At 72.0% G+C, this 230,686-nt stretch carries 192 protein-coding genes and 7 pseudogenes (2 of these 199 cut by a window edge); 97 read left to right on the plus strand and 102 right to left on the minus strand.

Annotated features, from left to right (window positions below; all coding sequences use genetic code 11):
• Positions 1-290: the 5' end (the start) of a sugar isomerase domain-containing protein gene (locus tag IE255_RS19595; protein WP_190051611.1), read on the minus strand. 475 nt of this gene lie to the left of the window's left edge; the window shows 290 of its 765 coding nt (coding positions 1-290); the start codon lies at positions 288-290; its stop codon lies beyond the left edge, outside the window.
• A 137-nt stretch (positions 291-427) separates the two neighbouring features.
• On the opposite strand from IE255_RS19595, the gene IE255_RS19600 reads away from it, so the two are divergent.
• The 6 genes from IE255_RS19600 (at position 428) to IE255_RS19625 (ending at position 9,709) form a co-directional block, all read left to right on the plus strand.
• A complete protein-coding gene (locus tag IE255_RS19600; RefSeq protein WP_190051612.1) occupies positions 428-1,312 on the plus strand; it encodes a MurR/RpiR family transcriptional regulator in 885 nt (294 codons plus the stop codon).
• 133 nt (positions 1,313-1,445) lie between these two features.
• Positions 1,446-5,657 carry a glycoside hydrolase family 38 N-terminal domain-containing protein gene (locus IE255_RS19605; RefSeq protein WP_190051613.1) on the plus strand — a complete coding sequence of 1,404 codons (4,212 nt, stop codon included), beginning with the start codon at positions 1,446-1,448 and terminating at the stop codon, positions 5,655-5,657.
• The gene (locus tag IE255_RS19610) at positions 5,654-6,292 is read left to right on the plus strand and encodes a peptidyl-prolyl cis-trans isomerase (protein ID WP_190051614.1); all 639 of its coding nucleotides are present in this window, start codon (positions 5,654-5,656) and stop codon (positions 6,290-6,292) included. The genes IE255_RS19605 and IE255_RS19610 overlap by 4 nt, the downstream gene beginning before the upstream one ends.
• Positions 6,293-6,420: 128 nt before the next feature.
• Positions 6,421-7,794 (plus strand): ABC transporter substrate-binding protein, encoded by a 1,374-nt coding sequence (locus tag IE255_RS19615; RefSeq protein ID WP_190051615.1) that lies wholly within the window; start codon positions 6,421-6,423, stop codon positions 7,792-7,794.
• A gap of 2 nt (positions 7,795-7,796) precedes the next feature.
• Positions 7,797-8,834 (plus strand): carbohydrate ABC transporter permease, encoded by a 1,038-nt coding sequence (locus tag IE255_RS19620; protein WP_190051616.1) that lies wholly within the window; start codon positions 7,797-7,799, stop codon positions 8,832-8,834.
• Positions 8,831-9,709 (plus strand): carbohydrate ABC transporter permease, encoded by an 879-nt coding sequence (locus tag IE255_RS19625; RefSeq protein WP_190051617.1) that lies wholly within the window; start codon positions 8,831-8,833, stop codon positions 9,707-9,709. Before IE255_RS19620 ends, IE255_RS19625 begins: the two co-directional genes overlap by 4 nt.
• Here the strand turns inward: IE255_RS19625 and IE255_RS19630 are convergent.
• Together IE255_RS19630 and IE255_RS19635 are read right to left on the minus strand one after the other, a co-directional pair.
• Positions 9,673-11,958, minus strand: a complete 2,286-nt coding sequence (locus IE255_RS19630; RefSeq protein WP_190051618.1) for a glycoside hydrolase family 3 N-terminal domain-containing protein — start codon at positions 11,956-11,958, stop codon at positions 9,673-9,675. The two genes, IE255_RS19625 and IE255_RS19630, sit on opposite strands and share 37 nt — an antisense overlap.
• Positions 11,955-13,196 carry an N-acetylglucosamine kinase gene (locus tag IE255_RS19635; protein WP_190051619.1) on the minus strand — a complete coding sequence of 414 codons (1,242 nt, stop codon included), beginning with the start codon at positions 13,194-13,196 and terminating at the stop codon, positions 11,955-11,957. The genes IE255_RS19630 and IE255_RS19635 overlap by 4 nt, the downstream gene beginning before the upstream one ends.
• An 8-nt stretch (positions 13,197-13,204) precedes the next feature.
• On the opposite strand from IE255_RS19635, the gene IE255_RS19640 reads away from it, so the two are divergent.
• Positions 13,205-14,473 carry a glycoside hydrolase 5 family protein gene (locus tag IE255_RS19640; protein ID WP_190051620.1) on the plus strand — a complete coding sequence of 423 codons (1,269 nt, stop codon included), beginning with the start codon at positions 13,205-13,207 and terminating at the stop codon, positions 14,471-14,473.
• 4 nt (positions 14,474-14,477) lie between these two features.
• Here IE255_RS19640 and IE255_RS19645 read toward each other — a convergent pair whose 3' ends face one another.
• The gene (locus IE255_RS19645) at positions 14,478-15,941 is read right to left on the minus strand and encodes a glycoside hydrolase family 3 N-terminal domain-containing protein (protein ID WP_229906487.1); all 1,464 of its coding nucleotides are present in this window, start codon (positions 15,939-15,941) and stop codon (positions 14,478-14,480) included.
• A gap of 226 nt (positions 15,942-16,167) precedes the next feature.
• Between IE255_RS19645 and IE255_RS19650 the strand changes: the two genes are divergently transcribed.
• Positions 16,168-19,008, plus strand: a complete 2,841-nt coding sequence (locus IE255_RS19650; protein WP_229906488.1) for an ABC transporter substrate-binding protein — start codon at positions 16,168-16,170, stop codon at positions 19,006-19,008.
• A gap of 9 nt (positions 19,009-19,017) precedes the next feature.
• Here the strand turns inward: IE255_RS19650 and msrB are convergent, their stop codons facing one another.
• From msrB to IE255_RS19670, 4 genes are all read right to left on the minus strand, one after another.
• Positions 19,018-19,425: a peptide-methionine (R)-S-oxide reductase MsrB gene (gene msrB / locus IE255_RS19655; protein WP_190051622.1), complete on the minus strand. Its 408-nt coding sequence runs from the start codon at positions 19,423-19,425 to the stop codon at positions 19,018-19,020.
• 13 nt (positions 19,426-19,438) lie between these two features.
• A complete protein-coding gene (gene murC, locus IE255_RS19660) occupies positions 19,439-20,830 on the minus strand; it encodes a UDP-N-acetylmuramate--L-alanine ligase (RefSeq protein WP_190051623.1) in 1,392 nt (463 codons plus the stop codon).
• A 153-nt stretch (positions 20,831-20,983) separates the two neighbouring features.
• Positions 20,984-21,457, minus strand: coding sequence for an indole-3-glycerol phosphate synthase (locus tag IE255_RS19665; RefSeq protein ID WP_190051624.1), 474 nt, complete (start codon positions 21,455-21,457; stop codon positions 20,984-20,986).
• A 255-nt stretch (positions 21,458-21,712) separates the two neighbouring features.
• Positions 21,713-22,519 carry a pyrimidine reductase family protein gene (locus IE255_RS19670; RefSeq protein ID WP_229906489.1) on the minus strand — a complete coding sequence of 269 codons (807 nt, stop codon included), beginning with the start codon at positions 22,517-22,519 and terminating at the stop codon, positions 21,713-21,715.
• 73 nt (positions 22,520-22,592) lie between these two features.
• On the opposite strand from IE255_RS19670, the gene zapE reads away from it, so the two are divergent.
• From zapE to IE255_RS19705, 7 genes are all read left to right on the plus strand, one after another.
• Entirely contained in the window at positions 22,593-23,654 is a 1,062-nt protein-coding gene (gene zapE, locus IE255_RS19675; protein ID WP_267974422.1) for a cell division protein ZapE, read from the plus strand.
• A 198-nt stretch (positions 23,655-23,852) separates the two neighbouring features.
• Positions 23,853-24,281 carry a hypothetical protein gene (locus IE255_RS19680; protein ID WP_190051627.1) on the plus strand — a complete coding sequence of 143 codons (429 nt, stop codon included), beginning with the start codon at positions 23,853-23,855 and terminating at the stop codon, positions 24,279-24,281.
• A 79-nt stretch (positions 24,282-24,360) separates the two neighbouring features.
• A complete protein-coding gene (locus tag IE255_RS19685; protein WP_190051628.1) occupies positions 24,361-24,942 on the plus strand; it encodes a carbonic anhydrase in 582 nt (193 codons plus the stop codon).
• Between the two features lie 14 nt (positions 24,943-24,956).
• Positions 24,957-26,450 carry a SulP family inorganic anion transporter gene (locus tag IE255_RS19690; protein WP_190051629.1) on the plus strand — a complete coding sequence of 498 codons (1,494 nt, stop codon included), beginning with the start codon at positions 24,957-24,959 and terminating at the stop codon, positions 26,448-26,450.
• Positions 26,451-26,618: 168 nt separating this feature from the next.
• Positions 26,619-27,479 carry a slipin family protein gene (locus IE255_RS19695; protein ID WP_190051630.1) on the plus strand — a complete coding sequence of 287 codons (861 nt, stop codon included), beginning with the start codon at positions 26,619-26,621 and terminating at the stop codon, positions 27,477-27,479.
• 90 nt (positions 27,480-27,569) lie between these two features.
• Positions 27,570-28,952, plus strand: coding sequence for an alkaline phosphatase PhoX (locus IE255_RS19700; protein WP_190051631.1), 1,383 nt, complete (start codon positions 27,570-27,572; stop codon positions 28,950-28,952).
• 84 nt (positions 28,953-29,036) lie between these two features.
• Positions 29,037-29,894 carry a PPK2 family polyphosphate kinase gene (locus IE255_RS19705; protein ID WP_190051632.1) on the plus strand — a complete coding sequence of 286 codons (858 nt, stop codon included), beginning with the start codon at positions 29,037-29,039 and terminating at the stop codon, positions 29,892-29,894.
• 12 nt (positions 29,895-29,906) lie between these two features.
• Here IE255_RS19705 and IE255_RS19710 read toward each other — a convergent pair whose 3' ends face one another.
• Together IE255_RS19710 and IE255_RS19715 are read right to left on the minus strand one after the other, a co-directional pair.
• Entirely contained in the window at positions 29,907-30,392 is a 486-nt protein-coding gene (locus IE255_RS19710; protein WP_190051633.1) for an SRPBCC family protein, read from the minus strand.
• A complete protein-coding gene (locus IE255_RS19715; RefSeq protein WP_190051634.1) occupies positions 30,389-30,763 on the minus strand; it encodes an ArsR/SmtB family transcription factor in 375 nt (124 codons plus the stop codon). The genes IE255_RS19710 and IE255_RS19715 overlap by 4 nt, the downstream gene beginning before the upstream one ends.
• Before the next feature lie 98 nt (positions 30,764-30,861).
• Between IE255_RS19715 and IE255_RS19720 the strand changes: the two genes are divergently transcribed.
• The 6 genes from IE255_RS19720 (at position 30,862) to IE255_RS19745 (ending at position 36,813) form a co-directional block, all read left to right on the plus strand.
• Positions 30,862-32,379, plus strand: coding sequence for an FAD-dependent oxidoreductase (locus IE255_RS19720; protein ID WP_190051635.1), 1,518 nt, complete (start codon positions 30,862-30,864; stop codon positions 32,377-32,379).
• A gap of 62 nt (positions 32,380-32,441) precedes the next feature.
• On the plus strand, positions 32,442-33,290 hold the full coding sequence (locus tag IE255_RS19725; RefSeq protein WP_190051636.1) for a polysaccharide deacetylase family protein: 849 nt from the start codon (positions 32,442-32,444) through the stop codon (positions 33,288-33,290).
• An 18-nt stretch (positions 33,291-33,308) separates the two neighbouring features.
• Positions 33,309-33,488, plus strand: a complete 180-nt coding sequence (locus IE255_RS19730) for a hypothetical protein (protein ID WP_190051637.1) — start codon at positions 33,309-33,311, stop codon at positions 33,486-33,488.
• 464 nt (positions 33,489-33,952) lie between these two features.
• Complete coding sequence (locus tag IE255_RS19735; RefSeq protein ID WP_190051638.1) at positions 33,953-34,714, plus strand: peptidyl-tRNA hydrolase; 762 nt, start codon at positions 33,953-33,955, stop codon at positions 34,712-34,714.
• A 70-nt stretch (positions 34,715-34,784) separates the two neighbouring features.
• On the plus strand, positions 34,785-35,246 hold the full coding sequence (locus tag IE255_RS19740) for a DUF7144 family membrane protein (protein ID WP_190051639.1): 462 nt from the start codon (positions 34,785-34,787) through the stop codon (positions 35,244-35,246).
• A 178-nt stretch (positions 35,247-35,424) separates the two neighbouring features.
• Entirely contained in the window at positions 35,425-36,813 is a 1,389-nt protein-coding gene (locus IE255_RS19745) for an MbnB/TglH/ChrH family RiPP precursor modification enzyme (protein ID WP_190051640.1), read from the plus strand.
• 109 nt (positions 36,814-36,922) lie between these two features.
• Here IE255_RS19745 and IE255_RS40385 read toward each other — a convergent pair.
• Positions 36,923-37,231: pseudogene (locus tag IE255_RS40385) on the minus strand (lycopene cyclase family protein); the annotation flags it as partial.
• 255 nt (positions 37,232-37,486) lie between these two features.
• Between IE255_RS40385 and IE255_RS19755 the strand changes: the two are divergent.
• The 3 genes from IE255_RS19755 (at position 37,487) to IE255_RS19765 (ending at position 40,827) form a co-directional block, all read left to right on the plus strand.
• Positions 37,487-38,227, plus strand: coding sequence for a DUF4142 domain-containing protein (locus tag IE255_RS19755; protein ID WP_190051641.1), 741 nt, complete (start codon positions 37,487-37,489; stop codon positions 38,225-38,227).
• An 86-nt stretch (positions 38,228-38,313) separates the two neighbouring features.
• A complete protein-coding gene (locus IE255_RS19760) occupies positions 38,314-39,084 on the plus strand; it encodes a TIGR04222 domain-containing membrane protein (RefSeq protein ID WP_190051642.1) in 771 nt (256 codons plus the stop codon).
• 114 nt (positions 39,085-39,198) lie between these two features.
• A complete protein-coding gene (locus tag IE255_RS19765; RefSeq protein ID WP_190051643.1) occupies positions 39,199-40,827 on the plus strand; it encodes an alpha/beta hydrolase in 1,629 nt (542 codons plus the stop codon).
• Here IE255_RS19765 and hemQ read toward each other — a convergent pair whose 3' ends face one another.
• Positions 40,828-41,571 carry a hydrogen peroxide-dependent heme synthase gene (gene hemQ / locus IE255_RS19770; protein ID WP_190051644.1) on the minus strand — a complete coding sequence of 248 codons (744 nt, stop codon included), beginning with the start codon at positions 41,569-41,571 and terminating at the stop codon, positions 40,828-40,830.
• Positions 41,572-41,576: 5 nt separating this feature from the next.
• Positions 41,577-43,067, minus strand: a complete 1,491-nt coding sequence (hemG, locus tag IE255_RS19775; protein WP_190051645.1) for a protoporphyrinogen oxidase — start codon at positions 43,065-43,067, stop codon at positions 41,577-41,579.
• Between the two features lie 155 nt (positions 43,068-43,222).
• Here hemG and IE255_RS19780 point away from each other — a divergent pair, with 155 nt between their 5' ends.
• Both IE255_RS19780 and IE255_RS19785 read left to right on the plus strand, forming a co-directional pair.
• Entirely contained in the window at positions 43,223-44,230 is a 1,008-nt protein-coding gene (locus tag IE255_RS19780; protein ID WP_190051646.1) for a DUF4349 domain-containing protein, read from the plus strand.
• A 27-nt stretch (positions 44,231-44,257) separates the two neighbouring features.
• Positions 44,258-45,649 carry an FAD-dependent oxidoreductase gene (locus tag IE255_RS19785; RefSeq protein ID WP_190051647.1) on the plus strand — a complete coding sequence of 464 codons (1,392 nt, stop codon included), beginning with the start codon at positions 44,258-44,260 and terminating at the stop codon, positions 45,647-45,649.
• Positions 45,650-45,748: 99 nt separating this feature from the next.
• Here IE255_RS19785 and IE255_RS19790 read toward each other — a convergent pair whose 3' ends face one another.
• Complete coding sequence (locus IE255_RS19790) at positions 45,749-46,081, minus strand: hypothetical protein (RefSeq protein ID WP_190051648.1); 333 nt, start codon at positions 46,079-46,081, stop codon at positions 45,749-45,751.
• Between the two features lie 103 nt (positions 46,082-46,184).
• Entirely contained in the window at positions 46,185-46,493 is a 309-nt protein-coding gene (locus IE255_RS19795) for a DUF1330 domain-containing protein (protein ID WP_190051649.1), read from the minus strand.
• Between the two features lie 222 nt (positions 46,494-46,715).
• Between IE255_RS19795 and IE255_RS19800 the strand changes: the two genes are divergently transcribed.
• A complete protein-coding gene (locus IE255_RS19800; RefSeq protein WP_190051650.1) occupies positions 46,716-47,222 on the plus strand; it encodes a MarR family winged helix-turn-helix transcriptional regulator in 507 nt (168 codons plus the stop codon).
• A gap of 46 nt (positions 47,223-47,268) precedes the next feature.
• On the opposite strand, the gene IE255_RS19805 is transcribed toward IE255_RS19800, so the two are convergent.
• From IE255_RS19805 to IE255_RS19835, 7 genes are all read right to left on the minus strand, one after another.
• A complete protein-coding gene (locus IE255_RS19805) occupies positions 47,269-48,477 on the minus strand; it encodes a PP2C family protein-serine/threonine phosphatase (RefSeq protein ID WP_190051651.1) in 1,209 nt (402 codons plus the stop codon).
• Between the two features lie 58 nt (positions 48,478-48,535).
• The gene (locus IE255_RS19810; RefSeq protein ID WP_190051652.1) at positions 48,536-50,329 is read right to left on the minus strand and encodes a PP2C family protein-serine/threonine phosphatase; all 1,794 of its coding nucleotides are present in this window, start codon (positions 50,327-50,329) and stop codon (positions 48,536-48,538) included.
• The gene (locus tag IE255_RS19815; RefSeq protein WP_190051653.1) at positions 50,313-51,383 is read right to left on the minus strand and encodes a SpoIIE family protein phosphatase; all 1,071 of its coding nucleotides are present in this window, start codon (positions 51,381-51,383) and stop codon (positions 50,313-50,315) included. Before IE255_RS19815 ends, IE255_RS19810 begins: the two co-directional genes overlap by 17 nt.
• Positions 51,380-51,826, minus strand: a complete 447-nt coding sequence (locus IE255_RS19820; protein WP_190051654.1) for an anti-sigma regulatory factor — start codon at positions 51,824-51,826, stop codon at positions 51,380-51,382. Before IE255_RS19820 ends, IE255_RS19815 begins: the two co-directional genes overlap by 4 nt.
• The gene (locus tag IE255_RS19825) at positions 51,810-52,202 is read right to left on the minus strand and encodes an STAS domain-containing protein (protein ID WP_268255755.1); all 393 of its coding nucleotides are present in this window, start codon (positions 52,200-52,202) and stop codon (positions 51,810-51,812) included. Before IE255_RS19825 ends, IE255_RS19820 begins: the two co-directional genes overlap by 17 nt.
• A gap of 32 nt (positions 52,203-52,234) precedes the next feature.
• Positions 52,235-53,134, minus strand: coding sequence for an STAS domain-containing protein (locus IE255_RS19830; RefSeq protein WP_190051655.1), 900 nt, complete (start codon positions 53,132-53,134; stop codon positions 52,235-52,237).
• Between the two features lie 146 nt (positions 53,135-53,280).
• Entirely contained in the window at positions 53,281-54,441 is a 1,161-nt protein-coding gene (locus IE255_RS19835) for a PP2C family protein-serine/threonine phosphatase (RefSeq protein ID WP_190051656.1), read from the minus strand.
• A 149-nt stretch (positions 54,442-54,590) separates the two neighbouring features.
• Between IE255_RS19835 and IE255_RS19840 the strand changes: the two genes are divergently transcribed.
• From IE255_RS19840 to IE255_RS19850, 3 genes are all read left to right on the plus strand, one after another.
• Positions 54,591-55,076, plus strand: coding sequence for a MarR family winged helix-turn-helix transcriptional regulator (locus tag IE255_RS19840; RefSeq protein WP_190051657.1), 486 nt, complete (start codon positions 54,591-54,593; stop codon positions 55,074-55,076).
• Between the two features lie 473 nt (positions 55,077-55,549).
• Positions 55,550-55,948: an ATP-binding protein gene (locus tag IE255_RS19845; protein ID WP_229906490.1), complete on the plus strand. Its 399-nt coding sequence runs from the start codon at positions 55,550-55,552 to the stop codon at positions 55,946-55,948.
• A 123-nt stretch (positions 55,949-56,071) separates the two neighbouring features.
• On the plus strand, positions 56,072-56,923 hold the full coding sequence (locus IE255_RS19850; RefSeq protein WP_190051658.1) for a SigB/SigF/SigG family RNA polymerase sigma factor: 852 nt from the start codon (positions 56,072-56,074) through the stop codon (positions 56,921-56,923).
• Between the two features lie 13 nt (positions 56,924-56,936).
• Here IE255_RS19850 and IE255_RS19855 read toward each other — a convergent pair whose 3' ends face one another.
• The 3 genes from IE255_RS19855 to IE255_RS19865 all read right to left on the minus strand — a co-directional run bounded on the left by IE255_RS19855 (position 56,937) and on the right by IE255_RS19865 (position 58,912).
• Positions 56,937-57,689 carry a hypothetical protein gene (locus tag IE255_RS19855; RefSeq protein WP_229906491.1) on the minus strand — a complete coding sequence of 251 codons (753 nt, stop codon included), beginning with the start codon at positions 57,687-57,689 and terminating at the stop codon, positions 56,937-56,939.
• A 153-nt stretch (positions 57,690-57,842) separates the two neighbouring features.
• The gene (locus IE255_RS19860) at positions 57,843-58,643 is read right to left on the minus strand and encodes an aminoglycoside phosphotransferase family protein (protein ID WP_190051660.1); all 801 of its coding nucleotides are present in this window, start codon (positions 58,641-58,643) and stop codon (positions 57,843-57,845) included.
• Between the two features lie 83 nt (positions 58,644-58,726).
• The gene (locus tag IE255_RS19865; RefSeq protein WP_190051661.1) at positions 58,727-58,912 is read right to left on the minus strand and encodes a hypothetical protein; all 186 of its coding nucleotides are present in this window, start codon (positions 58,910-58,912) and stop codon (positions 58,727-58,729) included.
• A gap of 388 nt (positions 58,913-59,300) precedes the next feature.
• On the opposite strand from IE255_RS19865, the gene IE255_RS19870 reads away from it, so the two are divergent.
• The gene (locus IE255_RS19870; protein WP_190051662.1) at positions 59,301-60,362 is read left to right on the plus strand and encodes a hypothetical protein; all 1,062 of its coding nucleotides are present in this window, start codon (positions 59,301-59,303) and stop codon (positions 60,360-60,362) included.
• 39 nt (positions 60,363-60,401) lie between these two features.
• On the opposite strand, the gene IE255_RS19875 is transcribed toward IE255_RS19870, so the two are convergent.
• Both IE255_RS19875 and IE255_RS19880 read right to left on the minus strand, forming a co-directional pair.
• Positions 60,402-60,911: a DinB family protein gene (locus IE255_RS19875; protein ID WP_190051663.1), complete on the minus strand. Its 510-nt coding sequence runs from the start codon at positions 60,909-60,911 to the stop codon at positions 60,402-60,404.
• Between the two features lie 89 nt (positions 60,912-61,000).
• Positions 61,001-61,663 (minus strand): CHAT domain-containing protein, encoded by a 663-nt coding sequence (locus IE255_RS19880; protein WP_268255756.1) that lies wholly within the window; start codon positions 61,661-61,663, stop codon positions 61,001-61,003.
• A gap of 134 nt (positions 61,664-61,797) precedes the next feature.
• On the opposite strand from IE255_RS19880, the gene IE255_RS19885 reads away from it, so the two are divergent.
• Positions 61,798-63,417 carry an ATP-binding protein gene (locus IE255_RS19885; protein ID WP_190051665.1) on the plus strand — a complete coding sequence of 540 codons (1,620 nt, stop codon included), beginning with the start codon at positions 61,798-61,800 and terminating at the stop codon, positions 63,415-63,417.
• A gap of 314 nt (positions 63,418-63,731) precedes the next feature.
• On the plus strand, positions 63,732-63,965 hold the full coding sequence (locus tag IE255_RS19890; RefSeq protein ID WP_190051666.1) for a hypothetical protein: 234 nt from the start codon (positions 63,732-63,734) through the stop codon (positions 63,963-63,965).
• A 69-nt stretch (positions 63,966-64,034) separates the two neighbouring features.
• Here the strand turns inward: IE255_RS19890 and hemE are convergent, their stop codons facing one another.
• Positions 64,035-65,102, minus strand: a complete 1,068-nt coding sequence (gene hemE, locus IE255_RS19895; protein WP_190051667.1) for a uroporphyrinogen decarboxylase — start codon at positions 65,100-65,102, stop codon at positions 64,035-64,037.
• A 101-nt stretch (positions 65,103-65,203) separates the two neighbouring features.
• Here hemE and IE255_RS19900 point away from each other — a divergent pair, with 101 nt between their 5' ends.
• The 3 genes from IE255_RS19900 to IE255_RS19910 all read left to right on the plus strand — a co-directional run bounded on the left by IE255_RS19900 (position 65,204) and on the right by IE255_RS19910 (position 68,340).
• Entirely contained in the window at positions 65,204-65,878 is a 675-nt protein-coding gene (locus IE255_RS19900; protein WP_190051668.1) for a DUF3000 domain-containing protein, read from the plus strand.
• A 323-nt stretch (positions 65,879-66,201) separates the two neighbouring features.
• Entirely contained in the window at positions 66,202-66,864 is a 663-nt protein-coding gene (locus tag IE255_RS19905) for a response regulator transcription factor (protein WP_003993737.1), read from the plus strand.
• Positions 66,865-67,050: 186 nt separating this feature from the next.
• A complete protein-coding gene (locus tag IE255_RS19910; RefSeq protein WP_190051669.1) occupies positions 67,051-68,340 on the plus strand; it encodes a ribonuclease D in 1,290 nt (429 codons plus the stop codon).
• Positions 68,341-68,412: 72 nt separating this feature from the next.
• Here the strand turns inward: IE255_RS19910 and IE255_RS19915 are convergent, their stop codons facing one another.
• The 3 genes from IE255_RS19915 to IE255_RS19925 are packed head-to-tail and all read right to left on the minus strand — an operon-like array spanning position 68,413 to position 71,506.
• Complete coding sequence (locus tag IE255_RS19915; RefSeq protein ID WP_190051670.1) at positions 68,413-69,243, minus strand: carbohydrate ABC transporter permease; 831 nt, start codon at positions 69,241-69,243, stop codon at positions 68,413-68,415.
• On the minus strand, positions 69,240-70,193 hold the full coding sequence (locus tag IE255_RS19920) for a carbohydrate ABC transporter permease (RefSeq protein WP_190051671.1): 954 nt from the start codon (positions 70,191-70,193) through the stop codon (positions 69,240-69,242). The genes IE255_RS19915 and IE255_RS19920 overlap by 4 nt, the downstream gene beginning before the upstream one ends.
• Positions 70,193-71,506 (minus strand): ABC transporter substrate-binding protein, encoded by a 1,314-nt coding sequence (locus tag IE255_RS19925; protein WP_190051672.1) that lies wholly within the window; start codon positions 71,504-71,506, stop codon positions 70,193-70,195. The genes IE255_RS19920 and IE255_RS19925 overlap by 1 nt, the downstream gene beginning before the upstream one ends.
• Positions 71,507-71,670: 164 nt before the next feature.
• Between IE255_RS19925 and IE255_RS19930 the strand changes: the two genes are divergently transcribed.
• The 6 genes from IE255_RS19930 to IE255_RS19955 all read left to right on the plus strand — a co-directional run bounded on the left by IE255_RS19930 (position 71,671) and on the right by IE255_RS19955 (position 81,612).
• Positions 71,671-74,061 (plus strand): glycoside hydrolase family 2 protein, encoded by a 2,391-nt coding sequence (locus IE255_RS19930; protein WP_190051673.1) that lies wholly within the window; start codon positions 71,671-71,673, stop codon positions 74,059-74,061.
• On the plus strand, positions 74,058-75,095 hold the full coding sequence (locus IE255_RS19935; RefSeq protein WP_190051674.1) for a LacI family DNA-binding transcriptional regulator: 1,038 nt from the start codon (positions 74,058-74,060) through the stop codon (positions 75,093-75,095). Before IE255_RS19930 ends, IE255_RS19935 begins: the two co-directional genes overlap by 4 nt.
• A gap of 128 nt (positions 75,096-75,223) precedes the next feature.
• Positions 75,224-76,441 carry a thiolase family protein gene (locus IE255_RS19940; RefSeq protein ID WP_190051675.1) on the plus strand — a complete coding sequence of 406 codons (1,218 nt, stop codon included), beginning with the start codon at positions 75,224-75,226 and terminating at the stop codon, positions 76,439-76,441.
• Positions 76,438-78,567 (plus strand): 3-hydroxyacyl-CoA dehydrogenase NAD-binding domain-containing protein, encoded by a 2,130-nt coding sequence (locus tag IE255_RS19945; RefSeq protein WP_190051676.1) that lies wholly within the window; start codon positions 76,438-76,440, stop codon positions 78,565-78,567. Before IE255_RS19940 ends, IE255_RS19945 begins: the two co-directional genes overlap by 4 nt.
• Before the next feature lie 163 nt (positions 78,568-78,730).
• Positions 78,731-80,170: a cellulose binding domain-containing protein gene (locus IE255_RS19950; protein WP_190051677.1), complete on the plus strand. Its 1,440-nt coding sequence runs from the start codon at positions 78,731-78,733 to the stop codon at positions 80,168-80,170.
• 17 nt (positions 80,171-80,187) lie between these two features.
• Complete coding sequence (locus tag IE255_RS19955) at positions 80,188-81,612, plus strand: polysaccharide deacetylase family protein (RefSeq protein WP_229906492.1); 1,425 nt, start codon at positions 80,188-80,190, stop codon at positions 81,610-81,612.
• A 60-nt stretch (positions 81,613-81,672) separates the two neighbouring features.
• Here the strand turns inward: IE255_RS19955 and IE255_RS19960 are convergent, their stop codons facing one another.
• The 3 genes from IE255_RS19960 to IE255_RS19970 form a co-directional block, all read right to left on the minus strand.
• On the minus strand, positions 81,673-83,430 hold the full coding sequence (locus IE255_RS19960) for a glycosyltransferase (protein WP_190051679.1): 1,758 nt from the start codon (positions 83,428-83,430) through the stop codon (positions 81,673-81,675).
• Entirely contained in the window at positions 83,427-84,698 is a 1,272-nt protein-coding gene (locus IE255_RS19965; protein WP_190051680.1) for a nucleotide sugar dehydrogenase, read from the minus strand. Before IE255_RS19965 ends, IE255_RS19960 begins: the two co-directional genes overlap by 4 nt.
• A 210-nt stretch (positions 84,699-84,908) precedes the next feature.
• Complete coding sequence (locus IE255_RS19970) at positions 84,909-85,928, minus strand: PLL family lectin (RefSeq protein ID WP_190051681.1); 1,020 nt, start codon at positions 85,926-85,928, stop codon at positions 84,909-84,911.
• 81 nt (positions 85,929-86,009) lie between these two features.
• On the opposite strand from IE255_RS19970, the gene IE255_RS19975 reads away from it, so the two are divergent.
• The gene (locus IE255_RS19975; protein ID WP_190051682.1) at positions 86,010-86,381 is read left to right on the plus strand and encodes a PIN domain-containing protein; all 372 of its coding nucleotides are present in this window, start codon (positions 86,010-86,012) and stop codon (positions 86,379-86,381) included.
• 28 nt (positions 86,382-86,409) lie between these two features.
• Here IE255_RS19975 and IE255_RS19980 read toward each other — a convergent pair whose 3' ends face one another.
• The 6 genes from IE255_RS19980 to IE255_RS20005 all read right to left on the minus strand — a co-directional run bounded on the left by IE255_RS19980 (position 86,410) and on the right by IE255_RS20005 (position 94,905).
• The gene (locus IE255_RS19980; protein WP_190051683.1) at positions 86,410-87,909 is read right to left on the minus strand and encodes an amino acid permease; all 1,500 of its coding nucleotides are present in this window, start codon (positions 87,907-87,909) and stop codon (positions 86,410-86,412) included.
• Between the two features lie 160 nt (positions 87,910-88,069).
• Positions 88,070-90,001, minus strand: a complete 1,932-nt coding sequence (gene dxs / locus IE255_RS19985) for a 1-deoxy-D-xylulose-5-phosphate synthase (RefSeq protein ID WP_190051684.1) — start codon at positions 89,999-90,001, stop codon at positions 88,070-88,072.
• Between the two features lie 180 nt (positions 90,002-90,181).
• On the minus strand, positions 90,182-91,483 hold the full coding sequence (locus IE255_RS19990; protein WP_190051685.1) for a sugar ABC transporter permease: 1,302 nt from the start codon (positions 91,481-91,483) through the stop codon (positions 90,182-90,184).
• On the minus strand, positions 91,480-92,271 hold the full coding sequence (locus IE255_RS19995) for an ATP-binding cassette domain-containing protein (RefSeq protein ID WP_190051686.1): 792 nt from the start codon (positions 92,269-92,271) through the stop codon (positions 91,480-91,482). Before IE255_RS19995 ends, IE255_RS19990 begins: the two co-directional genes overlap by 4 nt.
• A 188-nt stretch (positions 92,272-92,459) precedes the next feature.
• Positions 92,460-93,560, minus strand: coding sequence for an ABC transporter substrate-binding protein (locus tag IE255_RS20000; protein WP_190051848.1), 1,101 nt, complete (start codon positions 93,558-93,560; stop codon positions 92,460-92,462).
• Positions 93,561-93,693: 133 nt separating this feature from the next.
• Complete coding sequence (locus tag IE255_RS20005) at positions 93,694-94,905, minus strand: ROK family transcriptional regulator (RefSeq protein ID WP_190051687.1); 1,212 nt, start codon at positions 94,903-94,905, stop codon at positions 93,694-93,696.
• 209 nt (positions 94,906-95,114) lie between these two features.
• On the opposite strand from IE255_RS20005, the gene IE255_RS20010 reads away from it, so the two are divergent.
• The 3 genes from IE255_RS20010 (at position 95,115) to IE255_RS20020 (ending at position 97,640) form a co-directional block, all read left to right on the plus strand.
• Complete coding sequence (locus IE255_RS20010) at positions 95,115-95,819, plus strand: VanZ family protein (RefSeq protein WP_190051688.1); 705 nt, start codon at positions 95,115-95,117, stop codon at positions 95,817-95,819.
• A gap of 68 nt (positions 95,820-95,887) precedes the next feature.
• Positions 95,888-96,568, plus strand: a complete 681-nt coding sequence (locus tag IE255_RS20015) for a response regulator transcription factor (RefSeq protein ID WP_190051689.1) — start codon at positions 95,888-95,890, stop codon at positions 96,566-96,568.
• Positions 96,561-97,640: a sensor histidine kinase gene (locus IE255_RS20020; RefSeq protein ID WP_190051690.1), complete on the plus strand. Its 1,080-nt coding sequence runs from the start codon at positions 96,561-96,563 to the stop codon at positions 97,638-97,640. Before IE255_RS20015 ends, IE255_RS20020 begins: the two co-directional genes overlap by 8 nt.
• 42 nt (positions 97,641-97,682) lie before the next feature.
• Here the strand turns inward: IE255_RS20020 and IE255_RS20025 are convergent, their stop codons facing one another.
• From IE255_RS20025 to ngcE, 3 genes are read right to left on the minus strand one after another with little or no spacing between them, the layout of a single operon-like run.
• Complete coding sequence (locus tag IE255_RS20025) at positions 97,683-98,606, minus strand: carbohydrate ABC transporter permease (RefSeq protein ID WP_190051691.1); 924 nt, start codon at positions 98,604-98,606, stop codon at positions 97,683-97,685.
• Between the two features lie 5 nt (positions 98,607-98,611).
• Positions 98,612-99,538 (minus strand): carbohydrate ABC transporter permease, encoded by a 927-nt coding sequence (locus tag IE255_RS20030; RefSeq protein WP_190051692.1) that lies wholly within the window; start codon positions 99,536-99,538, stop codon positions 98,612-98,614.
• A gap of 41 nt (positions 99,539-99,579) precedes the next feature.
• Positions 99,580-101,034: an N-acetylglucosamine/diacetylchitobiose ABC transporter substrate-binding protein gene (gene ngcE / locus IE255_RS20035; RefSeq protein WP_190051693.1), complete on the minus strand. Its 1,455-nt coding sequence runs from the start codon at positions 101,032-101,034 to the stop codon at positions 99,580-99,582.
• Positions 101,035-101,402: 368 nt separating this feature from the next.
• Here ngcE and IE255_RS20040 point away from each other — a divergent pair, with 368 nt between their 5' ends.
• A complete protein-coding gene (locus IE255_RS20040) occupies positions 101,403-105,200 on the plus strand; it encodes a GH92 family glycosyl hydrolase (protein ID WP_190051694.1) in 3,798 nt (1,265 codons plus the stop codon).
• Positions 105,201-105,220: 20 nt separating this feature from the next.
• Positions 105,221-107,200: an alpha-glucuronidase gene (locus IE255_RS20045; protein ID WP_190051695.1), complete on the plus strand. Its 1,980-nt coding sequence runs from the start codon at positions 105,221-105,223 to the stop codon at positions 107,198-107,200.
• Here IE255_RS20045 and IE255_RS20050 read toward each other — a convergent pair.
• From IE255_RS20050 to IE255_RS20070, 5 genes are read right to left on the minus strand one after another with little or no spacing between them, the layout of a single operon-like run.
• The gene (locus tag IE255_RS20050; RefSeq protein ID WP_190051696.1) at positions 107,194-109,200 is read right to left on the minus strand and encodes a beta-galactosidase; all 2,007 of its coding nucleotides are present in this window, start codon (positions 109,198-109,200) and stop codon (positions 107,194-107,196) included. The two genes, IE255_RS20045 and IE255_RS20050, sit on opposite strands and share 7 nt — an antisense overlap.
• Positions 109,197-109,880: a hypothetical protein gene (locus IE255_RS20055; RefSeq protein ID WP_190051697.1), complete on the minus strand. Its 684-nt coding sequence runs from the start codon at positions 109,878-109,880 to the stop codon at positions 109,197-109,199. Before IE255_RS20055 ends, IE255_RS20050 begins: the two co-directional genes overlap by 4 nt.
• A gap of 34 nt (positions 109,881-109,914) precedes the next feature.
• Positions 109,915-111,573, minus strand: coding sequence for an ABC transporter substrate-binding protein (locus IE255_RS20060; RefSeq protein WP_190051698.1), 1,659 nt, complete (start codon positions 111,571-111,573; stop codon positions 109,915-109,917).
• Between the two features lie 45 nt (positions 111,574-111,618).
• On the minus strand, positions 111,619-112,491 hold the full coding sequence (locus IE255_RS20065; RefSeq protein WP_190051699.1) for a carbohydrate ABC transporter permease: 873 nt from the start codon (positions 112,489-112,491) through the stop codon (positions 111,619-111,621).
• A complete protein-coding gene (locus IE255_RS20070) occupies positions 112,485-113,477 on the minus strand; it encodes an ABC transporter permease (RefSeq protein ID WP_190051700.1) in 993 nt (330 codons plus the stop codon). The genes IE255_RS20065 and IE255_RS20070 overlap by 7 nt, the downstream gene beginning before the upstream one ends.
• 229 nt (positions 113,478-113,706) lie before the next feature.
• Between IE255_RS20070 and IE255_RS20075 the strand changes: the two genes are divergently transcribed.
• On the plus strand, positions 113,707-114,723 hold the full coding sequence (locus tag IE255_RS20075; protein ID WP_190051701.1) for an acetylxylan esterase: 1,017 nt from the start codon (positions 113,707-113,709) through the stop codon (positions 114,721-114,723).
• A 137-nt stretch (positions 114,724-114,860) separates the two neighbouring features.
• On the opposite strand, the gene IE255_RS20080 is transcribed toward IE255_RS20075, so the two are convergent.
• Positions 114,861-115,271 carry an MmpS family transport accessory protein gene (locus IE255_RS20080; RefSeq protein WP_190051702.1) on the minus strand — a complete coding sequence of 137 codons (411 nt, stop codon included), beginning with the start codon at positions 115,269-115,271 and terminating at the stop codon, positions 114,861-114,863.
• Positions 115,272-115,394: 123 nt separating this feature from the next.
• Positions 115,395-115,664: a hypothetical protein gene (locus IE255_RS20085; RefSeq protein ID WP_229906493.1), complete on the minus strand. Its 270-nt coding sequence runs from the start codon at positions 115,662-115,664 to the stop codon at positions 115,395-115,397.
• 330 nt (positions 115,665-115,994) lie between these two features.
• Here IE255_RS20085 and IE255_RS20090 point away from each other — a divergent pair, with 330 nt between their 5' ends.
• Complete coding sequence (locus IE255_RS20090; protein WP_372487530.1) at positions 115,995-117,086, plus strand: lytic polysaccharide monooxygenase auxiliary activity family 9 protein; 1,092 nt, start codon at positions 115,995-115,997, stop codon at positions 117,084-117,086.
• Positions 117,087-117,193: 107 nt separating this feature from the next.
• Here the strand turns inward: IE255_RS20090 and IE255_RS20095 are convergent, their stop codons facing one another.
• Together IE255_RS20095 and IE255_RS20100 are read right to left on the minus strand one after the other, a co-directional pair.
• On the minus strand, positions 117,194-117,880 hold the full coding sequence (locus IE255_RS20095) for an alpha/beta fold hydrolase (RefSeq protein WP_190051704.1): 687 nt from the start codon (positions 117,878-117,880) through the stop codon (positions 117,194-117,196).
• A 61-nt stretch (positions 117,881-117,941) separates the two neighbouring features.
• Positions 117,942-119,009, minus strand: a complete 1,068-nt coding sequence (locus IE255_RS20100; protein ID WP_190051705.1) for a glycoside hydrolase family 113 protein — start codon at positions 119,007-119,009, stop codon at positions 117,942-117,944.
• Between the two features lie 126 nt (positions 119,010-119,135).
• Here IE255_RS20100 and IE255_RS20105 point away from each other — a divergent pair, with 126 nt between their 5' ends.
• Positions 119,136-119,780, plus strand: coding sequence for a TetR/AcrR family transcriptional regulator (locus tag IE255_RS20105; RefSeq protein WP_229906494.1), 645 nt, complete (start codon positions 119,136-119,138; stop codon positions 119,778-119,780).
• A gap of 108 nt (positions 119,781-119,888) precedes the next feature.
• Here IE255_RS20105 and IE255_RS20110 read toward each other — a convergent pair whose 3' ends face one another.
• Entirely contained in the window at positions 119,889-120,806 is a 918-nt protein-coding gene (locus IE255_RS20110) for an aminoglycoside phosphotransferase family protein (protein WP_190051707.1), read from the minus strand.
• Positions 120,807-121,969: 1,163 nt separating this feature from the next.
• Between IE255_RS20110 and IE255_RS20115 the strand changes: the two genes are divergently transcribed.
• The 5 genes from IE255_RS20115 (at position 121,970) to IE255_RS20135 (ending at position 129,040) form a co-directional block, all read left to right on the plus strand.
• Complete coding sequence (locus IE255_RS20115) at positions 121,970-124,456, plus strand: SpoIIE family protein phosphatase (protein WP_190051708.1); 2,487 nt, start codon at positions 121,970-121,972, stop codon at positions 124,454-124,456.
• On the plus strand, positions 124,453-125,535 hold the full coding sequence (locus IE255_RS20120) for a sugar ABC transporter substrate-binding protein (RefSeq protein WP_190051709.1): 1,083 nt from the start codon (positions 124,453-124,455) through the stop codon (positions 125,533-125,535). Before IE255_RS20115 ends, IE255_RS20120 begins: the two co-directional genes overlap by 4 nt.
• A 13-nt stretch (positions 125,536-125,548) precedes the next feature.
• Positions 125,549-126,328, plus strand: coding sequence for an ATP-binding cassette domain-containing protein (locus IE255_RS20125; RefSeq protein WP_190051710.1), 780 nt, complete (start codon positions 125,549-125,551; stop codon positions 126,326-126,328).
• Positions 126,325-127,605, plus strand: a complete 1,281-nt coding sequence (locus IE255_RS20130; protein WP_190051711.1) for a sugar ABC transporter permease — start codon at positions 126,325-126,327, stop codon at positions 127,603-127,605. The genes IE255_RS20125 and IE255_RS20130 overlap by 4 nt, the downstream gene beginning before the upstream one ends.
• Positions 127,606-127,684: 79 nt before the next feature.
• Positions 127,685-129,040, plus strand: a complete 1,356-nt coding sequence (locus tag IE255_RS20135) for an ABC transporter substrate-binding protein (RefSeq protein WP_190051712.1) — start codon at positions 127,685-127,687, stop codon at positions 129,038-129,040.
• Between the two features lie 196 nt (positions 129,041-129,236).
• On the opposite strand, the gene acnA is transcribed toward IE255_RS20135, so the two are convergent.
• A complete protein-coding gene (acnA, locus tag IE255_RS20140) occupies positions 129,237-131,954 on the minus strand; it encodes an aconitate hydratase AcnA (protein WP_308280872.1) in 2,718 nt (905 codons plus the stop codon).
• 278 nt (positions 131,955-132,232) lie between these two features.
• On the opposite strand from acnA, the gene IE255_RS20145 reads away from it, so the two are divergent.
• Both IE255_RS20145 and IE255_RS20150 read left to right on the plus strand, forming a co-directional pair.
• Positions 132,233-132,433, plus strand: a complete 201-nt coding sequence (locus tag IE255_RS20145) for a DUF4236 domain-containing protein (protein WP_190051714.1) — start codon at positions 132,233-132,235, stop codon at positions 132,431-132,433.
• Positions 132,434-132,498: 65 nt separating this feature from the next.
• Entirely contained in the window at positions 132,499-134,028 is a 1,530-nt protein-coding gene (locus tag IE255_RS20150; RefSeq protein WP_190051715.1) for a helix-turn-helix domain-containing protein, read from the plus strand.
• A 19-nt stretch (positions 134,029-134,047) separates the two neighbouring features.
• Here the strand turns inward: IE255_RS20150 and IE255_RS20155 are convergent, their stop codons facing one another.
• Positions 134,048-135,307: an MFS transporter gene (locus IE255_RS20155; protein ID WP_190051716.1), complete on the minus strand. Its 1,260-nt coding sequence runs from the start codon at positions 135,305-135,307 to the stop codon at positions 134,048-134,050.
• Between the two features lie 471 nt (positions 135,308-135,778).
• Here IE255_RS20155 and IE255_RS20160 point away from each other — a divergent pair, with 471 nt between their 5' ends.
• The 3 genes from IE255_RS20160 (at position 135,779) to IE255_RS20170 (ending at position 137,259) form a co-directional block, all read left to right on the plus strand.
• Positions 135,779-135,982: a cold-shock protein gene (locus IE255_RS20160; protein ID WP_190051717.1), complete on the plus strand. Its 204-nt coding sequence runs from the start codon at positions 135,779-135,781 to the stop codon at positions 135,980-135,982.
• 367 nt (positions 135,983-136,349) lie between these two features.
• Complete coding sequence (locus IE255_RS20165) at positions 136,350-136,580, plus strand: hypothetical protein (protein WP_229906496.1); 231 nt, start codon at positions 136,350-136,352, stop codon at positions 136,578-136,580.
• Between the two features lie 136 nt (positions 136,581-136,716).
• Complete coding sequence (locus IE255_RS20170; protein WP_190051719.1) at positions 136,717-137,259, plus strand: SMI1/KNR4 family protein; 543 nt, start codon at positions 136,717-136,719, stop codon at positions 137,257-137,259.
• Positions 137,260-137,322: 63 nt separating this feature from the next.
• Here IE255_RS20170 and IE255_RS20175 read toward each other — a convergent pair whose 3' ends face one another.
• From IE255_RS20175 to IE255_RS20200, 7 genes and pseudogenes are all read right to left on the minus strand, one after another.
• Positions 137,323-137,742 carry a hypothetical protein gene (locus IE255_RS20175; RefSeq protein WP_190051720.1) on the minus strand — a complete coding sequence of 140 codons (420 nt, stop codon included), beginning with the start codon at positions 137,740-137,742 and terminating at the stop codon, positions 137,323-137,325.
• Between the two features lie 12 nt (positions 137,743-137,754).
• Complete coding sequence (locus IE255_RS20180; protein WP_190051721.1) at positions 137,755-137,937, minus strand: hypothetical protein; 183 nt, start codon at positions 137,935-137,937, stop codon at positions 137,755-137,757.
• A 166-nt stretch (positions 137,938-138,103) separates the two neighbouring features.
• Entirely contained in the window at positions 138,104-138,580 is a 477-nt protein-coding gene (locus IE255_RS20185; RefSeq protein WP_190051722.1) for a cupin domain-containing protein, read from the minus strand.
• Between the two features lie 34 nt (positions 138,581-138,614).
• On the minus strand, positions 138,615-139,190 hold the full coding sequence (locus IE255_RS20190) for an amidase family protein (protein ID WP_229906514.1): 576 nt from the start codon (positions 139,188-139,190) through the stop codon (positions 138,615-138,617).
• On the minus strand, positions 139,136-139,402 hold the full coding sequence (locus tag IE255_RS39250) for a hypothetical protein (RefSeq protein ID WP_229906497.1): 267 nt from the start codon (positions 139,400-139,402) through the stop codon (positions 139,136-139,138). The genes IE255_RS20190 and IE255_RS39250 overlap by 55 nt, the downstream gene beginning before the upstream one ends.
• A gap of 20 nt (positions 139,403-139,422) precedes the next feature.
• A complete protein-coding gene (locus IE255_RS20195; RefSeq protein ID WP_190051723.1) occupies positions 139,423-140,043 on the minus strand; it encodes a class I SAM-dependent methyltransferase in 621 nt (206 codons plus the stop codon).
• Between the two features lie 128 nt (positions 140,044-140,171).
• Positions 140,172-140,950 (minus strand): annotated as a pseudogene (locus IE255_RS20200) (SDR family NAD(P)-dependent oxidoreductase).
• A 75-nt stretch (positions 140,951-141,025) separates the two neighbouring features.
• Between IE255_RS20200 and IE255_RS20205 the strand changes: the two are divergent.
• Both IE255_RS20205 and IE255_RS20210 read left to right on the plus strand, forming a co-directional pair.
• Entirely contained in the window at positions 141,026-141,985 is a 960-nt protein-coding gene (locus IE255_RS20205) for an NAD(P)H-binding protein (protein ID WP_190051724.1), read from the plus strand.
• 39 nt (positions 141,986-142,024) lie between these two features.
• Positions 142,025-142,579 (plus strand): DUF488 domain-containing protein, encoded by a 555-nt coding sequence (locus tag IE255_RS20210; protein WP_190051725.1) that lies wholly within the window; start codon positions 142,025-142,027, stop codon positions 142,577-142,579.
• Positions 142,580-142,584: 5 nt separating this feature from the next.
• On the opposite strand, the gene IE255_RS20215 is transcribed toward IE255_RS20210, so the two are convergent.
• Positions 142,585-143,205, minus strand: a complete 621-nt coding sequence (locus IE255_RS20215) for a hypothetical protein (protein ID WP_190051726.1) — start codon at positions 143,203-143,205, stop codon at positions 142,585-142,587.
• 274 nt (positions 143,206-143,479) lie between these two features.
• On the opposite strand from IE255_RS20215, the gene IE255_RS20220 reads away from it, so the two are divergent.
• The 3 genes from IE255_RS20220 to IE255_RS20230 all read left to right on the plus strand — a co-directional run bounded on the left by IE255_RS20220 (position 143,480) and on the right by IE255_RS20230 (position 147,998).
• On the plus strand, positions 143,480-145,426 hold the full coding sequence (locus IE255_RS20220; RefSeq protein ID WP_190051727.1) for a serine/threonine-protein kinase: 1,947 nt from the start codon (positions 143,480-143,482) through the stop codon (positions 145,424-145,426).
• Between the two features lie 128 nt (positions 145,427-145,554).
• Positions 145,555-146,337, plus strand: a complete 783-nt coding sequence (locus IE255_RS20225) for an FHA domain-containing protein (RefSeq protein WP_190051728.1) — start codon at positions 145,555-145,557, stop codon at positions 146,335-146,337.
• Between the two features lie 2 nt (positions 146,338-146,339).
• Positions 146,340-147,998 (plus strand): hypothetical protein, encoded by a 1,659-nt coding sequence (locus tag IE255_RS20230; protein WP_190051729.1) that lies wholly within the window; start codon positions 146,340-146,342, stop codon positions 147,996-147,998.
• Here IE255_RS20230 and IE255_RS39925 read toward each other — a convergent pair.
• From IE255_RS39925 to IE255_RS20255, 5 genes are read right to left on the minus strand one after another with little or no spacing between them, the layout of a single operon-like run.
• Positions 147,995-149,011, minus strand: a complete 1,017-nt coding sequence (locus IE255_RS39925) for a tetratricopeptide repeat protein (protein WP_190051730.1) — start codon at positions 149,009-149,011, stop codon at positions 147,995-147,997. The two genes, IE255_RS20230 and IE255_RS39925, sit on opposite strands and share 4 nt — an antisense overlap.
• A gap of 26 nt (positions 149,012-149,037) precedes the next feature.
• Complete coding sequence (locus IE255_RS20240; RefSeq protein WP_190051731.1) at positions 149,038-151,542, minus strand: Hsp70 family protein; 2,505 nt, start codon at positions 151,540-151,542, stop codon at positions 149,038-149,040.
• Positions 151,543-151,563: 21 nt separating this feature from the next.
• Entirely contained in the window at positions 151,564-152,115 is a 552-nt protein-coding gene (locus tag IE255_RS20245) for a hypothetical protein (RefSeq protein ID WP_190051732.1), read from the minus strand.
• Positions 152,112-153,380, minus strand: coding sequence for a hypothetical protein (locus IE255_RS20250; RefSeq protein WP_190051733.1), 1,269 nt, complete (start codon positions 153,378-153,380; stop codon positions 152,112-152,114). Before IE255_RS20250 ends, IE255_RS20245 begins: the two co-directional genes overlap by 4 nt.
• Positions 153,377-154,465 carry a serine/threonine-protein kinase gene (locus tag IE255_RS20255; RefSeq protein WP_229906498.1) on the minus strand — a complete coding sequence of 363 codons (1,089 nt, stop codon included), beginning with the start codon at positions 154,463-154,465 and terminating at the stop codon, positions 153,377-153,379. The genes IE255_RS20250 and IE255_RS20255 overlap by 4 nt, the downstream gene beginning before the upstream one ends.
• A 235-nt stretch (positions 154,466-154,700) precedes the next feature.
• Between IE255_RS20255 and IE255_RS20260 the strand changes: the two genes are divergently transcribed.
• The 5 genes from IE255_RS20260 (at position 154,701) to IE255_RS20280 (ending at position 161,164) form a co-directional block, all read left to right on the plus strand.
• Positions 154,701-156,149 carry a serine/threonine-protein kinase gene (locus IE255_RS20260; RefSeq protein ID WP_190051734.1) on the plus strand — a complete coding sequence of 483 codons (1,449 nt, stop codon included), beginning with the start codon at positions 154,701-154,703 and terminating at the stop codon, positions 156,147-156,149.
• 175 nt (positions 156,150-156,324) lie between these two features.
• Complete coding sequence (locus IE255_RS20265) at positions 156,325-157,791, plus strand: Y4yA family PLP-dependent enzyme (RefSeq protein WP_190051735.1); 1,467 nt, start codon at positions 156,325-156,327, stop codon at positions 157,789-157,791.
• Complete coding sequence (locus IE255_RS20270) at positions 157,788-159,107, plus strand: pyridoxal-phosphate dependent enzyme (protein WP_190051736.1); 1,320 nt, start codon at positions 157,788-157,790, stop codon at positions 159,105-159,107. Before IE255_RS20265 ends, IE255_RS20270 begins: the two co-directional genes overlap by 4 nt.
• Before the next feature lie 5 nt (positions 159,108-159,112).
• On the plus strand, positions 159,113-160,309 hold the full coding sequence (locus tag IE255_RS20275; RefSeq protein ID WP_190051737.1) for an aminotransferase class V-fold PLP-dependent enzyme: 1,197 nt from the start codon (positions 159,113-159,115) through the stop codon (positions 160,307-160,309).
• Between the two features lie 90 nt (positions 160,310-160,399).
• Positions 160,400-161,164: a class I SAM-dependent methyltransferase gene (locus tag IE255_RS20280; protein WP_190051738.1), complete on the plus strand. Its 765-nt coding sequence runs from the start codon at positions 160,400-160,402 to the stop codon at positions 161,162-161,164.
• Between the two features lie 287 nt (positions 161,165-161,451).
• Here the strand turns inward: IE255_RS20280 and IE255_RS39260 are convergent.
• Positions 161,452-161,646, minus strand: a pseudogene (locus IE255_RS39260) (transposase); the annotation flags it as partial.
• A gap of 55 nt (positions 161,647-161,701) precedes the next feature.
• On the opposite strand from IE255_RS39260, the gene IE255_RS20290 reads away from it, so the two are divergent.
• The 3 genes and pseudogenes from IE255_RS20290 (at position 161,702) to IE255_RS20300 (ending at position 162,923) form a co-directional block, all read left to right on the plus strand.
• Positions 161,702-162,109: a DUF6193 family natural product biosynthesis protein gene (locus IE255_RS20290; RefSeq protein WP_229906499.1), complete on the plus strand. Its 408-nt coding sequence runs from the start codon at positions 161,702-161,704 to the stop codon at positions 162,107-162,109.
• 37 nt (positions 162,110-162,146) lie between these two features.
• Positions 162,147-162,221: pseudogene (locus IE255_RS20295) on the plus strand (winged helix-turn-helix transcriptional regulator); the annotation flags it as partial.
• 93 nt (positions 162,222-162,314) lie between these two features.
• Positions 162,315-162,923, plus strand: a complete 609-nt coding sequence (locus tag IE255_RS20300; protein WP_190051863.1) for a hypothetical protein — start codon at positions 162,315-162,317, stop codon at positions 162,921-162,923.
• Positions 162,924-162,956: 33 nt separating this feature from the next.
• Here IE255_RS20300 and IE255_RS40390 read toward each other — a convergent pair.
• Positions 162,957-163,575: pseudogene (locus IE255_RS40390) on the minus strand (transposase).
• Between the two features lie 205 nt (positions 163,576-163,780).
• On the opposite strand from IE255_RS40390, the gene IE255_RS20310 reads away from it, so the two are divergent.
• Positions 163,781-164,080, plus strand: coding sequence for a hypothetical protein (locus IE255_RS20310; RefSeq protein WP_190051739.1), 300 nt, complete (start codon positions 163,781-163,783; stop codon positions 164,078-164,080).
• Between the two features lie 61 nt (positions 164,081-164,141).
• Positions 164,142-164,453: an ArsR/SmtB family transcription factor gene (locus IE255_RS20315; protein WP_190051740.1), complete on the plus strand. Its 312-nt coding sequence runs from the start codon at positions 164,142-164,144 to the stop codon at positions 164,451-164,453.
• A 6-nt stretch (positions 164,454-164,459) separates the two neighbouring features.
• Here the strand turns inward: IE255_RS20315 and IE255_RS20320 are convergent, their stop codons facing one another.
• The 6 genes from IE255_RS20320 to IE255_RS20345 form a co-directional block, all read right to left on the minus strand.
• Entirely contained in the window at positions 164,460-165,113 is a 654-nt protein-coding gene (locus IE255_RS20320) for an ABC transporter ATP-binding protein (RefSeq protein ID WP_190051741.1), read from the minus strand.
• Positions 165,106-166,218 (minus strand): ABC transporter ATP-binding protein, encoded by a 1,113-nt coding sequence (locus IE255_RS20325; RefSeq protein WP_372487529.1) that lies wholly within the window; start codon positions 166,216-166,218, stop codon positions 165,106-165,108. Before IE255_RS20325 ends, IE255_RS20320 begins: the two co-directional genes overlap by 8 nt.
• Positions 166,215-167,114 (minus strand): ABC transporter permease, encoded by a 900-nt coding sequence (locus IE255_RS20330; RefSeq protein ID WP_190051742.1) that lies wholly within the window; start codon positions 167,112-167,114, stop codon positions 166,215-166,217. Before IE255_RS20330 ends, IE255_RS20325 begins: the two co-directional genes overlap by 4 nt.
• Positions 167,104-168,072: an ABC transporter permease gene (locus IE255_RS20335; protein ID WP_190051743.1), complete on the minus strand. Its 969-nt coding sequence runs from the start codon at positions 168,070-168,072 to the stop codon at positions 167,104-167,106. The genes IE255_RS20330 and IE255_RS20335 overlap by 11 nt, the downstream gene beginning before the upstream one ends.
• A 29-nt stretch (positions 168,073-168,101) precedes the next feature.
• A complete protein-coding gene (locus tag IE255_RS20340) occupies positions 168,102-169,691 on the minus strand; it encodes an ABC transporter substrate-binding protein (RefSeq protein WP_190051744.1) in 1,590 nt (529 codons plus the stop codon).
• 172 nt (positions 169,692-169,863) lie between these two features.
• Positions 169,864-170,304 carry a DUF6299 family protein gene (locus IE255_RS20345; RefSeq protein ID WP_190051745.1) on the minus strand — a complete coding sequence of 147 codons (441 nt, stop codon included), beginning with the start codon at positions 170,302-170,304 and terminating at the stop codon, positions 169,864-169,866.
• A 244-nt stretch (positions 170,305-170,548) separates the two neighbouring features.
• Here IE255_RS20345 and IE255_RS20350 point away from each other — a divergent pair, with 244 nt between their 5' ends.
• A complete protein-coding gene (locus tag IE255_RS20350) occupies positions 170,549-170,743 on the plus strand; it encodes a DUF5999 family protein (RefSeq protein ID WP_190051746.1) in 195 nt (64 codons plus the stop codon).
• Between the two features lie 15 nt (positions 170,744-170,758).
• Here IE255_RS20350 and IE255_RS20355 read toward each other — a convergent pair whose 3' ends face one another.
• The 3 genes and pseudogenes from IE255_RS20355 to IE255_RS20365 all read right to left on the minus strand — a co-directional run.
• The gene (locus IE255_RS20355; protein WP_190051747.1) at positions 170,759-171,157 is read right to left on the minus strand and encodes a RidA family protein; all 399 of its coding nucleotides are present in this window, start codon (positions 171,155-171,157) and stop codon (positions 170,759-170,761) included.
• Entirely contained in the window at positions 171,154-172,317 is a 1,164-nt protein-coding gene (locus tag IE255_RS40395; protein WP_372487535.1) for an acyl-CoA dehydrogenase family protein, read from the minus strand. The genes IE255_RS20355 and IE255_RS40395 overlap by 4 nt, the downstream gene beginning before the upstream one ends.
• Before the next feature lie 105 nt (positions 172,318-172,422).
• A pseudogene (locus tag IE255_RS20365) lies at positions 172,423-172,842 on the minus strand (acyl-CoA dehydrogenase family protein); the annotation flags it as partial.
• A 127-nt stretch (positions 172,843-172,969) separates the two neighbouring features.
• Here IE255_RS20365 and IE255_RS20370 point away from each other — a divergent pair.
• Together IE255_RS20370 and IE255_RS20375 are read left to right on the plus strand one after the other, a co-directional pair.
• Positions 172,970-174,592 (plus strand): AMP-binding protein, encoded by a 1,623-nt coding sequence (locus IE255_RS20370; RefSeq protein WP_190051748.1) that lies wholly within the window; start codon positions 172,970-172,972, stop codon positions 174,590-174,592.
• A 15-nt stretch (positions 174,593-174,607) separates the two neighbouring features.
• Positions 174,608-175,435: a PaaX family transcriptional regulator gene (locus IE255_RS20375; protein WP_190051749.1), complete on the plus strand. Its 828-nt coding sequence runs from the start codon at positions 174,608-174,610 to the stop codon at positions 175,433-175,435.
• Here the strand turns inward: IE255_RS20375 and IE255_RS20380 are convergent.
• Both IE255_RS20380 and IE255_RS20385 read right to left on the minus strand, forming a co-directional pair.
• Positions 175,419-177,776 (minus strand): bifunctional salicylyl-CoA 5-hydroxylase/oxidoreductase, encoded by a 2,358-nt coding sequence (locus tag IE255_RS20380; protein WP_190051750.1) that lies wholly within the window; start codon positions 177,774-177,776, stop codon positions 175,419-175,421. The two genes, IE255_RS20375 and IE255_RS20380, sit on opposite strands and share 17 nt — an antisense overlap.
• A complete protein-coding gene (locus IE255_RS20385) occupies positions 177,761-178,588 on the minus strand; it encodes an enoyl-CoA hydratase family protein (protein ID WP_190051751.1) in 828 nt (275 codons plus the stop codon). The genes IE255_RS20380 and IE255_RS20385 overlap by 16 nt, the downstream gene beginning before the upstream one ends.
• A 309-nt stretch (positions 178,589-178,897) precedes the next feature.
• Here IE255_RS20385 and IE255_RS20390 point away from each other — a divergent pair, with 309 nt between their 5' ends.
• Positions 178,898-179,365, plus strand: a complete 468-nt coding sequence (locus IE255_RS20390; RefSeq protein ID WP_190051752.1) for an ATP-binding protein — start codon at positions 178,898-178,900, stop codon at positions 179,363-179,365.
• 15 nt (positions 179,366-179,380) lie between these two features.
• On the opposite strand, the gene argF is transcribed toward IE255_RS20390, so the two are convergent.
• The 11 genes from argF to IE255_RS20445 all read right to left on the minus strand — a co-directional run bounded on the left by argF (position 179,381) and on the right by IE255_RS20445 (position 197,670).
• Complete coding sequence (gene argF, locus IE255_RS20395) at positions 179,381-180,388, minus strand: ornithine carbamoyltransferase (protein ID WP_190051753.1); 1,008 nt, start codon at positions 180,386-180,388, stop codon at positions 179,381-179,383.
• 82 nt (positions 180,389-180,470) lie between these two features.
• Positions 180,471-181,694: an arginine deiminase gene (locus IE255_RS20400; RefSeq protein WP_190051754.1), complete on the minus strand. Its 1,224-nt coding sequence runs from the start codon at positions 181,692-181,694 to the stop codon at positions 180,471-180,473.
• A gap of 100 nt (positions 181,695-181,794) precedes the next feature.
• Entirely contained in the window at positions 181,795-183,489 is a 1,695-nt protein-coding gene (locus tag IE255_RS20405) for an HEXXH motif domain-containing protein (RefSeq protein WP_190051755.1), read from the minus strand.
• 89 nt (positions 183,490-183,578) lie between these two features.
• Positions 183,579-183,812 (minus strand): hypothetical protein, encoded by a 234-nt coding sequence (locus tag IE255_RS20410; protein ID WP_190051756.1) that lies wholly within the window; start codon positions 183,810-183,812, stop codon positions 183,579-183,581.
• 97 nt (positions 183,813-183,909) lie between these two features.
• On the minus strand, positions 183,910-185,037 hold the full coding sequence (locus tag IE255_RS20415) for an effector-associated domain 2-containing protein (RefSeq protein WP_190051757.1): 1,128 nt from the start codon (positions 185,035-185,037) through the stop codon (positions 183,910-183,912).
• On the minus strand, positions 185,034-186,209 hold the full coding sequence (locus IE255_RS20420; RefSeq protein WP_190051758.1) for an alpha/beta fold hydrolase: 1,176 nt from the start codon (positions 186,207-186,209) through the stop codon (positions 185,034-185,036). The genes IE255_RS20415 and IE255_RS20420 overlap by 4 nt, the downstream gene beginning before the upstream one ends.
• A 134-nt stretch (positions 186,210-186,343) precedes the next feature.
• Positions 186,344-190,867 (minus strand): FxSxx-COOH system tetratricopeptide repeat protein, encoded by a 4,524-nt coding sequence (fxsT, locus tag IE255_RS20425; protein ID WP_190051759.1) that lies wholly within the window; start codon positions 190,865-190,867, stop codon positions 186,344-186,346.
• Complete coding sequence (locus tag IE255_RS20430) at positions 190,867-191,958, minus strand: AAA family ATPase (protein WP_190051760.1); 1,092 nt, start codon at positions 191,956-191,958, stop codon at positions 190,867-190,869. The genes fxsT and IE255_RS20430 overlap by 1 nt, the downstream gene beginning before the upstream one ends.
• Positions 191,959-191,974: 16 nt before the next feature.
• A complete protein-coding gene (locus IE255_RS20435; protein ID WP_190051761.1) occupies positions 191,975-193,489 on the minus strand; it encodes a VMAP-C domain-containing protein in 1,515 nt (504 codons plus the stop codon).
• 156 nt (positions 193,490-193,645) lie between these two features.
• Positions 193,646-196,210, minus strand: coding sequence for a polynucleotide kinase-phosphatase (locus IE255_RS20440; protein WP_190051762.1), 2,565 nt, complete (start codon positions 196,208-196,210; stop codon positions 193,646-193,648).
• Positions 196,207-197,670: a 3' terminal RNA ribose 2'-O-methyltransferase Hen1 gene (locus tag IE255_RS20445; RefSeq protein WP_190051763.1), complete on the minus strand. Its 1,464-nt coding sequence runs from the start codon at positions 197,668-197,670 to the stop codon at positions 196,207-196,209. Before IE255_RS20445 ends, IE255_RS20440 begins: the two co-directional genes overlap by 4 nt.
• Positions 197,671-197,834: 164 nt before the next feature.
• Here IE255_RS20445 and IE255_RS20450 point away from each other — a divergent pair, with 164 nt between their 5' ends.
• Complete coding sequence (locus IE255_RS20450; protein ID WP_372487528.1) at positions 197,835-198,653, plus strand: SAM-dependent methyltransferase; 819 nt, start codon at positions 197,835-197,837, stop codon at positions 198,651-198,653.
• 68 nt (positions 198,654-198,721) lie between these two features.
• Here IE255_RS20450 and IE255_RS20455 read toward each other — a convergent pair whose 3' ends face one another.
• Positions 198,722-199,642: an LLM class F420-dependent oxidoreductase gene (locus IE255_RS20455; protein ID WP_190051765.1), complete on the minus strand. Its 921-nt coding sequence runs from the start codon at positions 199,640-199,642 to the stop codon at positions 198,722-198,724.
• Positions 199,643-199,881: 239 nt separating this feature from the next.
• Between IE255_RS20455 and IE255_RS20460 the strand changes: the two genes are divergently transcribed.
• Positions 199,882-200,055, plus strand: a complete 174-nt coding sequence (locus tag IE255_RS20460) for a hypothetical protein (RefSeq protein WP_190051766.1) — start codon at positions 199,882-199,884, stop codon at positions 200,053-200,055.
• Between the two features lie 555 nt (positions 200,056-200,610).
• Here IE255_RS20460 and IE255_RS20465 read toward each other — a convergent pair.
• From IE255_RS20465 to IE255_RS20480, 4 genes are all read right to left on the minus strand, one after another.
• Positions 200,611-201,081: a DUF6099 family protein gene (locus IE255_RS20465; protein ID WP_114255801.1), complete on the minus strand. Its 471-nt coding sequence runs from the start codon at positions 201,079-201,081 to the stop codon at positions 200,611-200,613.
• 200 nt (positions 201,082-201,281) lie between these two features.
• Positions 201,282-201,641: a nucleotide pyrophosphohydrolase gene (locus tag IE255_RS20470; protein WP_190051767.1), complete on the minus strand. Its 360-nt coding sequence runs from the start codon at positions 201,639-201,641 to the stop codon at positions 201,282-201,284.
• Positions 201,634-202,842, minus strand: a complete 1,209-nt coding sequence (locus IE255_RS20475) for an ATP-binding protein (RefSeq protein ID WP_190051768.1) — start codon at positions 202,840-202,842, stop codon at positions 201,634-201,636. Before IE255_RS20475 ends, IE255_RS20470 begins: the two co-directional genes overlap by 8 nt.
• Before the next feature lie 225 nt (positions 202,843-203,067).
• Positions 203,068-203,463 carry a cell division protein SepF gene (locus IE255_RS20480; RefSeq protein ID WP_190051769.1) on the minus strand — a complete coding sequence of 132 codons (396 nt, stop codon included), beginning with the start codon at positions 203,461-203,463 and terminating at the stop codon, positions 203,068-203,070.
• Between the two features lie 193 nt (positions 203,464-203,656).
• Between IE255_RS20480 and IE255_RS20485 the strand changes: the two genes are divergently transcribed.
• Together IE255_RS20485 and IE255_RS20490 are read left to right on the plus strand one after the other, a co-directional pair.
• Positions 203,657-207,688, plus strand: a complete 4,032-nt coding sequence (locus tag IE255_RS20485; protein WP_190051770.1) for a bifunctional nitrate reductase/sulfite reductase flavoprotein subunit alpha — start codon at positions 203,657-203,659, stop codon at positions 207,686-207,688.
• A 167-nt stretch (positions 207,689-207,855) separates the two neighbouring features.
• Positions 207,856-209,535: a hypothetical protein gene (locus tag IE255_RS20490; RefSeq protein ID WP_190051853.1), complete on the plus strand. Its 1,680-nt coding sequence runs from the start codon at positions 207,856-207,858 to the stop codon at positions 209,533-209,535.
• A 5-nt stretch (positions 209,536-209,540) separates the two neighbouring features.
• Here the strand turns inward: IE255_RS20490 and IE255_RS20495 are convergent, their stop codons facing one another.
• A complete protein-coding gene (locus tag IE255_RS20495; protein ID WP_190051771.1) occupies positions 209,541-210,056 on the minus strand; it encodes a YceI family protein in 516 nt (171 codons plus the stop codon).
• A gap of 124 nt (positions 210,057-210,180) precedes the next feature.
• Here IE255_RS20495 and IE255_RS20500 point away from each other — a divergent pair, with 124 nt between their 5' ends.
• The 5 genes from IE255_RS20500 (at position 210,181) to IE255_RS20520 (ending at position 214,289) form a co-directional block, all read left to right on the plus strand.
• Positions 210,181-210,681 (plus strand): MarR family winged helix-turn-helix transcriptional regulator, encoded by a 501-nt coding sequence (locus tag IE255_RS20500; RefSeq protein WP_190051772.1) that lies wholly within the window; start codon positions 210,181-210,183, stop codon positions 210,679-210,681.
• Positions 210,682-210,956: 275 nt separating this feature from the next.
• Positions 210,957-212,291 carry a hemolysin family protein gene (locus IE255_RS20505; RefSeq protein ID WP_190051773.1) on the plus strand — a complete coding sequence of 445 codons (1,335 nt, stop codon included), beginning with the start codon at positions 210,957-210,959 and terminating at the stop codon, positions 212,289-212,291.
• Positions 212,288-213,310 carry a hemolysin family protein gene (locus IE255_RS20510; protein WP_190051774.1) on the plus strand — a complete coding sequence of 341 codons (1,023 nt, stop codon included), beginning with the start codon at positions 212,288-212,290 and terminating at the stop codon, positions 213,308-213,310. Before IE255_RS20505 ends, IE255_RS20510 begins: the two co-directional genes overlap by 4 nt.
• A 387-nt stretch (positions 213,311-213,697) precedes the next feature.
• Positions 213,698-213,925, plus strand: coding sequence for a hypothetical protein (locus IE255_RS20515; protein WP_190051775.1), 228 nt, complete (start codon positions 213,698-213,700; stop codon positions 213,923-213,925).
• A gap of 205 nt (positions 213,926-214,130) precedes the next feature.
• Positions 214,131-214,289 (plus strand): hypothetical protein, encoded by a 159-nt coding sequence (locus IE255_RS20520; RefSeq protein ID WP_190051776.1) that lies wholly within the window; start codon positions 214,131-214,133, stop codon positions 214,287-214,289.
• A 21-nt stretch (positions 214,290-214,310) separates the two neighbouring features.
• Here IE255_RS20520 and IE255_RS20525 read toward each other — a convergent pair whose 3' ends face one another.
• Positions 214,311-215,402 (minus strand): acyltransferase family protein, encoded by a 1,092-nt coding sequence (locus IE255_RS20525; protein ID WP_190051777.1) that lies wholly within the window; start codon positions 215,400-215,402, stop codon positions 214,311-214,313.
• A gap of 207 nt (positions 215,403-215,609) precedes the next feature.
• Here IE255_RS20525 and IE255_RS20530 point away from each other — a divergent pair, with 207 nt between their 5' ends.
• Complete coding sequence (locus tag IE255_RS20530; protein ID WP_190051778.1) at positions 215,610-215,774, plus strand: hypothetical protein; 165 nt, start codon at positions 215,610-215,612, stop codon at positions 215,772-215,774.
• A gap of 10 nt (positions 215,775-215,784) precedes the next feature.
• Here IE255_RS20530 and IE255_RS20535 read toward each other — a convergent pair whose 3' ends face one another.
• Positions 215,785-216,846: a peptidoglycan recognition protein family protein gene (locus IE255_RS20535; protein ID WP_190051779.1), complete on the minus strand. Its 1,062-nt coding sequence runs from the start codon at positions 216,844-216,846 to the stop codon at positions 215,785-215,787.
• Positions 216,847-217,214: 368 nt separating this feature from the next.
• Between IE255_RS20535 and IE255_RS20540 the strand changes: the two genes are divergently transcribed.
• A complete protein-coding gene (locus tag IE255_RS20540) occupies positions 217,215-217,997 on the plus strand; it encodes a DUF899 domain-containing protein (RefSeq protein ID WP_190051780.1) in 783 nt (260 codons plus the stop codon).
• A 67-nt stretch (positions 217,998-218,064) separates the two neighbouring features.
• Here the strand turns inward: IE255_RS20540 and IE255_RS20545 are convergent, their stop codons facing one another.
• Together IE255_RS20545 and IE255_RS20550 are read right to left on the minus strand one after the other, a co-directional pair.
• Positions 218,065-218,664: a GNAT family N-acetyltransferase gene (locus IE255_RS20545; RefSeq protein WP_190051781.1), complete on the minus strand. Its 600-nt coding sequence runs from the start codon at positions 218,662-218,664 to the stop codon at positions 218,065-218,067.
• Complete coding sequence (locus IE255_RS20550; protein ID WP_190051782.1) at positions 218,661-219,701, minus strand: MBL fold metallo-hydrolase; 1,041 nt, start codon at positions 219,699-219,701, stop codon at positions 218,661-218,663. The genes IE255_RS20545 and IE255_RS20550 overlap by 4 nt, the downstream gene beginning before the upstream one ends.
• A 120-nt stretch (positions 219,702-219,821) precedes the next feature.
• On the opposite strand from IE255_RS20550, the pseudogene IE255_RS20555 reads away from it, so the two are divergent.
• The 6 genes and pseudogenes from IE255_RS20555 to IE255_RS20580 form a co-directional block, all read left to right on the plus strand.
• Positions 219,822-219,944: pseudogene (locus IE255_RS20555) on the plus strand (helix-turn-helix domain-containing protein); the annotation flags it as partial.
• Positions 219,945-220,499: 555 nt separating this feature from the next.
• Entirely contained in the window at positions 220,500-221,804 is a 1,305-nt protein-coding gene (locus tag IE255_RS20560) for an ATP-grasp domain-containing protein (protein WP_190051784.1), read from the plus strand.
• Positions 221,805-222,097: 293 nt separating this feature from the next.
• Positions 222,098-228,280, plus strand: a complete 6,183-nt coding sequence (locus tag IE255_RS20565; protein WP_190051785.1) for a non-ribosomal peptide synthetase — start codon at positions 222,098-222,100, stop codon at positions 228,278-228,280.
• Positions 228,281-228,317: 37 nt separating this feature from the next.
• Entirely contained in the window at positions 228,318-228,737 is a 420-nt protein-coding gene (locus tag IE255_RS20570) for a RidA family protein (RefSeq protein WP_190051786.1), read from the plus strand.
• Positions 228,734-229,609: an alpha/beta hydrolase gene (locus IE255_RS20575; protein ID WP_190051787.1), complete on the plus strand. Its 876-nt coding sequence runs from the start codon at positions 228,734-228,736 to the stop codon at positions 229,607-229,609. Before IE255_RS20570 ends, IE255_RS20575 begins: the two co-directional genes overlap by 4 nt.
• Positions 229,606-230,686, plus strand: the 5' portion of a protein-coding gene (locus tag IE255_RS20580; protein ID WP_190051788.1) for an MFS transporter. It continues 179 nt past the right edge of the window; the window shows 1,081 of its 1,260 coding nt (coding positions 1-1,081); it begins with the start codon at positions 229,606-229,608; the stop codon falls past the right edge of the window. Before IE255_RS20575 ends, IE255_RS20580 begins: the two co-directional genes overlap by 4 nt.

Raw genomic sequence — 230,686 nt, forward strand, 5'->3', positions numbered from 1 at the left:
TCCAGGAGCGGGTCGTCGAGGACGGACGGGTCCTCACCGCCGTAGAGGACGAGGTCGGCGATGCTCAGGCGGTTGGTGGGGACCAGTCCGCCGGCGCGGCCGGCGAGTTCCAGGACGAGGGCCTGCGAGTGGCCGGTGCCGAAGGCCTGGACGACACCGTCGGAGCGCACGCAGGCGGCGACCAGCTCCGCGGCGGCGGCCACGTCGTCCCGGGAGGACTCGACGACCTTCTGGAGGACGGCGAGGCTCTCCCGCGCGAACCCCTGGGCGCTCACAGACTCGACGGACACGCGACACTCCCCACTGATGGATTGAACCACCCTATACTTCTCCATCGGTGAATCAATAAATCACACGCCACGACCCGCGGGCAATCGGGTCCTGGTATTCAATCCGCGCGCCAAAGGGTGGCTGGTACCTTCTGTCCATGCCTCCCACGGACGTCACGACACTGATCCGCACCGAGTTGCCCCGGCTGGCGGGCTCCCTGCGGAAGGTCGGCGAGCTGATCCTGGAGGATCCGGCCGCCGTCACGCACTGCTCGGCCGCCGAGCTGGGCCGCCGCACCGGCACCTCCCAGGCGACGGTGACCCGTTTCTGCCGCGCCATCGGGCTCGACTCCTACCAGCACCTGCTGATCGAACTGGCCCAGGAGCGCGGCCGCGGCGAGGTCTCCGACTGGGGCACCGCCGAGATCGGCCCGGACATCTCGCCCGACGACAGCCTGGAGCGGGTCGTGCAGGTCGTCGGCACCGCGGACCTGCGGGCGGTGCAGCAGACCATCGACCGGATCGACCTCGACGCGGTCGAGCGCGCGGCGCAGGCGATCGCCCGGGCCCGCCGGATCGACGTCTACGGCGTCGGCGGCAGCGGGGCCGTGGCGCAGGAGACCGAGACCCGGCTGTTCCGGATCGGCTGCGCGGTGCGCGGCTGGACCGAGGTGCACGCCGCGACGACCTCCGCCGCGCTGCTCACACCGGCGGACGTGGCGATCGGCATCTCCCACTCGGGGGTGACGCGCGAGACCATCGAGCCGTTCGAGCTGGCCAAGGAGCGCGGTGCCACCACCGTCGCGATCACGGCCGACCCGCGCTCGCCACTGGCCCGGGCCGCCGACATCCGGCTCGTCTCCTCGTCCTCGGAGACCAGCTTCCGCACCGGCAGCATCGGCGCCCGGCACAGCGTGCTGGTGCTCATCGACTGCCTGTACGTCCGGGTCGCCCAGCTCTCCTACCAGCGGGCGAGCGCCTCGCTGGCGCTGACCGACCACATCGCCGGGCAGCATGCGGTGAGGTCGCGGCGGGCCCGGTGAGCACGGCCGGGTGCCGGCCCGGAGCATGGCCGGGGGTGCATGGATGAACCACCAAGTTGACGCGAAGGTGGTTGTTTGAATCACTCCTGCCGTGCAGGATGGGGCTCCCCCCAGAGCACCTCGTAGGAGCCCCATGCGCGTCACCTCTGTCGAGTCGACCGAGCTCTTCACCGGGACCACCGAGCTGCCGCGCCAGGTGGTGGCCGTCGAACTGAGCCACACTCCGGGCCGCCCCGTCCGGCTCACCGTCGAAGGCCAGGGCCTCTCCGGCACCTCGGAGGCCACGGCCGGCGAGGACGGCACGGCACGCGCCGAGATACCGGTCACCGTGGACGGCCTGGCCCCCGGCGACCGCCGCGAGATCACGGTCACCGCCACCGACGGGGACGAGAGCACCTCCCGCACCGGCGTGTTCACGGCGGCCGAGCCCGGCTGGACCATGTTCATGGTCAGCCACTTCCACTACGACCCCGTCTGGTGGAACACCCAGGGCGCCTACACCGAGACCTGGGACGTCGCCGACGACCCGGCCATCAGCGGACTGCCGGCCCGGACCTTCGACTCGCGCGGCCAGTCCGGCATGAGCCTCGTCCGCGCCCACTGCGACCTGGCCCGCCGCGACCCCGCCTACACCTTCGTGCTCGCCGAGGTCGACTACCTCAAGCCCTACTGGGACGCCTTCCCCGAGGAGCGCGCCTTCCTGCGGCAGCTGATCCGCACCGGCCGCGTGGAGATCATGGGCGGCACCTACAACGAGCCCAACACCAACCTCACCGGCGCCGAGGCGACCATCCGCAACGCCCTGTACGGCGACGGCTTCCAGCGCGGCATCATCGGGGCGTCCCCGGAGACGGCCTGGCAACTGGACGCCTTCGGGCACGACCCGCAGTTCCCGGGGCTGATGGCGGACGCGGGGGTCAGCTCCAGTTCGTGGGCGCGCGGGCCGTTCCACCAGTGGGGGCCGACGCTGTCGGTGTTCGGCGAGGAGCCCCGGGACCCGAACCGGATGCAGTTCCCGGCCGAGTTCGACTGGATCGCCCCCTCGGGACGCGGGCTGCTCACCGCGTACATGGTCAACCACTACGGCGCCGGCTGGGCGATCGACAACGCGCCCACCCTGCCCGCTGCTAAGGCCGCCGCGTACCAGCTCTTCCAGCGGCTCAAGCAGGTCGCCCTCACCCGCAACGTGCTCCTCCCGGTGGGCGGGGACTACGCGCCGCCGTGCCGCTGGGTCATGGACATCCACCGCGACTGGAACGCCCGGTACGTCTGGCCGCGCTTCATCAGCGCGATCCCCCGGGACTTCTTCGCCGCCGTCCGCGCGGAACTGGAGGCGGAGGGCCGCAAGGCATCCCCGCAGACCCGCGACATGAACCCGATCTACACGGGCAAGGACGTCTCCTACATCGACACCAAGCAGGCCCAGCGGTACGGCGAGACCCTCCTCGCCGACGCCGAGGCCTGGGCGACCCTCGCCTCGCTCGTCACCGGCCGCCCGTATCCGGACGCGGCCCTGGACAAGGCCTGGCGGCAACTCGTCTACGGCGCCCACCACGACGCCATCACCGGCTCCGAGTCGGACCAGGTGTACATCGACCTGATGACCGGCTGGCGGGAGCTGCACGACCTGGCCGTGAACGTGCACGCCGACGCGACCCAGGCCCTGGCCGACCAGGTCGCCCCGGGCGACGGACCCGACCTGGTCGTGTTCAACTCCGCGACCTGGACGCGGCAGGACGTACTGACGATCGACGACCCGGGTCTCGTGCCGGACGGGCTCCCCGCGGTCCGCGAGGACGGCCGGCTCCATGTCGTCGTCCCGGAGGCGCCCGGCATGGGCCTCAAGGCGCTCCCGCTCACCGAGGGCACCGTCCCCGGCTGGACACCCGCCGAAGGCCTCACCATCCGCAACGAGTTCTACGAGGTCACGGTCGACCCGGCACGCGGCGGCGGCGTCAGCAGTCTGCGGGCGCTCACCGAGGGCGGCCGGGAGCTGCTGCGCCCCGGGGACATCGGCAACGAGATCGTCGTCCAGGAGGAGTACCCGAGGCATCCGCGCTTCGGCGAGGGCCCCTGGCACCTCACCCCGACCGGCACCACGGCGGCCCGCAGCCGGGACGTGACCGCCGAGGTCCGCACCGAGCACTCCGCCGCCGGATCCCGGATCACCGTCACCACCGACCTCGGCCTCTTCCGCTGTACCCAGCGGCTCACCCTGTGGCAGGGCGTCGACCGGCTCGACGTCACCACGACCGTCGACGGATACGACGGCGCCGACCGGCTGATCCGGGTGCGGTGGCCGTCGGACGTGCGGGGCGGGCTGCCGGTGCACGAGGTGGCGGACGCGGTGATCGGGCGCGGGTTCGGGTTCGTGGAGGTGGACAGCGAGCGGTTCCCGTGGACGCTCGACAACCCGGCGAACACCTGGTTCGGCCTCGGCTCCACCGCCCGCGTCGCCGTCCACGACGACTCCGGCGCACTCCTCGGGCACCGCGCGATCGGCGTCGCCGAACTCGTCTACCCCGACTGGGACAGCGCGGGCGACCTCGGCGCCCCGCTGGCGGCGGCCCTGGTCCGCGCCGGGGTCACGGCGACCTCGACCATCGCGGGCGGCCCCCGCTACGGCGACCTGGAGGTCGACTCCAACCTGCCGGACATCCGGATCGCCGTCGGCGGCCCCGACCGCAACGCCGTGGTCGCCGAGGCGCTCGGCTGGGACCCGGCCGCCGGGCGGGAGCTCAAGCGCCAACTCGCCGAGCGGGGCGTGGCCGCCGTCTGGGTCGCGCCGCGCGCCTGCCTGCGCGAGGAGTGGGTCCCCGGGGCCGACCTGCGCGACCTGGAACGGCTGCCGCTGCTGGTGGTGGCGGGCGCCCGCCCCGAGGACGACGCCAAGGCGGTCGACGCGACCGTCGCCGACCTGGACGACTTCACGCTGACGGCCACGGCCGCGGGCGGCGGCGAGGCACTGCCGCCGGGTGACGCCTGGGACGGGCGCAGCTTCGCCGTCCTCAACCGCGGCACGCCCGGCTGTGTGGTCACCGCCTCCGGCGACCTCTACATGTCCCTGATGCGCTCCTGCACCGGCTGGCCGTCCGGGATCTGGATCGACCCACCGCGCCGGACCGCCCCGGACGGCTCGGGCTTCCAGCTCCAGCGCTGGTCGCACACCTTCGAGTACGCGGTGGTGGCGGGCACCGGCGACTGGCGCGACCTCCGCCTGCCCCGGGCCGGGCACGCCTACAACCACCCGCTCACGGCACGGGTCCGCCGTTCCTCCGACGGCTCCCTCCCCCGCAGCTCGGCCTTGCTGCGGCTGGAGCCCGCCGGCGAGGTGCTCCTCGACGCGCTCAAGCCGGCCGGCTCCCCGCTGGCCCGGGGCAGCGAGGCGGGCGTGGATCCGGGGCAGGGCATCGTGGTCCGCGTGCACGAGGCCGCCGGCCGGCCCGCGAAGGCACGGGTGGCCGGACCGGCGGCCTGGACGGCGGGCGCCCGCGCCGACGTCCTGGAGACGCCCGGGGAACCACTCGCCCCGGACGAGGACGGTGGCCTCGCAGTCGACCTGACCGGCTTCGAGGTCACCACCGTCCTCGCCACCCCGGCCCACGCGCCGGAGAGGGCGCCCGGCCCCGGCACCGACGCCCACGAGCCCGCCCAGCCGGTCGCCACCCGCTACTGGCTGCACAACTCCGGCCCCGCCCCACGCGGCAACATGCCGGTCGCCGTGTACCTCTCCCCCACCACCCTCACCGCCGACGGCCCCGTCACCGCGACGGTCCGGGTCTCCTCGGAGCTGACCGACGCACCGACGTCCGGCACGGTGACCTTCGAGACACCCCCCGGTTGGACCGCCGAACCCGCCGCACTCCCCTACGCCCTCGCCCCCGGCGGCTTCACCCTCACGGACATCACGGTGACCCCGCCCCCGGACGCGACGCCCGGCCGCCACTGGCTCGCCGCACGGCTGTCGTACGGCGGCCAGACGTACGAGGACGTGGTGGCCCTGGATGTCCCGGCCGGTCACACCGGCCCCTCACTGGTGGCGGACCTGGGAGCCGACCGTGTGTCCGTCCGCCGGGGCGAACGGGCCCGGATCCCCGTGACCCTGCGCAACACCACCCACGGCCCCGTCAACGGCACCCTGTGGGCCGTCTCCTCCTGGGGCACCTGGCCCGGCGTCACACCAGGCTGCCAGGGCTTCACGGTGCCCGGCGGGGAACAGCTGGAGTCCGCGATCGAGGTGGACGGCGCCGCGATCCCACCGGGTTCGTACTGGCTGATGGCAAAGCTCGCCTGGCACGGCTGCGTGGCGTACACGAGGGCCGTGGAGCTGGAGGTGACGCCATGAGGCCGGACTACGCGGCACACGTCAAGGGCTCCCCGATCCCGAAGCAGCACGTGGACACGTTCCTGAGCGCCAGTTCCCCTAGGGGCGCGGGGAACTGCGCGACCAGCCACGAAGCAGCCGCACAAGCAAGACGACACCGCCAACAACGGCGCTGGGCAACCCAGATCGTCCTCATCCACGAACTAGCCCTCCGCACCTGCGCGGAACGGGGCCTCGCCCCACCGGACGACGTCCTGCCGATGCAACTCCTCACCATCCCCGAAACCGACGTCGCAGACCTCGGCAGCATCGTCGCGGCAGCCCTCGCCCACTCCCCCGCCGCCCGAGCCCTCCTCGCCGCCCTGGAACACGAACAGCACATCCCCGAAACGGCCGTACGGGACTACTACGACCGCAACCGGGACCGCTTCCTCACGCCCGAGGCGCTACGCAGAGGCGCGGACCCCTACGCCGAACCCGCGGACATCCAGCCGTACGAGCAGGTCCGCAACGGCATCACCCAAGAACTCCGGCAGGCAGCGGCCCGCCGCGCGTTCTTCGACTGGCTGGACGAAGCCCGAGCCGACGTCGAGTACGCCGAAGGCCACGAACACCCCGGCGACCCCACCCACCAGGACCACGAACACCGTCACTGATCGCCGTACGCAACCGAACAGCAACACGGCAAACCATTGACCTCCGATGAATTCTGGTCCACCTTTTCATCAATCGAAGTCCAACTTGGTGATTTGAGCCAGCACCGACTGGTCCCAGGAGGGCAGCAATGCGCGCAAGAAGACTCACCGGATCCCTGACCTGTCTGGTCGTCCTGACGCTGACGGCAGCCGGCTGCGGCCTGTCCGGCGGCGGCTCCGACGGCGGCGACGCCACGGCCGGCGGCTGCAAGGTCGACAAGGGCAACGTCGGTTCCGGCAAGCTCTCCGGCGAGGTCAAGGGGAAGATCACCTTCCAGACCACCAACCTGAAGAAGGACTTCGGGAAGTACTTCAACGGCGTCATCGACGCCTTCGAGCGGGCTCACCCCGGCACCACGGTCAACTGGATCGACGACCCGGGCGACGCCACCTTCACCCAGCGCCTGGTCGCCGACGCGCAGGGCTGCACGCTGCCGGACGTGGTGAACATCAACGTCAACACGGCGGTGGCGCTGACGAAGAACGGCTACCTGCTGAACCTGGACGACAAGGCGCCGGACGCGGGCAAGCCGTTCGTGCCCGCGTTGTGGAAGTCGAGCATGTACGCCGACGCGGACGGCAAGAAGGTGCACAGCGTGCTGCCCTGGTACTCCGGCGGCATCGTGCAGACCTTCAACACCGACCTGATGAAGAAGGCGGGCCTGGACCCGGCGAAACCTCCGACGACCGTCCTCGGGCTCTTCGACGACGCGGAGAAGATAGCCAAGGTCTCCGGCGGTAAGTACTACGCGTTCCTCGCCAACCCGCAGCTGCGCATCCCGGCCGACTGGCAGCAGATGGGCATCAAGGTCCTGTCCGAGGACGGCAAGAAGTTCACCTTCGCCGACGACCCGAAGACGGTCCAGTGGGTCGAGGCGATGACGAAGCTCTACAAGGCCGGCGGCATGCCCCGGGACTCGCTGTCCTCCACGCAGGACCCGGCCAACGTCTACGGCCAGGGCAAGCTGGTCTACGGGCCCACCAACCCCAACTTCCTGCGGTTCATCCAGCAGAACAACCCGAGCGTCTACAAGAAGACCGGCGTGGCCCGCTACATGCTGGACGCCCTCGGCCACACCGTCGGCGCCCCGCAGTACATCGCCGTCGCCTCCACCAGCAAGAACGCCGCGACGGCACTGGCCTTCGCGCAGTTCCTGACCAACGCCGAGAACCAGCTGGAGTGGGCGAAGGACCCGAACGTCGTCATCTTCCCCTCCACCACGGCCTCCCTGAACGACCCGTTCTTCCAGTCGGTCAAGGGCGACGACCCCTTCGCCGAGGCCCGCAAGATCGTCGCCAGTGACCGCAAGACCGCCACGGCCGACGAGATCGCGCTGACGCCGGGCGAGCTGAACGCCATCTCGGCCCAGATCCAGCTGGCCATGCAGGGCAAGAAGAGTGCCGCGGACGCTCTCGAGGAGGCGCAGTCCAAGGCCAACCAGCTGATCGAGCAGGGCAGTTGAGGATGACCCAACCGACCGTGCACAAGGCGCCCGTCCCCGCTCCCCCGGGTGCGGGCGCCCGCGGCCCCGGCGCTTCCCCGTCGTACCGCTCGCCGGGGCCCGTGCGCCGCGCCCTCCGCTTCGTGACGCCCGGCCCGAGCGCGGACGCGGGGGGCGCGGCGCTGTACCGCCGCTGGTGGCTGCCCTGGCTGTGGATGACCCCGGCGATCGTCGGCGCGACCGTGTTCGGGGTCTTCCCGTTCCTCAACACGGTCGTCGTCTCCTTCACCGACGCCAAGCCGCTCGGCGGCGCCTACGACGTCGTCGGCCTGGAGAACTACCGGCGGATGCTGAGCGACCCGGACTTCTGGCTCGCCACCCGCAACAGCCTGCTGTACGCGCTGATCGTCGTCCCGCTGATGGTGCTGCTGCCGCTGCTGCTCGCGATCCTGGTGGAGAAGAACCTGCCGGGCATCGGCTTCTTCCGCTCCGCCTTCTACACGCCGGTCCTGGCTTCCAGCGTGGTCGTCGGCCTGAGCTGGCAGTGGCTGCTGAGCGACCAGGGGCTGGTCAACACCTGGCTGCAGAAGGCCCACATCATCCGCGAGGCCATCCCGTTCCTGTCGGACTCGTGGCTGATCCTGCTCTCGGCGATGGGCCTGACGCTGTGGAAGGGCCTCGGCTGGTACATGATCTTCTACCTGGCCGCGCTCGGGAACGTCCCCAGGGAGCTGCACGAGGCGGCGGCCGTGGACGGGGCGGGCGCCGTGCGCCGCTTCTGGCACATCACCGTGCCCGGCGTACGCCAGTCGATGATGCTGGTCGGCACGCTGACCGGCATCGGCTCGCTCAGGGTCTTCACCGAGATCTACATGCTCGGCGGCTCCACCGGCGGCCCCGGCGGCGCCGACCGCACGCTCCCCTTCTACATCCGCGACGTCGGCCTCGACCCGCTCACCGGCAACGCCGGCTACGGCGCCGCCGTCAGCGTCGCCCTGTTCGCACTCACCCTTGGCCTCACGCTGCTCGCCCAGCGCCTGACGAAGGAGGACGAGGCATGACGACCGCCGTCGACAAGCGCCGCCGTCTGATGCCCCGCTGGCGCGACTACGGCCGCCCGCGCGAACTCGTCGTCCGCTACCTGCTGCTGGTGTTCGTCCTCTTCATCACCATCGGCCCGCTGCTGTGGCAGCTGTTGTCGTCCCTGAAGGGCGCGGGCGAGGACGTCTTCGGAGCGGGCGCCTCGCTGTTCCCGCACCAACCGTCGCTGCGGGCGTACCGCGAGGTCTTCGACCAGGTCCCGGTGTGGACGTACATCCGGAACAGCGTGTTCGTCGCCCTGCTGTCCATCACCAGCCAGCTCGTCTTCTCCACCATGGCCGGCTACATGCTGTCCAAGCCCGGCTGGAAGGGGCGCAAGCTGGTCTGGGTGGTGCTGCTGGCGTCCATGATGTTCCCGTTCGAGTCGATCATGGTCTCGCTGTTCCTGAGCATCCGGGACATGGGCCTCGTCGACAACCTGGTCGGCGTCTGGCTGCCCGGCTTTGTCGCCGCGATCAACGTCCTCATCATGCGGGCGGCGTTCCTCGCCGTGCCGCGCGAGATCGAGGACGCGGCCATGCTGGACGGCGCGGGCGAGTGGAAACGCTTCCGGTACCTGTATCTGCCGTCCGCCTACGGCGCGATCCTCGTCGTCACCATCAACACCTTCATCAGCGCCTGGGACGACTTCCTGTGGCCGCTGATCGTGCTGCGCACCGAGGACCACTTCACGCTGACCCTGGGACTGGCGCGGCTGCAGACCTCGTCGTTCGGCTACGACCAGCGGATGGTGATGGCCGGTTCGGTGATCTCCGTGATCCCGGTGCTGGTGCTGTTCGTCATCACCCAGCGGTGGTTCTACAAGGGCGTCTCGTCGGGTTCCGTGAAGCTCTGACCGACCCGGAGCCCGACCGGTACGGCGGTCAGAGCCCGGCGCGCCGACTCCGCCACGCGGATCTCGACCGTGCCGGGCGGCACCGCCGTCTCCAGGTCCGCTCCCACCTGGGCCAGTTGCTCCGCCCCCAGGGCGAACACGACCGTACGGCACTCGCCCGGCGCCAGGTCGACGGCCCGGAACCCCCGGAGTTCGAGCGTGCGCGGCCAGACCGGGGTGACGAGCCGGCGGATGTACAGCTGGGCGACGGTACGCCCGTGCCGCTCCCCCGTGTTGGTGACGTCGGCCTCAACGGTCCGCCCCGACAGCCGCGGCGGGCCGTAGGCGAAGCTCGTGTACGACAGCCCGTGGCCGAAGGAGTAGAGCGGCTCGGCGCTGTCGTCGACGTAGCCGCCGTACTCGGTGTCCTTGTGGTTGTAGTAGACGGGCAGTTGCCCCGCCGAGCGCGGCACCGAGACGGGCAGCCGGCCGAGGGGCTCGGCCCGGCCGAGCAGCACCTCGGCGATCGCCTCGCCGCCCCACGGGCCCGGGTACCAGGCGGTGAGCAGCGCGGCGGCCCGCTCGGCGGCCTCGGGGACGGCGTGCGGGCGGCCCTGGACGAGGACGACGACCGTGGGGGTGCCGGTCGCGGTCACGGCGTCGAGCAGGGTGTGCTGGGCGCCGCCGAGCCGCAGCCCCGCGAGGTCGACGCCCTCGCCGCAGGTCATCTCGGACACGACGGTGCGCGCGGCCCCGTTGGCGTCGAACTCCGTGTCCGGCGTACGGGCGCTGCTGCCGCCCAGCACGAGCACGGCCACGTCGGAGGCGGCGGCCTCGGCGATCGCCTCGGGGAGGCCGGACAGGTCGTCGCCGGTGAGGGCGCACCCGCGCGCGTGGCGTACGTCGGCGCCGGTCCGCCGCAGTGCGTCGAGGACGCTGGTGCCGGTGCCGGGGCGCTGGGGGGCGGTGTAGTCGCCGAGCTGGTGGGCGACGGTGTCGGCGTGCGGGCCCAGGACCGCGATACGGGCGGCGCCCGACAGGGGCAGCACGCCCTGGTCGTCGTGGAGGAGGGTGACGGCGGCGCGGGCGAGGGCGGTGCTCAGGTCGCGTCCGGCGGCGGGGTCCGGGAACGGGCCCGCACTGTACGGCTGTTCGAACAGCCCCAGGCGGAACTTGAGCCGCAGGACCCGCGCGACGGCCTCGTCCAGGGCCTCCTCGCTCACCAGCCCCCGCTCGACCGCCTCCTCCAGGTGCGTGAAGCCCTCGTCCCACAGGCTGAGGTCGACGCCGGCGTGGAGCGCGAGGGCGCCGGCCGAGACCCGGTCGCCGGTGACGCGGGCCAGCCGGTCCACGGCCAGTCCGTCCGCCATGACGAGCCCGTCGAAACCCCAGCGCTCCCGCAGCAGCCCGGTGAGCAGGGCGCGGTTGCCGCAGCAGGGCATCCCGTCGACCTCGTTGTAGGCGGCCATGACGGCGGCGGCTCCGGCCCGGACACCGGCGCGGACGGCGGGCAGGTGGATCTCGTGCAGCTCCCGGAGCCCGAGTTCGGACTCGGCGGAGTTGCGGCCGCCGACGGTGGCGCCCTGCCCGGCGAAGTGCTTGAGGACGACGGGAGCCTTGTCGGGGGCGAAGAACTCGTCCGGCTCCCCCTGCATGCCGCGGACGAGGGCCTCGGTGAGCCGGGCGGCCAGGTACGGGTCCTCACCGAAGCACTCCTCGGTCCGGCCCCAGCGCGGGTCCCGGGCGATGTCCAGGGCGGAGACCAGGGCGACATGGCCGCCGCGGGCGCGCAGTTCGGCGGCGGCATGGGCGGCGGCGCGCTCGTACAGCCCGGGGTCCCAGGTGGCGCCGACGGCCAGGTTGACGGGCAGGACCGTGCCGTCGAGGGCCATGTGGCCGTGCGGCACCTCCTCGACGAACAGCGCCGGTATGCCGAGCCGGCTGGTCTCGACGACGTGCCGCTGGACGAGGTGGGCGAGTTCCGCGCCGTCGGCGGCGCCGGATCCGCCGACGTGGTCGACCCCGGACCAGGCGTCGGCGCGCAGCAGCCCGTACAGCGCGCCGAGTCCGGCGAAGCGCTCGGTCTCGGCGTACAGGGCGTCGGTGAGCTCGAAGCGGCCGTCGGGGGTGCGGCGGTAGGCGTCCCAGCCGTACATGCGCTGGTTGAGCTGTCCGGCCTTCTCGCGCAGGGTCATCCGGGAGAGCAGGTCGCGGACGCGGGCGTCGACGGGGGCGGCGGGGTCCCGGTAGAGGAGCGTGGTGACGGTCATGTGCGGTCCCCGTGGGCGATGCGGGCCAGGGCGACGGCCCCCCGGCAGCCGTCGGGGACCCAGTCGAGGGTCAGGCCGAGGGCGTGCAGGCGGGTTTCGAGGCGGGTGGTGAGGGGGCCGTCCGGGCCGAGCAGTCCGCCGGTCGCTACGACCCGCTCCCCGGGGCCGGGCTCCAGGGCCCCGACCGTCGCGGTGAGATGGTCGGCGGCCTCGTCCAGGATGGCCAGGGCGACGGCGTCCCCGGCCGCCGCGGCGACCAGGGGTGCGAGCCGTGCCAGCCGGATGGGAGGCTCGGCCATGACGGCGGGGAGCAGATGCCTGCGGTAGGCCTCGCGGTGGGCGCGGGACCAGGGGGTGCCGGCGTGGGGTGAGGGGCCGTACCCGGCACCGCCCGGCGAGTCCCCCAGGCCACCGGCACGGGGCGGGAGGCCATACCCGCCGGCGCCCGGCGAGCCTCCCGGACCACCCGCACGGGGCGGGAGCCCGTACCCGGCACCGCCCGGCGAGTCTCCAGGGCCACCACCGGCCTCGTGCGGGGCGTCCTCGCCGAGGGGCCGGACCACGACACCGCCGGCCGCGGTGAGCGACGGCCCGCCGGGCAGTACCTCTTCCGGCACGCCCAGCTCCCGCCCCACCGTCGCCGCCAGCACCGTCGCCGCGCCCCTGCCGTCGGCCATCCGCAGGGCGGCCCGTACCGCCGCCCGGCCGATCCAGAAGCCGCTGCCGTCGTCGCCGAGGAGCCAGCCGTCGCCGTCCACGGTGGCGGTGCCGCGGCGTCCGGTGATGCGCATGGCGACCGCGCCCGTGCCGGCCACCAGGGCGAGACCGTCGGCCGGTGCCCCGGGGGCGGAGGCGAAGGCCGCCTCGATGTCGCTGCTGACGACGGGCGGACCGGCGTCGATGCCGAGCCGGCGCAGGGCGGCCGTCAGGGCGGCCAGGGCGTTGCGCCGCCCCGGTTCGTCGGCGGCGGCGTCCGTGGCGCCCGCGAATCCGCCCGCCACGGCCACGACCCTGCCCCGGCAGGGCTCGGGCACGGCCTGCGCGACGGCCTCGGCGAGGTGCTCGGTGAGCTGCGGCACCGGAACGGTCAGGGCGTTGCCGGGCCCGGCGGCGCCTTCGCCCAGCGGACGTCCGTCCTCGGCGGTCGCCAGGACCGCCCGGGTGCGCGTGCCGCCCGCGTCGAGACCGATGACCAAGGAGGCGGCGCCTTGACACTCCTGGTTCAATTCATTACCCATCGCCGACTATGGTGATTGATGCATTCACGCAGGGCAAGACTCGACCCGAGGAGGATCCCATCCCTACGCTCCGCTTCGGCGTCAACTACACGCCCCGCCGCGGCTGGTTCCATGCCTGGCACGACTTCGACCCGGCGCACGCCCGCGAGGACCTGGACCAGATCGCCGCGCTCGGCCTCGACCACGTCCGGGTCTTCCACCTGTGGCCGCTGCTCCAGCCCAACCGCACGTTCATCCGCCCCGCTGCCGTGGACCAGCTGGCCCGTCTGGTCGACGTGGCGGGCGAGGCCGGCCTCGACGTCCTGGTGGACGGCGTGCAGGGGCATCTGTCCAGCTTCGACTTCTACCCGGAGTGGACCCGCAGCTGGCACCACCGCAACGTCTTCACCGACCCGGAGGCCGTAGCCGCCCAGGCCGAGCTGATGCGGACCCTCGGCCGCGCCCTCGCCGGCCGCCCCAACCTCATCGGGCTCCAGCTCGGCAACGAGCTGAACAACCTGGTCGAGCACAACCCGGTGACCCCGGCCGAGGTGGACCGCTACCTCGACACCCTGCTGGCCGCCGCCCGCGAGCACCTGCCGCCGGACCGGCTCGCGACCCACTCCGCCTACGACGCCGCCTGGTACGGCGACGACCACCCCTTCACGCCCGAGGCCTCGGCCCGCAAGGGCGACGTGACGACCGTCCACCCCTGGGTGTTCTCCGGCGACTGCGCCCGCCGCTACGGCCCCCGCTCCCCGCAGGTGCGGCACCTCGCCGAGTACGGCACGGAACTCGCCAAGGCCTACGCAGAGGACCCGGACCGCCCGGTCTGGGTCCAGGAGACGGGCGCCCCGGAGCCCCACATCCCGGCGGCCGACGCCCCGGACTTCGCCCGGGCGACCGTCCGCAACGCCGCCGGGTGCGAGGGGCTGTGGGGCGTGACGTGGTGGTGCTCCCACGACGTGGACCGGTCCCTCGCCGACTACCCGGAACTGGAGTACACCCTGGGCCTGTTCGACTCCCGGGGCCGCGCCAAGCCGATCGCCACGGCCCTGGCCGAGACCGTCGCCGAGGTCCGCGCCGGGCACCACCCGGCCCGCCCCCGCGACACGGCCCTGGTGCTGGACTGCACGCCGGCCACCCGCTCCGTCTCCGGCCCGGGAGGCGCGTACTTCGAGGCGTGGATGGAGCTGCGCGCTACGGGCGCGCTCCCGGCGGTGGTCCTGGCCGCGCGGGCGGACGACGCCGCGTACCTGGCGGCGCGCGGCATCAAGGAGCTCGTCCGGGTGCCGTGAGAACTCAGGCTCCCGCCAGCGCCTCGGCGACGGCCCGCAGATTCGCCCGCCCCCGCCCGTAGGAGCACAGCGCACCGCCCTCCGGCAGCCCGGTGTCCACCGTGACGGCATCGGGCCGCCGGGCCAGCAGGGCGGTGCGCAGCCGCTCCTGCCAGGGGTGCAACCCGGCATCGCAGGTGGCGACGACCAGCGGCGCGTCACCGCACGCGCGCAGGATCCGCTCCACGGCGGCGACCGGTTCCGCCGGCTCCTCGGTGACCGCGGTGCCCGAGGCGGTGGGATCGACGGCGCGCACCTCGGTCAGCAGGTCCTCGCCGCCCCAGTTGAGCGCGGGGTGCGGCGGCGGGAAGAGGTCGACGACATGGGCGCCCCGCACGGCCGGCGGCACCGGCCGGCCGCGCACGGCCCGGCGGGCCGCCTCCAGCCCGGCCTCCGCGTCCCAGCCGTCGACCGCCCCGGCCGGAGCGGCGTACCGCTCGGCGAGCCGCCGCACCCGCGCCTCGGCCTCCCGTATCCGCTCCTCGGGGAGCACGCCGGAGCGCAGCGCGCCGAGCACCGCGTCCCGGCAGGCCAGGGTGGTCTCCAGGTCCGGCACGGCGACGATGACCTGGTCGGCACCCGCGGCGAGGGCGATCCGCGCCCCGGCGGCCTCGCCGTAGCGGTCGGCTATCGCCCTCATCTCCAGCGCGTCGCTGACCAGGACCCCGTCGAAGTCCAGCTCGTGGCGGAGCAGATCGCCCAGGATGCGCCGGCTCAGGGTGGCGGGCCGCTCGGGGTCCAGGGCCGGGAAGACGACATGCGCGCTCATGATCATCGGCACGCCGGCGCCGACGGCCGCGCGGAACGGTTCGAGGTCGGCTCGCAGTTCGTCGAGCGGCCGGGGGTCGACGGCGATGCCGTGGTGGCTGTCGGTCTCGGTGCCGCCGTGCCCGGGAAAGTGCTTGGCGCAGGAGGCGACGCCCCGCCGCTCGGTGGCCTCGATCCAGGCCCGCAGATGACGGGCGGCCCGCGCGGGTTCGGCGCCGAAGGACCGGGTGCGCACGATCGGGTTGCGCGGATGGTGCTGGAGGTCGGCGACGGGGGCGTAGGCGGCGGTGATGCCGAGGGTGGCCAGGTGCCCGGCGAGCGCGTCGGCGCAGCGGGCGGTGAGCGCCGGGTCGTCGGCGACGCCGAGGGCGTAGGAGCCGGGCACGTCGGGCGCGCCCGCGCCGACCAGGTGGCCGATGCCGCCGCCCTCGTTGTCGATGGCCACGATCAGGTCCGGCCGCAGGGACCGCAGCGTGTCGGTGAGCTGCCGCACCTGCTGCGCGTCGCGCACGTTCCGCGTGAAGAGGATGACCCCGCCGAGCCCCCGGTCGACGAGCCGCTTGAGGGTGTCGGGCACGGTCGTGGTGCCGGCGAAACCGGCGACGAGGCAGCGGTGGGCGGCCTCGTCGAGGCCGGGGGGCAGGTGCGCGGAGTGGGTCACTCCGGGAATCCTCTGGCTCGTTGAGCCAAATGTCAACCGGACGATGGATCACTCATTCAGCATCCTCGGGGGAGCCGGACCGGCTGAAACGCTCCTGAAGTTCCTGCGTCACCCACTCGCACCCCAGCCGCAGCCGTTAGCCTCGTAAGTCACCGATGGCGAACGGGGGTTGCCCATGGTGAACAGCGATCGCACGCCGCCGGACTGTCCTGGGGGCCACGACGGCATGCCGGAGAGCAGCGCCGGGGTCCACCTCCAGGATCAGCTGGAAATCCTCATCCGGGACTTCCGGACGAGCACCGAGCCGCCGATGCCGGTGTTCGTCGTGCACGCACAGGAGAGCGCGGACGACGAGGCGGTCGCGGGGCTGGTCCGGCAGCTGCACGCGGGCCAGGAGGCACACGGCACCCGCTGCGCGCTGGCACAGGACAGATACGACGGCACCACGGAGGTGCGCCGGGCCGCGGCCATGGTGCGGGCGCTGAGCGACCCGAAGAAATGGGACGGCCAGAAGGCGGTCTACCGGCGCTACGCCTTCCCACGGCTGCGGCTGGTGCACGCCATCGACGACGCGGTCACGGCACTCGGCGCCGCGGACGGCCCCGAGGCCGGGCAGGACCAGCGCCAGCTGCTGCTGAACCAGCTGGCGCAGCAGCGCTGGCGGCCGCGGAACACCGCGCGCTGGCGCTCGGGCCTGCCGCTGTTCGACATGGCGCACATCCTCCCGGCGAGCCTCGTGACCGTACTCGCCGCACTCCTGGCGCGCAGCGACTGGTATATGGCGGTGGCCGCCGGCCTCGCCTTCCTGCTGCTGCTGACCGTCCTCAACTACGTCCTGCCGGGACGGGCGCCGATCTTCCTGTGGCTGCGCCGGGAGAGCCGCTGGTTCATGACGACCACCTTCCTCAGGGCGGCGGACCAGGACGAACCCACCGAGGTCTCGCTGCTGCGGCCGGTGCGGTCCTGGAAGGCGATCGCGGCCCGGGCGTACGACGTGGCCGAGGCGCTCAAGGCGGGCGACGACTTCCACCTCCAGCTGTGCGTGCTGGCGCTGCGCGAGGACCTGCGGGACAACCACCGCCGCTGGAGCTGGGACCTGCGCGGCTTCAAACGGCCGCGCCCGCCGATGCTGTTCCTGCCCCGCGCGGACGAGGACAACGGCGGCATCGAACTGATCCGGGCCATCAGCGACGTCCGCAGCCGGCGCAGCGAGCTGGACCCGCTGCTCGTCGTCGCCGCCGTGCGCTCGCACGACGTGCCGCGCCTGGAGCGCAGCGTGGTGCAGACGACACCCGACCCGGACACCGCGCCGCCCCGGTTCGGCGAGCGGCTGCGCACCTGGTACCGCGAGTGGGGACGCAACCTGCGCGCCGAGCAGTCGCCCAGCCGGGAGCGGTCCGTGCTGCCCTGGGTGATGAAGATCCCGGTGCCGCACGACCAGCTGGCCCCCGTCGAGGAGCGCCACCGCCATCTGCGGGCCTCCGCCCGGCCGACGTTCGCCCGGCTGGTATGGGCCCTGCACACCCTGGTCCTGGTGGTCGCCCTGCTGGCCGCCGGAATCGTGATGCGGGCCGACGCCCTGGACGACCGCTACTGCTCGGCGTCCGTCCTGACCGCCAACCGGGACACCCGGCGCGCGCCGGCACCCGCCGGCGGCACGGAGTGCGTCGGCATAGCGACGGACGGCGTCCGCTTCGCCGACTGGCTGCCCGCGCCCGACCCCGGCGACGACCTCCAGGCGCTGACGGCCGACGACGAGACGCCCTGGACGGTGGACGAGCTGGAGGACCGCATCGCCCGGCGGAACGCGGATGTCCTCGCCCACCACCGCGGCAACTACGTCACCGTCGTCTACGCCGGCCCGCTCAGCGCCGGCCCCGCGGACGGCTCCTCGCTGGTGAAGGGCGCCGAGGAACTGGCGGGCGTGTACCTGGCGCAGGCCGTCATCAACAAGAACTCCAGCGTGAAGCTGCGGGTCCTGCTCGCCAACGGCGGCGTGGACCTCGGCCACCAGGAGGAGATGGCCGAGGCGATCGCCGCCTACGCCGCCGACGACCCGACCGTGGTGGGGGTCGTCGGCACCGGCCGCGACCTGAAGTCGAGCAGGGCGACGACGCGCACGCTGATGGAGGCGGGCCTGCCGATCGTCTCCGGCACGAACTCCGCCACCTATCTGCCCCGCGAGTTCGCCAACTGGTTCAGCCTCGCCGCCACAGACAAGTGGCAGACCGAGCAACTCGGCCTGATCGCCGCCCAGTTACGCACACCCGGCCGGCGGCAGTACGCCCTCGTCCTGGCCCGCGACACGGCGAAGACCGACGACCTGTACACCGACGAACAGGCGTTCTACGGCCAGCGGATGCTGCGCCGGCAGGGCTTCACGCCGCTCGACCAGCGCCGTTACCGCCTCAGCGGCGGAAAGCCGGAACTCCGCTCGCACGCCCAGGAGATCTGCCGGGACGGCCGGGTCCCGTCGGTGATCTACTTCGCGGGGCGGGTGGAGGACATCGATCCCCTGATGACCCAGCTCGGCACCGAACCGGGCTGTGCCGGAAAGCCCCTGGCCATCCTCACCGGCGACGACCTGTCCAAGGCGGACTTCGCCGGCGGCGGCCACTCCGTCGCGCCGGAGGTCACGCTGTACCACGCGGCCCTGGCCGAGCTGGAGAGGGCCGCCGCCACGACGGCCTTCTACCGTGAGGCCACCGCCTACCTCCCGGGCCCGAAGGACCGGCTCCTGCGCTACAACAGCCCCGCCCTGGCCAGCGGCCAGACCGCCCTGGCCCACGACGCGACCCGCGCCCTGTACTACGCGGCCAGCCGCGACGACCGGCCCCAGAGCCGCGCCTCGACCTGGGTGAACCTGCGCAACGTGAAGATCAAGGGCATGGCCACCGGCACCATCGACTTCACCCGGGCCCCGCTGTACGGGGACCGCACCGGCCACAGCATCGTCCTCAAGCAGGTCCGCCGCACCGACGACGGCACCGCCACGACCCGGGTGGTGTGCAGCCGCACCGCGGGGAACATGGCCCCCCTCACGCAGAAGGAGTGCCGGATCCGCTGAGCGCCGCCCTCAGCCCTCCTCGGGCGTCAGCCGCAGCGCGATGCTGTTGATGCAGTACCGCTGGTCCGTGGGCGTCGGGTAGCCCTCGCCCGCGAACACGTGCCCGAGATGCGAGCCGCACCGCGCGCACCGCACCTCGGTGCGGACCATGCCGTGGGAACGGTCCTCGATCAGTTCCACCGCGTCGGAGTCCTTCGGGTCGAAGAAGGACGGCCAGCCGCAGTGCGACTCGAACTTCGTGTCCGAGGTGAACAGCTCCGCGCCGCAGGCACGGCAGGAGTAGACGCCCTCGGTCTTGGTGTCGGTGTACTCACCGGTGAAGGCGGGCTCCGTGGCCGCCTGCCGCAGGACGGCGTACTCGCCCGGGGTCAGCTCCGCGCGCCACTGCTCGTCCGGCTTCTCCACGTCGTACGGCATGAGCCTCAGCCCCTCAGTTCGACAGACGGTTCAGGATCAGCGGGCCGAGGTCGGTGACGTCGCCCGCTCCCATGGTGAGAACGAGATCTCCCGGCTTCGCCATTCCCGCGATCACCGCGGGGACGTCCGCCTTGTCGTGCAGCGGCGTCACGTCCGCGCCCGCCGCCCGGGCCGCCTCGATGATCAGCTCGCTCGTCACGCCGGGGATCGGGTCCTCACGGGCGGGGTAGATGTCCAGCACCACGGAGGCGTCCGCGAGGGCCAGCGACTGCCCCATCTCCTTGCCCAGCTCCTGCGTCCGCGAGAACAGGTGCGGCTGGAAGACGACAAGGATCCGCGACTCGCCCGCCGCGGCGCGCATCGCCTCCAGGTCGGCGGTCATCTCGGTGGGGTGGTGCGCGTAGGAGTCGATGACCTGCACGCCCGCGGCCTCGCCCTTCAGCTGGAGCCGCCGCTTAACGCCCGTGTACGCCGCCAGCGCCGGGGCCAGCTCGGCCGCCGGGACGCCGAGGGCCGCACCCGCCGCCAGGGCGGCCACCGCGTTGTGCGCGTAGTGCCGGCCGGGGACGGACACCGCGAAGGTGAGCTCCTCGCCCTCCAGCACCACGGTGACCTCGCTCTTCAGCCCCTGCGGCACGACCGACAGGACGCGCACGGCGGCGTCCTCGGACTCGCCGTACGTCACCACCCGCACGCCTCGGCCCGCGACCCGCCGGGTCAGCTCGCGCGCGCCCTCGTGGTCGGCGGAGATCACCAGCGTGCCGTCCTCGGTGACGCGGTCCACGAACGTCTCGAAGGACTCGTAGATCTCGTCCATCGACGCGTAGTTGGCGTGGTGGTCGAGCTCGACGTTGAGGACGATCGCGACCTCGGGCGCGTACTTGTGGAAGCTGCGGTCCGACTCGTCCGCCTCGGCGACGAAGATCTCGCCCTCGCCGTGCAGCGCGTTGGAGCCGGGCGCGTCCAGGTCGCCGCCGATCGCGTACGACGGCTTCAGCCCCAGCTCGCTCAGCGACACGGCCAGCATCGAGGTCGTGGTCGTCTTGCCGTGCGTACCGGCGACGGCGATGGGCCGCAGCCCGTCCATCAGCGCGGCGAGCGCGTCGGACCGGTGCACGACGGGAATGCCCAGCTCGGCCGCGCGGGCCAGCTCGGGGTTGTCCTGCCGGATCGCCGACGACACGACCACACAGCTGGCGTCGTCGGCCAGATGCTCCGCCGCGTGCCCGATGTGCACGGTCACGCCCAGCGCCCGCAGCGCCTCGGCCGTCGCCGACTCCTTGGCATCACTGCCCGCCACGACGGCCCCGCGCTGCGCGAGGATCTTCGCGATCCCCGACATCCCGGCCCCACCGATCCCGATGAAGTGCGGTCGGTCCATGGCGGTGGGAAGGCCGGGTGCCATGCGGGTCTCCAAGTTCGGGTGACGGGTTTCAGCGGACCCAGCCTATTTCAGGAGCACGCAGGACTGTGCCAACCCTTCAGGGGCGCGGGGCTGCATCGATATGCGGCTCCGCCGCGGGGCGCGAGCAACCACCCACAACCGGCACCCGACGAACTACGCCTTACTGTGCGAAAACAGCTTCAACACCGGCACCCCCACCTTGTGCCGAGCCCGAGACGCCCAGTCCCGATGGAAGAACTCCTCCACATAGTGGGGATCGGTCAGCACGATGACCTCGTCCGCGTCGACCTCCTCCACCAGGGACTTCAGCGCGTCCAGCGGATGATCCTCGATCAACCGCCCCTCCGCCCTGCTGCCGGAGGCCCGCAGCGCGGCGAGGGACACCTCCAGCGCCCGCTGCCCCACGCTCAGCGCCTCCTCCCCCTCCGGCGTCTCCCCCTCGCGCACGGCCTCGTCGAGTTCGCCGAGGGCGACGTCGTCGATGGCCCGCAGCAGCCGGTCCGCCTGCTCGCCGCGCGGCTGGAGCAGCACCTGGAAGGAGACCTCCTCCTCCCCGTGCAAGGTCGTGACGAACTCCACGTCGGCGGACGTCAGGGCCTTCTCGATCATCAATACGCTTGTGAACACCAGGCGCCCCTTCTGCTCCGGGGGCCTGTGGCCCCACTCCTCCGTGGGCCGCGCCGGGCCCTGCGTAAACCATCCTGCCCCGCGTTCGCACGGGTACTGCCGGATCCAGTGTGCCCTCCGGAAACCAAACGGAACGGCATATTCCGCCGATTAACGGACCGGTTGTGACCATCGGCCCCGTTTCCGGACGTACCGGCCGGTCGGACTTCCCCCGCCGCCGGCACCTTGTACCCCGCCTCCGGCGGGTTCAGTACGTCAGGACCGTCCGTACCGTGTGAAGAGGAAACCGTCCTCCTCCAGCATCGACAGCAGCGTGAAGCGGTGCGGGACCGTGACGGCGGGCCCTCCGGCGATGCGCTGCGCGTCGCCCGCGGTGAGCATCGGGGAGACGGTCAGGCACAGCTCGTCGAGCACGCCGGCCGCCACCAGCTGGCCCAGCAGCCGCGGGCCGCCCTCGGTCAGCAGCCGGGTGTGGCCGAGACCGGCGAGGGCCTGGACGGCACGGACGGGGTCCACGCCGATGCCGTCCCCGGCGATCACCACCCGCGCACCCGACTTCTCGGCGGTGGCGAGGCGGTCCGGGGCGGCCGAGGCTCCCGTGAGGACCAGGGTGGGCACCAGGGGCGAGGTGAACAGCGGGAGCGAGAAGTCGAGGTCCAGGCTGGCGGTGACCACCGCGATGGCGGGTGCGGGCGTCTGCCCGGCCGCCTCCCGCAGCGCCGCGAAGTCGGCACGCGCGCGGGCCGGCCGGTACCCCTCCCGGCGTACCGTCTCGGCCCCGACGACCACGACGTCCGCCAGTGCCCGCAGCGTGCCGAAGATCCGCATGTCGGTCGCGCTGGAGATGGGCTGCGAGCGGCCGTCGTGCTGGGCGGCCCCGTCCAGCGTGGACACCATGTTGGCCCGCAGCCACGACACCGGCCCCCCGGATCCCTGCTCGGGATAGGCGTACGCGGCGGCCAGCTCGGCCAGGCTCCACTCCCGCCCCGCCGCACCCTCACCGGGCGCACCGCCCGGGGCCGGAGCTGCTGTTTCATCGGTCACAGGGAACAGACGTCGCATGCCGTGCAGTGTTCCACGCCCCGTAGCATGGTGAACCGTGTCCTCTTCCCCCGCCCCGTCCGGTACCGGCCCCATGACCGACCCCGGCCCGCTGTCCCTGTGCGCCCGTGAGCCGCACGTGCCCGCGGACCGGCTGGTCGCCGAGATGGTGCCGCCGCCGCGGTTCGACTCCGTCCGCTTCAGCACGTACATCCCGGACCCGAACCAGCCCAGCCAGACCGAGGCCGTCAAGGTCCTGGAGGGCTTCGCGGCAGGGCTCGGCGGGTCCGCCGACCCGGGCCGGCGGCGGCTGTTCGGTTTCGGCAAGGCGGCGAAGAAGGCCCCCTCCGGCCCGCGCGGCGTCTACCTCGACGGCGGCTACGGCGTCGGCAAGACCCACCTGCTGGCCTCCCTCTGGCACGCCACCCCGGCCGAGCCCGCGCTCAAGGCGTTCGGCACGTTCGTGGAGCTGACCAACCTGGTCGGCGCCCTCGGGTTCCAGAAGACGGTCCAGACGCTGTCCGGCCACCGCCTGCTGTGCATCGACGAGTTCGAGCTCGACGACCCCGGCGACACCGTCCTGGTCTCCACCCTGCTCGGCAAGCTCGTCGACGCGGGCGTCGCGCTCGCCGCCACCTCCAACACGCTGCCCGGCAAGCTCGGCGAGGGCCGGTTCGCCGCGGCCGACTTCCTGCGCGAGATCCAGGGTCTGTCCGCCCACTTCCGCGCCCTGCGCATCGACGGCGAGGACTACCGCCACCGCGGCCTGCCCGAGGCGCCGCCGCCGTACTCCGACGAAGAGGTGACGAGGACGGCGCACGCCACCGAGGGCGCCTCCCTCGACGCGTTCTCGCCCCTCCTGGAGCACCTCGCCCGGGTCCACCCCAGCCGGTACGGCGCCCTGACCGACGGAATCAGGGCCGTGTGCCTCACCGGAGTGCGGCCGGTTCCCGACCAGTCGACGGCCCTGAGGCTCGTCGTGCTCGCCGACCGGCTCTACGACCGCGAGGTGCCCGTGATGGCCTCGGGCCTGCCCTTCGACCAGCTGTTCAGCGAGGAGATGCTGAACGGCGGCTACCGCAAGAAGTACTTCCGGGCCATCTCCCGGCTCACCGCCCTGGCCCGCGACGCGGGCAACCTGGCGAACGCCCGGTAGACACCACCCCAATATCGCGCCAACCGCCCTGCGGCAAGGGCTGATTCAAGCCATCACACCTACGGTTTTCAGGCTCTCTTCAGCTTGAAACGTTAAGTTAACCCTGCAAACGACTTTGCAGGGTTAACGTGTTTCTTGACCAGCCATTGACTAAGCGTTGGTCTCCGCTAGACGTGTGAATCGCCTGAAGGGGGGCGCATGTTCCGAGGTACGACGGCACGGACCGTGGTTTCGATCCTCGCCGCCGTCCTGCTCGCCCTTCAGTTCTTCGCGCCGACAGCGTCCTTCGCATCCGCGCATACGCCGAGTCAGGCTGAGGCCAAGGCTCAGCCCGGAACCAAGCCCTCGGGCAAGACCTCGCGCCCCGGAACCAAGCTCTCCGGCAAGGCACTGCGCGATGAGATCGCCCCCTGCCGCGCCGCACACCACGGGGACCCGACCGGTCCCCTGCGGACCCGCGACCGGTTTCACGCCGCCGACTCCGCGCCCTCAGCGCCCGAGCGGCCGCTGCTGAAGCACATCCAGCCGACGGCAGACGAACCGGTCAGAGCCGGCGCGGCGCACCAACGCGCGTCGAGATCCTCGGCGTCGCACACTCCGGCAGCACTGCAGGTCTTCCGCTGCTGAGTGCAGAGCAGTTCCCCCCACCCCTTTGTCATGCCCGTCCGACGCGCCCCCACTGCGCGCCAGGAGGAGTCACCACATCATGCAGCCCCTCATCGACAACGCCCGCATGTTCGGACAGCGCCCTGAGGAGTTCGCTCACCTCGCCAAGGGACAGTCCCCCGATGTCCTGTTCATCACCTGCGCCGACTCCAGGGTCGTACCGGCCCTGATCACGGGCGCCCGGCCCGGCGAGCTCTTCGAGCTGCGCACCGCCGGCAACGTCGTCCCGCCGTACGCCTCGGCCACCCCGACCGGCGAGGCGGCCACGATCGAGTACGCCGTGCAGGTCCTCGGCGTCAAGCACGTCGTGGTCTGCGGCCACTCGCACTGCGGCGCCGTCGGCGCGGTGGTGCGCCACGACGACCTCACCGCGGTACCCGCCGTGCGCGACTGGCTCGCCCACGCCGCGGACGAGCCCAAGTGCTCCGACCCCGCCGACCCGACGGTCGCCGAGGCCGTGCAGAACCACGTCCTCGCCCAGTTGGAGCGGCTGCGCTCCTACCCGTGCATCGAAAAGCGCCTGGAAGCGGGTGAACTCCAGCTGCACGGCTGGTACTACGAGGTCCACACCGGCGTCGTGCGGGAACACCGCGCGGAGTCCGACACGTTCGAGACGCTCTGAGGGGGCTGGTGACCATGCTGTCGAAGTTCCCTTACCTGAGGCAGGACTTCCTCGCCTCCATCGTCGTCTTCCTGGTCGCCGTGCCGCTGTGCGTCGGCGTGGCGGTCGCCTCCGGCGTCCCCGCCGAACTCGGCCTCATCACCGGCATCGTGGGCGGCATCGTCACCGGGCTCATGCCCGGCAGCAGCCTTCAGGTCTCCGGGCCCGCCGCCGGTCTCACCGTGCTGGTCTTCGAGGCCGTCAGCGAGTTCGGGGTGGGCACGCTCGGCGTGATCGTGCTGATCGCCGGCCTGCTCCAGCTCGCCATGGGCTTCCTCGGGATCGGCCGCTGGTTCAGGGCGATATCCGTCTCGGTCGTCGAGGGCATGCTCTGCGGTATCGGCCTGGTGATCATCGCCGGGCAGATCTACGCGGCGGCGGGCCTGAAGGCGCCGGATTCCGGTATCGGCAAGATCGCGGGTCTGCCCGGGGCGTTCGCCGACGCGCTCGGCAGCACCACGGCCCTGATCTCCCTCGCGATCGGCGCGGGCACCATCGCCGTCATCGTGCTGTGGAAGAAGCTGCCGAAGGCCGTGCAGACCGTGCCCGGCGCCCTCGCGGCGGTCGTCCTGGCCACGGTCGCCACGCTCGCCTTCAGCCTGCCGGTCGCCACCGTCCAGGTGGAGGGTCTGCTCGGCGTCATCCAGCCGCCCGGGGCCGAGGCCTTCGGCGAGCTGGCCGGCCCGGCCATCTGGGGCACCATCATCGCGTTCGCGCTGATCGCCTCGGCCGAGTCCCTGTTCAGCGCGGCGGCCGTGGACCGGCTGCACGACGGTCCGCGCACCGAGTACAACAAGGAGATGGTCGCCCAGGGCGCGGGCAACACCCTGTGCGGTCTGCTCGGCGCGCTGCCGATGACCGCGGTCATCGTGCGCAGCTCCGCCAACGTGGCGGCGGGCGCGAAGACCAAGGCCTCGCGTGTGCTGCACGGCGTGTGGCTGCTGCTGTTCGCCGCCGCGATGCCGTGGGCCCTGGCGCTGATCCCGATCCCCGCCCTGGCCGGCATCCTCGTCCACGCGGGCTGGAAGCTGATCCCGTTCCGCCAGATCACGGCGCTGTGGCGGGCTCACAAGGGTGAGGCCTTCATCCTGGTCGTCACCGCCGTGTCGATCGTCGCGGTGAACATGTTCGAGGGCGTGCTCATCGGTCTGGCCCTGTCGGTTGTCAAGACCGCCTGGGAGGCCTCGCACGTCAAGCTGGAGGTCATCGACAAGGGCGCCGGCCCGATCCAGGCGTACCTGTCGGGCAACGCCACCTTCCTGCGGCTGCCGAAGATCCTCGACAGCCTGGAGGCGCTGCCCCAGGACCGCCCGGTCGAGCTGGACCTCTCGGGTCTGCACCACCTCGACCACGCCTGCCGCACGGCCCTGGAGAGCTGGGCCGAACGCCACAGCGCGACGGGCACCGAGCCGGTGAAGGTCACGGAGCCCGAGGCGTCGCCGGAGGCCGAGAAGGTCACGGCCGCCTAGTCCGCCCACCGGAACACCGGCACCCCTGGGCCGGGGCGCGCACACCATGCGCGCCCCGGCCTTTCGCATGCCCCGGCCTGCCGGGACGCCGCGGCATGGCCCCGCACCCTGTTCCAGGCATATCGTTACAGGAACAGACGAATCAGGACCTCTGACGGGGAGGTCGGCATGGTCGAAGAGCTGATCGGGGCCGTGGCGGCGGCCGGGGCCGGTGGCTTCGTGTACCTGGCTTCGGCGGCACGGATCGTCAAGCAGTACGAGCGCGGGGTCGTCTTCCGGCTCGGGCGCCTGCACGGGGAGGTGCGGCGGCCCGGGTTCAACCTCGTCGTCCCCGTGGTGGACCGGCTGCGCAAGGTCAACATGCAGATCGTGACCATGCCCGTGCCCGCCCAGGAGGGCATCACCCGCGACAACGTGACCGTGCGGGTCGACGCGGTGGTGTACTTCAAGGTCGTGGACCCGTCGGCGGCGATCGTCAACGTCGAGGACTACCGCTTCGCCGTCTCGCAGATGGCGCAGACCTCGCTGCGCTCGATCATCGGCAAGAGCGAGCTGGACGACCTGCTGTCCAACCGGGAGAAGCTCAACCAGGGCCTGGAGCTGATGATCGACAGCCCGGCGGTGGAGTGGGGCGTGACCATCGACCGCGTGGAGATCAAGGACGTCTCCCTGCCGGACACCATGAAGCGCTCCATGGCCCGCCAGGCCGAGGCCGACCGTGAGCGGCGGGCCCGTCTGATCAACGCCGACGCGGAGTACCAGGCGTCGAAGAAGCTGGCCCAGGCCGCCCACCAGATGGCGGACACGCCCTCGGCGCTCCAGCTCCGGCTGCTCCAGACCGTGATGGCGGTGGCGGCGGAGAAGAACTCCACGCTGGTGCTGCCCATCCCGGTGGAGCTGCTCCGGTTCCTGGAGAGGGGCCATGAGAGCCATGAGGCAGGCCGGCAGACCTCCGCGGAAGACGCCGTCGCCGATGTGGAACAGGCCCAGGAGGCCATGGAGGAGCTGCGGCACGCGGTCGAGCAGTGACCCGTGCCACGCGCGTGGTTCCCGCCGTCCGCACCAGGTGGTAGACACAGCGGGATCACAGTTCCTGTCCGCCAGCAGGAAGGTTTCCTCATGACCATAACCGGTCGTTCCGCCACACGCCGTCAGGTGCTCGCCGGGACGGGTGCCCTGGGCGTCGGGATCGCGTTCTCCGGCGCCCTCTCCGAACTCTTCGCCGGCACCGCCGCCGCGCAGAACCTCGGCCGCACCGGCTACGGCCCGCTCGTCCCCGACCCGAAGGACCTGCTCGACCTGCCGGAAGGTTTCCGCTACCGGGTCCTCTCCCGCGAGGGAGACCCGCTCCGCTCCGGCGAGGGCGACGTCCCCTCCCACCACGACGGCATGGCGGCCTTCGCGGGCGGCGGCGGCCGGGTCCACCTGGTCCGCAACCACGAGAACCGCGCCGACGGCAAGGGCCCGGTCCCCGCGGTCGAGGGCCTGACGTACGACCCGGTCGGCAAGGGCGGCTGCACCACCCTGACGCTGGACTCCCGCAACCACGTGCTCTCCGAACGCGTCTCGCTCGCCGGCACGGCCGTGAACTGCGCGGGCGGACCCACCCCGTGGGGCACCTGGCTGACCTGCGAGGAGACCGAGGACAAGGCGGGCACCAACGGCTACGCCAAGGACCACGGCTTCATCTTCGAGGTCGACCCGGTCGACCCGCGCCGCACCGGAGCCGTACCGCTGACCGCGATGGGCCGCTTCCCGCACGAGGCGATCGCCGTCGACCCCCGGCGGGGCGTGGTGTACGAGACGGAGGACGCCTTCCAGAAGCCGTTCGGCCTCTTCTACCGCTTCCTGCCGGACCGGCCGCTGGGCGGCCGGGGTTCGCTGCGCGCGGGCGGGCGGCTCCAGGCCATGCGCGTGCCCGGCGTACCGGACCTGTCCTCGATCCAGGACATCGGCGCCGAGTTCGACGGCGTCGAGTGGGTGGACGTGCCGGACCCGCAGGCCGCGCGGACGCCGATCCGGCTCCAGGACTTCGGCCGCAAGGGCATCACGCACGCGCAGAAGCTGGAGGGCTGCTACTGGGGCGGCCGGTCGGTGTACTTCGTGTCGTCCTTCGCCCGCAGCGCGGACGGGTCGGCGGCCGACCACTTCGGGCAGGTCTGGCGGTACGACCCGGACCGGCGGCGGCTGACCCTCGTCATCGTCTTCGGGCCGGACACCGACGTGCGGATGCCGGGCGAGTCGCCGGACAACATCTGCCTGGCGCCCAGCGGCGGCCTCATGGTCTGCGAGGACGGCGGAGGCGCCCAGCACGTCTACGGCGTGACCAGGCGCGGCGAGGTGTACGCCATGGCCCGCAACCGGCAGAACATCGGGACCCCGGAAGAGCCCGAGTGGGGTGAGTTCGCCGGGGTCACCTTCTCCCCCGACGGCGACACGATGTACGTCAACTGCTACGCGCCCGGCACCACGTTCGCGGTGACGGGGCCCTGGCGCCGGTAGGGACGACCGCCTCCGGCCGGGGCGCCGGGTGCGCGGCCCGGGGCCCCGCCGGACCGTCGAGGCACAGGACCGGAAGGGGGCCCGGTGGCGCGGAAGGACAGCACCTCGTTGCGCAAGCGGCTGCGCCTGCCCGGCGGCGAGCCGGTCGACCTGTCCGCCCACGACGCCGCCACCACCCCCGGCGGCCCGGGCGGCAAGGCGGCGGGCAAGGCCGCCACGGCCCGGATCGGCGGGCAACTCGCCGGTCTCCAGGAACGGCTGTGGGCCGCGAGCACCGCGGGCGACCGGCGCCGGGTACTGCTGGTCCTCCAGGGCATGGACACCAGCGGTAAGGGCGGCACGGTCAAGCACGTCATCGGGCTGCTCAACCCGTCCGGCTGCCGCATCACCGCGTTCAAGGCACCCACCGCCGAGGAGCGCGCGCACCCCTTCCTGTGGCGCGTCGAGAAGGCGCTCCCGCTCCCCGGCGAACTGGGCATCTTCGACCGCTCGCACTACGAGGACGTCCTCATCGCCCGCGTCCGCGGCCTCGCCCCCGCCGCCGAGATCGACAGCCGCTACGAGCTGATCAACCGCTTCGAGAAGTCCCTCGCCGACGACGGCGTGACCCTGGTCAAGTGCTTCCTGCACCTCTCCTACGAGGAGCAGCGCCGCCGGCTGCTCAGGCGCCTCGACAGGCCGGAGAAGCGCTGGAAGTTCGCGCCCTCCGACATCGACGACCGCGCCCTGTGGCCCGCGTACCAGGAGGCCTACGAGACCGCCCTGGAGCGCTGCGGCACCTCGTACGCGCCCTGGTACCTGGTCCCGGCCGACCACAAGTGGTACCGCAACTGGGCGGTCAGCACGCTGCTCCTGGAGCACCTGCGGGAGCTGGACCCGCGGTATCCGGAGCCGGACTACGACGTGGCGGAGTGCCGGAAGCGGCTGCTGGAGCAGTCCTGATCGCGGGCCCGGTCAGGAGGCGAGCAGGGCGTCGATCTGGCCGACGGCCGCTGTCAGGCCCTCCACCGCGCCCATGCCGATCACCTGCTCCATCTGCTCACGGGAGTCGAAGAGGGAGCGCATCTCCATCCGGGTGCCGCCGCCGTGCTCGGTGAGCCGTACCCGCACGGTATTGACCGGCATGTCGTCCCTGGGCTTTCCCTCGTCGTCGGCGAAGCCGTCGGTGAACTCCAGGGACGTGGGCTCGGCGACCGAGGTGATCCGCCACCAGCCGTGGTGCCGGTCGCCCTCCGGACCGGTCATGAAGTAGGTGACCTCTCCCCCGGGGGTCAGGTCGTGCTGCTCGACGGTCGCCGGGTAGGTCGGCGGGCCCCACCAGCGCTCCAGCTGGCGGGGGTCGGCCCACAGCTGCCACACGCGCTCGACCGGGGCGGCGAAGTCGGCGATCAGGGTCAGGGTGAGGTGGTCGAAGTCCTTGTCGACACTGGTGACGCTCATCTCTCGGGTCCTTCCGTGGTGTCGTTCCGTGCGGCTTCCGGGTCCTCGGCGAGCAGCCGGGCCATCCGGTCCACCCGCCCGCGCCATGCCGACTCGAGCTCGTCGAGGGCCTGGCGCGCCCGGTCCACCGCGTCGGGGTCGGTGCGCACGAGCTGCTCCCGTCCGCTGCGCTGCTTGGTGACGAGACCCGCCCGCTCCAGCACCGTGACGTGCTTCTGCACCGCGGCGAAGCTCATCGGATAGGCCTCGGCCAGCCGGGACACCGACAGCTCCCCGCGCACGCAGCGGCGCAGTATGTCCCGGCGGGTGGTGTCGGCCAGGGCGTGGAACAGCCGGTCCACCGCCTCGTCACCCGACTCATCTACAACCATTTGGTTGTACATTAGCCCTGCCGGCCTCTTCTGTACAGCGCATCCGCGAGGCGACACGCCGGACACTAGAGCGGGCACACCGGGGTACTCGGTGGCGCATGAGCGAGAAGCAGCAGGTCAGCAGCTCGTACTGGCTCGAGACGGCCCCGGACGGCCGGCACCCGGCGCTGACGGAGGACCTGGACGTCGACGTGGCGGTGATCGGCGGCGGGATCGCCGGGCTGTGCACGGCGTGGGAGCTGACGCGGGCCGGGCGGAGCGTGGCGGTGCTGGAGGCCGGGCGGATCGCGGCCGGCGTCACCGGGCACACCACCGCCAAGGTCACCGCCCTGCACACACTCGTCTACGACAAGCTGCGCCGCACCCGCGGCCCCGAGGGCGCGCGGCTGTACGCCCGCTCCCAGTCCGAGGCGATCGAGCGCGCGGCCGGGATCGTCGAGGAGCTGGGCATCGACTGCGACTGGGAGACCAGGAGCGCCTACACGTACGCCCGCGACGCGGGCCGGGTGGACGAACTGCGGGCCGAGGCGCGGGCCGCCGCCGAGGCCGGGCTGCCCGCCTCGTTCGTGGCGGAGACCGGGCTGCCCTTCCCGGTGGCGGGCGCGGTCCGGGTCACCGGGCAGGCGCAGTTCCATCCGCGCAAGTACCTGCTGGCCCTCGCCGCCGACCTGGCCGGACGCGGCGGGCGGATCTTCGAGGACACCACCGTCCTCGGTCTGGACGAGGGCGAGCCGTGCCGGCTGTCGACGACGACCGGGGCGGCGGTCCGGGCCCGGGACGTCGTCGTGGCCACGCACTACCCGATCTTCGACCGGGCCCTGCTCTTCGCCCGGCTGTCCCCGCGCCGCGAGCTGGTCGTCGCCGGGACGATCCCGGCGGACCAGGACCCGGACGGCATGTTCATCACGCCCGACGAGGGCATCCGCTCGGTGCGCACCGCGCCCCACGAGGGCGACCGGCGCCTGCTCATCGTCACCGGCGAGCACTTCACGCCCGGCACGGGCGACCCGCGCGCCCGGTTCGAGCACCTCACCGCCTGGGCCACCGGCCACTTCCCCGACCTGGAGGTCACCCACCGCTGGGCCACGCAGGACAACGACCCCACCGACACCGTGCCGATGGTCGGCCCGCTGCACCCGGGCGCGCGGCACGCCTATGTGGCCACCGGCTTCGGCGGCTGGGGGATGAGCGGCGGCATGATGGCGGGCCGCCTCCTCGCCGCGCAGATCATGGGCGAGGAGTGCGAGTGGAGCGGGCTGTACGACCCGCGCCGGGTGAAGCCCGCGGTGCGGGAGGCGCCGTCGTTCCTGAAGACCCAGGCCAAGGTCGCGGGGCACTTCGTGGGCGACCGGCTGCGGCCCTCGCCGCCGGTGGAGTCCCTGCCTCCGGGCGAGGGCGCCGTGGTCCGCGCGGACGGCCACCGCCTCGCGGTCTACCGGGACGACGACGGCGCCCTCCACGCCGTCTCCGCCCGCTGCACCCACCTGGGCTGCCTGGTCTCCTTCAACGCCGCCGAACGCGCCTGGGAGTGCCCCTGCCACGGCTCCCGCTTCGACACGAACGGCAAGGTGATCCAGGGCCCGGCGACCAAGCCGCTGGAGCAGCGGGACATCTGACGGCCGGGTGACACCCGGGTCCGGCAGGCATAAGCGGACGATCCCGTTCATATCTTCATACGGTGATCACCCTTCTCCGCCGTGCCACCGCCGTGTGCGCGCTGAGCGCGGCCCTCGCGGCCTGCGGGACCGACCGGTCCCCGCAGGCCGTCCCCGCGCCGGTGTCCGCGCCGCCGTCGAGACTCCCGGCCCCGGCGCCCCCGACCCTGGCGCCCGGCCCCGCCGGTCTGACCCCCGTCTTCGAGCACGGCCCCCGCACGCACGGCAGGACCGTCGCCCTCACCTTCGACGCCGACATGACCGCCGGGCAGGGGGCGCGGGCTGCGGCGGGCGAGCGGTTCGACCATCCGCGGCTGATCGCGACGCTGCGCGCGCTGAGGGTGCCGGCCACCGTGTTCATGACCGGGCGGTGGGCCGAGCAGTACCCGGACCAGGCCCGCTCCATCGGCCGGGACCCCCTCTTCGAGGTCGCCAACCACTCCTACAGCCACTACGCGTTCACGCCGGACTGCTACGGCCTGCCGACCGTGTCCGAGGAGCGGATGCGGTCGGACGTGGAGCGGGCGTACGCGGCCTTCCGCAGGGTCGGCGTGCCGGAGCCGATGCCGTACTTCCGTTTCCCCGGCGGCTGTTACGACCGGCGGGCGCTCAGGGCGCTGACGCCGACCGGGGTGACCGCCGTGCAGTGGGACGTCGTCGGCGGAGACGCGTTCCAGACTGACGCGGACGCGGTCGTCCGGCAGGTGCTGGACGGGGTGCGGCCGGGCTCGGTGGTCGTGCTGCACTGCACGCGCAGCGCCGCCCCGGCGACCGAGCGGGCGGTGCGCGCGATCGTGCCCGGGCTGCGCCGCGAGGGCTTCCGGTTCGTGAAGGTCTCCGAGCTGATCGGGGCCGTGGGCGATCGGCCGTGACCGGCCTACGCTGGACGTATGAGCGAGGACGACTACTGCCTGATCGACGCGACCAGGCCGCCCCGGGCGGACGGGCCGCCGTACGCGGAGTGCGTGCTGTGCCGGGAGCCGACGGAGTACCCGGAGTCGTACAAGGGCATCACGCTCTGCCCGGTCTGCGAGTGGCAGGAGGCCGAGCGCACGTCCTGCTCGGGTTGACCGGAGGGCGAGGAGCGCACCGGCCCCGGCCGGCACGGCGGCGGTGATCAGCCCCGCCCGGGGCCGGCGGCAGTGATCGGGCCCGCCCGGGGCCAGCGGCAGCGGCCCAGCGCCCGACCGCGAGCCGGTCATCAGGCCCTGCATCCCGCCTGGGCGGGCGAGCCGGCAGCCACCGGGGGCAGCGGCACCGCGAGCAGCAGGGCCAGGACGGCCCGGCCCCGCAGGACGGCGGCCCGGCCCCGCGAGCGCGGCAGCTGCCGGTGGTGAGCGAGGGCGGCGGCCGGTGGTGAGCGAGGGCGGCAGCCGTGCCGTTCTTCGCCGCGGACGAGCCGGCCCGGCCACCGTCAGGGTCGACGCCGTGCAGCCTCCCGGGGCCGCGCACGCCGCGGCGGCGGCCCGCGTTCCCCGGCGCGGGAAAGGGCGGGCCCGGTCTCCACGATCTTCCGGCTGGCACACTGGGTTCCGTGAGCCAAGACCCGACGCCCGTGAGTGACAGCCCCTTCCGGTCCGAGCCATCGGCGCGCGACACGGCACCGCAGTTCGTCCTGCCGCTGGTCGTGCGGATCGAGCGGGGGGACCCGCCGGCGCGCACGGACGCGCTGGAGACGGCCGCCCGGGCCGTGCTGACGGTCCTGAGCGACGAGCGGTCGGCCGGCGACGGCGAGTGGGCACGGGCGATGCGGGACTGGCAGGACGCCCGGATCCGCAAGGTGGTGCGGCGGGCGCGCGGCGCCGAGTGGCGGCGGGCGGAGGCGCTGCCCGGTGTCACGGTCACCGGCAAGTCGGCCGAGGTACGGGTCTTCCCGCCCGTCCCGCTGGACGGCTGGCCCAAGGACCTGGCCCGGCTCCAGGTCTCCGGCACCGACCTGGACGACCCGGAGCCGCCGCTGCCGGCGGACCCGGCCGCCCCCGTGCTGTGGACCAACCCGGACCTCGGCATGTCGGCCGGCAAGGCGATGGCCCAGGCCGGACACGCCGCGCAACTGGCCTGGTGGGAGCTGTCCGAGGCGGAGCGGACCGCCTGGCGCGAGGCGGGCTTCCCGCTCGCCGTACGCACGGCCGATCCGGCCCGCTGGTCCGAACTGACCGGCGCCGGACTGCCGTTGGTCCGCGACGCGGGGTTCACGGAGATCGCGCCCGGCTCCTGCACGGTCGTCGCGGACCACCCGGCGCTGCGCCGGGAGCCGTACGGGACCGGCGGCCCGGCACCCACCCGTTCGGAGTAGCCGCGGGCGCGCCGGCCGCGGACGGGTGCTCCAGTGGGGTTACCGGACAACCCCGACCCAGGAGGCAGCCATGACCAGCGCCGCGCCCCCTCCCCCCGCTCCGCCCGCCCCCGACGACCGGACGCCCGGCGGCCCCGGCCCGGGCGGTTCCGGCGACCCGTGGGCGGCCGGGGGCCTCGCTCTCGGCGGCACCCTGATGGTCGTCTACGGCCTCTTCGCGGTCCTCCAGGGCATCACGGCGATCGCCGACGACGAGGTGTACACGAGCTTCGGCGACTACGTCTTCGAGTTCGACCTGACCGCGTGGGGCTGGATCCACCTGGTCGTCGGCGTGCTCGTCGTGGCGGCCGGGTTCGGCCTGTTCGTCGGGGCCACCTGGGCCCGGATCGTGGGCGCGGTCGTGGTCGGCCTCGCCCTGATCGCGAACTTCATGTGGCTGCCGTACCAGCCGTTCTGGTCGATCATCATGATCGTGACCGGCCTGTTCGTCCTCTGGTCGGTCTTCAACTACCGCTCCACGCGCGCGGTGTAGGCGCCGCCCGGCTCTCTACCAGCCACGGGCGGTCGGCGCCGGCGCGAGCCCGGTGCCTCCGTCGGTGGGGCCGAACCTCAAATGTTGCTCTGAAGGCGACCCCGGCGGGGTTCGGGGGCGGGCGCCTGGGCCATACCCCCCTCACGTTCGAGGATCCGGCGGTGCGGAGGAGGGGACGATGGAGCGACTGGGGACGGGCATCGGGTGGCGACCGGAGATCGCGGACGCCGTGGAGCGCATGCCGGGCATCGACTGGGTCGAGGCCGTGGCCGAGAACGTCTGCCCCGGGCATCTGCCCGAGTCGCTGCGGCGGCTGCGCGAGCGCGGCGTCACCGTCGTACCGCACGGCGTCTCGCTCGGCCTCGGCGGCGCGGACCGGCCCGACGAAGGACGTCTGGCCGCGCTGGCCGAGCGGGTGGAGGCGCTGGGCTCGCCGCTGGTCACCGAGCACATCGCGTTCGTCCGGGCGGGAGGCGCCCTGACGGCGTCCCCGCAGCTGGAGGCGGGCCACCTGCTGCCCGTCCCCCGGACCCGGGACGCCCTCGACGTGCTGTGCGAGAACGTGCGCATCGCGCAGGAGGCGCTGCCGGTGCCGCTGGCCGTGGAGAACATCGCCGCGCTGATCTGCTGGCCGGGCGAGGAGATGACGGAGGGCCAGTTCCTGTACGAGCTGGCCGACCGGACCGGGGTCCGTCTCCTCATCGACGTGGCCAATCTGCACACCAACCACGTCAACCGCGGCGAGGACCCCGCCAAGGCCCTCGCCGAGCTGCCGCTGGAGGCCATCGCCTACGTCCATGTCGCGGGCGGCTTCGCACGCGACGGCGTCTGGCACGACAGCCACGCCCACCCCGTGCCCGAGCCGGTCCTCGACATCCTGACCGACCTCGCCTCCCGCGTCTCCCCGCCGGGTGTGCTGCTGGAACGCGACGAGAACTTCCCGGAACCGGCGGAGCTGGAGGGCGAGTTGGCGTCGATCCGGCGGGCCCTGGCGGCCGGGGCCGTCGAGCGCGTGAAGACGGAGCTCCGCTCGGCGGGCCGGGCGGCCGCCCGACGGGAGGCGGGCCTGCCCGGGGCCCCGCGGGAGGGCGATGAGACCGGGGCGGCCGGGGCGACACGGGGCGCCTCCGGCCTGCCCCACCCGGACGCCGGTGCCGCCCGGCAGCGGCTCGGGCTCGCGCAGGCCGCGCTGCTGTCCGCGCTGGTCGCCGGGACGCCCGTGCCCGAGGGGTTCGACCGGGTGCGGGTGGGCGTCCAGGCGCGGGCGCTCGCCGCGAAGCGGGCGGACGTCGTGGCGAAGGTCGCGCCCGAGCTGCCGGAGATCCTCGGGGCGGACTACCGCCCGGCCTTCCTCGGCTACGCCCAGACCCACCCGATGACCGGCGGCTACCGGCGCGACGCCCTCACCTTCGCCGAGCACCTGCTGCACACCGGCCGGCCCGGGGACGACCAGGCACGACGGGAGCTGCGCGCGTGGTGGCAGGAGCGTTCGGGCCCCACCCCACGCTCCCGGCGCCCGGCCCACCGACTCGTCAGCGCCACACGCAGGGTCCTCCTACGGCGTTGAGACGAGCCGACCCGGGCCGCGCTCACCCACGTCACTCGCGGCCCGGGGACCGCCCGGGATCGTCTTCCGCTGGTCCGGCACCGCGTCGCCCGCCGGGGCGCCACCCCGGCCGTAGTGGCCAGGATCGTCTCCGGGTCCAGCCCGAACAGCCCCGGCTCCCCCAGTCGTCGTGGGACTTGCCGCGCGGCTGCTCGACGGTGGTGCAGCCGTAGTCGAACCCCGAGCCGAGCAGGTTGACCCTGTTGCGCAGGCGCAGGACGCGCTCGTCGCCGACATCGCTGGGGCCGCCCTCGACGACGCAGACGCGGCATTCGGAGTCCTCGCTCAGCCGGGCGGCGAGCACGCAGCCGGCGGTGCCGCCGCCGACGATGACGTAGTCGTAGGCGGACTCGGTGCCGTGCGCGGGAGCGGTGGCCATGCGGCGCCCGACGCCGCCCCTGCGCGCCCGAGTGTGCCGGGGCTAACACCCGGGGCAGGCCCGCCGGAGCCATGGAATGTTTTGCCCCTCTTCGCCCCGGCGAGTCCCCCGCCGCACCTCCCCCAATCGTCCCGACTTGCTCCCGATACAACCCTTCGGTCCCGTACGGCAGTTGACGTAGACCCCTCGGTAACATGTCAACTCCGCACCCGAAGCGCACTAGCGTGCGGTGCCGTACCAGGAGGCACCACCACCATGCGACCGCGACCCCCTGTCCAGGGCCGAGGCATCTTCAGCGGCACGGGGCTCATCGTCACGTGTCTGACGGCGACGCTCGCCGCGCTGGTCTTCCCGGTCTGGTTCTCCACCGACCAGTCGGGGACGGCACCGAACGTGCTGAGCGCGCAGACCCTGGAGACGAGCTACGGGCCCTTGTCCGCCCTCGACCAGGACTTCCTCGTCAAGGTCCGGCTGGCCGGGCTGTGGGAGCTGCCCGCGGGGCGGCAGGCGGAGTCGAAGGGGACCACACCGGCCGTGCGGACGGCGGGTCGGCACCTCGTCGAGGGGCACCGGTTCCTGGACGAGCGGGTCCGGGGCGTCGCCTCCCGGCTGGACCTCGCCCTGCCGGACGAGCCCAGCGACGAGCAGAAGCAGTGGCTGGCCGCGCTGGACGAGGCCCGGGGCGCGGAGTACGACCGCCGGTTCGCCAACATCCTGCGGATCGCCCACGGCAGGGTCTTCTCGGTCGTCGCCCAGGTCCGCGCGAGCACCCGCAATTCCCTGGTGCGCGAACTCGCCGACGACGCCAACACCACCGTCCTCGACCACATCAAGGTCCTGGAGGCCACCGGCTACGTCGACTTCGACGCGGTGGCCCGCGACATGGCCGGCGCGAGCCCGCCTCCGGTCCCGGCCCCGCCCCCGGCCTCCGGCCCGCTCCCCGGCGCGACCTACCCGCTCCCGCCGCCCGCCTACAGCCCGCCACCGGAGCAGTGAAACGGAACGTCACATACCGACAACACTCCGTCCGGATCGTGAACGAGGCATGGTGCTCTCACGACCGTGTCACATACAAACAACATATGCTCTGGGTTCTTTTCCTGCTGGCGGCCTGGGCCGTGGCCGGCACGGCGTGCACGCGCCTGTGCCTGGCCGCCGTACGCGCCGCGGCCAGCGGCGCGGACACCGGCCGCGTCCATGAACTCACGCTGTACGAGGCCGCGTTCCTCTCCGGCGGCCCCCGGAGGGTCGCCGACGTGACCCTCGTCGCCATGGCGCGCCAGCGCCGCCTGCTCCTGGCCCACACCGGCTGGGCGACGGTCGTCGATCCGCGCGGGCGGGACGAGATGGAGCGGTCGGTGATAGGAGCCATCGGCCCCGAGGGGCAGTCCCGCATCGCGCCGGTGCGGGCCACGGCCGCCGCCGCGGACGCGGTACGCGGGATCGCCGACGGGTTGGTACGCGCGGGGCTGGCGGTGCCCGACAGCGCCCGTACGACGGTCGCGGCGGCGGTCCGGCAGGTGCGCGGCGCGGCCCTCGCCGTCCTCGGTCTCGGCACGGCCGCGCTGTTGACGCCCGTCCCGCCGGACATGCCGCGGCATCTGGTCGCCCTGTGGTTCGCGTTGCCGCTCGCCCTGGCCCTGAGCTGCCTGGCGGTCGCGCGGATCGAGATCCACCCCTACTCGCGCTGGGCCTCCCCGGCCGGTCAGCGGCTGCTGGGCGCGCTGACCCGGACCGCGGACGGCTCCGCCGACGACCGTACGTACCTCACCTCCGTGGCCGTACGCGGCGTCCGCGCGATCGGCGAACCGGACCTGCGCGCCGCCTTCGCACACCGCGAGGCACACGACTGACGGACCGGGGCGCACAGGGGGCATTGGCTCCGACACCGGCGGACGGTGCTTGCCTTCCCCCCTCCCCGAACGAAACATCCCTTTCGTCGCCACCGTGCACCGAAGGGAAACGCGATGAGAGCCGCCCTCCTCTACTCGGCCGCGGGGTCCCTGCTGCTGAGCGCCCTCACCGCGGCCCCGGACGCCGAGGAGCGGTCGGGGGCGGCCGAGATGCGCGGCACCGCCGTGGCCGCCGCGCGCGCGAAGGCGGCGGGCATCGACTTCGGCCCCTGCCCCGACGCCCAGGACCTGCCGGGCAGCATGCGGTGCGGCACCGTGACCGTCCCGTTGGACTACGCCCGGCCGGACGGCAGGCAGATCCGACTCACCGTCAGCCGGGCCCGGGCCACCCACAAGGACCCGCGCAACGGCAAGCACCGGGTCCGCCGGCAGGGTGCCCTGGTCTACAACCCCGGCGGGCCGGGCGCCACCGGCCTGTACTTCCCGCTCATCGGGCTGCTCCCCGAGTGGAAGCGGATCGCGGCCGCGTACGACCTCGTCGGCTACGCCCCGCGCGGGGTGGGCCGTTCGGCGCCGCTGTCCTGCAAGGACCCGAAGCAGTTCTTCAAGGGGCCCACGCAGGCGCCGACGCACCCCTCCGAGTCGTACAAGAAGGAACGCGTCGCGCAGGCGAAGGCGTACGCGCGCGGCTGCGCCGAGCGGGCCGGCGGCGCGCTGCGGCACTACCACTCGCTGAACAACGCCCGCGACCTGGACGTGCTGCGCGCCGCGCTCGGCGAGGAGCGGCTGACCTTCATGGGCTCGTCGTACGGCACGTACTTCGGCGCCCTGTACGCGACGCTGTTCCCCGCGCACGTACGCCGGATGGTGTTCGACTCGGCGGTCGACCCCGACCCGGAGCAGATCTGGTACCGCAACAACCTCGACCAGTCGGCGGCGTTCGAGGGCCGCTGGCGGGACTTCCGGGAGTGGATCGCCCGGCACCACGCCGTGTACGGGCTGGGCCGGACCGCGCGGGAGGTGCGGCGCAGCTACGAGCGGGCGAAGGCGCGGCTGGCCGTCGAGCCGGCGGGCGGGAAGGTCGGGCCGGGGCAGTTGCAGGGGGCGTTCCTCCAGGCCGGGTACTACGACGACCAGTGGCCGCACCGGGCGCACGCGCTGTCGGCGTACCTGAAGGGCGACCCCGGGCCGCTGGTCGAGCAGGCGGCCCGGCATCCGGAGGCCGCCGCCGAGGCGGAGAACGCACGCGCGGTCTATGTCGCCGTCGAGTGCAACGACGCCCCCTGGCCGACGGACTGGGCGGTGTGGGACCGGGACAACACCCGGCTCGCGCGGGTGGCGCCCTTCGAGACCTGGGACAACGTGTGGACGAACCTGCCGTGCGCCTACTGGCGGGCGCCCCGGCAGCGGCCGCTCGACGTCTTCACCGGGCCGGGCGAGCTGCCGCCGACGCTGATCCTGGCCGCCGAGCGGGACGCCGCCACGCCGTACGACGGCGCCCTCGAACTCCACCGCCGCCTCGCGGGCTCGGTCCTGGTGACGGAGCGGGACGCCGGCGCGCACGGCCTGGCGGGCGGGCCGAACGCCTGCGTCAACGGGCACATGGAGGCGTATCTGCTGGAGGGGCGGCTGCCGGGACGGCGCGCGGACTGCGCGTCGCACGCCGAGCCGAAGCCGGCTCCGGAAGCCGAGTCGCGGTCGGCGGCCCCGGAGCGGGCCGGGGCCGCCGGGCAGCCGCGCTGATCAGGCCAGACCCGCGACCAGCTCGGCGATGTCCTTGCGGCGGCCTGTGAAGAACGGCACCTCCTCGCGGACGTGCCGGCGGGCCTCCGAGGCGCGCAGGTGACGCATGAGGTCGACGATGCGGTACAGCTCGTCGGCCTCGAAGGCGAGGAGCCACTCGTAGTCGCCGAGGGAGAACGAGGCGACGGTGTTGGCGCGCACGTCCGGGTAGCCGCGGGCCATCTTGCCGTGGTCGGCGAGCATGCGGCGGCGGTCCTCGTCGGGCAGCAGGTACCAGTCGTAGGAGCGCACGAAGGGGTAGACGCTGACGTAGTTGCGCGGCGTCTCGTCGGCGAGGAACGCCGGGATGTGCGAGCGGTTGAACTCGGCGGGGCGGTGCAGCGCCATGTTCGACCACACCGGCGTGAGCGCGCGGCCCAGCTTGGTCCGGCGGAAGAGGTTGTACGCCTCCTGGAGCGCGTCGCTGGTCTCCGCGTGCCACCAGATCATGAGGTCGGCGTCGGCGCGCAGGCCCGACACGTCGTACGTGCCGCGGATGGTCACGTCCTTCGCGGCGAGCTGGTCGAACAGCTCCTGGACCTCGTCGGCGTACCCGGTGCGGTCCTCGGGGAGGACGTCCTTCAGCTTGAAGACGGACCAGAGCGTGTAGCGGATGACCTCGTTGAGGTCCTTGGCCAGCTTCCCCTTGTTCGGGATGCGGTCGGGCGCGGTGCCGGAGGGCGTGGTGGAGGCGTCGTCACTCATGGTCCTCATTCTCCCGCTCCGCCGTGCAGGCTCTGCACCGGGTGGGCGGTGAGTTCCTCCACACCCCGCAGGTCGCCGTGGATCTGGTCGACGGCGGCGTAGGCGCTCGCGATGCAGGCGGGGATGCCGACGCCGTCGTACGGGGCGCCGCAGACGGCGAGTCCCGGGAGCCGGGCGACGTGCTCGCGGATGCGGGCCACGCGCGCGTGGTGGCCGACCGGGTACTGGGGCAGGCCGTCGTCCCAGCGGGTGACGCGGGTGGCGACGGGCGCGGCGTCCAGGCCGGTCGCCGCCTTCAGGTCGTGCCGGGAGACCTCCACCAGCTCGGCGTCGTCGCGGCGGAGGATCTCCGTCTCGCCGTACCGTCCGACGGAGGTGCGCAGCACGACCAGGTCGGGGCTTTCCTCGGTGATCCAGCCCCACTTCTGCGAGGCGAAGGTGGAGGCCTTGATGGTCCGCCCGTCGACCGGCGGCACGAGGAAGCCGCTGCCGTCGGGCAGGGCCGTCTCGGCGCGGCGGTAGGCGAGGGTGACCAGGGCCATGGAGGCGTACTCCACGGCGTCGAGCTCGGCGGCGGCCTCGGGGGTCTCGGTGCGCAGGAGCCGGGCGGCGACCGGGGCGGGCACGGCGAGCACCACCGCGTCGGCATGCAGCACCCGCTCACCGGCGACCACGCGCCACACCGCGCGAGGCCCGGTCGCGTTCGCCGGGTCCGGTGGAGCCACCCTGCGCAGCTCCGTGACCGGGGTCCCCGTCAGGATCTCGCCCCCGCGGGCCCGGACCGACTCCGCCACCGCGAGCGGCAGCGTGCCCACGCCGCCCCGGAGGCCCATGAACACCGGGCCCGTCTGCTGTGCGGCGGCGGCCTTGGCCTGGATCTCGCGGACGCCCTCCGTCAGGGAGGCATGGTCCCGGGCGGCCTGGAAGAGCTGCGGGACGGCCGAGCGCATCGAGATGCGGTACGCGTCGCCCGCGTAGACACCGCCCAGCAGGGGTTCCACCAGGCGGTCGACGACCTCCCGGCCGAGGCGCGCCGCCACGTACTCCCCGACCGCCACGTCGTCGCCGACCTCCGTGCGGGGCAGCTCGGCGTCGCGCTCGATGCGGGCGAGGCCCTCGTCGGACAGCACGCCGGACAGGGCGGCGGCGGTGCCGGGCACGCCCATCACATGCCCCTTGGGCATCGGGCGCAGGGCGCCGCGCGTCCAGATCGAGGCCGTCGCCGTCGCGGGCGGCTGGAGGCGGTCGGCGAGGCCCACCGCCCGCGCGAGCGCCACCGCCTCGGGGCGGCGGGCCAGCATCGACTCGGCGCCGAGGTCCACGCGCGCGCCCGCGACCTCCCCCGGCAGCAGCTTGCCGCCGACCCGGCCGGAGGCCTCCAGGACGGTGACCCGCGCCCCGCGCTCCAGCAGCCGGTGAGCGGCGGCCAGCCCCGCGATGCCCGCCCCGACGACTACGACCTGCCCCGTGCCCGCACGGGCTTGAACTTCGCGCATGCCCCAAGCCTCTCAGACCCCACTGACAGCGCCGCCGGGCCCCGGTGTCCCGGACGAGTCCCGACCGTGACCGCATCGGAACCGTCCCGGACCAAACGTCCGGCGCGGTCCGGGCGTCGAAGAAGCGTCAGCCGAATCGACCTCGGGGGATGCCCATGCGCACGCGACGATCCGTACGACGCCCCGCCCCGGCCCTGGCCGCGCTCCTGCTGGCCGCGGCCCTCGCCCTGACGGGGTGCAGCGCCGGGGGCGAGGACTCCGCGGGCAGCGCGGCGGCCGACCGCGGCTTCGCCGGCCCCGAGGCGGACAAGGGGTCGGGAGCGCAGGAGGCCGCGCCGGGCCGCGCCGGAAGCGGGGCCGGAAGCGGCTCCCGGGCCACCGCGCCGCCGAAGCTCACCGCGAGCCACATCATCCGCACGGCCTCGCTGACCGTGCAGGTCAAGGACGTCCCGAAGGCCCTGGCGGAGGCGCGCGCCGGCACCGAGAACGCGGGCGGCTACGTCGGCAACGAGACCACCACCCGGGACGGGGAGGGCCGCGAGCGCACCCGGGTCGTGCTGCGCGTGCCCGTCGACAAGTACGACGAGGTCCTCGCCGACCTGGAGGGCACGGGCAGGCTCCTCGACCGCAGCGCGAAGGCGGAGGACGTCACCGACCAGGTCGTGGACGTGGAGAGCCGGATCAGGTCGCAGCGCGCCAGCGTGGCCCGGATCCGCGAGCTGATGGACCAGGCCACCAAGCTCAGCGACGTGGTGACCCTGGAGGGCGAGCTGAGCTCCCGCCAGGCCGACCTGGAGGCCCTGCTCGCCCGGCAGGCGTCCCTGAAGGACCGCACCAGCCTGGCCACCATCACGCTGTCGCTGTCCGAGACACCGGTGAAGAAGAAGGAGGCGAAGGACGACGACCCGGGGTTCCTGGACGCGCTCGCGGGCGGCTGGAACGCGTTCGTGACGATGCTGCGCTGGCTCGCGGTGGCCCTCGGCGCGGTCCTGCCGTTCGCCGCGGTGACGGCCCTGATCGTCCTGCTGTGGCTGCGCGTCATACGCCCCCGCCTCCCGCGCCGCCCGCGGCCCGCGCCCGCGGCGAGCGCACTGGGCCCGCTGCCGGTGGCCCGGCCCGCCCCGGAGCCCGCCCGCTCCCGGGAGCCGGGCGAGGAGGACTGAAGTTCCCTGCTCCCGTAGCGTGTTCGCATGAACATGAGCCGTACGCGCGGGGAGCGACTGGTCGTGATCGGCGGCGACGCCGCGGGGATGTCCGCGGCGTCGCAGGCCCGCCGGCTGAAGGGCCCCGACGAGCTGGAGATCGTGGCGTTCGAACGGGGCAACTTCACGTCGTACTCGGCGTGCGGCATCCCGTACTGGGTGGGCGGCGACGTCACCGACCGGGACCGGCTCATCGCCCGCACCCCCGAGGAACACCGCGCGCGGGACATCGACCTGCGGCTGCGCACCGAGGTCACGGAGCTCGACCTCGCCCGGCAGCGGGTACGCGCGCGTGACGTCGACTCCGGCGCCGAGTCCTGGACGCCGTACGACAAGCTCGTGATCGCGACCGGCGCCCGGCCGATCCGGCCGGACATGCCCGGGGCCGACGCCCCCGGGGTGCACGGCGTGCAGACGCTGGACGACGGCCAGGAGCTGCTCGACTCGCTGGCACGCACGCGTGGCCGTCGCGCGGTGGTCGTCGGGGCCGGTTACATCGGCGTGGAGATGGCCGAGGCGCTCATCAACCGCGGCTACCAGGTGACGGTCGTCAACCGCGGCAGCGAGCCCATGTCGACCCTGGACCCCGACATGGGCCGCCTGGTGCACGAGGCCATGGAGGGCCTGGGCATCACGATGGTGAACGACGCCGAGGTCACGAAGATCCTTACGGGCGACGACGGGCGGGTGCGAGCGGTGGCCACGCAGGACCGCGAGTACCCGGCGGACGTGGTCGTGCTCGGCATCGGCGTACGCCCCGAGACGACCCTGGCGCAGGCGGCCGGTCTCCCGCTCGGCACGCACGGCGGGCTCCTCACGGACCGCTCGATGCGGGTGCGCGGTCACGAGGAGATCTGGGCGGGCGGCGACTGCGTCGAGGTCCTCGACCTGGTCTCCGGCCAGGAACGGCACATCGCCCTCGGTACCCACGCCAACAAGCACGGCCAGGTCATCGGCACCAACGTCGGCGGCGGCTACGCCACGTTCCCGGGCGTGGTCGGCACGGCGGTCAGCAAGGTCTGCGACCTGGAGATCGCGCGCACGGGCCTGCGCGAGAAGGACGCCCGCCGCGTCGGGCTCCGCTTCGAGGCGGTCACCATCGAGTCGACCAGCCGCGCGGGCTACTACCCGAACGCCTCCCCCATGACGGTCAAGATGCTCGCCGAGCACCGCACGGGCCGCCTCCTCGGCGTGCAGATCGTGGGCAGGGAGGGCGCGGGCAAGCGGGTCGACATCGCGGCGGTCGCCCTCACGGCAGGCATGACGGCGGAACAGATGACCACGCTCGACCTGGGCTACGCCCCACCGTTCTCCCCCGTCTGGGACCCGGTCCTGGTAGCGGCCCGCAAGGCGGCGGCGAAGGTCCGCAGTTCTCTCTAGACATAGCGCAGGAATCTGACCTCAGGGGCGCGGGGAACTGCGCGACAAGCCACGGTCTGCCCGCACCCGGCATCAAACCCGCACCCCTACGGCGAAACCCTACGCAGTCCCAGCCGTACCGGTGATCCGGTCGATCGCCTGCCGCGCCTGCTCGGCCGGCGGCCGAGACGGCAACGACGACACAGACGCCGAGGCAGCCGTCACCGCCGGCGGCTGCTCCCCCGCCGGCTTCGCATGCGCGGCAACCCGCGACGAACGCAGCCGATGGCTCACCGCCTCCTCCAGCGTCACGGGCCGCCGCATCTGGGACGCCAGCCGCCCGGCCTCCTGGCCGAGGCGCGCCACGTCCTCCCAGGGCAGCCGCACCACCAGCGTCAGCTCCGCCTCGCCGTCGGGCAGGGCGTGCATCGGAGGAGTAACTCGGTCGTTCATCGCCTGATCCTCACGTCGGCCCCGCGACCCGCCTTCCCCGCGCCGCGGGCGGTTGCCGACACATACGCACGTCCGGACGGCTCCGTTCACCGGCCCCGCCGATTCACGGCGAGAAGCCCTCGGGCACCGTGCCCTCGACGAACAGCATGTCCACACGAACCATGCCCTCGCGTATCGCCCGGGCACGCCGGTACTCCGGGGAGTCGTACCACTCCCGGATCCGGTCCATGTCGGGAAACTCGATGAGCACGAACCGGGAGGAGTCCCAGGTGCCTTCGGCGGGCTCAGGTGTCGGGCCCGCGACGAGGTAACGGCCGCCGTGGCTGAGGATGGAGTCCTGGGCCACGCGTGCGTAGGCCAGGCCGGCCTCCTCGTCGAGCACATCGATGTTGACGATGACGTAAGCGGGCATGAGATCCCCGTCCTTCGGCACGGCGTGTACGGATGTCAGCGCCGAGACTATTCGGCACAGCCCCACCCCCTGACCACTTGCCCGGCGCGAGTGGGCACCCGACCCTCCCCGTACGGCTCGGGCTCCGCGTACGACGGCGGCTTGCACCGCGGTTCTCCGGGTACAGCGATGGGGTGAGGGGGACCCCCGCACTGCCCGGAGCTTACTGAGAGAGATGCGCCCGTGACCCATCTCGTCGGCTCCCGCGACGACGATGCGCAGGGACCGGGCGATGGCCCGGAGGCCATCGCGCGGGACATCGCCGATGCCGTGGAGAGCCTGGCCAACCTGTGGTCGCTGGCCACACAGGAGGCGGCCCTGAGGTTGTCCCTGCACCAGTTGCGGGCTCTGCGTGCTCTGGGAGCGGCATCGGAACTGAATCTCACCGCGCTGGCGGAGCGCTTGGACATAGGGCTTCCCACGGCCAGCCGGTTGTGTGACCGGTTGGAGGCGGCCGGTCTCCTGGAACGTGCTCTGCATCCGCACAAGCGTCGCGAGGTGCGGCTGATTCTCACCGCGCACGGCCTGGATGTGCTCAGGGATGTCGCCGCACGTCGGGCGCAGGCGCTGGCGGTGGCGCTGGGGGCGATGGAGCCCGATGAGCGGGTTGCTCTGAGCCGTGGGATGAAGGCGTTCCTCGCAGCCCAGGAAGCTGTCCTTCCGCGCGCCTCACATGCCGATCACAGCTAGTGAGGTGTGGGCGGCTCAGGCGTCACGGCGAGTAACCCCGGGAAGGTCACATGGCGTTCCGGGACGGAGTGGCCGCGTCGATGCCGCGCCCGTTCCAGTCGAGGCAGACGACAGCGGCGTCCGCGGTGAGCTGTCTGCTGCCGAAGTGCTCGATGAGACCGGCCACGATGGAGCGCGCGGCCTCGTGCGGGGGCGCCAGTCGTGCGGCACTGAGGGTCTGCCGGAGGGCACGCTCGCCGAAGAGGCCGCCGTCCGCGGAGCGAGCGCCGTGCACACCCGAGCTGACCGCGATCAGCCGGTCGCCCGGCTCCACGTGGAAGGTCTGCTCCTGGTACGGGGTCTCTTCGAACATGCCGAGCGGGAGCTGTGCTTCCAGTGCGATCTGTTCGATGGTCATGCCGCGCTGGCGGAAGAGCTGGGGGGATCCGGCGTCGACGGCGTGGACGGTGCCGGTGTCGAGGGCGAAGTGCAGCAGCAGGGTGGAGGCGTAGACCTTGCCACCGTACTGGGCGTAGATGGCTTGGTCGGCCAGGCATGCCTGGTCGGCGAGGCCGATGCCGGCGCGGCGGGCGTTGCGCAGGGCGCCGACGGTCAGGCTGGTGAGCAGGGAGGCGTCGATGCCCTGGCCCATGCCGTCGGTGACGGTGAGGATCAGGTGGTCGGCGCTGGTGGACCAGTCGAAGTTGTCGCCTCCGATGGCGTAGGCGGGCTCCAGGTGGGCGCCGATGACGTACTCCTGGCGGGCGCACCCGCGGCCGGGGAGCAGTTGCCACTGCATTTCCGCGGCGAGGGTGAGGCGGCGGGTGCGGCGGGCCTGTAGGTACAGGTCGGTGTCACGGCCGGCGGTGTCGACCTCATGGCCGAGCGCGGTGGCGAAGTCCGCGAGCCGGAGCACCATGGCTGGGTCCACGGCAGGGGACGGCAGGCGGACGGAGAGGACGCCCAGCCGATCGCCGCGCACGGTGATGGGCAGGTGCACCACCTCGGTCGCCGGGTCCCGGGTGACCTCGACGACCGGTGCCTGGGTGTTGAAGGCGCGTCCGGCCGGTCCGTCGTGGGCGGGGACGGGCTCGCCGGTGTGCGGCAGGTGGGTGACGGGCTGCAGGACCGTCAGCCCGTAGTCGGCCAGCAGCAGGGTCACGTCCTGGGCGCCGGCGCGATCGGCCAGCAGGCGGCCGGCGGTGGCGACCAGCGCATGGGGTGGAGCGGCGCGCAGCAGGCTCTCCGCGGAGGCGGCCGGTTCCGAGGTGTTCATGGCATCCGCCCTCTCCGCTGGTGGTTTCCACGCTATCGCGGCCCGGTCCCACGGTGGGCTACTGGAAGGGAACTAACGACCGACCGGGACGGGCCGCTTGGTGGCGGGGGTGTCGGGGTCCGTTGTGGGTGGCGTGCGGGGCGGTCCGGCACAGCAGGAGGCAGACGTCGTCGTCGCGTTCGGAGTCGTGGAGCATCGGTTTGAGCAGCGACTCCGCTGCCGTGTCCAGGTCGTGCTCCAGTTCGGCCGTGCTCAGCGCTGCCAGGGCGTGGCCGAGGCGGTCGATGCCGGGGTCGATGCCCTGGGCGCGGCGTTCGACCAGTCCGTCGGTGTAGAGGGCGAGCGTCGAGCCGGGCGGGAGCGCGACGGTGTGGTCCTGGTACTCGTAGGGCAGGGGTACGCCCAGCATGATCCCGGGTTTGGTCTCCAGGACGTGGACGGTGCCGTCGGGGTGGCGCACGAGGCCGGGCGGGTGGCCGGCAGCGGCCCAGGCGACGGTGGGGTCACCGGGGCGGAAGCGGGCGATGACGGCGGTCGCGTACAGCTCGTGTTGCTGGTGGCGGAGCATGCGGTGCAGGCGGGTGAGGATGCCGGCCGGGCTGTCGCTTTCGATGGCGTAGGCGCGCAGCGCGGTGCGCAGTTGTCCCATCATGACGGCCGCGCGCAGGCCGTGGCCGGTGACGTCTCCTACGGCGGCCAGCAGGCTGCCGTCGGGCTGGAGGAAGGCGTCGTACCAGTCGCCGCCGATGTTGAGGCCGCGGGTGGCGGGCAGGTAGCGGGCCGCCAGGAGCAGGTCGGGGGTGGTGGGCAGTTCGGTGAGCTGGGCGCGCTGGAGGGCTTCGGCGGTGTCGCGGTGCTGTTCGTAGCGCCGGGCGTTGGCCAGGGCGATGCCGGTGCGGCGGGCGAGTTCGATCAGCATGACGGCCTCGTCGGGATCGAATCGGGAACCGCGCGCGGTCAGGGTCAGTACGCCCATGACGCGGGGCCCGCTGAGGGGGACACACAGCAGGGGCCGAGTGGGGGCGAGGGCTGAGGGCGGCAGGTCGTCGACGCCGGGCAGGCAGGCGGGCCGGGCTGCGGCGTGCTGGGTCCGGCCGGTGCGTGCGGCGGCCACGGCGGCGGCCGGCCGGTGGCCGTGGCGTGTGGTGGGGTCGTCGTCGAAGAGCCAGACATCGACGTGGCCGGCGTAGTGGGGGACGAGGAGTTCGGGCAGTCGGCGCAGGATGTCCTCGTGGTGGAGTGATGCGGTGACGGCGTCGCTGGCGTCGGCGAGGAAGGTCAGCAGGCTCCGTGCGTTCTCCGCCTGGGCTCGTGCTGCTCGTTCGGCGTCGAGCAGGTTGTGCTGGGTCAGGGCGGCCGCTTCCAGCTCGGCGTGGAGAGCCAGGACGCCCTGGTTGGTCTGGTGCAGTTCCTCGCGGTAGGAGCGGACCAGATCGTCCTGTGTATCGAGCCGGTCGAGGAGTTCGGCGGTGTCCTCGTCCGCCGCCAGGAGCGCATCGGCCATCCCCGCGCTGTCGGCGTCGGCCGGACCGGCGGCGTCCGCGTGCCCCCGTTCGGGGCATGTGATCGAGAGCTGCCAGTCCGGCCGGCGGTCCTGCGGGTGCCCGGCCGGGCGCACGCCGACTTCGAGGCGTCCGTGTCCGTCGGCGTCGGCTCGATGCATGCGGACGAGCAGGTCCCAGGCCCCGCGTTGGTCGAGGCACCACCGCAGTTTCTCGGTGAGGGCGGTCAGGAACCGGGTGCGCTCGACCAGGGGCAGCCCGGCGTCGGCGGTGAGACGGGCCGTGGCCGTCCGGGCCCGGGCCGCGTCGGTGGCCGAGGCGATGGTCCAGATGTCAGGTGCGACGGTCATGGGCGCCTGCCCGGCGGTCGGGGGCCAGTATGGCCACGCTGGTGTCGTCGCGCAGGGGGCGGGCGGCGCTGCCTGCGTCTCGCAGGATGGTCGCGGCCACCACTGCCGGGTCGTGGCCGAGGAGTTCGGTGTCGTCCGGTGGCGTCCAGCGGCTGGGCAGTCCGTCGCTGTGCAGGACGAGGAAGCTGTCCGGGCGCCACGGCAGCCGTTGTACCGGCACGGTGGCGGGGAAGTGGGCACCGACGATGCCGGGATGGGAGACCAGCGGCTGCCAGGCGTGCGCTGTGCGGACGCGCGCACCGGCGTTGCCCACTCCGGCGAAGGAGAGCTTGCCGGTGTCGGCGTTCAGCTGGGCCACGGCGACAGCGGCACCGCGGGTGGTTCTGAGCGCCGTGTCCTGGCGCCGCAGGATCTCCAGGGCCGGCAGATGGGCGGCCCGGTGCAGCTCGTCGACTGCGGCGGCGGATGCCGTGGCGGCCTTGGGCCCGTGTCCCAGGCCGTCGGCGAGCATCAGGGTCAGGCAGGGGCCGGATCGCGCCCAGCTCCAGGCGTCACCGGAGTGCTCGGCCTGGGCGAGGGGAACATCGACTCCCCCCAGCCGGCAGTGGCGTCCCGTCCCTGCCTGGGCGGTCGGCTCCTGGTCGATGCATGCCATGACGACGGTGCCCCGGCCGCGCACGCTGTACAGGTCGAAGGCGCTGGACGTGCGTACGCAGGTGCCGAGGCCCGCGCCGAGGGACGAGGCAGCGGTGGTGTGGCCGTCGCGGAGCGCCGCCGCGACGTCGGGGATGCCCGGGCCCTGGTCGATGGACAGGAGCTGCACCGCCGAGCTGCCGGAGCCGGCGTCGGTGGGAGGGCGGTCCAGGAGATTGATCACGACGCGTCCGCCGCCGGCGTGCTTGAGCAGGTTGGTCGCCGGCTCGGTGGCGACCAGCGCGGCGATGGCGATGCGGTGCGGATCGAGGCGGGCACGGGCGCCGGCCGCCTCGACCGCGACGCGGACATCCCGCACCCGTGTCGAGTCGTGCACCGGGGTGTCCCAGACCCGGCTCATCCGGCCTCCGCACGGGGGTGGGGCAGGCCGGTGGCCCAGGCGGCGACGGTGATGGTGGTGCCCTGGCCGGGGCTGCTGTCGATGCTGAACTCCTGCACCAGGCGTTTGGCCCCGCTCAGTCCCATCCCCAGCCCGCTGCCGGTGGTGTAGCCGTCGGTCATCGCCTGGTCGATGTCGCGGATGCCGGGACCGGAGTCGGTGAAGGCCAGCCGCAGCCCGCGGGCGGGCCCTCGGTACAGCGCCGTCATCTCGACCTGGCCGCCGCCTCCGTGGATGAGGGTGTTGCGGGCCAGCTCGCTGACCGCGGTCACCAGCTTCGTCTGCTGCACCAGCCCGAATCCGAGCTCGGCTGCCACCTGTCTCACCTGCTGGCGCACCCACGCCAGATCGACGTCCGAGCCGATCGGCAGCCTGATGGTGCCCGTGTCAGAGGAGGTCTGCATGGTGCGCCCTCCGGGGGTGGGGCGGATCGGTGGAGAGGCCGTGCCCGAGCCGGTCCAGGGCCCGCTCGACGTCCAGGACCGTGTCGAGTCCGGGCAGGGTGAGGCCCAGTTCGACCAGCGTGATGGCTACGGCGGGCCGCATCCCCGCCAGGACCGTCCGGGCGGCCATCAGACGGGCGCTGGAAGCGATCTCGGCGAGCACGCGGCCCAGGAATGAGTCGACGATGTCCACACCGGAGATGTCGATCACCACACCGGTCACCGGGCTGTGGGCGATGCGGCGGGTGATGTCCTGTTGGAGTTGCTCGGCCATGCTGTCGTGCAACTCCCCCTGCAGGGTGATCAGGAGGGTCTCTCCCAGGGCCGGCACAGGCACCCGGGATGCGTGGGCGCCCCGCCGCGGTTCGGTCACGACAGGCTCACACCGACCGGCGGGCCGGAAGCGACCACGATGCCTTGCCGGCGCAACGCGTACGCCAGAGCGTCGGCCAGCGACGACCGGGTGACCACGGTCCCGAGGTCGATCCCCAGGTGGACGATGGTCTGCGCGATCGCGGGCCGGATACCGGAGACGACGCACTCGGCGCCCATCAGCCGCGCCGCGGCCACCGTCTTCATCAGGTGCTGGGCGACCAGCGAGTCGACGGTGGGCACGCCGGTGATGTCGAGGATGGCGTGCCGGGCGCGCTCGGCGACGATCGCGTTCAGCAGGCTCTCCATGACGACCTGGCTGCGCGCGCTGTCCAGCGTGCCGATCAGCGGAACGGCGACGATGCCGTCCCACAGCTTGATCACCGGAGTGGCCACCTCGAGCAACTGCTCGCGCTGCCGGGCGATCACCTCCTCGCCCGCACTGAGCGCCGTCTCCATCACCACCACGCGCAGCGTGCCCGTCAGCCGGGTGAGGGCCAGCACGCACTCCTGCGCCTGGTCGCCGGCCGGATCCGGGAACTCGCCCCGAAGAAGCGCGATGACCGGCTGACGCAGATCGGCGACCTCGCCGGCGATCTGCCCCGGGCTCGCACCCGTACGGGCCCGGGAGGCCGCCATCCGGCCCAGCTGGTCACGCACTCTTCGAAAGCCGGGCGCCGTGATGTCGTCCACCCGCCCGGCGGCGGCCGCCTCGGACAACGCGTCCACCACGGCCTTGCAGGCCTCCACCGCCTCGTCCCGGGAGACGGTGAACACCGTGCGGAAGAGATCGGCGTCGGCCCAGCGCTGGGCGATCTGCTCCTGCCTGCGCTGAAGGAACTCGCTGACCAGCACTGCGGTCGACTCCTCGGCCGCGCCTTGCTCCGACACCCGCATTGTCTCCTTCATGCCCTTGGGCAACTGACGCCCGCCGCGTGGCAGGCGTGCAGAAATTTATTGCCGCATGACAAACATTAGCTTCGGGGACGTGGCGCAAACAACACTCCCTGTGAAACCCGAGAGCCACAGAGGCAGCACCTCGCTCACCGCCCGCGCCAGTCCAGGCACACCACCAGGGCGTCGTCGTCCGGGACCGGTCTGCCGCGATGGCCGGTCAGTTCGCGCAGGATGGCCCGGGGCACCTCGGCGGCCGGGAGCAGCCGGGTCGCCTGGATCGCCCGGGCCAGGGCGGTGTCCCCGTACGCCTCGCCCTTCGGGGAGGAGACGCCGTACACCCCGTCGCTGACGAAGACCAGCCGGTCCCCGGGCTCGACGTGGAACTCCTGTGCCACATAGTCGGTTTCCTCGAACATGCCCAGCGGCAGCTGGGCGTCGAAGGTGATCCGCTCCACCGTGCCGCCGCGCAGCCGCAGCATCTGGGGAGAGCCGGCGTCCACCACCCGGGCCCGCCCGGTGGCCAGGTCGAAGTCGAACATCAGCACCGACAGGTAGCAGCGGCCCCGGTAGTGCGCGTACACCGCCTGGTCGGCCAGGGCGGCCTGGTCGGCCAGCGGGATGCCGGCCCGGCGCGCGTTGCGCAGGGCGTTGATCGCCAGGTTCGTCAGCAGGGAGGCCTCTATGCCCTCGCCCATGCCGTTGGTGACGTAGAGGCTGAGCCGGTCGGCCGTGGCGGACCAGTCGAAGTTGTCACCGAAGATCGCGTACGCGGGCTCCAGCTGCGCGCCCAGCTCGTACTCGGGGCGGGCACAGGAGCGGCCCGGCAGCAACTGCCACTGCATCTCGGCCGCCAGGGTCAGCCGGTCCTTGCGCCGGGCCTGGAGGTACAGGTCGGTGTCCCGCTCGGCCACGATCACCTCGTGCCCGAGCACCTCGGCGATCTCCGCGAGCTCGGTGCGGCAGCCGGCGGCGTGGTCACGGTCCGACAGGGTCACTGACAGCACGCCCAGCCGGTCGCCGCGCACCGTGACCGGCAGGTGGACGCGCACCCGGCCGCCTCCGACCGGTTCCGCATAGGGCTCCTGGGCACCGAACGCCCGACCGGCCGGACTGTTGTGCACCGGAACCGGCTCCAGGGTGTGCGGCAGCACGGACACCGGCTGGAGCACCGTCAGTCCGTAGTCGGCCATGAACAACTCGACCGCGTCCGCCTGGTACTGCTCGCTGAGCACACGACGGGCGGCGCTGAGCAACTCATGGGGAGCCGCTGTGCGCAGTGCACGCTCAGCGGCCACAAATCTGTTCATGATGGTCGATACACCAATCTTTCTCCGGGTGGCCGCAAGCCTCGTACCGCGACGAAGCCGTCCGATTCGGCCCGCGCGGGTCTTCCAAGTCATCCGGCGCCGGCGCGTGCGCCTAGTACGCTGACAGCCTTCCCCGCGCCTGCGAGAGTGTGACTGTGACTGCCTTCAGCCCCCGCCGAGAGCCGCACGAGGTCGCCCGGGTGACCTCCACGGCCGCGGAGCTGCTCGAAGTCCTGTGGGCACAGGCCTCCACCGCACCCGCCTCCGGCTCCCAGCTGCGTGTGCTGCTCATCCTCGAACACCAGGAGGGCATCAACCTGCGCACCCTCGCCGACACCCTCGCCTCCACGCCGCCCTCCACCAGCCGACTGTGCGACCGGCTCCAGGCCGCGGGCTTCGTCGAGCGCGAGACGAGCACGACCGACAGACGTGAGGTACGACTGCACCTCAGCGCCCGGGGCCGCGCCTTCCTCGACGACCTGCGCGCACGCAGAGAGAAGGCACTGCAGGCGATCCTCGACCAGATGCCCGCCGCGAAGCGGGCCGCCCTGCTCCAGGGACTCGAGGCGTTCTGCGCCGTGGCGGCGGCCCGGATACACGACGACGCCGAGGATTCCGGCAGGCAGACGGCCTGAACGCCGTCGCACGTCGCCTCGCTGCCCGCCGTCAGGAGCCGGCTGACAGCGCACGGAGCGGTCTCCGCCCACCGGAACATTCCAGATCCTTCCCCGTGCACGTCCGAGCACGGTTACTTTGTTGCCTCAGGGCTATAGTTGTCAAACGGCAACTGTTGGTCTTGTCGTTTGCCTCCAAACCCGGTACCCCCGCTTGCCCACCACCGAGGGTCGATGTGGGGAACGTCTCGTCGACGTCAGCGCGCCACGGCAGGGGACCATCAGACAGCGAGACACACCGAAGCGCGCTTCGATGACGGCCTTGAACTGCGAGAATGCCCAGCCCGCCCGCATCGGGAAGCGCCGCTCGCGGCCTGGAGAGGTAACGCCGCCGGGCGCCGGACCGTGCGTACGTACGGGTGGCCGGCTGGTGAATCCGGCCGGTGGGGGCATGCGGTACGCACTGAACCCGACAAGCGCCGGAGGCTGGGAAGGTGCACTACTTCGACGAGGAGGACTCGCTGCTCGACGGCAGCCCGCGGACGGCCGAACACGCGCGGGACATGACGCGCGGCTTTCTCTCCGCAGTCGCACCGAAGGACTCGGCCGAGGCCGAAGCCGTACTGATCGTGGTGTCCGAGTTGGTCACCAACGCCCTGGTGCATGCCGGCGGGGTCACCGGGTTCCAGCTGCGGGCGGGTCCGGGGACAGTGACGGTGTGCGTCCAGGACGCCAGCCCCGATCCTCCCCGTCCCCGCCGGACCGAGGACACCGAGAGCTGGAGGCCAGGGGGCTTCGGCTGGCCCCTGGTACAGGAACTCTCGGTGAAGGTCCACGTCAGCGCCGAAGCCGGCGGCAAGGCCATACGAGCGGTGCTCCCGCTGTCGCACTGATCCCGGGATGAAGCGGTCACACCGCCTGCACGCCACGGGCATGGAACGGGAGACCTGGGGTAAGCGCGGCGCAGGTCGGTCGACCAGGGGACTGGGAAGGCCGGGGAGAGAGAGGGAGGGCTTGTGGCAGCGACGACGGCACATGTCGAGGCGGCGACGGACTCGGGCATCGGACTGCCACAGGTCGACGACCCGCAGAGGCTCGCGCCCAAGGACGCCCGGGCACTGTCCGGACTCTTCCTGGACCGGCTGGCCGCACTGGAGGAGGGGACCCGCGAGTACCAGTACGCGCGCAACACCCTCATCGAGATGAACATGTCGCTGGTGCGGTTCGCCGCCCGCCGGTTCCGCAGCCGCGGCCAGGACATGGAGGACGTCGTCCAGGTCGGGATCATCGGCCTGATCAAGGCCATCGACAGGTTCGAGGTCTCGCGCGAGGTGCAGTTCACCAGCTTCGCCGTGCCGTACATCGTCGGCGAGATCAAACGGTTCTTCCGCGACACCTCCTGGTCCGTCCACGTGCCTCGGCGTCTGCAGGAAGCGCGCGCGGAACTGGCCAGGGCCACCGACGAACTCAGCACGCGCCTCGGCCGCGCCCCCAGGACCTCGGAACTGGCCGACTTGATGGACCTGACCGAGGAGGAGGTCGTCGAAGTCCAGATCGCGGCGAACGGCTTCACCGCCGCGTCCCTCGATGCCGCCATCACGAGCGACAGCGAAGACGGCGACGCGACATTCGCCGCGTTCGTCGGCGAGGAAGATCACGGTCTCGAACTCGTCGAAGACTTCCAGGCCCTGGCTCCGCTCATCGCCGACCTGGAGGAAAGAGATCGGCGCATCCTCCATATGAGGTTCGTCGAAGAACGCACGCAGGCAGAGATCGGCAAGGAACTCGGAATCTCCCAGATGCATGTCTCACGACTCGTCAGCCGCATCCTGGCCCGCCTACGCCAGGGCATGCTCGCCACCGCATAGCGGCCTGCCTGCGTCAGCCCTTGGGCTTCGCGGCTGCTGAGCGAGATGTTCCCCCGAGGGGCGAAGCCTCGGTGAGAGACATCCAGTGCCGGACGGTCTTCTGGTGGGAACCGGTGGCCGTCCCTGTGGCCACTGCCTCCGCGTCCGCGACGGAACACGGCGCTCCGGCGCGGGTCAACAGGACCAGCGGCCACTCGGGGCCCGCGCCGGTCGGCGCTCCGTCGAAGGCAGTCCAGTCCCAGGGCCCGTCGAATCTCCACGCCCGCCCAGCGGAGTCGGCGACCTCGTCGCCCGCCCGGAGAAACGAGTAAGGCCGCATCAACAGCTCAAAGGTGAAGGGAATCCCGTCGCCCGGGTGAATCTCGTAGCCCGTGCCGTCGAGATGGCTCTCGTCCGGGAACTCCCGATACGACAGGCCGCGGCGCAGCACGGACACGGTCAGCCGGGGGCGCGGTAGCCAGCCCGTCTCCAGCGGAGGGTCGTGGCGCTCGACAGCCGTCACATGAACCAGGGTCGGTGGCACTCCGATCCGGCAGATGTCTCCCGCCCTCAAGTGCTCGGGCGGTGGGTCGGTCCGGAACAGCTCCGCCTCCACCTCAGGCGCAACGCGCCCGCCGCCGGCCACGCCCAGGGCGACGATCCCGTTCCAGTGAACGAAGTCGCTGTCGGTGTCGATCCGCCACCAGGGCCACCGCACCGACAGGTGATCCCAGGTCACCCCCTGTTCGACTCTGACCGGCGTGAAGGGGCAGGCGACCGACAGCACGTCGCCGACCCGGAAGTCCTCCTCATGCATCACCGGGCCAGGCTAGAACGGCACCCTTGGCGATCCCTCACCGAGGAGCGGGCCGACCGTCATCTCGTCCAGAGCCTCGACCGCCTCCGGCACCTCGACTTCCCCGACTCCCGTCCGGGCCGGTCAGTTCAGCAAGCAAGCCGTGAACGTCTCGCGGCGGTCCGCCAGCCAGGTCTGCATGCGGTCCCAGCGTTCCCATCCGCCACGCTCGGCCAGCGCCTGGAGATAGACGGGGTCGCCGTCAGCCACGCGGGCCGCGACGAAGGCCCGGCAGACCTCGGTGGCCTGCTCGATGACGCCGGGCAACTCGGCGCGATCGTGCGGCGAGAGGCCGTAGCTGTCGGCAAGGATCCGCAGCCGTGCGGGCGCGTCCAGCCCGGAGGGGTAGAAGGCGGCCGCGGATCCGGGGTCGACCATGGGCACCCAGTAGCGGGCGGTCATGGCCACGTCCCAGAGGGGGCGGCCCGGGGCTGCCAGGTCGAAATCGATCAGGGCAGCGGCACGGCCGTCGCGGAAGACGACGTTGTCCGGGCACACGTCGTTGTGGCACAGCATCGTTCCCCCTTCCGGGTCCGCCAAGTCCCTGGGCCACCTGGCACGGGTGTCGACCTCAACGGCCACGCCGGCCTCGTGCAGGCGCCGCAGCAGGCACCCCACCGATTCGAGGGCGGTCTTCGTCATCACCCAGTCCGGGAACGGCGGCAGAGCCACGTCGCCGGGAATGAAGGTCAACTGTTCACGGCCATCGTCGGTGAGACCGACAGGGACTGGCGCCGCATCGAAGCCACGCTCCTTCAGCGCAAGAAGATAGGCATGCAGGGCGCGCGCGTTGCGCGGCGCCGGGCGCTCCACCAGCGCACCCCGCCGGACGACCGCCCCCGCGTTCACCATGCCGCCGACCAGCGCCTCGCCCTCAGCCGTCATGCCGATCACGCTACGGTCAGGATGGACGTCCTGGTTCTGCTCGGCCGCACCCTGTTCGGAGAGGTCAGACGAATTGCAGCCAGTCAGATCTCTTCGGCAAGCGTGCGCGTGCCCGCCGTCCCGGGTGTCACCGTGGCGAAGACCATGCCGAACAGTGTCCAGGCGGTGGCGTCGCCGAGGCGTCCAGGGGGCAGCTGCTGCTCGGTAGCCGCGTCGTGCCCGGGGATCGACGCCGGGCGCGGTGCTCCGGGAGATGGCAGGCCAAGCACCTTCGGTCGGTGGTCCGGACCGGCATGGGCGTGTGAATCCACCTTGAGCACCTGTTCCTCCGGATGGGATGGGACGACACCGACCTGATCACACAGCGCGGGGCATCGCCGACCATGCCACGCCCACGAAAGCTCCCGCCCTCGCGCACGCCGCGCCGCGGTGTCCCCGTCACCCGTACGGCGCAGTCCGGCCAAGCCCGTACCCCTTCGGTAGCGCACCGCAGACCGGCGCACCGAGGGGCTTCTCCCCGCTGTGCCCGGCAGGCGCTGTGGGCGTGGATCGCGCAGGATGGTGCCGGTTACCCGGCCTTTGAAGGCACACGCGGGCAGCCGCTTTCCGCGTGCGGCGCAGCGCCGCCCCATTCCTCGTTCTTTCAGGGAGCACCGTATGGCTGTGACGACGGAGGAACTCGTACCGGTGCTGGAGGATGCGCGCCAGGCGCATGCCGCGGTCCTCGACCGGTTCCGCGCGGATGTCGCGGTCACGCCGCCGGGACCTTACCGGCAGATGCTCGAACACCACACCGACGAGGTGCAAGAGAGTGTCGACCTCATCCAGCACCAGGTGCGCCGACTCCAGCAGCGGGGCATCATCGGCTCGGCGACCGCTGCGGCGCGGTTCGTCGCGCGGGGCGCGGCGGGCACGGCGATGCTGCCGCTGCGGGTGGGGTCAAAGATCGTGACGGGGATGCTGTACGGCAAGGGCCCGGCCGATGCGCGGCAGTTGCTGCGGAACACAGAGGACGAGTACGCGACTGCCGCGCGGGCGCTGGCGGCGTCGCGGGCGGGTGAGGCCCTCGCCTCGCACGTCGACGACCAGGCCGCCGCCGATGCGCTCGGCGCGGTGCGTCGCCAGGACGAAGAACTGCTGCAGGCACTGGAGCAGAGTCTCACCGAGCACGCCCGCGCCATGGCCAGGCCTGCCAACGGCTCCCGGCCTGACCGGGCCGGCGGCGGCTCGGTGGCCGACGCGGCAGCCCAAACGATGCGGGCTGCTGCCGAGCGGGCGCGTGACCTGACCCGGCGCGGTGGCCGACAGGCCGGGGGCGCGGCCGAAGGCGCGCTGCGGGAGACGGCTCAGCCCGACCGCATGGCTGAGGAGGTTCAGGGAGCGGTCACGCGCGAGGACGAGCTGCCGATCGCCGGATTCAGCCAGCTGAGCACCGGGAAGATCCAGCAGCGGCTGCGCACGCTGTCCCAGTCGGAGCTGACGGTGATCGAGGGCTACGAGCGCGCCCATGCCCAGCGCAAGGGCGTGCTGGAGGCGATCGAACAGCTGCGCGGCAGTGAGCCGTGGGACGGCTACGACGTCATGGGCCCGGCCGAGATCACCGCGCGGCTGGCGGACGCCCCCGTCGGCGTGGCCCGCCAGGTGATGGAGTACGAGCGGCGCCACCGGCAACGCCAGGACGTCATCTCCGCCGCTGAGACTCGGATTCCCGGCAGCTGACCGGGCACAGTACGTCAGAAGTGCAGGGCAGTCCCCGTTTCAGCCGCGGAGTGCCGTGTCGTCGAGGACCTGCTCGCGGAGGATGTCCGCGTGGCCGCAGTGCTGGGCGAGTTCGCGCAGGACGTGCAGGTAGACCCAGCGCAGCGGCAGCGGGCCCCGCCGGTTGCCCCGTACGAGGTCGTCCAGCGTCAGCTCTGCCGTGGCTCGACGGGACGCCTCGCACGCCTGCCGGTGGGCATGCTGCACCGACGCGATCGTGTCGCCGTCGTCGAGGTCGAACGACTCGTCCGGCGTGTCGGGAATGCCGATCTCGGTACGGGATCGGCACGTGATCGCCTCGTCGAACCAGACCTTCTCGACGAACGTGGCGTGCTTCAGCAGGCCCAGCAGCGTGGTCTTGGACGTGACCAGCGACTGGCGCGCCTGCTCCTCCGTCAGTCCGTTCAGGGTGTCGCGGAGCGCGGTTCGATGCTCGTCGAGGAACACCTCGAACTGATCGCGGAGTGTTGCGTGGAAGACGGCGGGTTCCACTGACGGCTGGAGGTCCATGACCGCAACGATAAGCTGCCCAGCCTCTCTGCTGCGGAGCCTTCTACTGCGGACTCCTCTGCGTTGGGCCCCAGGAACGCCTTGGCCGTTCAACCGCCCACATGGACGTGCGCGGCCCACCACGCGGGCTCGCCCGGGTGACGGGCCCGCAGCTCGGTCGTGGCCGCGTGCAGCGCGCGGGCGATCTCCTCGTCGCCTACGGGCGCGCCGTGCGCCAGCGGGGTGTAGACCCGCTCCGCCATGTCCACCGCGAGGTCGTCGCGGATGTTCCACAGCGTTCCCACGACGTTGCGGTAGCCCGCGAGCTGGAACGCGCCGGTGATGTGGATCGCCTCGTCCGACAATCCCGCGCCGGTCCGCATGGTGCTGCACGCGGACAGATAGGCGAACTCCGCGGCGGGCAGACGCATCCGGGAGATGTCCAGCACGGTCATCGGCGCCCGGTCGTGGTCGTGGAGGACCAGCGCGCTGCGGGAGGGCGCCTGCCCGTCATTCCGCCCGTGGCAGGCGAAGTGCGCCCAGTCGGCGGTGGGCAGCGCCGCGGCCAGCGCGTCGTGGGTGACCTCCGCTCCGGTGAGCACCCGTGTGCCGGGGAACAGCTCGGCCAGCATGCCGACCTCGCGCAGCGTGCCCGGCAGTTCCTGCAACGAGCCGGGCGGCCGGGGCACCGCGCACGCCACCAACCGGGCCGGGCCCCGGCGCGCCGCCGGCTCGCGGGTGCGGTGGTGCCGTAGCGACCGCACGGCCGGCACTAGGAGGAGACGACCCGGTCGAGCACCGAACGCCAGCGGCTCGGCCAACTCCCAGTCCAGGTCCTCGGGTTCACCGGCGAGACCCTGCCGGTCCCGGGGCAGGAACCGCGGCGCCGGGCGCCCGGCGGTTCGAGATGCTCACCGCCTCTGGCGACCGTACGGCCGCGGGCGGCTGCTTCACCCGGTCCCTGACGGCGGTACTGCGCTCCGGGGACCCCGGACTCGGCGAGCGGCTGCGCTGCCCCGACCTGCGGTCCGTCATCTCCGGGCACTGTCCCGCGCAGACCGCCGTCCACCTCGCGTTCGACGGACGACGGCGGACCACGAGCGGGGACGAGGGCCTGTGGCTCGCGGTGAACACCTCCCGGGCGTGGCAGGAGTCGGTGCTCACCGGCCATCTCGCCGCGGCCGAGATCGAGCGCCTCACCGCGGCCTACGAACCGACGCCGGAGCTGGGCCGGGTGGTCGGCCTGCTGCTCACCGGCGCCCGGTGCGTCGCCGTGACCGGTGCCTCCGGGTCCGGCAAGTCCACGCTGCTGTCGGCGCTGGCGCGTCCGTCGGTCGCCGAGTCCCAGGTGCCGACGCGCTTCCTGCACGCGGTGCTCTTCCTCACCCCCGGCACCACGCCCGAGCAGATCGTCGCGGACCTGGCCGGTCAGCTGGCCCGGCGGCTGCCGCAGCTGCGACTGCCGCCCGGTCCCGACGGCGACCACGGGCGGCGGGCCGCCGCTCCCGACCTGTTCGAGCACCTGTTGCTGGACCCGCTGCGAGCGCTCGGCCCCGGGCACGGACCCGTCCATGTGGCCGTCGACGGACTGGACGCGCTGGACCCGGTCGACCGGGACTGGATGCTCTCGTCGTTGAAGCACCTGCTCACCGACGACGGCCTGGGCTGGCTGCGGTTCGTCATCGCCACCGAGCTGCCGGAGAACCTGCCCGGGTGCTCCGCGACGGTCGCGATGACGCGGCCCGCGGGGACGGCGCAGCCCCCGGCCTCGCCCGAGGAGGCCCTGGCACGAGCGGCCGACGGCGCCGGAGCCCGGCCGGACATCCCGGCGGAGGTGCTCGGCCTGCCATCCGACGCCCTGCGGGCCCTCGACGCCGCCGGCGTGTCGTCCGTCGTCGAGCTGGTCACCCTGAGCGGCCGCGAACTGCTCCTGCTCGGGGTCCCCGAGCAGGTAGTGAAGACCGTCGCGGACAGGCTCTACGACATCGGGCTCTCCCTGGCGGACCGGACGGCCGGGCAGGTCGTGCTGGAGGTGCTGGCCGCGACGGGCGGCACGCCGCTGCCCGTCCGACTGCTCGGCGCGGCCGGCGGCCGGCTCGGCGGCCCGGCCCGGATCCCCCTGCTGAGGGACGTGCTGACCCAGCTGGGCCCCGACATCCACCGCATCGCCCCCGGGGAGCCGCACGAACGGGTCACGCTCGCGGGAACCCGTCCGGCGCCGTCCCGGGCCGCCCATCGGGCGCTCGCGGAGTCGATCGAGGAGGCGGCGCCGGTGGCCGCGCGGCTCCACGGCGGCCCGGAGCAGGCGTACGCCGAGGCCCGGCAGGCGGACCACCTGTGGGCGGCCCGCCGGTACGCCGACGCCGTGGCCTGCCTCGCCACGCGGACGTCCCGCATCCGCGCCCACGAGCGGCGGCGGTGGGCCGCCTGGCACCACCGTTCCGCCGCCGAACTGGGCGAGGACCATCCCGTCACCGAGAGGATCCGGGCCCATCTGACCGCCGCGGCGCCCACCGGCGGAGTATGACCGGCGGCGGGTAAGGCACCCGGGCGTCTCCCGCAGCGGTGGCCTGGCTGGGGAGATACCTGGCGTCTCACCCGGACGGGCCAGGACGAGCCGGCCGAGAGGCGTCCCGGCCGTGCGCTGGTCACGGGCCGGAAACCCCGGCCGGGGACCGCAGGACGGTGCGGCGGCCGCCAGGCGGCCATCGGTCCCGTGCCGCACCCTGATCTCGGGAAACCGTCCTCCGGGCCCCGATGCCTGATGAGCCGGCTTCTCCCCACGGCATGTGAACTTCCGATCCAGGCTCCGTCTGGATCACGGCGAGTAAGGACTCTCTCATGGTCAGCAGCACCGAAACGGGCGGCGTCACCGGCACCAAGGACAAGGACTACAACCTGATCTGGTTCGTCGAAGCCTGCCTGAGCAACGCCCTGCGGATGGAGACCTACATCCAGGACGCGGAGCGGGCGAACGACACGGAGGTCGTGGAACTGTTCCGCAAGGCGCAGGCCGACAGCCGCAAGGGTGCCGAACTCGGCAAGGAACTCCTGCGCTCCAGGCTCGGCGGCTGACCCGCCCGGCCCGCCCCGCCCACTGCTCCGACACGCGCCATCCGGCACATGGCCGGCGCACCTGGTGAGTCAGCGGGCCGTGTGGGTGTGGACGTACTCCACGAGCCGGGTCAGCGCGTCCGGGTCGGTGGACGGCATGACGCCGTGGCCGAGGTTGAAGACGTGGCCCTCCAGGCCCGCCGCGGAGTCCAGGACCTCGCGGGTCTTGGCCTCGACGGCCTCCGTCGGGGCGAACAGCACGGTCGGGTCGAGGTTGCCCTGGAGCGCCTTGCCGGGGCCGACGCGGCGGGCGGCCTCGTCCAGCGGGACGCGCCAGTCGACGCCGACGACGTCCGCGCCGGCCTCGCCCATGAGGCCCAGCAGCTCTCCGGTGCCGACGCCGAAGTGGATGCGCGGGACGCCGTAGCCGGCCACGGCCTGGAAGACCTTCGCCGAGGCGGGCAGCACCGAGCGCCGGTAGTCGGTGGGGGCGAGGGCGCCGGCCCAGGAGTCGAAGAGCTGGACCGCCGAGGCGCCCGCCTCGATCTGGACCTTCAGGAAGGCGGCCGTGATGTCCGCGAGGCGGTCGAGCAGGTCGGCCCACAGCTCGGGGTAGCCGTACATCATCGCCTTGGCGTTCTCGTACGTGCGGGACGGGCCGCCCTCGACGAGGTAGCTGGCGAGCGTGAAGGGGGCGCCGGCGAAGCCGATGAGGGGCGTGGCGCCGAGCTCGCGGGTGAGCAGGCCGATGGCCTCGGTGACGTAGGAGACGTCCTCGGGGGTCAGGTCGCGCAGTTGCGCCAGGTCGGCGCGGGTGCGGATCGGGCGCTCGACGACCGGTCCGACGCCGGGCTTGATGTCGAGGTCGACGCCGATGGCCTTCAGCGGGACCACGATGTCGCTGAAGTAGATCGCCGCGTCCACGTTGTGCCGGCGCACCGGCTGGAGCGTGATCTCGGTGACCAGCTCGGGCCGCATGCAGGACTCCAGCATCGGAATGCCCTCGCGCACCTTGCGGTACTCCGGCAGCGAGCGCCCGGCCTGCCGCATGAACCACACCGGCGTGTGCGGCACGGGCTCGCGCCGGCACGCCTTGAGGAAGGCGGAGTCGTACGGGGCGGACGGCTGCGGGGCCCGGGGGGCGTCGTTGGCACTCACGGGCCAAGTTTCGCACGCCGTCGGAGAGCACGATTCAGCCCCTGGACAGGCGCGGGGTGTCTAGCCCCGCACCCGGGCTCCGGTCCCCGTAATCTTCCCGCATGGCTGCGGCTCAGGGACGACTGTCGGACGGCGCTGGCGGAATGGACGAAGCGAAGGACACCGAGAACGACCGGCGGGAGGCGGACTCCGCCCCGCTGCCCTTCCGGACCGCCGTCGACGCGCTCAGGGGGGCGCGACTGCGGCCTCAGATCGAGGTCGAGCCGACGCGCCCGCCGCAGCGGCTCGCCCCCTACACCTACGCGCTGGAGGCCGCGGTCGTCGACGGCGACCAGGACCTGGCCGACGGCCGGCTGGTGCTGCTGCACGACCCGGCCGGGCACGACGCCTGGCAGGGCACGTTCCGGCTGGTGACGCTGGTGCGCGCGGAGCTGGAGCCGGAGATGGCGGCGGACCCGCTGCTGCCGGAGGTGTGCTGGTCCTGGCTGACCGGCGCGCTCCAGGCGCGCGGGCTGACGTACGGGGAGCCGAGCGGCACGGTCACGCGCGCGAGCTCCCACTACTTCGGCGGCCTGTCGGCGCGGCCGGCCGCCTCGCAGATCGAGATCCGCGCGTCGTGGACGCCGCGCGAGGGCCTGGACGGGGCGCCGGACACGGCCGCGCACCTGGCGTCCTGGTGCGATCTGCTCGCCCAGGTGGCGGGGCTGCCGCCGGCCGGTCCCGGCGACGCGTCGGTGGTGACGCTGCCGCAGCGGCGGGGGCCGCAGTCCCGCTGATCGAACCTGTTCCGACCCCGTGCTGATCGAGCCTGCACGGGGCGGTCAACCCTGCCCTGCCGACGATCACACTCGCGTCCCCCTCTTGGCCGAATCACTTTGTCGATACGGCCACTTTCGACCGCGTAGCGACGCAGACCGAAACCGTTCGACCTTGGAATGATCGACCGCCTGTCCGAATTGCACGGATTGTTATCACCGAATCGTGATCATTCTCTAAAGGCGGACGGGTTCGGTGCCGAAGACGACTGTGACCTTGAAAGCACGGTTCGTCCCGGCTTCACCCCCACGAGCCGGCCCCGTCCCGCACCCCAGGAGGCCTGGTGTCCGTTCTCCTCGAGCAGCCCGCAAGCCTGGTCGCCTACCGCCCGAACAAGCCGACCGCCATGGTGGTCGTGGCCGACCCGCGCGTCCGCTCCACCGTCACCCGCCACCTGTGGGCGCTCGGTGTGCGCGATGTCATCGAGGCCTCGTCCATCGCGGAGGCTCGTCCCCGCATCGGCAACCCCCGCGACATCTGCGTCGCCGACGTCCACCTGCCGGATGGCTCCGGCCTCACCCTGCTGTCCGAAACCCGCGCCGCGGGCTGGCCCAACGGGCTCGCCCTCTCGGCGGCCGACGACATCGGCGCCGTGCGCAACGCGCTCGCCGGCGGTGTGAAGGGTTACGTCGTCACCGGCACCCGTACCAACGTCGGGCTCCCCACCCGGCCGGGCGCCGCCCCCATCGGCGCCGCCGCCGCGCGCCTGCACCGCCGCCCCCCGGGTGCCCCGAGCCACCCGGGCGGCTACCGCGAGCTGTCCGGCCGCGAGGTCGAGGTGCTGCGGCTGGTCGCGGAGGGCCAGTCGAACAAGGCGATCGGCGTCTCGATGGGCCTGTCCGCGCTGACCGTCAAGAGCCACCTCGCCCGCATCGCGCGCAAGCTCGGCACGGGCGACCGCGCCGGGATGGTCGCGGTGGCGCTGCGGACCGGGATCATCCACTGACCCGCCCCGCCCTGACCTCTGGTGATCGTTCCCTCACGTGACCGGGACCGGCCGTCGGTCCCGTGCACCTCACGCACAGCCCGCGAACCCGCTGCTTCCCCGACATGACTGGTTTGCGACCCCCCGGCGCCCGTCGACGGAACGTTCCGTCGACGGGCGCTGTCCATACACGGATACCCTTGACAGGTGACCGACGCCCACGACACCGCAGCAGACAGCTCACTGCGAACCACCGGAGGCGCCCCTCCGGACGACGGCGGATCTTCTGCTACGGAGGCGCCGATCCCGTTGCTCGAGCCGCGTGAGGGCATTCCGCCCGTGATCGCGGACGAGGCCGCCCTGGCCCGGATGACCGCCGCCTTCGAGGCGGGTTCCGGCCCCGTCGCCGTCGACGCCGAGCGGGCGTCCGGCTACCGCTACGGCCAGCGCGCCTACCTCGTGCAGCTGCGCCGCGAGGGCGCCGGAACGGCGCTGATCGACCCCGTGGCCTGCCCCGACCTGTCCGCCCTGAGCGAGGCCCTGTCCGGCGTCGAGTGGGTACTGCACGCCGCCACCCAGGACCTGCCGTGCCTGCGCGAGATAGGCATGGTGCCGACGCGGCTGTTCGACACGGAGCTGGCCGGGCGGCTCGCCGGGTTCCCCCGGGTCGGCCTCGGCGCGATGGTCGAGAGCGTCCTCGGCTTCGTCCTGGAGAAGGGGCACTCCGCCGTCGACTGGTCCACCCGGCCGCTGCCCGAGCCCTGGCTGCGGTACGCGGCGCTGGACGTCGAGCTGCTCGTCGACCTGCGCGACGCGCTGGAGAAGGAGCTGGACCGGCAGGGCAAGCTGGAGTGGGCCCACCAGGAGTTCGCCGCGATCGCCGCGGCCCCGCCGCCCGAGCCCCGCAAGGACCCCTGGCGACGCACCTCCGGCATGCACAAGGTGCGCCGGCGGCGGCAGCTGGCCGTCGTACGGGAGCTGTGGCAGACCCGGGACCGGATCGCGCAGCGGCGGGACGTCTCGCCCGGCAAGGTGCTCGGGGACGCGGCCATCGTGGAGGCCGCGCTGGCTCTTCCGGCCAACGTGCACGCGCTCGCCGCGCTGAACGGTTTCGGTCACCGGATGGGCAAGCGGCAGCTGGAGCAGTGGCAGGCGGCGGTGGACCGGGCGAAGGGGCTGAGCGAGGCGCAGTTGCCGCAGCCGGGGCAGCCGGTCGCGGGGCCGCCGCCGCCGCGGGCCTGGGCGGACAAGGATCCCGCGGCGGCGGCGCGGCTGTCCGCGGCGCGGGCGGCGGTTTCTGCCTTGGCCGAGGAGCTCAATATGCCGCCGGAGAATCTGATCGCGCCGGATACCGTGCGGCGGCTGTGCTGGGAGCCTCCGGCGGTGGTGGATGCCGAGTCTGTTGCGGAGGCGCTGGCCGGTTATGGGGCTCGGGGCTGGCAGGTCGAGCAGGTCACGCCCGTGTTGGTGAGTGCTTTGTCCGCCGAGGCGCCGTAGGAGGTCTTCTCGTACGGCGAGTGCGGGTCGTACGTGGCTGGTCGCGCAGTTCCCCGCGCCCCTGAGAGGCCCTTACCTGGTGGCCCCTCTAGTGAAGCCGTTGTAGATGTAGCGCTGGAGGCACAGGAAGGCGATCAGGGTCGGGAGGATGACCAGGATCGCTCCTGCCGAGATGGTTTCCCAGTGGGCGCCGAAGGGGCCCTTGAAGCGGAACAGGGACGTCGAGATCACGCCAAGATCTTCCGACGGCATGTAGAGGAACGGGATGTAGAAGTCGTTGTAGGTGGTGATGCCCTTGACGATCACCACCGTCGCGACCGCCGGCTTCAGCAGCGGGAAGATGATCCTGCGGTAGATCGTGAACGCGTTGGCGCCGTCCAGTCGGGCCGCCTCGTCCAGTGAGGTCGGGATGGAGCGGACGAACTGCAGGAAGATGTAGATCGACACGATGTCCGTGCCCATGTAGAGGGCGATCGGCGCCCAGAGGCTGTCGAACATGCCGAAGCTGTTGACGATCTGGAAGGTCGCCACCTGGGTCGTGACGCCGGGGACCAGGGCGGCGACCAGGAACAGCGCCACCACCAGCTTCCGGAAGCGGAAGGTGAACCGGTCGATCGCGTAGGCCGTCATCGAGCCGATCAGGACCGTGCCGCCGATGGCGAAGAGCAGGATGACCGCCGTGTTGGCGAACGCCGAGAGCATCCGGCCGTCCTGGAACGCCGTGACGTAGTTCTGGAAGTTCAGCAGGTCGTCGGGGAGCGCCAGGGCTTCGCTGCCGTCCGCCATCTCCCGCTCGGACTTGAGCGAGGTGAGCAGGACCGCGGCCAGCGGGAGCAGGACCACCACCGTCGCGGCGATCAGGGAGAGGTAGACCAGGGCGCGGGCGACTGCGCGGCGTGTCATGCGAGGTCCATCCTCTTGTCGTCGGCGGAGTCGGGTACGAGGCGGCGCTGCACCCAGGTCACCGCGAGCACGATCAGCAGCAGCACGATCGCGGCCGCCGAGGCGAGCCCCGTCTTGTTGAACTGGAAGGCCAGCTTCACGGTCTGGATCACGAAGGTCTCGGTGCCGGTCGCGCCGCCGGTCATGATGTACGGGATCTCGAAGACCGACAGGGAGCCCGAGATCGAGAGGATCACGGTGAGGGACAGCACCGGCTTGATGCCGGGCGCGATGATGTGGCGGAACTGGTGCCAGCGGTTCGCGCCGTCCAGTTCGGCCGCCTCGTACAGCTCCCCCGGGATCGACTGGATCGCGCCCAGGAAGAGGACGAAGTTCAGGCCCAGGTAGCGCCAGACGGAGACGGCGGCGAGGGAGGTGTTCGCCGACTCCGGGGTGCCCAGCCAGGCGCGGTCCGTCTCCACGCCGAACAGGCTCAGCACCGAGTCGAGGGTGCCGCCGTCCTGGAAGAAGTAGAGGAAGACGAAGCCGATCGCGACCCCGTTGATCAGGTACGGGAAGAACAGCACGCCCTTGAAGAAGTTCCGGAAGCGGACGTTGAAGCTCAGGATCGTCGCGAAGTAGAGCGCGGCCACGATCTGGACGACCGAGGCGGCCAGGTAGTAGCCGCTGACCCAGAAGACCTCGAACAAGTCGGGGCGGGTGAGGAGTTCGGCGTAGTTCTCGGCGCCCGTGTAGCGCAGCTCGGGGCTGACGCCGTCCCAGTCGGTGAAGCTGTACGCGACCATGTTGGCGATCGGCGCGTAGGTGAAGACGATCAGGAAGGCGAGCGGGGCGAGCAGGAAGAGCCAGGGCGTGGCCCCGCGCCACAGACGGGCCCGGCGCGGGGCGGGGGCGGCGGCCCCCGGCCCCGCGGCGGCCTTGACGGCCGCCGTCTCGGTCGTGCTCGTCATCAGGACCCCAGCGACTTCTGGGTCTCGGTCCACTTCTCACCGAGGCCGTCCAGGTAGTCGTCCGGGTCGCCCTTCCTGGCGCCGCGGGCCATGTCGACGAGTTCCTTGCGGTAGTCGGGCTTGTTGATGCCGACCTCGGACTGGTTCTCGAGGGTCTTCAGCTCGGCGCCCTTGCTGTCGTCGAGGTCGAGGAGCTTGACGCCCGCCTCCTCGTACGGCTTCAGGACGTCGGGCAGCGGGGCGTCCTTGAGCGGCGACAGCGCCAGGTTGTCCTCGGCGTAGCCGGACTTGTCGGTGAACCAGTCGATCCAGGCGCGGGCGGCTTCCTTGTGGTCGGAGTGGATGTTGACGGCCTGGTTGTAGTCGGGCGACGTCACCGCGCAGAACGTGCCGTCCTTCTGGGCGGGGAAGGGCATGAACCCGATGTCGTCCGGGTCGGCGCCGGCCTGCTTCGCCGCGCCCTGCATCTGGATGACCGCCCAGGAGCCGAGCCACATGGTGGCGATCTCGCCCTTGGCCAGCTTGGGCTTGGACGCCTCCCAGTTCGTGGTCGTCGGGTCCTTCTCGGAGAGCCCCTCGTGCACGATGTCGTAGAGCAGGCTGTCCGCCACCCGCAGTTCGCCGCCCTCGGCCCAGGGGTTGCCCTCGGCCCATCTGGTGGTGGCCTGCTCGTCGCAGCTCACCGAGCCCCTGACCCCCGTCCACTGGCTGAGCGGCCACCCGTCCTTGAAGTTGGTGTAGTAGGGGACCGCGTCGGTCTTCGACTTGATGGCCTTGAGGCCGGCGAGGAACTCGGCCGGTGTCGTGGGCCAGTCGGTGACCCCGGCCTCGCGCCACACTCTCTTGTTGTAGATGAACCCCGGGACCGCGCCGAGCGGGCTCTGGCCGTAGACCTTGCCGCCGACAGCCGTGTAGTCGGTGAAGCGGTACTTCTTGCTCCGCTCCTCCTGGCTGCCCAGCGACGCGAAGAACTTCGGGTAGTCCTTCTTCTCGATCACCGCGGGGATCATGAGGACGTCCCCGTAGTCCTCCGTGTTCATACGGATCTTGACTTCGCCCTCGTAGTCGGTGATGCCGTCGAACTCGACCTTCACCTTGGGATACGTCTTGTTGAACTCGGCGGCGTACTTCTTCATCGTCCCGTCCTGCACGAGGTCGGTCCGGTGAGTGAGGACGGTGATGGTCCCGCTGACGTTGGCGGGGTCGTCGGGCGCCTCGGCATCGGCGCCCTTGGAGGTGCCCCCGGTGCCGGTGCAGCCGGAGGCGAGCAGCGCGGCTCCCACGGCGAGGGCGAGGACGGTACGGCGGTTCATGTGCATCAGCTCCGTTCACGGAGGGGAACTCGGGACGGACGAGCACGTGCGGTATGGCTGGTTCGGCACTCTGACAGCGCTTTCTCAACCGGTAAAGTCCCATTCCCGCCAAGGATGTGAAAACCCGAACACGGCTCTTCACTACACCGGTTAAGGGAGTGGGCATGCTGGAGGCCACACCGCTCGGCGACGGATGGATCCTGCGGCACGAGTCGAACACGCTGCCGGCCTCGGTGCCGGGCTGCGTGCACACCGACCTGATGGCGGCCGGGGTCATCCCGGACCCGTTCCTGGGGCGGAACGAGACCGACGTGGCCTGGGTGGGGCGCCGGGACTGGACGTACGAGCGGGAGCTGCCCGCCGCGTCCGCCGCGCACGAGCAGACCGACCTGGTCTTCGACGGGCTCGACACCGTCGCGGAGATCTCCCTGGACGGGCGGCTGCTGGGCACGGTGCGGAACATGCACCGCTCCTACCGGTTCGACGTGACGGGCCTGTCCGGGCGGCTGTCGGTGCGGTTCGTCTCCGCCTACGCCGAGGCCGAGGCCGTCCGCGGACGGCTCGGCGAACGGCCCGCCGCCTACGCCGAGCCCTACCAGTACCTGCGCAAGATGGCCTGCTCCTTCGGCTGGGACTGGGGGCCGACCCTGGTGACGGCCGGGATCTGGCGGCCGGTGCGCCTGGAGCGCTGGTCCACGGCCCGGATCGCCCGGGTGCGGCCGCTGGTCACCGTCGAGGAGGGCGCCGGGGTCGTCGAGCTGGCCGTCGACGTCGAGCGGACCCGGGTGGAGGCGCCGCTCGCCGTGGAGGCGACCGTCGCCGGGGTGCGGGCCCGGGCGGAGATCGAGGGGGCGGGCGGGGTCGTCCGGCTGCGGGTGCCGGACGCGGAGCTGTGGTGGCCGCGCGGGTACGGGGAACAGCCGCTGTACGACGTCGAGTTGACGCTGCTGCACGGCGAGGACGCGTTGGACGGGTGGCGGCGCCGGATCGGCTTCCGGACCGTGGAGCTGGACCAGCGGCCCGACGCGCACGGCACCGGGTTCACCCTCGTCGTCAACGGGGAGCGGCACTTCGCGCGGGGCGTCAACTGGATCCCCGACGACGTCTTCCCGTCCCGGATCACCCGCGCGCGCTACCGGGAGCGGCTGGAGCAGGCCGCCGGCGCAGGTGTCGACCTCGTCCGGATCTGGGGCGGCGGCATCTACGAGAGCGAGGACTTCTACGACGCCTGTGACGAACTCGGGCTGCTGGTCTGGCAGGACTTCCCGTTCGCGTGCGCGGCCTACCCGGAGGAGCAGCCGCTGCGCGGCGAGGTGGAGGCCGAGGCGCGGGAGAACGTCGTACGGCTGATGCCGCATCCGTCGCTGGTGCTGTGGAACGGCAACAACGAGAATCTGTGGGGCTTCCGGGACTGGGAGTGGGAGCCGCGGCTGGCCGGGGACTCCTGGGGCGAGGGGTACTACCTGGGTCTCCTGCCGCGTCTGGTCGCCGAGTTGGACCCGACCCGGCCGTACACGGCGGGCAGTCCCTGGTCGGGGTCCTGGCGGCACCACCCGAACGACCCGGCGCACGGCACCCACCACTCCTGGGAGGTGTGGAACCGGGAGGACTACGCCGACTACCGGCTGAGCGTGCCGCGGTTCGTCGCCGAGTTCGGCTGGCAGGCACCGCCCGCGTACGCCACGCTGCGGCGCGCGCTGCCCGGGGAGGAGCTCGCGCCGGACTCCCCCGGCATGCTGCACCACCAGAAGGCGGACGACGGCAACGGGAAGCTGGAGCGCGGTCTGGCCCGGCACTTCGCCGTGCCGGACGGGGACTTCGACCGCTGGCACTACCTCACACAGCTCAACCAGGCGCGGGCGGTCGCGGCCGGGATCGAGCACTGGCGCTCCCACTGGCCGGTGTGCGCGGGCACGGTCGTCTGGCAGCTCAACGACTGCTGGCCGGTGACCTCCTGGGCGGCGATCGACGGGGACGGGCGCGAGAAGCCGCTGTACCACGAGCTGAAGCGGCTGTACGCGGACCGGTTGCTGACGCTGCGCGCACGCGACGGCGCGCTGGAGGTGGCCGCCGTCAACCAGGCGGCCGAGGACTGGACGGGGACGCTGACCCTGCGCCGGATGTCCGTCGAGGGCGAGGTGCTGGCGCGGGCGCAGGTGGAACTGGCGGCCGGGAGGCGGACCGTGGCCCGGGTCGGTGTGCCGCGCGAGCTGACGCCCGCCGGCCCGAAGGAGTTCCTGGTCGCGGACACGGACGCGGGCCCGGACACGGACGGGCTGCGGGCGCTGCACTTCCCGGTGCCCGACCGGGACATCCCCTATCCCCGGCCGGAGTTCGAGGTGGCCCTCGCCCCGGAGGGGATCAGGGTGACCGCCCGCACGCTGGTCCGGGACCTGCTCCTCCAGGCCGACCGGCTGGATCCGGGGGCGCGGGCCGACCGGGGCCTGGTCACGCTGCTGCCGGGCGAAGACGTCACCATCGGGGTGCGCGGCTGGCGCACTCCGGACGCCGAGACCGCCCGTTCGGCCCTGTACTGCGTGGAGCCCACCCGATGACGGCGACGCCGACCCCCCGCGTCACCATCAAGGACGTCGCCGCCCGGGCCGGCGTCTCCAAGGGCGCCGTGTCGCTCGCCTTCAACCACAAGCCCGGGCTGTCCGAGACGACCCGGGAGCGGATCTTCCGGGCGGCGCGGGAGCTGGGCTGGGCGCCGAACCTCACGGCGCGGACGCTGGCCGGATCGCGCGTGGACGTGGTGGGACTCGCGGTGTGCCGTCCGGCGCGGATGCTGGGCCTTGAGCCCTGGTACATGGAGTTCGTCTCGGGCGTGGAGAGCGTGCTGGCCGAGCACTCCTGCTCGCTGCTGCTGAGGCTCGTCCGGAATCTGGACGAGGAGGTGGCGGTCCAGGGCGCGTGGTGGCGGGGGCGGCAGGTCGGCGGGTCGATCCTGGTCGACTTCCGGGCCGACGATCCCCGGGTGGACCTGGTGGGGCGGCTGGGGCTGCCCGTGGTCGCCGTCGGGCACCCGTCACTGACCGGGGGGCTCACCTCCGTGTGGACCGACGACGCCACGGCCGTGACGGAGGCGGTGCGGTATCTGGCCGCGCTCGGGCACCGGCGGATCGCCCGGGTGGGCGGGGCGGCGGACCTCGGGCACACGGCCATCCGGACGGCGGCGTTCGACGAGGCGGCGGGGGCGCTGGCGCTGGCCGGGGCGTGGCAGGTGGCGACGGACTTCTCGGGGGACGCGGGGGCGCGGGCGACGCGGTCGCTGCTGATGGCTGCGCCGCCGGACCGGCCGACGGCGATCGTGTACGACAACGACATCATGGCGGTGGCGGGGCTGTCGGTGGCGGCGGAGATGGGGTTGCGGGTGCCGGAGGACGTGTCGCTGCTGGCGTGGGACGACTCGCAGTTGTGCCGGTTGACGCATCCGACGTTGTCGGCGATGAGCCATGATGTGCACGGGTTCGGGGCGGAGGTGGCCCGGACGTTGTTTTCGGTGATCATGGGGGGTGGCGAGGCCGAGTCGCATCCCGTGCCCACGCCTGTTCTGACACCTCGGGGGTCCACTGCGCCGCCTCGGTGAGCGTCGTACACCCGGCATTCGTGTGTGACCTTCACCGCTCCGGGCTACGGGACTGGGCAGCTACGTTACTGATAAGTAGCATGGGATGAGCAAGCGCTCAGCGTCCTGGACCCTGGAGGAGAGCCATCGTGCCTCGTACCGTCAGGGACGTCGTCTTCGTAGACGGCGTCCGCACCCCGTTCGGCAAGGCGGGCCCGAAGGGCATCTACCACGAGACCCGTGCCGACGACCTCGTCGTGAAGGCGATCCGGGAGCTGCTGCGCCGCAACCCCGGTCTCGACCCGAAGAAGATCGACGAGGTCGCCATCGCCGCGACCACGCAGATCGGCGACCAGGGCCTGACCATCGGCCGCACGGCGGGCATTCTCGCCGGGCTGCCGCAGTCCGTGCCCGGTTACTCCATCGACCGCATGTGCGCCGGCGCCCTGACAGCCGTCACCACGGTGGCCGGTTCCGTCGCCTTCGGCGCGTACGACGTGGCCATCGCGGGCGGTGTCGAGCACATGGGCCGTCACCCCATGGGTGAGGGCGTGGACCCGAACCCGCGGTTCGTCTCCGAGAAGCTGGTCGACGAGTCGGCCCTGTTCATGGGCATGACCGCGGAGAACCTGCACGACCGGTACCCGCAGATCACCAAGCTGCGCGCCGACGAGTACGCCGTGCGCTCCCAGGAGAAGGCCGCCAAGGCGTACGCCAACGGCAAGATCCAGGCCGACCTGGTGCCGATCTCGGTGCGCCGCACCTCCCCCGAGGCCGGTGAGACCGGCTGGGGCCTGGTCACCGCCGACGAGCCGATGCGCCCGGGCACGACCCTGGAGAACCTCTCCGGTCTGAAGACGCCGTTCCGCGTCCACGGCCGGGTCACCGCCGGTAACGCGGCCGGGCTGAACGACGGCGCCACCGCCTCGCTCATCGCCTCCGAGGACTTCGCCCGGGAGAACGACCTCCCCGTGAAGATGCGCCTGGTCTCCTACTCCTTCGCGGGCGTCGAGCCGGAGGTCATGGGCTACGGCCCGATCCCGGCGACGGAGAAGGCGCTGGCCCAGGCGGGCCTGTCGATCTCCGACATCGGCCTGTTCGAGATCAACGAGGCCTTCGCCGTCCAGGTCCTGGCCTTCCTCGACCACTACGGCATCGCCGACGACGACGAGCGCGTCAACCAGTACGGCGGCGCCATCGCCTTCGGCCACCCGCTGGCCTCCTCCGGCGTCCGCCTGATGACGCAGCTGGCCCGCCAGTTCGAGGAGCAGCCGCACGTCCGCTACGGCCTGACCACCATGTGCGTCGGCTTCGGCATGGGCGCGACGGTCATCTGGGAGAACCCGCACTTCGAGGGGGACAAGTGAGCACCACCGCCGAGCTTCTGAAGCAGGCCTCCGAGCTGTTCCCGGACGAGGTCGTCACGAGTGCGCACGTACGCCACTTCGACCTGCCGCTGGGTGCCGGGCGCTTCGCCCTGATCACCCTGGACAACGGCCACGACCACACCAAGCCGACCACCTTCGGCCCGGCCTCGCTGGCGAACCTCAACGCCGCCATCGACCAGGTCGAGAAGGAGGCGGCGGACGGCGAGATCGTCGGCGTCGGCATCACCGGCAAGCCGTTCATCTTCGCGGTCGGCGCCGACCTCAAGGGCGTGGAGATCCTCAAGGAGTACGAGCACGCGCTCGCCATCGGCAAGGGCGGCCACGAGGTCTTCAAGCGGCTGTCCAAGCTGGCCGTGCCGACCTTCGCGTACTACAACGGCGCCGCGATGGGCGGCGGTGTCGAGGTCGGTCTGCACTGCACCTACCGGACCGTCTCCTCGGCCGTCCCGGCGTTCTCACTGCCCGAGGTGTTCCTCGGCCTGGTCCCGGGCTGGGGCGGCTGCACGCTGCTGCCGAACCTGATCGGCCCCGAGAAGGCCGTCTCGGTGATCATCGAGAACAGCCTCAACCAGAACAAGCAGCTGGGGGGCAAGCAGGTCTACGAGCTCGGGATCGCCGACGCGATCTTCGAGGGCGCGGACTTCCTGGAGCAGTCGCTGATCTGGACGGCGTCCGTCCTCAAGGGCGAGATCGAGATCGAGCGCCCGGTGATCGACCGCGGCGAGGGCTGGGACCAGGCCGTCGCCAAGGGCCGCTTCATCGCGGACTCCAAGGTGCACGGCGCCGCCCCGGCCGCGTACCGCGCCCTGGACATCATCGCCGCCGCCAAGAACGGCGACCTCCAGCAGGGCTACGACGCCGAGGACAAGGCCCTCGCCGACCTCATCATGGGCGGCGAACTGCGCGCCGGCATCTACGCCTTCAACCTGGTGCAGAAGCGCGGCAAGCGCCCGGCCGGTGCCCCGGACAAGAGCCTGGCCCGCCCGGTCACCAAGGTCGGTGTCGTCGGCGCCGGTCTGATGGCCAGCCAGCTCGCGCTGCTGTTCCTGCGCCGCCTGGAGGTGCCGGTCGTGCTGACCGACATCGACCAGGAGCGCGTCGACAAGGGTGTGGGCTACGTCCACGCCGAGATCGACAAGCTGCTCGGCAAGGGCCGTATCAACCAGGACAAGGCCAACCGCCTCAAGGCGCTGGTGACCGGTGTGCTGGACAAGGCCGAGGGCTTCGCGGACGCGGACTTCATCATCGAGGCCGTGTTCGAGGAGATGGGCGTCAAGCAGAAGGTGTTCGCGGAGGTCGAGGCGGTCGCCCCGGCGCACGCGGTCCTCGCCACCAACACCTCCTCGCTGTCGGTGTCGGAGATGGCGTCGAAGCTGAAGCACCCCGAGCGGGTCGTCGGCTTCCACTTCTTCAACCCGGTCGCCGTGCTGCCGCTGCTGGAGATCGTCCGCGGTGAGCAGACCGACGACGCCTCCCTGGCCACGGCGTTCGGCGTCGCCAAGAAGCTGAAGAAGACCGCGGTCCTCGTGAAGGACGCCCCGGCGTTCGTCGTGAACCGCATCCTGACCCGCTTCATGGGCGAGATCCAGAACGTCATCGACGAGGGCACCCCCGTCGAGGTCGCCGAGAAGGCCGTCGAGCCGCTGGGCCTGCCGATGTCGCCGCTGGTCCTGCTGGAGCTGGTCGGCCCGGCGATCGGCCTGCACGTCTCCGAGACGCTCAACAAGGCGTTCCCGGACCGCTTCACGGTCTCCCCGAACCTCAAGGCGGTCGTCGAGGCGGGCAAGCGCGGCTTCTACGTCTACGACAGCGGCAAGCCGGAGCTGGACCCGGAGGTCGCCGCGCTGCTGAAGCAGGGCGACAGCGTCCTGACGGAGGAGCAGGTGCGCGAGCGCGTGCTGGACGCGGTGGCGCAGGAGATCGGGCTCATGCTCGACGAGGGCGTCGTCGCCGAGGCCCAGGACATCGACCTGTGCCTCATCACGGGCGCCGGCTGGCCGTTCCACCTGGGCGGCATCACGCCGTACCTGGACCGCGAGGGCGTCTCCGAGCGCGTCAACGGCAAGAAGTTCCTGGCTCCGGGCGTGGCGAGCGTCCCGGCGTAACGCGTTACCCCTGAGGGGGGTGGGGCGTGCGGTAACAATCCGTGCACCCGCCCCCCTTTGTGTATGCCGCCACGGATAGGATCCTCACACAATCCGACCATTGTTTACCTGGCCCTGACGGTCTCCACCCAAGACCACCGGGTGTCCATCGAAGGAGTCTTCCGTGGCGTCCTCCCGTCGCCGAACACCCCGACGCCGGGTTTGGCCCAAGATCAGGCTCCTGCTCCTCGTCGCCGTGGTCGCCGCCGGAGGTACGGCGCTCTACCCGGTGTGGAAGGCGGCGAACCCGGACCCGCCCGAGCTGAAGGTCCGCTACCGGACCGACACTCCGGCGACGGCGGCGGTGGCCAAGCCGTCACTGGAGGTCTTCAACGACACGGACAAGCCCCTGCCGTTGAGCGAGGTGACGCTCCGGTACTGGTTCACCGCCGAGGACTCCGCCTCGTACGCCTTCAACTGTGTGAACGCCGTCTTCGGCTGCTCGAACGTGGCCGGGCGGATCGTCGCGATGGACAAGCCCACCGACACCGCCGACCACTACCTGGAGCTCCGGTTCACCGAGGGCGCGGGCGATCTCGAGCCCGGCGCCAACAGCAAGGGCATCGACGTCCAGCTCTTCCGCACCGACCACAAGAAGCTGAAGCAGTCCGACGACCGCTCCTTCGACGCCGGGATGACGTCCTACAAGGAGGCGGAGAAGGTCACCGCGTACAAGCGGGGCGTCCTCGCCTGGGGCGAGGAGCCGGACGGCACCAAGGCGAGCGACGAGAAGAAGGCGACGGCGAAGGCCGCACCCGACCCGCTGCCGGCCCCGCCGGCCGGGGTGCTGTTCGACGACTTCTCCTACCAGGGCCCCAAGGACCCCGCCCTGTTCAAGCACGGCTGGCTGGTCCGCACCAGCAAGGGCGGTCCCGGCATCGAGAACACCTGGTCGGCGGAGGGCGTCAGCTTCCCCACCGCCGGGGGCTCCCACGCGGACGGCCAAGTGCTCAACCTGCGGGCGAGCACGGACGGCACCAAGGCCGGGACCAGGCAGGCGAGCCTCGGCACGGCCGCGGCCAAGTTCCGCGACGGCACCTACGCGGCCCGCATCCACCTCAGCGACAAGCCGGCCACCGGTGACGGCGGCGACCACGTCAACCAGACCTTCTACACCATCGGCGGCAAGGGCTCGACGTACAGCGAGCTGGACAACGAGTACATGCCGAACGGCGGCTGGGGCCGGCCCGGGCCCAAGCTCGACACGGTGACCTGGTACGACCACAAGACGAACGACCGCGTCTACGAGACCACGAACAAGAGTCTCGACGCCTGGCACACCATGCTGATCCGGGTGAAGGACGGTGTCGTCGCCTACTGGCTCGACGGCAAGAAGCTCTTCGTCAGCAGCGGGAAGTACGCCCCGCGCGCGGACATGTCCGTGAACTTCAACCACTGGTTCATTGATCTGCCGTTCAAGGGGGAACGCGCCTGGGACATGAAGGTCGACTGGCTCTACTACAACGCGAACGACACGCTGTCGGCGAAGGAAGTCCAGTCCGAGGTCGAGGACTTCACGAACGACGGCATGCACTACTTCGACACGGTCCGGGGGTCCCGGTGAGGAAGAAACAACCAGTGGTGAGCCGGCGCAACGCGCTGCTCCTGGGCGGAACGGGAGGGGCCGCCCTGGCGGGCGGTGGTGCCTGGCTGGGGAACGTGGCGGCGCAGCCCGCCGCCGCTGAGGCGGTCGAGGCGGCCATCGGGGGCCTGACCACCCCGCCGTCCTACGCCCCGTCGGGCCGCCGCCCCAAGTACCGCCGGGCCAGTTGGTCCCAGCAGTTCCAGGCCGGCCACGGCTGGACGCCGGGGGGCGCGGGCACCGCGTCGGCCGAGGCGAACGACAAGTCCGTCTTCGTCCGCGGCACCCAGTCGGTCCGGGTGACCACGAACGGCACCGGCAAGCAGTCCTACGTCCGCAGGACCGGCCTGCCCGCGCTGAACCTGACCGGCAAGATGATCCGGCTCGTCTTCCGCGTCGACGACGTGACGAACCTGGCCAAGATGGTCTTCTACCTGGGCAGCGGCTCCCTCGCGAACCACTTCTCCTGGTCGTTCCACGCGCACTCCAAGACGGCGGCCAACTACGTCCAGTCCGGCGAGTGGGTGACGGTCCACCTCCAGTGGGCGGACGTCAACGGGGCGGCCGGGACGTACTCCATCGGTGCCGGCGGCAAGCCGTCCACGAAGACCGGCTTCACCGACATGTCGTTCGCCGTGTACGACAACGCGGGCGGCCCGGTGACCTACCGCCTCCAGGCCGTGGAGCTGATACCGGACACGGTCTCGGTCTTCCCCAAGGGCGTCGTCTCCCTCACGTTCGACGACTCCCACAAGTCCGTCCACGACCTGGCCCGGCCGGTCATGGACCGCTTCGGCTTCCCCGGCACGGTCTACAACATCGCCGACGCCATCGGCATCGGCAGCTTCCTGACGGTCGAGCAGATGCGGTCGATGCAGGACTTCTCCGGCTGGGAGATGGCGGGCCACTCGTACGCCAACGCCGTCCACACGGCCAGCTACCCCAAGCTCACCGCCGAGCAGGCCGACGACGACTTCCGGAAGCTGCGCGAGTGGCTGGTGTCCAACGGCTTCACCAGCGAGCACTTCGCCTATCCGCACGGCGCGTTCCAGAAGACGACGGACGGTGTCCCGGTCGACCAGATCGCGAGCCGGCACTTCACCACGGCCCGTTCGATCATCTCCGAGACGATCGAGTCGTTCGCCCCGGCGATGCCGTACCGCCTCAAGGCGCTGACCGGCATCAACGACGGCACCGGCATCGGCGGTACGGCACTGTCCAAGCTGACGGGCGCGGGCGGCCGGCTCGACCGGTGCGTGAACAGCGGTGACTGGCTGATCCTCTGCCTGCACAAGGTCGTCGACGGCGCCCCGGCGACGAGCACCGAGATCGGCAAGGCGGGCCTGGAGACGCTGATGAAGGCGATCGACGACCGGGACATCCCGGTGCTGACGGTCGAGGAGGCGATGGCCTCGTACACCTGAGGCCCCAGCACGACAGGGGGGCGGCCGTGCGGCCGCCCCCCTGTCGTGTCTTCTACGGCGCTACCAGCCGCCCTGCCCGTAGCCCTGCCCGTGCCCCTGTCCCTGGCCCTGCTGCCAGGACGGGTCCTGGTACGGATACCCGCCCTGCTGCGGGTCGTGGCCCTGGCCCGGGTACGGCTGCTGGTACGGGTCGTATCCGCCCTGCCACTGCTGCCGGCCGGCCGGTTCCGGCGTCCCCCAGCTCACGCGCTGCTGCGGGACACCCGCGTGCTGCTCCTCGTCGTAGCCCGGGATCGGCTGCGGCTGGGCCGGGATGCCGCCCGCCGGGCGGGGCCGGGTGCGCAGGGCCACGCCCTCCAGACGCATCAGCTGGAGCGTCTCGGTGACCTTCTTGTCGGAGTACGGGTCCTCCTCCTCGAAGATCTCCGTCACCTCGGACTCGTGGTCACCGGCCACGGACACCTCGACACCGCCCTGGCGGGTGCCCCAACTGCCCTTGTGCAGGGTGAACAGGGCGTAGAACCGCAGCGGGGTCAGCAGCGTCAGCTGGATGACGCCGTAGATGGGCGCGAGCAGGAACATGCCGAACCGCTTGACGAAGCCCATGCCGCGGCGCGGGAAGTCCAGGTAGCGCACATTGCGGAGGTAGCCCATCAGCACCATGAAGATGAGGTAGTCGCCGATGTGGTGGACGAACTGCTCGGGCTTGATGATCGGCAGGATGACCATCGAGTAGAACATCGCCGAGCCGAAGACCAGCCACAGCGCGAGTTCCATGCAGGTCAGCCAGAAGGCCGGCCGGTACTTCTTCTGGTGCCGGAAGGCCCACAGGGACTCGCGGAAGAAGGACTTGTTCCAGCGGACCTGCTGGCGCAGGAAGTGCGGCAGCTTCTCGGGGACGGCGGTGTAGCCGACGGCCGTCTCCTGGAAGACGACCTGGCCTTCCATCAGGCAGTAGTTGGTCATGCGGCGGTCGTCGCCGAAGACGGCCGGCTTGCCCAGGAACTGCTGGTTGAGGAAGTCCGGCAGGTACTTGCGCACCAGCGTGCCGCGGTACGCGGAGAGCGCGCCGCAGCAGCACAGGACCGACTTCAGCCGCGAGTAGGCGGCCCGCTCGAAGAGGAACGAGTTGCCGTAGCGCAGGTCCTGGAGGCGGGTGAAGATGTTGCTGTCGTGGTTGAGCGCCAGCACCATGCCGGTGGAGGCCATGATCTTCTCGTCGGCCAGCGGCAGCAGCAGCTCGCGCACGGTGTCCCGGGACAGGACCGTGTCCGAGTCGACGCAGAGGAAGATGTCCGAGTACGGGGCGGCCTCGAAGCCCAGCGCCAGCGCCTCGCGCTTGCCCTTGTTCTCGGGCTGCACGCTGACCGTGTACTTGACGCCCTTGGCCTCGAACTCGCGGCGCATCTTCTTCGCGGCCCTGATACCGGAGTCGTTGGCGCTGGCGTCGTCGATGATGTGGATCTCGTTCGGCAGGCGGCTCTGCGCGAGGAGGCTGCGCATGCCCTGCTCGAACATCACCGGGTCCTCGTTGTAGATCGGGATGACCGCGGTGACCCAGGCGTTCTCCAGGTACTCCAGCTCCTCCCGCCCGGCCTTGGCCGGACGGTAGAAGAGGGCGCCGAACATCTTCAGGGACAGCAGTCCCATGGCGCCCATCGAGTACAGGTGCAGGGAGCCGGCGTCGAGCCGGGTGGCGATCAGCGCGGCCAGGCCCAGGAAGACGAAGTACGAGACCTTCAGGTGCCGCCGCTTGCGGTGCGCGCGGCGGCCACCGGAGTCGACGGCCCCGGGTATGTACGTGTCTTCGGAAGTCACAGCTTGACCACCCGCGGGTGGTCGGCGGACTTGCCCCGGGTGTCGAAGAGCGCCCGGGCCCGGTCCGCCAGCACGTCCAGGTCGATCTCGCGGTGCGGCTGGAGCAGGATGGTGAGGTCGGCGTCCTCGGCGGCGGCCAGGTAGTTCCCGGCCCGCTCGACGGGCTCGCCGCCGACCCGCCACTCCTCGACCCGCGGGTCGAAGTAGACCAGCTCGGCGCCGCGCGCGAGGAGGTTCTCCGCGACGGCCAGCGCCGGGCTCTCCCGCTGGTCGGAGATGTCCGGCTTGTACGTCACACCGAGCAGCAGCACGCGGGATCCGCGCACGGCCTTGCCCTGGTCGTTCAGCAGATCGGCCGCGCGGTTCACGACGTGCACGGGCATCCGCTGGTTGATCTCCTGCGCCAGCTCCACGAACCGGAACGGGATGCCCAGCGAACGCACCTTGTACGACAGGTAGTTGGGGTCGATCGGGATGCAGTGCCCGCCGACGCCGGGGCCGGGGTAGAAGGGCGCGAAGCCGAACGGCTTGGTGGACGCGCACCGGATGGCGTCCCACAGGTCGACGCCGATCTCACGGCAGAACATCGACATCTCGTTGACGAGGGCGATGTTGACGTGCCGGTAGGTGTTCTCCAGCAGCTTGGCCATCTCGGCCTCGCGGGTGCCCTTGGCCTCGACGACCCGGTTCACGAACCGCTCGTAGAGGGCGCGGGCGGCCTTGGTGCAGTCGGCCGTGATGCCGCCGACCACCTTGGGCGTGTTCTCCAGGCCGAAGGAGGCGTTGCCCGGGTCGATGCGCTCCGGGGAGAAGGCGAGGTGGAAGTCGGCTCCGACGCGCAGCCCGCCGGCCTCCAGCCGCGGCCGGACGACCTCGTCGGTCGTGCCCGGGTACGTCGTCGACTCCAGCACGACGAGCGTGCCGGCCCGCAGGTGGGCGGCGATGTCCTCGACGGCGGCGTGCACCGCGCCGAGGTCGGGAGCGCCGTGCTCGGTGAGCGGCGTCGGAACGCACACGACCACCGCGGCGGCATCGGCGATGACCCCGGGCCGGTCCGTGGCCTCGAAGCCCTGCTCCCGCATGGCGCGTACGTCGGCGTCGCTGATGTCGTCCACATGCGAACGGCCGGCGTTCAGCCCGTCGACGACCCGTCGGCTGCGGTCGAGACCGACCACCTTCAGGCCGGCGGCAGCCGCGGACCTGGCCAACGGCAGCCCCACGTAACCGAGTCCGACCACGACAAGATCCACCGTGGAGGATCTGCTCACGACATCATTCCCAACCCCCGGTTGCCACGGCCCCGGCCGGACGCACAGCAACCAGCCCCCCGAGCAAATTCGAACAAGTCCGAGGAGGTTAACAAGACCTTCACTTTTTGACCACGTTTACCCGAGGTGCGCCTTGTCACGCACACATCCGTACAACCCTCGACACACTTCGTGTGTCTGGAGCGACAGGAGCCTCAGAAGAACGGGGTGTCAGATCTCCCGCCAGGCCTCCAGCGCGAGCCCCGGCTCGTCCTTGCGCCGGGTGAGCAGCAGCGTGCCGGTCGACGGGGAGAGGGAGGCCGCGACGACCTCGTCGTGCTCGTCGAGCGCCAGCGACACCATGGCGTCGGCGGGCAGCTGGGGGCCGGACTCGGTCCACCAGGCACCGGCCGACTCCTGTTCGGTCGGATAGGCGGCGAAGGCGACCCGGCCGCTCGCCGACCGCTGGGCGAGCACGGTGCAGTCGTGCCCCTCGATGTGGCAGCGCACGGCGGAGACCGGCCCCGGTCCGGCGGAGGCGAGGAGGGTCACGGGCTTCTCACCGGGGCGCCAGGCGCACAGATCCCCCGAGCCGTCCGTGAAGAAGAGGGTGGTGTGCTCGGCGGACGTGGCGAGCGCGCGCAGGGTTCCCGCCCGGACGGCCACATCGACGCCCTCGGTCCGGACCGGCGTCTTCCCGTCCCCCTCCTGCCGCCAGTGCAGGATCCCCCCGGGGATGGCGGCGTACACCTCCACCAGCCCCGACTCCCCCGTCACCGCGGCCAACTCCCCCTCGACGTCATGCCCTTCGAGGTTCTGCCAGGGGCCCCAGCCGCCCTTGACCTTCTGGTTGCGCAGGCTCACCCCACCGCCCTTGTTCCGGACGAAGACGTAGCCGCGCCCCGCGCCGTCGACGGCGACGGCCGGCGGGCCCGTCCGGTCGCCCTTCCTGTCGGGGTGCCCGATCGGGATCCAGTCCAGGGGCGCGAGCCCCGGCCGGAAGTGCGTGGAGTGCACCAGGCCGGACTCCCCCGGCACGGTGGGCCGCCAGGCGGCCAGATGGGCGTACCCGTCGGCGCCCTGGCCGACCGCCGGGCCCGGGTGCAGCTTCTGGTCGCCGCCGACCGTGCGGGGCGTGTCGTCCCAGAGGCCGGCGGGGCCGCGCTCCGCACGGCACAGGACGGCGTCGCCGGAGGGCAGATAGACGGTGAGGCGGCCGTCGCGGCCGCGGATGAGCCAGTCGCCGTTCACCAGTTCACTTTATGCGGGCCGGACCGCCCGCCGCGCGGCCCGCCCCTGCCGGGGCGTCATCTCGCGTGCGACCCTGACCACATGAACGACACCGCGCCTGTCCTTGTCGTCGTCGATGCCGCGAACGTCGTCGGGTCGGTGCCCGACGGGTGGTGGCGGGACCGGCGGGGGGCAGCGGAGCGGTTGCGGGACCGGCTGGCGGCGGACGGGGTGCCGGGGGTGGACGGGCCGGTGGAGGTCGTGCTCGTGGTGGAGGGGGCGGCGCGGGGGGTGGAGTCCGTGCCCGGTGTGCGGGTGTCGTCGGCGCCGGGCAGTGGGGACGATCACATCGTGGAGGTGGTCGCCGCGGCCGCCGGGCGTTCCGTCCTGGTGGTCACGGCGGACCGGGAGCTGCGGAGGCGGGTCGCGGCACTGGGGGCGGAGGTGGCCGGGCCCCGTACGGTGCGTCCGTAGGAGCCCGGGGGTGAGAACGCGCGGCGGGCTACAGCTGGTCTCCCGTCTTCGTCGGCTCCTCGCTCCTGAGGCGGCTGTGTGTGCGGCCGTAGAGGAAGTAGACGAAGAAGCCGGCGGCCATCCAGATGGCGAACCGGACCCAGGTCTCGGCGGGCAGGTTGATCATCAGCCACAGCGAGGCGCACACCGACAGGATCGGGATGACCGGCACCCACGGGGTGCGGAAGGCCCGGTGCAGGTCGGGACGGGTCCTGCGAAGGACGAGCACACCGATGGCGACGACCACGAAGGCGAACAGCGTGCCGATGTTCACCAGGGCGGCCAGCTCGGTCAGCGGGGTGAAGCCGGCGAGGATCGCGATGACCACACCGAGCAGGATGGTCGGCCGGTGCGGGGTCTTGAACCGCGGGTGGACGCGGGAGAAGAACCGCGGCAGCAGCCCGTCACGGCTCATCGCGAAGAACACCCGGGTCTGCCCGAGCAGCAGGATCATGCACACCGTCGTCAGACCGACCGCGGCACCGAAGCTGATGAAGCCCGCGTACCAGGGATGCCCGGTGGCCTTGAACGCGTCGGCGAGCGGCGCGTCGACGGACAGCCGGCTGTAGTGCTGCATGCCGGTCACCACGATCGACACGGCGACGTACAGGGCCGTGCAGATGAAGAGTGAGCCGAGGATGCCGCGCGGCATGTCGCGCTGCGGGTTGCGGGTCTCCTCCGCCGCCGTGGCCACGACGTCGAAGCCGATGAACGCGAAGAACACGACGGAGGCGGCGGTGAAGATGCCCATCACACCGAAGTTGGAGGGCGCCCAGCCGAACATGAGCTGGATCAGTGGGGCATCGAGACTCTTCCCGGCCTCCACCGCCCTCTCCTTCGGGATGAACGGGTCGTAGTTCTCGCCCTTGATGAGGAACGCGCCCGCGATGATCACGACGAGGACGACCGTCACCTTGATGGCGACGACGAGCGAGGTGATCCGTGCGGACAGCTTCATGCCGAGCACGAGGATGCCGGTGAGGACGAGGACGAGCGCGGCGGCCAGGATGTCGAAGCCGAAGTCGGTGGCCCCCTCGCGGCTGCCCAGGGCCGCGGGCATCTGCCAGCCCGCGTTGTCCATGAGCGACTGGATGTAGCCGGACCAGCCGACGGCCACCACCGCCGTACCGAGCGCGAACTCCAGGACCAGGTCCCAGCCGATGATCCAGGCGGGCAGTTCGCCGAGGGACGCGTACGAGAACGTGTAGGCGGACCCGGCGACCGGGACCGTGGACGCGAACTCGGCGTAGCAGAGGGCGGCCAGCGCACAGGCGACGCCGGCCGCCACGAACGCCAGGGCCACCGCGGGGCCGGCGTTGTTCTTGGCGACGGTGCCGGTGAGCACGAAGATGCCGGTACCGATGATCACGCCGACGCCGAAGACGGTCAGATCCAGCGCGGACAGGGACTTCTTGAGCGCGTGCTCTGGCTCCTCGGTATCGAGGATGGACTGCTCGACCTTCTTCGTCCGGAAGAGGGTGCTGCTCACAGGGGTACCTCCCACGCTTGTCGTCCTCGACATGATCGAGAGGGGGCACCGTTCGTATGCCCCGGCGGGGGCGGATTCACGCCAATGGGCCGGTTTCACCACCCTCACGGTGGTGAAACCGGCCCATTCAGCGTGTCGGTCGCGGGGAGCCGACGCAGGGTCAGTCGCGCACGGGCTCCACCGAGTCCACGGCGTCCGCGGCGGACCGCTCGTACCGCCCGTCCAGCCTGGCGACCAGCCCGGTCACCTGCCGGGCGATGTCCGGCGCCGTGAGGCCGATTTCGGCCATGACCTCGGCGCGCGTGGCGTGGTCGAGGAAGCGCGGCGGGATGCCGAAGTCGCGCAGCGGCACGTCGACGCCCGCGTCGCGCAGCGCCTGCGCGATCGCCGATCCCACGCCGCCGACCCGGCTGTTGTCCTCGACGGTGACGACCACGCGGTGCCGTTCGGCGAGCGGGGCCATGGCCTCGTCGACGGGTTTGACCCAGCGCGGGTCGACGACGGTGGTGGAGATGCCCTGCTTGTCGAGGAGGCCGGCGATCTCCAGGCACATCGGCGCGAGGGCGCCGACGGAGACCAGCAGCACGTCGGGCCGGTCGGTGCCGGGCTCGCGCAGCACGTCCATGCCGCCGACGCGGCCCACGGCGGGTACGGCGGGACCCACGGCGCCCTTGGAGAAGCGGACCACGGTCGGCGCGTCGTCGACGGCGACGGCCTCGCGCAGCTGGGCGCGGACCTGGTCGGCGTCGCGCGGGGCGGCCAGCCGCAGCCCCGGTACGACCTGGAGGATCGACATGTCCCACATGCCGTTGTGGGAGGCGCCGTCGGTGCCGGTGACGCCGGCCCGGTCGAGCACGAAGGTGACACCGCACTTGTGCAGGGCCACGTCCATCAGCACCTGGTCGAAGGCCCGGTTGAGGAAGGTGGCGTACACCGCGAACACCGGGTGCACCCCGCCCGTCGCCAGGCCGGCCGCGGAGACGGCGCCGTGCTGCTCGGCGATGCCGACGTCGTAGACCCGCTCGGGGAAGCGCTTGGCGAACTTGTCCAGGCCCACCGGCTGGAGCATGGCGGCGGTGATGGCGACGATGTCCTCGCGCTCCTCACCCAGCTTGACCATCTCCTCACCGAACACGGAGGTCCAGTCGGCGCCGGAGGAGGCGATCGGCAGGCCCGTGTCGGGGTGGATCTTGCCGACGGCGTGGAAGCGGTCCGCCTCGTCCTGGAGGGCGGGCTGGTAGCCGCGGCCCTTCTCGGTGAGGCAGTGCACGATGACGGGCCCGCCGAACCGCTTGGCCCGCGCGAGGGCGGACTCCAGGGCTTCGATGTCGTGGCCGTCGATCGGGCCGACGTACTTCAGGCCGAGGTCCTCGAACATGCCCTGCGGGGCGATGAAGTCCTTCAGGCCCTTCTTGGCGCCGTGCAGGGTGTCGTAGAGCGGCCGGCCGACGACGGGGGTGCGCTCCAGGACCTCCTTGGTGCGGGCGAGGAACCGCTCGTAGCCGTCCGTCGTCCGCAGGGTCGCCAGGTGGTTGGCGAGGCCGCCGATGGTCGGGGCGTAGGAGCGCTCGTTGTCGTTGACGACGATGACGAGCGGGCGGTCCTTGGCGTCGGCGATGTTGTTCAGCGCCTCCCAGGCCATGCCGCCGGTCAGCGCGCCGTCGCCGATGACGGCCACGACGTGGTCGTCGCGTTTCATCAGCTGGTTGGCCTTGGCGATGCCGTCGGCCCAGCCGAGGACGGTGGAGGCGTGCGAGTTCTCGATGATGTCGTGCTCGGACTCGGCCTGCGAGGGGTAGCCGGACAGGCCGCCCTTCATCTTCAGCTTGGAGAAGTCCTGACGGCCGGTGAGCAGTTTGTGCACGTAGGACTGGTGGCCGGTGTCCCAGAGCACCTTGTCCTTGGGCGATTCGAAGACCCGGTGCAGGGCGATGGTGAGCTCCACCACGCCGAGGTTGGGGCCGAGATGACCGCCGGTCTTGGAGACCGCTTCGACAAGGAAGCTCCGGATCTCCTCCGCCAGCTGGTTCAGCTCCTCCAGGCTGAGCCGGTCCAGATCGCGCGGTCCCCTGATACGGGTCAGCAGCGGCACCCGTGCCTCCTTGCAGTAGAGCTGTTGCCGGGCTTGTCGAGTCTAATGTTCCGCCTTCGCGGGCGGCGCCGAGGCTGTGCGTCGTACGTCACGCGTTCGGCTGTACCCAAGTTGTGCCCCACCTACGACCTGACTGTGCCCGGCACCTTCCGGTGCCGGGCACAGTCATGTCCTTCAGCGCTACGCCCGCCCCGCGGTCTTCTGCGTCTTACGAGTCACCGCGTCGATGACCACCGTGGCCAACAGCACACCACCCGTGATCATGTACTGCACCGGAGAAGCGATGCCCTCCAGCGCGAGCCCGTACTGGATCGACACGATCACCAGCACACCGAGCAGCGCGTTCCACGTCCGCCCACGACCGCCGAACAGCGACGTCCCGCCGATCACCGCCGCGGCGATCGCGTTCATCAGCAGGTCACCCCCACCGGCACCCTGGTTCGCCGCGGCGATCTTCGACGCGATGAACAGACCACCGACCGCCGCGAACGTCCCGGAGATCGCGAACACCGAGATCCGGACCATCTCCACGTTGATACCGGCCCGGCGCGACGCCTCGACGCTGCCGCCGAGCGCGAACACCTTCCGGCCGTACGCGGTGCGCCGCAGCACGAAGTCCGTCACCAGCAGCACCACGATGAAGATCACCACGGCCAGCGGCAGGCCCTTGTACTGGTTGAAGACGACCGCGACGGCGAACGCCACGATCGCCAGCAGCACCGTCCGCAGCACGGTCTCGCTCAGCGGCCGGGACGGCACGCCCGCGGCCTCGCGCCGCCGGTTGCCGAGGAAGGAGCTGAGGAAGTACCCGCCGGTCACCACGGCGGCCAGTCCGTACGCGGCGGCGACGTCCGAGAAGTAGTAGCTGGTCAGCTGGGCCACGACCCCGTCCGGGTCGAGGTTGATCGTGCCGTTGTCGCCCAGGATCTGGAGCATGAAGCCGTTCCAGAAGAGCAGACCGGCCAGCGTGACGGCGAAGGCGGGGACGCCGATCTTCGCGAAGAAGAAGCCGTGCAGCGCGCCGGCGGCCGTGCCGGTGACGATGGCCAGCACGAAGGCGAGCCACTCGTTCATGCCGTTGGTGACGTTCAGCACGGCGAAGCTGGCGCCCGCGACACCGCTGACCGAGCCGACCGACAGGTCGATCTCGCCGAGCAGCAGCACGAACACGATGCCGACGGCGATCATGCCCGTGCCGACCATGGCGACGGACATGTCGGACAGGTTGCCCGCGGTGAGGAAGTTGGAGTTCAGGCTCTGGAAGATGATCCAGATGACCGCGAGGCCGACGACGACCGGGATGGATCCCAGGTCACCGGACTTCATCTTCCGCTTGAACTCGGTGACGTATCCGGCGAGGCCCTGCTCGCGCACCAGCAGCCGGGGGTCGACGACCGTGACGGCGGCCGCGGCCGCCTCGGGGTTCTCCACGACGTGGTCCTCGGGCGTGCCCGAGGCCGTCGAGGTCTTGTCGATGCTCACTTCTTGATCTCCCCGTGGGTGCGCGCCGCACGACGGGTCACGGCGTTGTCCGTGGCGCCCGTGATGGCGGAGATGATCTCTTCCTGCGAGGTCGACTTGACCTCGAAGACGCCGTTGTTGCGCCCGAGGCGCAGCACGGCGACCTTGTCCGCGACGGCCTTGACGTCGGCCATGTTGTGGCTGATGAGGATCACGGCGTGGCCGCGCTCGCGCAGCCGCTCGACGAGGTCGAGGACCTGCGCGGTCTGCTCGACGCCGAGGGCGGCGGTGGGCTCGTCGAGGATGACCAGCTTCGGCTCGCCGAGCATGGACCGGGCGATGGCCACGGTCTGGCGCTGGCCGCCGGAGAGCGAGGCGATCGGGATGCGGACGCTGGGGATGCGGATGGACAGGGTGTCGAGCAGCTCGCGGGAGCGGCGCTCCATCTCCACCTCGTCCAGGACGCCGCGCTTGCGGATCTCCCGGCCCAGGTAGAGGTTGCCGACGACGTCGATGTTGTCGCACAGCGCGAGGTCCTGGTAGACGGTCGCGATGCCGAGGTTCTGGGCGTCGTGCGGCTTGTTGATCTGGACGGACCTGCCGTCCCATTCGATGACGCCCTCATCGATGGGGTGCACGCCGGCGATCGTCTTGACCAGCGTGGACTTTCCGGCTCCGTTGTCGCCGACCAGGGCGACCACTTCACCGGCGTGGACCTCAAGCTCTACGTCGGTGAGCGCCTGTACGGCACCGAACCGCTTGGAGACCCCGCGCAACGCCAGCACGGGCGTAGCGGACACGTGAACCATCTCCTTCGCCGCCTGACCCGGCGGGAGGTTGTGCAGAAGTGTGGGAGGAGTGATCGCTCCGGCGCCCCGCGGAGCTTGCGGGGCTGGTGTGGCGGGGCGCCGGAGGGAACTCGGGGCAGCGGGTCCGCACGGGAGTCACGGGGGTCCGGACGCGGACTCCCGTACCCCTCAAGGGACCTGACGGCTGCTTACTTGAGACCGATCTTGTCGCAGGCGGCCTTGTACTTGCCCGCGCAGATCTCGTTCACGGTGTAGATGCCGTCCTTGATGACGGTGTCCTTGATGTTGTCCTTGGTCAGCGAGACGACCGGGACCAGGACGGAGGGGATGGCCTTGGTGGTCGGGCTGTCGACCTTGTCCTTGGCGATCGAGTCGAGCGACTTGCCCTGGGCGAGGGCGACGGCCATCTCGGCCGCGACGTCCGCCTCCTGCGGGTAGGGCTTGTAGACGCTCATGTACTGCTCGCCGGTGACGATGCGCTGCACGCCGGAGAGTTCGGCGTCCTGGCCGGTGACCGGGATGTTCGCGATGCCGGCGGCCTTCAGGGCCGTGATGATGCCGCCCGCCATGCCGTCGTTGGCGGAGTAGACGCCGACGATCTTGTCCTTGCCGAGGGCGGAGATGGCGCCCTCCATGTTGGCGTTGGCGTTCTCCGGCTTCCACTCCTTGGTGTCGTACTCGCGGCCGATCTTCACCTTGCCGTCGAGGACGGAGTGCGCGCCCTGCTTGAACTGGGCGGCGTTCGGGTCGGTGGAGGACCCGTTCATCATGACGATCTGGCCGTCCTTGGCCTTGGAGCCCAGGGCCTTCAGCAGGGCCTCGCCCTGGGTCTTGCCGACGGTGACGTTGTCGAACGAGGTGTAGGCGTCGATCGGGCCCTCGGCCAGGCGGTCGTAGGCGACGACGGGGATGCCCGCGTCCTTGGCCTTCTTCACCGAGCCGGCGATGGCCTTGGAGTCCACCGCGTCCACGATCAGCACGTCGACCTTGTTGGTCACCATCGTGTCGACCTGCTGGTTCTGCGTGCTGGCGTCCTGCTTGGCGTTGGCGTAGACGACCTCGCCCTTGCCGTTGGTGAGTTCCCTGACCTTCTTCTCGATGAGCGGCCGGTCGAACTTCTCGTATCGGGCGGTCGCGTTCTCCGGAAGGAGGAGGCCGACCTTGATGTCGTCGCCCTTCTTGGCGGACCCGGTGGAGTCGGCGTTGTCGCCGGACTCCTTGGCGCTGCCACAGGCAGCAAGCGAAACGGCCATCGCGCCGACGGCAATGGCAACGGCGGCACGACGCATACGCGTGTTCACTTAAGAAACCTCCCTGACGAGGCCGCGACATTGCGGCCGAGGTGGCTGGAAGTCAACTCGGCCACACGTGCGACGTCAAGAAGTAAATCCTTAACGAGATGGCAACGGTGCCATCCGTTCTCTAAGTGAAGGCAGGGCTCGCCGCCCGCAGGGCCCCAACGGCGGTCCCGTCCAAAAGGGTTGAATCGCCCATCTCGCTGAGCGCGAGGGCAAGCGCTCCGAGCACCTCCGCACGGCCGCCGAGTGCCCCGGGGAGAACGGACAGCTGGCGCGCGGCGCTGGGGATGGCGTAGCGGCCGACGGACTCCCGGATCGGCCCGAGCACCAGCTCACCGGCCTCCGCGAGATCACCGCCGAGGACCACCCGGCTCGGGTTCAGAAGGTTGCAGAGATTGGCCACTCCACTGCCGATGTGGCGGCCGACGTCGGCGATCACCCGACGGCAGCCCGGGTCTCCGTCCCGCGCGAGCCGTACGACGCCTTCCATGGTCAGGTCGGTGCCGTGGCTGGACTGGAGGAGCGGGAGCACGTAGCGCGCGGCCGCGAAGGTCTCCAGGCAGCCGCGGTTTCCGCAGCGGCAGACGGGGCCGGATTCGTCGAGCGTAATATGTCCGATTTCTCCGGCAGTACCGCCGGGGCCGCGGTAGATCTTGCCGTTGATCACCAAGCCCGCGCCGACACCGCTGGCGACCTTGATGTACGCCAGGTCGCGGACGCCCCGGCCGCTGCCCCAGACCATCTCGCCGAGGGCGCCGAGGTTGGCGTCGTTGTCCACGTGCACGGGGACGCCGAGGCGGCCGCGCAGCTCCTCGGCGGGCTTGGTGCCGGTCCAGCCGGGCAGGATGGCGGTCGAGCCGAGGGTGCCGGACTCGACGTCGATCGGGCCGGGGACGCCGAGGCCGACGCCGGCGATCTTGGAGCGGTCGACGCCGGTGGCCTCGATCAGGCGGGTGACCAGCTGTTCCGCGCGGTCGAAGCCCTGGGTGGACGAGGCGTCCACGTCCAGGGGCTCGGACTCCTCGGCGAGGACCTGGTGGGCGAGGTTGCCGATGGCCACGCGCAGGTGGGTGTGGCCGAAGTCGACCCCTATGACGATGCCGGCGTCGCCGCTCAGCGACACGCTGCGGGCCCTGCGGCCGCCCGCCGAGGTGGGGGTGACCTCGACGGTGCCGCTCTCCTTCAACTCCCGGACGATGTTGGAGACCGTCGCCGCGGACAGGCCGGTCGTCCGCGCGATCTCGGCCTGGGTGAGGGAACCCGCCAGGCGGACGGCCCGTACGACCCGCTCCAGGTTGGCTCGGTGCAGCGACGACTGCGACCCCGGAGTCTCCACGACGACCTCCTGCGCACGGGGCCGCTTCTATGAGGCCCCGTCTATGTCCAACTAGTGAACTCTAAGCTGAGCCGTTCGGGTTGCCTCCCGTCAAGAGGTTGAACCGTTTCCGGTGGGTGCACGTGCGGTCGCGCAGGGCTACGGGCGTATCGCGGGTGTATCGAAAACCGCATACGCCAGGGCAACGGCCCGCCGTCTCCAATGAGGACATGAAGCTCAACGCATCCCTGCCTGCACCGCTGCGCCGCACGCGCCGAATCGTGTTCGCCGCCCTGGCGGTCCTCGGCCTGGCGGGCGCCCTGTTCGTCGTGCGGCGGCCGCTCATGATGTCCGCTCCGAGGTGCATGGCCGGGCGGTGGCACGGCTGCTTCGACACGTTCAACGGTGTGGTGCTCATGACGCTGGTCGCGCTGCCGCTCGCCGCGCTGGTGGTGTGGGCTCTGGCGCGCCGCCGACGGGCCGCCGGCGTCCCGTCGGCGTGGCGGCTGTCGCTGGCCGAGGTGGGCATGGTCCACGGGACGGTGCCGTTCCTGTGGCTGACCCTGATGCCGGGCGGCGGAGCCGGCACCGTGCCCGCCCGGGTGAGCCTGGTGCCGCTGCGGGACCTGGTCACCATGGGGACGCTCGGCATCCTCGGCAATCTGCTGATCTTCGCGGCGCTGGGGTTCTTCGCCCCGATGCGGTTCACGGCGCTGGCGTCCGTGCCGCGGGTCCTGGCGCTCGGGGCGGGCTGCTCGGTCCTGGTCGAGACCGCGCAGTACGTCCTGCGGCTGGACCGGGTGTCCTCCGTGGACGACGTCCTGGTCAACGCCACCGGCGCGGTGCTGGCCGGGCTGGCGTCGCGCCGCTGGTGGCGCACCGCGGCGCAAGCGCCGTCGGACCGGCCGCGCCCCGCGATGGCACCGGCGGGCTGAGTCGCGCGGCCGGTGCGCACACGTCTCGGCATACGTCGGCGATATGGGGTGCTGCCTAGGCTTCGGACATGCGGGTACTGATCGTGGAGGACGAGCCCTACCTGGCCGAAGCCGTCCGTGACGGTCTGCGGCTGGAGGCGATCGCCGCCGACATCGCCGGCGACGGCGACTCCGCCCTGGAACTGCTCAGCGTCAACTCCTACGACCTCGCGGTCCTCGACCGCGACATCCCCGGCCCCTCCGGCGACGAGGTCGCCCGGCACATCGTCGCCTCCGGCAGCGGCATCCCGATCCTCATGCTCACCGCCGCCGACCGGATCGACGACAAGGCGTCCGGGTTCGAGCTGGGTGCCGACGACTACCTCACCAAGCCGTTCGAGCTGCGGGAACTCGTCCTGCGGCTGCGGGCGCTCGACCGCAGGCGCGCCTACGCCCGGCCCCCGGTCCGCGAGATCGCGGGCCTGCGCCTCGACCCCTTCCGCCGGGAGGTCTTCCGCGACGGACGCTACGTCGCGCTCACCCGCAAGCAGTTCGCCGTGCTCGAGGTCCTCGTCGCCGCCGAAGGCGGGGTCGTCAGCACCGAAGAGCTGCTGGAGCGGGCCTGGGACGCCAACGCCGACCCCTTCACCAACGCCGTCCGCATCACCGTCTCCGCGCTGCGCAAACGGCTCGGCGAACCCTGGGTCATCGCCACGGTGCCGGGTGTCGGCTACCGCATCGACACCGGCCCCGGCCGTGCGCATGCGTAGACGCCCAGGGCTCAGCGTCCGGCTGAAACTCACCCTCAGCTACGCCGGGTTCCTCGCCGTCGCCGGCGCCCTCCTGCTGGCCGTGGTGTGGGGGTTCCTGCTGCGCTACGTGCCCGACAACTCCCAGGGCCTGCTGGGGATCTCGCCCAACCGCTACCTCCTGGTGCGCACCTTCTTCCCCGCCGCGGCCGTGGCGATGGCCTTCCTGCTGGTGTTCGGCCTCGTCGGGGGGTGGATCCTCGCGGGCCGGATGCTCGCACCGCTCACTCGGATCAGTGCCGCGGCACGGCTGGCCGGGGGCGGATCGCTGTCCCACCGGATCCGCATGGCAGGCCGCCGGGACGAGTTCCGTGAACTCGCCGACACGTTCGACACCATGCTCGAACAACTCGAGTCGCACGTCGCCGAGCAGCGGAGGTTCGCCGCGAACGCCTCCCACGAGCTGCGCACCCCGCTGGCCATCTCGCAGACGCTGCTCGACGTCGCCCGCAAGGACCCCACTCGGGACCCAAGGGAGCTCTTCGACCGCCTCCAGGCGGTCAACACGCGCGCGATCGACCTCACCGAGGCCCTCCTGCTGCTCAGCCGCAGCGACCGCGGGACCTTCACCCGCGAGAGCGTCGACCTGTCCCTGGTCGCCGAAGAGGCCGCCGAGACTCTGCTCCCCCTCGCCGAACAGCGCGGGATCACGCTCGACGTCACCGGCGGCGCGGCACGGACCAGCGGCTCCGCGGAGCTCCTGCTGCGGATGGTGACGAACCTCGTCCAGAACGCCATCGTCCACAACCTCCCCGCCGGCGGCACCGTGACGGTCCACACCGGAGCGGAGCACGGCGCGAGCGTGCTGCGGGTCGAGAACACGGGCCGTCCCGTGCCGGCGGAGCTGGTGCCGACCCTCACCGAGCCCTTCCGGCGCGGAACGGAACGCGTACGCACCGACGAGCACGCCGGCGTCGGCCTCGGCCTGGCCATCGTGCACAGCGTCGTCCGCGCCCACGACGGGACCCTCGACCTCGTCCCCCGCCCCGCCGGCGGACTCCTCGTGATGGTGCGGCTTCCCGGCACGCCCTGATCGGGCCGCCGAGGACGGCACGGGCGGGCGCGGCGGCCTGTGCTACTTCAGCGCGCCCGCCGTCAGGCCCTGCACCACCTGCCGCTGGAAGACGATGTACGCGGCGAGGACCGGCAGCATCGCCATCACCAGGCCCGCGAAGAGGCCCGACCAGTCGCCCTTGTACCCCTGGCTCACCGCCAGCTGGACGAGGCCCTGGGTGAGGACGCGCTTGTCGGGGTCGGTGTTGAGGACCGTGGGCAGCATGTACTGGTTCCACTGGCCCAGGAAGTTGAAGATGCCGACGCTGACCAGGCCGGGCTTGGCCATGGGCAGCATGATCTGGAAGAACGTGCGGCTGTGGGACGCGCCGTCGACGAAGGCCGCTTCGGCGATCGACGTCGGCAGCGTGCGGAAGAACGCCGTCAGGAAGAACACCGTGAACGGCAGCGAGTAGGCGATGTAGACCAGGATCAGGCCGTGGATGGTGTTCAGCAGGCCCATGTTGTTCACGACGTAGAACAGCGGGACCAGCGCCAGCATGATCGGGAAGCTCATGCCGCCGATGAACAGGTAGTAGATGAACCGGTTGCCCGGGAAGTCGAAGCGGGCCAGGACGTAGGCCGCCATCGAGCCGAGGACCAGGGTGCCGATGAGCGAACCGCCCACCACCAGGACGGTGTTGAGGAAGTAGTCGCTCATGTTGGCCTCGGTCCACGCCCGCGACCAGTTGTCGAAACGCAGCGTGTCCGGCAGCGACCAGGGGGAGCTGAAGATCGAGCGGTCGTCCTTGAAGGACGTCATGACCGCCCAGAGCAGCGGCATCACCACCATGATCGCCCAGATGACGAGGACGCCGTGGGAGAAGACGTTGAGGGCCGTGCCCTCCTTCTTCTCCTTCGGCGGTGCGGCCGGCGGCAGGTCCGCCTTGCCGAGGGGGGCGCCGGACTCGGCCGGTACGGGAGCGGGGGTCTCGGTCGTCTTCATGGGAATCAGTACTCCAGCCGCTCGCGACGGCCCAGCCGCATCACCACGGCGGCGAAGGCCAGGGTGACGACGAGCAGGGCGACACCGATGGTGGTGGCGTAGGCGGCCTGCCCGTCGCGGAACGCCTTCTGGTACACGTACAGGACCATGACGGTGGTCGAGTAGTCGGGACCGCCCGGCCCGGTCGTCATGATCTGCACGACCGCGAACGACTCGGCGCCCAGGGCGAGGATGCCCATGTAGACCCAGCCGGACTGCACGGTGTCCCACAGCAGGGGCAGGGTGATGCGGAAGAAGGTGGTGAAGCGGTTCGCGCCGTCCAGGAGCGCCGCCTCGTACATCTCCGCCGGGATGGAGGCCATGCCGGCGGAGAAGAGCACCACGAAGAAGCCGACCGTGGACCAGACGAGGACCGCCATCACGGCCCACAGCGCCAGGTCGGGGTCGCCGAGCCACAGCGGCTGGACGTCGCCGAGGCCGATCCCGCGCAGGACCGAGTTGATCGCGCCGCTGTCCGGGTTGTACGCGAACGCGAACAGCAGCGCGACGATGGCGATCGAGAGGACCTGCGGGAAGAAATAGACGATCTTGTAGAAGGAGGAACCGCGGACGCCGGTGATCACCGGGCCGTTCTTCCTCTTTCTGCCGCCCACATTGATCATGAAGGCGAAGAACAGCGCGAGGCTGATCGTCACCACCGGCAGCAGGAGGGCGAACAGCAGGCTGTGCTGCAACGACTTCCAGAAGATGTCGTCGTCGAGCATCCGGCTGTAGTTGTCGAAACCGACCATCTTGAATTCGGGGCTCAGGCCGGTCCAGTCCGTGAACGAGTAGTAGATGGACTGGATGAACGGCCAGACCACGAAGAGCGCGTACAGTCCCAGGGGCAGCGCGAGGAAGCCCACGATGAACCGGTACTTGCCGTGCTGCATCGCCACTCCGGTGCCGTTGCGGAAGAAGAATTCCGGTGCTGTTACTGGTGCTTGTAGTGCTTGATCGAGGTGTCCTTGGCGGTCTCGTCGGCGAAGCCCTGGATCTTCTTGATGGCCTCGGCGGGGGTGAGGCGGCCGGCCATCATCTCGCCCAGACCGGAGACGCCGATCTTCTCCTTCTGCAACTGCACGTACCAGTCCTGCATCCGGGGGTTCAGCACGTTCTCGCCGGCCTTCTCCAGTGCCGCGACGCCCGATTTCAGGCCCGGGGTGAGGGTGATGCCGTCGGTGCCGCCGTTGTACGCGGTCAGCGACTTCACCTTGCTGGTGAAGTTCTTCGAGGACGCCTCGCTGAGCATGATGCGCAGCTGCTCCATGCCGCCCTCGGCGTTCTTCGCCTTGGCCGGGACGATGAAGGGCTCGCCGCCGGAGGCCCAGATGGTGCCGAAGGGCAGCTTGTCGGAGGAGTCCAGGCCGGTGGGCGCGGAGACCGCGAGGTCGAAGTCCTTCGGGATGACGTTCGCCGACTCGTTCTCCACCCAGGAGCCGTTCGGGATGAACAGCGCCTTGCCCTGGGCCCAGGCGGTCTGCGACTGGATGTGGTCCAGGCCCGGGGTGCCCTTGAGGACGTAACCCTTCTTGTAGAGCTCGTAGTACGCGTCGAAGCAGGCCTTGACGGCCGGGTGCTTCCAGGCGTTCGGCTCCAGGTTGTCGATGGCGTCGAGAACCTCGCGGCCGCCGACCTTGCCGATCATCGGGTAGAGCGAGAAGGGGAGGTAGTACGGGTACTTGCCCGCGTACGTCCAGCCCGCCATGCCCTTCTTCTTGGCCTTCTCGCAGACCGCGAGCATCTCGTCCCACGTCTCGGGATAGGCGGAGTCGAGCGAGTCCAGGGCCTTCTGCGAGTACCAGACGCCGTACACCGTGTAGGCGTAGTACATGATCCAGACCGGGTCGCCGTCGAGCCGGCCCATCTCCACGATGCCGGGGCGCAGCGTGTCGCGGACCTTCTTGCCCGGGTCGTCGTACGACGGGGCGTCCAGCAGCGGGGTCAGGTCGGTGAGCTGGTTCTTGGCGGCCAGGACGCCCATGTCCATCTGCTCGGCGCCGGAGTTGTCGATGAGGTCCGGCGGGGTGCCCTGGTTGAAGCGGGGCTGGAGCGTGGACTGGATCTTCTGGGTGGCGGAGAACTTCACCTTCGCCTTGGGGAAGTTCTTCTCGTAGATCTGCACGGCGTCCTCGGCGTACTCCTTGCCGAAACCGCCGTCGAACAGGACGAATTCCATGCCCGCGCTGTCGTTGACGCCGAGCGGGTTCTTCGCGGTCTTCTTGCCGGCCTTGGCCTTGTCGCCGCTGTCGCCCCCGCCGCTGCTGGCGCAGGCGGACAGGAAGCTCATCGTGGGGACGGAGATCAGCCCGAGCGCGGCGGACCTTTTGATCAGATCACGGCGGCCGACACCCTCGGTGCCGTGGTTCTCGGCGGAAGTGGATCCCATGCTCAAGTCCTCGCCTTCTCCAGGACTCAGGCGGTGAACCGGATCCTTCCCGGCACCGCGATCGGGTCAAGCTGGGTCGTGCAGGAAAGTGCGGGTCGTGACGTGCGGATCGTGTGAAGCGTCCGACAGGTATAGTCCACTTCCCGCCAGCGGATCAAGATCGAACACAAGGTTGCCCTTGGGTCTTATCCGAGTTGAGACCTCGCGGAAGTATGAGCGGCCTGTGTGTTCTCCGGCGGAAAAATCCCGGTCGTGACCCCCGAATGCCACAGGCAACACCCTTGACACTCCCCATGACTTGGGCAACTACTGGTCCTTGCGCATCGAAGGTGACAACGTTGTCCACTGCGCAGGGAGGGTACCCGTTGATGCAGCGGAAAGCTCGGCACAGATGGGGTTCGGCGGTCGTGTCGGCGACCGCCTTCGCTTTGACCCTGGGCTCACAGGGCGTTGCGGTCGCACTGCCCGAAGCCCCCGAGACCCCCGACCGGACGTTCGCCTCCTCCTTCGAGGCGGACGACCCGGTTCCGGACTGGCAGAACACCGTCGACACCGCGCCCGACGGGAGCAAGCGGGCCTCGGGCGTCGACGGCGGCTACAGCAGCGGCATACCGGGCAATGTGACGGACCAGGTCACCGACGTCCGGGCCGGCGCCGAGAACACGGGCGGCGGCGAGGTGAAGGAGAACCTCGTCGACGGCGAGCCGAGCACCAAGTGGCTCACCTTCGAGCCCACCGGCTGGGTCGAGTTCGACCTGGACAAACCAGTCAAACTGGTGCGTTACGCGCTGACGTCGGCCAACGACCACGACGAACGCGACCCGAAGGACTGGACCCTGAAGGGCTCCTTTGACGGCAAGGAGTGGAAGACCCTCGACACCCGCGCGGGCGAGTCCTTCCCGGAGCGGTTCCAGACGAAGACGTACGACCTGGCGGAACCCGCCGAGTACCGGCACTTCCGGCTCGACGTGACCGGCAACAACGGCGGCGACCTCCTCCAGCTCGCCGACGTGCAGTTCTCCACGGGCGGCGGCGACGGGCCCGTCCCGCGGGACATGCTCTCCCTCGTCGACCGCGGCCCGAGCGGCTCCCCCACCGCCAAGGCGGGCGCCGGGTTCACCGGGAAGCGGGCCCTGCGGTACGCCGGCCGGCACACCGCCGACGGGCGGGCGTACTCGTACAACAAGGTCTTCGACGTGAACGTGGCCGTCGGCCGGAACACTCGACTGTCGTACCGGGTCTTCCCGTCGATGGCGGACGGCGATTTCGACTACGACGCGACGAACGTCGCCGTCGACCTGGCCTTCACCGACGGCACCCACCTGAGCGAGCTGCGCGCCACCGACCAGCACGGCTTCCCGCTGACCCCGCAGGGGCAGGGTGCCTCGAAGATCCTCTACGTCAACCAGTGGAACAACGTGGTCGCGCGGATCGGCTCGGTCGCGGCCGGGAAGACCGTGGACCGGATCCTGGTGGCGTACGACTCCCCCAAGGGCCCGGCCAAGTTCCGGGGCTGGCTGGACGACGTGACCATCGACTCCGCCGCTCCCGAGCGGCCGAAGGCGCATCTGTCGGACTACGCGGTGACGACCCGAGGCACCAACTCCAGCGGCGGCTTCTCGCGGGGCAACAACTTCCCCGCGACGGCGGTGCCGCACGGCTTCAACTTCTGGACGCCGGTGACCAACGCGGGTTCGCTGAGCTGGCTGTACGACTACGCCCGTGCGAACAACGCGGACAACCTGCCGACGATCCAGGCGTTCAGCGCGAGCCACGAGCCGAGCCCCTGGATGGGTGACCGGCAGACCTTCCAGGTGATGCCGTCCGTCGCCGCCGGTCCTCCGGACCTCGGCCGGGAGGCGCGGGAGCTGGCCTTCCGGCACGAGAACGAGACGGCGCGGCCGTACTACTACGGGGTGCGGTTCGAGAACGGGCTGAAGGCCGAGATGGCGCCGGCCGACCACGCGGCGGCGCTGCGCTTCGCCTACCCGGGCGACGACGCGAGCGTCCTCTTCGACAACGTGACGGACCAGGCGGGACTCACGCTCGACCAGGAGAACGGGATCGTCACCGGCTACTCGGACGTGAAGTCCGGGCTGTCGACGGGGGCGACCCGGCTGTTCGTGTACGGGGAGTTCGACAAACCGGTGACCGAGGGGGACTCCAGCGGCGTCAAGGGCTATCTGCGCTTCAAGGCCGACGACCGGACCGTCACCCTGCGCCTGGCGACCTCGCTCATCAGCGTCGACCAGGCCAAGGACAACCTCCGCCAGGAGATCCCGGAGGGCCGGTCCTTCGAGGCCGTGAAGCGAAGCGCCCAGCGGCAGTGGGACCGGCTGCTCGGCACGGTCGAGGTCGAGGGCGCGACCCCCGACCAGCTGACGACGCTGTACTCGAACCTGTACCGGCTGTACCTGTACCCGAACTCCGGTTTCGAGAAGGTCGGCGGGAAGTACCGGTACGCCTCGCCCTTCTCCCCCATGCCGAACCCGGACACCCCCACGCACACCGGCGCGAAGATCGTCGACGGCACGGTGTACGTGAACAACGGCTTCTGGGACACCTACCGGACGACCTGGCCGGCGTACTCCTTCCTGACGCCGAGCAGGGCGGGCGAACTGGTCGACGGGTTCGTGCAGCAGTACAAGGACGGCGGCTGGACCTCCCGCTGGTCCTCCCCCGGCTACGCGGACCTCATGACGGGCACGTCCTCGGACGTGGCGTTCGCGGACGCGTACGTCAAGGGCGTCGGCTTCGACGCGCAGGCGGCGTACGACGCGGCCGTGAAGAACGCGACGGTCGTACCGCCGACCTCGGGCGTCGGCCGCAAGGGCATGGCCACCTCGCCGTTCCTCGGCTACACGAGCACCGAGACCCACGAGGGCCTGTCCTGGGCGCTGGAGGGCTACCTCAACGACTACGGCATCTCCCGCATGGCCCGGAAGCTCTACGAGGAGACCGGTGAGCGGCGCTACAAGGAGGAGTCGGAGTACTTCCTGAACCGGGCGCGGGATTATGTGAACCTCTTCGATGCGAAGGCCGGGTTCTTCCAGGGCCGCGACGCCAAGGGCGAGTGGCGGGTCGAGTCCTCCAAGTACGACCCGCGGGTGTGGGGCCACGACTACACCGAGACCAACGGGTGGGGGTACGCCTTCACCGCGCCGCAGGACAGCCGCGGCCTGGCGAACCTCTACGGCGGCCGGAAGGGCCTCGCCGAGAAACTCGACGCGTACTTCTCCACTCCCGAGACGGCCTCCCCCGAGTTCGTGGGCTCGTACGGCGGTGTCATCCACGAGATGACGGAGGCGCGGGACGTCCGGATGGGCATGTACGGGCACTCCAACCAGGTCGCCCACCACGCGATCTACATGTACGACGCGGCCGGGCAGCCCTGGAAGGCGCAGGAGAAGGTCCGTGAGGTGCTGTCGCGGCTGTACACGGGCAGTGAGATCGGCCAGGGCTACCACGGGGACGAGGACAACGGCGAGCAGTCGGCCTGGTACCTGTTCTCCGCGCTCGGCTTCTACCCGCTGGTGATGGGCAGCGGCGAGTACGCGATCGGCTCGCCCCTGTTCAGGAAGGCGACCGTGCACCTGGAGAACGGGCGCGAGCTGGTGGTGAAGGCGCCGCGCAACAGCGCCAAGAACGTCTACGTGCAGGGGCTGAAGGTCAACGGCCGTACCTGGACGAAGACTTCACTGCCGCACTCGCTGGTCGCCAAGGGCGGTGTCCTGGAGTTCGACATGGGCCCCAGGCCGTCGTCGTGGGGCACGGGCAAGGATGCCGCGCCCGTGTCGATCACCCAGGACGACGAGGTGCCGACGCCCCACGCGGACGTGCTGAAGGGCGAGGGCTCCCTGTTCGACGACACGTCGGCGACGGACGCGGCGGTCACGTCCGTGGACCTGCCGGTCCCCGAGGGCGCCGAGGCCGTCCAGTACACCCTGACCTCGTCGGCGGACCGGGCGAAGGCACCGGCCGGCTGGACGCTCCAGAGCTCCTCCGACGGCACGACCTGGCGGACCCTCGACCGGCGCTCCGGCGAGTCCTTCACGTGGGACCGGCAGACACGCGCGTTCTCGGTGAGGTCACCGGGTACGTACGAGAGGTACCGCCTGGTCCTCGACGGCGAGGCAACCCTGGCGGAGGTCGAACTGCTCTCCTGAACAAGTGAGTTGGGGGTCTCATGCCGCTTCCCGTGCCCGTCCTGCCCGAGGGTGTCGACCCGGCGTGGCTGCCGCCCGCCGCCTTCCGGGCGGTCGGCGGCCGGCGGACGCTCATCCGGGGTTCGGGTCCGCTGGTGGAGACGGTGCACGGGGAAATGGCCGAGGCCTGCCGGCGGTTCGGGGGCCGGGTCGTGCGGGACGCGTCGGACGACGGCCCGTACGACCTGGTCCTCGCCGTGAGTGCCGGGGATCTCGGTGAGGAGGGCTTCACGGTCGTCCGTGAGGGCGGTACGACGACCGTCACCGCCTCCGGTGGGCGCGGGCTGCTGTACGGGCTGTTCCATGTCGTGCGGCTCGGGGCGGCGGCGTTCACCGGGGAGCGGTCACAGGAGACCCATCGCCCGGCGCTCGCCACGCGCATGCTCGACCACTGGGACAACGTCGCCGTGCACCCGGTCATGGGCCAGGTGGAGCGCGGGTACGCGGGCGGCTCGCTGTTCTGGGAGGACGGCCGGGCGCGCGGCGATCTGCAGCGGGTGCGGGCGTACGGCAGGCTGCTGGCGGCGTGCGGGATCAACGCGATCTCCGTCAACAACGTCAACGTACACGCGACCGAGGCGCGCCTGCTGACCGACCGGATCGGTGAAGTGGCCGAGATCGCCGGGGCGTTGCGGCCCTACGGCATCCGCACCCACCTCTCGGTCTCGTTCGCCGCGCCGATCGTGCTCGGCGGACTGTCCACGGCCGATCCGCTGGAAGCGGCGGTGCGCTCCTGGTGGGCCGAGGCGACGCGGCGGGTGTACGAGGCGGTCCCCGACTTCGGCGGGTACGTGGTGAAGGCCGACTCGGAGGGGCAGCCGGGGCCGTTCGCGTACGGCCGCAGCCACGCGGACGGGGCGAACATGCTGGCGGCGGCGCTGGAGCCGTTCGGCGGCACGGTGCACTGGCGGGCGTTCGTCTACGACCACCGGCAGGACTGGCGGGACCGCTCGACGGACCGGGCCCGGGCCGCGTACGACCACTTCGTGCCGCTGGACGGGGAGTTCGCCCCGAACGCGGTGCTCCAGGTCAAGCACGGGCCGATGGACTTCCAGGTGCGGGAGCCCGTCTCGCCGCTGATCGGCGCCATGCCGCGGACCCGGCTCGCGGTGGAACTCCAGGTCACGCAGGAGTACACCGGGCAGCAGCGGCATGTGTGCTGGCTGGGTCCGATGTGGAGCGAGGTGCTGCGGTTCCGGCCGGAGGAGAGGAGCGTCGGTGCCCTCGCGCGGGGCGGGCTGGTGGCCGTGTCGAACGCCGGCGACGACCCGTTCTGGACGGGGCATCCGCTGGCGCAGGCCAACCTGTACACCTACGGGCGGCTGGCCTGGCAGCCGGACGCCGAGCCGCGCGAGGTGCTCGACGAGTGGATCGGGCTGAGCTTCCCGGACGCCCCGGCGCGGCTGGCCGACGGGCTGCACGCCGTGCTCGACGGCTCGTGGCGGACGTACGAGAAGTACACCGCGCCCCTCGGCGTGGGGTTCATGGTGCAGCCGGGGCACCACTACGGGCCGAGCGTGGACGGCTACGAGTACAGCCCGTGGGGGACGTACCACTTCGCCGACCGGGACGGGATCGGCGTCGACCGCAGTGCGGCGACCGGCACCGGGTACGCGGGGCAGTACGCCAAGCCGTGGGCCGAGGTCTACGAGTCTCCGGACACCTGCCCCGACGAGCTGCTGCTGTTCTTCCACCACGTGTCGTACGGACACACGCTGACGAGCGGGAAGACGGTGATCCAGCACATCTACGACACGCACTTCGACGGCGTCGAGGAGGTGGAGGCGGCCCGGGAGGTGTGGGCCGGGCTCGTGGACCTCGTGGACCCCGCGCGCCACACGCGGGTGACGGAGCTGTTCGAGGAGCAGCTCCGCAGCGCCCGCGAGTGGCGCGATCAGGTCAACAGCTACTTCTTCCGGAAGTCGGGTGTGCCGGACGCACATGGGCGGCGCATCTACTGAAGGATCGCCACGCCCAGGGGGTCGAGGACCAGGGGTTCGCCCTGGTCCACGCGCTTGCCGGTGAGCAGGTCGGTGGCGGTGGCGTGGGCGGTCAGGCGGGCCGGTTCGGGGGCGTGGTTGAGGAGGAAGAGCAGGCGGGTGCCGTCGGGGGCGACCCTGGTGGCGGTCTCCACCGTCGGGTGGCCGGCGTACGGGCCGAGCAGGTCGTGGCGGGTCAGGATGCGGCGCAGAACCTGGTCGACGCCCGGCTGGTCGAGGGCGGTGGCGACGTACCAGCCCTCGCCGTCGCCGAAGGGGTTGCGGGTCACCGCGGGGGTGCCCGCGTAGAAGTCGGTGCCGTAGGTGGCGACCGGTTCGGCGCCGCGCGGCAGCACGATCTCGAAGACGAGCCGGGCCTCGGTGCCCAGCTCGGGGACGGGCTGGGTGAACTCCGGCGGGCGGGCGTCCCATTCGTCCACGCGGACGCCCATGAGGGGCGCGAGCGGGCCGGGGACGTCGGTGGGGAAGGCGCGGTCGTGCTCGTCGACGCGGCCGGAGAGGAAGGTGGCCAGGACCGTGCCGCCGCGTGCGGCCACGGCTTCGAGGCGGGGGGCGAGGTCGCCCTTGACCATGTGAAGGGCGGGGGCGAGGACGACGTCGTAGGGCGTGAGGTCGGCGGTCTGGGGGATCACGTCCACGTCGGCGCCGGCCGCGCGGGCGGCCCGGTAGTAGGCGTGGACCACGTCCGGGTACTTGACCAGCCGGGACGGGCCGTCGGAGATCTCCAGGGCCCACCAGCTGTCCCAGTCGAAGAGCAGGGCGGTGCGGGCCGGGGTGCGGGCACCGAGGGTGCGGTCCCCCAGGGTCTCCAACTCGCGTCCCAGCTCGGCCACTTCGCGGAAGACTCGGGTGTCGTCGCGGCCCGCGTGGCCGATGACCGCCCCGTGGTACTTCTCGCAGGCGCCCCGGGAGGCGCGCATCTGGAAGTAGAGGGCGGCGTCCGCGCCGTGGGCGATCGCCTGGAAGGTGACGAGGCGCAGTTCGCCGGGCCGCCGCAGCGGGTTGACGTCCCGGCACGCAGTGGTGGACGGCGTGTGCTCCATCAGCCAGAAGGGGGCGCCGTCCTTCAGCCCGCGCATCAGGTCGTGGGCGAGGGCGGGCCGGGTCGGCGGGGCGTCCAGGGGCGGGTAGCTGTCCCAGGAGGCGAAGTCGAGGTGGGGCGCCCAGCGGTGGTAGTCGAGGGGGCGGAAGGTGCCCATGAAGTTGGTGGTGACGGGCGTGTCCGGGTCGTGGGCGCGGATCACCTCCTTCTCGGCCAGGAAGCAGCCGAGGAGGGCGTCGGTGGTGAAGCGGAAGTAGTCGAGGGTGATGCCCTGGAAGGCGGTGTGGTCGGGGCCGCGCCAGTGCTCGGTGAGGGCGCTGGGCGGCTCGATCTGGTCCCAGTCGGTGTAGCGGTGGGACCAGAAGGTGGTCCACCAGGCGTCGTTGAGGGCGTCGAGGGTGCCGTGCCGGTCCCGGAGCCACTCCCGGAACGCCTCGGCGCACAGGTCGCAGTAGCAGGCGCCGCCGTACTCGTTGTTGATGTGCCAGGCGAGCAGGGCGGGGTGGTGCGCGTACCGCTCGGCGAGGCGGGAGGCCAGCGCGGTGGCGTGCTCGCGGTACGCCGGTGAGCTGGGGCAGAAGTTGTGGCGCTGGCCGTAGCGGTGGCGGCGGCCCTCGAAGTCGGTGCGGTTGACCTCGGGGTGCCGCTTGGCGAGCCAGGGCGGGAGGGCGGCGGTGCCGGTGGCCAGGCAGACCTGGCGCCCTTCGGCGGCGGCCCGGTCGAGGATGCGGTCCAGGACGGTGAAGTCGTAGCTGTCCGGGGCGGGTTGGGTGAGGGACCAGAGGAAGACGCCGACGGTGAGGGTGTCGATGCCGGCCCGGGTGAACAGGCGGTGGTCGTCGTCCCAGACCTCCTCGGGCCACTGCTCGGGGTTGTAGTCGCCGCCGTACGGGATCTTCGGGGTGCGGGGCGCGGTCATGCGGTGAACTCCTCCCGGGTCTCGGTTATCACCGTGCGGCTGCCGTGCAGCAGGGACAGCAGCAGCGGGGCGGCCAGCAGGGCGGGCAGGGCCTCCGTCAGCAGGGCGGTCAGCGCGGCCGTCAGGACCAGCAGGGAGGCGGCGGCGAGGGTGGCGCGGCCGTGCCGGACCAGGAAGTACCCGGCGAGGCGGGCGGTGTCCCGGGCGCGGAAGGCGAAGAGCGAGGTGAGGACGAGGGCGTGCGCGCCCCACAGGAGGGAGCCGGCGCCGATCGCCGCGAGCAGGACCGCCCACCAGCCGGGCAGGCCGGTGGCGGGGAAGTGGGTGAGGGTGAAGGCGATGACGGTGAGCCAGGCCAGCAGGGGTGTCCACAGTTTCAGCGCCGGTACGGCGTTGAGCCGCCAGCCGCGTAGGTAGGCGCGGGCCGGGTGCAGTTCGGTGAGGTCGCGGCTGCGGTGGTGGAGGGCGTAGAGCGCGGCGGACAGGGCCGGTCCGAGGGGCAGCAGGCACAGGGCCGCGAGGGGGAGGTTGGCCGGGTCGGGTCCGAGCAGGAGGAGTCCGGCCAGGCCCGGGGAGGCGGCCAGGAGCAGCAGCGCCTCGACGGTGAGGACGGTGTGGATCAGGGCGGAGGCGCGGGAGAGGGGCCCGGTGCCGAAGCCGGAGGTGCGTACGGTGCTCATGGACAGGCTCCGGTGCCGGAGCGGGGGACGCGGCTCACCCGTTCTCCTTCTTGAACCGCTCGTACGCCTTGTTGTGCAGGTCGATGAACTGGTCCATGTTCTTCGCCTTCAACTCGGCGACGTAGTCGTCCCATTCGGACATGGGGCGCTTGCCGAGGGCGAACTTGAGGGTGTTCTGCGTGACGTGGTCCCTGAGCGGCGTCTCCCACAGGGTCGCCTGCTCCTGCTCCACGGCCTGCAGGGGGTGGGCCGGGTCGATGGGCAGCTCCTTGCGCTGGGCCATCGCCTCCTGGAACTTCCTCTCGGCCGGGCTGAACGAGGAGGACACCAGCGCCCAGTCTCCGCCGTAGGCGAAGACGCCGTTGTAGAAGCCGAAATCCCTCTGCAGGTCCTTCGGGGCCTCCAGGTCGGAGCCCATGAAGTTGATGCCTTCCTTGACCTTGTACCGGCCGGGCCCGGAACTGGTGTACGTGACGCCCTCGACGCCCCACTTCACGAACCGCTGGCCCTCGTCGGAGTACCACAGCCAGTCCACGAACTGCATCATGGCGACGAAGGTGTCGCTCTCCAGGGCCTTGCTGGAGATCATGAGGCCGTTCTCCAGACGGGTGCCGCCCAAGACGACCGGGCCCGCGGGACCGAGCGGCACCGGCACCATCTCCATCTTCGCGCCCTTGACCTGCCTGGGCAGGTTGTACTGGTAGTTCTGCACCAGTTCCTGGGGGTTGGCACTGATCGCGAAGGACCTCTCGGACAGCAGCTTCTTCAGCGCCTCGTCGTCGTTCTGCGTGAAGCTCTCCGGGTCCATCAGCTTCTCGGCGACCAGCTTCCTCAGGTACTCGACGACCTGGCGGAAGGCCTCTGTGGCCCCGGTGAAGACGAACTTCTTCGCGTCGCCGTCCCAGGTGGTGTTCTGGTACGTCCAGCCGGCCTGGACGCCGTACGCCTGGCCGAGGTAGCTCATCAGGGCGCCGACCGGGAACGTGGTGTTGGTGCTCCAGCGGTCGGAGAAGGGGTAGCGGTCGGGGTACTCCGCCTTGATCGCCTTGAAGACCTCGTACACCTCGTCCCAGGTCGTGGGCAGGCTCAGGCCGAGCTTGTCGAGGACGTCCGTACGGAGGGACAGCGAGTAGCCGGACTTGATCTTCTCGTGCAGGCCGGGCAGCAGGTAGTACTTGCCGTCGGCCTGGCGGATGGAGTCCAGTTCGGGCTCCAGCTTCCACTTCCTGACCTTGTCGCGGAAGTTGGGCATCAGGTGCACGTACTCGCTGACCGGGAGGATCGCGCCCGACGACACGAACGCGACCTCGCCCGGGTGGTACGTCTTGGGGATCAGGAAGGGGGCGTCACCCGCGCCGATGAGCAGGCTGCGCTTCTTCTCGTAGTCGCTCAGCGGGACGGAGGTGAGCTTGAAGGTGACACCGGTGCGCTTCTCGAGCTCCTTCCAGAGCAGCCAGCCGTTCTTCAGCGGGTAGCCCGGGTGGTTGTTGTAGAGCATCGTGAACGTCAGCGGCTTGGTCGCCTTGAACCGGTCGCCGACGCGGTAGTTCTTCATCGCGCCGTTCCGCTTCTTCGACAGGTCCTTGCCGTCCCCGCCGTCGTCGCCGCTGCCGCAGCCGGTGAGCGTGGCGAGGCCGGTGAATGCGGCGGCGGCGAGTATCTGGCGCCGCGACAGCTGTCCTGTGTTCTTCACGGGAACCCCCTTGTTCCGTAAGCACTGTGAGGAGAGGTGCGGCGGTCAGCCCTTGACCGCGCCGAGCATCACGCCCGAGACGAAGTAGCGCTGGACGAACGGGTACACGCAGAGGATGGGCAGCGAGGTCAGCACGATGGTGACCGCCTGGATGTTCGCGGCGACCTGGCTGCCCTGCTCCGTGGTGGCCCCCGCGTTGCCGCCGCCGGTGGCCCCCGCGAGGAGGTTGCGCAGGTAGACGGTGGCCGGCATCAACTCGGTCTTGTCCATATACAGGAACGCCGCGAACCAGGAGTTCCAGAAGGACACCGAGTAGAACAGCACCATCGTCGCGACGACCGCCTTCGACAGCGGCAGCACGATCCGCAGCAGGATGCCGTAGGTACTGAGCCCGTCGATCTCCGCGGCCTCCTCCAGCTCGTCCGGCAGGCTCTCGAAGAAGGCCTTCATCACCAGCAGGTTGAAGACGCTGATGGCGTTCGGGACGGCGATGGCCCAGACGGAGTTCTTCAGGCCGAGGCTGGTGATCAGGACGTAGTTGGGGATCAGGCCGCCGGTGAAGAACATGGTGAACACGGCGATTCCTACGAGCGCGCCGCGCCCCTTGAGGTTCCTCTTGGACAGGACGTAGGCGTAACAGGTCGTCAGGACCATGGCGACGGCGGTGGAGACGGCCGTGTAGAACACGGTGTTTCCGTAGTTGCGCCAGAACACCGAGTCGGAGAAGACGATCTCGTACGTGGTGAGGTTGAACCCCTTGGGCCACAGGGTGACTTCCCCGGAGCGGATCTGCCGTTCCCCGCTGAACGAGCGGGCGATGATGTTGACGAACGGGTACAGGGTCACGACCACGACGAGGGTGAGGATCACGCCGTTGATGCCCTGGAAGACGCGGTAGGAGCGACTCGGCTTCACCACAGGCTCGTCCCCACTGTGCGGCGCGAGAGCTGGTTCGCGGACGTGATCAGGACCAGGCCGATGATCGCCTCGAACAGGCCGATGGCGGCGGCGTAGCTGAAGCTGTTGGACTCCACACCGGTGCGGTAGAGGTACGTGGAGATCACGTCGGCGGTCGGGTACGTCAGCGGGTTGTACAGCAGCAGGACCTTCTCGAAGCCGACCGCCATGAACGTGCCGATGTTCAGGATCAGCAGGGTGATCATGGTGGGCCGGATGCCCGGCAGGGTGACGTGCCAGATCTGCTGCCAGCGGTTGGCGCCGTCGATGCGGGCGGCCTCGTACAGGTCCTCGTCGATGGTGGTGAGTGCGGCGAGGTAGAGGATCGTGCCCCAGCCGGCGGTCTGCCAGATCTCCGAGCCGACGAAGATCGTGCGGAACCACTCGGGTTCCTGGAGGAACCGGATCGGCTCGTGCCCGAACCAGCCCAGCATGTGGTTGACCGGGCCGTCGGTGGCCAGCATCTGCATGGTGATGCCCGCGACGATCACGATCGACAGGAAGTGCGGCAGATACGACACGGACTGCACGAACCGCTTCAGGGAGGTCCGGCGCACCTCGTTGAGCAGCAGCGCCAGCACGATCGGGATCGGGAAGCAGAACAGCAGCGTGAGCCCGCCGAGCCACAGGGTGTTGCGGAACACCTGCCAGAACGTGGGGTCGCTGAGGAACATCCGCACATAGCGCAGACCCACCCACTGCTCGCCGAGGATGGAGCCACCCGGCTCGAAGCGGCGGAAGGCGATCACGTTGCCGATCATCGGCAGATAGCGGAAGACCAGGAAGAACAGCAGCGGCAGGATCGCCAGCGAGTACAGCTGCCAGTCGCGGCGCAGCGCCCGCCGCCAGCCGGTCCGGGCGGGGTCCCGCTTGCCGCGTCGGCGTGCGGCTTTGGCCGGAGGCGGGTCCTCGGTGCCCGGCGGGGCCGACGTGGTGGACGTGCTCATTGCTCGGGCCTCCCGTGGGTGGGACGCGGAACCGAAACTTTCGAGCGCTTACCGGTAACTTCGCGGCAACTTAAGGGCAGGGGAAAGCGCTGTCAATGGGTGCTGCGGGAGTCGGCCGGGGCGTGTGTGCCGCGTTGGAAATTCGTCGAACCTGGGTAGACCCCAGGGGCTTCCCCCCGTCCCTCGTCGCAAGTTTCTGGATGACCACCGACTCCTGCGAGGTGCCGCCGTGCCCGCGTTCGACCTGCCGCCGACGGAACTGGAGCGCTACCGCCCGGACATCGAGGAGCCCGCCGACTTCGACGCGTTCTGGCGGAGCACCCTGAAGGAGGCCGGACAGGCGGATCCGCTGGTGTCGGTGCGGCCGGTGGAGACGGGCCTGCGGCTGACGCGGACCTGGGACGTGACGTTCCGGGGCTTCGCGGGCGACCCGGTGCGCGCCTGGTTCAGCAAACCGGCCGAGTCCCGCGAACTCCTGCCCGCCGTCGTCGAGTTCGCCGGGTACGGGCGCGGCCGGGGCCTCCCGCACGAGCGTCTGACGTGGGTCAACGCCGGGTACGCGCATCTGCTCATGGACAACCGCGGCCAGGGCGACCAGTATGGCTGCGGCGGAGACACGCCCGACCCGCACACCGGCGCGCCGGGCGGCCCGGGCCCGGCGGTGCGCGGACTGCTCGCCCCCGAGGACTACCACTACCGCCGCCTGATCACCGACGCGGTCCGCGCGGTCGCGGCGGTACGGGAGCTGCCCGGCGTCGACCGCGCACGGACCGTCGCCGCCGGCAACAGCCAGGGCGGCGGCCTGGCCCTGGCGGTCGCGGGACTCGTCCCGGACCTGGCGGCGCTGCTCGTCACCGCCCCGCTGCTGTGCGGCATCCGCCGCGCCCTCGACCTCACGGACGCGGGCCCGTACGGCGAGATCGCCGCCTGCCTCTCCGTCCACCGGGGCGCCGAGCACGCCGCCTACCGCACGCTGTCCTACGTCGAGGGCGTGTCCTTCGCCCGCCGCGCCCAGGCCCCGGCCCACTTCGGGGTCGGCCTGCGCGACACGGTCTGCCCGCCGAGCGGGGCGTACGCGGCGTTCAACCGCTATGCCGAACTGACCGGCACGGACCCGCGCAAGGAGCTCCACGCCTATCCGTTCAACGGCCACGAGGGCGGTGACGCGGTACAGGTGCGCCGCCAACTGGGCTGGTTGTCGGTGGTGTTGGCTGCCGGGGGCGATGACCGTAGAGGGTCGTCGTAGAGGGTCGTCGTAGGGGCTCGTCGAGCGTCGGCTGCCTTCCCGAGGGGCCGTTCAAGTCCGCTCGGGGTGCGGCCGGTTGAACCCGGCCGGCGGGACGCGGCCGCCGGGCCGCGCCGCCCCGGCCGGGCGGCCCGGGGTCAGCCCGTGATCGGAGACTCCGCGGTGCAGCCCCCGGCGGTCACCAGGCCGTCGGCGCTCTGCTCCTCGAGCACCTTGCCCTTGTGGATGATCTTGCAGGTGATCTGGGCGCCCTCGGGGTCCGCGGCGACCGGCATGACCGCCGCGGGCATGATGCCGCGCAGCGTGACCGTCTTCTTCCACGGCAGCTCGGGCTTCGACACCGACTCGACCTTCGGCTCCATGGCCTTGCCGCCCCCGGCGTGGAACTCGATCGAGTCGACGTTCTTCCCGGTGACCTCGTAGGTGACCTCGTACGTCTCGTCCACCGCCTTGTCGACCTGGTCGACCGCCTCGGAGCAGGAGCTGAGGCCGAGCGCGAGACCGGTGACGGCGACGGCGCAGACGGCTGCGCGGATGGTGCGGTTCAAGGATCCCCCCGGATCGTGACAGGTCGGAGCCGCAGCCAATCCCAAAGGGAAAGCAAAGTCAACTTGGTTGCGCACGAGGCCGGTTCCGGCCTCCGTCACCCACCCGGCCGGGGGAGGGTGGTGTCACTCCGGCGCCTCAATCCAGTGGAGGCATTCGGTGTAATCGAAATTCCACTTCAGGCAGAGCTGCATCCGGATCACCGATTTCCGGTCCACGAACTCGGTGATGATCTTCCGGTCTTCGATCCGCGAGACCCCGACCTCGTTTTCCCAGTCGATCGCCATCTCGTTTTCCAGCTGGAGGCTGGACAGCGCGTATTTCCCCTGTGCTTCCGGATACTTGAGGAAGACTTCCTTGATCGCGTTGTGGAACTCCGCGTCTTCGTTCGGCATGCACGTCATGACTGCCTCCTGGTGTCGGGTCGGCGCACCGTCCGTTCACCCGAAGTCTGAGGGGAGGGCGGGGAAAGCGCGCGTCGTCCATCACCTGAACGGCCCCTGCGCCGCCGCCGAGAGGGCGCCGGCTCCTTTCGTCGAGGCGCCGAGCGGCCCCGTCGTGCCACGACCGTTTACAACTGCGCCGCCCGGCGCTAACTTCCGCAACAGCGGGGTGGGAGCGCTCCCATAACGGTGGACCGGAACCCGCCCTCGAGTCGCTCCCACTCCGCGCATCCCCGCACACGCATCCGCAGACCCGTACCCGAAGAAACGGATGATGCTGTCATGATCATGACAACACCGTCGGGGGGCGCCCCGGCGCCTCGATCAGCACTCCACACCCGGGCCAGAGCCCTGTTCCTGGTCCTGCTCTCCCTCGTCATCACCGTCCCCGCCCTCGGCCTGGTCATGTCGGCGGGCGGCGAGGCGGAAGCGCACGGCACCCCGATGAAGCCCGGCAGCCGCACCTTCCTGTGCTGGCAGGACGGCCTGACCGACACCGGTGAGATCAAGCCGGTCAACCCGGCGTGCCGGGCCGCGCAGCAGGTCAGCGGCACCACGCCGTTCTACAACTGGTTCTCGGTGCTCCGCTCGGACGGCGCCGGCCGCACCCGGGGCTTCGTACCGGACGGCGAGCTGTGCAGCGGCGGCAACACCAACTTCACCGGGTTCAACACGCCCAGCAAGGACTGGCCGCTGACCCATCTCACCTCGGGTGCGACGGTCGACTTCTCGTACAACGCCTGGGCGGCGCACCCGGGTTGGTTCTACGTCTACATCACCAAGGACGGCTTCGACCCGACGAAGACGCTCACCTGGAACGACATGGAGGAGCGGCCGTTCCTGAGCGTCGACCACCCGCCGCTGAACGGCTCCCCGGGCACGGTCGAGGCCAACTACTCCTGGACCGGCAAGCTCCCCGAGGGCAAGTCGGGCCGCCACATCATCTACATGGTCTGGCAGCGCTCCGACAGCCAGGAGACCTTCTACTCCTGCTCGGACGTCGTCTTCGACGGCGGCAAGGGCGAGGTGACCGGCATCAAGCAGCCGGGCAACCCGTCCGAGCCGGTGCCGGGGACGTGCACGGCCACGCGGAAGACGACCGGCACCTGGAACGGCGGCTACCAGTCCGAGGTGACCGTCACCAACACCGGTACCGTCCCGATGCTCGGCTGGATGGTCGACTGGACCCTGCCGGCCGGCCAGAAGGTCGAGAGCCTGTGGAGCGGCAACGCGACGTACAACGGCCAGGCGGTGATGGTCCACAACGCCGGCTGGAACGGCTCCCTGGATCCGGGCAGGAGTACGACGTTCGGCTACGTCGTCTCCGGCTCCGGGGGTGACAGTACGACGAGCCTGCCCTGCCGGGTGGGCTGAACCGTCGCTTTCGTGCGGGCCCGGTGACCGGTGAGGCTCCGGTCGCCGGGCCCGTCGCGCGGTGGTGCCGGTGCGAGGTGAGGGGTGCCCGGGGGCGAGTGCGACCGTCAGGCCGCGTCGGCCGCCGCCGCCAGGATCCGGGCGAGCTCGGCGGGCCGGGTCACCATGGGCCAGTGGCCCGAGTCGATGTCGACGAGGTCGACGTGCTTGGCCCGCGCGAGCTCCGGGACATCGCCGGCGTCGATCCACTCCCGCGCCTGCGCGGGCGTGAACTCCGGGCACACGGCGACGACCGGGACGTCGAACCGGCGCTCGTCCGTCAGCCGTACCACCCCCTTGGCCACGCCTGCCGGCACGGGGATCGCGGCGGCTTCCAGCTCTTTCCTGGCCGCGTCGTCGAGGTCGGCGGCGTCCGGCCCTTCGAAGGGGCCCCAGCCCGGGAAGGGCATGACGCCGTCCCGCACCTCGAAGAGGTCGGCGTACGGCTGCCCGTCGGCGGCCGGGAAGCCGCCGATGAGGACGGCCTTGGCCAGCCGGTCCGGCCGCCGGTCCGCGGCGATCCAGGCCAGCGTGCAGGCGACGGAATGCCCCACCACCATGGGCTTGCCGGGCGCCGCGTCCACCGCGGCGAGCACCGCCGCCACCTGGTCGTCGAGCGTGGCGGACGCGGAGCCGTCCCCCTGGCCCGGGAGGGTGAGCGGCACCGGGCGGTGGCCGAGCGGCTCCAGCGCGGACGCGACGCCGTCCCACACGGATCCGTTCAGCCACATGCCCCCGATGAGCAGGATGTCCATGGTCGATTCCCCTTCTTCCGCTGCGTGGAGGTCACCGTAGGGGGAGGCACTGACAATCCGCTCAATGCGCTGCCGGTCTGCCGGCGACCGCCTGCGCCCCACGGGTCCGGCCGCGGCCGTACTCCGCGAGTGCGTGGAAGGCGGCCTTGGGATCCCACGGCAGGCCGGGGTAGGCGGTGCCGGTGCGGCCGCCGCCGAGGACCTTGACGATGCCGAAGGACGCCTTGTCGAAGTCGTGCTCGTCGTCGGCTTCCGCGTGCGGGAGGTCGTAGCGGGCGAAGGTGTTGACGAAGGCCGCGTCGATGCCGGACCGGTCGAAGGTGTCGAGGAGTTCGCGCAGGTAGTCGGCCTGTTCCTGTTCGTCGCGGGTGACGGGGGCGGTGAACCGTACGGGGCGGGCGCTCTCGTCCCAGGCGAGGACTGTGTCGCCCCGGCCGCCGAGGTCGGCGGCCCCGCGGTGGGTGGTGCAGCCGAACTCCGTGACGGCGGCCGGCTTGCCGTGCGCGGTGAGGGAGCGCAGGCCGTCGGCCAGCCGGTCGGCGGTCTGCGCGTCGCGGTAGCCGGCGTCGGTGGCGACGACGTCGAAGGGCGCCCAGTCGACGCCCTCGAACGGCAGCGAGGCGTATCCGACCCGGCCGCCGAACCGGGTCCGCACGGCGGCGACCGCCTCGCCGAGGAAGGCGTTGATCCGGGCGGGCAGGCCGGGCAGCGCGGCCCGCAGCCGCCGCGGGTCGGTCAGGACGGCGGCGCGTTCCTCGACGGTGTCGCCGGGGAGGAAGCCGGCCGTGAAGAGGGAGATCTCCGAGCCGGTGAGGAAGACGACGCCGGCGCCGGCGCGGCGCAGCCGTTCGGCGCGGGCAGCGCTGTCGGCGAGGAAGTCGAGGAGTTCGCCCTGAGTGAGGCCGTTGGTGAACGGCGAGTACCAGACCTCGAGTCCGGCATCGGCGGCGTGCCGCGCGGCCGTCTCTAGGCGGTCACGGTCGCCGCCGGTGACGCGGACGGCGTCGCAGCGCAGTTCGTCGCGGATGATCCCCATCTCGCGGCGGACGGTGGCGGGGTCGAAGGGCTCGCGGGTGGTGGTTCCCGCGGAGGTGAAGCCGGTGTCGTAGGTGATACCGAAGACGCGCACGGCGGGTCCCCCTTCTGATTACGGTACTTCTCGTACCTTAACTAGGAAGCAAGGCGGCTGCTACGGCACGCCGGGAAGTACGATGCGTACCGTAAATTTCGGTACGCGATGCGGAGGGGACGATCGGTGGCACGAGCCGGGCAGGAGGGGCGGCGGGCCGCGGCGACGCGGCGGCGGGGTGCCGTGCTGGAGGACGCGATCCTCCAGGCCGCGGCCGAGGTGCTGACGGAGTCCGGCGTCGCGGGCCTGACCATGGAGGAGGTGGCCCGGCGGGCCGGCACGAACAAGAACGCGCTGTACCGGCGCTGGCCGAACCGCCTCGTGCTCGGCGTCGCGGCATACCGCCGCCTGGCCGCGGCGGAGACCGCACCGCCGGACACCGGGTCGCTGCGCGGCGACGCCCTGGAGATGCTGCGGCGCGCGAACAGCACGTGGTCGTCGCCGTACGGGGAGATCCTGCGCGGCCTGATCGCGGCGGCCGACGGCACCGAGGAGCTCCTGGCCGAGCTGCGGCGCGACCCGCGGGCCGGCGGTGACGCGTGCGAGGCGGCGTGGCTGACGCTGCTCGGCCGGGCGGTGGCCCGCGGCGAGGCCGCGCCCGAGGCGCTGCACCCCCGGGTCGCCTCGGCCCCGACGGCGCTGCTGCGCAACGAGTACGTGACGCGCGGCGTCCCGGCGGTGCCGGATGCCGTCCTCACCGAGATCGTCGACGAGGTCTTCCTGCCGTTGGTCCGTGGCCGGGGTCCGGCCGGCGGCGCGTCAGCCGGCTAGCGGGCGCATCGCAGGGTCACGCGTGGTGCATCGCATGGTCAAGCGTCCAGCGGGTGCAGCTCATGGTCACGGCTGCCGCGGTCGGCGGCCCTCGGCGGCAACCGCGCCTCAGCGGTGGTGTGTGGCGATGAGGCGTCGCAGTGTGGCCTGGGCGGGTGGGCCCCAGGTGGGTTTGCCGCCCGGGCGGCCCTGGCGGCCGGCCTCGCCGATGAGCAGGCAGGCGAGGGCCCGCAGGAGCGCCCAGCCGCGGGCGCGGCGGATGGTCGCGGCGTCCGGGACCGGCCGGTAGGCGTCGAGGAAGAGGTCGGCGGCGCCGTCCGGCAGGAGTGTCCAGGCCGCGGCGAGATCGCAGGCCGGATCGCCCGCGCAGAGGTCGCCGAAGTCGATCACGCCGCAGAAGGTGCCCTCCGCGGTGAGGATGTTGGCCGGATGGAGATCGGCGTGCAGCCACACGGCCGGGCCCGGCCAGTCGGGCGCGGTGACGGCGTCCTCCCAGACCGCGCGGACGGCGTCCGGGTCGGGGATCAGCCCCGCTTCCGTGGCCGAGGCGAGATGGCGGGCGAAGCCGTCGGCGTACTCCGTCGGCGATCCGCCCCGGCCGCGGCCCACGGGCGCGTCGGCGGGAGCGGGCCGGTGCAGTGCCGTCAGGAAGGCGGCCAGGGCGTCGGCCGCCTCCACGGCACTGGTGGCGGGGGCACGGTCGGCTGGAGTGCCCCGCACCCAGGTGGTGACGATCCAGGGCCGCGGAAACCGCTCGGAGGGCTCGCCGAGGCGCTGGGGCACGGGTACCCGCAGCGGAAGCCGGCGGGCGAGGGCGGGCACCCAGGCGTGCTCCTTGCGCAGCAGCGCGTCCGCGGCCGGCGTGGCCCAGGGCAGCCGGACGGCGAGGTCGTCGCCGAGCCGCCAGAGCTGGTTGTCCCAGCCGCGCGCACCGAGCTCCAGGGGACGGTCGGCCAGGTCGGGGTGCTGGTCGCGCAGCAGGTCCCGGATCAGGTCCGCCGTGATGTCGGTCTCCGTGTGGGCCATGCGGCGCAACGTTAGCGGGGTGGTGCCCCGGTCGCCGACCGTGTGCCGGAAGGCGGTCCGGCACACGACCGGGAACCGTCTGGCGCCCGGACCGCGTCGGCACTGAAGGAGCGTCCGCCCCATATGTCGCGGTTATCCAGGTGTGCGATTCTGTTGTGTGGGTGCCCTGCCGCTCATGTGCGGCGTGGATCCGCCATGGGAGGCGTGACCCTGCGCCGCCGGTCCCGTGCCCGCGTCGTCGTCGCCTGAGTTCCGGGGACTCCCACCTGCCGGTACTCGCGGCATGGACGGGAGGTGGACGCGGACATGCCCCATGACGGCGATGCCCGGGCCGCGGCCCCCGGCCTCCGGGCGCCGGGGAACGGGGCTGCCGGTCCGTCTCGTCCCGCGCCGGAGCTCGCCGCGCGGGAGCGGGTCCTGGCGTTCGCCGGGGTGGTGCTGGCGGCGGTGTACGTACGGAGCGAGGACGGTACGGAGCTCCGGTTGGCAGAGTCGGCCGGGCTGGGACCCGAGCGGTACGGGTTGGCGGGGCGCGTACGGGTGTCGGGGGGTTCGCCGGTGATGGACGGCCCGGCGGTGCGGAGGGACGGCGACGCGCCGGGGCCGGCCGAGCGAGGAGCCGGCGGCCCTCCGCAGCCGGAGATCGCCTCACCCGGACCACACAACGGCGACGCAGCCCCGCCGGGCGCCGCTCGGCCCGCCCCCGCACCGCCCGAGCGAGGAACCGGCGGCCCCCCGCAGCCGGAGCAGCCCCGCCGGGCGCCGCTCGGCCCGCCCCCGCACCGCCCGAGCGAGGAACCGGCGGCCCCCCGCAGCCGGAGATCGCCTCACCCGGACCGCACAACGGCGACGCAGCCCCGCCGGGCGCCGCTCGGCCCGCCCCCGCACCGCCCGAGCGAGGAACCGGCGGCCCCCCGCAGCCGGAGATCGCCTCGCCCGGACCACACAACGGCGACGCGTCCCCGCCGGGAACCGACCGCCCCGTGCCCGCACCGCCCGAGCCAGGAGCCGGCGGCCCCCCGCAGCCGAACATCACCCCGCCCGGACCCCACAACGGCGGCGCATCCCCGCCGCAGCCAGAAACCGATAGCCCCCTGCAGCCGAACAACACCTCACCCGGACCCCACAACAGCGACACACCCTCACCGGGAACCGACCGCCCCGTGTCCGCACCGGAAGCACGTGAGCCGGGAGGCGGCGCGGCCGTGGTCGCCGAGGCGTATCGGAGCGGTCGGGCCCTGTGGGTCCGGGGTGCCCTGCCCACCGGACCCCTGCCCGCCGGACCTCTGCGCGTCGGCGCCGGGATCACCGGTCGGGACGACGACGCGGCCGCCTCCGCGCCGCTCGGGGCGGTGCCGCTGGGGGCGGCGGGGGGCGGGCTGGGGTGTCTCGTCGTGGTGGGCGAGGCCGGGGAGGGGTTCGGGGGCGAGCAGCGGGAGTTCCTGGAGCGGTATGCCGAGGCGGTCGCCGGGCGGCTCCGGGGCGAGGCCGACCGGTCGGCTCCCCCGCCGCTGCTGGATTCCGCCCTGCGGGCCATGGGGGTGGGTTCCTTCGCCCTGACGCCGGGCACCGGCCTGGTCGAGACGGACCCGGCCCTGCTCGACCTGGTCGGCATCCGCGAGGACGGCTTCGACGGCAAGACCGACACCCTGCTCTCCTACAGCGTCCCGGAGGACGTCCCCGCCCTGCTGTCGGTCATCGAACCGTCCGCGCAGACCCCCGGCCGCCGGGAGCTGGAGTTCCGGATCCGCCGGCCCACCGGTGAACTGTGCTGGCTGCGCCTGGGCTGCCGGGTGCTGAAGGGGCCCGACGGAACTCCGCAGCGGGTGCTGGGTGTCGTCACCGCGGCCCCCGTGCTGCGGCGCGGCGCCAGCGACGTGGCCCGGATCCAGTGGCTGACGGCCGCGCTCGACGACGCGACGACGGTGCGGGACGTCAGCCGCGTGGTGGTCGCCGCGCTGCGCGAGCCGCTGGGTGCCGACCGGGTCGCGCTCGCCGAGCTGCTGGAGGACCGGCTCGCGGTGACCGTGCTCGATCCGCCGGGCGCCGGTGCCTGGCCGGAGCTGTGGCGTTCGGAGTGGCGCTCGGAGTGGCCCGACGCGCCGGTCAGCGCCCTGCCCACGCTTCAGGCGGCGCTGCGGGACGGGCGGATGAGCCTGTGGCCGGCCGGCGCCGTGCTGGAACCAGGGCTGGCGGGGATCGGCCCCGGCGGGCTCGCGGTCCTGCCGCTGCCCGCGAAGAGCAGGGTGGCCGGGGTGTGCCTGGTCGGCTGGGACGACCCGCACGAGTTCGCCCCGGAGGAGCGGGCCCTGCTGACCGCGACCGCCGGACTGGTGGGGCAGGCCCTGAAGCGCGCGCACGCCTACGACGCCGAGCAGGAACTCGCGACGATGCTCCAGCGCAGCCTGCTCCCCCGCCGGCTCCCCCGGCTGCCCGGCGGCATCGCCGTGGCCCGCTACCTGCCCGCCCGGCGCGGGCTCCAGGTGGGCGGCGACTGGTACGACGTGATCGCCCTGTCGGAGGGGAAGGTGGCCCTGGTCATCGGAGACGTGCAGGGGCACAGCGCCGGGGCCGCGACGATCATGGGCCAGATGCGGACCGCGGTCCGGGCCTACGCCGTGGAGGGGCATCCGCCGGACGTGGTCGTCTCGCACGCCAACCGGCTGCTCGTCGGCATGGAGACCGATCTGTTCGCCACCTGCTGCTATGTCGAGCTGGACATGGAGGAGGGCAACGCGCTGTTCGTGCGGGCCGGGCACCTGTTCCCGCTGGTGCGCCACCCCGACGGCAGCACGGAGGAGATCACGGTCGAGGGCGGCCTCCCGCTGGGCGTCCTGGCGGACGCGGAGTTCCCGCTGACTGCGCTCGCGCTGGCCCCGGGCTCGGTGCTCGCGCTGGTGACGGACGGCCTGGTCGAGTCGTCCGACCTCCACCTGGACGAGGGCATGCGGCTCGTGCGCGAGGCGCTGGCCGCCGCCGACCCCGCCGACCCGGGGCGGATGGCGGACGAGCTGCTCGGCGAGACCGGCCGCCGGGAGGACGACGTGGCGTTGCTGCTGCTGCGCTACGACGGCATGCGGGTGCGGCCCGTGCGGGCGGGCTGGGTGGTGTGGCGGCTGCCGGACGCGGTGATGCACGCCCGCCGGTTCAGCGCGCGCACGCTGCGGTCGTGGGACATCGTGGCCGAGGCCGACACCGTCCTGCTGGTGGTGTCGGAGCTGGTCACCAACGCGCTGGTGCACACGCAGGGCCCGGTCCGGCTGGATCTGACCCTGGCGGCGGACCGGCTGCGGGTGACCGTGAGCGACTCCTCGCCGCGCTCGCCCGCCAAGCCGGTGGTCGTGGACTGGGAGTCGACGGGTGGCCGGGGGCTCTTCCTGGTCGAGGCCCTGTCGGCGGCCTGGGGCTCGGTGCCGGTCGGCGGCGGCAAGCAGGTGTGGAGCGAGATCGTGGTGTCCCGTCCGGAACCGGAGCCGGCACAACCGCCGGAGGCGGAACCGGAACCGGAACGGCGGGTCGAGCCGGAGAAGGCGCGCCAGTCGGGCTGGAGCCTGGGCCGGGACCGGGGCTGGGGCATCAGCCGGAACCGCGACCGGAACAGAGGCCGGGGCCCGGACCGGGGCCGGTCCGAGGAGAGGGGGCCGCGATGAGAGGCCCGAAGTGGCGGCTGTCCGCCGGCCTGCTGGCGGTCGTGATGGCGCTGTCCCTGGCCGGGTGCGCCGGGAACGGCGCGGACGGCGAGGACGGGCTGACCATCGGGCTGCTCCTGCCCAGCCGCGCGGTGCCGCGCTGGGAGCAGTCCGACAAGCCCATGATCGAGAAGCGGGTGAAGGAGCTGTGCTCCGAGTGCAGGGTGGTGTACGCCAACGCCGAGAACGACGCGGCGAGCCAGCGGCAGCAGATGAACTCCATGATCACCAGAGGTGTCTCGGCGCTCATCCTGGACGTCGTCGACCCCAGGGCCCTGCGCTCCTCGGTCCGGGCGGCCGAGCGGGCGGACATCCCGGTCGTCGCCTACGACCGGCTCGCCGAGGGCCCCATCTCGGGGTTCGTCAGTTTCGACGGCGGCGAGGTCGGCAGACTCCAGGGCGAGGCCCTGCTGCGGGGCATGGGCCCCAGGGCCGACGGCGGCACCGTGGTCATGGTGAACGGCGACCCGGCCAGCCCCAACGCCGCCTGGTACGAGGGCGGGGCCCGTGCCGTCCTCCAGGACCGGGTGCGGATCGCCAGGTCGTACGACACCCTCGGGTGGCGTACGGAGAACGCGCACGACCACATGTCCGCCGCGATCAGCGCCCTCGGCCCGGACCGGATCGACGGGGTGCTGGCGGCCAACGACTCGATCGCCGCCGGTGTCGTCGCGGCGCTCAAGAGCGCCCGGGTCTCACCGCTGCCCGCGGTCACCGGCCAGGACGCCGACCTGGACGCCGTGCGGCGCATCGTGGAGGGCGAGCAGTACATGACCGTCTACAAGCCCTTCCGGCTGGAGACCGACGCGGCCTCCGCGATGGCCGTCGCCCTGGCGCGCGGCAACGACATCGACAACCTCGTCACGACGAGCGTGGACAGCCCCACCACCGAGAACGTCCCGTCGATCCTGCTCACCCCGACCGCGGTGACGCGGGAGAACATCGGCCGGACGCTCGTCGAGGACGGCGTCTACACGATCGACCAGATCTGTCCCCCGAAGCTCCGGCCGGACTGCGACCGGGCCGGACTCACCCGATGAGGAGGTGGTTCCCGTGGCCCATCCGCCCGTGCTGGCGTTGCGCGGCATCTCCAAGCGGTTCGGCGGCGTCCAGGCGCTCGTCGACGTGGACCTTCAGGTCCGGGCCGGTGAGGTCGTGGCCCTGGCGGGCGACAACGGCGCCGGCAAGTCCACGCTCATCAAGGTGATCTCCGGTGTCAGCCCCGCCGACCGGGGCGTCATCGAGTGGGAGGGGCGGCTCGTGCAGATCAAACGCCCGCACGACGCCCACGCCCTGGGCATCGCGACCGTGTACCAGGACCTCGCCATGTGCGACAACCTGGACGTCGTCGGCAATCTCTTCCTCGGCCGGGAGATCGACCGGGTGGGCATCCTCGACGAGGTGGAGATGGAGCGCCGCGCCCGCGACCTGATGCGCACCCTGTCGATCCGCATCCCCGACGTGCGCATGCCGGTCGCGGCGCTCTCCGCCGGTCAGCGGCAGGCCGTCGCGATCTCCCGCTCGCTCATGGGCGCGCCCAAGGTGCTGCTGCTCGACGAGCCCACCGCCGCCCTGGGCGTCGAGCAGACCAGCCATCTGCTCGACCTCATCGAGGAGGTCCGCGACCGCGGGATGGCGATCATCCTGATCAGTCACAACATGGGCGACATCAAGGCCGTGGCGGACCGGGTCGCGGTGCTGCGGCTGGGCCGCAACAACGGCCTGTTCGACGTGAGCACGGTGACGCAGGAGCAGATCATCTCCTCCGTCACGGGGGCGGCGGACAACGCCGTGGCCCATCGGTCGAGGGGCGACGAGGAGGCGTGGCCGTGAGCCGCGGCGGACCGCACCGGGACGGCGGGCCGGCCGGGCCGGTCACCACCGGCCGGCGGCCGCGCGCCCGCGGCTGGCAGGACAACCTGCGGGAGTACGCCTCGGACGTCCGCGGCAGTGTGCGGGACGGCGAGCGCGGGCCGCTCCTGGTCGTCGCGGGGCTGATCGTGATCTGCGTCGTCTTCCAGATCCTGGACGACAAGTTCCTCTCGCCGCGCAACCTGTCCAACCTCAGCGTGGACATCGTCGGGACCGGCCTGGTCGCCGTCGGCATCGTGTTCGTGCTGCTGATCCGGGAGATCGATCTGTCGGTCGGTTCCGTCAGCGGCCTGGCGGGGGCGGCGTTCGCCGTGCTGAACGTGAACCACGGGGTGCCGGAGTGGCTCGCGGTGATCGTGGCGGTGGTCGCGGGGACGGCCGTGGGCGCCTTCCACGGGTTCTTCTTCGCCTGGCTCGGCGTGCCCGCGTTCGTGGTGACGCTCGCGGGGCTGCTGGTGTGGAACGGCCTGACGCTCTACCTGCTGGGCGCGAGCGGCACGATCAACATCGACGAGGAGGGTTTGGTCGCGTCCCTGACCAGCCGGCACTTCGGTGCCGACGCGGCGGCGTACGCGGTCGCGGCGCTGGGCACGGCCGGGTATCTCCTGACCGCCCGCCGCAGGCGCAGCCGCCACCGGGCCGCCGGGATGCCGTACCGGCCGATGAGCGAGACCTGGCTGCGCACCGCTCTGCTCGCGGTGGTCGCCTTCGCCGCGGCCCACACCCTGAACCGGTTCCAGGGGCTTCCCCTCGCGCTGCTGATCTTCCTGGTGGTCCTGGTGGTCTCGGACTACGTGCTGCGCCGCACCCGCTACGGGCGTCGGGTGTACGCGCTCGGCGGTGGGGTCGAGGCGGCGCGGCGGGCGGGCATCGCGGTGGAGCGGGTGCGGGTGGCGATGTTCATGGTGTCGGGGACGCTGGCCGCGGTCGGCGGGCTGTTCGTGGCCTCGGGCCTCACCTCGGCGAGCCCGACGACCGCCCGTGCCGCCGGTTCCGGGATGCTGCTGATCAACGCCATCGCCGCGGCCGTCATCGGGGGCACGAGTCTGTTCGGCGGGCGGGGCTCGCCCTGGTCGGTGCTGCTCGGGGTGCTGGTCATCCACTCGATCGCCTCGGGCATGGGGCTGCTGGGCGTCCAGGACGCCTTGCAGTTCATGATCACGGGTGGGGTGCTGCTGGCCGCCGTCGCGGCCGACGCGCTGTCCAGACGGGCCCAGGCCCGGCGGGGGCGCCCCTGAGCTGCGCCCACTTGTCCCGGTTTGCCTCTTGTCCCGGTATGCCTAGAAAAAGGCAAAAACGGGTAAGGGCCGGGATGCCATGACACGGAGCCGCCTCGTCAGGGGGGCCGTGGCCGCCACGGTCGCCGCGGGCCTGGCCCTCGCCGGGTGCGCCGACACCGATCCGCCCGGCGCCGGGGAACAGGCCGACCTCAGCGTGCTCGCGGTGGACGCGCCCCAGATGCAGACCCTCGAACGGCTCACCAAGGAGCACTTCACGGCGGAGACCGGCATCACGGTCGACTACACCCTGCTCCCGGAGAACGAGGCGCGGGAGCGGATGAACCGCGAGTTCGCCACCCAGGCGGGGAACCACGACGTGGCCAGCGTCAGCGCGTACGAGGTGCCGATCTACTCGGACCACGGCTGGCTCGCCCCGCTGGACTCCTACGTGAAGGCGGACGAGGACTTCGACCAGGAGGACGTCTTCCCCAACCTGGTCGCGTCGCTGACCGGGGAGGACGGCAGGCTCTACGCCGAGCCCTTCTACGGCGAGGGCTCCTTCCTGATGTACCGCAAGGACCTCTTCCGCAAGGACGGGCTGACCATGCCGCCCGACCCGACCTGGGAGCAGGTCGCCGACCTCGCCGCCCGGGTCGACGGCACCGACGGCGCGAGCGGCATCTGCCTGCGCGGCCTGCCCGGCTGGGGGCAGAACCTCGCCCCGATCAACACGGTCGTCAACACCTTCGGCGGCGCCTGGTACGACATGGACTGGAACGCCCGCCTGACCTCACCGGAGTTCAAGGAGGCCGTGCGGTTCTACGTCGACCTGGTCCGCTCGCACGGCCAGCCCGGCGCCGAGCGGATGGGCGTGCTGGAGATCCTCGACCGCTTCGTCGCGGGCGAGTGCGCCATGATGTACGACGCCACGTCCCTGGCCTCGTCGATCGAGGCCGACGGCTCCTCGGTCAAGGGCAAGGTGGGCTACGTCCCGGCCCCGCACCACCGGACCGAGAAGGCCGGCTGGCTGTGGACCTGGGCGTGGGGCATCCAGCAGGCCTCCGACCGGAAGGACGCCGCCTGGGAGTTCATCTCCTGGGCCTCCTCCAAGGAGTACCAGGCGCAGGTCGGCCGGGATCTGGGCTGGACCGCGGCGCCCGCCGGGAACCGCAGGTCGCTGTACGCCAACCCCGAGTACCAGCAGGCCGCGGCGGCCTGGTACCGGCAGGAGTACAGGGCGGCGACGGACTCCGCCGACCCGAGGAACCCCGGCGTCGCCCCCCGCCCGTACACCGGCATCGGCTTCGTGGGCATTCCCGAGTTCGCCGTGCTGGGTACGGCGGTCTCCCAGCAGATCGCCGCGGCCATCGCCGGGCAGCAGTCGGTGGACGCGGCCCTGGACAAGTCGCAGGACCTGGCGCAGGCCGCGGCGGCGAAGTACCGCGGGGAGTGAGGGCGCGGCCGGCCCGCTGGCAGCGCCCGGCCCGCCGCGACCTGCCAGACATGTACCGATCCTGTCCCGGTCCGCTGGGGGAACCCTGTGTTCTGTCTGAGCCCCGGCGATGTCCTGCCCGCAACGGCGCGGGCCGCGCCCCCGGTCACCCGGGAACGCGGCCCTCGAACTGCCCTGAACTGCCGTACCGGTCCGCTTACTTGCGGATCAGGCTGCGCAGCACGTACTGCATGATGCCGCCGTTGCGGTAGTAGTCCGCCTCACCCGGGGTGTCGATGCGGACGACCGCGTCGAACTCGACGCCGGTGTCGGTGGTGACCTTCACCGTGCGCGGAGTGGTGCCGTTGTTCAGTTCGGTGACGCCGGAGATGGAGAAGGTCTCCTCACCGGTCAGGCCGAGGGAGGCGGCGGACTGGCCCTCCGGGAACTGCAGCGGCAGGACGCCCATGCCGATGAGGTTCGAGCGGTGGATGCGCTCGTAGGACTCGGCGATGACGGCCTTGACGCCGAGGAGCGCGGTGCCCTTGGCGGCCCAGTCACGGGACGAGCCGGAGCCGTACTCCTTGCCGGCCAGGACGACCAGCGGGATGCCGGCGGCCTGGTAGTTCTGCGAGGCGTCGTAGATGAAGGAGACCGGCCCGCCGTCCTGCGTGAAGTCGCGGGTGTAGCCGCCCTCGGTGCCCGGCGCGATCTGGTTGCGCAGGCGGATGTTGGCGAACGTGCCGCGGATCATGACCTCGTGGTTGCCTCGGCGGGAGCCGTAGGAGTTGAAGTCGCGGCGCTCGACACCGTGCTCGGTGAGGTACTTGCCGGCCGGGGTGTCGGCCTTGATGGCGCCGGCCGGGGAGATGTGGTCGGTGGTGACCGAGTCGCCCAGCTTGGCGAGCACCCGGGCGCCGGAGATGTCGGAGACCGGGGTGGTCTCCATCGTCATGCCCTCGAAGTACGGGGGCTTGCGGACGTACGTCGACTGCGGGTCCCACTCGAAGGTGTTGCCGGTCGGGATCGGCAGCGCCTGCCACTGGGCGTCGCCCGCGAAGACGTCCGAGTAGGACTTGGAGAACATGTCCTCGCCGATGGCGTTGGCGACGACCTCGTTCACCTCGGCCTCGGAGGGCCAGATGTCCTTCAGGAAGACCGGGTTGCCGTCCTGGTCGGTGCCCAGGGCGTCCTTGGTGATGTCCACCTTCATGGAGCCGGCGATGGCGTACGCGACGACCAGCGGCGGGGACGCCAGGTAGTTCATCTTGACGTCGGGGTTGATACGGCCCTCGAAGTTCCGGTTGCCGGAGAGGACCGAGGTGACCGCGAGGTCGTGGTCGTTGACGGCCTTGGAGACCTCCTCCGGCAGCGGGCCGGAGTTGCCGATGCAGGTGGTGCAGCCGTAGCCGACGAGGTTGAAGCCGACCTTGTCGAGGTACGGGGTCAGGCCCGCCTTCTCGAAGTAGTCGGTGACGACCTTCGAACCCGGGGCGAGGGTGGTCTTGACCCACGGCTTGCGGGTCAGGCCCTTCTCCACCGCCTTCTTGGCCACCAGCGCGGCGGCGACCATGACGTACGGGTTGGAGGTGTTGGTGCAGGAGGTGATGGCCGCGACCGTCACCGCGCCGTGGTCGATCTCGTACGAGGTGCCGTCGGGGGCGGTCACGGTGACCGGGTTGGACGGGGCGCCGTTCGGGATCGACGAGGGGGCGTCGGAGCTCGGGAAGGACTCCTTGCTGGCCTCGTACTCGTCGTTGACGTACGTCCGGACGTCCTGCTTGAACTGCTCGGCGGCGTTGGCGAGGACGATGCGGTCCTGCGGGCGCTTCGGGCCGGCGATGGAGGGGACGACCGTCGACAGGTCGAGCTCCAGCTTCTCGGAGAAGTCCGGCTCGGCCTTCGGGTCCAGCCAGAGGCCCTGCTCCTTGGCGTACGCCTCGACCAGCGCGAGCTGCTGCTCGCTGCGGCCGGTGAGCCGCATGTAGTTGATGGTCTCGTCGTCGATCGGGAAGATCGCGGCGGTGGAGCCGAACTCCGGCGACATGTTGCCGATGGTGGCACGGTTGGCCAGGGAGGTGGCGGCGACGCCCTCGCCGTAGAACTCGACGAACTTGCCGACGACGCCGTGCCCCCGCAGCATCTCGGTGATGGTGAGCACCAGGTCGGTGGCGGTGGTGCCGGCGGGCAGCTCACCGGTCAGCTTGAAGCCGACGACGCGCGGGATGAGCATGGAGACCGGCTGGCCGAGCATGGCGGCCTCGGCCTCGATGCCGCCGACGCCCCAGCCGAGGACGCCCAGGCCGTTGACCATCGTGGTGTGCGAGTCGGTGCCGACCAGGGTGTCCGGGTAGGCCTTGCCGTCACGCACCATCACCACACGGGCCAGGTGCTCGATGTTCACCTGGTGGACGATGCCGGTGCCGGGCGGGACGACCTTGAACTCGTCGAAGGCGGTCTGGCCCCAGCGCAGGAACTGGTAGCGCTCCTTGTTGCGGCCGTACTCCAGGTCGACGTTCTGCTTGAAGGCGTCGGCGGTGCCGAACTTGTCGGCGATGACGGAGTGGTCGATGACCAGCTCGGCCGGCGCCAGCGGGTTGATCTTGGCCGGGTCGCCGCCCAGCTCCTTGACGGCCTCGCGCATGGTCGCGAGGTCCACGACGCAGGGAACGCCGGTGAAGTCCTGCATGATCACGCGGGCCGGCGTGAACTGGATCTCCTGGCTGGGCTGGGCCTGCGAGTCCCAGCCGCCGAGGGCACGGATGTGGTCGGCGGTGATGTTCGCGCCGTCCTCGGTGCGGAGCAGGTTCTCCAGCAGGACCTTGAGGCTGTAGGGAAGGCGGGCCGAGCCCTCCACCTTGTCCAGCCGGAAGATCTCGTACGACTCGTCGCCCACCTGCAGCGTGCTGCGGGCGTCGAAGCTGTTCGCCGACACGACAGTCTCCTTCATTGATGTGCGCGTACCACCACGATCCTGCCGCCACGGCATCTCGACCGATCCGCTAAGGTAAGGCTAAGTTAGGTATGCCTTACCGAGTGGCGGCTGCGGTGCTCCTCGGCAGATATCTCGATGTCGAGATAACTCTAGTACACCCGGGGCGGTTGGTCATGCCCCGGTGTCCGCCGTGCGGCCATGCGCGCCCTTTTCCCGGGTATCCGAACCAGGTATCCACGCACGACCAGGTATCCACGCAAGACGGAGAGGAGACAGGCATGCCGCTCACGTTCCGCAAGAGTTTCCGGATCCTTCCGGGGGTGCGGCTCAACATCAACAAGCGCTCCTGGTCCATCACCACCGGCGGCGGAAAGAACGGCCCGCGGCACACCCGCAGCAGCACGGGACGTCGTACGACATCCATGGACCTGCCCGGACCCTTCGGGTGGCGGCGCACCCGTACCACCAGGCGGCATTGACGCCCCGTCACCCGAATGGACCCCCCGTCGACGCCCCATCTCATATCTGAGATAACCTCAACCTCATGGCAGACGACTACCTCGTACGCATCGGCAAGCTCATCCGTGACGCCCGGCAGCACCGGGGCTGGACGCAGTCGCAGCTGGCCGAGGCGCTCGGAACCAGCCAGAGCGCCGTCAACCGGATCGAGCGCGGCAACCAGAACATCAGCCTTGAGATGATCGCGCGGATCGGGGAGGCCCTCGACAGCGAGATCGTGTCCCTCGGCTACGCCGGTCCGATGCATCTGCGGGTCGTCGGCGGGCGCCGGCTGTCCGGTGCCATCGACGTGAAGACGAGCAAGAACGCGTGCGTGGCGCTGCTGTGCGCCTCACTGCTCAACCAGGGGCGCACGGTGCTGCGCCGCGTCGCCCGCATCGAGGAGGTCTACCGCCTCCTGGAGGTGCTGGGCTCCATCGGAGTGCGCACCCGGTGGATCAACGACGGCGTCGACCTGGAGATCGTGCCGTCGGCGGAGCTGGACCTGGCGGCGATCGACGCGGACGCGGCCCGCCGCACCCGGTCGATCATCATGTTCCTCGGCCCGCTGCTGCACCGCATGGACCACTTCAAGCTGCCGTACGCCGGCGGCTGCGACCTCGGCACCCGCACGGTCGAGCCGCACATGATCGCGCTGCGCCGGTTCGGCCTGGACATCGCCGCCACCGAGGGCCAGTACCACGCCCAGGTGGACCGCTCGGTCAGCCCCGACCGCCCGATCGTCCTGACCGAGCGCGGCGACACGGTCACCGAGAACGCGCTGCTCGCCGCCGCCCGGCACGACGGCACCACCGTCATCCGCAACGCCTCCTCCAACTACATGGTCCAGGACCTGTGCTTCTTCCTGGAGGCCCTGGGCGTCAAGGTCGACGGCATCGGCACCACCACCCTCACCGTGCACGGCGTACCGACCATCGACGTCGACGTGGACTACTCCCCCTCCGAGGACCCGGTCGAGGCGATGAGCCTGGTCGCGGCGGCCGTCGTGACCGAGTCGGAGCTGACGGTGCGCCGGGTGCCGATCGAGTTCCTGGAGATCGAGCTGGCCGTGCTGGAGGAGATGGGCCTCGACCACGACCGCACGCCCGAGTACTTCGCGGACAACGGCCGCACCCGGCTGGTGGACCTCACCGTCCGGCCCTCCAAGCTGGAGGCGCCGATCGACAAGATCCACCCCATGCCGTTCCCCGGCCTGAACATCGACAACGTCCCGTTCTTCGCGGCGATCGCGGCGGTCGCGCAGGGCAAGACCCTCATCCACGACTGGGTCTACGACAACCGCGCGATCTACCTGACCGACCTGAACCGCCTCGGCGGCCGGCTCCAGCTGCTGGACCCCCACCGCGTCCTGGTCGAGGGCCCGACCCGCTGGCGCGCCGCCGAGATGATGTGCCCGCCGGCCCTGCGCCCCGCGGTGGTCGTCCTGCTGGCGATGATGGCGGCCGAGGGCACGTCGGTGCTGCGCAACGTGTACGTCATCAACCGGGGGTACGAGGACCTGGCGGAGCGGCTGAACTCCATCGGGGCGCAGATCGAGACGTTCCGGGACATCTGACCAGAAGATGCCGGTGACTTCATGCGCGGCGCTTCCGGTGCCTGCCGCCGGAGCGGTGCCGCCGGCGTCTGGTGACGGTGAAGGCGACGGCGAGGCCGAGGGCCTGGAGGACGGCGCAGGCCGTGATGACGTGGTCCAGGGCGGCCGGCGGTGTGGTGGCGACCAGGATGCCGGCGACGGGGTAGGGCAGGAGGAGGATCAGGACGGTCAGGGACAGCGTGCTGCCGAAGACCTCGGCGGGTATCAGCCGGGAGCGCAGGGTGCGCAGAACGACGGTCAGCACGCCGTCCCCGGCCATGAAGGCAGCGATCAGCAGCAGGTACGCCGGATAGGCATCGGCGTGGGCGAGGGCGAAGCAGGCCACGGACGCCACGCAGGCGGCGACGCGCCCCACCGAGGACAGTCCCCATCGGTCGATGGCGATCCGGCAGACCGCGATCGCCGCCAGGGAGGCCGCCGCCGCGGCGGACCACACCACGCCGACCGAGGCGCTGGCGTGGCCGAGCTGTTTCACCAGAATCACCGGAACGGCGGCCTCCAGCACTCCGAGTGCCAGATTGGACAAGGCCAGCCCCACCACCAGACAGGCGAGCGCGGGCAGCGCGCGCAGCGTCGACCACCCGGTCCGCACGCTCTCGGCGAGGGACATGGCCGTCGTCGACCGGCCTCCGCGCACCCGCGGCGTGATGACGGCCGCCAGCAGCGACAACCCGCCGATGGCGGCGAGCATCCCCGTCGGTCCGGTCCACTGCAGGAGAAAGCCGCCCGCCGCGGGTCCCGCGAGAGCGGCGCCCTGGTCTATGCCGAGGAGGACCGACTGGATGCGGTGGGCCCCGTCGGCGGCCTCCCGGCTGGCCACCGCGCCGACACTCTCGGCCGCGATGTAGCTGAACTCGGTCAGGAAGCCGGCGCACGCGGCGAGCAGCATCACCACGACCGTGGCGGTGTGGCCGTGCGTGAACGCCAGGACCAGCGCGGCGATGCCGACGACACCGGCCCGGGCGGTCGCGGCCAGCCGGAAGACCCGTGCGGCGCCGAAGCGGTCGACGGCCGAGCCGGCCATACCGAACGTGCTCAGCCGGGGCACCCACGCCAGCATGAACGCGATCCCCGTCAGCGACGCGGAATCGGTGGTGGCCAGCACCAGCAACGGGATGGTGTAGGTCGCCATGGAGGACGCGGCGGCGTCCGCGAGGCGGGGTAAGTAGATGCGCCGTGAGGGTCCATGCTCCGGGATACGGGCATGTCGCGGACCGGCGGATCGGACCAGGGTTGTCATCAGGCAGGGCAGTGCTTCGCTTCTGTCTTACCGGAACGTTCGCTCATGCCGACCGCGTCGCAGGCCTGTGCCCGCGAGTGCCGGCTCGCGCCCTTACCGCATGTCCTGCTCTCTCCGCGCGTAGCGCCGACGCCTTCCGGGCGCCCGACACTGCCGCGCACCAGCCGTTCGGGGGATCACCTCGTACAGCGCACCGGGGGTCAGGAGTGTCACGGGTGAGCCCGCTGTCACCCGTGTCATCGAGAGGGATTCCGCTCCATGGGTGGATCCTCGGCCCGGGGCGCACGTTCTCGGTAGCGGCTGTCACCGCGCGGGTGTAGCGTCGTGATTCAGCAGTCGTGGTTCCGAAGTGCCGTTCGCCCGTGATCGCCATCACGGGCGTTCTTGCTTTTCAGCGCCTTTCCGGACCAGGGCGATCACCTCCCGGGCACGTAGAGCGCGAGCCCGGTTTCCCCCTCGAAGGAGACGGTCATGGCCAAGGGCACTGTCAAGTGGTTCAACAGCGAGAAGGGCTTCGGCTTCATCGAGCAGGAGGGCGGCGGCCCGGACGTCTTCGCCCACTACTCGAACATCGCCGCCCAGGGGTACCGCGAGCTGCATGAGGGCCAGAAGGTCGAGTTCGACGTCACCCAGGGCCAGAAGGGCCCGCAGGCGGAGAACATCCGCCCCGTCTGACACCGCCGCAGCAGCAAGGCCCGGCGTGCCGCCTTCGGCACGCCGGGCCTTGTCACTGTGTGACGCATCAGCACCACGATGCGCTGTAGGAGGTGACCCGATCATGAGGGTCGAGTGCAGGGGCAGGCCGGTTCCCCCCGTGACGGGTCTGCCCCTGCTCGCGAAACGGAGGTCGCCGACTTGCCATCAACAGTGCCGAGGGGCATCCCGCAGCCCCTCTCGTGCTCGACGTGGACCGACCACACGGTATGGCCGGGGCGCTCGGCCGGGACTGGGGCTTCGTGAAGGGCACGACGGGGCTTTTATGCCCCAGTTTGACCGGATGCATGATCTCCGCTGTGACGGCCCCCGCGGAAGGAGCCATCGGTTGAGCGAGCGGATCAGGGCCAGGGTCCTGCTTCTGGTCGGCGACGAGGCGGAGTTGACGACCGAGCACCGCGGGGCCGAGGATCCGGAGCGCGTGTCCGTGGGCCGGCTCGTCGCGGAGACGGGCATCCCTCGCGCGCGGTTGGTCGGTGCCGACGTCGTGGCGGTGCTGGACGACGCGGGCGAGTTGGAGCGGTTCGAGCACACGGACCGGACCGACGGCGTTCGCTGACGTCATGCGCGCCACTGCGTCGGGATCTCATTGCTCTGCTCCCTCATGTTCCGCAACCCCCGGCCCACCGCACCACCGGTGACGTTTCCGTGGAGCGACTATTTATCAGAGGGCCGGGCGCCGACGCGAGGAACCAATGACCATTACAGAACCGCTGGACCACTCCATTCAGCGCATAACGAAGTGGATCCAGTCCCAGCCACTCGCCGCACCGCTCAATGCCCCGGCCTCCGATGCGGACATCACTTCCCTCAGCCAGGCGATCGGTATCGAAATCCCCTCGCCCCTCGCGGCGCTTCTCCGCTTCTCGAACGGCCTCGACTGGTACAAGCTGTTCCCCACGGGCGAAGGGCCGATGAGCTGTGCGCGGATCGACCGCATCTACATCAGGAACACGGAGATCGCCCGGCAGAACGAAGACCCCGACTGGTGGCGGCCTGAATGGATTCCCTTCGCTGAACGCTATGAAGGGCACGAAGGATTTCTGATCGACGCGGGACACCCGGCACACCCGATCCTGAAGTACACGGAAGCGGACTACCCGCGCCCTTACGCCCCTTCGATGGCGCGGCTCCTGCACGCTCTCGCCGCCGCCCTGCACGGCACGCAGGACAACCCGGAACTCCCCTTCTGCGGACGTTCCGCGTCCGTGGCAGACGGCGTGATCGAGTGGTCCTGACGACACAAACGTGTGTGGCGCCGACGGGCTCCGTCGGCGCCACACACGTTACTCACCTGCCGTTCAAAGTCGCCGCCGCGCGCAAGCAGATGGCCGCTTCCGCCCGGTGAACGCTGGTGCGGTAGTGCCCGGATCGCGCGTGGTACGGGCACTGTGCCGGCGAGCTGCGCCACGAGGACCGGGTCGGCTAATGCCGTAACGGCGTTCGATGTTGACGTCGTTGTCACTGGGCGGCGGGTTGGCGCCCGCTCGCGGCAGTGTCAGGTCGATGCCGTAGTCCTTCATGCAGGACTGCTTGAGATCGTTGGCGGCCTGCTCGATGGTGACCTGGTCCTCGTAGGAGGCCATGTACGCCTCCAGCGGAAGGGTCAGATCCTTGGTCAGGCCACGGGTGGGGACCTTCTCGGGCCAGTTTTCCTTGTTCACGATCGGTCTGCCATCAGCCGCGTTCTCCGTGGTGTCCGGACGCTTGATGTGCTTCACGGGGGTTCCTTCTTATGCGAAGTGGGAGGAGGCGTTGCTGTTCTTCAGGGCGGAGATCAGGTCGGTGATGTTGCAGTCTCCGTAGGGCCCGTTCTTCGCGGAGTACTGAGACGTTCCGCCGTAGCCGGAGTTGTAGTACACGCGATAGTTGTCGGCCCGGGCGCAGTTCTGCACGGACGCCGCGTTGTTCTTCATGTACTGGCCGTTGCCGTAACCGCCGTTGCCGAAGACGTACCGGTAAGTCGTCAGTGACGATCCCTGGTACTGGCTCGTGCCCCAGTGGTCGTAGACATTGCCGTAGAACGTCGTGAACGCCGACTTGTAGTAGCCGTTCTGGACAGGATCGAGACCTGACGGCGCGCTACGACGAACGCGGCCCCGTCGGCGGGGCGTCCAGGAGTGTCACCCCGTAGCGGGCCAGCAAGTCGGCGTGGTCCGTGTCCTGTCGCGCGGCGGCGGGGCCGATCGAGCGGAAGTAGCCTTCGATGGCGCCGGGGTTGTTGATGACCAGCAGGTCCGCCGTCGTGGTGAGCGGCTGGAAGGTGTGGGGAACGGACCGGGGGCCGAAGACGTAGGCGCCCGGCTCGGCGTCGTGGACGTCGCACGTGTCGAGTGCGGCCGAGCCGACCCAGAACCGGACGCGGCCCGACAGGACCACCCAGCTCTCGTCCTCGTGACTGTGGGCGTGCAGGGGCGGCGCGTCCGTCTGACGCATGGTCAGCCGCAGGACGCTGACCACGCCTTGTGTCTCGGAGGCCGAGACGACCTGCTCCTGGACGCTGTCGTAATAGCGGTAGAAGGTGCCTTCGCCGGGGTTGCGCACGAGCGCCACGCTCATTCGAGTCCTCCTCCGTATTTAGTTCACCGTTCAATCATCTCCGGCGTGGTGGAGGCCCGCCAGGGGCCGGGGCCCCTTTGGCTTGTTCACGTGCTGGGTGGGCGGCGTTCGCGGACCGGGCTCGCGGACTCCAGGAGCGATGCCAGCGGGAGCAGCACGTCCTCGGCGTACCAGGCGGTGACGAGTTGGACGCCGACCGGCAGGCCGTCGGCGGTCGCGCCGAACGGGAGCGACAGGGCCGGGCCTTCAGGGCCGCGATGCCCGTGAAGTGAGCGGGGCCGCGGACCGAGGGGGCCACGTCGCTGCCCAGGCCGAGCGGTGACATACCGGCCGCGATCGCCGCCGCCTCTCCCCCGCTGGACCCGCCCGGAGTCCGCCGCGGATCCCAGGGGTTGCGGGTGGGGCCCACCAGGAGGTTGTCGGTCTCCGTCCAGTAGGAGAACTCCGGCAGGCTCGTCTTGGCGAGCGGGATGGCGCCCGCGGCTCGCAGCCGCGCCACGGCGGTCGCGTCCCGCGCCGGGACGTGGTGGGCGAACAGCCGCGATCCCCGCGTGGTCACCACGCCGGCCGTGTCGAACGAGTCCTTGGTGGTGAAGGGAACGCCGTGCAGCGGGCCGAGGGCCCCACGCGCGCCACGGCGGCGTCGGCCCGGTCCGCCGCGGTCAGGGCCTGTTCACCGAGCACGGTGAGCACGGCGCGTACGTCCGGATCGACGGCCGCGACGCGGTCGAGATGGGCCCGCACCACCTCGCGGGAGGACACCTCGCGGGTCCGTACACGTCGTGCCAGTTCCGTCGCGTCCAGATCGGTCAGGGCGGTCACCGCGCCTCCATGGGCTGTCGTCAGGGCAGGCGTCGCGCGCGCAGGACACTGTCGCGGGCATGGTGAGTGCCGGCGGGGGGCGGGGCGACGCGTGGCCGGGTCTCGTCGACGAGGATGTCCCAGTCGGGTCCGAGGAGTGGGGCGATGTCGTCGAGCCAGTAGTAGTCGTCGGGGTCGAAGCCCTCCGGCTGGTGCCGGGCGAGATCCGCGAGGGCGTGGGTGGCGAGGAGCAGCGTGCCGCCGGGGGCGACGGCATCCAGCAGGCCGCGCAGCGCGGCGTGGCCGGACCGGCGCGTGAGCGGGAAGTACTGGACGGACACCAGGTCGAAGGCGCCTGCCCGGGGCGGCGTGGTGAGGAGGTCGGCCCGGGTGAAGGACACGCGGTCCTGGACGTCCGCGGCAGCGGCGGCGGCGCGCCGCAGGGCGACTTCGGAGATGTCGACCGCGGTGACGTGCCAGCCGCGCCGGGCCAGCCAGAGCGCGTCGGCGCCCTCACCGCAGCCGACGTCGAGCGCCCGGCCCGGTGGCAGATCGGCGGCCTCGGTGACGAGCACGCCGTTGGGGTTGCCGCTGAACACCTGGTCGCGGCTGCGGTACATCTCGTCCCAGTGCTGGGCGTCCTGCCGGGAATCGTGGGTCATCGTGACCACCTCCGCCGCCAACGTGGCCCCGCTCCCGGCCTGTCGGCAACGATCCTTGCGGAAACCGCAAAGCGCGGGGGCAGTGAGCGAATGAGTGATGCGACGGCCTCCTCCCGCCTGAGCCGCGCTCAGGCCGCCGGGTAGTCGGCGCCGACGGTGACGTCCCGCCAGGCGTCGAAGTCCGCCCGGAGCGTGTCGAGCCGCGCGGTGGCGATGTCGTACGCGGCCTTCCCCAGCAGCAGGCGCAGCGGCGGCTCGGCCGACTCGACGGCGTCGACGACGGCCTCGGCCGCCCGCAGCGGATCGCCCGGCTGGTGGCCGTAGGTGGCCAGGGTGCTGGTGCGCCGTACGCCGGCGGTCGCCGCGTAGTCCTCGATCACGGTGGCCGACTGGCGCATGGAGGGGCCGGACCAGTTGGTGCGGAACGCGGCGGGCTCGACGATCGTCACCCCGATGCCGAGCGGGGCGACTTCGGCGGCGAGCGACTCGGACAGGCCCTCCACCGCGAACTTGCTGGCGTGGTAGTAGCCGGTGGCGCCGAAGGCGGCCAGGCCGCCGAGGGAGGAGACGTTGACACGTTGGTGTCGAACAGGACCCGGATCTCGGCGTCCTCCCCTTCCTCGACGGCGGCGAGACAGCCGTAGCCGGTGTTGTTCACCAGGACGTCGATCCGCCCGAACTCCGCCTCCGCCCGCTCGACGGCCGCGGCCACCTGTGCGGGATCCGTGACGTCGAGGGGCAGGGTGAGGGCGCGGTCGCCGTGGCCGGCGGCCAGGTCGGCGACGGTGCGCGGATCGCGGGCGGTGACCACCGCCCGGTGGCCGCGTTCGAGGAGGGTGGTGGCGAGGGCGCGGCCGAGGCCGGTGGAGCGGCCGGTGATGAACCAGACGGGTGTGCTGTCGTTCACGTGGGAAAGTCCTTGGTCGATTCAGCCGATTGAGCCGGTTCCGGCGATTCGGGGGAGAGAGGCGGTCCGGTGGGGGTGACCGGCACCGGCACCACCCTGGTCATCGGCGCCACCGGCACCACCGGCAGCCGCACCACCGCGCGGCTGACCGCCGCCGGCCACCGCGTCAGAGCCGCCGGCCGGCGCGCCACCCCGGTCCCCGGCGCGGAGCCGGTCGCCTTCGACTGGTACGACCCGGCCACCCACGCCGCCGCCCTCGACGGGGTCGACCGCGTCTACCTCATACCGCCGCTGGGCGACCCCGACCCGGCAGCCGTCATGCTGCCGTTCCTGCGCCGGGCCCGCACGGCCGGCACGCGCCGCGCGGTGCTCCTCAGCTCCTCGGCCGTCCCCGAGGGCGGTCCGGCGGTGGGCGTGGTGCACCAGGCGCTGCCCGAACTGTTCGAACAGTGGGCGGTGCTGCGGCCCTCCTGGTTCATGCAGAACGTCACCGGCATGCACGCGCACGCCCGCAGCATCCGCGAGGACGGCACCCTCTGGACCGCGACCGGGAGCGGCCGGGTCGGCTTCGTCGACGCCGACGACATCGCGGCCGTCGCCCTCCACATCCGCGAGGACGGCACCCTCTGGACCGCGACCGGGAGCGGCCTGGTCGGCTTCGTCGACGCCGACGACATCGCGGCCGTCGCCCTCCACGCCCTGACCGACGACCGCGCCCCGAACGACGATCTCGTCCTCACCGGACCGGAGGCGCTCGGCTACGACGACCTCGCCGCGCTCATCACCGAGGTCACCGGCCGGCCCGTGGTCCACCGGCCGATCTCCCGCGAGCAGCTGCGCGATCGCCTCTCGGCGCTGATGTCGGTGGAGTTCGCCGCCCTGCTGGCGGACCTGGACCGGGCCATCGCCGAGGGGGCGGAGGACCGTGTCACCGAGACCGTCCAGCGCCTCACGGGCCGGCCCCCGCGCACCTTCCGCGCCTTCCTCGAAAAGGAGCCGGGTCCGACGGCAGCCGGCGCGGGCGCTGCCCGGTAGCGCGTGTGTGGGCCCGTGGAAACGGGATAGTCCGGACCTGTGGACGCGCTTCTGCTGACCTTCGGGCACAGCACCGCCGGCCGGGAGCGGATCACCGAGCTGCTGCGGCATGCCGGTGTCGCGGCCGTCGTCGATGTGCGGACCGCTCCCGGCAGCCGCCGCGACCCCGACCTGTCGCGGCGGCGGCTCGCCGAGTGGCTGCCGGGCGGCGGCATCGGCTACCGGTGGGAACCCGACCTCGGCGGCTTCCGCACCGCCCCCGCGGACAGCCCGGACACCGTCTGGCGCAACGCCTCCTTCCGCGGCTACGCCGCCCACACCCGCTCCCCCGGCTTCGTCACCGCGATGGACCGCCTGCTGCGCGAGGCCGCCGAGGCCCGCACGGCCGTGATGTGCAGCGAGGCGGTCTGGTGGCGCTGCCACCGCCGCCTGATCGCCGACTTCGCGGTCCTCGCCCGCGGCGTACCGGCCCGGCACCTCATGCCCGACGGGCGTCTCAGCGCCCACACGCCGACGCCCGGCGCGCGGCTGCGCGACGACGGGCTCCTCGTGTACGACGGCGACGACGGCCGCACCGGGCCGGGCCGCGGCTGAGCCCGTCAGTACAGCCTGTTCACGGCCGTCACGGTCGTGCTCTTGAAGTCGGCCACCTGGGCGTGCTGGAAGGTGCCCATCTGGCCCCACCGGACGACCGTCACGGTCCTGCCGTCGCGGCCGACCGAGAACAGGTTGATGTCGGAGGAACCCCACGCCGAGGCGGTGTGGAGGCCGTAGACGTGGGCGCCCTCCTCGACCTTCAGGCGGCCGTAGTACTTGCCCGTGGCCGTCAGGTCGGGGTCCTGCTCCGTCAGCTTCTTCGCGCAGCCGGCGAGGTGGCGGCGGAGCAGGGCCGCGAAGTCCTCGGCCCGGCTCTCGTCGCGCTCCACGACGGTGATCTGCTGGGCGCTGGTGTCGAACTCGGTCCAGTACGAGCGGTGCGTGGCCGTGGACGGCAGCGCCTCGCCGACGCAGACGGGCAGCGGGTCCGGCTGGCCGGCGGTGACGGGACCGCCGTACCAGGGCGAGGTCGGGTGCGGCGGCAGGTCGGCCGGCTCCAGGAACCGGGGTGTGGCGGAGGCCGGCGTGGTGGCGGCCGCGGCGGGAACGGCGGCCGCGGCCGCCCCGGCCAGGGCCGCCAGCGCGGCCACGGTGGTACGGATGCCTCGGGCACGGACGTGCATGGAATCTCCCCCTGATGATCGCGCGGGTTCCGCGCGGTTTTCGGTCTCTCTGCACCTCGTATGACCCGTCCCGGCCCGCATAGTTGCCCTGCGCGCCTGCTACGGATCCGTCCGGAATGTCACCGGCGCGCTACAGGGGACGAAAGGCGCGTGCGTGCGGCTGATGGAGGCTCTGGGGAGACTGTGAGTAACCTCTCCTGTACGCAGTAGGTTCGACCCACGCGCGCGTACGGTGCCCGCGCGCGTTCTGGGCCGATGCGAGGGGGAGAAGAACGTGCGTCCCGGAGACGAGTTCGCCGGCCGCTATGTCCTCAAGGAGGTCATCGGGACAGGGCGGGGCGGTGATGTGTGGCTGGCCCACGACACGGTGGTGGGCCAGGACGTCGCGCTCAAGCGCGAGAGGGTCGAGGGCGACCGGGAGACCGCCGTGCGGCGGCTGCTGGGCGAGCCGCGCGCCCTGGCCAAGTTCCGGGACCATCCGCATGTCGTGACGCTGTTCGACGTCCTGACCGTGCCGCCGGGCGGCGACGAGGACGCGGCCGAGACCTACTGGTTCGTCATGGAGTACGTGCCCGGCGGCGGTCTCGACCGGCAACCGCCCATGAGCCCCGAGCGCGTGGCCCGCCTCGGGGCCCAACTGGCCGACGCGCTCGCCGCGTTGCACGCGGCGGGCATCGTCCACTGCGACCTCAAGCCCGCCAACGTCGGCCTCACCCGGCGCGGCACCGCGAAGCTCCTGGACTTCGGTGCCGCCTACCGGGTCGGCGGCACCGAGACCATCACGGCCAACGGCCCCTACAGCTTCACCCCGGACTACGCCGCCCCCGAGCTGGCCCGGGGGAACGTGCCCCGGCCCGCCTCCGACGTGTTCTGCCTGGCCGCCACCCTCTACGCCCTGGTCACCGGTTCCCCGCCGCGCGGCGGCGACGACGGGGACGACGCCGGTGAGGACACCGCCCGGCTGACCCACTGGAAGGCCGAGCAGGGCGTCGTCGAGATGGACGCCGAGGCCGTGGGGCCGCTGCATCCCGTGCTCACCGCCATGCTGCGGCGCGACCCGGCGCAGCGCCCCGAGGCGGCCGAGGCCGCGCGGCTGCTGACGGCCGTGGCCGAATCCGGCGCGCGGCGGGCCCGGCTCGGGCGGTCCGCCCCGCCCGGCGGCGGGCGGTGGCCGCGGCGGCGCCGCCGGGTGCTGTTCGCCGCGGCGCTCGGCGTCTGCGCCGCACTGGCCCTGGGCCTCGTCGCCCTGCCCGGCCACGGCAGCGGCGACGACGGCACCAAAACCGGCACCGAGTCCGCCGGGAGGCAGCTGCCGAAGGACCCCGGGAAGGGCGGTACCCGCTCCCTGATCGGTGATCCGCGCACCGCCGACGTGTGCGCCCTCACCGACCCCGCCGCACTCGCCCGGTTCGGCAGGAGCGAGGTCGACGTGGACTACGGCAACTTCGACCGCTGCGACGTGCTCGTGCACACCGACGACACCACCCGTATCGACGTGTCGGTCCAGCTGCGCCGGGGCTCGCCGCCCGAGGCGTCCGAACCCGTCCGGAGCATCGGGGGCATCGCCGTCCGGGAGCAGCCGGCCGAGCCGGACGAGTGCGGGCTGCTGCTGTCCCGGGACGCGGGCGACGACAAGGACGGCGACGCCGGCGACGACATGTACGTCGGGGTCCGTGTCGACGTGGGCCACGGCGAGGTCGCGGGCGGCGTCGCCGCGCTCTGCGGGGTCGCCGACACCGCCGCCCGCAGCGCGGCCGAGGTCCTGAACCGCGGCCCGCTCCCCCGCCGCACCCCGGGCTACCCGGCCGCCTCGCTGGCCTGGGCGGACGCCTGCGCGCTGCTCGACGCCAAGGCGCTGTCCGTCGTCCCCGGCATCAAGGCCGATGTGCCGGAGGCCGGGGTCGCCAACTGGGAGTGCGAGTGGTTCAGCGACGTCGACGACCTGGAGGCGGAGATCGCCTTCTTCCGCGACGAGCCCAAGTCCGCACGGGACGGCCGCACGGTCCGGCTCAGCGGCTACCACGCCGTAGTCGAGCCGGAGGGCAACGGCCCGGGCACCTGCACGGTGTTCGTCACCTACCGCGAGTACGGCGGGCGGGACGCCGAGACGGCCGCCGAGATGCTGCGCCTGCACGTCCGCGGGCAGCGGCCCATGGGGCAGCTCTGCGGCATGGTCACCGACCTGGCCGCCTCCGCCGCCGCGCGACTGCCCGCCCGCTGACCCCGGAGCGGTCGCCCTGGGAGGGGTCCCGGGCAGGTCGGCCCATGCTGGTGGGCACGTCCGGCCGGGTCCCGCCCGTGCCGGGCCCGGACCGTGCCGATTCCGCCCACGCACCGAGGAGACCAGCGATGTCCTTCTCCGCCAGCCTCGCGCGCGGTGTCGCGCCCGCCCAGCCCGGCACCCTGCACGCGCGCACGGTCACCGGGGACCTGTGCGCCCCGCCGCGTTCCGGACTGACCGTCCGCTTCGGCCGGGGCGAACGGCCGGACGTGGACCTGGAGGTCGGCGTGGACGACCTGCGGGTGAGCCGCCGGCACGGGGAGCTGACCTACCGGCAGGGGCAGTGGTGGCTGCGCAACACCGGGCAGCAGCTGGTACGGCTTCCGCGCGGCCGGATGATGCACGAGAGCACCGAGCCGATCCCCCTCGCCACCGGCTACACACCGCTGTTCGTGAAGGGCTCCGGCTACCGCGAGCACCTGATCGAGCTGTACGTGGCCGACCACGACGACCAGGGACCGGTCTCGCGCCGCCGGGCCGAGACGCTGCGCCCGGAGACCTGGGCGCTCGACGACGACGAACGGCTGCTGCTGGTCGTCCTCGGCCAGCGGTACCTGCTGTACGAGGAGGACCCGCGGCCCCTGACGTACTCCATGGCCGCCCGGCAGCTCGTCCATCTGCGCCCGGACGGCAACTGGACGGACCGCAGGATCGAGCACCGCATCGAGGCGGTACGCAAGCGCCTGCACGGCACCGGCTTCCGCTACCCGCTGCTGCACGACCCGTCCGAGGAGCGGCGGCCCTCCGACAACCGCCTGCTGCACAACCTGCTCAAGGGGCTGGTGGAGTCGACGACGCTGGTGCCGCCGGACCTGAACCTGATGGACGAGGCGCCCGCGGGACAGCCGTAGCCATGGGCGGTGACGCGCCTCTCGTCCGGGAACGGCTGCGTGAGCTGAGCGGGCCGGAGCTCTACCGCCGCAACGCCTTCCGGGTCACCGGGTCCAGCACCTGCGCCTCCCGCCGTACGCTCGTCCGGCGCCGGCAGCAGATCGCCACGGCCGCGAAGGCGGGGGTCGCGGTCGGCGCCGCCGGGGCCGGGCCGGAAGAGCTCCGTACGGCCTTCGACGTGCTCGACCATCCGCAGCGCCGGATCGTCGACGAGCTGTTCTGGCTCTGGGACGCACCGGACGCCTCCTGCCCGTGCGAGCCGGAGCTGCACCGGCAGCACGACGAGGCGGTGCGGGCGCACGCGCGGGCCCTCGACGGGGAGTTGCGGGACCCTGGGGTGCCGCAGCGCCCGGCCGGCGGGAAGAAGGGTCCGGCCGGGGGGAAGAAACGTCCGGCCGGTGGGAAGAAGCACGGGCCGAACCGTGTCGCCGGCGAGTCGCCGGAGGAGCACTGGCAGTCCGCGGCGCGGCTGTGGCGCAAGCTGCTCGGGCAGCGCGGGGTCTGGGCGCATCTGCGGCACCGGGTCGCCGCGCTCGACGACAAGCGGCTGACCGAGGCCGCGGTGACGGTGCTGGAGGCCGAGGTGCGCCGCGTGCTGGTCTCGGCCGTCGCCGGGCTGGCCGCGCGCACCGAGGACCCCGCCCGGCTGGCCCGGTACTGCGCGCAGTGGACCTGGACCGGCAGCGGCCTTCTCGGGGAGGCGCTGGAGGAGCAGTTGACGCCGCTGTACGAGTCGGCGGCGGGCGAGCTGCGCGCGGCGGGCGAGAAGCTCGCCGGCACCTTCCCGGACGGCGGCGGGAAGACCGTCGCGACCGCCGTGGCCGGGACCTTGCGGGCCCGGGTCATCCCGGTGGTGGAGCGGCTCGGCGCCTTCGCCGGGTTCGGGATGTCGCTGACCGTCGGGCAACTCTCCGACGGCACCGCCCTGTTGCTCAACAACTGCGCGGTGGCCCTGTCCCCCGCCTCGGACACGGCCCCGCCCGACCGGGAGAGCTTCGTCCTGCTGGACCTGGCGCTGCGGCTGAAGCCGTACGAGGAGACGCGGCGGACGATCGAGCAGAACCGGGCGCGGCTGGACGAGGCCGGGGTCTGGTTCACGAAGGCCAAGCCGGCCTTCGACCCCGTCGTGGCCGCGCTGGAGAAGGCCTCGCGGCAACTCGACCGGAAGGACGCGCGGGGCGCTGCCGCCACCCTGGAGGCCGCCCTGCCGTCGCTGCACGAACTGCGGCGCCTGAGCCGGGGCGCGTTCGCCGCCCTCCCGGACGTCCGGCAGGCCGTCGACCGGCTCTGCGACTCGGCCGCGATCCTGCTCAACAACTGCGCGCTCGGCCTGGGATCGTACGAGGGCGGCCGGGGTCTGCGGCTGCTGGAGCTGGCCGAGGAGCTCTGCACGACCGAGGAGTCGCGGGTGCGGATCGCCGCCAACCGTCTGCTGATCGACCACGCACGCCAGTCGGGGTACCGCTTCGGCACCCCGTACGCGGTGCGGCGGCAGCCGCGCAAGAGCGTGCGGACGCACCTGGCGGAGATCTACTACGGGGAGTCGCCCCTGGCCGCCAAGGTGTGGACGTCGGTGGTCGTGCTGCTGATCCTCGGTGCCGTCGTGTTCCTGTTCGACTAGCGGGGCGTGATCACCACCGTGGCCGTGCGGTTGCGGGCGGGATCTCCGGGGTACGGGGCATCGCGCTGGTCGGCGCTGTCCGTGGTGAACGCCGTGAGGGGCTTGCCGCTCGCGGCGCTGAGCTCGCGGGCGGCGACGAGGGCGCGCCACAGCGCGACGACCGAGCCGCCGCTGCGGGGTGCGCCGGGGACGACGGCCGCGTGACCGTGCACCGTGACGGCCGCCGGCCGCCCGGCCAGCCGTTCCCCGAGCACGGCCAGCCGCTCGGCACCGGCCGGGGTCAGCCGTGTGCCCTCGGAGAACAGCCCTTCGGTGAAGGCGACTTCGACGGAGTCCCCGTGCGGGGTGACGCGCAGGCCGGGGGCGCGCAGGTCGCGGGCGAGGGCGGCGAGCGCGGTGGCGCGCCGGGCCTCGTCCGGGTCCTGCTGCTGCCCGGGGGCCGGGGTGCCGCTCGGGCCGGGGGTTTCCGGCCCGGCCGCACGGTCGGTGTCCGCGCGGGCGGGCCGGGGTTCGTCCAGGGTGCCGACCACGCCGGCCACGACAGCGGTCACCACGCACACCGCCGCGACCAGGGCCGTGCGGGTGCGGTGGCGGCCGAGCGCGGCGGCCGGCCCGGTGCGGCCGAGCCGGGCGAGCCCGGCCCTGGCCTCCGGGTCCTCCGGCTGCCTCGCCAGGACCTGCCGCCAGCACTCCGCCGCCTCGGCCGTCTCCCCGCGCTGCGCGTGCACGCGGGCCCGCAGGTCGAGCACGTCCCGGTGCCCGCCCAGCCGCTCGGCGTTCCGCAGCAGCTCCAGGGCACCGCTCAGGTCACCGGAGCGTGCCAGCTCCCGGGCCCGCGACACCAGCAGCACGACGTCGAGTTCGTCCAGGGGCCGGGCGGTGCCCGGGTCGGGCGGGGCCGGGTCCGGTGAGGCGTCCGCGCCGAGTCCGGCACGGGCGGGAGGCCCCTCGGCGCCCGGCCCTTCGCGAGACGGCGTGCCGCCGGCCGGTTCGTCCCTGTCCGTCACCCGCATGTCGCCTCCCCTCCGGCCCGGCCCTCTCACCGGCTCTCCTGGACCCCGCCGATCCGCCTCTCCTCGGAGACCCCCGGCGGGAGCAGGCGGCGCAGGCGCTGGTTGACGGCGGACAGGGCCGTGCGGTCGCCCGCGGCGACGGCCCGGCGGCCGTCGGCGATCGCGGCGTCCGCCTGGGCGCGGGAGGTCATCTCGTCGCGCAGTTCGACCAGGGAGTGGAAGACGAGGAAGTCCCACTGGTCGCTGCGGCGGAGCAGGTCGACCTGGAAGTCGCGCACCCGGTCGGCGAGGCGGCGCAGACCGGCCGGGGTGCCGTCCTCGCCGGCGCTGGTCGCGCGGGTGCGGAGGTTCTCCAGTTCGCGGCGCTCGGCCGGCCCGCCGCCGACCTGTTCGATGAGGTCCTCGCAGCTGTTGAGGAGATCCCACAGCTCGTGCTGGAGGCCGGGGATGTCGATGGCCTCCTCGACGTCGTCGAGCTGGGCCTCCAGGTCACGGATGCGCCGGTCGCTGGTGCCGGCCGCTCCCGTGTCGACGGCCGCCGCGTCGACCTCCTTGCGCAGGTGCGTCAGTGCCTTCTGGTCGGACATCTCGTCGAGCTGGGACAGGGCCTGCTCGGAGTGGACGTCCTCCGCGCGTTCGCGCAGCGCCTGGGCGCGCTGCTCCAGGTCGTGCAGCCGGTCGGCGAGTTCGTCGTGCGTGGGCGCCACCAGCTGGGAGCGGTCGATGGTCGCCTCGAACTGCGCGTCGGCGACGGGGATGTCCGCGGTGACGGTGACTTCCCGGTTGGTGGCGTTGATCTCGAAGGTCACCTCGACGGGCGTCTGCGCCGGCAGGTCGAAGCGGACGTCCCGGGGCCGGATCTCCAGCAGGCCGACCCGGGTGTTGCGGTCGGCGCGCCGGCGTTCGCCCTCCAGCAGCGGGATGCGGATGACGGCGTCCGGCTGGGAGCGGCGCAGCGGGATGGACGTCTCGAACGTCTTGGTGATCGAGGTCGGCAGGGCGGTGCCCTTGCGCAGCATCGGCGCGAAGGAGCCGTCGGCCTTGCCGATGCCGAGCGTGCTGGTGAGCACGGCGTCGCCGGGCAGGACCTGGGCGTGTGTGATCGACAGGGTGTCCGGGGCGAGCGTCTGCCGGGTGCCGGAGTCGTCGGAGAGTTCCACGGTGAACCGGGACCGGGTGCCGGAGTCGATGGTCACCTCGGTGTAGAAGGCGCCGTCGGGGGTGAGGGTGGTGCGCGGCCCGCGGAAGGGCGGGCGGCCTTCGGGGTTGGTGAGGGTGACGGTGTACCGGGTCCAGTCGGGGACGGCGGTGCCGCCGGTGACGCGGCCGGAGACGGGGATGCCGGTGGTCTCCAACGACTGGGGTTCGTAGTGGAGTTCCACGGTGAACTCGCCCGGCGCCGCCGTGCGCGGCCTGCTCGGCGTGCGGACGGTGCGGGCGAAGACGGCGGCGCCGCGCGCGACCACCGTGGTGGGGTCCTGGGTGTGGTCGAGCTGGATGCCCAGGCCCTCGACGGGATCGGACAGCAGCTCGCGCAGCCCCGGGGCGAGCGTCGCGCCGCCGACGAGCAGCAGCCGGTCGATGTGGTCGGGCCGCAGCGAGCTGTCGGCGAGCGCGTCCCGGCACAGCTTGATCGCACGGGCGTAGAAGGGCTGCGCGAGGTCGTCGAGGGCGCCCCGGGTGAGGGTGTACTCGAAGGGCGCCGTACCGCCGTCGCCGTCGGAGAGGTCGAGGACGATGTCGTAGGAGCCGCGCCGGGACAGCTCGATCTTGGCGTCCTCGGCGGCCAGTTTGAGCTTGGCGAAGTTGGCCCGCCACCGGCTGTCGCGCCGGGCGAAGCCGGGCAGCCCGAGGTCGCGCCGGACGGCGGGCACGAGCAGGTCCTCGACGATCGCCCAGTCGATGAGCTTGCCGCCCAGGCGCGGGTCGCCGGCGTGCTGGAGCAGTTGCAGCTCGCCGTCGCGCTTGCTCATCACGGCCGCGTCGAAGGTGCCGCCACCCAGGTCGAACACCATCCAGTGGGTGGACTCGGAGGCGTCCTGCACGCCGTAGGCGAAGGCCGCCGCGGTCGGCTCCTGGACCAGCGGGCAGTGCTCACCCAGCCCGGCGAGGGCCGCGGCGGCGGACGTGGCGCTGTTCTGGTGCAGCGCGAAGGAGGCCGGGACGGTGATCACCGCCGCCTCCGGCGGGCTGCCGGTGTCGTGCGCCGCGTCCTGGCGCAGGGACTTGAGGACCTCGGCGGAGAGCTCCTCGGGGGTGAGGGACACCTTCGCGCGGGCGAAGTGCCGCCGGAAGTCCGCCACGCCCATCTCCAGCTTGAACTCGGCGTGGGCGTCGTCGGGCTGGGTGTCGGTGCGCTCCCGGGCGCGGCGGCCCACGTGGATCACGTCCGGCTTGGGCATCCACACGGCGGACGGGGTGTAGTCCCAGCCGTCGTTGTTCTTGATGACGCGCACGCCGTCGTCGTCCGCCACGGCGATGGCGCTGTTGGTGGTGCCGAGGTCGATGCCGAAGTCGATGGTCTCGCGCATTGCGGTCGTCTCCTTGGTCGTTCAGGTGCCGTGGGTGGCGCCGGGTGCGGGCCGGCCGACGACGACCTGCCCCATCTGGATCCGCTCGCCGCGGTAGTAGACGCTGGGCCGGAGGGTCTCCAGCACCACCTCGCGGGTCAGGCCCGGCTCGTCCTGGAAGGCGAGGACTTCGAGGGACTGGCCCGGGTCGAAGGGGTCGCCGTCGTGCTCCTGGATCTCCAGGCCGCCGTCGGCGAGTGCCTGCCGGCCGGTCTGGAGGTAGCGGCGCACCTGCCTGAGGTCCGCGGCCGGCAGGTCGCCGGCGCGCTGGTTCAGCTTGCGCTGGGCGCGCCACAGGCCGGTGGCGGCGGCGAGCAGCGTGCTGGCGTCGGCCCCTTGAGCGCCGTCCGCGGCGGGCTCTTCGGTCGTGGCGGCCGTGGCGGTCCTGACGTCGTCGAGGACGGCCGTGACCCAGGCGGCCTGCCCGGTGTCCAGGAACGGCGGCGGGACGCGGAACTCGGGCGGGTGCCGCAGCTGGCCGAGCGAGGCGCGCACCCGGCCGGTCCTGTCGCCCCGGCGGGAATGGAAGCTCATCTTGTTCTCCGTCCGCTGCGTACGCCGTCCGCCAGCCACGCCAGAAACCGCACGAGGGAGCCGACGACACCGAGGACAGCGACTCCGGTGAAGAGCACGGGGAGGAAGCCGAAGGCCCCGATCAGATAGGAGAGCGCGCCGCCGATGAACACGAGCACCAGGAGGAACGCCCGCCAAGGGAACGGCGTGGCCCGCCCGGGGCGGCGGCCGGTGCCCGTGAGGTGGTCGTAGATGGTCTCCCAGTTCTCCTTCAGGCCCTGCGAGTCGCGGTCCGGGCCGATCTCGTACGCCTTCTCCGCGAGCCAGATCATCTCCTCGCGCCGCGAGGCGCTCGGCGGGCGGTACACGGAGACGCCGAGGAGTTCCACCGCGAGGTTGTTCAGCCCGACGGCGACGACATGGGCGATCTCGTCGTACCGCCAGTCGGAGACGAACGGCCTGAGCGGGGCCAGGTCCTCGAAGCCGGGCACGACCCGGTCGCGCAGGAGCAGGAACGCCTCGCGGTACCGGCCGGCTTCGCGCTCCCGTTCCGCGGCCAGCAGGTCGCCGTGGATCTTCTCGTACGCGTCCTCCACCGCGCGCTCGAACAGCTCGGAGAACAGGCCCGTGAAGGGCGGGAAGGCGGTCCAGGCCGAGCAGACCGTCGTCAGCCTGGCCGCGGCGGCCGGGTCGGCGAAGAGCTGCGGGAAGGGGGAGACGAGCAGCTTCGGCAGCCCGGCCAGGAGGTCGTCGGCCGCGTCCTCGTCGAGCCGGGGGTCGCCGAGCGCCCGGATGCGGTGCCGCACGTGCTGCCGCAGCGCCCCGTCCGCCACCAGGTGGCCCCAGGCGGACACCGCGTGCTCCCACAGGGACGCCCGCTGATCGACGGGCAGCTCCACGTCCCCGGTCTCCGCTCGCAGGGCCCTGGCGTGCAACACGACGGCGGAGTCGTGCAGTTCGTGCACGTCCGCGGAGCAGCCGCAGCCGGAGTCCGGGGAGCCCCACAGCCACACCAACTCGTCGACCATGCGCCGGCGCGGGTCCTGGAGGCCCTCGAAGGCGGCCCGGACCTCGTCCTTGCCGTAGCCGCCGGCCGGGGCCACGTCCCGGGCTCCGGGCCAGCGGTCCTCGACGGCCAGCCGCGCCTCCAGCTTCTGCCGGTGCCGCCGCACGGCCGGCCCGCTTGCGTGGGTGGGCAGGCCGGTGACGGCGAAGACGTTCCTGCGGTAGAGCTGTGGGCCCGCCAGTTCCTCGAAGCGGTCGAACTCCCGCACCGGCGTGGTCACATGATCACCCCCCGGCGCCAGGTCATGAGCCGTGTCAGATGTCTTTCGCGCAAGCGCGGATAGCGGCTGATGGTCTCCTCCAGCAGGTCGGCGGCCTCGCCGAGCTTCCCGGGCACCCGGGAGAGCGCGGTGGCCTCGCGCACCAGCGCGTCGGCGGACTCGGCCGGCTCGGCCGCGGCCGCGGTCCCGGGGCCGGGCGCCGGGCGCAGGCCGGTGGCGCGGTCGGCGACCGCGCGGGCCGTGGCGGGCCGCTCGGCCGGGTCGATCCGCAGCATGTCGACGACCAGCCGGTCCAGCTCGGGGCCCACGTCGTCGTTGAAGGCGCGGGGCGGCTGGAGCGGCCGGGTGAACCGCTCCAGGGAGAAGGACTGCACCGGGTCGCCGCCGTCGTACGGGAAGTGCCCGGTGAGCAGGAAGTAGACGATGGTGCCGAGGGCCCAGACGTCCCCGGGGCAGCCGTAGCCCTTGCCGCGGCGCAGCACCTCGGGCGGCATGTAGGCGACGGTGCCCTGGGCGCTGGCCGCCATGGTGCCGGGGTCGGTCTCCTTGGCGAGGCCGAAGTCGCTCACCTTCACCCGCAGCCCGGTCTCGTCGTACCCGACGAGCACGTTGGCGAGGGACAGGTCGCGGTGGACGATGGGATGCGGGCGTTCATGGGCGACGGCGAGCCCCTCGGCGGCCTGCCGCAGTACGGCGGTCACCTCGCCGACGGGCACCACGCCCGCGTGGGAGTCCATCAGCCGCTCCAGGCTGCCGCCCGCCACGTACTCCATGGTGATGTAGCCGCGCACGCCCTCGGAGGTCTGCACGGTGCCGGCGTCGAACACCCGGATGATGTTGGGGTGCCCCAGGGTGGACAGGATCCGGGCCTCGTCGAGCATCCGGGACGTCGCCTCCAGCGAGGCCACGTGCTTGAACAGCTTCAGCGCCTGCCAGCCGAGGATGTGGTGCCGTACCCGGTACACCTCGGCGAAGGCGCCCTCCCCCAGCCGGCGGTCCACGACGAGTGCCGAGTTGATCCTCTGGCCCTGCCGGAGCAGGGCGCTGCCCCGGCCCGTCGCCGTGTCCCGTGTGCCGTCGCGCACGTGCTCACGCACCTCCCCCACCGGTGAAACCGTTCGAGCCGTCGCCGGTCCGCCCCGCCTGTCCCACCCGGGGCGGTGCGGGCCGCCATGCTAGGAAGCCCCCGCCGGGACCGGTCCCGACGAGCGGGGCCGTGATCCCGCTCACTCCCGGCCGGGGCCGGGCCAGGTCCGGCGGTTATGGTGACCAGGGCGCATCAAGGCGCCCAAGTACGGACAAGGCGGCGGAGGGTACACAGTGTCGGACCAGGGGCGACTCGTCGCCGGGCGCTATCGGCTCGCCGAGCGGATCGGCCGGGGCGGTATGGGCACGGTGTGGTGCGCCGACGACGAGGTACTGGGCCGCCGGGTCGCCCTCAAGCAGCTGCACGAACACCCGCACCTCTCCCCCGACGAGCTGGCCACGCTCTACGAGCGCATGCGCCGGGAGGCCCGCAGCGCCGCCCGCGTCACGCACCCCGGCGTGATCGTCGTGCACGACGTCGTGGAGGACGAGGGCCGCCCCTGCGTGGTCATGGAGTACGTCCCCGGCCACACGCTCGGCGACCTCCTCCAGGACGGCCGCACCCTGCCGCCCGAGGAGGCGGCCCGGATCGGCCTGGCCATGGTGTCCGCCCTGCGGGCCGCGCACGCCGCCGGTGTCCTGCACCGCGACGTCAAGCCCGCCAACGTGCTCCTCGGGGCGGGCGACCGGGTCGTCCTCACCGACTTCGGCATCGCGATGACGGCCGGTTCGTCGTCCCTGACCAGGACGGGCGAGATGGTCGGCTCCATCGACTACATGGCCCCGGAGCGGCTCAGGGGCCTCGCCTCCGGCCCGCCGTCCGACCTGTGGGCCCTGGGCGCGACGCTGTACCAGGCGGTGGAGGGCCGCCCTCCGTTTCGCCGAGCGACGGCGATGGAAACGGCATACGCCATCGCCACGGACCCCTTGGATCCCCCACGCCGAGCGGGCCCGCTGGGCCCACTCATAGAGGCTCTCCTGGCCAGGACCCCAGAGGCCCGCCCCTCAGCGGAGGAAACAGAACACTCCCTGCGGGCGGTTGTGCACGCCCTAAAGGGGCGCGGGGCTGTGCTCGATATGCGGCTGCCGCCGCGTGGGCGCGACCAGCCCCACACAACCCGCACCCGAAAGCCCCACAAACGCCGCATCGCCACCATCGCCGTAACGACAGCCGCCCTGGCCACAGTCGCCACGCTCTACGGAACACACAACCGCACCACCCCCACCCCCTCCCCCACCCCCCTGGCCAAGGGCTACCACCTCGTCCACGAGAAGAAGCTCGGCGTCTCCTTCCCCGTCCCCGACGGCTGGAAAGCCCACAACCGCACAGCCGAACAGGTCGTCTACACCGCCCCCTCCGGCCTCGCCGGCATCACCATCGGCACGGTCGCCCCGGCGGGCTCGAACCCCACCGACCACTTCACCGACATCGAGGCGAACACCAAGGTCAACTACCCGACCTACCGCCGGCTCCGCATGGAGCGGACGACGTTCCGCGACCAGCCCGCCGCCGTCTGGGAGTTCACCTTCCAGGGCCGGGCCCGCCCGTTCCGCGCCATCGACCTCGGCTACGGCCGTGAGGGCGGCCGCGAGTACGACATCTACCTCTCCGCGCCCGAGGCCGAGTGGGACACCTACCGCCCCGTCTTCGACGAGGTAAGGGACGGCTTCAGGACGGACTGACAGCCCGCTCCGGCCGACCGGTCCGTGATCGGCTTCACACCTGCGACGGGACAAGGCCCGGGCCTTACAGGGCGTAAAGCGTCGCAAGAATGGATATGGGCTATACGGCGAAACGCGGAGAGTGTCCGACGTGCCCGGATGCCGGGCGCCGGGGCTTCAGGGGGAGGGAGCGCGCATGGACGGCCGGCCCTTGTATCTCGCACCGCGGCTGGAGTCACGGCTGAGGTCGCTCGTCGCGGCGACCGGGACGCTGCACGCGCTCACCGACGCGCTCGGCTCACCCGTGCACGTGGTGGTGCCGGACCAGATCGCCGAGAACCTGGAGCGGTTCAGGTCGGTGTACCGCGCGCACCATCTGCCGGGCCAGGTCTTCTACGCCCACAAGGCCAACCGGTCCAGCGCGCTGCTGCGCCGCCTCGCCGCGACGGACGCGGGCGTGGACGTCGCGTCACTGGGCGAGCTGCAGCACGCGCTGGGGGCCGGTTTCACTCCGGACCGGATCACGGCCACGGGGCCGAAGAACCCGGAGTTCCTGTGGCTGGCGGCGCGTACGGGCGTCACGGTCAGCGTCGACTCCGCCGCTGAGCTGGACCAGCTCGCCGTGCTGGTGCGCAAGCACGCGCTGGCCCCGGTGCGGGTGCTGCTGCGCCTCGCGGGGTTCGAGACGTCGGGGGTGAAGGTCCTGAGCCGGCGCAGCCGGTTCGGCACGCCCGTACGGGAGTTGGAGCGGCTGCTGGAGGCGGTCGAGCGGCACGGCGACGTGGTCGACCCGACCGGGGTGGCCTTCCATCTGGACACGACGAGCGTCGCGGAGAAGGCCACCGCCCTCGAAGGGTGCCTGGCGGCCCTGGAATCGTGCCGGAGCCGGGGGCTGCGGCCCCGGGCCGTGGACGTGGGCGGCGGGTTCGGCGTCAGCTACCTCGCCGAGCGGGAGCAGTGGGACGCGTACACGACCGAGCTCACGGCCGCCGTCCTCGGCCGGCGCCCGCCGCTGACCTGGGGCGGGCACGGCTACGGCCTGCGCAACGAGTCCGGCACCCTGCGCGGCAGCCTCGGCCTCTACCCCGCCCACCGGTCCGTCGCCGGCGCGGCCTACCTCGACGAGCTGCTGGCCCAGCCCGCTCCTTCCCTGGGCGGCCGTCCGCTGGCCGCGCTACTGCTGGAGCACCTGTACGACCTGTACACCGAGCCCGGCCGGGCCCTGCTGGACCAGTGCGGGCTGACGCTGGCGAAGGTGCTGGAGGTCCGCGACCAGGGGCCCGGTGAGGAACTGCTCGTCCGGCTGGCCGCGAAGGCGGACGACATCGCCCTGGAGGACCACGGCGTGCTGATGGACCCGGTCGTCGTACCCGGCCGCGGAGCCGGGCCCGGCGAGGGGCCCGTCGCCGTCCACCTCTTCGGCAGCCTGTGCCTGGAGACCGACCTGATCACCCGGCGCACGGTGTTCCTGCCGCGCCGCCCCGTCCCCGGCGACCTGCTGGCCTTCGCCAACACCGCCGGTTACGCCATGGACTTCCACGCCACCCGCGCCCAGCACCAGCCCGTCGCCCGCAAGGTCGCCGCCTGGCAGGACGGCGAGGAGTGGCGCTGGTGCCTCGACGACCAGTTCTGGCCGATCACGCCCTCGAGGGGAGCTCAGTGAGGTACGACAGCATCACCGAGGCGATAGGCAACACCCCTCTGGTGCGGATAGACCCGGCGGTGCACGGCCTGCGCACCATCGATCTGTACGCCAAGCTCGAAATGCTCAACCCCTTCGGCTCGGTCAAGGACCGGGCCGCGTGGAACATGGCGCGTCCGCTGCTGCCGGAGGCGGTCGAACACGGCAGCCAGGTCGTGGAGTTGTCCAGCGGCAACACGGCGAAGGCGCTGGCGGTCGTCGCGGGCATGCACGGCCTGGGCTTCAAGAGCGTCACCAACCGGATGCGGGTCCCGGAGATCAAGGACCTCCTGCTGCTGCTCGGCGCGGAGATCGAGGAGCTGCCGGGGCAGAGCGAGTGCCTGGACCCGACGGCGACGGACGACCCGCTGACCCTCTTCCACCGGACGCTGTCCGCCTCGGGCAGCGCCTATCTGCACACCGACCAGTACTTCAACCCGCGCAACACCGAGGCCCATTTGACCGGCACCGGCCCGGAGATCGTCAAGGACCTGGACGGCCGGGTCCCGGACTGGTTCGTCGCCTGCGTGGGCACGGCCGGCTCCTCCACGGGCGTGGCCCGCGCGCTGCGGGAGGAGGACCCCTCGGTGCGGGTGGTCGGCCTGGTCGCGGCCAAGTCGGACTTCATCCCGGGGATCCGCACCATCGACGAGGTGCAGGAGGTCGGCCTGTTCGACCCGGACACGTACGACACGATGGAGTCGGTCAGCGCCGACGAGGCGATCGAGGGGATGCTGACCCTGAACCGCCGCTGCGGCATCCTGGGCGGACCCACCGGCGGTGCCGCCTACTTCGGGGCCGTCCGTCATCTGCGCGCCCTCGACGAGGAGTCGGGCGAGCGCCGGACGGCGGTGTTCATCGTCTGCGACCGCGTGGAGAGCTATCTGAGCTACGTCCGGCAGCGGCGGCCGGACCTGCTGGGTCGGCCGCCCAGGAAGAACTCGCCGGCCGACCTCTCCGCGGCGGAGGTCGGTCGGGCCCCGTCGGTCACGGTGGCCGAGGCCCGGCGCTGGATCGAAGCCGACCGCCCGCTCGTGGTCGACCTGCGCAGCCCGTACGCGTACGCGGCGCTGCACATCGACGGATCGGTCAACATCGTCGACGAGCTGTTCTCCGAACTCGTCCAGGGGGGTCTGCCGTTCAGCCGGAGCCGCCCGGTGCTGCTGGCGTGCCCGGTGGGCGAGCAGTCCGCCCGGTACGCGGCGCTGCTGACCCGGATGGGCCATCCGGACGTGCGCAGCCTGGCGGGCGGGATCATCGCCTGGCGGGACGCGGGCGCGCCCCTGGTGCGGGACTGACCGCCATGACCGCACCCGCGATCCGCGAGGAACCGATCCGGTGGCAGCAGGCGCTGCGCGCCCAGTTCCCCATCGTCACGGCGCATCCAGAGCTGGCCTATCTGGACAGCGCGGCCACGGCGCAGAAGCCGCAGGCCGTCCTGGACGCCGTGCAGACGTACCTCACCACGTCCAACGCCAACGCCGCGCGCGGCACCTACACCTGGGCCAACAGGACGACGGAGCTGGTCGAGCGGACCCGCGAGCGCGTCGCCCGGTTCCTCGGGGACACCGAACCGGAGCGCTCCGCCGTGCACTTCACCAGCGGCGCGACCGAGGGGCTGCGCACCGTCGCCCACGACTGGCTGCCGGGCTTCCTGCGCGACGGCGACGAGATCGTCGTGCCGGACGCCGACCACCAGGCCAACATCACGCCCTGGCTGGAGGCGCAGCAGCTGCTGGCCCGGCAGGGCGTGCACGTGCGGGTGGTGCCGATGCCGTACCAGAGCGGTTCCGGGGACTACGACCACCGTGCGCTGGCCGAACGGGCCGGGCCGCGCACCCGGTTCGTGGCCACCACGCATGTGCACCATGTGTACGGCGGCGACATGAACGTGGGCCGGATCCGGCGGGCCGTCGGCCCGGACGCGGTGATCTGCCTGGACGCGGCGCAGAGCGTCGGCCATCTGCCGGTGTCGGTGGCCGAGTTGGACGTCGACTTCGTCGTCTTCTCGGGGCACAAGGCCCTGGCGCTGCCGGGGTCCGGTGCGGTGTGGGCCCGGCAGGCGCGCGGCCCGGCGTTCGTGCCCGGCGGCTGGAGCGGCACCCCGAACACCGCGGGCATCGCCTCCCTGGAAGCGGCCCTGGACTGGTTGGACGCCGCGGGGGTCGAGCGCATCGAGCGCTGGACGGTCGCCCTCGCCTCCCGGCTCACCGACGGGCTGCGCCGGCTGGACGCCTACGAGATCCTCGGCTGCCCGCTCAGCCTGGCCGCCGACTCGACCGTGCAGCGGCGCCAGGGCATCGTGACGCTGCGGCACCGCGCCATCGACTCGGGCGATCTGGGCTTCATCCTGTTCAGCCACGGTTTCATGGTCCGCTCCGACCACCACTGCCAGGGCGACGCGGGCGAGAAGACCGGTTCGGTGCGGGTGAGCCTGCATGTGTACAACACCGTGGAGGAGATCGACCGGCTGCTGTCCGTTCTCGCGTCACTCACCTGACTCGGCCACCCAGGCATAATGGGAACCGTTTCCACCTGTAGGCTCGGACGGACAAGAGTCAGGTGCGAGACGGCAAGGTGGCGCGACCGGATGGGGCTGAGCCTGGAGACGGCGGAGCGATGGGTGGAGCGCTGGGAGCTCCAGCAGCAGCGGTACGCCGTCGACCGCGAGGAGCGGTTCACGGTGATCGCGGATGTCGTCGAACACGTCACGGCGGGGCGCCGGAGCCGGCCGCTCGTCGTCGACCTGGGCTGCGGGCCCGGCTCGCTCGCGGCCCGGCTGGTCCGGCGGCTGCCGGACGCGGAGATCGTGGCCGTGGACCGGGACCCCCTCCTGCTGGAGCTGGGCCGGACCCACCACCCGGACGCGGCCCGCTACGTCGACGCGGAGATCGGCGCACCGGGCTGGACCGGGACGCTGGGCCTGGACCGGCCCCTGGACGCGGCCGTCTCCACAACAGCCCTGCACTACCTCGACCGCGACACCCTGCTGCGCACCTACCGGCAGCTCGCCGCGTTGCTGCGGCCCGGCGGCGTCCTCGTCAACGGCGACCACCTTCCCCAGGACGAGGCGGGCCCGGCCGGCATCGCCGCCCATGTCGGGCGGTGCCGGGCCGGCCGGCAGCGGGCGTTCACCCATGAGGACTGGGGCTCCTGGTGGGCCGCCGTCGCCGACGACCCCGAACTGGCCGACCTCCTCGCCGAACGCCGCCGCCGCGAGGCGTCCCCCGACACCGGCCGCCCCGCCGAACTCCCCCTCTCCGCCCACCTGGACCTGCTCCGCCGGGCGGGCTTCGACAAGGCGGGCCCGGTCTGGCAGTACGGCGACAGCTGCGTGGTCGTGGCGGTCCGCTAGGGCCTGTCGTTTGGATCAGGTCGCAGGGAAGTGACGGTGCTGTTCAGTGCCGGTGAGCGGGGTCTGGTGCGTGCAGCTGCAAGGCGGAGGAGGGAGTCGACGCGGAGCGTCGGGGACCGACGACAACGCGGCAGATGCGCGTGCCAGACCCCGCGTCTGCGGCGTGATCCAAACGACAGGCCCTAGGCCCCGCCTTCACACGGATCTCGCCCCGAGCAGGACCGACGCCAGGCTGACGGCCGCTTCGTGGGAGGGCCTTCTCGGGGATGGTGTGGCCGATCCCGCGTCCCGCGTTTGCGCAGGTAGGCGCGGAATGCGCGAGAGCTGTACGCCTTGTCTGCGATCACGTGGTCGGGACGGCAGCGCGGACGGCCGGGGCCGAGGCGTGGGACGCGGATGCGTTCCAGCAGCGGTTGCGCACAGATACCGTCATGGCGTTGGCCGGGGGTGACCAGGGGGGCCAGGGGCCTGTCTCGGCCGTCCCCCCCTTTCGGCCGGTGGCGGGATGACGGGCAGCAGCGCCCGCACAATCACGGCATGACCGAAACTGTCGAAGCAGCCTGGCACAAGATCCTGACCACGGCCGGCGAACCTCGCCGACCGGAAGAATCGCCGCTTGCCGTTCCGTTTGCCGAGCTGGTGTTGGTGGCGCACGCCGAGCCGCTGCTTCGTCAGCTCTACCCCTGGACCGGTATGTGGGAGCTGCACTTCAGCAGGTGCACGGAGATCCGCCACACCTGGGACATCCCCTACATCGGCACCCTGGGAGACGGCCGGTACTACGTCGAAGGGCCGAGCCGAACCAGCCCGCGGATCGCCGAGACAGACAGCGCGCAAGCTGCAGTGGCGATGGTCATCGATCGCCTGCCACCACACTGCGGCCCGGCCTTCATCGGCAATGCAGAGGAACTGGCCGCCTACGAGAGGGCGCGGGACAACAGGTAGAAACAGGCAGCCGACTTCGCGGAGTCGGGACGGGCGGCTGACCAACGTCGAGCTGGCCAAGCGGGTCGGCCTGACCTCACCGCCGTGCCTGCGCCGGGTCAAGCGACTGGAGTTTCTTATGGGGCACTCGGTTCGCCGTCGTCACGTCTCCGCACGCGAAAGGCAGAGGCCCTGCTTCGGGTCAGAGGGCCATGTAGGAACGAACATGCCCAAGGTCGACCCGTGGCCCTCCCGTGACGGAGCATCTTCTGGAACCACCGCACACCCCCCGGGAACGATGACGACAGCGAGGACTGAGCAGCTCGGGACAGCGGAGAATATCGACTCCACCGCCGAAGGACAGATTGTGAAATACGTCGGAGGCGGGGGCCTGCTGGCGTTGGTCATAGGACTGCTGCTCGTGTTGGCCTTCAAGTCCTCTCAGACGAGACCCAATTTTGTCTGGGTCCAGGGCGTGTCCGGTGGGTCACGGGCGACAACCGGACACGCCCCAGCCCGGCACGGTTCAGGGCGCCAGACGGCCCGTGCCTGGAACCTCGGTGGGGACTCCGACGTTGGCCGGGTCCACGAGACCCGTGACTTCTTGAACAGCACAGTCGACGGTGGCTACCGGGTCCGGCACGGCAATGGCCGGCGTGGCAAGAAGGCCGAGGAGCGCGACGACTCCGAGTGCGTTACTGCGGTACGAGACATGAACTTCTTTCGGAACGACGGTAGTTGTCCGCAGCCTGCCCGGATCTGCGTGCCCGGATCGCTTCGTCACCCGAATGAGTGTGGTGAATCGATCCTCTACTCCCGGCTCGCGAATGGTTGAACGTTCCGGCCTACTCGTGCGGGTGAAGACGGCTCATGAGCGGAGCCAGAGCCGGATTGCTGCGACCGCGGCCGTGCCCTGGAAGATGCAGGCCCGCTTGCGGGCGTACCGGTCCCGCTGGAAACTGGCGGGTCTGCCGTCTGCGCTGCCACGGCGTCGGCGGTGGGCCTGCTGGTCCCGCCGTTCGGGGATCGTGTGCCGGATCTGCCTGCGCCGCAGGTAACGGCGATTCCGGCGGGAGCTGTACGCCTTGTCCCCGCAGAGGTGATCCGGACGCGTCCGCGGGTGCCCACCGGCCGGCCGCGGGACACGGATGCGGTCCAGGACCGGGATGAGTCGAGGGGCGTCGCCCCACTGTCCCGGCGTGATCAGGACGGCCGGCGGCCGACAGCCGTCGTCACCTGCCAGGTGAATCTTCGTTGTGAGCCCGCCCCGTGAACGGCCCATCCCCTCATCGTCCCGCCGCCGGGCACCGGCAGCATGCTGGTGAACACGGCACGCAGGTCCCGCCACCGGAACCCGTCCGCTGCAGGAACAAGATGCCGTTGATCACCTTGCGAGGACACTTCCACCGCCCACCCCGACCGATGTTCTTCGGCAGATGCGGCTCCGACCGCACCCATTCCTCGTCCGAGAGATCACCCCGCCCCACACCGATCCGAACGACCAGGGCATGAGCCGGTCACACGACCCCTCGGACAGGCCCTGGCTCCGCGTTCACCCGTGCGCCCCGGCCGGATGGCGGGGCGCGGCGGGGGCCCGGACAATACATGCAGGAATCGCTATATGTTAATGTCGCCATGCGCGCCCCGGCCGAAGCGCCGCGGGCGGTCACGAGCACACGCGAGGAGCCACCCATGACCACCGCCGAACACCTCACCCACGAGGGCCACACCCACACCCACGGCGACGACTGCGGTCACGTCGCCTTCCCCCACGGCGACCACACCGACTACGCCCACGACGGCCACATCCACCGGATGCACGGGGACCACGTCGACGAGTGCGCGAACGGCGGTCACACGGTCCACCAGAACCACGACCACCAGCACGGCGACGACTGCGGCCACCTGGCCGTGCGGCACGGCGACCACACCGACTACGTGCACGACGGCCACCGGCACGCCGCGCACGAGGGGCACTGGGACGATCACTGAGTGGATGGACCCGGACACGTTGGGCAAATTGGAAATCGTTGTCATATGCTAATGTCTGCATATGACAACGACGCCCTCTCCCCCGACGGACGACCCGGACCGGACTCTGCAAGCGGCCAGTGAGCTGCTGCGTGCCCTGGCCTCGCCCGTACGGCTGGGCATCGTGCGCGAGTTGTCCGGCGGGGGGAAGTACGTCCACGAACTGGTGACGGCCCTGGGCGTGAGCCAGCCCCTCGTCTCCCAGCACCTGAGGGTGCTGCGCACCTCCCGGATCGTCAGCGCCCGGCGTGAGGCCCGCGAGACGCGGTACACCCTCACCGACGACCACGTGGCGCACATCGTGCTGGACGCCATCCGGCACGCCCAGGAGTAGCCCGTCTCAGGACAGGCTCTCCCAGTGGACCGTGCGGTCGCACCAGCGCTCCAGCAGCGTGCGGTCGTGGCCGACGGCCAGCAGGGCGGCGCCGGTGGCGGCCCGGTAGTCCTCGACCGCCGCGACCAGAGCGGCGGCGGTGGACGCGTCGAGCATCGCCGTCATCTCGTCGCACACCAGCAGGCGCGGGCGCAGCACCAGGGCGCGGGCGAGGCAGGCGCGCTGGAGCTGGCCGTCGCTGACCTCGTGCGGGCGCCGGGTCAGCAGGTCCGGGGTGAGGCCGACCACCGGGGCCAACTGGGCGATCCGGTCCGGGACTTCCCTGCCCCGGCCGGTGGCGCGCAGGGGCTCGGCGATCAGGTCGGTGAGCGGCAGCCGGGGGTCCGCAGACAGCCTGGCCTGCTGGAAGACGACCCCGAAGGCGGTGCGCCGGTCGCGCGGGGCGCGGTGGCGCCAGTGCCGTACGGGTTCGCCGTCGAGGAGCAGGGTGCCGGAGTCGGGCCGGTGCAGCAGGGCCGCGACCCGGGCCAGCGTGGACTTGCCGCAGCCGCTCGGGCCGAGCAGGCCGACGGACTCGCCCGGTGCCACGGTCAGGGAGACGTCCCGGACGACCGGCGCGTTCCTGGTGTATCCGGCGGTGATGGAGCGCAGTTCAAGCACGGGCGTCCTCCGGCACATGCGGGTGGTGGCAGGCGACCGTGCCCGCGGGCGGCGGGGCGGCGCAGGTGTCGGTGGCCCGGTCGCAGCGGGCGGCGAAGGCGCAGCCGTCCGGGAGGTCGCCGAGTTCGGGCGGCATGCCGGGGACGGGGGTGAAGGCGCGGTCGGGCAGGGCCTGGAGCAGGCCGCGGCTGTAGGGGTGGCGGGGACCGGGCTCCCCGAAGAAGGCGGCGGCGTCGGCGAGTTCGACGATCCGGCCCGCGTACATGACCGCGACCCGGTCGGCGATGCGCTCGGCGGCGGCCAGGTCGTGGGTGATCATCAGCAGCGCCCGCCCGGTGCCGTTGCCCGGCCCCGGCTCGTCGACGTGCCGCCGGAGTTCGTCGACCGTACGGTCCACCAGGTCGCGGTCCAGTCCGGTCGTGGGTTCGTCGGCGAGCAGCAAGGGCGCGCCGCCGACCAGCGCGAGGGCGGTGGCGGCGCGCTGGGCGAGGCCGCCGGACAGCTCGTGCGGGTGGCGGTCGAGGTGGCTCGCGGGGAACGCGGCCCGTTCGGCGGCGGCCTCGGCGGCGGCGCGCAGGGCGGCCCGTCCCCGGGTCGCGGTCAGCGCGGCGACCGTCTCCTCCAGTTGGGAGCGGACGGTGCGCACAGGCGTGAGGTGGGCGGCCGGGCTCTGCGGGACGAGGCCGATGAGCCGGCCCCGTACGGTCCGGGCGAGGGTCCGCTCGTCGGCCGCGAGCAGGTCCAGGTCGCCGAGCAGGGCCGAGCCGGCGGTCTGCGCGTTGCCGGGGAGCAGCCCGAGCAGCGCGGAGGCCAGCACGGACTTGCCGCAGCCGCTCTCCCCGATCAGGGCCAGGCACTCCCCGGCCGCCACGTCGAACCGGGCCCCGGTGACGGCGGCGACACGGCGCCCACCGGGCATGAGAAACCGCACGGACAGACCGCGCACGGACAGCACGGGGTCCCGCCGGGGCGTACGGCCGGGTCCGGCTTCGGCGGGCCTCGCACCGGCGGCGCCCGGCCCGGGACCGCCGTCGCCCGGCGCGGGACCGCTCGCGACCGGCGCAGGGCCGGCTCCGCCCGGCCCGGAACCAACTCCGGTGCTCACAGCATCAGCTCCGATCGGTGACGGGGATGGATCCGCTCCCGCCACGCGCCGGCGAGACCGGCGATGGCGAGGGTGGGGACGATGAGGAACAGGCCCGGGAAGAGGGTCGGCCACCACTGGCCGGCGAGCAGGGAGCCGCGGGCGGTCTGGATCAGGGTGCCGAGGCTCGCCGTGTGCGTGGGCAGCCCGAGGCCGAGGAAGGACAGCGCCGACTCGTGCCACATGGCGTGCGGCACCATCAGCACGGCGGCGAGGGCCGCTTGGGGAAGCACGGCGGGCAGCAGATGCCGTACGGCCACCCGCCACCGGGACGCCCCGCCGGAGACGGCCGCGTCGATGTACGGCCTGGACCGCAGGGACAGCACCTCGGCGCGCACGATCCGCGCGGTGGACAGCCAGTGGGTGAGCGCCACGGAGATCACCACCGGCCAGACGCCGGGCCGGAACATCGCGACGATGAAGATGCCGAGCAGCAGATGCGGCACGGACGAGAACGTGTCGACCACCCGCATCAGCGCGCGGTCGGCCCAGCCGCCCAGCGCCCCGGCCGCCGCCCCCACGGCCGTGCCGACCACGGTCGCCGTCAGCGCCGCCGCCACCCCGACGAGCAGCGAGACGCGCAGGCCGTAGACGCAGCGCAGCAGCAGGTCGCGGCCGACGTCGTCGGTGCCGAAGGGGTGTTGGAAGGACGGCGGTCGCAGCTTGGCCGCGAGGTCGACGGCCTGCTGGTCGAGCTGGACCAGCGGCGGTACGAGCAGCACGGCCAGGACGGTCGCGGCCACCAGCGCGGCGGAGGTGCGCACCCGCAGGGCGCGGGTGGAGCGGCGCTTCGGGCCGTACGACCGCCACTGGGTCGTCTCCGGGGCGGCGGCGGGCGCCGGTGCGTCACATGTCACTGAGCTTCACCCTCGGGTCGAACAGTCCGTAGAGCAGGTCGGCGAGCAGGTTGCCGGCGAGGACGGCGGCGGTGGCCAGCGTCGTCAGGGCGGCGAGCAGCGGGAAGTCGACGGCGGTGGCCGCCTCGACCGTGGCGGCGGCGATGCCGGGCCAGCTGAAGACGCTCTCCACCAGCAGGGCGCCGGTGATGAGTTCGGGTACGCGGGAGCCGATGAGCGTGAGAACCGGCAGCAGTCCGGAGCGCAGGGCGTGCCCGAGCAGCACCGTGCGTTCGCTCAGCCCCCGGGCCCGGGCTCCGCGTACGGGGTCCTCCGCCAGCGCGTCGCCGACGCCCTGGCGTACGTACAGGGTGAACCACGGCAGTTGGGACACCGCGAGGACACCGGCGGGCAGGGCCAGGTGGCTCGTGACCTGCCCGAAGGTGACCTGTTCGCTGCCGGTGTCGGTCAAGCCGCCCGCCGGGAGGACGTCCCACTGGAGCGCGAACAGCCAGATGGCGAGCAGCGCGATCCAGAAGACCGGGGCCGCCTCCAGGGTGTAGGCGAGGGAGGTGACGGTCCGGTCGACGGCCGAGCCGGGGCGGCGGGCGGCGAGCACGCCGAGGAGCGTGCCCACCAGCACGGCGGCGGCGAAGGCGACCGCGCACAGCAGCGCGGACCACACGAGCCGCTCGCCGATCACCTGGGCGACCGGCTGCCGCATCACGCTGGAGTGCCCGAGGTCGCCGGTGAGCGCGGAGGTCAGCCAGTGCCACCAGCGGGCGGCGAAGGGCTGGTCCACGCCGAGGTTCTCGCGCAGCCGGTCCAGGGTCTGCTGGTCGGCGCCGAGCGCGGCGGTGCCGGCGTACGCCTTGACGGGGTCGAAGGGGGAGGCGGCGGCGATGGCGAACACGCCGAAGGTGACGACGAGCAGGACGGGGACGGCGAACAGCGCCCGCCGCCCCGCCAGCCGTGCCATCGCTCCCCAGGGGAGTCGGGTCGGTCGGGTCACTTCTTCGGCTGCCAGTCCTCGATGTTCCACCAGGGGCCGCTGGCGAAGCCGTGCTCGTGCGGCTCCAGCTGGGTGCTCAGGCCGTCCCAGCGGTCGGCCAGCACGTAGAGGTGGTCGATGTGGGTGAGGAAGGTGTAGCCGGGGTCCTGCACCAGGGCGCGCTGGAGCTTGTCGTAGGCGGCCCGGCGCTCCGCCGGGTCCTGGCTGCGGCGGCCGGTGTCGAGGGCCCGGTCCACGGCCGGGTTGTCGTAGCGGGCCATGTTGTTGAAGCCGTCGCCGGCGAGGGAGGAGTGCAGCAGGGTGTACAGGCCGAAGTCGGGGTCGCCGGTGCTGCCGAAGCCCGCGAGGACGGCGGTGTCCTTCATGCGCGGCTCGATGACCTCCCAGGTGGCGCTCTCGGCCCGCACGTCGATGCCGGCCTTCTTGGCGTCGGAGGCGTAGGCGAGGGCGTGGTCCTGGCGGACCTTGTCGCCGGAGGGGTAGAGCAGGGTGAAGGTCGCCCGCTGTCCGTCCTTGACGCGGATGCCGTCCTTGCCGGGCTTCCAGCCGGCCTCGTCCAGGATCCTGCGGGCCTTGCCGAGGTCCTTGGCGCGCTCGATGTCCTTGGTGAAGGCGGGGTCGTCCACGGGCAGCGGCCCGTACGCCGGGCGGCCGGCACCGTCGAGGATCTTGTCGACCATGGCCCGGCGGTCCACGGCGGCGTCGAGGGCCTGCCGGATCGCGCGGTCGCCGGTGACCTTGTTCCCGGTGGGGAGGGTGACGGCGCGGAAGTCGTAGGAGCGGGCCTCGTAGGTGCGCTTGCCGTCGTCGTTCTTGAAGGTGGCGGCGAGGTTGGGCGGGAGGACCGCGCCGTCGAGGTCGCCGGAGCGCAGGCGGGTGGCGCGGACGTCGTCGTCGGCGATGATCGCCATGGTGAAGGTCCGCACCTGCGGCTTGCCGCCCCAGTAGCGGGGGTTGGCCTTGAAGGTGAGCTTCTCGCCCTTGCTCCAGTTGCTCAGGACGTACGGTCCGGTGCCGACCGGCTTGGTGTTGAAGGAGCCGGTGTTGGGATCCTGCCGGCCGGCCACGTGCTCGGGGACGATGGGCAGGACCGTGCGGGCGGCGAAGGGGGCGTAGGGGTACTTGAGGGTGAAGACGACCTTGCCGTCGCCGCTCGCCCGGACCTCCTTGACGGCGTCCAGCTCGCTCTTGAAGGTGTTGTTGGTCTTCGGGTCGAGGGCGGTCCGGTACGTGTAGACGACGTCGTCGGCCGTGAGCGGCTCGCCGTCGCTGAACTCGACGCCCTCGCGCAGGGTGTAGGTGTAGGTCCGGCCGCCGTCGGTGATCTCGGGCAGCGCGGCCGCCAGCGCGGGCTTCAGCTTCAGGTCGGCGTCATGGGCGAGCAGCCCGTCGAAGATCTTGGAGTTGCCGTCCTTGCCGTAGCCGAGCAGGGGGCTGAGGGTGTCGGGCTCGGAGGCCACTCCGATGACGACCGACCCGGCGGACGCGCCCTCGCCGGAGCCGCCGCTGCCGGGAGCGGAGCAGGCGGTGACCGCCGCGGCCAGCGCCGCCGTGACGGCGGCCCCTCGTATCCGACGGGTCGACATGTGACCTCACACCCTTGTTGCTCTAGTCAGGTTGTTGCATAGACCTCGCAATTAAACAGTCAAGGAGGGTGGTCGCGCACCATCGCGGTGCGGAAGGCGCAGGTCGCGGATTCCGGCCGGACCGGCGGCACCCCGAGATCCGGGCGGCCGCCGGTCCGTTCACCGTCGCGGCTCAGCTCTGGGTCAGGGTGATCTGCTGCCCCGAGGTCGCGTGGAAGCTGGGCAGCGGCAGGCCGCTGAAGGTGCGCAGCTCCATGAGGGTGGCCTCGACGTGGGCCGCGCCGGGCGCGAGCGCGCCGGGCATGGGCCGGCCCGTGTTCACCCAGCGGTGCTCCGCGCCGTCGCACACGGCCCGGGTGCCGCCGATGCCGTAGCGGGTCGTGGAGACGCCCTGGCTCACGGAGGAGCTGACGAAGACGGGGCCGCTGGAGCTCGCGCAGCGGTAGGTGCCGGAGAGGGTGACGGTGCCGTCGGCGGCGATCCGGCCGATCGCGTCGACGGTGACGGTGTCGGACGGGGCGGCGGCGGACGCGGTGGCGGGCGTCGCGCCGGCACCGGTCAGCAGGAGCAGCGCGGCACCGGCCGCCGCGCCGAGAAGGGGACGTACACGCATGGGTGGAACCTCCCGAAAGGGGTGAAATGACCATCCCACTCGTACCGGCCCTCCGGGCCGCCGCCCGTGACCCTCACCCCTTCGGTGGCGAGTCCGCGCCGAGCGTCGTGGAACCGTCCGGGGAATGTCCGGGGCGTGTCACGCTTCCCGCCGGGCCGTTCCGGGGAGTCCGGTACGGGAGGATGGTCGATCCGTACGAGTCGTTCGAACCGTTCGGACGGCCCTACCGACGTGGAGGTGCGCCATGTGTGCCCACCAGCCCCTGTGCCCCGCGACCAGCTCCCCCGCCGCGCATGTCGTCGCCGCCCACCCCGAGCAGGGCTGGAGCCTGCTGTGCGACGGGGCGGTCGTTTTCGACGACACCGGCGAACTGCTGCCGGACGGACGCGTGGTGGAGCCCCGCCGGGTGACGCCGGAGGGGCTGGCCGCCGCGGCCTGACCCGCAAGGGCCGCTCTAGGGCAGCACCGCGAAGCCGTCCAGTTCCACCAGCGCCTCCGCGTCCCACAGCCGGGCCACCTGGACGACCGCCATGGCCGGGTAGTCGCGTCCGGCCAGCTCGCGCCAGAGGCGGCCGAGGTCACGGGCGTGGGTGCGGTACGCCTCGACGTCCGTGGCGTAGACGGTGACGCGGGCGAGGTCGGACGGGGCGCCGCCGGCCGCCGCCAGGGCGGTCAGCAGGTTGGTGAGCGCCTTCTCGAACTGCTCGGGCAGGGTCTCTCCGACCACCTTGCCGTCGGTGTCGAGGGCGGTCTGCCCCGCCAGGAACACCACGCGGGAGCCGGAGGCCACGACGGCGTGGGAGAAGCCGGCCGGCGGGGACAGGTCGGGCGGGTTGACGCGCTCGGTGGTCACCGGGCCTCCTGGTGGGCGTACAACTCCTTGGCGATGATGCCGCGTTGGACTTCGCTGGCGCCCTCGTAGATGCGTGGGGCGCGCACCTCGCGGTAGAGGTGTTCGAGCAGATGGCCGCGTTGCAGCGCCCGGGCGCCGTGCAGCTGGACGGCCGTGTCGACGACGTACTGGGCGGTCTCGGTGGCGAGCAGTTTGGCCATGGCGGCGCGCCGGGGGACGTCCGGGGCGTCCTCGTCGTAGGCCGTCGCCGCCGCGTAGACCATCAGCCGGGCCGCCTCCGTGCGCAGGGCCATCTCGGCGACCTGGTGGGAGACGGCCTGGAGGTCCCGCAGCTTGCCGCCGAAGGCGTCGCGGCGGGCGGTGTGGCCGAGGGTCGCGTCGAGGGCCGCCTGCGCCATGCCGACCGCGAAGGCGCCGACGCTGGGCCGGAACAGGTTGAGCGTGCCCATGGCCACCCGGAAACCGCGGTCCACCTCGCCGAGCACGTCGTCGGCCGTCACCGGCACGGCGTCGAACTCCAGCGCGCCGATGGGGTGCGGGGAGAGCATGTCGAGGCCGGTGCCGGTCAGGCCCGGACGGTCGGCGGGCACGAGAAACGCCGTGACGCCCCGCGCCCCGGCACCGGGGGTGGTCCGGGCGAAGACGGTGTAGAAGTCCGCCTCCGGGGCGTTGGAGATCCAGCACTTCTCACCGCTGAGCCGCCAGCGGGCGGGGCCGTCGGGGTGGGCGGCGAGGTCGCTGGGGGCCGGTGCGCCGGGGGGTGGGGGCGCGGCACCCGGCGGGCCCCCGGCGGGAGTTCGAGCGCCCCGGGTGCCGGCGTCGGACACGACCGGGCCGGGAGCGCCGCCGGCACGGGACCCGGCACGCCGAGCACCACCGCCGACTTCCGCCGCGCCCGGCACGTCACCGGCACGAGCCACGGCACGCCGAGCACCGCGGCTGGATTCCCCCGCGCCCGGCACCTCACCAGCACCGACCACGGCACCACGACCACTGCCGCCGAACTCCCCCACACCCGGCACCTCACCGGCACGAGCCACGGCACGCCGAGCACCACCGCCGGCTTCCGCCGCGCCCGGCACCCCACCAGCACGAGCCACAGCACCACGACCACTGCGACCGGGCTCCCCCACGCCCGGCACCTCACCAGCACCAGCCACGGCACCACGACCGCTGTGGTCGGAGTCCTCCACGCCCCACGCGCCGTCGCCGGAGGCCACCGCCGTCGGCCTGCCGTCGGCCGACGGCGCAACGCCCGGCGCAACCCCCGGCGAACCGTCCCGCTCCGCCCGCAAGCCCAGCGCCGCCGCGTCCGAGCCCGCCCCCGGCTCGCTCAACGCGAAGGCCGCGATCGCGCTGCCGTCGGCCACCCGGGGGAGCCAGCGGGCGCGCTGGGACTCCGTGCCGTGGGCGTGGACCGGGTGGGCGCCGAGGCCCTGGAGGGCGAGGGCCGTCTCGGCCTCCGTGCAGCCGTGGGCGAGGGACTCGCGCATCAGGCACAGGTCGAGCGCGCCCGAGGTGAACAGGCGTGCGAGCAGCCCCAGTCGGCCCAGTTCGGCGACCAAGGCGCGGTTCACATGACCTGGCTCCCCCTTCTCGGCCAACGGGCGGAGCCGCTCCGCGGCCAGCGTGCGCAGCTCGGCACACCAGGCGAGTTGTGCCGGTTCGAGCGAGAATGCGGTCATCGCCGGTCCCTTCTCCGCCACCCTGCTTCCAGGCCGGACCACTCCGAGGCTATCGCGGACCGTTGACTGTCGTCACCAACACGATACGCTCCAGGGGCGAGCCCACCACGCCAAGGGGGCGAACCGTATGAATCCACGGGGCACGGCCCACGTCGACACCTTCTCCCGGGACCATCTCCCACCTCTGGACCAATGGCCCGAGCTCCGTTTCGATCTGCCGGAGCTGCGCTACCCCGAACAGCTCAACTGCGCCGCGGAACTGCTGAACGGCCCGCCCGACGACCGCCCGGCGTTCCTGACCCCCGCCGGCGAGACCTGGACGTACGGCGACCTGCGGGCCCGCGTGGACCGCGTCGCGCACCTGCTCACCGGCGAACTCGGCGTCGTCCCCGGCAACCGGGTGCTGCTGCGCGGCCCCACCACGCCCTGGCTCGCGGCCTGCTGGCTGGCCGTGCTGAAGGCGGGGGCGGTGGCGGTCACGGTGCTCGCCCAGCAGCGCCCGCACGAGCTGAGCACGATGTGCGAGATCGCCCGGGTCCGGCACGCGCTGTGCGACATCCGGGCCGTCGACGACCTCGCCAAGGCCGAGATCCCGGACCTGCGGATCACGACGTACGGCGGCGACGCCCCGGACGACCTGCTCCACCGCCCGGCGCCCGGCACACCGTACGAGGCCGTCGGGACCGCGGCCGACGACGTGGCGCTGATCGCCTTCACCTCCGGCACCACCGGCCGCCCCAAGGGCTGCATGCACTTCCACCGGGATGTCCTGGCGATCGCCGACACCTTCTCCCGGCACGTGCTCAGGCCTCGCCCGGACGACGTCTTCACGGGCAGCCCCCCGCTCGGGTTCACCTTCGGGCTCGGCGGCCTGGTGGTCTTCCCGCTGCGGGCCGGGGCGAGCTCGCTGCTGCTGGAGCAGGCCGGGCCCAGGCAACTGCTGCCGGCCATCGCCCGGCACCGGGTGTCCGTGCTGTTCACGGCCCCTACGGCGTACCGCGCGATGCTCGACGGACTCGACGGGTACGACCTCTCGTCCCTGCGCCGCTGCGTCTCGGCCGGCGAGAACCTGCCCGCGGCCACCTGGCAGGCCTGGCACGAGCGCACGGGCCTGCGCGTCATCAACGGCATCGGGGCCACCGAGCTGCTGCACATCTTCGTCTCGGCGGCCGACGAGCAGATCAGGCCCGGGACGACGGGCGTTCCCGTACCGGGCTGGGAGGCACGCGTGCAGGACGCGGACGGCGAGCCGCTGCCCGACGGGGAGCCCGGCCTGCTCGCCGTGCGCGGACCGGTCGGCTGCCGCTACCTCGCCGACCCGCGGCAGCGCGAGTACGTGCGCGGCGGCTGGAACATCACCGGCGACACCTACGTCCGCGAACCCGACGGCTACTTCCGCTACGTCGCCCGCGCCGACGACATGATCATCTCGGCCGGGTACAACATCGCGGGCCCCGAGGTCGAGGACGCGCTGCTGCGCCACCCCGATGTCGTGGAGGCGGCGGTCGTGGGGCGGCCCGACGAGGCGCGCGGGCAGGTCGTGGTGGCGTTCGCCGTCCTGAAGGAGGGTGCCGAGCGGGACGCCGCGGCGCTGCGCGCCTTCGTCAAGACGGAACTCGCGCCCTACAAGTGCCCCCGCGAGATCGTCTTCCTGGACGCGCTGCCGCGCACGGCCACCGGCAAGCTCCAGCGTTTCAGGCTGCGTATCGGGGGGATCCCGGACGGCGGCCCCGAAGGCGACAGGGAGTGACCCGTACGACCTAAGATGATCAACGTGTCCGACCAGCATGCACCACGGTCTCTCATCGTCACGCTCTACGGCGCGTACGGCCGCTTCGCGCCGGGCCCCGTGCCCGTCGCCGAACTGATCCGGCTGCTGGCCGCGGTCGGCGTGGACGCCCCGTCCGTACGCTCCTCGGTGTCGCGGCTCAAGAGACGCGGACTGCTCGTGCCCGCCCGCACCGCACAGGGCGCGGCCGGGTACGAACTGTCCCCGGACGCCCGCCAGTTGCTCGACGACGGCGACCGGCGTGTCTACGCCACGGCGCCGCCCGAGGACGAGGGCTGGGTGCTTGCGGTGTTCTCCGTGCCGGAGTCGGAGCGGCAGAAGCGGCACGTGCTGCGCTCCCGGCTGGCGGGTCTCGGTTTCGGCACGGCCGCGCCGGGCGTGTGGATCGCGCCCGCACGGCTGTACGAGGAGACCCGGCACACCCTCCAGCGGCTGCGGCTCGACACGTACGTCGACTTCTTCCGCGGCGACCACCTCGGCTTCGCCCCGACCGCGGAGGCCGTCGCCCGCTGGTGGGACCTGGCCGCCATCGCCAAGGAGCACGAGGCGTTCCTCGACCGCCACGAGCGCGTCCTGCACGACTGGCAGAAGCGGGACGACACCCCGCCCGAGGAGGCCTACCGCGACTACCTCCTCGCCCTGGACTCCTGGCGCCACCTCCCCTACACCGACCCCGGCCTCCCCTCCGCCCTCCTCCCCGCCGACTGGCCGGGCGCCCGCTCCTCGGCGGTGTTCCGGGGTCTGCACGAGCGACTGCGGGACGCGGGGGCCGAGTTCACGGGCCTGCTCAGCCCCCCAGACTGAGCCGCGGCTTGGGGGCGTCCGTGCGGCCCGTCCGGGGGCGGCGGCTGCCTGCGCGGTAGGGGGCCGGCCAGACCGCGCCCGGGCCCGTGTAGGCCTGTTCGGCTGCCGCGTGCAGGGTCCAGTGCGGGTCGTAGAGGTGGGGGCGGGCGAGGGCGCACAGGTCCGTGCGGCCCGCCAGGATCAGGGAGTTGACGTCGTCCCAGGAGGAGATCGCGCCGACCGCGATCACGGGGATGCCGGTGGCGTGCCGGATGCGGTCCGCGAAGGGCGTCTGGTAGGAGCGTCCGTACTCGGGCCGCTCGTCCGCCACGACCTGCCCGGTCGAGACGTCGATCGCGTCGGCGCCGTGCGCGGCGAAGGCCCGGGCGATCTCCACGGCGTCCTCGGCCGTGGTGCCGCCCTCCGCCCAGTCGGTGGCGGAGATGCGGACGGTCATCGGCCGCTCCCCCGGCCACACGTTCCGTACGGCGTCGAAGACCTCCAGCGGGAAGCGGAGCCGCTTCTCCGGCGAGCCGCCGTAGGCGTCGGTGCGCCGGTTGGTCAGCGGGGAGAGGAAGCCGGAGAGCAGATAGCCGTGGGCGCAGTGCAGTTCGAGCAGGTCGAACCCGGCGCGGGCGGCCCGGCAGGCGGCTGCCGCGAACTGTTCGCGGAGGTCGGTGAGCTGGGCACGGGACAGTTCGCGCGGGATCTGGCTGAACGGCTTGTACGGGAGGGCGGAGGCGGCCACCAGGGGCCAGTTGCCCTCCTCCAGCGGCTCGTCGATGCCCTCCCACATCAGCTTCGTGGAGCCCTTGCGGCCGCTGTGGCCGAGCTGCACGCCGATCGCGGTGCCGGGAGCCCGGTCGTGGACGAAGTTCGTGATCCGCTTCCAGGCCTCGGCCTGGCGGCCGGTGTAGAGGCCCGCGCAGCCGGGCGTGATGCGGCCCTCCTCGCTGACGCACACCATCTCGGTCATCACCAGCCCGGCCCCGCCCAGCGCCCGGGCGCCCAGATGGACGAGGTGGAAGTCGCCGGGGACGCCGTCGACCGCCGAGTACATGTCCATGGGCGAGACGACGACCCGGTTGCGCAGGGTCAGGCCGCGCAGCCGGAACGGGGTGAACATCGGGGGCGTACCGGGCGGGCAGCCGAACTCGCGCTCCACCGTCTCGGTGAAGTGCGGGTCGCGCAGCCGCAGGTTGTCGTGGGTGACGCGGCGGCTGCGGGTGAGCAGGTTGAAGGCGAACTGGCGGGGCGGCTGGTCCAGGTACAGGGCGAGGTTCTCGAACCACTCCAGGCTGGCGCGGGCGGCGCGCTGCGTGGAGGCGACGACGGGCCGCCGCTCCGCCTCGTACGCGGCCAAGGCCTCGGGCAGGGAGTCCTGCTCCTCCAGGCAGGCCGCGAGGGCCAGGGCGTCCTCGACGGCGAGCTTGGTGCCGGAGCCGATGGAGAAGTGGGCCGTGTGCGCGGCGTCGCCGAGGAGGACGACGTTGCCGTGCGACCAGCGGTCGTTGACGACCGTGCGGAAGGTCGTCCACGTGGAGTTGTTCGACTTCAGGGGGCGGCCGCGGAGGGCTTCCGCGAAGATCTTGGCGCAGCGTCCGATCGACTCGGTCTCGCCGAGTTCGTCGAAGCCGGCCGCGTGCCAGACCTCCTCGCGCATCTCGATGATCACGGTGGAGGCGTCCGGCGCGTAGGGGTAGCCGTGCAGCTGCATCACGCCGTGCTCGGTCTCGGCGATCTCGAAGCGGAAGGAGTCGAAGGGGAAGTCGGCGGCCAGCCAGATGTAGCGGCAGCGGTGGGTGGTCAGGTGGGGGCGGAACGCGTCCGCGTACGTCTCGCGGGTGGTGCTGTGGACGCCGTCCGCGGCGATGACCAGGTCGTGGGTGCGCGGGACGTCGTGCGGGGCCTCGGTGCGGAAGCGGAGGTCCACGCCGAGTTCGCGGCAGCGGGTGTGGAGGATCTCCAGGAGGCGGTGGCGGCCGAGGGCGGCGAAGCCGTGGCCCGTGGAGGTGTGGCGGGTGTTGCGGTGGACGATGTCGATGTCGTCCCAGCGGACGAAGTCCCTCTGGAGGGCCTCGTAGACCTGGGGGTCGGCGTGTTCTATGCCGCCGAGGGTCTCGTCGGAGAGGACCACGCCGAAGCCGAAGGTGTCGTCGGGGGCGTTGCGTTCCCAGACGGTGATGTCGCGTCGTGGATCGAGGCGTTTGAGGAGGGCGGCGGCGTAGAGGCCGGCGGGGCCGCCGCCGATGATTGCGACGCGTAGGGGGTTGTCCGGCCCGGTGTGCGGGTGCGGGTGGTGTGTGGTTGCTCGCGCAGTTCCCCGCGCCCCTGAAGGCGACGCGCTCACCGTCCGCTCCATTTGGGAGGGCGCTTCTCCGTGAAGGCCGCGTGGAACTCGGCGTAGTCCTCTCCTGTCATCAGCAGGGCCTGGGTCGAGGCGTCGAGTTCGATCGAAGCCGCCAGGGGCATGTCCAGCTCGGCCGTCAGCAGGGCCTTCGTCTGGGCGTATGCCAGGGCCGGGCCCTGGGACAGGCGGTGGGCCAGGTGGTGGGACGTTTCGTCCGCGCGGCCCTCCTCCGTCAGTTCGCTGATCAGGCCGATGCGCTCGGCCTCCCGGGCGCGGACCGGGTCGCCCAGCATCAGCAGGCGGGTGGCGTGGCCCAGGCCGACGACCCGGGGCAGCAGGTAGGCCGCGCCCATGTCGCCGCCGGAGAGGCCGACGCGGGTGAAGAGGAAGGCGAAGCGGGCGGTGGGGTCGGCCACGCGGAAGTCCGCGGCCAGGGCCAGGACCGCTCCGGCGCCCGCTGCCACGCCGTGCAGCGAGGCGATCACGGGGAACGGGCACTCCCGGATCGCGCGGACCACCTGGCCCGTCATCCGGTTGAAGTCCAGGAGCTGGGCGGTGTCCATGGACAGCGTGGCGCCGATGATCTCGTCGACGTCGCCGCCGGAGCAGAAGCCGCGGCCCTCGCCGGCCAGCACCAGGGCCCGTACGGACCGCTCCCGGGACAGCTCGGCGAGCAGGTCGCGCAGGTCGGCGTAGGCGCCGAAGGTGAGCGCGTTGAGCTTCTCCGGGCGGGCCAGGGTGACGGTCGCGACGCCGTCGGCGACCTCGACGCGCAGATGCTCCCAGCTCGGGGTGGGGGCGGCGGAGCCGGTGAAGGGACTCATGACGGGCGGCCTCCTCGGGCGGGCACTGCCTCACTGAGCTCTACCCCCTGAAGCTATCACTCATTCGTGACTGTCGTCATGAGTGCGCGATAGGCCGTCCGGGTAGGACTTCGGTGTGGGTCCCGGCGTGACCCGGGCCAGTCACATCCGTCACAGATCGTCCACACCGGCGTAACGGCGGGAGCAGCTGTGCGCGGCACCGCGTTCACCTGGGTAAGCCGTCGGCAAGGGGGCGAAGGCGCCCCCGGCGGTGCCCCTCGGACCATCTCCGAAGAACCGCGCCGTACCATTCCTGAGGTTGAAAGCAGGATGTCCTGCTCCATGAACGGACCCGCCTTGTACGAACTCCCCTCAGCCCCCGCCTCCTGGCACGTCGCGCTGCCGCACACCGCCGCGGCGGTGCCCGTGGCCCGTGCCCTGGTCCGTACGGCGCTGGCCGAGCTGGAGCACGGGGCGGACTGCGACACCGCCGAGCTGCTCACGGCGGAGCTGGTGGCCAACGCCGTGGAGCACACCTCCGGGGAGACGCCGATAGAGCTGGTCGTGGAGCTGATGCCGTCGGGCTGCCGGGTCGAGGTGCACGACACCGACCCGGCCCCGCCCGGCGACCTCACCCGTCCGGCCGGCGGGCCGCCCGACCCCTGGCAGGAGCACGGGCGCGGTCTGCTGCTGATCCGCGCCCTGAGCTCCTCGTGCGGGCACCGGCCGACCGAGTCCGGCAAGGCGGTGTGGTTCAGGCTGCCTGTGGTGCCGGCTCAGCGGCGCCCGTCGGCGTGACGGGTGAGGCGGGGCTCAGCCGAGCGTCGCGACCAGCACTGCCTTGATCGTGTGCAGACGGTTCTCCGCCTCGTCGAAGACGACGGAGTGCGCCGACTCGAAGACCTCGTCCGACACCTCCAGGTACTCCAGGCCGTGGGCCGCGTGGATCTCCTGGCCGACCTTGGTGCCGAGGTCGTGGAAGGCGGGCAGGCAGTGCAGGAACTTCACGTCCGGGTTGCCGGTGGCGCGCAGGACGTCCATGGTCACGGCGTACGGGGCGAGGGCGGTGATGCGCTCGTCCCAGACCTCCTTCGGCTCTCCCATGGAGACCCACACGTCGGTGGCGACGAAGTCGGCGCCGCGGACGCCCTCGTCCAGGGTCTCGGTGAGCGTGACGCGGGCGCCGCTGGCCTCGGCGAGCGTACGGGCCCGGTCGACGACCTCCTCGGCCGGCCAGTAGGCCTTCGGGGCGACGAGACGCACGTCCATGCCGAGCAGGGCGCCGGTGACGAGGTAGGAGTTGCCCATGTTGAAGCGGGCGTCGCCGAGGTAGGCGAAGGCGGTCTCGGTCAGCGGCTTGGCGCAGTGCTCGGTCATGGTGAGCACGTCGGCGAGCATCTGGGTGGGGTGCCAGTCGTCGGTGAGCCCGTTGTAGACGGGGACGCCGGCGTAGGCCGCGAGCTCCTCCACCTTCTGCTGGCTGTCGCCCCGGTACTCGATCGCGTCGTACATCCGGCCCAGCACCCGCGCGGTGTCCTTGACCGACTCCTTGTGGCCGATCTGCGAGCCGGAGGGGTCGAGGTACGTCGTCGAGGCGCCCTGGTCGGCGGCCGCGACCTCGAAGGCGCAGCGGGTGCGGGTGGAGGTCTTCTCGAAGATCAGCGCGATGTTCCGGCCCCGCAGGTATTGGGTCTCGGCCCCGGCCTTCTTGGCGGCCTTCAGCTCGGCGGCCAGCTCGACCAGACCGCGGAACTCCTCCTCCGTGAAGTCCAGCTCCTTGAGGAAGTGGCGGCCGGCGAGGGCGGTCGGGACTGTCGCCATGGGGGCGCTCCAGGGATACGGGGGACACAGACTCCTGGAATACTATACGAAACTCAGCATGTCTATACGGAGCGGTCGGGGCCTACACCGGCTCCCGTTCGACGGGGCAGCTCATGCACCGCGGCCCGCCCCTGCCCCGCCCCAGCTCGCTGCCCGGGATCTCTATCACCTCGATGCCCTGTTTGCGCAGGTGGGTGTTGGTGGTGGCGTTCCGCTCGTAGGCGACGACGACGCCCGGCTCGACGGCCAGGACGTTGCAGCCGTCGTCCCACTGCTCGCGCTCGGCCGCGTGCACGTCCTGGGTGGCGGTGAGCACGCGGATCTCGTTCAGCCCGAGGGCGGCGGCGATCGCGCGGTGCATGTGCTCCGGCGGATGGTCGGTGACCTTCAGCTCCTTCTCGCCGACGCCCGGCTCGATGGTGTACGAGCGGAGCATGCCGAGGCCCGCGTACTGGGTGAAGGTGTCGCCGTCGACCATCGTCATGACGGTGTCGAGGTGCATGAACGCGCGCCGCTTGGGCATGTCGAGGGCCACGATCGTCTCGGCGGAACCGGCGGCGAACAGCTTGTGCGCGAGCATCTCGACGGCCTGCGGGGTGGTGCGCTCGCTCATGCCGATGAGCACCGCCCCGTTGCCGATCACGAGGACGTCCCCGCCCTCGATGGTGGACGGGTAGTCGGCCTGCCCCTCGGACCAGACGTGGAAGGTCTCGTCCCGGAACAGCGGGTGGTGCCGGTAGATCGCCTCGAAGTGCACGGTCTCGCGCTGCCGGGCGGGCCAGCGCATGGCGTTGATGGAGACGCCGTCGTAGATCCAGGCCGAGGTGTCGCGGGTGAAGAGGTGGTTGGGCAGGGGGCCCAGCAGGAAGTCGTCCAGTTCCATGACGTGGAAGCGCACGGAGGTCGGCTCCGGGTGCACGTCGAGGAACTCGCGCTTCGTCATGCCGCCGACCAGCACCTCGGCCAGCTCCCGCGCGGGCAGGGTCTCGAAGGCGGCTCTCAGATGGTCGGTGGCGAGCGGGCCGTACTCCTTCTCGTCGAAGACCCGGCCCAGGACGAGAGCCCTGGCCGCCGGGACCTCCAGGGCCTCGGCCAGCAGGTCACCGAAGAGGTGGACGGTGACGCCCCGGTCGCGCAGCACGTCGGCGAACCCGTCGTGCTCGGCACGGGCCCTGCGCACCCACAGCACGTCGTCGAAGAGCAGCGAGGTCCTGTTGCTGGGGGTGAGCCTTTTGAGCTCCAGATCGGGCCGGTGCAGGATGACACGGCGCAGCCGCCCGGCCTCGGAGTGGACGTGGTATGCCATGCCTCCATCCTGACCATCGGAGAGCGTCTTGACGCGTTCCTCGCCCGTTTCCGCGCACTCTTGTTTGCGTCTGCCTGACGACAATCGGTGCGCTCCCGGGTCATCCGCTCGGCAGCGGCTGGAGCAACTCCGGCCGCGCCAGCATGCGCCGCGTCGCCCGCCCCGGGTCGAGCACGGCCCGGGCGACGATCCACCCGGCCAGCGCGTGCGGCTCGGCGGGGTCGGCGGCCAGCAGTTCGGCGTACCGGGCGAGCGCGGTGGCGGCGTCCCCGGCGGCGAGGTGCTCGTCGGCGGTGTGCGGGGCGACGGGGCGGGCGGCGAAGGCGTGGGTGCGGACGTCGGGCCAGGAGGCGCGGTCGAGGCGGAAGCGGGGGCCGTCCGGCGGTGACTCCACCCCGGGGTCGACGTTGCGCAGCCGCCACTCGGTGCGGTGCAGCGCGGCGGCCGTACGGGCCCGGGTGAGGGCGGTGTACGGCACCGGCTCGCGCAGCCAGCCGTCGAGGGTGCGGGCGAGGCCCGACACCAGGGCGCGGCCCTGCACGGTCAGCCGGCCGCTGGTCAGCAGCGTGCGCACGGCCAGCCGGCTCTGGAGGCGGCGCAACGCGAAGAAGTAGGCGGCCCGATCGACCGCCTCGATCCCCTCGGCACCGGCCAGCCGGTCCCGCCAGAAGCCCGCGACGCCGGTGAAGGCGTACGCGCCGTGCAGCAGGCCGGTGAGGTGGCGGGGGTCGGTGCGCCAGGGGGCGTAGTAGCGCTCGGCCCGGTCGTCCTCCAGCAGCGGGAACAGGTGCAGGAGGGCGGCCAGCTTGCTGTGCTGGAGCTCGTGCACCAAGGTCTCGGCGAGGGCGAGCGCGGAGGCCGGGCGGACGATGAGCATGCCGCCGAAGGAGTCGCCGCTGGAGGCCGACACCTGGACGAAGGGCAGCGGGGGCGGGTGGACGGCGGTGCGTCCGAAGGGCACGATCGCCCGGATCATGGCGGGGTCGACCCGCCCGGGGCCCGGTACGCCCGGCCGTGCGAGGATCCGCGCGGCCTCGCCGAACAGGCGCTGCCACTCCTGTGCCTCGTCCTCGTCGAGCCGGGCGGGGGGCAGGTGGTCGTCGAGGTCGCGGTAGGGGTCGAGGTCTTCGAGTACGACGGTGACGGGGGCCGTGCCGTCGGGGCCGGTGTGGGTGAGGGTGCGCAGCGGGAGCCATATGCCCCCGTCGGCGTCGGCACTCCGGGTCAGCGGACGGCAGGTCACCCGCACGGAGTCGGTCGTGCGGCCCGGCCCGGTGACCGTCAGCTCTCCCCCGGCCGCGGTGGCCCGGCCGATCGCCAGGCCCGCTCTCGCGTCGGGGAGCTGGACCATGCCGAGACCGGGCAGGGGCAGCCCTCCCTGGGTGAGGGGAACGTCGAGGGCCGCCTCGGTGCCCGCGTGCAGGGCGGCCGAGAGGGCCAGCGCGCACAGGTGACCCGCCTCCGCCCACAGCGGCGGCCCGGTCGCCGTGCCGTGCACCCGGCGCAGCATGTGGGAGATCCACCCGCCGGTCGCCGGGGCCAGCAGCAGGCGTTCGACCGGCTCGGGCGACTTCTCGGCCGCCTCCTTGAGCACCCGCCAGGCTTCGGCGACCGGGGTGAGGGGGGTGGGCAGGGCGTCGAGATGACCCAGGACGGTGCGCAGGAGCAGCAACCGCCGCGCGCGTTCGGCTCGTTCGAGGAAGGCGACGGCCGCCGCGGAGCCCCCTCCGGCGGCCAGCTCCGCGAAGAGCCGGTCCGGCATGCGGAAGGGAGCGAGGTGCTGCTCGCTGGTCATCGTCGCGGACCTCCGGTCGGTTGGCGGACATGCACAGGACCCGGTGCGCGTGCGGGTGTCGCACCGGGGCTCAGCCGTCGGGTCGGCGGCTAATCGGCTCGGGCGCCTCCCGGCCCCTCGCCGCCCCGCATGCTGCTGCGGGCGCGCAGCACCTCGGTCAGCAGGCGCGTGGTGGGGGGCAGGGCGGGGAGACCGTCCAGGGCGCTCAGGGGCAGCGCCGCGAGGTCCGCCAGATCGGATTCCCAGACATCGGCCCCCGCGGTGGCGACGGCCGGTTCAGGTACGGCGGCTCCGGCGTGGTGCAGAGCGGGCGGCTGGTCCAAGATGCTCCCCCTTCTCGCACGGTGGCACGCGATGCCCCGTGTCTTTCCATCATGGCCAATACCCCCCGGGGCGAAAACCGTACGATCACGCCACCGATCATTCCCGATCACGCCGAGGCGTCGATGAGGCAGTCAACTCGGCCACCGCAGCGGCGAGTTCGGCCTTCAGTTCCGGGTCGTCGTCGACGGCCACCACGGCGTCGAACAGGTCCCACAGTGCCTCCGGGTTCCGCCGGGCGAGCCCGCCGAGGATGTTGACGACGTCGGTGCGGGCCCTGCTGTGGCGGCGCAGCATGGCTGTGACACGGGGGTTCAGCGCGGCGACGACCGTCTGCCGTTCGTCGGGGTCGTTCATCAGGGGGTAGTCGAGGAGGGCCTCCACCGCCCGCTGCAACGCCGTGAGGGGGCGCGGCACGGCGGGCGGTCCGGCCGGGGCCAGGGTCTCGGTGCGGTCGGGGCCCTGGAGCCGGATCTCGGGGTGCTGAAGAGTACGGCCCTCTTCCCTGAGGGCCGCGATGCGCGCCCGAACGGCCGGAAACAGTTCCTCCGGATCGGGCGGCGCTGGCAGAACGGCCGCCCGGTCGGCCAGCAGGCCGAGCAGGACGTCGGAGAAGAGGCCGGTGGCACGGACCGGGTCGTTGGCCGCCGCCCTGCCCCGGCCGGCGGCCCGCAGCACGGTCTGCCGGTGCGCATGGGTGGGACGGCCCACGGGCAGGGCGTCGGCGGGCAGCGCCTCCCGGAAGGCGAGGTCCTCCTCGAAGGTCTCGCAGGCGTCCACGATCCACATCTGCTCGCGCAGTCCCGGCACGGCGTCACCCGCGTACCGGGCGAGCGCGGAGTCCAGGTCGATGCCCACCTTGTCGGCGACGCCCGCGTCCGCGCAGAACAGCCGCAGCCGCCCGGCCCGGTCCAGCACCCCGTGCCCGCCCCACCACACCCACAGCACATCGCCCTGGGCCGTGGACAGTTCGCGCACGAGGACCCGGCGCAGGGTGGCCTGGTCCGCGCGCTCGTACGGGACTTCCGGGTCGTACGACGGCAACGGGGCCAGGTGCAGCCGGAGTCGGGACTCGGGCACCCCCGCGTCCCGCAGCAGCCGCCAGAACCGTACGGCGTCCCGGGCGGGCCCGGGCAGCCGCCAGGCGTCCCCGGCCTCGTACGCCTCGATCCCGACGATCAGGGCGTGCACCCGGGCGGGGTCGACGTGCGGCATCGGCCCGGTCACGGCAGGTGGTCCACGATGTGGCGGTACACGGCCGGGTTCGTCCAGTAGGCGCTGTGCGCGGCGGGGAACGGCTGGCCGCTGTCGACGGCGACGTCCGTGACGCGGTCCGGGAAGAGTTCCGCACCGAGATAGCCGAGCAGGTCGCGCGGGTCGTACACGTTCAGCCAGGCGGGGACGTGCGGCGGCAGGGGCGCGGGGTGTTCGAGGGAGGGCAGGGAGCCCGACTCGTAGAGGAAGGGCCCCTGGGAGCCGACCGTCACCAGCAGGGCGACCTGCGGCAGCGGGGCGGAGATCAGCGTGTCGAGGGCGATGATGCCGCCGAGGCTGTGGCCGACCACGGCGACGGGCGGCTCCAGGCCGGCGACGAGGGCGCGCAGGCCGTCCCGGAAGGCCGCGCCCCGGCTCAGATAGCGCAGGATGTCACCGGCGGCCGGGTGGGCGGCCTCGGTGAGGGCACGCCGGCGGCGCTCGACGGCGCGCGAGGCCACGGCTCCGGCCGACCGCAGCAGGTAGGAGCGCAGCCCTCGCTCCGTGCCCCGGGCCGGTGCGCCCAGGGCCTCGGCGATCCGGTCGGTGACGGCGTCCCGGGTCTCGCCGGCCGGCACGAGCGGGGAGTCGGCGTCGAGGGCGTCGGCGACGATGCGGGCGGTCAGGGAGCGGGCGGCGAGAGCGGCGAGGTCCGCGGGGGCGAGGGCGTCGGCGGCGGGGCCGAGCAGAGGGTGGGCGGCCAGGTCGGTGGCGGCGCGGGCCAGCCCGGGGCCCAACTCGGCGGCGGGCGCGTCCCCTTGGGCGGCGAGCGTGGTGAGCAGCGTCCGCGCCCGCTGCCGCGGCGGTACGGAGCCGGGCGGGCGTTCGACGGCCGGGGCGGATCCGGCGGCGGCCAGGGCCAGTTCGGCGTACGGGTCGGCGTAGAGGGCGGCCCAGGCCGCGGTCCTCCCGTCGCCCGGGTCCGGCACGGCCGGGCCTTCCCCGATACCGCGTGTGGCGCCGGAGAGGGGCGGCAGGCTCGCCCCGCCGGCCGCGAGCGTGGCACCGTGTGCCGCTCCCCAGGAGTAGGGCACGACGCGCAACCCGTCGCGCTGGGCGGCCAGCCCGGCCGTCACCCGCTCCACCAGCGCGGAGAAGCCCGGCTCGCGAACCCCGGTCCCATGAACGAAGACGACCGCCGTCATGCGCCCCCCGTGACACGACTGCCTAGCTTGGTGATGCCAACGCCCGAGTATCACAAGGAAGTTGAGGCTGGGCAATCAGAACGGAGCCCGCCGCCCGGGAGGCTTCCCGGCGGCGGGCCGTCCGGCTGTCCGCGTCACATGGGCACGGGAGCGAGGTCGCACTCGATGCGGCGGCGCTGGCGGGCGGCCTGGAGCCAGGGGTGGTCGTTGCGCAGCGCCGCGGCCAGGCCCTCCACCGCCTTGCGCTGGAGCACGTCCGCTTCCTCACCGCGCCCGAGGCCCCGCAGATCGAGGGCGAGGTTGGAGGTGCAGGAGAGGGTGAGGGGGTGGCCCTCGCCCGCCACCTCGGTCAGCAGCGGCAGGTTGGCGGAGTCGATCGCGTGGGCCCCCTCGAAGTCGAGGCGGGCGTAGGCGGTGTTGGCCTGGCCGATGCCGATGGTGAGGGTGATGATGTGGTGCGCTCCGACCGTGTCGCTCAGCCGGCGCACCACGTCGTCCTCCAGCTCCTGCGCGCTGTCCAGGGAGCCGAGGGCCCGCTGGGTGGCGGCCAGGTTCGCCCTGGCCACCAGGGTGTGCGCGTGGTTCGCGCCGAGACGCCGCTCCAGCCTGGCCACGCTGGCCTCCGCGAGTCGGTGGGAGCCTTCGAGATCCCCCGCCAGACGCCGGTCGACGGAGACGTTGGTCGCCGTGGTCAGCGAGTCGAGGTGCTCGTCGCCGTAGCGGGCCTGGAAGTTGCGCAGGGTCTCCTCGGCGAGCTTGGCGCCCTCGGCGAGGTCTCCGTCCCGGCGGCGGCAGACTCCGAGGTCACGGGCGATGCGCAGGGTCAGGGGGTGCTTGTCGCCGAGCGCCGTGAGCGCCCTGCGGTAGACGTCCTCCTGCAGTTCGCGCGCCTTGGGGTACGAGCCCACCTCCCTGGTGTCGATGGCGACGCAGTGGAGGGTGTTGAGCGTGAAGAAGCTGGCGTCGCCGAACAGGATGTCCCGCTGGCGGGCGGTCTCCTGGTCCAGCGTCAGCGCCTCCTGGAACTGGCCGCACAGTCTCAGGTCGACGCCCCAGCTGTGAGCGCCCCGCAGGGTGGCCTGGTCCTCGGGGCCGAACAGTGAGCGGGCCAGTTCGGTGGCCTCCCGGCCCAGGTCCCGCGCCTCCTGGAACCGGCCCTGGTACCGACGGGCGTCGGACATCTCGCACAGGGAGTCGATCAGTTCCTCCGGCTCGACCTGCACCCGGCGGGAGACCTCCAGGGCCTTCTCGGTGAGCGGGATCGACTCGGCGATCTGGCCGATCTGGCGCAGCAGGAACGCGAAGCCCTTGGTCATCCGGATGACGTAGATGTCCTCCTCGCCCGAGGCGGCGAGCCAGGCGCTCCAGGCCTGCCGGCCGAAGGCCGCGGCGCCCTCGTGGTCGCCCCAGTAGTAGAGGAACCACATGGTGTCGTAGACCAGGTCGCGCACATAGGAGTCGAGGCTGGTCACGGCCTGGGAGGCGAGCACGTGGGGCAGCAGCGCCTGGTACTCGCGCCACTCCTGGGAGGACCCGAACGGGCCCCGGTTGGCGGCGGACAGCAGCTGGTGGGCGGCGTCCCGCATCCGCTCGCGTTCCTCCTCGCCCAGCTTGGCGAGGAGCACGGTCTGGAGCAGGCGGTGCATCTGCAGGGTGCCCGCGCGCGGGTCGACCCTGATCAGGGAGAACTGGCTGAGGTCGCGGATCGCCCGGTTCAGCTTGATCGGCTCGCGCAGCATCGGGTCGATCTGCGGCGTGATGCTGACGCCCCGGCTGCTGCGCAGGATCGACCTCGGGATCGGCTCGGGGGCCATGCTGGCGCAGATGTCGAGAAGTTGCCGGGCGCCCGGGTTGTTCTCCCTGATCCGCTCCAGGGAGATGTCCCAGGCGGCGGCGACGGAGACCGGGTAGTCGGGGCTCTGCTCGATCTCCAGGATCTCCGGGCTGCGCCGGGCGAGCAGTTCGAGGTACTCGTCGACCTCCATGCCGGTGACACCGAGCCAGGCGCCCGCCTGCTCCACGGCGAGCGGCAGGTCGCCCAGGGCCTCGGCGAGCCGGTCGGCGTCCTCCCGGGGCAGGTCCTTGGCACGCTTCTGGAGCAGCTCGATGGATTCGTCGCGCTCGAAGACGTTCACCGGCAGCGAGGTGGCGACCCGTTCCCAGCCCCGGTTCCGGGAGGTGACGATGACCTTGCCCGGCCCGTTGTGCGGGAAGTAGCCGCGCACCGCCTCGATGTCCTCGGCGTTGTCGAAGACCAGCAGCCAGTTGTCGTACGGCGTCCCGGTGCGCAGCGCCTCCAGCACGGCGGGCACGGCGGTGTTGGCCGCCGCGGCGCCCATGCTGTCCTGGCCGACCGGGGCGACGCCCAGCTGGGAGGCGAGGGAGGAGAGCGCGGCCAGGATGAGGCTCTCGCGTTCGGCGGGGATCCAGCAGATGATCCGGTAGTCGCGCTGGTGGGTGTAGATGTACTCCAGCGCCAGCTGGGACTTGCCGACGCCACCGAGGCCGTGCAGGGCGTTGGGCAGCACAGCCGCGGTGTCCTGGGCGGCGAGCTGCTCCTCCACGGCCCTCAGCAGCGCCTGGCGGCCGACGAACGAGGTGTTACGCATGGGGACGTTCACCAGTAGGGCCGGCGTTGCGGTCGTGGTGCGCTGCATGAGCGGCTCTGCCTCCGGGGTCTGTTGTCGGTGCGTGCCGGCCGTCTCGGACGGCGCGGATTCTCCAGTCGGATCGGAGATTCCCGAATCCGGGTTAAAGCCCGCTGGGCTGGATGGAGTCGTTTCGCCCGGGTTATTCACCTGTGGGGGTGGCTGGGCGGACGGGCTGTTCTCCACCTGTCCGGGCGCGGCGGGCGGGTTCCTGGACAGATGCGGTTCGATGCGCCTGGCCCGGTCGGAGTAGGGGCCCGACAGGGCGCGCATCACGGCCAGTTCGCTGCGTGCCCAGCCGCGTTCGGCGGGGTCGGGCAGCCTGGTCCGGAGCGGGTCGTGCAGGGCGGCGCGCAGGGCGACGCCGCGCTCCCCCGCGGCGGGCAGCTCGCCCACCACGCTGACGGTGCGGGCGAGTTGACTGCGTGTGGTGGTCGCGAGCAGGGCCTCGCGGACGCCCTCGGCGAACTCGGGGCGCCCCTCTCCTCCGCCCTCCCAGTCGATCAGTCCGCCCATGAGGATCTCGGCGAGGTGATCCGGGCCGGTCTCCGGCATCACCCGCCTCCGCAGCTGCTCGACGAGGTCGAAGTCGAAGGGGACGGCGGCCAGTTCCGCCGCGAGCCGGCGGGCGGAGGGAGTGGCGAGGCTGAAGAAGCGCCGTACGGCGGCGGTGGCGGCGCGCGGGAGGCGCGGGGCGCGCAGCCCGGGAGCGGGCGCGCCCTTGCTGAGGGCGCCGGCCAGCACCACGGGCAGCGAACGCCGTACGCCGCGCCCACCGGTGACCAGGTCGGACCAGGCGGCGAGGGAGGCGGGTTTCAGGGAGAGCACCGGGACGGCGACGGAGCCGTCGCCCGCGTCGGGCAGCGGCCGCATCGGGTCGGGACCGCCGGGCGGCGCCCAGTGTCCGAGGCAGTTGTTGGGCGATCCGAACCCTCCGGCCTCCAGGACGGCCGGGTAGGGGTAGAGCGAGGAGCGGTGACGCAGATGCGGCGGCAGCAGGTGGACGAGGGCGGTGGGGCCGGCGTGGGCGAGGCGGCCGAGGAGCTCGTCGGCGGCGGTGGCGGCCCAGCCGTGGGCGAGTCCGTCGGTGACGACGAGGAAGATCCGGCTGCCCCGGCCGTCGAGCAGTTCGGCGGGGTCGGCGACCGTCCGGCCCGTCGACCAGCGCAGGGTGGCGGTGCCGGTGCGCGGGACGGTGACGCGGAGCGTGCGCACGCTGCGGAAGGCCCCGCTGTGCTCGGCGGCGCGGGCCAGGCCCGCGGCGCTCTCCTCCCAGATCCGCATCGTGGGCGCGTCGTCGAGCAGCATCACGAGATCGAAGGCGGAGACCCGGGCGGGCCGCAGGAACGGCATCCACAGCCCGTCGGCGAGGCCCTGTTCGGCGGTGGTCTCCTCGTCCAGCTCCAGGCTGTCGCGGGAGGGGACGCGGCGGGCCAGATGGTGCAGGGCGCGGGCGAGCAGGGCCGTGACGCGGCCGGGGCCGGAGGGGTCGGGTTCGGCCCGGGGCAGCAGCGGCGGCCCGAGGTGCAGGGTGACGCGGCCTTCGGGGTGCGGTAAGAAGCGGGCGGCGGCGTGGACGGCGGTTCGGTCGCCGGAGGGGAGCGACGCGGCGGGGCCGCGGCTCGCGGGCGACGCCGCGGGAAGAGTGCCCTCCCCGTCGACCGGCGTCGGAGCGTCGAGCGCGTCGTCGGGCACGGGTGGCCGGGACCGCTGTTCGGCCTCGGTGACGTCCGGGCCCCCGGGGGCCCCGGCATCCCCCGGGCTCTCGGCCTCCGGGGCCGGGGCCTCCCGGGCGGCGTCGCCCGGGCCGCCGAACCGGCTCCGGTGGGCGGCGAGCCACACCGCGTCGGCGAACTCCTGCCAGCGCGGGACGAAGTGATCGGGAGCGGCCGTGCCCCGGCCTTCGCGCTCGCTCGCGCGCGAAAGGGGGTCGGGGTACACCGAAGGAGGCGGCGACGATCCCGATGCGGGATCCCCGTCGCCCGGTCCGGATGCGCGCTCCCGGGTCATCAGCGGCCCTTCGCGAGGTCGCGGAGCAGCAGTTCGACGAGCTTACGCCCGTCACCGTCAGCCTGGAAACCACCCGCGGTAGTCATCTGGACAGCGTTGAGCAACTGGTCGAGGGAGTGGACGCCGCCCGCCTGGACCCGCTGGACGAACAGGTCGACGAGGTCTTCGGTGCCTCGCGGCCGGAGCCCCAAGTGCCCTTCCACCATGGCCAGTAGTTGCTCCCGGGTGGGGGTGTGCATCTCCATCGGCAGGCAGCGGCGGCGGAAGGCGGCGGGGAATTCCCGCTCCCCGTTGCTGGTGATCACCACGACCGGGAACTCCCGGCACTCGACCCGGCCGCCCCGCACGACGGCCCGGCCTCCCGGGTCACTGGTGTGCACGCTCGCCGTGTCGGCGGCGTCGCGCACCAGCTCCGGCACCTCATAGCTTCCATTCTCCAGAACGTGCAACAGGTCGTTCGGCAGGTCGATGTCGCTTTTGTCGAGTTCGTCGACGAGAAGCGCTCGGGGCCGCGCGTAGGGCAGCAGGGCCGTGCCCAGCGGCCCCAGTGTAATGAACTCGCCTATAACCGGCGCAAGTTGACGATCTTTTGACATGGTCGAGGAGTTGACGTTCTGTTCGTTGTCTTCGAACACCGGGTCTGTCCGTGCCGCGTCGCGCAGTCCCGCCTGCCAGGCGGCGATGGCCTGGGCGCGGCCCATGGCGTCGTGGACGTACAGGCCGTCGCGGAGGCTGGTACGGCTCACGATGTTCCACTCGAGTACCCGGCCGAGCCCCAGCTCACGCGATATCAGGTAGGCCAGCGTCGACTTGCCGACCCCGGGAGGGCCGGTGATCAGCAGCGGGCGGCGCAGCAGCAGGGCGGCGTTGACCGTCTCGATCTGCTCGTCGTCGAGTTGGGGTGTGAGGCCGCCGGGTCCGAGGCGGCGCAGCGCGGCCTCGGCGTCGTCCGGGGGCGGGGCCTCGACGGGGCCGCCGCGGAACCTCCGCCAGGGCGGCGGGTCCGGCAGCGCGGGTGGGGCGTCCTGCGGGCGTCCGGTGGCGTGGAAGACGCGCCAGTCGTCCGCGGCCGTCCGTTCCTGTGCGCTCATGCCGAAGCCTCCTGGGTCAGCTGGCCAGATCGTCTGGGTCGATGGTGTGCAGGTCGACGACTCGAGTGGGGTCGTCCCACATGAATCCGACATGACGGGCAAGGTACTGGACCGCGTCCTCCGCGCCGCTCTCGGCGTTCAGGCGCATGCGGTGGATGACGGAAGGCAGCTGGACGGGCATCGCGACGGCCGCGAAGACCGCGGTCACCACTTCGCGCCTCTCCTCTATGAACACACCTCTGCGATCCCAGACGGCCAGCCCGATCCCCTCCGCGATCGCCGCTTTGAGTGCCTCCAGGGCCGGCGCCCCGGTCGGCGCGTCCAACAGCACCGCCGTACTTCTTTCCCCGGCGAGCGCGATCTGCCACGCGCGCAGCCGCCGGGCGTCCGCCTCTCTCCAGGCGTGCACCGTGATCCCATGCTGCTTCAGAGCCGCCCAACGCCGCTGCCACTGCTGCCGGACCACGGCATTGTCCGTACGCATCCGCTCAAGACTGCGTAGATGCACCCCGTACCGCAGACCGAGCGGAGTGGGCTCACCGTCGCCTATGGCGAACGTCAACCCCGCCACATCGTGGTTCATCAGGTCGTACGGAAGGAGGAACTCTATGTACGCAGGCGGTTCCTGGAGGGGGCCCGCGTCCGGCTCGCGGGGCACCAGCCAGAGCTGGGTGCCGCGCCGGAGGGCCTGGTCCACCGCTCGGCCGAGGTCGTCCAGAGGGATCGTGTCCGGCTCGCCGGGGCGCGGGTCCCAGCGGCCCGGGGTCGCGTTCGTCCAGGTCCGCACGACCACGTCCGGGCTGCCGTCCCGGGCCGGTTCGACGGCGACGACGAGGGTGCGCGGGATGTCGGGCGACCACACCACCGCGGCGCGTCTCTCCCGGCGCCGCGCCACCTGCGCGGTCAGGCCGGCGCGCCCGGCCCAGTCGTCGACCCATGCGGTCAGCGCGAGGCGGTGTTCGACGGTCCGGGCGAGACGGGCCGCGTGATCGAGGAGGAGGACGACGGGCGGCAGGCCGTCCTCCTGCACGTTCCATTCGAGGAGGTGCGCGAAGAGCTGCTCGGGGGTGAGTCCGTCGGGGAGGTCGAGGCCCACGAGTTCCTCGGCCAGCCCGTCCCGTAAGCGGGCGGCGGGCAGGTCGCCGCGGGCGAGCGCGACGCGGGCGCCCTTCTCGTCCTCCCTGGACAGCGGCCCGGCCAGGGCGGGGGCGGGGGCGATCAGCCGGGCGAGCTCGTCTCCGGCCGGGGCGCCTTCGAGGATGCGGACCACGCCGACGAGTACGTGTTCCCCGCCTGCCTCGCTCAGCGCGGCGGTCACCATACTCACCACGTCTTCGCGGAGCCTGACGCCGCGTATGTCCACCCGCCGCCGGAGCTGGCCCCCCAGCAGGCCGGCGAACTGCACCCGGCTCGGCGCGTCCTCCACGCAGCCCAGTTCGCACAGGACCTCGGTGAGCTGTAACAGCAGCTCGAAGTCCGGCTGACGTCCTGATTCGCCGCCGGAACCGCCTGGCGCCGCACCTGTCTGCACCGACTTTCCCCCTGAGTCGGTTCACCTGCCTGACCGACCAGCGAAGTTAGCACGGCAACCAACGGTTAACCAGGGACGAATGGGACCGGAAGGACGACGTCCGGCCAGGAGCGCCCCAGGCGGGACAAGCCTGGCCGGAACTGTTCGGCGTCCGGCTCACAGCCTCGGGTCGACCGGCTCCGACTCCAGGGCCAGGACGCCGAAGACGGCCTCGTGGACGCGCCACAGCGGCTCACCCTCGGCCAGCCGGTCCAGGGCCTCCAGACCGAGCGCGTACTCGCGGATCGCCAGCGACCGCTTGTGGTTGAGGAAGCGCGAGCGCAGACGGGCCAGGTTCTCCGGGCGGGTGTACTCGGGGCCGTAGATGATCCGCAGGTACTCCCGGCCGCGGCACTTGATGCCGGGCTGGACCAGGCGGCCCTGGGTGTCGCGGACCAGTGCGCCGACCGGCTTGACGACCATGCCCTCGCCGCCGCGGCCGGTCATCTCCAGCCACCAGTCGACGCCGGCCCGCACCGACTCCGGGTCGCCGGTGTCGACGTAGAGCCGGCGGGTGGTCTGGAGCAGGCCGCTGCCGTCGTGCTCGACGAGCCGGTCGAGCAGGGGGAGCTGCTCGTCGTGCGGCAGGCCCGCCAGGCTGCGGCCCTGGACCGCGAGGATCTGGAACGGTGCCAGGCGGACGCCGTCCAGGCCGTCCGTGGTCCAGCAGTAGCGGCGGTAGGCCTCGGTGAACGCGGCGGCGTCGGCGGCCCGTTCGCCGGTGCGGGCCAGCAGGCCGGAGACGTCCACGCCCCGGTCCGCCGCGCCCCGCAGGGCGGCCAGCGCCTTTGGGAGCACCGCGCCGGACGCGGCGCCCACGGCGGCGTACTGGGACCGCAGCAGCCCGGACGCCTTCAGCGACCAGGGCATCAACTCCGCGTCCAGCAGCAGCCAGTCCGTCTCCAGCTCGTCCCACAGGCCTGCCTCGCCGATCGCCGTGCGCACCCGGCCGAGAATCTCCTCGGTGAGGGCGTCGTCGTCGAGGAACGGGCGGCCGGTGCGGGTGTAGAGGGAGCCGGTGGGGCCGTCCACACCGAAGCGCTTGGCAGCCGTCTCGGCGTCGCGGCACACCAGGGCCACCGCCCGCGAGCCCATGTGCTTCTCCTCGCACACGACCCGGGCGACACCGTCCGCCGCGTACTGGGCGAAGGCCTCGGCCGGGTGCTCCAGGAAGTGTTCATCAGCGGCTCCGCCGCGGGCGTCGACGTGACTCGTGGCCGTCGGCGCCATCGTCGGCGGGAGGTACGGCAGCAGCCGCGGGTCCACCGCGAAACGGCTCATGACCTCCAGGGCCGCCGCCGCGTTCTCCTCGCGGATCGAGATCCGGCCCTGGTGCCGGGTCTCCACGACCCGGCGGCCCTGTACGTCGGCCAGGTCCAGCGGGCGGCCGTCGTGCCCGCCGGGTGCCTCGGTGCGCAGCGGCTTCAGCGGCTCGTACCAGACCCGCTCGGCCGGTACGTCGACCAGCTCGCGCTCCGGCCAGCGCAGCGCGGTGAGCTTGCCGCCGAAGACGGCGCCGGTGTCCAGGCAGATGGTGTTGTTGAGCCAGGTGGCCTCCGGGACCGGGGTGTGGCCGTAGACGACCGCCGCCCGGCCCCGGTACTCCTCCGCCCACGGGTAGCGCACCGGCAGGCCGAACTCGTCGGTCTCGCCGGTCGTGTCGCCGTAGAGGGCGTGGCTGCGGACCCGGCCGGAGGTGCGGCCGTGGTACTTCTCGGGCAGACCGGCGTGGCAGACCACCAGCCGGCCGCCGTCGAGGACGTAGTGGCTGACGAGGCCGTCGAGGAACTCCCGTACCTCGGCGAGGAACTCCTCGCTCTCGCCCGCCATCTGCTCGATGGTCTCGGCCAGGCCGTGGGTGTGCTGGACCTTGCGGCCGCGCAGGTAGCGGCCGTACTTGTTCTCGTGGTTGCCGGGCACGCACAGGGCGTTGCCGGACTTCACCATCGCCATCACGCGGCGCAGCACGCCCGGGCTGTCCGGGCCGCGGTCGACGAGGTCGCCGACGAAGACGGCCGTACGGCCCTCCGGGTGGACGCCGTCGACGTAGCCCAGCTTGCCCAGCAGCGCCTCCAGTTCGGCGGCGCAGCCGTGGATGTCGCCGACGATGTCGAACGGGCCGGTGAGGTGGGTCAGGTCGTTGAAGCGCTTCTCGGTGACGACCGAGGCGTGCTCGGCCTCGTCCACGCCCCGCAGGATGTGCACCTTGCGGAAGCCCTCGCGCTCCAGGTGCCTGAGGGAGCGGCGGAGTTCGCGTATGTGGCGCTGGATGACCCGGCGCGGCATGTCCGCGCGGTCGGTGCGGGCCGCGTTGCGCTCGGCGCACACCTCCTCGGGCACGTCGAGGACGATGGCGATCGGCAGCACGTCGTACTTCCGGGCCAGGTCGACCAGCTGGCGGCGGGCGTCGGACTGCACGCTGGTCGCGTCCACGACCGTGCGGCGGCCGGCGGCCAGGCGCTTGCCCGCGATGTAGTGCAGGACGTCGAAGGCGTCCGTGGTGGCGCTCTGGTCGTTCTCGTCGTCCGAGACGAGACCGCGGCAGAAGTCGGACGAGATGACCTCGGTGGGCTTGAAGTGCCTGCGGGCGAAGGTGGACTTGCCGGAGCCGGACGCCCCGATCAGCACCACCAGGGACAGGTCGGTGACGGGCAGCACGCGCCCCTGCTGTACGTCGGTCATGCCGCCTTCGCCTCCTTCGGGGTGGTGATCGTGAACACGGCCATCTGGGTGGGCGGCCCCACCTCGGGGTCGTCGGGGCCGACGGGGGCGAACTCGACGCCGTAGCCGTGCCGTTCGGCCACCGCCTCCGCCCAGGACCGGAACTCGGCGCGGGTCCACTCGAAGCGGTGGTCGCCGTGCCGGACGTGGCCGGCCGGGAGGGACTCCCAGCGGACGTTGTACTCGACGTTCGGGGTGGTCACGAGGACCGTGCGCGGCCGGGCCGAGCCGAACACGGCGTACTCCAGGGCGGGCAGCCGGGGCAGGTCGAGGTGCTCGATCACCTCGCTGAGCACGGCCGCGTCGTAGCCCTTGAGCCGGACGTCGGTGTAGGCGAGCGAGCCCTGGAAGAGCGTGACGCGGGACGCCTGCCGTTCGCCCATGCGGTCGAGCTTCAGCCGCCGGGAGGCGATGGTGAGCGCGCGCATCGACACGTCGACGCCGACGATCTCGGTGAACGCCGGGTCCTTGAGCAGCGTCTGCACCAACTGGCCCTGGCCGCAGCCGAGATCGAGCACCCGGGCGGCACCGGATTGCCGCAGCGCCGTGACGATCGCCTCGCGGCGCTGCACCGCCAGCGGGGTCGGCTTCTCCTCGGTCTCGGTCTCCGCCTCGACCGCGTTGTCGATCTCCTCGACCTCGCTGTCGTCCGCCTCCGCGAGCCGCACCAGTTCCAGCCGCTCCGTCGCCGCACGGGTCAGCGACCAGCGGCGCGAGAGGTAGCGGCTGGTGATCAGCTTCTGCTCCGGGTGGCCGGGCAGCCAGCCCTCACCGGCGCGCAGCAGCTTGTCGACCTCGTCGGGGGCGACCCAGTAGTGCTTGGCGTCGTCCAGGACCGGGAGCAGGACGTAGAGGTGGCGCAGGGCCTCGGCGAGGGTGAGCCCGGTCGATTCCAGGACGAGGCGCACGTACCGCGAGTCGCCCCACTCGGGGAACTCGGTGTCCAGCGGAACGGGTTCGGCGGTGACCGTCCAGCCGAGCGGCTCGAAGAGCTTCCGTACGAGGTCGGGGCCGCCGCGGGCGGGCAGCGCGGGCACCTCGATCCGCAGCGGCCTGGCCTGACCGGGGAGTTCCGGACGGGCGTTGCAGACGCCCTTCATCGCGCTGGAGAAGACGTTGCTCAGCGCCACGGCGAGCAGGGAGGAGGCCGCGTAGGGGCGGTCGTTGACGTACTGCGCGAGGGCCGCGTCCGGGGCGCCGCCGCGGCCCTTGCCCTTGGCGCGCCGGACCAGTGCCACCGCGTCGACCTCCAGCAGCAGCGCCGCCGTGCAGCGCTCGGCGTCCGCCTCGGGGTAGAGGACGTGGGCCGTGCCGTAGGAGGTGGAGAACGCCTGGGCCTTGTCGGGATGCTTGTGCAGCAGGTAGCCGAGGTCGGTGGCGGGGCGCTCCGGGGTGCCGGTGGTGGTGAGGGTCAGGAACACGGTGGGTCGACCTCGATCAGTGGTCTGAACTGCGGATACGCCCACCGTACAGAGCGGGCACCGGCAGCACCCGGGAATTTTCGCTAGCCTCCCGATCGACCGGGCGTTCGAGGGACATTCGGAGAGGGCGCCCACCCACGCACGCGGAGATGCGGAGGCCTCACGTGACAGATGCCGGGACCAGCGCGGGACACATCGACACCGGCAAACCTCACTCTGCACGCATGTACGACTACTACCTCGGTGGGAAGGACAACTATCCGGTCGACGCGGCAGCGGCCGAGCAGGTGATGTCCCTCTTCCCCGCCGCCAGGGAAATGGCGCGGACCAACCGCTTGTTCATGCACCGCGCCTCCCGGCTGCTGGCCGAGCGGGGCGTCCGGCAGTTCCTCGACATCGGAACCGGCATACCGACCGAGCCGAACCTCCACCAGATCGTCCAGGAGATCGCCCCGCAGGTCCGGGTGGTGTACGCGGACAACGACCCGATCGTCCTCCGGCACGCCCAGGCCCTGCTGCACAGCACGCCGGAGGGCAAGACCGCCTACGTCCACGGCGACGTACGGGAACCCGGAAAGATCATCGCGGCGGCACGGGAGACCCTCGACTTCACCCAGCCGATCGCCCTGTCGCTCGTGGCCCTGCTGCACCTGGTCGAGGACGCGGACGAGCCCGGCCGGATCGTCCGCACGCTTCTCGAAACCCTGCCGTCCGGAAGCTACTTGACGCTCTCCCACGCGACGGGCGACTTCGACCCGGAGACCTGGGAGCGGGTCGTCGAGGTCTACCGCAAGGGCGGGACGGCGGCGCAGGTGCGCACCCGCGCCGAGTTCACCGAGTTCTTCACGGGTCTCGAACTGGTGGAGCCCGGTGTGGTACTGGCCGAGCGGTGGCACCCCGAACTCGGCGCACGGCGGGAGGGCGCCGGCGACGGACCGCCCGAGGAGATGCCCCTCTACGTGGCGGTCGGCCGCAAGCCGTGACGGCCCGTCCGGCGGACCGGGCTGCACGGCCCGGTCCGCCGGACGGTCGTGTCATGCGGCCGTCGCCGTCAGGACAGCTGCGACTGCACCTGGGAGGAGATCAGCTCCAGGTGGTCGAGATCGTCCAGGTCGAGGACCTGGAGGTAGATGCGGCGGGAGCCGATCTCGGCGTAGCGGCCGATCTTGTCGACGACCTCGGCCGGGGAGCCGGCCAGGCCGTTGAGCTTCAGCTCGTCGACCTCGCGGCCGATCGCGTCGGCCCGGCGGGCGACCTCCTGGTCGTCCCGGCCGACGCAGACGACGAGGGCGTTGGAGTACGTCAGCTCGTCCGGGCGGCCCGCCTCCTCGGCGGCGGCGCGCACCCGGCCGAACTGGCGCTCGCTGTCCTCGACGGAGGCGAACGGCATGTTGAACTCGTCGGCGTACCGCGCGGCGAGGCGCGGGGTGCGGGTCGGGCCGTGGCCGCCGACGAGCACGGGAATCTTGTCCTGCGCGGGCTTGGGCAGCGCGGGCGAGTTCGTCAGGTCGTAGTAGGTGCCGTGGAAGTCGAACGTCTTGCCCGGCTCCGTCGCCCACAGGCCGGTGACGATCTCCAGCTGTTCCTCGAGGCGGGCGAACTTCTCCTTGGGGAAGGGGATGCCGTAGGCCTTGTGCTCCTCCTCGAACCAGCCGGCGCCGAGGCCCAGTTCGACCCGGCCGCCGGACATCTGGTCGACCTGCGCGACCTGGATGGCGAGCACGCCGGGCAGCCGGAAGGTGCCGGCGGTCATCAGGGTGCCGAGCCGGATGCGCTTGGTCTCACGGGCGAGTCCGGCCAGGGTGATCCAGGCGTCGGTGGGGCCGGGCAGGCCGTCCACGTTGCCCATGCGGAGATAGTGGTCAGAGCGGAAGAATGCGTCGAATCCGAGGTCTTCCGTGGCCTTGGCCACGGTGAGCAGAGTGTCATAGGTGGCGCCCTGCTGGGGCTCGGTGAAGATGCGAAGATCCATGCTTCCATCCTGCACGCCGGGGAGCGGCACGACGAGATCGGTCCCCCGTCCCACCCGGTCCCCGGTCGGGTGAAATTACGTCAATACCGCGAGTCCCGCGTGACCGGGCCAGTGACCGCCCCCCGCGGTGATCGTTGGCTCGGGCGGAGCCGGAGCCCCCGGCTTCCGCACCGGCCGCTGACCGCCGGGGCGTCACCCGCGTCGGCCTCCCCGGGGGGCCAGGGGCCGAGGAGGCCGTCATGTCCGAAGAGACCGTGCCGCAGCAGGGCGGGACCGGGCAGCCGAAAGGGCTGTTGCAGCAGATGGAGGAGCTGATGGCGGCGTTGAACGCGGACCTGTCGGCGTTGGACGCGGATCTTCAGGCGGCGGGGGATGCCGGCCGGGGATCGGCGGAGGAGAGCCAGGCCGGCTGAGGCCTGCCCGGGGGGTTCGGGGGTGTTCGGGGGTGTTCGGGGGTGTTCGGGGGTGTTCGGGGGTGTTCGGGGGTGTTCGGGGGTGTTCGGGGGTGTTCGGGGGTGTTCGGGGGTGTTCGGGGGTGTTCGGGGGCGCCGGGAAGGGCGTTGGGGGGTGGGGGCGCACGCCGGGAAGGGCGTTGGGGGGCTGGTGCGGCGTCGAGAACGGCGTTGGGGGGCTGGTGCGGCGTCGACAGCGGCATCGGGACCGGCGTCCGGGGCGCCGAGCAGGCGCTCGACGAGCGGGTTCGCCACCGCCCGCTGCCCCGAGCCGGCAGCCCGTCCTCCGGGTGAGCCGGACGCCGGAACACCCGGCTGATCTGGGCCCAGGACCCTCCCGGCGGGCCACGCGCCAGAGCGACCGGCTCTGCAGACCCTGCGCCCAGGGCGACCGGCTCTGCAGACCCCGCGTCCAGGGCGACCGGCTCTGCAGACCCCGCGTCCAGGGCGACCGGCTATGCAGACCCCGCGTCCGGAGCAACCGCCTCTACAGACCCGCCTCCCGGAGCAACCCCCCTATCCCGCCTCCCGCTCCGGTAACGCCTGTTCCCGGTCGGCGAGTCTGCGGAGCATCTCCAGGACGCGGTCGCGGGACTCGTCCGCCGCGTCGATGGCCTCCATGCACTGCCAGTACGTGCCCTCGTCGGCCGCGGCGCAGGCGAGGCCGACGAGGGCGATGCCCACCTCGCCGAGGAGGCCGCCGAGGTACATCAGCGTGTGGCGGGCGTCACCCAACTCGGTGAGCTGGCCCGCCCGCAGCTCACCCGGGGCCAGTTCGGGCGGGTCGAGGACACCGCAGCCCCGGCCCGCCAGCTCCGTCAACCCCAGTGCCTCGCCGCGCAGTTCGGGCGGCCCGGCGACCGCGAGGCGACTGCCTATCGCCTGCGCGAGGGCCTGCGCCTGCCACACCTCGGCCATGACCTCCCGTACCTCGCCGCCCGCGGCCAGCGACCGCCTGCTCGTCACGATGAGCCGCACCGCGTCCATGCGCTGCCCCCGTCTTCTCCGACGCGCTCCCGCGCGTCCGCCTGCCCGAACTCCCTTGTTCACTACCCAGAGTGAAGGGGTGTGAGGCGAAAAGCCAGAGGAAGACGGAAATCTGCGGACAACAATTCGGATTCGGGCCGCGTTTTGATTACGCAGCGTACAAGTGGACTTTGCAGCTCCAGCAGTCCCGTGAGGCGCCCCTAGATCGGGAACCGGCGCTCGTTCCGGTCGATCTTCGCGTCCAGCGCGGCCAGCGGGTCGATGCCGAGCACCTCGCACAGCTGGAGCAGATAGGCGAGCACGTCGGCGACCTCGTCGGTGACGCGGTGCGCGGTGTCCGGGTCGGTCATGACACGGGCCGACTCCTCGGGCGTCAACCACTGGAAGATCTCGACCAGTTCGGACGCCTCCACGCTGAGCGCGGCGACCAGGTTCTTGGGTGTGTGGTACGGCTGCCAGTTCCGCGCGGCCGCGAAGTCGGCCAGCCGGCGTTGCAGTCGCGCCACGTCCAGGGGCTCGTCGCGGGGGCCGGGCTGCGGTTCGTCCAGTGGATCAGTCACGGTTCAGGTGTACCACCGTGACTCCCTCCGTCCCGGCGGCCCAGGAGGCGTCGGGGACCGCGCCGAGGAGCCGGATGTGCCCTCGCTCGCACATCCGGGCCGCCAGCCGCAGCAGTTCCCGCCGCTGCCGCGGGTCGAGCCCCCGGTCGAAGCCGTCGGCGAGGACGGTGAGCGTCTGGAGGGCGGCGGGCACCTCGCCGGCCGGGTCGACCTCCAGGACGCCGGGACCGGTGAGCAGGACCAGGGCCAGGGCGACGTACCGGAGTTCGCCGTCGCCCAGCCGCCCCAGGTCCGTGCGGACGCCGTCGCCGCGGTCGAGCGCGGCCCGGACCGTACGGGTGTCGTCCGGCAGGGCCAGGGCGCCCGTTCCCGGCCGGGCGGGCAGGTCCACGACCGGCAGCCGGTCGAGGGCGTCCGCCACCGGCTGCGCGAGCACGTCCGCCACCGGCCCGGCGCAGCCGGCACGCACCGCCGCCACGAACTGCGTGTGCCGCCGCGCGCACTCGGCTCGGGTGCGCCACAGCACGTCGGCGAGGTTGCCGCAGCCGCCGAGCAGGCGCCCGGAGCCCGCCGGTACGGGACCGCGCATATGGGCGGGGTCGGGGTCGCAGGCGAAGACGGAGCGCAGGGCGACGACCATCTGCTCGGCGGCGGCCAGCACCCTGCGCTGCCCCGGTGTCCGGCCGGCCACGCGCAGCGGGAGCAGGGGCGTGCCGAGCCGGTCGTCGGGCAGCGGGCCGCGGGTCACCGGCGTGGGCCCGGCCGTGTGCCAGGCGGCCTGGACGGCGCGCTTCCCCGGGTCGCGCAGGGCCGTCTCCAGGAGGACGAGTCCGTCGGTCGTCAACCGCTCGCCCACGACGCGCAGTTCGGGCTCGGCCTGCACGGCCACGTCGAGCCGGACCGGGCCGACGGGGCCGTCCGCCGTGCAGCCGATGCGGAAGCCGCGGCGGCGCTGCGCGTCGGGCCGGGCCCGCTCCGGCACGCAAGCGACGGGGTCGGGGAACGTCTCGCCGAGTCCGGCGCCGCCGCCGAGCCGGGCGAGGGCCTCGTACGCCCGCAGCGCGCTGGTCTTGCCGGAGCCGCTGGGGCCGGTGAGCAGGGTGAGCGGCCCCAGCGGGAGTGTGACGCGGCGGTGGGTGGTGAAGGCGGTGAGGCGCAGTTCGGTGACGCGGGGGCGGTCGGGGTGCGTGGGCTGGATCATGTCCGGACGGTAGGGCTCCGCCGACGGGACGAACCGTTCCGTCTTCAGCGGCTTCCTACGATCGAGCTACCCGGCACTCTCGGACCGCCCCCGCCCCGGCACCTCCGGCAGCGGCCCGCCGCCGTCACAGCCGGGACCTCCCGACACCTCCCGGCACCTCCCGGCAGCGGGGGATCGCCGTCGTCCCCCGGGAATCCCGGCCCGTCCGGCAGCGGGCGACCACCGTCACACTCCCGGAATCCCCGCCCCCTCCATCAGCCCCGTCACCTCGGTGCCGGCCGGGGTCAGCAGGAAGACGTTGCGGTCCACGCGGTGCATGGCGCTCGCCAGGCCGAAGACGACGCCCGTGCTGAAGTCGAGGACCCGCTTGGCGACCTCCGTCTCCGCGCCGGTCAGGTCGAGCAGGACCGGCACGCCCGCCATCAGGGTCTCGGCGACGTCGCGGGCGTCGGCGAAGACGTTCACGCGCAGGACGACGAAGCGGCGCCGCGCCTCCGTCTCGGCCTCGGGTATGGACCGGTGGTCGACGGAGGACGGCCAGGCGTCCCGGCCCCGCAGCGGCACGACCTGGGCGAGCCCCTCCCACTGTTCGTCGGTGACATCGTGGCTGTTCACCGGCATGCTCCGTCCTGGCTCGCACTGGCTGTCTGCATCGGGCAATTCTTGCGCACGGTCACCCGTTCGGCCCAACAGCGACACGCTCCGCGACCTCGACGCACCTCACAACGACCGGAAGGCCTGTGTGTGACGGGCGTAACCCCCCAAGATCAGGCGAAGTGACAACGGTGTAACGGGCGATCCGTACCGTCGGGGCATGACCACGACCCACGGGACCCGGCAGGAGACGCGGCAGGTGCGCAGCGTCTGCTCGTACTGCGGTGTGGGCTGCGGCCTCGTGCTGGACATCGGCATGGGGCCGGACGGGCGGCGGACCGTCCTGAAGGCCTCCGGCGACAAGGCGCACCCGGCGAACGCGGGCCGGCTGTGCACCAAGGGCGCGACCACGGCCGACATGCTCGCCGCGCCCGGGCGGCTCACCAGCGCGCTGGTGCGGGACGACCGGGGCGACGAGCCGGTCCCGGCGCCGGTGGCCGACGCGATCGCCGAGACCGCCGCACGGCTGCGGTCGATCGTCGACGAGCACGGGCCGGACGCGGTCGCCTTCTATGTGTCCGGGCAGATGAGCCTGGAGGCGCAGTACCTCGCGAACAAGCTGGCCAAGGGGTTCGTGGGGACGAACCAGATCGAGTCGAACTCGCGGCTGTGCATGGCGAGCGCGGGCACCGGCTACAAGCTGTCGCTGGGCGCGGACGGGCCGCCCGGCTCGTACGAGGACTTCGACCGGGCGGATCTCTTCCTCGTCATCGGGTCGAACATGGCCGACTGCCATCCGATCCTCTTCCTGCGGATGATGGAGCGGGTCAAGGCGGGTGCCCGGTTGATCGTCGTGGACCCGCGGCGCACCGCCACCGCGGCCAAGGCCGACCTGTTCCTCCAGGTCAGGCCGGGCACCGACCTCGCGTTGCTGAACGGCCTGCTGCATCTGCTGCACGCGGGCGGGCACACCGACGCGGAGTTCGTCGCGGCCCACACCGAGGGCTGGGAGGCCCTGCCGGAGTTCCTCGCCGACTACACCCCGGCGGCGGTCGCGGAGATCACCGGGCTCGCGGAGGAGGACCTGCGGCGGGCCGCCCTGCTGATCGGCGAGGCGGGCAAGCAGTGGATGAGCTGCTGGACCATGGGCCTGAACCAGTCCACCCACGGCACCTGGAACACGAACGCCCTGGTCAACCTGCATCTGGCGACGGGGGCGATCTGCCGTCCGGGCGCCGGGCCCTTCTCGCTCACCGGCCAGCCCAACGCCATGGGCGGGCGCGAGATGGGTTACATGGGGCCGGGGCTGCCGGGGCAGCGCTCGGTGCTCGTGGCCGAGGAGCGGGCGTTCGCCGAGGAGGTGTGGGAGCTGCCGCCGGGGACGCTGCGGGCCGACGGCGTCGGCCAGGGCACCGTCGAGATGTTCCGGAAGATGGCCGACGGCGAGATCAGGGCCTGCTGGATCATCTGCACCAACCCGGTCGCCTCGGTCGCCAACCGCCGTACGGTCATCGAGGGTCTTGAGGCCGCCGAGTTCGTGGTGACGCAGGACGTGTTCGCGGACACCGAGACGAACGCGTACGCCGATGTCGTCCTGCCGGGCGCGATGTGGACCGAGGCGGAGGGCGTCTTCGTCAACAGCGAGCGCAACCTCACGCTGACGCAGCCCGCCGCGGACCCGCCCGGGGAGGCGATGGCCGACTGGCGGATCATCGCGGAGATCGCCTGCGCGATGGGGTACGAGAAAGGGTTCTCGTACGACAGCGCCGAGCAGGTCTTCGAGGAGATCCGCCGGTTCTGGAACCCGAAGACCGGCTGGGACCTGCGCGGGGTGTCCTACGAGCGGCTGCGCGAGACGCCCGTGCAGTGGCCGGCCGCGCGGGAGGACGGGCCCGCGCGCAATCCGATCCGGTACGTCGGTGAGGACGGGCTGCGTTTCCCGACGGCTTCCGGGCGGGCCGCCTTCTTCGCGCGTCCGCACCTGCCCGCCGCCGAGCTGCCGGACGACGACTATCCGTTCGTGCTCAACACCGGCCGGGTGCAGCACCAGTGGCACACGCTGACGAAGACCGGGAGGGTCGCCAAGCTCAACAAGCTGAACTCCGGGCCGTTCGTGGAAGTCCACCCCGAGGACGCCGCACGGCTCGGGGTCGCCGAGGGCGATCTCGTCGAGGTCGCCTCGCGGCGCGGGCGGGCCGTGCTGCCGGCGGTGGTGACGGACCGGGTGCGGCCGGGGTGCTGCTTCGCGCCGTTCCACTGGAACGACCTGTTCGGCGAGTACCTGAGCATCAACGCCGTCACCAGTGACGCGGTGGACCCGCTGTCGTTCCAGCCGGAGTTCAAGGTGTGCGCCGTGTCGCTGGCGAAGGTGGCGGCGCCCGTACGCGAGGAACCGGTCGCGGCGCTGACGCCGACGGCCGTCACCCCCGGTGGCGCCGACCCCTTCGGGCTCGAGCCCTCCCCTCCCCCGGTGCTGTCCGCCCAGGAGCGCCAGTACCTCACCGGCTTCCTCGCCGGGCTCGGCTCGGGCGCCCCGGGCGTGCCGGTGCTGCCGCCGGACGCGCCCTTCTCGCCGGAGCACGCCCTGTGGGTGAACGGGGTCCTCGCCGGCATGTACTCGCGCTCGGCGCCGCCGGCCGCCCCCGCGAAGGAGGCCGCCGGCCGTGAGGTCGTCGTGCTGTGGGCGTCGCAGACGGGCAACGCCGAGGAGTTCGCCGCCGCCACCGCCGAGCGGCTGACCGCGACCGGGCACAGGGCGACCCTCGTCGGCATGGACGAGGCCGATGTCGGGACCCTCGCCCGCACGGCGGACCTGCTCTTCATCACCAGCACCTTCGGCGACGGCGACGCGCCGGACAACGGCTCGGGTTTCTGGGACGCTCTCTCCGGCGAGCGGGCCCCGCGGCTGGACGGGGTGCGGTACGCCGTGCTCGCTTTCGGCGACTCCTCGTACGACGACTTCTGCGGGCACGGGCGGCGGCTGGACGCGCGGCTCGACGAGCTGGGCGCGGTGCGGCTGGCCCCGCGCACGGACTGCGAGCCGGACTACGAGCCGTCCGCCGGGGAGTGGCTCGACCAGGTGCTCTCGGCGCTGGGCGGTACGGCCGCCGGCTCCGCCGGGAAGCCCAGGACGAAGGCCAGGCCCGCGACCACGGCCCGGCTCGTCGGGAACCGGCTGCTCAGCAAGCCGGGCGCGGGCAAGGAGGTCCGGCGGTTCACCTTCGACACCAGCGGCACGGACCTGACGTACGAGGCCGGGGACGCGCTCGGCGTGCGGCCGGTCAACGCGCCCGCGCTGGTGGAGGAGTGGCTGGCGGTGACGGGGCTGGACGCCTCGGCGCCGGTGGAGGTCGGCGGAGTCGGCGAGGTTCCCTTCGCTCAGGCCCTGCACCGGCACCTGGACATCACGCGGATCACCCCCGACCTGCTCCGCTTCGTCGCCGAACGCGCCCGGGACGACCACGCGTTGCGCAGGCTGCTGCGGCCCGACAACAAGGACGGGCTGGCGCAGTGGAGCTGGGGGCGGCAGGCCGTGGACGTGGTCGCCGAGTACGCGGTGCGGGCGAGCGCCGAGGAGTGGGCCGGGGTGCTCAGGAAGCTCCAGCCGCGGCTGTACTCCATCTCGTCCAGCCCGCTGGTCGATCCCCAGCTGGTGTCGCTGACGGTGTCGGTGGTGCGGTACGAGAACCTGCACGGCCGGGCCCGCGGCGGGGTCTGCTCACCGTTCCTCGCCGACGCCGCGCCGGACACCGAGGTGCCGGTGTTCGTGCAGCGCTCGCCGCACTTCCGGCCCCCGGCCGACGCCTCGACGCCGATGGTCATGGTCGGCCCCGGCACCGGCGTGGCCCCCTTCGTCGGTTTCCTCCAGGAGCGGCGGGCCCTCGGGCACACCGCCCCCAACTGGCTGTTCTTCGGCGAGCAGCACCGCGCGACCGACTTCTACTACGAGGAGGAGCTGACCGCCCTGCTCGACGAGGGCACCCTGACCCGCCTGGACACCGCGTTCTCCCGCGACCAGCGCAACAAGGTCTATGTGCAGGACCGGATGCGCGAGCACGGGCCGGAGCTGTGGCACTGGCTGTGTGACGGGGCCCGCTTCTACGTCTGCGGCGACGCCTCCCGGATGGCCAAGGACGTGGACCGGGCGCTGCGGGACATCGCGGTGACGCACGGCGGGATGAGCGAGGCGGAGGCGACCGTGTACGTGAAGCAGCTCGCGGCGGACAAGCGGTACGTGCGGGACGTGTACTGAACCACCGGGGCCAACAGGGCCACCGGGGCCACCGGGTCCTTTTACTCGCCTCACACCGGACTCTTCACCTCCGCCCGGGCCCCGCTCACCGGCGGCGATTAGCGTCCTGCGGCGTGTACTCGGCAGAAACGACACGGGTGGTGCCCGGCCCGCGCACGCAGTCGGCGGTGTCCGTGGCGCCGCCTCCCCCGGCCCAGTGGCACCGCGTCCTGACCCTGCTCGCCGACATCAGTCTGCTGATCGGCACGCGCGCGGTGTGGACGACGGCGGCCAGTCACCGGCCGGCCGTGGCCGCGGTGATCTCGGTGTGCTACGCCTCGATCCTGGCGTGCGGGGTGCTGGCCCTGGTCGTCCGCCGGGCCCGGTCGCTGGCCCGGGTGGACCTGTGCGTGCTGGTGACGGGCGTGACGCTCGTCCTGTGCGCGTGGGTCATGCTGCACAAGGGCTCCGACGAGGCGCTGCTGACCACCCAGGCGGCGCGGGAGCTGGCCGCGGGGCGCCCGATGTACGGGCAGCCGTGGCCCTGGCTCTTCGGCCACGGCGTGGCCCTGACCCCGACGGTGACCGGCGGCTACGACCTCACCTACGGCTATCCGCCGCTGGCCCCGCTGCTGGCCGTGCCGCTGCTGTGGCTGGGTCACGGCGGTGCCCCGGCGACGGCGGTGAGCACGGGCGCGCTGGTCGCCGGCACGGTCGTGCTGTGGCGGATGCTGCCGGCGCCGTGGCGGTCGGCGGCGACCATGGTGTGCCTGGGCTTCGGGATGCTGCCGTCGTACGGCCGGCTCGGCTACCCGGCGATCGTGGCGCTGGCCCTGCTGGTGCCGGTGGTGGTGCGCTGGCCGCGGACGGGTGCGGGCGGGCGGCTCGGGGCGCCGGGTCTGGCCCGGGCCGCGTGCCTGGGGGCGGCGTGCGCGGCACAGCAGCTCCCCTGGTTCCTGGCGCCGTTCCTGCTGGCCGGGATCTACGCCGTGCGGCGCGGTGAGCTGGGCGGGCGGGCGGCGGCGCTGGTGGTGCTGCGGTTCGCTGGCGCCGCGGCGACGGTGTGGCTGCTGATCAACACGTATTTCGTCGTGAGCGAGCCGGGCACCTGGCTGACGGGGATCGCGCTGCCGCTGACGCAGGGCGCGGTGCTGCACGGCCAGGGCGTGGTGGACGTCTCGCTGTACCTGACGAACGGCAGCGACCGGCTCGACTGGTACTCCCACGCGAGCCTGCTGCTGTTCGCCGGCCTGCTCGCGCTGTTCGTACTGTTCGTCCGGCGGCTGGGCCCGGCCGCGACGGTGCTCCCCTGGTGCGCCTTCTATCTGGCGACCCGGTCGCAGGACGGCTACTACCTGATGATGACGCCGCTGTGGCTGGCGGCGGCGGTGACCGCTCCGGCGTCGGCGTTCGCCGGGGCCTGGCAGCCGCGCCCGCGCCTGCTGTCGGGGCCCCGGCGGCGCCCGGCCCGTTTCGCCGCGGCGGCGCTGCTGCTCGTGCCCGCGCTGGGCAGCGCCGCGGTGGCGGCGACGGGGACACCGCCCCTGCGCATGCAGGTCACGGCGGCCCGTCACCCCACGCCGGGGACCGTCTCCCGCCTCACCCTCCAGGTCACCAACACGGCCGGCACGGCCCTCGCCCCGCACTTCACCCTGACCCTGGGCCAGGGCATGGACCCGTACTGGCGGATCGTCCGGGGCCCGCGCGCCCTGCCCGCGCACAGCACCGCCCGGTACGAACTCCGGCCGCCCTCGGGCCGGTTCCGGCTGCCCGGGCCGGGTGCCCGGGTCCGCCTGCGGGCGTTCACGGCGTCGCCGCAGACCCTGTCGAGCGCGGATGTGCAGGGGGAGCTACGCCGGGCGGGCTGACGGGGTCAGGCCGTGGCCCGGGTGAAGCGGAGGGTGGCGGTGACCGTGGTCCGGCCGCGGATCATGCCCAGCTGGTTCCAGCCCATGCCGAACTGCTCCCGGTCCATGCTGAACTCGGTGTCCAGGGTGAGGCCGGCGGCGTCCGAGTCCTTCAGGCGCGCGTTCAGGGACAGCGGCCTGCTGATGCCGCGCACGGTCAGCTGGCCGATGACGTGCACCTGGTCGCCGTCGCGGAGCTCGGCGCCGCGGACCGCGAAGGTGATCTCGGGGTGGTGGTCGGCGTCGAAGAAGTCGGCGGACCGCAGGTGGGTGTCGCGCTTGGCGTTGCCGGTGTCGAGGGAGGCGACGTCGAGGGTCAGGGTGCCGACGGCGGACCCGTCGGGCCGGACCTCGCCCGTGCCACTGAGGGCGCCGAAGGTGCCCTTCACGTTGACCAGGCCCCACATGGTCCTGTGCTGGATGCCGACGGTCGAGGCGGTCGCGTCGAGCTGCCACAGTCCGGTTTCCACGGCGACGGTCATGATCTTCTCCCACTCGTGTGTCGTCCAAATTTGGATGACTTTTTTGGATGACTGCACGCTAGCGTCTCGTCCAAAATTGAACAACCCCCTTCTCCAAATTTGGACGACAGGTACGCTGGGACCCATGGCCGCATCTCAGGAACACCCAGCCGACCAGCCCGGATGCCCCACGGGAGGTGGCGGGCTGCTGCCGGCCGAGCTGCGCGCCTGGATGCTGCTGCTCGCCGCGACCGGGGCCGTGGAGCAGCGGCTGCGCGCCGTCGTGAAGGAGAAGCTGGACGTCTCGCACGACGAGTTCCTGGTGCTGTGCCTGCTCGCGGAGCAGCCCGAGGGCGGCCTGCGCATGACGCGCGTCGCGGAGCTGCTGGGCCGCCCCAAGACCCGCCTCACCTATCAGATCGCCTGCCTCCAGCACGCCGGCCTCGTCACCCGCCGGTCGGTGTGCGGGGACAAGCGCGGCGTGGAGGTCGCCCTCACCGACAAGGCCCGCCGCCTGCTGACCGAGGCCTCGGGCCCGCTCGCCGAGACGGTCAAGGAGGCGCTCCCCTGCTTCATGGGACCGGACCAACGCGCCGCCCTCTTCGGGCTTGTGCCGGACCTGGCCGAGGAGTCCCGGAGGGACTGAGACCGGGTTCGCCGAAATGCCGTCGGAGGTACCCGGCGCCTGCTCGTCTCAGCCCGCCGAGGGTGCCGCGTCAGCCCCGTCCGCCTCACCGAGCGGCTTCATCTACACGGTCGTAGAATCCGGGAACACCGGCGCGACGACGAGCGTTGTCCCGGATACCCACCACACACAAGGAGCGCCTTCTTGTCCGCCAGACCGACGGACCCTCCGGGGCACAGTCCCCGACCATCCCGCCACGGCATCAGTGATCGCGGCACAGCGCGGGATGGTGTTCGATGAGTGCCGCCGAAGCCCTGCTGGGCCTGCTCGCCGTGTTCGTGCTGACCGCCGGCACCGGCTACTTCGTCGCCCAGGAGTTCGCCTACGTCTCCGCCGACCGGCTCACCCTCGCGCGTGAGGCCGAGGCCGGGGACCGCAAGGCCGCCCGTGCCCTGAGGGTGCTGGAGCGGCTGTCGTTCATGCTGTCGGGCGCGCAGCTCGGCATCACCGTCACCGGGCTGGTCGTCGGCTTCATCGCCGAGCCGTCGGTGTCCGCGCTGCTGCGGCCCGCCCTGTCCGGGTTCGGCCTGCCCGGCGCGGCCGTCAGCGGCGTTTCCGTGGTGCTGGCCTTCGTGCTGGCCACGGTCGTGCAGATGGTGCTGGGCGAGCTGGCCCCGAAGAACCTCGCGATCGCCGTGCCCGAGCGGCTGGCGAAGGCGCTGGCCCCGTCCACGCTGGCGTATCTGAAGGTCGTCGGACCCGTCGTGCACGTTTTCGACAGCGCGGCGAACAGGCTGCTGCGCAGGGTCGGGATCGAGCCGGTCGAGGAGCTGCACCACGGCGCCACGCTGGAGGAGCTGGGCCACCTGATCGGCGAGTCCCACGAGCAGGGCGCGCTGCCCAAGGACACCGCCGCGCTGCTGGACCACGCGCTGGAGTTCTCCGAGCGCACCCTCGACGAGGTGATGGTGCCGCGCGCCGACGCCGTGTTCGTCCGCAAGGACGCGGGCGCCGAGGAGGCGATCGGCCTGATCGCCCGGCACGGCCACTCCAACTACCCGGTCCTCGGCGACCACCCGGACGACATCGCGGGCGTGCTGGGCGTGCGCGAGCTGATGGCGCTGCCCGCCGCCCGCCTCGCCGGCGCGAGTGCCGGTGAACTGGCCCGGCAGCCCCTGCTGCTGCCCGACACGCTCGCGCTGCCCGACGCGGTGACGCGGATGCGGGAGCAGGACGACGAGTTCGCGGTCGTCCTCGACGAACACGGCGGCGTGGCCGGCATCGTCACGTACGAGGACATCGCCGAGGAACTGGTCGGCGACATCGCCGACGAGTCCGACACGGTCACCGTGCTCGCCGTCGCGGACGGCGACGGCTGGCTCGTGGACGCGGGCCGCCGGCTGGACGAGGTGGCCGAGGCCACCGGGGTCCGGCTGCCCGAGGACGACGACTACGACACCGTGGCCGGCCTGGTCGTGGACCGGCTCGGCCGCTTCCCGACGGTCGGCGACCGGGTCACGGTCGAGCTGCCCGAGGGCGGCCGGGCCGTGATCGACGTCCGCACGCTCGACCGGCACGTGGCCGACCGCGTACGGATCAGCCCGCTGGTGGAAGCCGAGGAGATGGCGTGAGTTTCCCGACGGCGGTCTTCGTGACCGTGCTGCTGCTCATCGGCAGCGGCTTCTTCGTGGCGGCCGAGTTCGCCCTGGTCGCCGCCAAGCGGCACCGCATGGAGAAGGCGGCGGCCGAGGGGCGGCGCGGCGCCGGGGCGGCCCTGGCCGGTATGCGCGAGCTGTCGCTGATGCTGGCCGGCGCCCAACTGGGCATCACCGTGTGCACGCTGGGCCTGGGCTCGGTGTCCAAGCCGGCGATCTCGCACGAACTGGACCCGCTGCTGCACAAGCTGGGCCTGCCCAGCGCCGTGAGCTACGGCGTGGCGTTCGCCGTGGCGATGGTCGTGGTGGTGTTCCTGCACATGGTGGTCGGCGAGATGGCGCCCAAGTCATGGGCCATCGCCCACCCCGAGCGCTCGGCGATGCTGCTCTCCCCGCCGTTCCGGGCGGTGGTGCGGGCCGTGCGCCCGCTGATCCGGCTGCTCAACGCGGTGAGCAACGCGCTGGTACGGCTGTGCCGGGTGGCCCCGCGCGACGAGCTGGCCTCGGTGCACAACCGGGAGCAGCTGACGCACCTGGTGGAGGAGTCCGAACGGCTGGGCCTGATCAGCGCGACCGACTCGGAGCTGCTGACCCGCTCGCTGACCGAGCCGGAGACGCCGGTGGCCGCGCTGCGGATCCCGGCCGCCGAGATCACCTGGGTCGAGGGCGGCGCGGACGTCGAGGCGCTGCTGCGGATGGCCGCGGCGCACGACCGCACCCGGCTGCTCGTCCGGGAGGACGGCGTCGTCCTCGGCTCGGTGCACGCCCGGGACGCCCTGGTCGCCCGCGCCCGGGGGCGTGCCACGACCGCGCGTGACCTGGCCCGTCCGGTGCCCGCGCTGACGGAGGCCACCACGGTCGCCGACGCGATCGAGGTGCTGCGCCGCCGCCGGTCCTCCCTGGCCGTCGTCCGTGACACCACGGGCCGGCTCACCGGTCTGGTCACCCTGGACGACCTGCTGGCCCGTCTGATGCAGCCGGCCGCGGCGGCCTGACGGGACGGCGCCCGAACATCCAGCACATCTGCACACCGTGGTCCAGGAGGCGGCGGGAGAACCGGCCCGCCGCCAAGTCCGCGGCACGGCATAAGAAGTTGGCGCCGAAGTGCCCGCTTCCGGAAACACGCTGCAACACCCCGAGGCGCCGCTGAACGGACGGGCTGTGTGAAGGAATAGGTGCATTGGGTGACCCCGTCACCACAGAAGTGAAGGCGGTCACCGAAACGCGTCGTGCATCACCGGCAGGCGATTGGCCCTCCTCCCCGGCAAATGCTTTGATCATGCGCACGGCGGAGCCGCCGGTGCGGGATCACAGTTCTGGAACCCGGCGACCCCCCACGCTCGCCGCTCTTGCGAGACATTCACGTGAAGGGAAACACCCCCATGAACCTCACCCCTCGGGTTGACATCGCCGAGCTGTCCGACGCCGACCTGGAGAACGTCTCCGGCGGTATGGCGGGTGCCGCTGCCTCCGCGAACCTCGTCGGCGGCCTCTCCACCGGCCTGGTCGAGCCCCTGACGGCCGAGGCCTGCGCCAGCCTCCAGGCGGTTCTGTCGACGGAGGGCGCGGCGGCGAGCGGGAGCGCGGGCGTTCACACGACCTCCCTCTGACGCATCGGCGTGAAGGGCCCCGGGAAGGAATTCCCGGGGCCCTTCGTCGTGCCCACGGTCGCAAACTTGGGGAATTAGCGAAGCACGTGACGGAATTCTGGACATCACGGGGGCGGGTAACACGGCAGCAGGGCATGGCGCAGACTTACACGGGCCCCATGAACCCCTGCTGTAAAGCGATAGGACCAACCCTGTGAAACCCGACGTGACCCGGAACGAAGAACTGCCGATCTACGAGAGCCTCATACGCGAACGCGGTGACGTCGTCGAGGAGGCTCGCGTGGTGGCCGAGGAGACGCAGCACCAGATGACGCAGGCCCTGAACGGGCACGCCGCGCCGCCGAGCGAGCCCGCTGCCCACTGAGCCCGGCGCGATCGCGCCGCCTCACCTCTCTCTTCCGGCGAAGGCCCACGGCATCCCCGGCTCCGTCACGCAGCGGAAGACCCGCCGTACGGGCGGCGTGCACAGCGCGGTCATCACCGCGCCCGCCACCACGGTGACGAGGAGCACGCCGGCGGGCCGGTGGACCCAGGCCGGCTCGTACCAGCCCCAGTGCTTGGCGGCCTGGGCGGCGAAGCCGTGCAGCAGATAGCCGTACAGCGTGCCCGCGCCCAGGGCGGTGAACCACGTCCGGCGCCCGGGCGCCCAGGCCAGGAAGCAGGCGACCAGGACGGCCGAGCAGCCGAACGCGGCCAGTGTCATCAGGGGCCCGTACCAGAACGGAGCGGCCAGTTCCCGGGCGCTGTCGGCGTGGAAGAACCAGGCGTAGTTCATCCGCGGCACCGCCCAGTAGGCCACTCCCAGGGCGCACCCGGCGACCGGCACGGCGAGGATCCGCACCGCGCGGCGGCGCACCAGCCGGAAGTGCTCCGGCCGCAGCAGCAGCCCGAGCACGAAGTACGGCAGGAACTGCAGGGTGCGCTGGAGGTCGAGGTCGTGGCCGAGGGACGGTGAGAGCGTCGCCAGCATCGCCACGGCGAGGGCGAGCGGCAGCGGCCACCGCACGTGCCGCCAGACCGGCGTCGTCAGCCGCCAGACGAACAGCGCCGCCAGGAACCACGTCAGGTACAGCGGGTCCAGCAGGCTGACCGGGCGGTCGGGGTCCTGGCTGGTCCACCGGGTGAACAGGGTGTACGCCGTCTCGAACACCACGTACGGGACGACGACGCCGGTGACCAGGCGCTTCAGCCGTGCCGGGCTGCCGTCGAAGGTGCGTGAGAAGTAGCCGGAAACGATGATGAACGCCGGCATGTGGAAGGCGTAGACGAGCATGTAGAGGGCGGTGACGGCCCTGCTGCCCGGGCGCAGCGGCTCCCAGGCGTGCCCGACGGCCACCAGCACGATGGCCAGGTACTTGGCGTTGTCGAAGAACGCGTCCCGCTGCCTGGGCGGGCGGGGCGCCGCGTCCTGCTGCCCCGTCCGCGCCGCCGGGGCCGCCTCGCCCGGCGGGCGGGCCGTGGCCACCGTGTCACTCACGGGCCCTCCCGAGAGTCGAGGCGGCTGTACCTCGTCTTGCTCGGGCTGCTCGGAGTAAGGGGGTGGCGTCTGCACGGAACATCGCCCGCACCCTAATCACAGGGCCGCGCCCTTGTTCAACTCGTAACGGACGGGACTGGCTTCGGTTCATGCCCGGGTATACGCGCCGAGGCGGTCGCTCGTCTCCCGGAGGGCGAGGGTGAAGGGGTGCCGTGGCTCGGTCAGGATCCGCCGGGCCGGGCCCTGTTCGACGAGTTCTCCGGCGCCCAGGACGGAGGGGTCGAGGATGCCGCGGCGGCCTGCCTGCTGACCGGCGCGATGCCCGCCGCGGACGTGCGCTGCCCGGGCCCTGGCCTCCCCGCGCCGGAGTGAGCCCGGGTGCTTACGCCTCCTTCCAGACCAGCACGGACAGCACGGCGCTCGCGACGGTGACCGGGGCGGCGGCCTGGTTCAGCAGCCGCACCCGCATGCTGCGCCCGGACGGGATCCGCTTCGTCACGGGCAGGACGGCGAAGGTGCCGCCGCCGGTGCCCACGATCTCGTGGATCGGGTGGTCCGCGTGGTGCTGGTCGCCCTGGTACTCCGACATGCGCGCCTGGACGACCGCCCCCTCCGGCAGACCGTCTATGTGCAGGCTGACGGTGCCGCTGAAGCGGGCCGGGCCACGGGCGAAGACGCTGCCGCCGGTGGCGTGGTCGCCGGTCTCGTCGGTCCACTCGGTGGTGAACTCGACCGAGTCCCAGGCGCCGGGCGCGAGTCGGTACTGCCGGGCGACACCGAGGTTGACGTACTGGGGCATGGGGTCCTCTCCTTCCCACAGGCCCGCCGGGAGGGCCAGGGCGTCGGCGACGTCACGGCGGAAGCCGGCCATGTCGAATCCGCGCGGGTCGACCTTCCAGTCGCTCCATTCCAGGTGGCCGATCGCGCTCCGGTGGCCCCAGCCGTGCGCGCGGCAGATCGCGGCGGTGGCCTTGACCATGGCGAGGTACTGGGCGGGCGGCCACGGGTCCCGGCCGTCGCCCTTGTTCTCGCACTCCCAGCCGTAGAACCGGGCGTTGCCGTCGACCGCGCCGGCCGAGCCGTCGTGCTCGTGCGTCGGGGGCGGGTACGCGCCGTACGACTCGCCGATGACGGCGTTCAGTACGTCGCCGTCGCCGCCGCCGGCGTGGTTGGCCCGGCCGTTGCCGGTCAGGTGGACGACGCCGTCCTTGGTGATGCATCCGGTGGCGAGCGGGCCGGGCAGTGCGCTGTGGCCGTGGTAGATCAGCCCGACGACGTCCGTGCCGGGCCCGGTGACGGTGTGGTGGATCATCACGCCGTGGACCGGCCCCCAAGGGCCCTTGTGGTTGCGGTTGTTGGTGCGCCAGCCACTGACCTCGTGAACGGCGCAGCCCTCGGCCTGCAGCGCGGCGACGAGCCGGGCGGCGGTGAGCGGTGTGGCCATGCGTCGGTCCTCCGTTTCGGCGCGCACATGCCGTGCTGAAGACAGCGGTCGCAGCTGCGGAGCATGCCTGACGGATCGTTTCGCCCGAATGTGCCGCGTGCACCTCGCCAGGCCCTCACATTCTCGCGCCGCCCGCCCCGCCGCTCACCTCGCCGTACGCCACGTCCGCAAAATCGGCGCGATTACGACGCTGCCGCACCAGGGGGCGGGGCTCTGCCGGTGCCGCCCGTAGGGCCCGACGTGGTCCGTACGGGCTCGACCGAGGGCGCTCCCGCCGCGATGAGTTTCGGCCGGGCCGGGAGTCTGCTCTGGGACCGCCGTAGAGCAGCGTACGACGCTGCCCGGCACCAGACACCACGGAGGACACCATGACGACCACGCCGGACGACCCGACCACCGCGCTGCCCGGCCGCCCGCCCGTGGTCGACCTGGCCACCTGGCAGGCCGCCCGTGACGAGCTGCTGGTCCGCGAGAAGGCCCACACCCGCGAGGGCGACGCGATCGCCGCGGCCCGCCGCCGGCTGCCGATGGCGGAGTTCGACGGGACGGTCGAGGTCGTCGGACCCGACGGCCCGGTCCCGTTCCTGGACCTGTTCCAGGGCCGCGACGAACTCGTGGTCTACCAGCACATGTGGTACGACGGCGCGCCGCACCAGGGGCAGTGCGAGGGCTGCACCACCACGGCCTGGCACCTGAAGGACGCCGTCTACCTCAACGCCCGCGGCGTCTCGTTCGCCGTCCTGACCACGGGGCCCTGGGACGAGGTGGCCGCCTACGTGGAGTTCATGGGCTACACCCAGCCCTGGTACTCGGTGCGCGGCCTGGAGGCGCCGGTCGGCGGCAGCATGGGCTACCTGACCTGCTTCCTGCGCGACGGCGACCGCGTGTTCCTCACCTACTCCACGACGGGCCGCGGCACCGAGCGGGTCAACGGCTCCCTCGGCCTGCTCGACATGACGCCCTACGGCCGCGGCGAGGCGTGGGAGGACAACCCCGAGGGCCGGCCGGAGGGCGGCAGCCCGTGCTGGTCCTGGCGCTCGGACGCGGACGGGAACGCCACCTGGGGCCCGACCAGCCGCCCGGTGCCCCAGTGGACCCGCCCCGGCGCGACCCCCGTGGAGACCCTCGGCCGGCACGGCCACCACCACTGACCGGCGGCCGACGCGTTCCCCCTGACCGGCGTCCGGCTCGGGCGGCCACGGCCGTCGCCGGGCGCCGTCAACGGGTGCGTGACCGTACGTGCCGGTGACCGTCGCGCGGGAACGCGGGCGGTGCCGCGGGCAGGAGCGAGACCTGGTCGTAGCCGCACTTGTGGGCCACGCGGCAGGAGGCCGTGTTGTCCACCTGGTGCAGGAGCTCCAGGTGTGCCGGTCCGTCGTCGGCGAAGGCGGTGAAGGCCCAGTCCGTCAGCGCCCGCAGGGCCCGGGGAGCCACGCCCCGGCCGCGCGCGTGCGCCGCGGTCCAGTAGCCGACCTCCGCCGTGGGGGCCCCGGGGGCGACGTTCTTGAGAACGACGTGTCCCGCCAACTCCCCTTCGTCGCCCCGGTCTTGGACCTCAACGACGGCGAACGCGAAACGGTGGCCCGCCTCCCGGCCGCGCCGCTGGTCCTCGACCCACCGCGCCGCGCTCGCGTGGTCGTGCGCGTCCACGCTCACCCAGCGGCGCAGGGCCTCGTCCCGACACAGCTCGACCAGGCAAGCGGCGTCGGCCTGCCGCCATGGACGCAGCAGGAGAGCGGGCGCCGAGGCGGTGGCGGCGGCCCGCAACAGCGGGGTGGGAGAGCCGGCCGTGCCGGCGGGCCGGGCTGCCCCGGTCATCGTGCCGCCCCTGACCGCATGGTGCCGTCGTACACGGTCCGGTAGTCCGGGACGACGACCCGCGCCGCTGGGGCCACCTCGCGGACCTCTGAGACGAAGGCGTCCAGGTCCATGGCCGGGTCGGGCACCGGGGAACCGTCCAGCGGCCGTTCGAAGTTGTCCCAGTGGACGGGGACGACGACGCCGGGGGTGTCCAGCGCCCGCAGCAGCCGCGGCACGTACCGGTGGGTGGCGGTACTGGCGGGCACGGCGATCATCGCCAGGTCGGGGCGCAGCCCGCGCACCGCCCGCTCGGAGAAGTCGCTCGCCCCCATGAGGAACGCGGACGGGCCGCCCTCCCCGGCGCGCACCTGGAAGGCCAGGGTGTCGCCCTCCGGCAGGTCGGCGATGGTGCTCGGGACCGTCGCGGGCGGGGCGTTCAGCGTGCCCGGGGCGAAGTAGGCGCACTTCTTGTTGCGGCTGTGCAGGCTGGGCACGACCTCGACGACGATCCCGCCGAAGTCCAGCACCTCGCCGCCCTTCACCACGGAGATCTGACCCGGATCGACCCCGAGGGCGACCAGCAGGTGGTACGTCGTCTCGGTGCCGACGACGCGCGCGCCGGTGGTCTTCGCGATGTGGGGCACGTCGGCGAGGTGGTCCCAGTGGGAGTGGCTGACCAGGACGAGTTCGGGGTGGCCGATGTGCGCGTCCACGAGGTCCGGCCGGGTCCGCAGGGGCGTGCGCGGGTCGAAGGCGCCCTCGTAGAGACCGGTGGTGAAGCGGGAGAGGTACGGATCGAAGAGCACGGTCCGGTCGCCGACGTCGATACGCCAGCCGGCGGTGCCGAGCCAGCGGAACGAGGCCGCACCGGCGGCCGTTCCGGCCTCGTCCTCCCCGGCCGAGGCAGTGGCGGTGGCGGCCGTGGCCGTGGCCGTGGCCGGTATCAGCGGGGCGGCCGCGCCGAGCGCGGCGGCACTCCGCAGCACCGCGCGACGCCCGAGGCCACGGCCGGAGGACTCGGCCGGACTGTCCGTGACATGTCTCTCCTGGGTCATGGCCTCAGGAGATCAAGGCGTGGACTCCTTTGTCCAAGACCAGTTCTGGTGCCGATCGATACGTGATCGCATATGCGGTCAGGTCAGGGGCGCCACCGCTGAGAGCACGTCCATCGGCATCACAAGAAGGCGCTCGTACGGCAGTTGCAGCGCCATGGCTACTTCGACTCCCGCGACGCCGCCCAGGCCCTCGGCGCCCTGCACGGCGTGTCCCGGGCGACCGTCTGCAACTACGCCAGATGACAGGGGCCCGTATCCCGGCAGAGAACATGTCGGCCAGTTCCCCTCGCCCGAGCCGCCGGGCCGGCTGAGCGTGCTGCCCGCGCAGCGGATGGCCCACCGGGTCGTCGAGTATCGGCTCCGAGCCGTCGAGACGCACTTATCACCCCTCGTACGCTTTCGTGGAACGGCAGGGCGGACGCCTTTGGCGAGTGGTTCGAGAAGGGCCACGCACTCCACGTGATGCGTCATCGGAAAGGTGCCGGCCGGGGACGGGGCCGTGACTGGCCGGCGACGAACCGTCGCGTTATGCCCGCCCCCGATCAACGAATTATGGCCGAAAGGCATCGGGGCCGCCCCGCCGATCCACGCTGCGTCTACTTCCCGCCCGCGCCGCCGACGAACAGTTACGGGACATCGTCGACAAGACGAACACTGCCTGATGCGGAATCCCCATCCTTGCAGGCAGGAGCCCTGCGCGGGCCCGGCTGCCCGCCGATCTCACCGGATCACTGGGGGGATGGCTGCGGCTGTGCTAGCCTCACCAACGGCTCAGAGGAAAGCGATCGGAAACGGGGGATGATCGTGTTACCGGGGCGTGTGCTCGTTATTGGGGACAGCATCCGATTAGTTTCGAAGGCGAAGTCGGCCGGTATAGACGTCGTCTATATTCAGAAGCCGTCACAATTCGATCCCGCACTGATTCCGCACTGCCAGCAGCTCGCCCTGGTGGATTATCAGCACGTGCCCAGTGCCGCCGCTATGGCCGCCGCACTGCACCGGATCGCACCGATCACGCGGATCGTCACACAGACCGAGGCAGCACAACTGGTGGCCGGTCATCTGACCGACACCCTGGGAATTCCCGGCACATCGGAACGATGCGCCCGGCTGCTGCACGACAAGTCCGCGATGCGGGCACTACTGAACGAGCAGGGCATCGGGCCCGTTCCCTATGCGGTCAATCCCACCCACGCGCAACTCCGTGAATTCGTCGTCTCGCACGGGGCGGCCATCGTCAAACCGACCAAGGGCTCGGGCAGCCTCGGAGTGCGCCGGATCGAGTCGGTCGAGGACGTCGACGAGGTATGGGCCTGGTGCCAGTCGTTCGAGCTGGGCGAATTCCAGGTCGAGAAGCATCTGGTCGGCCCCGAACTGAGCGTGGAAGCCTTTTCCGAATCGGGTCGGCACACGATCATCGCGGTGACCGCCAAGGACACCGACGGCGGGACCGTGGAACTCGGGCACGTCATTCCGGCGCCCCTGGCGGAGGACCAGCTCGACCAGATCCGCGAGTTGACGGTACGGCTGCTCGACGCGGTCGGTCTTGAGGACGGCCCGTCGCACACGGAGATCATCCTCACCGCTGAGGGACCGCGGGTCGTCGAATCGCACACCCGCCGCGGGGGCGACCGGATCAACGATCTCGTCAGGATGGTGTACGGGGTCGACATGGAGGAGGCCACCTATCGCCTCGTCGGCGAAGGTGCTCCGCTCGACGGTCATCTGCACCCCGCCCGCGGCGCGGCAGCCATCCGCTTCCTGACCGCGGCCCCGGGGGTCGTCACCTCCGTCACCGGCTTGGACGCGGCGCGGGCCGTCGACGGGGTGGTAGAGGTGTCGGTGAGTGTCGAGGCGGGTTCGGTGGTGCCCGAGCTCCGCTGGTCGGACGACCGCTGCGGGCACGTCATCGTACGTGCCGACGACGCCGACACGGCCGCCCGTCTGGCCCGCACGGTCGCCGGACACATCTCGATCAACACCGAGCCCGTCACGGGCGACTGTCCGGATCCGGACGCGTCGGAACCGGACACACTGAGCTCGGTCCTGCGGCCGTACGACGAGGTGTTCGACCCGTTCCACGGGGCCGTGACCGCGCCTTAGCCGCGATCCGGGATCCGGCCTTCCCGGCCGGATCGCGCAGGATCAGTCCCCGTCGTCGCGAGGGCAGGAAAGCCCGGGCTCGTCGGCGTGCCGGGACTACGGACAGCGGCGCCCCGCCCGCCGTAGCGGACACGGCACGACACGGAGCGCGCGTCCGGACACCCGGGCGCCCCGGACCTCGTGCGGCAGGGCGCCCGACCCCATGCATCTACATCACTCGTCACGTCAACGAGCGAAGTTTCGTTCCGAGTTTGGAGTGCGGTATGGCCGGGAAACCGGACACAGGCGCAAGCATGCTCTCGTACACCCAGGAAAGCCTCTGGCTCTTCCACGAGCTCGCCGACTCCGACGAGCCCGCGTACAACGAATCGGTGGCGTTCGAGACGTCCGGAGACCTCGATCCGGGCGCGTTACGCCGCGCCATCCGGGCCACCGTCCTGCGGCACGACGCACTCCGCACGACGTTCCACGAGACCCCCGACGGGCCGCGGGCCCAGGTGCACCACGCCGGCGGAGACGCCCTTCCGGACAGTACGACCGTAGTCGACCTGCGCACCCTGGCCGCTGCCGAGGCCCGCCGCAAGGCGGAGGAGGTGCTCGCCGAACACCACCGGCGACCGTTCGACCTGAGCACGGCTCCGTTGCTGCGGGCGGTCGTGGTGGCGCTGCCGGGCGACATCTGGTTCCTCGGCCTGACGGCTCACCACATCGTCATCGACGACTGGAGCATCCGCCTGGTCCTCGACGAAATAGCGGAGAACTACCGCACCCTGGTGGCCACCGGACGCCTGCCGCAACGGCCCGTCTCCGGCGCCGCGTTCCGCGCCTTCGTCACGGAGAGCCGCTCGGCGGCCGCGGACGAGAAGCAGACAGCCGCCGTCGAGCGCTGGCGCCGGTCGCTGGCCGACGCCCCGGAACTTCTCGGCATGCCGCTGGACCGCCCGCGACCGGCCGTGCAGACCTTCCGCGGCGACAGCATGACCATCACCGTGCCCAGCGCGGACGTCGAACCGCTGCTGAAGGAATGCGCCCGCACCTGCCGCAGCACCGCATTCCCGGTGTTCCTCGCCGCCTATGCGCTGTTGCTGCACCGCTACACACGGCAGGAAGGTTTCGCCATCGGCACCACGGTGCTGAACCGGCCGGGCGTCGAGGATCTGGAGCAGGTCGGCTGCTACGTCAACACCCTGCCGCTGTTCGTGCCGGTGGACCCGGACGACACGTTCCGCACCGTGCTGTCCGGCGCCCGGAAAGCCGCCGAGCGACTGCTGGACGACGGCGACGCGCCTTATCCGAAGGTGGTCGAGGCACTCGGGGCCGAGCGGGCGCGGAACCACAACCCGGTCTTCCAGACGATGCTCACCATGCTCGACGGCCGTCCCTCGATCGACCTCGGACCGGGACTGGTCTCCCAGTACCACCCCGTCCGCCGGACTGCCGCCAAGTTCGACCTGATGCTGTACGTCAACCGGGCCGACGACGCGTACGAGTTCGAGCTCGAGTTCAACACGGATCTGTTCACCCGGGACACCGCGGAGCGGATCCTGCGCAACTACGCGCGGCTGCTGGCCTCGCTGGCCGAGACCGGCGTCGACGCACCGGTGAGCACGCCGTCGATGACCCGCGACGAGGAACGGAACCTGATCCTCGGCGACTGGAACGACACGCGGGCCGCCCACCCGGACGGCACGATCGCCGACGTCATCGAGGGGCAGGTCCGGCGGAGCCCCGACAGCCTGGCCGTCGAGTTCGAAGGCACGGCGTACACGTACGACGAGCTGAACCGGCGGGCCAACCAGGTGGCGAACCGCATCCGCACCACCCTCGGGACGAGCGGGGCCGGACCCTTCGTCGGGGTGTTCATGGAGCGCTCCGCGGAGATGGTGATCGCGCTCCTCGCCATCGTCAAGGCGGGCTGCGCGTACGTGCCCATCGACCCCGAATACCCGGCCGCCCGGATCGAGTTCATGATCCAGGACGCCGGTGTTCCGCTGATCCTCACCCAGGAGCACCACCGCCCGGCCCTCGGCAGCGCCGCCGCCCAGCTCCTCGTCCTCCCGGACGAGTCCCTGGACCACGAGGACGACACCGACCCCGTCCGCGAACTCGGCCCCGACTCGCCCGTGTACATGATCTACACCTCCGGATCCACGGGTCAGCCCAAGGGTGTGATCAACCGCCATGACGCGCTGGCCAACCGGCTCCACTGGATGCAGTCCGCCTTCCCGTTGACCGGCGGTGCCGGGGCGGACCGGGTGCTCCAGAAGACCCCGTACAGCTTCGACGTCTCGGTATGGGAGTTCTTCTGGCCACTGATGACCGGGGCCGCCATCGTCGTGGCCCGGCCCGGCGGACACCGCGACCCCGACTACCTCAAGGAACTCATCCGGTCCCGGGCCGTCACGACCGTGCACTTCGTCCCCTCGATGCTGAACGTGTTCCTGGAGGCGGAGGAACTCGCCCAGTACTGCGGCCCGCTCAAGCGGGTCATCTGCAGCGGCGAGGCACTCCCCCGCAAGACCATCGAGGTCTTCGCCGCCACGCTCCCCTCCTGCGAGCTGCACAACCTGTACGGCCCGACCGAGGCCGCGATCGACGTCTCGCACTGGCCCTGCCGGGCCGACTACCCGGGAGATCTCGTCCCCATCGGCAAGCCCATCGACAACGTGCGGCTGTACGTCCTGGACCGGGATTTGCGGCTCCAGCCGGTCGGCGTTCCCGGGGAACTGTGCATCGGGGGCGTCGCCGTGGCGACCGGGTACCACCGGCGCGACGACCTCAACGCCAGGATGTTCGTCTCCGACCCCTACGGAACGGCCCCGGGAGCCCGCCTCTACCGCACCGGTGACCTGGCCCGCTTCCTGCCGGACGGTCAGATCCAGTACCTGGGACGCATCGACAACCAGGTCAAGCTGCGCGGTCTGCGGGTGGAGCCCGACGAGATCGCCGCGGTCATGCGCGACCTGCCCGGCGTGCAGGACGCGGCCGTCGTCGTGGACGCGTCGGGTCCCGCGCAGGCGCTGGCCGCCTACGTCGTGAGCACCGCGTTCGACCCCGACGACCTGCGTGCCCGGCTGCGGAAGCTGCTGCCCGAGTTCCTCGTCCCGCAGTACCTCATCGAGGTCCCGCAGCTGCCCACCACTCCCAACGGCAAGCTGGACCGGCGTGCCCTGCCCTCGCCGACGGCCCACGCGGCACCGACCGGCCGGGCCGGCCGCCCGCCCGCCACGACCGCCGAGCAGGACGTGGCCCGTGCCTGGAGGGACGTCCTCGGACTCCAGGCACCGGTCGGCGCGGACAGCAACTTCTTCGCCCTCGGCGGGGACTCGATCATGGCGTTGCGCGTCAGTTCCCGGCTGCGCGCGGCCGGGTACGCGGTCAACCTCCGTGAAGTGTTCGCCCACACGACGGTCGCGGAGCTCGCCGCCTCGCTGACCCGCGAGGACTCGGCGTCGCCCGGGCCGGCCGCCACCGAGGCGTTCGGCCTGCTGACGGACGACGACAAGGCGGCGCTCCCCGCGGCGGCGGAAGACGCCTGGCCGCTGACGAAGCTCCAGTCGGGCATGATCTACCACTCGCTGCTCGACGAGGACTCCCCGGTCTACCACGACATCTTCGACTACGAGTTCGCCGGCGTGGCCGATCCGGCCGAACTGGCCCGTGCCGTACGGGAGACCGTGGCACGCCATGCTCAGCTGCGGTCCTACTTCGACCTGGAGCGCTACGACGAGCCGCTCCAGGTGGTGCTCCGCCCGGACGCGGTCGGAGCCGCGCCGTCCCTGGAGGTCGTGGACCTCGCCGGACTGCCCGCCGACGCGCAGGACCGGGCGGTCGAGGAGTGGATCGACGCCGAGAAGCGCCGCCCGCTGGACCTCTCCAGGCCGCCCGTGCGCTTCTGCGCCCACGTACGGGGCGACGGCCGTATCAACCTGGCGTTCTCCTTCCACCACCTGATCCTGGACGGGTGGAGCGTCGCCCTCGTCATCGAGGAGATCCGGCGCCGCTGCGCCGGGCTCCCGGCCGGCCGGACGGCAGACGCCGCCCCCGATCCCGGCTACGGCACCTACGTGGCGCTGGAGCGCGAGAGCGCACGACGCCCAGCGGACCAGGAGGCCTGGCGCAGGCTGCTCGACGGCTTCTCCGCGACGCTGCTGGCGGGCCACCTCGGATCCGCGGCGCCGGAGACGATCGAGACCGCGGTGCTGGAGCGGGCCGTTCCGGCAGGGCTGGAGGAGCGGCTGCGCCTGCGCGCCGCGGCCCTGGGACTCCCGCTCAAATCGCTCTATCTGGCCGCGCACTGCGCCGCCCTGGCGGACCTGACCGGCAGGTCACGCGTGATCACCGGGCTGGTCGGCAACGGCCGCCCGGAAGTGCCCGGCGGCAGCGAGATGGTCGGCCTGTTCCTGAACACCCTTCCGCTGCCCGTCGAGGTGCGTGAGGCGGACGACGCGGAGCTGCCGGCCTCGGTCTTCGAGCGCGAGCGGGAACTCGTCCCGCTCCAGCGGTTCCCCCTCGCCGACATCGAGCGGCAGCAGGGCGGAGCGCTCTTCGACGTGGTCTTCAACTACACCGACTTCCACTCGTACGCGACGGCCGGTGACACGGCCGCCGCCACGCGAGACACCGTGTCGATCGAGAACGCCCGGTACTTCGAGCTGACCAGCTTCCCGATGACCGTCCACGTGCACCGGGACCACTTCGCCGGTGCGACGCAGCTCGCCCTGTCCCACGACCGCGGGCGGGTCAAGACCTCCACGGCGGAGCAGTTCCTGGGCGAGTTCCTCGCCGCTCTCGAACGGTACGCGGGGCAGGAGCCGGCCGACGGCGGTGCGGACGCCACGGAGCGTGCCGTCGCCGCGATCATCGCGAAGGTGGTCGGCAGCGAGACGGTCGGGGCGGAGGAGAACTACCTCGACGCCGGCGTGGACTCGATCAGCTCCATCCGCATCCTCGCCAAGCTGCGCAAGCAGTTCCCCGGCGCCGCGCTGCGCGACGTGCTGGAGGCGCGCACCGTACGGGCCCTGGTCCGCAGGCTGGCGGCGCGGGCGCCCGAGCCCGAGACCGCGCAGTCGGCGGGCAGCGTCGGGGAATCCTCGGGCACGTCACTCGACGGGCTCCCTCCGGGAGTCGTCGACGCCTACCCCCTCACCGCCACCCAGCTCCGGATGATCAGGGCGACGATGCGGGACCCCGCGCAGTCCGCCTACCACGACGTCTTCGCCTACTCCGTCGCGCTGCCACTGGACGCTCCCCTGCTGCGCGCCGCGGTGCGGCGGATGACCGCGTCCTGCGAGACGCTGCGCGCCGCCGTCGACCTGGCGGCGTCACCCGTTCCCCGGCAGCTCGTGTACGCCTCGGTCGAGCCCGATCTCACCGTGGCCGACGCCATGGACAACCCCTCGGCGCCCGACGACTGGTTCGAGAAGGAACGCGGTTCGGGATTCCGCTGGGAGCAGCCCGGGCTCATACGGTTCGCGGCACACCGCGTCGCGCCGGACCGCTTCGTGCTCTCGCTGAGCTTCCACCACGCGGTCGTCGACGGCTGGAGCCTGTCCCTCCTCGTCCGGGACCTCCTCCTCTCGTACGCCTCGCAGGTCGGCGCATCCGCCGCCGGTGCCGGAACGGGCGCCGATGCCGGGCCCGTCCGGTCCGGTAACGAGGCCGGCTCCTTCCGCGACTACGCCCTGGCCGAGACGGCCGCCCGCGCCTCCGCCGAGTCGCGGGAGTTCTGGCGCGACGTCCTCGCGGGCCACCCGGGAGCGCGGCTGCCGCGCTACCCGTCCGACGGCGGCTCCCGCTGGGCCGAGGCGACCGTCGTCCTCCCGCCCGACCGGGAAGCCCGGCTGCGTGAGGTCGCGCGCGGTACCGGCCACCCGCTCAAGTACCTCCTGCTGGCAGCGCACTTGAAGGTGCTTGCGCTGGCCACGGGCGAGTCCGACGTCCTGACCGGGGTGTTCACCCACGGCCGCCCCGAGACCGACGACGCGCAGGAACTGGTCGGGATGTTCCTCAACTTCCAGCCGCACCGGGTCCGGATCGAGGACCAGACGTGGCCGCAGCTCATCGACCAGGTGTTCACGTTCGAGATGCGCGCGCTCGCACACCGCCGCTGCCCCGCGAACGGCGACACCCCGGACGACTGGCCCCGCTACTCCGCGCTGTTCAACTACACGGATTTCCCCGCCTATGCGGACGCCCACAGCGGCGGGCACCTCACCGGTGTCCGGTGGTTCGAGCACACCGACGCGCCGTTCCTCGCGACCGTGGGCCGCGATCCGGACGGTGCCGTGCTGGAGATCACCCTCAACGCCGACGGCAGGTTGCTCCCGCAAGGCGTGGTGGACGAGCTGGCGCGCCTGTACGAGGCCGTCCTGGCGCAGATCGCCGAGGCCCCTGGCGGCTTTGTCCGCGACACCACCGACCGGATCGAGACGTGTGTGGACGGCCTCGGCGCGCGCCGGAGCCCGTCCGCCTGAAAGGGAACGTCCGCGCGAAAGGGAACAGAGAACCTCCGTGAACACCTTCCGAAACCCCCAGGGGATCGCGGCGCCGCTCGCCGCGTACTCGCACCAGGCCGAGATCACCGGCCCGGTCCGGTGGCTCGTGATCTCCGGCCAGATCGGCATGACCCCCACCGGCGAACTCCCCGACGACCCGGTCGAGCAGCTCGGCATCGCGCTGGACAACGTCACGGCCAACCTCGAAGCGGCCGGGATGCGCCACGAGGACCTGGTCAAGCTGACGTTCTACTTCGCCGGCGAGGTCGATCTCCAGCGGCGGCGCCGACGGATGGGCGAGTGGCTGGGCGATCTGCGCCCCTGCATGACCGTCATGACGGTGGCCGCACTGGCCACGCCCGCGCTGCGCGTCGAGGTCGAGGCGCTCGCGTGCACCGAGGACATTCCGGCGACACAGAGGAGCGAGCAGCAGTGATAGTCCAGACCACCCTGGAAGGCGTCCACACCTTCGAGCAGCCGGACGGCTACGTCACGCACTACCGGCTCTGGGGCGCCGAGACCGCTGCGGACCTCGTGGTGATGCTGCACGGGGGCATGAGTCACGCGGGCTGGCAGGCTCCGCTCGGCGCCCGGCTCGCCGAACTCGGTGACGACGTCGCCTTCCTCGCCGTCGACCTGCGCGGCTCGGGACTCAACGCCGTGCGCGGACACATCCCGGACGGCGACCTGGCCGTCCGGGACATCGCGCTGCTGCTGGGCAGCCTCAAGGAAGCCCGCCCCGCGACCCGCATCCACCTGGCCGGCTGGTGCTTCGGCGCCCAGGTGGCGACGGTCGTCGCGGCCGGGCTCGCCGACCGCGAGGTACTCGCGAGCCTGCTCATGGTCTGCCCCGGCTTCTTCTTCAACGACCGCTACTCCGACGTGCTGGACCGCTCGATCGACGCCGCCCTGGAAGTCGTCGAGGAGCTCGGCATCACCGTCGAGCCGACGCGGCCCTTCATCAAGGTGCCCCTGCGCCCGACCGACTTCACCGATCGTGCGGAGTGGCTCGCGGCCATCGAGGACGACAAGCTGAAGCTCTCCCACGTGACGGTCGGCACGATCGACGCCTGGGAGGCCATCGCCGTCAAGTCCGAGACGGAGTACGGACGCATCGGGCAGTTGCCGGTACGGGCCGTGTTCGGCACCCGGGACAAGCTGGTCGACAACGACCGCGTGCGCACCTTCCTGCAGAGCCACCCCGACCTGGAGACGCACGACCTCGACACCGGTCACGCCGTCCACTTCGAGGAGACGGAGGCACTCACGCGCCTGGTCGCGGGCTTCGTGGCCGAGCTGAAGCGATGACCGCGGGAGTCGCGCGCTACCGCACGGTCCTGTCGGCCCCGGGGGCGTGGGGGTTCTTCCTCCCCGGCATGCTCGCCAGGTTCCCGCTGGGCATGACCGGCATCAGCATCCTGCTCTTCGTCTCCGAGACGCGGGGCGACTACGGCACCGCGGGTGCGCTGTCGGCCGTCTCCGCGGTCGGGTACGCGGTGGCCGCGCCTCAACTGGCCCGCGTGGCCGACCGGGTGGGGCAGCACAAGGTCCTCCTGTCCTGCGCGGTGCTGTGCGCGGTCAGCGGCGGCGCGTTCGTCGTGAGCACGCTGAGCGACGGGACGCCGCTGTGGGTCCTGTTCGTCACGGCGGCGCTGACGGGTGCGGCGACACCCGCGTTCGGCTCGATGGTGCGGGCGCGCTGGAGCGGTCTGCTGGAGGGCTCATCCCTGAAGGGGACGGCCTTCGCACTGGAATCCCTGGTCGACGAGGTCGTCTTCATCGTCGGCCCGGTCATCGCCACCTCACTGGCCGTCGGGGTGAGCCCGGCCGCGGGCCTCGTCAGCGCGCTGGTCCTGGTGTGCGGCGGCAGCGTTCTGCTCTCGCTCAGCCGGCGCACGGAGCCGCAGCGCAAGCCCGGGCCCAGGGCCGGGAAGAGCGCCCTGTTCCTGGGACCGGTGGCCCTCGTGGCGGCACTGAACCTGTGTTTCGGCGGCATGTGGGGCTCGGTCGACATAGCGACCGTGGCCTTCTCCGACGAGAAGCAGCAGCCCTTCATGACGGGGGTCCTGCTGGGGATCTACGCGATCGGCAGCTCGGTGGCGGGCGTGGCCTACGGTGCGCGGGAGTGGTCGGCCCCGCTGCCGCGGATCCTGTGGGTCTCGACCCTGATCATGGCGGTCGGGATCCTGCCGATGCTCGTGGTCGACAACTTCGTCGGGGCCGGCTTCGTGCTCCTGCTGGCCGGATCGAGCTCCTGCCCGGCCATGATCGTCGCCATGATGCTGGTCGTGGACGGTGTGCCCGCCTCCCATCGCACGGAGGCGCTGGCCTGGCAGTCCACGGCTCTCTGGCTCGGGGTGTCCATCGGCTCCTCGGTGAGCGGCC

This window comes from Streptomyces lomondensis, from assembly GCF_014651035.1.
Lineage (GTDB): Bacteria > Actinomycetota > Actinomycetes > Streptomycetales > Streptomycetaceae > Streptomyces > Streptomyces lomondensis.

Bases quoted from the DNA above. Each gene is read 5' to 3' on its own strand.
- IE255_RS20225 (WP_190051728.1), top strand. From the start codon at position 145,555: ATGTCCTTCTCCGCCAGCCTCGCGCGCGGTGTCGCGCCCGCCCAGCCC.
- IE255_RS19695 (WP_190051630.1), top strand. From the start codon at position 26,619: ATGGTCGAAGAGCTGATCGGGGCCGTGGCGGCGGCCGGGGCCGGTGGC.
- IE255_RS20300 (WP_190051863.1), top strand. From the start codon at position 162,315: ATGCCCAAGGTCGACCCGTGGCCCTCCCGTGACGGAGCATCTTCTGGA.
- IE255_RS20010 (WP_190051688.1), top strand. From the start codon at position 95,115: ATGAAGCTCAACGCATCCCTGCCTGCACCGCTGCGCCGCACGCGCCGA.
- IE255_RS19755 (WP_190051641.1), top strand. From the start codon at position 37,487: ATGCGACCGCGACCCCCTGTCCAGGGCCGAGGCATCTTCAGCGGCACG.
- hemQ (WP_190051644.1), bottom strand. From the start codon at position 41,571: ATGAGTGACGACGCCTCCACCACGCCCTCCGGCACCGCGCCCGACCGC.
- IE255_RS19780 (WP_190051646.1), top strand. From the start codon at position 43,223: ATGCGCACGCGACGATCCGTACGACGCCCCGCCCCGGCCCTGGCCGCG.
- IE255_RS19875 (WP_190051663.1), bottom strand. From the start codon at position 60,911: ATGGACCTCCAGCCGTCAGTGGAACCCGCCGTCTTCCACGCAACACTC.
- IE255_RS20440 (WP_190051762.1), bottom strand. From the start codon at position 196,210: ATGACCGACGTACAGCAGGGGCGCGTGCTGCCCGTCACCGACCTGTCC.
- IE255_RS20195 (WP_190051723.1), bottom strand. From the start codon at position 140,043: ATGACCCACGATTCCCGGCAGGACGCCCAGCACTGGGACGAGATGTAC.
- IE255_RS19835 (WP_190051656.1), bottom strand. From the start codon at position 54,441: ATGAACAGATTTGTGGCCGCTGAGCGTGCACTGCGCACAGCGGCTCCC.
- IE255_RS20405 (WP_190051755.1), bottom strand. From the start codon at position 183,489: ATGACCAGCGAGCAGCACCTCGCTCCCTTCCGCATGCCGGACCGGCTC.
- IE255_RS20020 (WP_190051690.1), top strand. From the start codon at position 96,561: ATGCGTAGACGCCCAGGGCTCAGCGTCCGGCTGAAACTCACCCTCAGC.
- IE255_RS20350 (WP_190051746.1), top strand. From the start codon at position 170,549: ATGTGTGCCCACCAGCCCCTGTGCCCCGCGACCAGCTCCCCCGCCGCG.
- IE255_RS20095 (WP_190051704.1), bottom strand. From the start codon at position 117,880: ATGGACATCCTGCTCATCGGGGGCATGTGGCTGAACGGATCCGTGTGG.
- IE255_RS20485 (WP_190051770.1), top strand. From the start codon at position 203,657: ATGACCACGACCCACGGGACCCGGCAGGAGACGCGGCAGGTGCGCAGC.
- IE255_RS20280 (WP_190051738.1), top strand. From the start codon at position 160,400: ATGGGGCTGAGCCTGGAGACGGCGGAGCGATGGGTGGAGCGCTGGGAG.
- IE255_RS20240 (WP_190051731.1), bottom strand. From the start codon at position 151,542: ATGCGCGAGACCATCGACTTCGGCATCGACCTCGGCACCACCAACAGC.
- IE255_RS19635 (WP_190051619.1), bottom strand. From the start codon at position 13,196: ATGGGTAATGAATTGAACCAGGAGTGTCAAGGCGCCGCCTCCTTGGTC.
- zapE (WP_267974422.1), top strand. From the start codon at position 22,593: ATGACCGACCCCGGCCCGCTGTCCCTGTGCGCCCGTGAGCCGCACGTG.
- IE255_RS20390 (WP_190051752.1), top strand. From the start codon at position 178,898: ATGTCCTGCTCCATGAACGGACCCGCCTTGTACGAACTCCCCTCAGCC.
- IE255_RS19820 (WP_190051654.1), bottom strand. From the start codon at position 51,826: ATGCAGACCTCCTCTGACACGGGCACCATCAGGCTGCCGATCGGCTCG.
- IE255_RS20150 (WP_190051715.1), top strand. From the start codon at position 132,499: ATGGCAGACGACTACCTCGTACGCATCGGCAAGCTCATCCGTGACGCC.
- IE255_RS19830 (WP_190051655.1), bottom strand. From the start codon at position 53,134: ATGCGGGTGTCGGAGCAAGGCGCGGCCGAGGAGTCGACCGCAGTGCTG.
- IE255_RS20000 (WP_190051848.1), bottom strand. From the start codon at position 93,560: ATGCGTCGTGCCGCCGTTGCCATTGCCGTCGGCGCGATGGCCGTTTCG.
- IE255_RS19935 (WP_190051674.1), top strand. From the start codon at position 74,058: ATGACGGCGACGCCGACCCCCCGCGTCACCATCAAGGACGTCGCCGCC.
- IE255_RS20155 (WP_190051716.1), bottom strand. From the start codon at position 135,307: ATGACAACCCTGGTCCGATCCGCCGGTCCGCGACATGCCCGTATCCCG.
- IE255_RS20385 (WP_190051751.1), bottom strand. From the start codon at position 178,588: ATGAGTCCCTTCACCGGCTCCGCCGCCCCCACCCCGAGCTGGGAGCAT.
- IE255_RS19600 (WP_190051612.1), top strand. From the start codon at position 428: ATGCCTCCCACGGACGTCACGACACTGATCCGCACCGAGTTGCCCCGG.
- IE255_RS19765 (WP_190051643.1), top strand. From the start codon at position 39,199: ATGAGAGCCGCCCTCCTCTACTCGGCCGCGGGGTCCCTGCTGCTGAGC.
- IE255_RS19685 (WP_190051628.1), top strand. From the start codon at position 24,361: ATGCAGCCCCTCATCGACAACGCCCGCATGTTCGGACAGCGCCCTGAG.
- IE255_RS20040 (WP_190051694.1), top strand. From the start codon at position 101,403: ATGCAGCGGAAAGCTCGGCACAGATGGGGTTCGGCGGTCGTGTCGGCG.
- IE255_RS20550 (WP_190051782.1), bottom strand. From the start codon at position 219,701: ATGACCCAGGAGAGACATGTCACGGACAGTCCGGCCGAGTCCTCCGGC.
- IE255_RS20185 (WP_190051722.1), bottom strand. From the start codon at position 138,580: ATGAGCGTGGCGCTCGTGCGCAACCCCGGCGAAGGCACCTTCTACCGC.
- IE255_RS19860 (WP_190051660.1), bottom strand. From the start codon at position 58,643: ATGACGGCTGAGGGCGAGGCGCTGGTCGGCGGCATGGTGAACGCGGGG.
- IE255_RS20110 (WP_190051707.1), bottom strand. From the start codon at position 120,806: ATGGCCCACACGGAGACCGACATCACGGCGGACCTGATCCGGGACCTG.
- IE255_RS19630 (WP_190051618.1), bottom strand. From the start codon at position 11,958: ATGACCGTCACCACGCTCCTCTACCGGGACCCCGCCGCCCCCGTCGAC.
- IE255_RS19760 (WP_190051642.1), top strand. From the start codon at position 38,314: ATGCTCTGGGTTCTTTTCCTGCTGGCGGCCTGGGCCGTGGCCGGCACG.
- IE255_RS19720 (WP_190051635.1), top strand. From the start codon at position 30,862: ATGAGCGAGAAGCAGCAGGTCAGCAGCTCGTACTGGCTCGAGACGGCC.
- IE255_RS19700 (WP_190051631.1), top strand. From the start codon at position 27,570: ATGACCATAACCGGTCGTTCCGCCACACGCCGTCAGGTGCTCGCCGGG.
- IE255_RS19615 (WP_190051615.1), top strand. From the start codon at position 6,421: ATGCGCGCAAGAAGACTCACCGGATCCCTGACCTGTCTGGTCGTCCTG.
- IE255_RS20085 (WP_229906493.1), bottom strand. From the start codon at position 115,664: ATGCCGAACGAAGACGCGGAGTTCCACAACGCGATCAAGGAAGTCTTC.
- IE255_RS20400 (WP_190051754.1), bottom strand. From the start codon at position 181,694: ATGGCATACCACGTCCACTCCGAGGCCGGGCGGCTGCGCCGTGTCATC.
- IE255_RS19805 (WP_190051651.1), bottom strand. From the start codon at position 48,477: ATGAACACCTCGGAACCGGCCGCCTCCGCGGAGAGCCTGCTGCGCGCC.
- hemG (WP_190051645.1), bottom strand. From the start codon at position 43,067: ATGCGCGAAGTTCAAGCCCGTGCGGGCACGGGGCAGGTCGTAGTCGTC.
- IE255_RS19740 (WP_190051639.1), top strand. From the start codon at position 34,785: ATGACCAGCGCCGCGCCCCCTCCCCCCGCTCCGCCCGCCCCCGACGAC.
- IE255_RS19605 (WP_190051613.1), top strand. From the start codon at position 1,446: ATGCGCGTCACCTCTGTCGAGTCGACCGAGCTCTTCACCGGGACCACC.
- IE255_RS19785 (WP_190051647.1), top strand. From the start codon at position 44,258: ATGAACATGAGCCGTACGCGCGGGGAGCGACTGGTCGTGATCGGCGGC.
- IE255_RS19915 (WP_190051670.1), bottom strand. From the start codon at position 69,243: ATGACACGCCGCGCAGTCGCCCGCGCCCTGGTCTACCTCTCCCTGATC.
- IE255_RS19975 (WP_190051682.1), top strand. From the start codon at position 86,010: ATGAACGACACCGCGCCTGTCCTTGTCGTCGTCGATGCCGCGAACGTC.
- IE255_RS20015 (WP_190051689.1), top strand. From the start codon at position 95,888: ATGCGGGTACTGATCGTGGAGGACGAGCCCTACCTGGCCGAAGCCGTC.
- IE255_RS20315 (WP_190051740.1), top strand. From the start codon at position 164,142: ATGACAACGACGCCCTCTCCCCCGACGGACGACCCGGACCGGACTCTG.
- IE255_RS20120 (WP_190051709.1), top strand. From the start codon at position 124,453: ATGAGAGGCCCGAAGTGGCGGCTGTCCGCCGGCCTGCTGGCGGTCGTG.
- IE255_RS20375 (WP_190051749.1), top strand. From the start codon at position 174,608: ATGATCAACGTGTCCGACCAGCATGCACCACGGTCTCTCATCGTCACG.
- IE255_RS19790 (WP_190051648.1), bottom strand. From the start codon at position 46,081: ATGAACGACCGAGTTACTCCTCCGATGCACGCCCTGCCCGACGGCGAG.
- IE255_RS19890 (WP_190051666.1), top strand. From the start codon at position 63,732: ATGGTCAGCAGCACCGAAACGGGCGGCGTCACCGGCACCAAGGACAAG.
- IE255_RS19815 (WP_190051653.1), bottom strand. From the start codon at position 51,383: ATGAGCCGGGTCTGGGACACCCCGGTGCACGACTCGACACGGGTGCGG.
- IE255_RS20495 (WP_190051771.1), bottom strand. From the start codon at position 210,056: ATGACCGTCGCCGTGGAAACCGGACTGTGGCAGCTCGACGCGACCGCC.
- IE255_RS20545 (WP_190051781.1), bottom strand. From the start codon at position 218,664: ATGACCGGGGCAGCCCGGCCCGCCGGCACGGCCGGCTCTCCCACCCCG.
- IE255_RS20145 (WP_190051714.1), top strand. From the start codon at position 132,233: ATGCCGCTCACGTTCCGCAAGAGTTTCCGGATCCTTCCGGGGGTGCGG.
- IE255_RS20265 (WP_190051735.1), top strand. From the start codon at position 156,325: ATGGACGGCCGGCCCTTGTATCTCGCACCGCGGCTGGAGTCACGGCTG.
- IE255_RS20515 (WP_190051775.1), top strand. From the start codon at position 213,698: ATGAACCTCACCCCTCGGGTTGACATCGCCGAGCTGTCCGACGCCGAC.
- IE255_RS20215 (WP_190051726.1), bottom strand. From the start codon at position 143,205: ATGCACGTCCGTGCCCGAGGCATCCGTACCACCGTGGCCGCGCTGGCG.
- IE255_RS19900 (WP_190051668.1), top strand. From the start codon at position 65,204: ATGGCTGCGGCTCAGGGACGACTGTCGGACGGCGCTGGCGGAATGGAC.
- IE255_RS19745 (WP_190051640.1), top strand. From the start codon at position 35,425: ATGGAGCGACTGGGGACGGGCATCGGGTGGCGACCGGAGATCGCGGAC.
- IE255_RS19650 (WP_229906488.1), top strand. From the start codon at position 16,168: ATGCCGGAGAGCAGCGCCGGGGTCCACCTCCAGGATCAGCTGGAAATC.
- IE255_RS19995 (WP_190051686.1), bottom strand. From the start codon at position 92,271: ATGGTTCACGTGTCCGCTACGCCCGTGCTGGCGTTGCGCGGGGTCTCC.
- IE255_RS20560 (WP_190051784.1), top strand. From the start codon at position 220,500: ATGATCGTGTTACCGGGGCGTGTGCTCGTTATTGGGGACAGCATCCGA.
- IE255_RS20475 (WP_190051768.1), bottom strand. From the start codon at position 202,842: ATGATCCAGCCCACGCACCCCGACCGCCCCCGCGTCACCGAACTGCGC.
- IE255_RS19620 (WP_190051616.1), top strand. From the start codon at position 7,797: ATGACCCAACCGACCGTGCACAAGGCGCCCGTCCCCGCTCCCCCGGGT.
- IE255_RS19680 (WP_190051627.1), top strand. From the start codon at position 23,853: ATGTTCCGAGGTACGACGGCACGGACCGTGGTTTCGATCCTCGCCGCC.
- murC (WP_190051623.1), bottom strand. From the start codon at position 20,830: ATGGCACCCGGCCTTCCCACCGCCATGGACCGACCGCACTTCATCGGG.
- ngcE (WP_190051693.1), bottom strand. From the start codon at position 101,034: ATGGGATCCACTTCCGCCGAGAACCACGGCACCGAGGGTGTCGGCCGC.
- msrB (WP_190051622.1), bottom strand. From the start codon at position 19,425: ATGCCGTACGACGTGGAGAAGCCGGACGAGCAGTGGCGCGCGGAGCTG.
- IE255_RS20310 (WP_190051739.1), top strand. From the start codon at position 163,781: ATGACCACCGCCGAACACCTCACCCACGAGGGCCACACCCACACCCAC.
- IE255_RS20480 (WP_190051769.1), bottom strand. From the start codon at position 203,463: ATGCCGGTGAACAGCCACGATGTCACCGACGAACAGTGGGAGGGGCTC.
- IE255_RS19920 (WP_190051671.1), bottom strand. From the start codon at position 70,193: ATGACGAGCACGACCGAGACGGCGGCCGTCAAGGCCGCCGCGGGGCCG.
- IE255_RS20135 (WP_190051712.1), top strand. From the start codon at position 127,685: ATGACACGGAGCCGCCTCGTCAGGGGGGCCGTGGCCGCCACGGTCGCC.
- IE255_RS20050 (WP_190051696.1), bottom strand. From the start codon at position 109,200: ATGACCGCGCCCCGCACCCCGAAGATCCCGTACGGCGGCGACTACAAC.
- IE255_RS20455 (WP_190051765.1), bottom strand. From the start codon at position 199,642: ATGGATCTTCGCATCTTCACCGAGCCCCAGCAGGGCGCCACCTATGAC.
- IE255_RS19930 (WP_190051673.1), top strand. From the start codon at position 71,671: ATGCTGGAGGCCACACCGCTCGGCGACGGATGGATCCTGCGGCACGAG.
- IE255_RS20090 (WP_372487530.1), top strand. From the start codon at position 115,995: ATGATCATGACAACACCGTCGGGGGGCGCCCCGGCGCCTCGATCAGCA.
- IE255_RS20465 (WP_114255801.1), bottom strand. From the start codon at position 201,081: ATGGACGCGGTGCGGCTCATCGTGACGAGCAGGCGGTCGCTGGCCGCG.
- IE255_RS19870 (WP_190051662.1), top strand. From the start codon at position 59,301: ATGGCTGTGACGACGGAGGAACTCGTACCGGTGCTGGAGGATGCGCGC.
- IE255_RS20540 (WP_190051780.1), top strand. From the start codon at position 217,215: ATGACGACCACGCCGGACGACCCGACCACCGCGCTGCCCGGCCGCCCG.
- IE255_RS20290 (WP_229906499.1), top strand. From the start codon at position 161,702: ATGACCGAAACTGTCGAAGCAGCCTGGCACAAGATCCTGACCACGGCC.
- IE255_RS20340 (WP_190051744.1), bottom strand. From the start codon at position 169,691: ATGTCGACCCGTCGGATACGAGGGGCCGCCGTCACGGCGGCGCTGGCC.
- IE255_RS19810 (WP_190051652.1), bottom strand. From the start codon at position 50,329: ATGACCGTCGCACCTGACATCTGGACCATCGCCTCGGCCACCGACGCG.
- IE255_RS20045 (WP_190051695.1), top strand. From the start codon at position 105,221: ATGCCGCTTCCCGTGCCCGTCCTGCCCGAGGGTGTCGACCCGGCGTGG.
- argF (WP_190051753.1), bottom strand. From the start codon at position 180,388: ATGGCGACAGTCCCGACCGCCCTCGCCGGCCGCCACTTCCTCAAGGAG.
- IE255_RS20245 (WP_190051732.1), bottom strand. From the start codon at position 152,115: ATGAGCTTCCATTCCCGCCGGGGCGACAGGACCGGCCGGGTGCGCGCC.
- IE255_RS19640 (WP_190051620.1), top strand. From the start codon at position 13,205: ATGGTGATTGATGCATTCACGCAGGGCAAGACTCGACCCGAGGAGGAT.
- IE255_RS20420 (WP_190051758.1), bottom strand. From the start codon at position 186,209: ATGACGGCGGTCGTCTTCGTTCATGGGACCGGGGTTCGCGAGCCGGGC.
- IE255_RS19715 (WP_190051634.1), bottom strand. From the start codon at position 30,763: ATGGTTGTAGATGAGTCGGGTGACGAGGCGGTGGACCGGCTGTTCCAC.
- IE255_RS20460 (WP_190051766.1), top strand. From the start codon at position 199,882: ATGTCCGAAGAGACCGTGCCGCAGCAGGGCGGGACCGGGCAGCCGAAA.
- IE255_RS19925 (WP_190051672.1), bottom strand. From the start codon at position 71,506: ATGAACCGCCGTACCGTCCTCGCCCTCGCCGTGGGAGCCGCGCTGCTC.
- IE255_RS20335 (WP_190051743.1), bottom strand. From the start codon at position 168,072: ATGGCACGGCTGGCGGGGCGGCGGGCGCTGTTCGCCGTCCCCGTCCTG.
- IE255_RS20160 (WP_190051717.1), top strand. From the start codon at position 135,779: ATGGCCAAGGGCACTGTCAAGTGGTTCAACAGCGAGAAGGGCTTCGGC.
- IE255_RS19795 (WP_190051649.1), bottom strand. From the start codon at position 46,493: ATGCCCGCTTACGTCATCGTCAACATCGATGTGCTCGACGAGGAGGCC.
- IE255_RS20275 (WP_190051737.1), top strand. From the start codon at position 159,113: ATGACCGCACCCGCGATCCGCGAGGAACCGATCCGGTGGCAGCAGGCG.
- IE255_RS20500 (WP_190051772.1), top strand. From the start codon at position 210,181: ATGGCCGCATCTCAGGAACACCCAGCCGACCAGCCCGGATGCCCCACG.
- IE255_RS20025 (WP_190051691.1), bottom strand. From the start codon at position 98,606: ATGAAGACGACCGAGACCCCCGCTCCCGTACCGGCCGAGTCCGGCGCC.
- IE255_RS20345 (WP_190051745.1), bottom strand. From the start codon at position 170,304: ATGCGTGTACGTCCCCTTCTCGGCGCGGCGGCCGGTGCCGCGCTGCTC.
- IE255_RS20430 (WP_190051760.1), bottom strand. From the start codon at position 191,958: ATGAGCGCACAGGAACGGACGGCCGCGGACGACTGGCGCGTCTTCCAC.
- IE255_RS19885 (WP_190051665.1), top strand. From the start codon at position 61,798: ATGCTCACCGCCTCTGGCGACCGTACGGCCGCGGGCGGCTGCTTCACC.
- IE255_RS19610 (WP_190051614.1), top strand. From the start codon at position 5,654: ATGAGGCCGGACTACGCGGCACACGTCAAGGGCTCCCCGATCCCGAAG.
- IE255_RS20380 (WP_190051750.1), bottom strand. From the start codon at position 177,776: ATGGAGCGGACGGTGAGCGCGTCGCCTTCAGGGGCGCGGGGAACTGCG.
- IE255_RS20565 (WP_190051785.1), top strand. From the start codon at position 222,098: ATGCTCTCGTACACCCAGGAAAGCCTCTGGCTCTTCCACGAGCTCGCC.
- IE255_RS19690 (WP_190051629.1), top strand. From the start codon at position 24,957: ATGCTGTCGAAGTTCCCTTACCTGAGGCAGGACTTCCTCGCCTCCATC.
- IE255_RS20535 (WP_190051779.1), bottom strand. From the start codon at position 216,846: ATGGCCACACCGCTCACCGCCGCCCGGCTCGTCGCCGCGCTGCAGGCC.
- IE255_RS20030 (WP_190051692.1), bottom strand. From the start codon at position 99,538: ATGCAGCACGGCAAGTACCGGTTCATCGTGGGCTTCCTCGCGCTGCCC.
- IE255_RS39925 (WP_190051730.1), bottom strand. From the start codon at position 149,011: ATGCGGGTGACGGACAGGGACGAACCGGCCGGCGGCACGCCGTCTCGC.
- IE255_RS19670 (WP_229906489.1), bottom strand. From the start codon at position 22,519: ATGCGACGTCTGTTCCCTGTGACCGATGAAACAGCAGCTCCGGCCCCG.
- IE255_RS20170 (WP_190051719.1), top strand. From the start codon at position 136,717: ATGACCATTACAGAACCGCTGGACCACTCCATTCAGCGCATAACGAAG.
- fxsT (WP_190051759.1), bottom strand. From the start codon at position 190,867: ATGACCCGGGAGCGCGCATCCGGACCGGGCGACGGGGATCCCGCATCG.
- IE255_RS19625 (WP_190051617.1), top strand. From the start codon at position 8,831: ATGACGACCGCCGTCGACAAGCGCCGCCGTCTGATGCCCCGCTGGCGC.
- IE255_RS20370 (WP_190051748.1), top strand. From the start codon at position 172,970: ATGAATCCACGGGGCACGGCCCACGTCGACACCTTCTCCCGGGACCAT.
- IE255_RS20180 (WP_190051721.1), bottom strand. From the start codon at position 137,937: ATGAAGAACAACGCGGCGTCCGTGCAGAACTGCGCCCGGGCCGACAAC.
- IE255_RS20055 (WP_190051697.1), bottom strand. From the start codon at position 109,880: ATGAGCACCGTACGCACCTCCGGCTTCGGCACCGGGCCCCTCTCCCGC.
- IE255_RS19710 (WP_190051633.1), bottom strand. From the start codon at position 30,392: ATGAGCGTCACCAGTGTCGACAAGGACTTCGACCACCTCACCCTGACC.
- IE255_RS19730 (WP_190051637.1), top strand. From the start codon at position 33,309: ATGAGCGAGGACGACTACTGCCTGATCGACGCGACCAGGCCGCCCCGG.
- IE255_RS20505 (WP_190051773.1), top strand. From the start codon at position 210,957: ATGAGTGCCGCCGAAGCCCTGCTGGGCCTGCTCGCCGTGTTCGTGCTG.
- IE255_RS20230 (WP_190051729.1), top strand. From the start codon at position 146,340: ATGGGCGGTGACGCGCCTCTCGTCCGGGAACGGCTGCGTGAGCTGAGC.
- IE255_RS20070 (WP_190051700.1), bottom strand. From the start codon at position 113,477: ATGAGCACGTCCACCACGTCGGCCCCGCCGGGCACCGAGGACCCGCCT.